The 226,622-nt window shown below is 71.0% G+C and carries 206 protein-coding genes, 3 tRNA genes, 4 pseudogenes and 2 riboswitches (1 of these 215 running past the window's edge); of the genes and pseudogenes, 123 read left to right on the top strand and 90 right to left on the bottom strand.

What is annotated here, in order from left to right:
* Window positions 1-822: the 5' portion of a transglutaminase-like domain-containing protein gene (locus ACIHCM_RS24260; RefSeq protein ID WP_399899354.1), read on the bottom strand. It extends 42 nt beyond the left edge of the window; the window shows 822 of its 864 coding nt (coding positions 1-822); it begins with the start codon at window positions 820-822; its stop codon lies beyond the left edge, outside the window.
* Window positions 823-824: 2 nt separating this feature from the next.
* Window positions 825-1,877, bottom strand: a complete 1,053-nt coding sequence (locus ACIHCM_RS24255; RefSeq protein ID WP_399899351.1) for a GNAT family N-acetyltransferase — start codon at window positions 1,875-1,877, stop codon at window positions 825-827.
* A gap of 140 nt (window positions 1,878-2,017) precedes the next feature.
* Between ACIHCM_RS24255 and fdxA the strand changes: the two genes are divergently transcribed.
* Both fdxA and ACIHCM_RS24245 read left to right on the top strand, forming a co-directional pair.
* Entirely contained in the window at window positions 2,018-2,338 is a 321-nt protein-coding gene (gene fdxA, locus ACIHCM_RS24250) for a ferredoxin (RefSeq protein ID WP_018561461.1), read from the top strand.
* A 110-nt stretch (window positions 2,339-2,448) separates the two neighbouring features.
* Window positions 2,449-3,543 carry a bifunctional succinyldiaminopimelate transaminase/glutamate-prephenate aminotransferase gene (locus ACIHCM_RS24245; protein WP_399899347.1) on the top strand — a complete coding sequence of 365 codons (1,095 nt, stop codon included), beginning with the start codon at window positions 2,449-2,451 and terminating at the stop codon, window positions 3,541-3,543.
* A gap of 56 nt (window positions 3,544-3,599) precedes the next feature.
* On the opposite strand, the gene ACIHCM_RS24240 is transcribed toward ACIHCM_RS24245, so the two are convergent.
* Both ACIHCM_RS24240 and ACIHCM_RS24235 read right to left on the bottom strand, forming a co-directional pair.
* Window positions 3,600-4,046, bottom strand: a complete 447-nt coding sequence (locus ACIHCM_RS24240; RefSeq protein ID WP_399899345.1) for an ATP-binding protein — start codon at window positions 4,044-4,046, stop codon at window positions 3,600-3,602.
* A 343-nt stretch (window positions 4,047-4,389) separates the two neighbouring features.
* The gene (locus ACIHCM_RS24235; RefSeq protein ID WP_399899342.1) at window positions 4,390-5,361 is read right to left on the bottom strand and encodes a heavy metal transporter; all 972 of its coding nucleotides are present in this window, start codon (window positions 5,359-5,361) and stop codon (window positions 4,390-4,392) included.
* Between the two features lie 83 nt (window positions 5,362-5,444).
* On the opposite strand from ACIHCM_RS24235, the gene dapE reads away from it, so the two are divergent.
* Window positions 5,445-6,524, top strand: coding sequence for a succinyl-diaminopimelate desuccinylase (dapE, locus tag ACIHCM_RS24230; RefSeq protein WP_399899339.1), 1,080 nt, complete (start codon window positions 5,445-5,447; stop codon window positions 6,522-6,524).
* 126 nt (window positions 6,525-6,650) lie between these two features.
* Window positions 6,651-7,409 carry a TIGR00730 family Rossman fold protein gene (locus ACIHCM_RS24225; RefSeq protein WP_399899337.1) on the top strand — a complete coding sequence of 253 codons (759 nt, stop codon included), beginning with the start codon at window positions 6,651-6,653 and terminating at the stop codon, window positions 7,407-7,409.
* A 94-nt stretch (window positions 7,410-7,503) separates the two neighbouring features.
* On the opposite strand, the gene folP is transcribed toward ACIHCM_RS24225, so the two are convergent.
* A complete protein-coding gene (folP, locus tag ACIHCM_RS24220) occupies window positions 7,504-8,364 on the bottom strand; it encodes a dihydropteroate synthase (RefSeq protein WP_399899334.1) in 861 nt (286 codons plus the stop codon).
* A 155-nt stretch (window positions 8,365-8,519) separates the two neighbouring features.
* On the opposite strand from folP, the gene ACIHCM_RS24215 reads away from it, so the two are divergent.
* Both ACIHCM_RS24215 and ACIHCM_RS24210 read left to right on the top strand, forming a co-directional pair.
* On the top strand, window positions 8,520-8,873 hold the full coding sequence (locus tag ACIHCM_RS24215) for a DivIVA domain-containing protein (RefSeq protein WP_399899331.1): 354 nt from the start codon (window positions 8,520-8,522) through the stop codon (window positions 8,871-8,873).
* Entirely contained in the window at window positions 8,870-9,457 is a 588-nt protein-coding gene (locus ACIHCM_RS24210) for a DNA-3-methyladenine glycosylase I (protein WP_399899329.1), read from the top strand. The genes ACIHCM_RS24215 and ACIHCM_RS24210 overlap by 4 nt, the downstream gene beginning before the upstream one ends.
* A 15-nt stretch (window positions 9,458-9,472) precedes the next feature.
* On the opposite strand, the gene ACIHCM_RS24205 is transcribed toward ACIHCM_RS24210, so the two are convergent.
* Window positions 9,473-10,276: an enoyl-CoA hydratase/isomerase family protein gene (locus tag ACIHCM_RS24205; protein ID WP_399899326.1), complete on the bottom strand. Its 804-nt coding sequence runs from the start codon at window positions 10,274-10,276 to the stop codon at window positions 9,473-9,475.
* 380 nt (window positions 10,277-10,656) lie between these two features.
* Here ACIHCM_RS24205 and ACIHCM_RS24200 point away from each other — a divergent pair, with 380 nt between their 5' ends.
* The gene (locus ACIHCM_RS24200) at window positions 10,657-10,824 is read left to right on the top strand and encodes a DUF3117 domain-containing protein (protein WP_003966491.1); all 168 of its coding nucleotides are present in this window, start codon (window positions 10,657-10,659) and stop codon (window positions 10,822-10,824) included.
* 84 nt (window positions 10,825-10,908) lie between these two features.
* Here the strand turns inward: ACIHCM_RS24200 and ACIHCM_RS24195 are convergent, their stop codons facing one another.
* A complete protein-coding gene (locus ACIHCM_RS24195) occupies window positions 10,909-11,607 on the bottom strand; it encodes an O-methyltransferase (RefSeq protein ID WP_399899439.1) in 699 nt (232 codons plus the stop codon).
* 235 nt (window positions 11,608-11,842) lie between these two features.
* Here ACIHCM_RS24195 and sigE point away from each other — a divergent pair, with 235 nt between their 5' ends.
* From sigE to ACIHCM_RS24170, 5 genes are all read left to right on the top strand, one after another.
* Window positions 11,843-12,544 (top strand): RNA polymerase sigma factor SigE, encoded by a 702-nt coding sequence (gene sigE, locus ACIHCM_RS24190; protein WP_399899436.1) that lies wholly within the window; start codon window positions 11,843-11,845, stop codon window positions 12,542-12,544.
* The gene (locus tag ACIHCM_RS24185; protein WP_399899323.1) at window positions 12,541-13,476 is read left to right on the top strand and encodes a zf-HC2 domain-containing protein; all 936 of its coding nucleotides are present in this window, start codon (window positions 12,541-12,543) and stop codon (window positions 13,474-13,476) included. Before sigE ends, ACIHCM_RS24185 begins: the two co-directional genes overlap by 4 nt.
* Window positions 13,477-13,612: 136 nt before the next feature.
* On the top strand, window positions 13,613-15,865 hold the full coding sequence (locus tag ACIHCM_RS24180; RefSeq protein WP_399899320.1) for a trypsin-like peptidase domain-containing protein: 2,253 nt from the start codon (window positions 13,613-13,615) through the stop codon (window positions 15,863-15,865).
* 165 nt (window positions 15,866-16,030) lie between these two features.
* Window positions 16,031-16,450, top strand: a complete 420-nt coding sequence (locus tag ACIHCM_RS24175) for a sec-independent translocase (RefSeq protein ID WP_399899317.1) — start codon at window positions 16,031-16,033, stop codon at window positions 16,448-16,450.
* A 259-nt stretch (window positions 16,451-16,709) separates the two neighbouring features.
* A complete protein-coding gene (locus ACIHCM_RS24170; RefSeq protein ID WP_399899314.1) occupies window positions 16,710-17,369 on the top strand; it encodes a hypothetical protein in 660 nt (219 codons plus the stop codon).
* A gap of 194 nt (window positions 17,370-17,563) precedes the next feature.
* Here the strand turns inward: ACIHCM_RS24170 and ACIHCM_RS24165 are convergent, their stop codons facing one another.
* Genes ACIHCM_RS24165 through ACIHCM_RS24155 form a run of 3 tightly spaced genes read right to left on the bottom strand, consistent with a single transcriptional unit; the run spans window position 17,564 to window position 20,634 of the window.
* Window positions 17,564-18,697, bottom strand: coding sequence for an Mrp/NBP35 family ATP-binding protein (locus ACIHCM_RS24165; RefSeq protein WP_399899311.1), 1,134 nt, complete (start codon window positions 18,695-18,697; stop codon window positions 17,564-17,566).
* 43 nt (window positions 18,698-18,740) lie between these two features.
* Entirely contained in the window at window positions 18,741-19,355 is a 615-nt protein-coding gene (locus ACIHCM_RS24160) for a DUF1003 domain-containing protein (protein ID WP_399899308.1), read from the bottom strand.
* Complete coding sequence (locus ACIHCM_RS24155; protein WP_399899305.1) at window positions 19,345-20,634, bottom strand: magnesium transporter MgtE N-terminal domain-containing protein; 1,290 nt, start codon at window positions 20,632-20,634, stop codon at window positions 19,345-19,347. The genes ACIHCM_RS24160 and ACIHCM_RS24155 overlap by 11 nt, the downstream gene beginning before the upstream one ends.
* Window positions 20,635-20,836: 202 nt before the next feature.
* Here ACIHCM_RS24155 and ACIHCM_RS24150 point away from each other — a divergent pair, with 202 nt between their 5' ends.
* A complete protein-coding gene (locus ACIHCM_RS24150; RefSeq protein WP_399899302.1) occupies window positions 20,837-21,601 on the top strand; it encodes a hypothetical protein in 765 nt (254 codons plus the stop codon).
* 46 nt (window positions 21,602-21,647) lie between these two features.
* On the opposite strand, the gene ACIHCM_RS24145 is transcribed toward ACIHCM_RS24150, so the two are convergent.
* Entirely contained in the window at window positions 21,648-22,166 is a 519-nt protein-coding gene (locus tag ACIHCM_RS24145) for a hypothetical protein (RefSeq protein ID WP_399899299.1), read from the bottom strand.
* A 22-nt stretch (window positions 22,167-22,188) separates the two neighbouring features.
* A complete protein-coding gene (locus ACIHCM_RS24140) occupies window positions 22,189-23,304 on the bottom strand; it encodes a magnesium and cobalt transport protein CorA (RefSeq protein WP_399899296.1) in 1,116 nt (371 codons plus the stop codon).
* Between the two features lie 501 nt (window positions 23,305-23,805).
* Here ACIHCM_RS24140 and ACIHCM_RS24135 point away from each other — a divergent pair.
* The gene (locus ACIHCM_RS24135; RefSeq protein ID WP_399899293.1) at window positions 23,806-24,390 is read left to right on the top strand and encodes a suppressor of fused domain protein; all 585 of its coding nucleotides are present in this window, start codon (window positions 23,806-23,808) and stop codon (window positions 24,388-24,390) included.
* 42 nt (window positions 24,391-24,432) lie between these two features.
* Here the strand turns inward: ACIHCM_RS24135 and ACIHCM_RS24130 are convergent, their stop codons facing one another.
* On the bottom strand, window positions 24,433-25,641 hold the full coding sequence (locus tag ACIHCM_RS24130) for an MFS transporter (protein WP_399899291.1): 1,209 nt from the start codon (window positions 25,639-25,641) through the stop codon (window positions 24,433-24,435).
* Between the two features lie 161 nt (window positions 25,642-25,802).
* Between ACIHCM_RS24130 and ACIHCM_RS24125 the strand changes: the two genes are divergently transcribed.
* From ACIHCM_RS24125 to ACIHCM_RS24115, 3 genes are all read left to right on the top strand, one after another.
* Window positions 25,803-26,444: a DUF6758 family protein gene (locus tag ACIHCM_RS24125; RefSeq protein ID WP_399899288.1), complete on the top strand. Its 642-nt coding sequence runs from the start codon at window positions 25,803-25,805 to the stop codon at window positions 26,442-26,444.
* Between the two features lie 131 nt (window positions 26,445-26,575).
* A complete protein-coding gene (locus ACIHCM_RS24120) occupies window positions 26,576-27,433 on the top strand; it encodes a PHP domain-containing protein (protein WP_399899285.1) in 858 nt (285 codons plus the stop codon).
* A gap of 56 nt (window positions 27,434-27,489) precedes the next feature.
* Window positions 27,490-28,095 (top strand): MarC family protein, encoded by a 606-nt coding sequence (locus ACIHCM_RS24115; protein ID WP_393105602.1) that lies wholly within the window; start codon window positions 27,490-27,492, stop codon window positions 28,093-28,095.
* 101 nt (window positions 28,096-28,196) lie between these two features.
* Here ACIHCM_RS24115 and ACIHCM_RS24110 read toward each other — a convergent pair whose 3' ends face one another.
* Window positions 28,197-28,349 carry a hypothetical protein gene (locus tag ACIHCM_RS24110; protein WP_393105601.1) on the bottom strand — a complete coding sequence of 51 codons (153 nt, stop codon included), beginning with the start codon at window positions 28,347-28,349 and terminating at the stop codon, window positions 28,197-28,199.
* A 211-nt stretch (window positions 28,350-28,560) separates the two neighbouring features.
* Between ACIHCM_RS24110 and ACIHCM_RS24105 the strand changes: the two genes are divergently transcribed.
* On the top strand, window positions 28,561-29,466 hold the full coding sequence (locus ACIHCM_RS24105) for an NYN domain-containing protein (RefSeq protein WP_399899433.1): 906 nt from the start codon (window positions 28,561-28,563) through the stop codon (window positions 29,464-29,466).
* A 242-nt stretch (window positions 29,467-29,708) separates the two neighbouring features.
* Here the strand turns inward: ACIHCM_RS24105 and ACIHCM_RS24100 are convergent, their stop codons facing one another.
* Both ACIHCM_RS24100 and ACIHCM_RS24095 read right to left on the bottom strand, forming a co-directional pair.
* The gene (locus tag ACIHCM_RS24100) at window positions 29,709-30,584 is read right to left on the bottom strand and encodes an alpha/beta fold hydrolase (RefSeq protein WP_399899280.1); all 876 of its coding nucleotides are present in this window, start codon (window positions 30,582-30,584) and stop codon (window positions 29,709-29,711) included.
* Between the two features lie 164 nt (window positions 30,585-30,748).
* The gene (locus ACIHCM_RS24095) at window positions 30,749-32,980 is read right to left on the bottom strand and encodes a DEAD/DEAH box helicase (RefSeq protein ID WP_399899277.1); all 2,232 of its coding nucleotides are present in this window, start codon (window positions 32,978-32,980) and stop codon (window positions 30,749-30,751) included.
* Between the two features lie 515 nt (window positions 32,981-33,495).
* On the opposite strand from ACIHCM_RS24095, the gene ACIHCM_RS24090 reads away from it, so the two are divergent.
* A complete protein-coding gene (locus tag ACIHCM_RS24090; RefSeq protein ID WP_399899274.1) occupies window positions 33,496-34,257 on the top strand; it encodes a ferritin-like fold-containing protein in 762 nt (253 codons plus the stop codon).
* 260 nt (window positions 34,258-34,517) lie between these two features.
* Here ACIHCM_RS24090 and ACIHCM_RS24085 read toward each other — a convergent pair whose 3' ends face one another.
* The 4 genes from ACIHCM_RS24085 to ACIHCM_RS24070 form a co-directional block, all read right to left on the bottom strand.
* On the bottom strand, window positions 34,518-34,787 hold the full coding sequence (locus ACIHCM_RS24085; RefSeq protein WP_399899272.1) for a hypothetical protein: 270 nt from the start codon (window positions 34,785-34,787) through the stop codon (window positions 34,518-34,520).
* Between the two features lie 176 nt (window positions 34,788-34,963).
* Window positions 34,964-35,191, bottom strand: coding sequence for a DUF3107 domain-containing protein (locus ACIHCM_RS24080; RefSeq protein ID WP_073940165.1), 228 nt, complete (start codon window positions 35,189-35,191; stop codon window positions 34,964-34,966).
* A gap of 139 nt (window positions 35,192-35,330) precedes the next feature.
* A complete protein-coding gene (locus ACIHCM_RS24075) occupies window positions 35,331-35,978 on the bottom strand; it encodes a TetR/AcrR family transcriptional regulator (RefSeq protein ID WP_393105592.1) in 648 nt (215 codons plus the stop codon).
* Between the two features lie 196 nt (window positions 35,979-36,174).
* Window positions 36,175-36,399 carry a hypothetical protein gene (locus tag ACIHCM_RS24070; RefSeq protein ID WP_399899268.1) on the bottom strand — a complete coding sequence of 75 codons (225 nt, stop codon included), beginning with the start codon at window positions 36,397-36,399 and terminating at the stop codon, window positions 36,175-36,177.
* Window positions 36,400-36,676: 277 nt separating this feature from the next.
* Here ACIHCM_RS24070 and ACIHCM_RS24065 point away from each other — a divergent pair, with 277 nt between their 5' ends.
* The 7 genes from ACIHCM_RS24065 (at window position 36,677) to moeZ (ending at window position 46,280) form a co-directional block, all read left to right on the top strand.
* Window positions 36,677-37,771, top strand: a complete 1,095-nt coding sequence (locus ACIHCM_RS24065; RefSeq protein WP_399899265.1) for an alpha/beta fold hydrolase — start codon at window positions 36,677-36,679, stop codon at window positions 37,769-37,771.
* An 8-nt stretch (window positions 37,772-37,779) separates the two neighbouring features.
* Entirely contained in the window at window positions 37,780-39,270 is a 1,491-nt protein-coding gene (locus tag ACIHCM_RS24060; RefSeq protein ID WP_399899262.1) for a DUF3152 domain-containing protein, read from the top strand.
* 211 nt (window positions 39,271-39,481) lie between these two features.
* A complete protein-coding gene (locus ACIHCM_RS24055; protein ID WP_399899259.1) occupies window positions 39,482-41,206 on the top strand; it encodes a DUF3492 domain-containing protein in 1,725 nt (574 codons plus the stop codon).
* Entirely contained in the window at window positions 41,203-42,441 is a 1,239-nt protein-coding gene (locus ACIHCM_RS24050) for a hypothetical protein (RefSeq protein WP_399899256.1), read from the top strand. Before ACIHCM_RS24055 ends, ACIHCM_RS24050 begins: the two co-directional genes overlap by 4 nt.
* A gap of 768 nt (window positions 42,442-43,209) precedes the next feature.
* On the top strand, window positions 43,210-44,301 hold the full coding sequence (locus ACIHCM_RS24045; protein ID WP_399899253.1) for an NAD-dependent epimerase/dehydratase family protein: 1,092 nt from the start codon (window positions 43,210-43,212) through the stop codon (window positions 44,299-44,301).
* The gene (locus ACIHCM_RS24040; RefSeq protein WP_399899250.1) at window positions 44,289-45,038 is read left to right on the top strand and encodes a spherulation-specific family 4 protein; all 750 of its coding nucleotides are present in this window, start codon (window positions 44,289-44,291) and stop codon (window positions 45,036-45,038) included. Before ACIHCM_RS24045 ends, ACIHCM_RS24040 begins: the two co-directional genes overlap by 13 nt.
* Before the next feature lie 63 nt (window positions 45,039-45,101).
* Window positions 45,102-46,280 (top strand): adenylyltransferase/sulfurtransferase MoeZ, encoded by a 1,179-nt coding sequence (moeZ, locus tag ACIHCM_RS24035; protein WP_393105576.1) that lies wholly within the window; start codon window positions 45,102-45,104, stop codon window positions 46,278-46,280.
* Window positions 46,281-46,345: 65 nt separating this feature from the next.
* Here the strand turns inward: moeZ and ACIHCM_RS24030 are convergent, their stop codons facing one another.
* The 3 genes from ACIHCM_RS24030 to ACIHCM_RS24020 all read right to left on the bottom strand — a co-directional run bounded on the left by ACIHCM_RS24030 (window position 46,346) and on the right by ACIHCM_RS24020 (window position 52,684).
* Window positions 46,346-47,887 carry an alpha/beta hydrolase gene (locus tag ACIHCM_RS24030; RefSeq protein ID WP_399899430.1) on the bottom strand — a complete coding sequence of 514 codons (1,542 nt, stop codon included), beginning with the start codon at window positions 47,885-47,887 and terminating at the stop codon, window positions 46,346-46,348.
* Window positions 47,888-48,044: 157 nt separating this feature from the next.
* Entirely contained in the window at window positions 48,045-49,589 is a 1,545-nt protein-coding gene (locus ACIHCM_RS24025; RefSeq protein WP_399899247.1) for an alpha/beta hydrolase, read from the bottom strand.
* Between the two features lie 296 nt (window positions 49,590-49,885).
* Window positions 49,886-52,684 (bottom strand): lysylphosphatidylglycerol synthase domain-containing protein, encoded by a 2,799-nt coding sequence (locus tag ACIHCM_RS24020; RefSeq protein WP_399899245.1) that lies wholly within the window; start codon window positions 52,682-52,684, stop codon window positions 49,886-49,888.
* 186 nt (window positions 52,685-52,870) lie between these two features.
* Between ACIHCM_RS24020 and ACIHCM_RS24015 the strand changes: the two genes are divergently transcribed.
* The 5 genes from ACIHCM_RS24015 (at window position 52,871) to nudC (ending at window position 63,210) form a co-directional block, all read left to right on the top strand.
* Window positions 52,871-53,278 carry an MGMT family protein gene (locus ACIHCM_RS24015; RefSeq protein ID WP_399899242.1) on the top strand — a complete coding sequence of 136 codons (408 nt, stop codon included), beginning with the start codon at window positions 52,871-52,873 and terminating at the stop codon, window positions 53,276-53,278.
* Between the two features lie 257 nt (window positions 53,279-53,535).
* A complete protein-coding gene (locus ACIHCM_RS24010) occupies window positions 53,536-57,021 on the top strand; it encodes an ATP-dependent helicase (protein WP_399899239.1) in 3,486 nt (1,161 codons plus the stop codon).
* 91 nt (window positions 57,022-57,112) lie between these two features.
* Window positions 57,113-60,703, top strand: a complete 3,591-nt coding sequence (locus ACIHCM_RS24005; protein ID WP_399899236.1) for a UvrD-helicase domain-containing protein — start codon at window positions 57,113-57,115, stop codon at window positions 60,701-60,703.
* 10 nt (window positions 60,704-60,713) lie between these two features.
* Entirely contained in the window at window positions 60,714-62,117 is a 1,404-nt protein-coding gene (locus ACIHCM_RS24000) for a dipeptidase (protein WP_399899233.1), read from the top strand.
* Between the two features lie 148 nt (window positions 62,118-62,265).
* The gene (gene nudC / locus ACIHCM_RS23995; RefSeq protein WP_399899230.1) at window positions 62,266-63,210 is read left to right on the top strand and encodes an NAD(+) diphosphatase; all 945 of its coding nucleotides are present in this window, start codon (window positions 62,266-62,268) and stop codon (window positions 63,208-63,210) included.
* 66 nt (window positions 63,211-63,276) lie between these two features.
* On the opposite strand, the gene ACIHCM_RS23990 is transcribed toward nudC, so the two are convergent.
* A complete protein-coding gene (locus ACIHCM_RS23990; protein WP_399899227.1) occupies window positions 63,277-63,534 on the bottom strand; it encodes a mycoredoxin in 258 nt (85 codons plus the stop codon).
* 297 nt (window positions 63,535-63,831) lie between these two features.
* On the opposite strand from ACIHCM_RS23990, the gene ACIHCM_RS23985 reads away from it, so the two are divergent.
* From ACIHCM_RS23985 to ACIHCM_RS23965, 5 genes are all read left to right on the top strand, one after another.
* Window positions 63,832-66,042: an ATP-dependent DNA helicase UvrD2 gene (locus tag ACIHCM_RS23985; protein WP_399899224.1), complete on the top strand. Its 2,211-nt coding sequence runs from the start codon at window positions 63,832-63,834 to the stop codon at window positions 66,040-66,042.
* A 165-nt stretch (window positions 66,043-66,207) separates the two neighbouring features.
* Complete coding sequence (locus ACIHCM_RS23980) at window positions 66,208-66,531, top strand: hypothetical protein (protein WP_399899221.1); 324 nt, start codon at window positions 66,208-66,210, stop codon at window positions 66,529-66,531.
* Window positions 66,532-66,707: 176 nt separating this feature from the next.
* Window positions 66,708-67,076 (top strand): WhiB family transcriptional regulator, encoded by a 369-nt coding sequence (locus ACIHCM_RS23975; RefSeq protein ID WP_019072119.1) that lies wholly within the window; start codon window positions 66,708-66,710, stop codon window positions 67,074-67,076.
* Window positions 67,073-67,396 carry a hypothetical protein gene (locus ACIHCM_RS23970; RefSeq protein ID WP_399899218.1) on the top strand — a complete coding sequence of 108 codons (324 nt, stop codon included), beginning with the start codon at window positions 67,073-67,075 and terminating at the stop codon, window positions 67,394-67,396. Before ACIHCM_RS23975 ends, ACIHCM_RS23970 begins: the two co-directional genes overlap by 4 nt.
* Window positions 67,397-67,570: 174 nt before the next feature.
* On the top strand, window positions 67,571-67,780 hold the full coding sequence (locus tag ACIHCM_RS23965) for a hypothetical protein (RefSeq protein WP_399899216.1): 210 nt from the start codon (window positions 67,571-67,573) through the stop codon (window positions 67,778-67,780).
* Between the two features lie 101 nt (window positions 67,781-67,881).
* Here the strand turns inward: ACIHCM_RS23965 and ACIHCM_RS23960 are convergent, their stop codons facing one another.
* Window positions 67,882-69,255 carry an ABC1 kinase family protein gene (locus tag ACIHCM_RS23960; protein ID WP_399899213.1) on the bottom strand — a complete coding sequence of 458 codons (1,374 nt, stop codon included), beginning with the start codon at window positions 69,253-69,255 and terminating at the stop codon, window positions 67,882-67,884.
* A complete protein-coding gene (locus ACIHCM_RS23955; RefSeq protein ID WP_399899211.1) occupies window positions 69,248-70,474 on the bottom strand; it encodes a TOMM precursor leader peptide-binding protein in 1,227 nt (408 codons plus the stop codon). The genes ACIHCM_RS23960 and ACIHCM_RS23955 overlap by 8 nt, the downstream gene beginning before the upstream one ends.
* A 244-nt stretch (window positions 70,475-70,718) precedes the next feature.
* Between ACIHCM_RS23955 and ACIHCM_RS23950 the strand changes: the two genes are divergently transcribed.
* The 4 genes from ACIHCM_RS23950 to ACIHCM_RS23935 all read left to right on the top strand — a co-directional run bounded on the left by ACIHCM_RS23950 (window position 70,719) and on the right by ACIHCM_RS23935 (window position 74,653).
* A complete protein-coding gene (locus ACIHCM_RS23950; RefSeq protein WP_399899208.1) occupies window positions 70,719-71,315 on the top strand; it encodes a M48 family metallopeptidase in 597 nt (198 codons plus the stop codon).
* Between the two features lie 159 nt (window positions 71,316-71,474).
* The gene (locus tag ACIHCM_RS23945) at window positions 71,475-73,187 is read left to right on the top strand and encodes a TerD family protein (protein WP_399899205.1); all 1,713 of its coding nucleotides are present in this window, start codon (window positions 71,475-71,477) and stop codon (window positions 73,185-73,187) included.
* Between the two features lie 13 nt (window positions 73,188-73,200).
* On the top strand, window positions 73,201-73,881 hold the full coding sequence (locus ACIHCM_RS23940; protein ID WP_399899201.1) for an AIM24 family protein: 681 nt from the start codon (window positions 73,201-73,203) through the stop codon (window positions 73,879-73,881).
* Between the two features lie 16 nt (window positions 73,882-73,897).
* Entirely contained in the window at window positions 73,898-74,653 is a 756-nt protein-coding gene (locus ACIHCM_RS23935) for an AIM24 family protein (protein ID WP_399899198.1), read from the top strand.
* Window positions 74,654-74,707: 54 nt separating this feature from the next.
* Here ACIHCM_RS23935 and ACIHCM_RS23930 read toward each other — a convergent pair whose 3' ends face one another.
* Window positions 74,708-75,223, bottom strand: coding sequence for an NUDIX hydrolase (locus tag ACIHCM_RS23930; RefSeq protein WP_399899195.1), 516 nt, complete (start codon window positions 75,221-75,223; stop codon window positions 74,708-74,710).
* Complete coding sequence (locus tag ACIHCM_RS23925) at window positions 75,220-76,698, bottom strand: zinc-dependent metalloprotease (RefSeq protein ID WP_399899192.1); 1,479 nt, start codon at window positions 76,696-76,698, stop codon at window positions 75,220-75,222. The genes ACIHCM_RS23930 and ACIHCM_RS23925 overlap by 4 nt, the downstream gene beginning before the upstream one ends.
* Window positions 76,699-76,891: 193 nt before the next feature.
* Here ACIHCM_RS23925 and ACIHCM_RS23920 point away from each other — a divergent pair, with 193 nt between their 5' ends.
* The 4 genes from ACIHCM_RS23920 (at window position 76,892) to ACIHCM_RS23905 (ending at window position 80,129) form a co-directional block, all read left to right on the top strand.
* Window positions 76,892-78,004 (top strand): SDR family oxidoreductase, encoded by a 1,113-nt coding sequence (locus tag ACIHCM_RS23920; RefSeq protein WP_399899190.1) that lies wholly within the window; start codon window positions 76,892-76,894, stop codon window positions 78,002-78,004.
* Between the two features lie 234 nt (window positions 78,005-78,238).
* Window positions 78,239-78,700, top strand: coding sequence for a molybdenum cofactor biosynthesis protein MoaE (locus ACIHCM_RS23915; RefSeq protein WP_399899187.1), 462 nt, complete (start codon window positions 78,239-78,241; stop codon window positions 78,698-78,700).
* A 112-nt stretch (window positions 78,701-78,812) separates the two neighbouring features.
* Window positions 78,813-78,977, top strand: a complete 165-nt coding sequence (locus ACIHCM_RS23910; RefSeq protein ID WP_399899184.1) for a hypothetical protein — start codon at window positions 78,813-78,815, stop codon at window positions 78,975-78,977.
* A gap of 54 nt (window positions 78,978-79,031) precedes the next feature.
* On the top strand, window positions 79,032-80,129 hold the full coding sequence (locus ACIHCM_RS23905; RefSeq protein ID WP_399899181.1) for a PDZ domain-containing protein: 1,098 nt from the start codon (window positions 79,032-79,034) through the stop codon (window positions 80,127-80,129).
* A 110-nt stretch (window positions 80,130-80,239) separates the two neighbouring features.
* Here the strand turns inward: ACIHCM_RS23905 and ACIHCM_RS23900 are convergent, their stop codons facing one another.
* Window positions 80,240-80,782 carry a PPA1309 family protein gene (locus ACIHCM_RS23900; RefSeq protein ID WP_399899178.1) on the bottom strand — a complete coding sequence of 181 codons (543 nt, stop codon included), beginning with the start codon at window positions 80,780-80,782 and terminating at the stop codon, window positions 80,240-80,242.
* A 162-nt stretch (window positions 80,783-80,944) separates the two neighbouring features.
* Between ACIHCM_RS23900 and ACIHCM_RS23895 the strand changes: the two genes are divergently transcribed.
* The 4 genes from ACIHCM_RS23895 (at window position 80,945) to ACIHCM_RS23880 (ending at window position 86,322) form a co-directional block, all read left to right on the top strand.
* Complete coding sequence (locus ACIHCM_RS23895) at window positions 80,945-83,926, top strand: UPF0182 family protein (RefSeq protein ID WP_399899428.1); 2,982 nt, start codon at window positions 80,945-80,947, stop codon at window positions 83,924-83,926.
* 44 nt (window positions 83,927-83,970) lie between these two features.
* Window positions 83,971-84,044: transfer RNA gene (locus ACIHCM_RS23890), tRNA-Met, on the top strand.
* 225 nt (window positions 84,045-84,269) lie between these two features.
* Entirely contained in the window at window positions 84,270-86,120 is a 1,851-nt protein-coding gene (locus tag ACIHCM_RS23885) for a tetratricopeptide repeat protein (RefSeq protein WP_399899175.1), read from the top strand.
* A gap of 128 nt (window positions 86,121-86,248) precedes the next feature.
* Window positions 86,249-86,322, top strand: a tRNA-Met gene (locus tag ACIHCM_RS23880).
* A 202-nt stretch (window positions 86,323-86,524) separates the two neighbouring features.
* On the opposite strand, the gene ACIHCM_RS23875 is transcribed toward ACIHCM_RS23880, so the two are convergent.
* Window positions 86,525-86,941, bottom strand: a complete 417-nt coding sequence (locus ACIHCM_RS23875; RefSeq protein ID WP_399899172.1) for a Fur family transcriptional regulator — start codon at window positions 86,939-86,941, stop codon at window positions 86,525-86,527.
* 162 nt (window positions 86,942-87,103) lie between these two features.
* On the opposite strand from ACIHCM_RS23875, the gene ACIHCM_RS23870 reads away from it, so the two are divergent.
* The gene (locus ACIHCM_RS23870) at window positions 87,104-88,558 is read left to right on the top strand and encodes a catalase (protein ID WP_399899169.1); all 1,455 of its coding nucleotides are present in this window, start codon (window positions 87,104-87,106) and stop codon (window positions 88,556-88,558) included.
* A 92-nt stretch (window positions 88,559-88,650) separates the two neighbouring features.
* Here the strand turns inward: ACIHCM_RS23870 and ACIHCM_RS23865 are convergent, their stop codons facing one another.
* Both ACIHCM_RS23865 and hisN read right to left on the bottom strand, forming a co-directional pair.
* Entirely contained in the window at window positions 88,651-89,043 is a 393-nt protein-coding gene (locus ACIHCM_RS23865) for a cyclic nucleotide-binding/CBS domain-containing protein (protein WP_399899167.1), read from the bottom strand.
* A gap of 110 nt (window positions 89,044-89,153) precedes the next feature.
* On the bottom strand, window positions 89,154-89,954 hold the full coding sequence (gene hisN / locus ACIHCM_RS23860) for a histidinol-phosphatase (RefSeq protein WP_399899164.1): 801 nt from the start codon (window positions 89,952-89,954) through the stop codon (window positions 89,154-89,156).
* Between the two features lie 173 nt (window positions 89,955-90,127).
* Between hisN and ACIHCM_RS23855 the strand changes: the two genes are divergently transcribed.
* Complete coding sequence (locus ACIHCM_RS23855) at window positions 90,128-90,763, top strand: TetR/AcrR family transcriptional regulator (RefSeq protein WP_399899161.1); 636 nt, start codon at window positions 90,128-90,130, stop codon at window positions 90,761-90,763.
* Here ACIHCM_RS23855 and ACIHCM_RS23850 read toward each other — a convergent pair.
* From ACIHCM_RS23850 to ACIHCM_RS23835, 4 genes are all read right to left on the bottom strand, one after another.
* The gene (locus ACIHCM_RS23850; protein ID WP_393105511.1) at window positions 90,729-91,052 is read right to left on the bottom strand and encodes a DMT family transporter; all 324 of its coding nucleotides are present in this window, start codon (window positions 91,050-91,052) and stop codon (window positions 90,729-90,731) included. The genes ACIHCM_RS23855 and ACIHCM_RS23850 overlap by 35 nt on opposite strands.
* A gap of 136 nt (window positions 91,053-91,188) precedes the next feature.
* A complete protein-coding gene (gene rsgA, locus ACIHCM_RS23845; RefSeq protein ID WP_399899156.1) occupies window positions 91,189-92,199 on the bottom strand; it encodes a ribosome small subunit-dependent GTPase A in 1,011 nt (336 codons plus the stop codon).
* A 10-nt stretch (window positions 92,200-92,209) separates the two neighbouring features.
* Window positions 92,210-93,526, bottom strand: a complete 1,317-nt coding sequence (aroA, locus tag ACIHCM_RS23840; RefSeq protein WP_399899153.1) for a 3-phosphoshikimate 1-carboxyvinyltransferase — start codon at window positions 93,524-93,526, stop codon at window positions 92,210-92,212.
* 96 nt (window positions 93,527-93,622) lie between these two features.
* Window positions 93,623-94,336: a M50 family metallopeptidase gene (locus ACIHCM_RS23835; RefSeq protein ID WP_399899150.1), complete on the bottom strand. Its 714-nt coding sequence runs from the start codon at window positions 94,334-94,336 to the stop codon at window positions 93,623-93,625.
* Window positions 94,337-94,386: 50 nt separating this feature from the next.
* On the opposite strand from ACIHCM_RS23835, the gene ACIHCM_RS23830 reads away from it, so the two are divergent.
* The 10 genes from ACIHCM_RS23830 (at window position 94,387) to ACIHCM_RS23785 (ending at window position 104,394) form a co-directional block, all read left to right on the top strand.
* On the top strand, window positions 94,387-95,202 hold the full coding sequence (locus ACIHCM_RS23830) for an SOS response-associated peptidase (RefSeq protein ID WP_399899147.1): 816 nt from the start codon (window positions 94,387-94,389) through the stop codon (window positions 95,200-95,202).
* Between the two features lies 1 nt (window position 95,203).
* Window positions 95,204-95,866, top strand: a complete 663-nt coding sequence (locus ACIHCM_RS23825) for an alpha/beta family hydrolase (protein WP_399899144.1) — start codon at window positions 95,204-95,206, stop codon at window positions 95,864-95,866.
* 256 nt (window positions 95,867-96,122) lie between these two features.
* Window positions 96,123-96,806: an RNA polymerase sigma factor SigR gene (gene sigR / locus ACIHCM_RS23820; RefSeq protein ID WP_399899425.1), complete on the top strand. Its 684-nt coding sequence runs from the start codon at window positions 96,123-96,125 to the stop codon at window positions 96,804-96,806.
* Window positions 96,803-97,105, top strand: a complete 303-nt coding sequence (rsrA, locus tag ACIHCM_RS23815; RefSeq protein ID WP_393105499.1) for a mycothiol system anti-sigma-R factor — start codon at window positions 96,803-96,805, stop codon at window positions 97,103-97,105. Before sigR ends, rsrA begins: the two co-directional genes overlap by 4 nt.
* Before the next feature lie 137 nt (window positions 97,106-97,242).
* The gene (locus ACIHCM_RS23810) at window positions 97,243-98,556 is read left to right on the top strand and encodes an HD-GYP domain-containing protein (RefSeq protein WP_399899141.1); all 1,314 of its coding nucleotides are present in this window, start codon (window positions 97,243-97,245) and stop codon (window positions 98,554-98,556) included.
* Window positions 98,553-99,791, top strand: a complete 1,239-nt coding sequence (locus ACIHCM_RS23805; RefSeq protein WP_399899139.1) for an HD-GYP domain-containing protein — start codon at window positions 98,553-98,555, stop codon at window positions 99,789-99,791. Before ACIHCM_RS23810 ends, ACIHCM_RS23805 begins: the two co-directional genes overlap by 4 nt.
* Before the next feature lie 105 nt (window positions 99,792-99,896).
* Window positions 99,897-100,877, top strand: coding sequence for a tetratricopeptide repeat protein (locus ACIHCM_RS23800; RefSeq protein ID WP_399899136.1), 981 nt, complete (start codon window positions 99,897-99,899; stop codon window positions 100,875-100,877).
* A 124-nt stretch (window positions 100,878-101,001) separates the two neighbouring features.
* Window positions 101,002-101,652 carry a peptide deformylase gene (def, locus tag ACIHCM_RS23795; protein ID WP_399899133.1) on the top strand — a complete coding sequence of 217 codons (651 nt, stop codon included), beginning with the start codon at window positions 101,002-101,004 and terminating at the stop codon, window positions 101,650-101,652.
* Window positions 101,653-101,932: 280 nt separating this feature from the next.
* Window positions 101,933-103,018: an epi-isozizaene synthase gene (gene cyc1 / locus ACIHCM_RS23790; RefSeq protein ID WP_399899130.1), complete on the top strand. Its 1,086-nt coding sequence runs from the start codon at window positions 101,933-101,935 to the stop codon at window positions 103,016-103,018.
* Window positions 103,015-104,394, top strand: coding sequence for a cytochrome P450 (locus ACIHCM_RS23785; protein ID WP_399899127.1), 1,380 nt, complete (start codon window positions 103,015-103,017; stop codon window positions 104,392-104,394). Before cyc1 ends, ACIHCM_RS23785 begins: the two co-directional genes overlap by 4 nt.
* A 15-nt stretch (window positions 104,395-104,409) precedes the next feature.
* Here the strand turns inward: ACIHCM_RS23785 and ACIHCM_RS23780 are convergent, their stop codons facing one another.
* On the bottom strand, window positions 104,410-105,372 hold the full coding sequence (locus ACIHCM_RS23780; protein WP_399899125.1) for a GlxA family transcriptional regulator: 963 nt from the start codon (window positions 105,370-105,372) through the stop codon (window positions 104,410-104,412).
* A 92-nt stretch (window positions 105,373-105,464) separates the two neighbouring features.
* On the opposite strand from ACIHCM_RS23780, the gene ACIHCM_RS23775 reads away from it, so the two are divergent.
* The gene (locus ACIHCM_RS23775) at window positions 105,465-105,707 is read left to right on the top strand and encodes a hypothetical protein (protein WP_399899122.1); all 243 of its coding nucleotides are present in this window, start codon (window positions 105,465-105,467) and stop codon (window positions 105,705-105,707) included.
* Here ACIHCM_RS23775 and ACIHCM_RS23770 read toward each other — a convergent pair.
* The 8 genes and pseudogenes from ACIHCM_RS23770 to ACIHCM_RS23735 all read right to left on the bottom strand — a co-directional run bounded on the left by ACIHCM_RS23770 (window position 105,620) and on the right by ACIHCM_RS23735 (window position 115,078).
* A complete protein-coding gene (locus ACIHCM_RS23770; RefSeq protein ID WP_399899119.1) occupies window positions 105,620-106,633 on the bottom strand; it encodes a ribonucleotide-diphosphate reductase subunit beta in 1,014 nt (337 codons plus the stop codon). The genes ACIHCM_RS23775 and ACIHCM_RS23770 overlap by 88 nt on opposite strands.
* The gene (locus ACIHCM_RS23765) at window positions 106,633-109,002 is read right to left on the bottom strand and encodes a ribonucleoside-diphosphate reductase subunit alpha (protein WP_399899117.1); all 2,370 of its coding nucleotides are present in this window, start codon (window positions 109,000-109,002) and stop codon (window positions 106,633-106,635) included. The genes ACIHCM_RS23770 and ACIHCM_RS23765 overlap by 1 nt, the downstream gene beginning before the upstream one ends.
* Before the next feature lie 123 nt (window positions 109,003-109,125).
* A riboswitch (cobalamin riboswitch) is annotated at window positions 109,126-109,288 on the bottom strand.
* A 16-nt stretch (window positions 109,289-109,304) separates the two neighbouring features.
* On the bottom strand, window positions 109,305-109,811 hold the full coding sequence (locus ACIHCM_RS23760) for a GNAT family N-acetyltransferase (protein ID WP_399899114.1): 507 nt from the start codon (window positions 109,809-109,811) through the stop codon (window positions 109,305-109,307).
* A gap of 143 nt (window positions 109,812-109,954) precedes the next feature.
* Window positions 109,955-111,565 (bottom strand): monocarboxylate uptake permease MctP, encoded by a 1,611-nt coding sequence (gene mctP, locus ACIHCM_RS23755; RefSeq protein ID WP_399899111.1) that lies wholly within the window; start codon window positions 111,563-111,565, stop codon window positions 109,955-109,957.
* On the bottom strand, window positions 111,562-111,825 hold the full coding sequence (locus ACIHCM_RS23750) for a DUF3311 domain-containing protein (protein WP_399899108.1): 264 nt from the start codon (window positions 111,823-111,825) through the stop codon (window positions 111,562-111,564). Before ACIHCM_RS23750 ends, mctP begins: the two co-directional genes overlap by 4 nt.
* Window positions 111,826-111,924: 99 nt before the next feature.
* Complete coding sequence (locus ACIHCM_RS23745; protein WP_399899106.1) at window positions 111,925-112,131, bottom strand: YbdD/YjiX family protein; 207 nt, start codon at window positions 112,129-112,131, stop codon at window positions 111,925-111,927.
* Window positions 112,097-114,120 (bottom strand): annotated as a pseudogene (locus ACIHCM_RS23740) (carbon starvation CstA family protein). Before ACIHCM_RS23740 ends, ACIHCM_RS23745 begins: the two are co-directional and overlap by 35 nt.
* Before the next feature lie 193 nt (window positions 114,121-114,313).
* Complete coding sequence (locus ACIHCM_RS23735) at window positions 114,314-115,078, bottom strand: GntR family transcriptional regulator (RefSeq protein WP_393105471.1); 765 nt, start codon at window positions 115,076-115,078, stop codon at window positions 114,314-114,316.
* Window positions 115,079-115,473: 395 nt separating this feature from the next.
* Here ACIHCM_RS23735 and ACIHCM_RS23730 point away from each other — a divergent pair, with 395 nt between their 5' ends.
* The 5 genes from ACIHCM_RS23730 to ACIHCM_RS23710 all read left to right on the top strand — a co-directional run bounded on the left by ACIHCM_RS23730 (window position 115,474) and on the right by ACIHCM_RS23710 (window position 120,799).
* Window positions 115,474-116,754, top strand: a complete 1,281-nt coding sequence (locus ACIHCM_RS23730) for an extracellular solute-binding protein (RefSeq protein ID WP_399899102.1) — start codon at window positions 115,474-115,476, stop codon at window positions 116,752-116,754.
* 87 nt (window positions 116,755-116,841) lie between these two features.
* A complete protein-coding gene (locus ACIHCM_RS23725) occupies window positions 116,842-117,816 on the top strand; it encodes a carbohydrate ABC transporter permease (protein ID WP_399899099.1) in 975 nt (324 codons plus the stop codon).
* Complete coding sequence (locus tag ACIHCM_RS23720; protein ID WP_393105465.1) at window positions 117,813-118,643, top strand: carbohydrate ABC transporter permease; 831 nt, start codon at window positions 117,813-117,815, stop codon at window positions 118,641-118,643. Before ACIHCM_RS23725 ends, ACIHCM_RS23720 begins: the two co-directional genes overlap by 4 nt.
* An 8-nt stretch (window positions 118,644-118,651) precedes the next feature.
* The gene (locus ACIHCM_RS23715) at window positions 118,652-120,145 is read left to right on the top strand and encodes a glycoside hydrolase family 3 protein (RefSeq protein ID WP_399899096.1); all 1,494 of its coding nucleotides are present in this window, start codon (window positions 118,652-118,654) and stop codon (window positions 120,143-120,145) included.
* A 102-nt stretch (window positions 120,146-120,247) separates the two neighbouring features.
* Complete coding sequence (locus ACIHCM_RS23710) at window positions 120,248-120,799, top strand: DoxX family protein (protein ID WP_399899093.1); 552 nt, start codon at window positions 120,248-120,250, stop codon at window positions 120,797-120,799.
* Between the two features lie 285 nt (window positions 120,800-121,084).
* Here the strand turns inward: ACIHCM_RS23710 and nagB are convergent, their stop codons facing one another.
* Window positions 121,085-121,870 carry a glucosamine-6-phosphate deaminase gene (gene nagB, locus ACIHCM_RS23705; RefSeq protein ID WP_399899090.1) on the bottom strand — a complete coding sequence of 262 codons (786 nt, stop codon included), beginning with the start codon at window positions 121,868-121,870 and terminating at the stop codon, window positions 121,085-121,087.
* A 231-nt stretch (window positions 121,871-122,101) separates the two neighbouring features.
* Between nagB and ACIHCM_RS23700 the strand changes: the two genes are divergently transcribed.
* The gene (locus ACIHCM_RS23700; protein WP_399899087.1) at window positions 122,102-123,190 is read left to right on the top strand and encodes an SIS domain-containing protein; all 1,089 of its coding nucleotides are present in this window, start codon (window positions 122,102-122,104) and stop codon (window positions 123,188-123,190) included.
* A 505-nt stretch (window positions 123,191-123,695) separates the two neighbouring features.
* Complete coding sequence (locus tag ACIHCM_RS23695) at window positions 123,696-125,162, top strand: PAS domain-containing sensor histidine kinase (protein WP_399899423.1); 1,467 nt, start codon at window positions 123,696-123,698, stop codon at window positions 125,160-125,162.
* A gap of 211 nt (window positions 125,163-125,373) precedes the next feature.
* On the opposite strand, the gene ACIHCM_RS23690 is transcribed toward ACIHCM_RS23695, so the two are convergent.
* Both ACIHCM_RS23690 and ACIHCM_RS23685 read right to left on the bottom strand, forming a co-directional pair.
* Window positions 125,374-125,631 (bottom strand): WhiB family transcriptional regulator, encoded by a 258-nt coding sequence (locus ACIHCM_RS23690; RefSeq protein WP_016639615.1) that lies wholly within the window; start codon window positions 125,629-125,631, stop codon window positions 125,374-125,376.
* A 319-nt stretch (window positions 125,632-125,950) separates the two neighbouring features.
* Entirely contained in the window at window positions 125,951-126,919 is a 969-nt protein-coding gene (locus ACIHCM_RS23685) for a diacylglycerol/lipid kinase family protein (protein ID WP_399899084.1), read from the bottom strand.
* Window positions 126,920-127,076: 157 nt separating this feature from the next.
* Here ACIHCM_RS23685 and ACIHCM_RS23680 point away from each other — a divergent pair, with 157 nt between their 5' ends.
* Window positions 127,077-127,529 (top strand): hypothetical protein, encoded by a 453-nt coding sequence (locus tag ACIHCM_RS23680; protein ID WP_399899081.1) that lies wholly within the window; start codon window positions 127,077-127,079, stop codon window positions 127,527-127,529.
* Between the two features lie 51 nt (window positions 127,530-127,580).
* Here the strand turns inward: ACIHCM_RS23680 and ACIHCM_RS23675 are convergent, their stop codons facing one another.
* The 3 genes from ACIHCM_RS23675 to ACIHCM_RS23665 form a co-directional block, all read right to left on the bottom strand.
* On the bottom strand, window positions 127,581-128,804 hold the full coding sequence (locus ACIHCM_RS23675; RefSeq protein WP_399899079.1) for an RNA polymerase sigma factor SigF: 1,224 nt from the start codon (window positions 128,802-128,804) through the stop codon (window positions 127,581-127,583).
* Window positions 128,805-128,821: 17 nt separating this feature from the next.
* Window positions 128,822-129,235, bottom strand: a complete 414-nt coding sequence (locus tag ACIHCM_RS23670) for an anti-sigma regulatory factor (protein WP_004925829.1) — start codon at window positions 129,233-129,235, stop codon at window positions 128,822-128,824.
* Between the two features lie 259 nt (window positions 129,236-129,494).
* Complete coding sequence (locus ACIHCM_RS23665) at window positions 129,495-129,755, bottom strand: UBP-type zinc finger domain-containing protein (RefSeq protein ID WP_393105713.1); 261 nt, start codon at window positions 129,753-129,755, stop codon at window positions 129,495-129,497.
* A gap of 60 nt (window positions 129,756-129,815) precedes the next feature.
* Between ACIHCM_RS23665 and ACIHCM_RS23660 the strand changes: the two genes are divergently transcribed.
* Complete coding sequence (locus ACIHCM_RS23660) at window positions 129,816-131,429, top strand: Na+/H+ antiporter (RefSeq protein ID WP_399899074.1); 1,614 nt, start codon at window positions 129,816-129,818, stop codon at window positions 131,427-131,429.
* A 10-nt stretch (window positions 131,430-131,439) separates the two neighbouring features.
* Here ACIHCM_RS23660 and ACIHCM_RS23655 read toward each other — a convergent pair whose 3' ends face one another.
* Complete coding sequence (locus ACIHCM_RS23655) at window positions 131,440-132,342, bottom strand: 1-aminocyclopropane-1-carboxylate deaminase/D-cysteine desulfhydrase (protein WP_399899071.1); 903 nt, start codon at window positions 132,340-132,342, stop codon at window positions 131,440-131,442.
* A 21-nt stretch (window positions 132,343-132,363) separates the two neighbouring features.
* Window positions 132,364-132,954, bottom strand: coding sequence for an N-acetylmuramoyl-L-alanine amidase (locus ACIHCM_RS23650; protein WP_399899068.1), 591 nt, complete (start codon window positions 132,952-132,954; stop codon window positions 132,364-132,366).
* A 276-nt stretch (window positions 132,955-133,230) separates the two neighbouring features.
* On the opposite strand from ACIHCM_RS23650, the gene ACIHCM_RS23645 reads away from it, so the two are divergent.
* From ACIHCM_RS23645 to ACIHCM_RS23615, 7 genes are all read left to right on the top strand, one after another.
* Window positions 133,231-134,637 (top strand): family 2B encapsulin nanocompartment shell protein, encoded by a 1,407-nt coding sequence (locus ACIHCM_RS23645; RefSeq protein ID WP_399899065.1) that lies wholly within the window; start codon window positions 133,231-133,233, stop codon window positions 134,635-134,637.
* 118 nt (window positions 134,638-134,755) lie between these two features.
* Window positions 134,756-135,901, top strand: coding sequence for a family 2 encapsulin nanocompartment cargo protein polyprenyl transferase (locus tag ACIHCM_RS23640; RefSeq protein WP_399899062.1), 1,146 nt, complete (start codon window positions 134,756-134,758; stop codon window positions 135,899-135,901).
* Between the two features lie 305 nt (window positions 135,902-136,206).
* A complete protein-coding gene (locus ACIHCM_RS23635; RefSeq protein WP_399899059.1) occupies window positions 136,207-136,791 on the top strand; it encodes a dihydrofolate reductase family protein in 585 nt (194 codons plus the stop codon).
* Between the two features lie 27 nt (window positions 136,792-136,818).
* Window positions 136,819-137,061 carry a hypothetical protein gene (locus tag ACIHCM_RS23630; RefSeq protein WP_399899056.1) on the top strand — a complete coding sequence of 81 codons (243 nt, stop codon included), beginning with the start codon at window positions 136,819-136,821 and terminating at the stop codon, window positions 137,059-137,061.
* A gap of 98 nt (window positions 137,062-137,159) precedes the next feature.
* A complete protein-coding gene (locus ACIHCM_RS23625) occupies window positions 137,160-137,576 on the top strand; it encodes a YciI family protein (RefSeq protein ID WP_399899054.1) in 417 nt (138 codons plus the stop codon).
* Window positions 137,577-137,585: 9 nt separating this feature from the next.
* Window positions 137,586-138,854 (top strand): RNA polymerase sigma factor, encoded by a 1,269-nt coding sequence (locus tag ACIHCM_RS23620; RefSeq protein WP_399899051.1) that lies wholly within the window; start codon window positions 137,586-137,588, stop codon window positions 138,852-138,854.
* Entirely contained in the window at window positions 138,851-139,111 is a 261-nt protein-coding gene (locus ACIHCM_RS23615) for a hypothetical protein (protein ID WP_399899049.1), read from the top strand. Before ACIHCM_RS23620 ends, ACIHCM_RS23615 begins: the two co-directional genes overlap by 4 nt.
* Here the strand turns inward: ACIHCM_RS23615 and ACIHCM_RS23610 are convergent.
* Together ACIHCM_RS23610 and sodN are read right to left on the bottom strand one after the other, a co-directional pair.
* A complete protein-coding gene (locus ACIHCM_RS23610; protein WP_399899046.1) occupies window positions 139,098-139,832 on the bottom strand; it encodes a VOC family protein in 735 nt (244 codons plus the stop codon). The genes ACIHCM_RS23615 and ACIHCM_RS23610 overlap by 14 nt on opposite strands.
* Window positions 139,833-140,136: 304 nt before the next feature.
* Window positions 140,137-140,532: a superoxide dismutase, Ni gene (sodN, locus tag ACIHCM_RS23605; RefSeq protein ID WP_399899043.1), complete on the bottom strand. Its 396-nt coding sequence runs from the start codon at window positions 140,530-140,532 to the stop codon at window positions 140,137-140,139.
* A 144-nt stretch (window positions 140,533-140,676) separates the two neighbouring features.
* On the opposite strand from sodN, the gene sodX reads away from it, so the two are divergent.
* On the top strand, window positions 140,677-141,111 hold the full coding sequence (gene sodX / locus ACIHCM_RS23600; protein ID WP_399899040.1) for a nickel-type superoxide dismutase maturation protease: 435 nt from the start codon (window positions 140,677-140,679) through the stop codon (window positions 141,109-141,111).
* On the opposite strand, the gene ACIHCM_RS23595 is transcribed toward sodX, so the two are convergent.
* Window positions 141,015-141,644, bottom strand: a complete 630-nt coding sequence (locus ACIHCM_RS23595; protein WP_399899037.1) for a CGNR zinc finger domain-containing protein — start codon at window positions 141,642-141,644, stop codon at window positions 141,015-141,017. The genes sodX and ACIHCM_RS23595 overlap by 97 nt on opposite strands.
* Window positions 141,645-141,744: 100 nt before the next feature.
* Between ACIHCM_RS23595 and ACIHCM_RS23590 the strand changes: the two genes are divergently transcribed.
* Window positions 141,745-142,503 (top strand): class I SAM-dependent methyltransferase, encoded by a 759-nt coding sequence (locus ACIHCM_RS23590; RefSeq protein ID WP_399899034.1) that lies wholly within the window; start codon window positions 141,745-141,747, stop codon window positions 142,501-142,503.
* 78 nt (window positions 142,504-142,581) lie between these two features.
* Here ACIHCM_RS23590 and ACIHCM_RS23585 read toward each other — a convergent pair whose 3' ends face one another.
* The 3 genes from ACIHCM_RS23585 to ACIHCM_RS23575 form a co-directional block, all read right to left on the bottom strand.
* Window positions 142,582-143,334, bottom strand: a complete 753-nt coding sequence (locus tag ACIHCM_RS23585; protein WP_393105709.1) for an amino acid ABC transporter ATP-binding protein — start codon at window positions 143,332-143,334, stop codon at window positions 142,582-142,584.
* Window positions 143,335-143,429: 95 nt separating this feature from the next.
* The gene (locus ACIHCM_RS23580) at window positions 143,430-144,368 is read right to left on the bottom strand and encodes an amino acid ABC transporter permease (protein WP_399899031.1); all 939 of its coding nucleotides are present in this window, start codon (window positions 144,366-144,368) and stop codon (window positions 143,430-143,432) included.
* A 40-nt stretch (window positions 144,369-144,408) separates the two neighbouring features.
* Window positions 144,409-145,371: an ABC transporter substrate-binding protein gene (locus ACIHCM_RS23575; RefSeq protein ID WP_399899028.1), complete on the bottom strand. Its 963-nt coding sequence runs from the start codon at window positions 145,369-145,371 to the stop codon at window positions 144,409-144,411.
* A gap of 568 nt (window positions 145,372-145,939) precedes the next feature.
* On the opposite strand from ACIHCM_RS23575, the gene ACIHCM_RS23570 reads away from it, so the two are divergent.
* The 5 genes from ACIHCM_RS23570 to ACIHCM_RS23550 all read left to right on the top strand — a co-directional run bounded on the left by ACIHCM_RS23570 (window position 145,940) and on the right by ACIHCM_RS23550 (window position 150,442).
* On the top strand, window positions 145,940-147,166 hold the full coding sequence (locus ACIHCM_RS23570) for an NADP-dependent malic enzyme (protein ID WP_399899025.1): 1,227 nt from the start codon (window positions 145,940-145,942) through the stop codon (window positions 147,164-147,166).
* Between the two features lie 664 nt (window positions 147,167-147,830).
* Window positions 147,831-148,796 (top strand): zinc-binding dehydrogenase, encoded by a 966-nt coding sequence (locus ACIHCM_RS23565; protein ID WP_399899024.1) that lies wholly within the window; start codon window positions 147,831-147,833, stop codon window positions 148,794-148,796.
* A 102-nt stretch (window positions 148,797-148,898) separates the two neighbouring features.
* Entirely contained in the window at window positions 148,899-149,108 is a 210-nt protein-coding gene (locus ACIHCM_RS23560; RefSeq protein WP_399899021.1) for a helix-turn-helix domain-containing protein, read from the top strand.
* Window positions 149,108-149,680 carry a Clp protease N-terminal domain-containing protein gene (locus ACIHCM_RS23555; protein ID WP_399899421.1) on the top strand — a complete coding sequence of 191 codons (573 nt, stop codon included), beginning with the start codon at window positions 149,108-149,110 and terminating at the stop codon, window positions 149,678-149,680. Before ACIHCM_RS23560 ends, ACIHCM_RS23555 begins: the two co-directional genes overlap by 1 nt.
* Before the next feature lie 117 nt (window positions 149,681-149,797).
* Window positions 149,798-150,442 (top strand): hypothetical protein, encoded by a 645-nt coding sequence (locus ACIHCM_RS23550; RefSeq protein WP_399899018.1) that lies wholly within the window; start codon window positions 149,798-149,800, stop codon window positions 150,440-150,442.
* Window positions 150,443-150,517: 75 nt separating this feature from the next.
* On the opposite strand, the gene ACIHCM_RS23545 is transcribed toward ACIHCM_RS23550, so the two are convergent.
* Both ACIHCM_RS23545 and ACIHCM_RS23540 read right to left on the bottom strand, forming a co-directional pair.
* Complete coding sequence (locus ACIHCM_RS23545) at window positions 150,518-151,543, bottom strand: helix-turn-helix transcriptional regulator (RefSeq protein WP_399899015.1); 1,026 nt, start codon at window positions 151,541-151,543, stop codon at window positions 150,518-150,520.
* A gap of 1 nt (window position 151,544) precedes the next feature.
* Entirely contained in the window at window positions 151,545-152,489 is a 945-nt protein-coding gene (locus tag ACIHCM_RS23540) for a DUF4097 family beta strand repeat-containing protein (RefSeq protein ID WP_399899013.1), read from the bottom strand.
* A 194-nt stretch (window positions 152,490-152,683) separates the two neighbouring features.
* Here ACIHCM_RS23540 and ACIHCM_RS23535 point away from each other — a divergent pair, with 194 nt between their 5' ends.
* A complete protein-coding gene (locus tag ACIHCM_RS23535; RefSeq protein WP_399899010.1) occupies window positions 152,684-153,529 on the top strand; it encodes a hypothetical protein in 846 nt (281 codons plus the stop codon).
* Window positions 153,530-154,186: 657 nt separating this feature from the next.
* Here ACIHCM_RS23535 and ACIHCM_RS23530 read toward each other — a convergent pair.
* The gene (locus tag ACIHCM_RS23530; RefSeq protein WP_023586593.1) at window positions 154,187-154,366 is read right to left on the bottom strand and encodes a DUF6104 family protein; all 180 of its coding nucleotides are present in this window, start codon (window positions 154,364-154,366) and stop codon (window positions 154,187-154,189) included.
* 134 nt (window positions 154,367-154,500) lie between these two features.
* On the opposite strand from ACIHCM_RS23530, the gene ACIHCM_RS23525 reads away from it, so the two are divergent.
* The 4 genes from ACIHCM_RS23525 to ACIHCM_RS23510 all read left to right on the top strand — a co-directional run bounded on the left by ACIHCM_RS23525 (window position 154,501) and on the right by ACIHCM_RS23510 (window position 161,283).
* Window positions 154,501-154,851, top strand: a complete 351-nt coding sequence (locus tag ACIHCM_RS23525) for a CU044_2847 family protein (RefSeq protein ID WP_399899007.1) — start codon at window positions 154,501-154,503, stop codon at window positions 154,849-154,851.
* Window positions 154,848-156,812 carry a trypsin-like peptidase domain-containing protein gene (locus ACIHCM_RS23520; RefSeq protein WP_399899004.1) on the top strand — a complete coding sequence of 655 codons (1,965 nt, stop codon included), beginning with the start codon at window positions 154,848-154,850 and terminating at the stop codon, window positions 156,810-156,812. Before ACIHCM_RS23525 ends, ACIHCM_RS23520 begins: the two co-directional genes overlap by 4 nt.
* A 169-nt stretch (window positions 156,813-156,981) precedes the next feature.
* Window positions 156,982-158,022, top strand: coding sequence for an AAA family ATPase (locus tag ACIHCM_RS23515; protein WP_399899003.1), 1,041 nt, complete (start codon window positions 156,982-156,984; stop codon window positions 158,020-158,022).
* A gap of 3 nt (window positions 158,023-158,025) precedes the next feature.
* The gene (locus ACIHCM_RS23510) at window positions 158,026-161,283 is read left to right on the top strand and encodes an SAV_2336 N-terminal domain-related protein (RefSeq protein WP_399899000.1); all 3,258 of its coding nucleotides are present in this window, start codon (window positions 158,026-158,028) and stop codon (window positions 161,281-161,283) included.
* 60 nt (window positions 161,284-161,343) lie between these two features.
* On the opposite strand, the gene ACIHCM_RS23505 is transcribed toward ACIHCM_RS23510, so the two are convergent.
* The 4 genes from ACIHCM_RS23505 to ACIHCM_RS23490 form a co-directional block, all read right to left on the bottom strand.
* Entirely contained in the window at window positions 161,344-165,132 is a 3,789-nt protein-coding gene (locus ACIHCM_RS23505) for a multifunctional oxoglutarate decarboxylase/oxoglutarate dehydrogenase thiamine pyrophosphate-binding subunit/dihydrolipoyllysine-residue succinyltransferase subunit (RefSeq protein ID WP_399898997.1), read from the bottom strand.
* Window positions 165,133-165,413: 281 nt separating this feature from the next.
* A complete protein-coding gene (locus ACIHCM_RS23500) occupies window positions 165,414-166,523 on the bottom strand; it encodes a sensor histidine kinase (RefSeq protein ID WP_399898994.1) in 1,110 nt (369 codons plus the stop codon).
* Window positions 166,520-167,260 carry a response regulator transcription factor gene (locus ACIHCM_RS23495; protein WP_399898991.1) on the bottom strand — a complete coding sequence of 247 codons (741 nt, stop codon included), beginning with the start codon at window positions 167,258-167,260 and terminating at the stop codon, window positions 166,520-166,522. The genes ACIHCM_RS23500 and ACIHCM_RS23495 overlap by 4 nt, the downstream gene beginning before the upstream one ends.
* Window positions 167,261-167,373: 113 nt before the next feature.
* A complete protein-coding gene (locus tag ACIHCM_RS23490; RefSeq protein ID WP_399898988.1) occupies window positions 167,374-168,051 on the bottom strand; it encodes a spermidine synthase in 678 nt (225 codons plus the stop codon).
* A gap of 228 nt (window positions 168,052-168,279) precedes the next feature.
* Between ACIHCM_RS23490 and lon the strand changes: the two genes are divergently transcribed.
* The 5 genes from lon to ACIHCM_RS23465 all read left to right on the top strand — a co-directional run bounded on the left by lon (window position 168,280) and on the right by ACIHCM_RS23465 (window position 173,571).
* The gene (gene lon, locus ACIHCM_RS23485; RefSeq protein ID WP_399898985.1) at window positions 168,280-170,703 is read left to right on the top strand and encodes an endopeptidase La; all 2,424 of its coding nucleotides are present in this window, start codon (window positions 168,280-168,282) and stop codon (window positions 170,701-170,703) included.
* A gap of 197 nt (window positions 170,704-170,900) precedes the next feature.
* On the top strand, window positions 170,901-171,635 hold the full coding sequence (locus ACIHCM_RS23480; RefSeq protein ID WP_399898982.1) for a hypothetical protein: 735 nt from the start codon (window positions 170,901-170,903) through the stop codon (window positions 171,633-171,635).
* Window positions 171,636-171,662: 27 nt separating this feature from the next.
* Window positions 171,663-172,163 (top strand): helix-turn-helix domain-containing protein, encoded by a 501-nt coding sequence (locus ACIHCM_RS23475; protein ID WP_399898979.1) that lies wholly within the window; start codon window positions 171,663-171,665, stop codon window positions 172,161-172,163.
* A gap of 5 nt (window positions 172,164-172,168) precedes the next feature.
* Entirely contained in the window at window positions 172,169-172,870 is a 702-nt protein-coding gene (locus ACIHCM_RS23470) for a hypothetical protein (protein WP_399898976.1), read from the top strand.
* Between the two features lie 209 nt (window positions 172,871-173,079).
* The gene (locus ACIHCM_RS23465; RefSeq protein ID WP_399898974.1) at window positions 173,080-173,571 is read left to right on the top strand and encodes a MarR family winged helix-turn-helix transcriptional regulator; all 492 of its coding nucleotides are present in this window, start codon (window positions 173,080-173,082) and stop codon (window positions 173,569-173,571) included.
* A 9-nt stretch (window positions 173,572-173,580) separates the two neighbouring features.
* On the opposite strand, the gene ACIHCM_RS23460 is transcribed toward ACIHCM_RS23465, so the two are convergent.
* Window positions 173,581-174,369, bottom strand: coding sequence for a protein phosphatase 2C domain-containing protein (locus ACIHCM_RS23460; RefSeq protein WP_399898972.1), 789 nt, complete (start codon window positions 174,367-174,369; stop codon window positions 173,581-173,583).
* A gap of 381 nt (window positions 174,370-174,750) precedes the next feature.
* Between ACIHCM_RS23460 and ACIHCM_RS23455 the strand changes: the two genes are divergently transcribed.
* The 5 genes from ACIHCM_RS23455 to ACIHCM_RS23435 are packed head-to-tail and all read left to right on the top strand — an operon-like array spanning window position 174,751 to window position 180,633.
* Window positions 174,751-177,798 (top strand): nitrate- and nitrite sensing domain-containing protein, encoded by a 3,048-nt coding sequence (locus ACIHCM_RS23455; protein WP_399898970.1) that lies wholly within the window; start codon window positions 174,751-174,753, stop codon window positions 177,796-177,798.
* Window positions 177,795-178,298, top strand: coding sequence for a roadblock/LC7 domain-containing protein (locus tag ACIHCM_RS23450; protein WP_399898967.1), 504 nt, complete (start codon window positions 177,795-177,797; stop codon window positions 178,296-178,298). Before ACIHCM_RS23455 ends, ACIHCM_RS23450 begins: the two co-directional genes overlap by 4 nt.
* Entirely contained in the window at window positions 178,295-178,723 is a 429-nt protein-coding gene (locus tag ACIHCM_RS23445; protein WP_399898964.1) for a DUF742 domain-containing protein, read from the top strand. The genes ACIHCM_RS23450 and ACIHCM_RS23445 overlap by 4 nt, the downstream gene beginning before the upstream one ends.
* The gene (locus tag ACIHCM_RS23440; protein WP_399898961.1) at window positions 178,704-179,342 is read left to right on the top strand and encodes a GTP-binding protein; all 639 of its coding nucleotides are present in this window, start codon (window positions 178,704-178,706) and stop codon (window positions 179,340-179,342) included. Before ACIHCM_RS23445 ends, ACIHCM_RS23440 begins: the two co-directional genes overlap by 20 nt.
* A gap of 25 nt (window positions 179,343-179,367) precedes the next feature.
* Entirely contained in the window at window positions 179,368-180,633 is a 1,266-nt protein-coding gene (locus tag ACIHCM_RS23435; RefSeq protein ID WP_399898959.1) for a styrene monooxygenase/indole monooxygenase family protein, read from the top strand.
* On the opposite strand, the gene ACIHCM_RS23430 is transcribed toward ACIHCM_RS23435, so the two are convergent.
* The 4 genes from ACIHCM_RS23430 to ACIHCM_RS23415 form a co-directional block, all read right to left on the bottom strand.
* Window positions 180,608-181,783, bottom strand: a complete 1,176-nt coding sequence (locus ACIHCM_RS23430) for an NlpC/P60 family protein (RefSeq protein WP_399898956.1) — start codon at window positions 181,781-181,783, stop codon at window positions 180,608-180,610. The two genes, ACIHCM_RS23435 and ACIHCM_RS23430, sit on opposite strands and share 26 nt — an antisense overlap.
* 103 nt (window positions 181,784-181,886) lie before the next feature.
* Window positions 181,887-182,183 carry a hypothetical protein gene (locus ACIHCM_RS23425; protein WP_399898953.1) on the bottom strand — a complete coding sequence of 99 codons (297 nt, stop codon included), beginning with the start codon at window positions 182,181-182,183 and terminating at the stop codon, window positions 181,887-181,889.
* 10 nt (window positions 182,184-182,193) lie between these two features.
* Entirely contained in the window at window positions 182,194-182,850 is a 657-nt protein-coding gene (locus tag ACIHCM_RS23420) for a TetR/AcrR family transcriptional regulator (RefSeq protein ID WP_399898950.1), read from the bottom strand.
* 119 nt (window positions 182,851-182,969) lie between these two features.
* Window positions 182,970-183,908, bottom strand: a complete 939-nt coding sequence (locus ACIHCM_RS23415) for a diiron oxygenase (RefSeq protein WP_399898947.1) — start codon at window positions 183,906-183,908, stop codon at window positions 182,970-182,972.
* Between the two features lie 88 nt (window positions 183,909-183,996).
* Between ACIHCM_RS23415 and ACIHCM_RS23410 the strand changes: the two genes are divergently transcribed.
* Window positions 183,997-185,109 carry a ferritin-like domain-containing protein gene (locus tag ACIHCM_RS23410; RefSeq protein ID WP_399898944.1) on the top strand — a complete coding sequence of 371 codons (1,113 nt, stop codon included), beginning with the start codon at window positions 183,997-183,999 and terminating at the stop codon, window positions 185,107-185,109.
* Window positions 185,110-185,115: 6 nt separating this feature from the next.
* On the opposite strand, the gene ACIHCM_RS23405 is transcribed toward ACIHCM_RS23410, so the two are convergent.
* The 6 genes from ACIHCM_RS23405 to ACIHCM_RS23380 form a co-directional block, all read right to left on the bottom strand.
* Window positions 185,116-186,567: a penicillin-binding transpeptidase domain-containing protein gene (locus ACIHCM_RS23405; protein ID WP_399898941.1), complete on the bottom strand. Its 1,452-nt coding sequence runs from the start codon at window positions 186,565-186,567 to the stop codon at window positions 185,116-185,118.
* Complete coding sequence (locus ACIHCM_RS23400; protein WP_399898938.1) at window positions 186,564-187,928, bottom strand: FtsW/RodA/SpoVE family cell cycle protein; 1,365 nt, start codon at window positions 187,926-187,928, stop codon at window positions 186,564-186,566. The genes ACIHCM_RS23405 and ACIHCM_RS23400 overlap by 4 nt, the downstream gene beginning before the upstream one ends.
* Window positions 187,929-187,971: 43 nt before the next feature.
* Entirely contained in the window at window positions 187,972-189,093 is a 1,122-nt protein-coding gene (locus ACIHCM_RS23395) for an SH3 domain-containing protein (protein ID WP_399898935.1), read from the bottom strand.
* 99 nt (window positions 189,094-189,192) lie between these two features.
* Window positions 189,193-190,464 (bottom strand): ATP-binding protein, encoded by a 1,272-nt coding sequence (locus tag ACIHCM_RS23390; RefSeq protein ID WP_399898932.1) that lies wholly within the window; start codon window positions 190,462-190,464, stop codon window positions 189,193-189,195.
* Window positions 190,461-191,198 (bottom strand): hypothetical protein, encoded by a 738-nt coding sequence (locus tag ACIHCM_RS23385; protein ID WP_399898929.1) that lies wholly within the window; start codon window positions 191,196-191,198, stop codon window positions 190,461-190,463. Before ACIHCM_RS23385 ends, ACIHCM_RS23390 begins: the two co-directional genes overlap by 4 nt.
* Before the next feature lie 145 nt (window positions 191,199-191,343).
* A complete protein-coding gene (locus tag ACIHCM_RS23380; RefSeq protein ID WP_399898926.1) occupies window positions 191,344-191,850 on the bottom strand; it encodes a dual specificity protein phosphatase family protein in 507 nt (168 codons plus the stop codon).
* A 111-nt stretch (window positions 191,851-191,961) separates the two neighbouring features.
* Here ACIHCM_RS23380 and ACIHCM_RS23375 point away from each other — a divergent pair, with 111 nt between their 5' ends.
* Window positions 191,962-192,768 (top strand): nuclease-related domain-containing protein, encoded by an 807-nt coding sequence (locus tag ACIHCM_RS23375; RefSeq protein WP_399898923.1) that lies wholly within the window; start codon window positions 191,962-191,964, stop codon window positions 192,766-192,768.
* Window positions 192,769-192,794: 26 nt separating this feature from the next.
* Here ACIHCM_RS23375 and ACIHCM_RS23370 read toward each other — a convergent pair whose 3' ends face one another.
* Both ACIHCM_RS23370 and ligD read right to left on the bottom strand, forming a co-directional pair.
* Window positions 192,795-194,102, bottom strand: coding sequence for a vanadium-dependent haloperoxidase (locus ACIHCM_RS23370; RefSeq protein ID WP_399898921.1), 1,308 nt, complete (start codon window positions 194,100-194,102; stop codon window positions 192,795-192,797).
* A 45-nt stretch (window positions 194,103-194,147) separates the two neighbouring features.
* Window positions 194,148-195,029: a non-homologous end-joining DNA ligase gene (ligD, locus tag ACIHCM_RS23365; RefSeq protein WP_399898919.1), complete on the bottom strand. Its 882-nt coding sequence runs from the start codon at window positions 195,027-195,029 to the stop codon at window positions 194,148-194,150.
* A 62-nt stretch (window positions 195,030-195,091) separates the two neighbouring features.
* Between ligD and ACIHCM_RS23360 the strand changes: the two genes are divergently transcribed.
* Both ACIHCM_RS23360 and ACIHCM_RS23355 read left to right on the top strand, forming a co-directional pair.
* Window positions 195,092-196,141, top strand: coding sequence for a Ku protein (locus tag ACIHCM_RS23360; protein ID WP_399898917.1), 1,050 nt, complete (start codon window positions 195,092-195,094; stop codon window positions 196,139-196,141).
* 151 nt (window positions 196,142-196,292) lie between these two features.
* Window positions 196,293-196,556 (top strand): hypothetical protein, encoded by a 264-nt coding sequence (locus ACIHCM_RS23355; RefSeq protein WP_399898914.1) that lies wholly within the window; start codon window positions 196,293-196,295, stop codon window positions 196,554-196,556.
* A 22-nt stretch (window positions 196,557-196,578) separates the two neighbouring features.
* Here ACIHCM_RS23355 and ACIHCM_RS23350 read toward each other — a convergent pair whose 3' ends face one another.
* From ACIHCM_RS23350 to ACIHCM_RS23335, 4 genes are read right to left on the bottom strand one after another with little or no spacing between them, the layout of a single operon-like run.
* Window positions 196,579-197,433: an ATP-binding cassette domain-containing protein gene (locus ACIHCM_RS23350; protein WP_399898911.1), complete on the bottom strand. Its 855-nt coding sequence runs from the start codon at window positions 197,431-197,433 to the stop codon at window positions 196,579-196,581.
* On the bottom strand, window positions 197,430-198,179 hold the full coding sequence (gene cbiQ, locus ACIHCM_RS23345; protein ID WP_399898908.1) for a cobalt ECF transporter T component CbiQ: 750 nt from the start codon (window positions 198,177-198,179) through the stop codon (window positions 197,430-197,432). Before cbiQ ends, ACIHCM_RS23350 begins: the two co-directional genes overlap by 4 nt.
* A 5-nt stretch (window positions 198,180-198,184) precedes the next feature.
* The gene (locus tag ACIHCM_RS23340) at window positions 198,185-198,544 is read right to left on the bottom strand and encodes an energy-coupling factor ABC transporter substrate-binding protein (RefSeq protein ID WP_399898905.1); all 360 of its coding nucleotides are present in this window, start codon (window positions 198,542-198,544) and stop codon (window positions 198,185-198,187) included.
* Window positions 198,541-199,248 carry an energy-coupling factor ABC transporter permease gene (locus tag ACIHCM_RS23335; RefSeq protein WP_399898902.1) on the bottom strand — a complete coding sequence of 236 codons (708 nt, stop codon included), beginning with the start codon at window positions 199,246-199,248 and terminating at the stop codon, window positions 198,541-198,543. The genes ACIHCM_RS23340 and ACIHCM_RS23335 overlap by 4 nt, the downstream gene beginning before the upstream one ends.
* Before the next feature lie 33 nt (window positions 199,249-199,281).
* Window positions 199,282-199,467, bottom strand: a riboswitch (cobalamin riboswitch).
* 347 nt (window positions 199,468-199,814) lie between these two features.
* On the opposite strand from ACIHCM_RS23335, the gene ACIHCM_RS23330 reads away from it, so the two are divergent.
* Together ACIHCM_RS23330 and ACIHCM_RS23325 are read left to right on the top strand one after the other, a co-directional pair.
* Entirely contained in the window at window positions 199,815-200,546 is a 732-nt protein-coding gene (locus ACIHCM_RS23330; RefSeq protein ID WP_399898899.1) for a hypothetical protein, read from the top strand.
* Window positions 200,547-201,295: 749 nt separating this feature from the next.
* Window positions 201,296-201,544: a hypothetical protein gene (locus tag ACIHCM_RS23325; RefSeq protein ID WP_399898896.1), complete on the top strand. Its 249-nt coding sequence runs from the start codon at window positions 201,296-201,298 to the stop codon at window positions 201,542-201,544.
* A gap of 500 nt (window positions 201,545-202,044) precedes the next feature.
* Here ACIHCM_RS23325 and ACIHCM_RS23320 read toward each other — a convergent pair whose 3' ends face one another.
* Together ACIHCM_RS23320 and ACIHCM_RS23315 are read right to left on the bottom strand one after the other, a co-directional pair.
* Entirely contained in the window at window positions 202,045-202,467 is a 423-nt protein-coding gene (locus tag ACIHCM_RS23320) for a hypothetical protein (RefSeq protein ID WP_399898894.1), read from the bottom strand.
* Window positions 202,460-207,094: an RICIN domain-containing protein gene (locus ACIHCM_RS23315; protein ID WP_399898891.1), complete on the bottom strand. Its 4,635-nt coding sequence runs from the start codon at window positions 207,092-207,094 to the stop codon at window positions 202,460-202,462. The genes ACIHCM_RS23320 and ACIHCM_RS23315 overlap by 8 nt, the downstream gene beginning before the upstream one ends.
* 1,032 nt (window positions 207,095-208,126) lie before the next feature.
* Here ACIHCM_RS23315 and ACIHCM_RS23310 point away from each other — a divergent pair.
* The 4 genes and pseudogenes from ACIHCM_RS23310 to ACIHCM_RS23295 form a co-directional block, all read left to right on the top strand.
* Entirely contained in the window at window positions 208,127-208,714 is a 588-nt protein-coding gene (locus tag ACIHCM_RS23310) for a hypothetical protein (RefSeq protein WP_399898888.1), read from the top strand.
* Window positions 208,715-209,294: 580 nt separating this feature from the next.
* Window positions 209,295-209,969, top strand: a complete 675-nt coding sequence (locus ACIHCM_RS23305) for a hypothetical protein (RefSeq protein ID WP_399898885.1) — start codon at window positions 209,295-209,297, stop codon at window positions 209,967-209,969.
* A 276-nt stretch (window positions 209,970-210,245) separates the two neighbouring features.
* Window positions 210,246-211,253: a hypothetical protein gene (locus ACIHCM_RS23300; RefSeq protein ID WP_399898882.1), complete on the top strand. Its 1,008-nt coding sequence runs from the start codon at window positions 210,246-210,248 to the stop codon at window positions 211,251-211,253.
* A gap of 213 nt (window positions 211,254-211,466) precedes the next feature.
* Window positions 211,467-211,775, top strand: a pseudogene (locus ACIHCM_RS23295) (transposase family protein); the annotation flags it as partial.
* Here the strand turns inward: ACIHCM_RS23295 and ACIHCM_RS23290 are convergent.
* Window positions 211,770-212,291: pseudogene (locus ACIHCM_RS23290) on the bottom strand (transposase); the annotation flags it as partial. The pseudogenes ACIHCM_RS23295 and ACIHCM_RS23290 overlap by 6 nt on opposite strands.
* Here ACIHCM_RS23290 and ACIHCM_RS23285 point away from each other — a divergent pair.
* Window positions 212,291-212,813 (top strand): annotated as a pseudogene (locus ACIHCM_RS23285) (transposase family protein); the annotation flags it as partial. The pseudogenes ACIHCM_RS23290 and ACIHCM_RS23285 sit on opposite strands and share 1 nt — an antisense overlap.
* A gap of 186 nt (window positions 212,814-212,999) precedes the next feature.
* Here ACIHCM_RS23285 and ACIHCM_RS23280 read toward each other — a convergent pair.
* The 4 genes from ACIHCM_RS23280 to ACIHCM_RS23265 form a co-directional block, all read right to left on the bottom strand.
* Window positions 213,000-213,097 (bottom strand) — tRNA-Arg (locus ACIHCM_RS23280).
* A 112-nt stretch (window positions 213,098-213,209) separates the two neighbouring features.
* Window positions 213,210-215,807: a DEAD/DEAH box helicase gene (locus tag ACIHCM_RS23275; protein WP_399898880.1), complete on the bottom strand. Its 2,598-nt coding sequence runs from the start codon at window positions 215,805-215,807 to the stop codon at window positions 213,210-213,212.
* 3 nt (window positions 215,808-215,810) lie between these two features.
* Entirely contained in the window at window positions 215,811-217,982 is a 2,172-nt protein-coding gene (locus ACIHCM_RS23270; RefSeq protein WP_399898877.1) for a site-specific DNA-methyltransferase, read from the bottom strand.
* Window positions 217,983-218,725: 743 nt separating this feature from the next.
* A complete protein-coding gene (locus tag ACIHCM_RS23265) occupies window positions 218,726-219,193 on the bottom strand; it encodes an NUDIX domain-containing protein (RefSeq protein ID WP_386563285.1) in 468 nt (155 codons plus the stop codon).
* Window positions 219,194-219,211: 18 nt separating this feature from the next.
* On the opposite strand from ACIHCM_RS23265, the gene ACIHCM_RS23260 reads away from it, so the two are divergent.
* The 13 genes from ACIHCM_RS23260 to ACIHCM_RS23200 all read left to right on the top strand — a co-directional run bounded on the left by ACIHCM_RS23260 (window position 219,212) and on the right by ACIHCM_RS23200 (window position 226,561).
* On the top strand, window positions 219,212-219,991 hold the full coding sequence (locus ACIHCM_RS23260) for a GntR family transcriptional regulator (protein WP_399898873.1): 780 nt from the start codon (window positions 219,212-219,214) through the stop codon (window positions 219,989-219,991).
* A 139-nt stretch (window positions 219,992-220,130) separates the two neighbouring features.
* Complete coding sequence (locus ACIHCM_RS23255; RefSeq protein WP_190095226.1) at window positions 220,131-220,487, top strand: hypothetical protein; 357 nt, start codon at window positions 220,131-220,133, stop codon at window positions 220,485-220,487.
* A gap of 3 nt (window positions 220,488-220,490) precedes the next feature.
* Window positions 220,491-221,849, top strand: a complete 1,359-nt coding sequence (locus tag ACIHCM_RS23250; protein WP_399898869.1) for an FtsK/SpoIIIE domain-containing protein — start codon at window positions 220,491-220,493, stop codon at window positions 221,847-221,849.
* 20 nt (window positions 221,850-221,869) lie between these two features.
* Window positions 221,870-222,532 carry a DUF2637 domain-containing protein gene (locus tag ACIHCM_RS23245; protein WP_399898867.1) on the top strand — a complete coding sequence of 221 codons (663 nt, stop codon included), beginning with the start codon at window positions 221,870-221,872 and terminating at the stop codon, window positions 222,530-222,532.
* Window positions 222,533-222,550: 18 nt separating this feature from the next.
* Window positions 222,551-222,745, top strand: a complete 195-nt coding sequence (locus ACIHCM_RS23240) for a hypothetical protein (RefSeq protein ID WP_399898864.1) — start codon at window positions 222,551-222,553, stop codon at window positions 222,743-222,745.
* Window position 222,746: 1 nt separating this feature from the next.
* A complete protein-coding gene (locus ACIHCM_RS23235) occupies window positions 222,747-222,938 on the top strand; it encodes a mobile element transfer protein (protein ID WP_399898861.1) in 192 nt (63 codons plus the stop codon).
* A 12-nt stretch (window positions 222,939-222,950) separates the two neighbouring features.
* Entirely contained in the window at window positions 222,951-223,106 is a 156-nt protein-coding gene (locus tag ACIHCM_RS23230; protein ID WP_108708689.1) for a hypothetical protein, read from the top strand.
* Between the two features lie 12 nt (window positions 223,107-223,118).
* On the top strand, window positions 223,119-223,448 hold the full coding sequence (locus ACIHCM_RS23225; protein WP_399898857.1) for a SpdD-like protein: 330 nt from the start codon (window positions 223,119-223,121) through the stop codon (window positions 223,446-223,448).
* Between the two features lie 84 nt (window positions 223,449-223,532).
* Entirely contained in the window at window positions 223,533-224,084 is a 552-nt protein-coding gene (locus ACIHCM_RS23220) for a GGDEF domain-containing protein (protein ID WP_399898854.1), read from the top strand.
* Between the two features lie 85 nt (window positions 224,085-224,169).
* Window positions 224,170-224,355 (top strand): hypothetical protein, encoded by a 186-nt coding sequence (locus tag ACIHCM_RS23215; protein WP_399898851.1) that lies wholly within the window; start codon window positions 224,170-224,172, stop codon window positions 224,353-224,355.
* Entirely contained in the window at window positions 224,348-225,715 is a 1,368-nt protein-coding gene (gene repSA, locus ACIHCM_RS23210) for a replication initiator protein RepSA (RefSeq protein ID WP_399898848.1), read from the top strand. Before ACIHCM_RS23215 ends, repSA begins: the two co-directional genes overlap by 8 nt.
* A 16-nt stretch (window positions 225,716-225,731) precedes the next feature.
* Window positions 225,732-225,902 (top strand): helix-turn-helix domain-containing protein, encoded by a 171-nt coding sequence (locus tag ACIHCM_RS23205; protein WP_360557010.1) that lies wholly within the window; start codon window positions 225,732-225,734, stop codon window positions 225,900-225,902.
* A gap of 74 nt (window positions 225,903-225,976) precedes the next feature.
* Window positions 225,977-226,561 (top strand): hypothetical protein, encoded by a 585-nt coding sequence (locus ACIHCM_RS23200; protein ID WP_399898845.1) that lies wholly within the window; start codon window positions 225,977-225,979, stop codon window positions 226,559-226,561.
* Window positions 226,562-226,622: the final 61 nt, after the last annotated feature.

The following is a 226,622-nucleotide window of genomic DNA, read 5'->3' as shown; positions in this document are numbered from 1 at the left end:
CTTCTCCGCCGCACCCTCGTCCACGGCCCCCACCACCTCCGCGTACGCGTCCAGCTCCGCGGCCCCGCCCATGAAGTCCCCCCGCCGCACCAGCACCTGCGCCCGCTCGTACCGCAGCCGGGCCGGATGCGAGGGGAGCAGCAGCGAGAGCTCCACCGCCCACAGCGCCACATCCGACCGCTCGGCCCGCGCCGCGGCCCACGCCCGGATGTTGTTCAGGATCCGCAGCACGACCTCCAGCGGATCCGCGGGCACCAGCATCGAGGGATCAAGCGGCGCCCCCGTGGCCCCCACCACCAGCAACTCCGCGTCGTTGCCGCTCAGCAACCGCCCGCCGTCGAACGGGTCGGCGAGCACCTCCCCGGCGCCGGCCTCCGACGTCTCCCCGAACCCGACGACGAAGTGCCCTGGCAGCGCCACGCCGTACACCGGAGCGCCCGCCCGCCGGGCCACCTCCAGCCACACCACCGACAGCAGGATCGGCAACCCGCGCCGCCGGGTCAGCACGCTGTGCAGCAGCGACGACTCCAGCCGCTCGTAGTCCGCGGCGCAGCCGCGGAACCCGCACCGCTCACCCAGCAGCTCCCGCACCGCCCCGGCCCACGCCCGCGCCCCGCCCGGCCGGTAGGGCAACTGCCCGGCGAGCCGGTCCAGCTCGACCTGCGCCGCGTCGATACCGCCCTCGTCCAGGGTGCCGTCGGCCTGCGCCGCCACGAGCAGACACAGCGTCGCCAGATCGGGCCGCTCGGCACGCGCCTCCTCGGCGAACCGCCGGCGCAGCTCGGCGGTCCGCTCCGGCGGTGGTGGGAAGGGTGGACGCATGGCTATCGGCCCTCCGGCTCCCGGAAGTGGTGGTACGTGTGATGCGCGCCGAAGCCCAGTCCGGCATACAGAGCCCGTGCACCGGCATTGTCAGTCTCCACCTGGAGCCATGCCGCCGACGCCCCCTCGTCCAGCGCCCGCCGGGCCAGCGCGGCCATCACCTCGCCCGCCAGCCCCTGCCGCCGCAGCGCCGGATCCACCTCGACGGCGGCGAATCCGGCCCACCTCCCGTCCACGACGCACCGTCCGATCGCGGCGGGCACATCACCCGCACCGGGAATGCTCGCGAACCACACCGACTCCCCGCTCCCCAGCACCCGCAGCGCCACCTCGGTCACGCCCTTGCGCTGGTACCGCGCCAGCCACCCGGCGTCCGCCTCCCGGGAGAGCACGACACCCGCGCCCTCGGCCCGGTCGGCGACCGGCGCGAGCCAGCCGGTCCACAGCTCGGCGGACACCTCCCGCACCCACCCGCGCCGCTCCAGCTCCGCGCACAGCAGCTCCTGCGTGCCCTCGGCGCCGGTGGCGGCCTGGAGGTAGGCGGGCAGGCCCCGGCCGCCGTACCAGCGCCGTACCGTGCTCAGCGCGTCGTCGAGGGACACGCCCGGGTCACCCAGCGGCAGCACGGAGTTGGCGCGCCGCGTGAAGCCCGCCCGTCGCCGTGCGACCGCCCCCGGCTGACGCCCTTCCGACGGCACGTCCTCGGCCGCCGCCCGCAGCTCCCACTCGCCGAGCCGCTCGCTCTCCAGCGGACGCCAGCCCCGCGCGGCGACCCGCGCCAGCTCCTCGTAGGAGGCGGCGGGTCCCCGTCGCCGGGCCGGTGCCGCGGGCACGACCTTTCCCGCGACCAGCGAGGACTCCTCGATCCTGACGCGTTCGCCGTCCCGCTGTGTGATCACGAGCACACCGTCGTCCCAGGATGTGAGAACACCCACCGTGTCGGTGAATTTCTGCTCCGTGACGCCAGGGTCCCCCAACCGCCGTACGGAGACTCGTTTGCCCACGTCAGCAGTGGTGATACGGACTACGAGGCGTCCTGCCGACGATATTTCCACAGGTCTGTCCACCCCTCCTGTTCGGATCGTGCCCAAGAACGGAGATACTAGGGGCGGGCATCGACGACGCCGCGCTCCCGCGCGCCAGGCGGCGGAGCCTGAGGAGGCCCGCCAGCGCCCTATCGAGGAGGAACGACAGCGTGACCTACGTCATCGCGCAGCCTTGTGTCGACGTCAAGGACAAGGCGTGCATCGAGGAGTGCCCGGTCGACTGCATCTACGAGGGCCAGCGGTCCTTGTACATCCACCCGGACGAATGCGTCGACTGCGGCGCCTGTGAGCCGGTCTGCCCGGTCGAGGCGATCTTCTACGAGGACGACACTCCGGAGGAGTGGAAGGACTACTACAAGGCGAACGTCGAGTTCTTCGACGAGCTCGGCTCGCCCGGTGGCGCGAGCAAGCTCGGCCTGATCGAGCGGGATCACCCCTTCATCGCCGCGCTGCCGCCACAGGGCGAGTGACCCCCTAAGCGGCCCGAAGCGCGCCGCCTCGGTCCCGTACGGCCTGATCACCCCGATCGGCGCCGCACGGGACCGAGGCGTTTGCCGTACCAGAAAGTGAGCCACACACCGTGTCCGCAGTCACCGACCGCCTGCCCACGTTTCCCTGGGACAAGCTCGCGCCGTACAAGCAGACGGCCGCCGCGCACCCGGACGGCATCGTGGACCTCTCCGTCGGCACCCCGGTCGACCCGGTCCCCGAGCTGATCCAGGAGGCGCTGGTCGCCGCCGCCGACTCACCGGGCTACCCGACGGTCTGGGGCACCCCCGAACTGCGTGACGCGATCACCGGCTGGGTGCGCCGCCGCCTCGGCGCCCGGGACGTCACCCACCATCACGTCCTGCCGGTCGTCGGCTCCAAGGAACTCGTCGCCTGGCTCCCCACCCAGCTGGGCCTCGGCCCCGGCGACCGGGTCGCCTATCCGCGCCTGGCCTACCCGACGTACGAAGTGGGCGCGCGCCTGGCCCGCGCGCAGTACGAGGTGTACGACGACCCGGCGGACCTCGACCCGGCGGGCCTGAAGCTCCTGTGGCTGAACTCGCCGTCCAACCCGACGGGCAGGGTGCTGTCCCAGCAGGAGCTGACCCGGATCGTCGCCTGGGCCCGCGAGCACGGCGTGCTGGTCTTCTCGGACGAGTGCTACATCGAGCTCGGCTGGGAGGCCGACCCGGTCTCGGTCCTGCACCCCGAGGTCAACGGCGGCTCGTACGAGGGCATCGTCTCGGTGCACTCGCTCTCCAAGCGCTCCAACCTCGCCGGCTACCGGGCCGCCTTCCTCGCCGGTGACCCGGCGGTCCTGGGCCCGCTCCTGGAGATCCGCAAGCACGGCGGCATGATGACGTCCGCGCCGACCCAGGCCGCCGTCGTGGCCGCGCTGGGCGACGACACCCACGTCCGCGAGCAGCGCGAGCGCTACGCGGCCCGCCGCACGGCCCTGCGCGAGGCCCTGCTGGCCCACGGCTTCCGTATCGAGCACAGCGAGGCGAGCCTGTACCTGTGGGCGAGCCGGGACGAGTCCTGCTGGACCACGGTCGCCCACCTCGCCGACCTGGGCATCCTGGTCGCGCCGGGCGATTTCTACGGCCCGGCCGGCGAGAAGTTCGTACGCGTGGCCCTGACGGCGTCGGACGAGCGGGTGGCGGCGGCGGTCAAGCGCCTCGCGTGAACGCGGCGGAGGGGTCCAGGGAACTCCCTGGACCCCTCCGCTCAGGCGCCCGGCGCTCAGCCGATCGGCAGCCCCTTGGTGGGCAGCGACGTCGTCGGCAGCCCGCCCCTGGTCAGTCCGTCCGTGGCGAGTCCGCCCGTGGTCGCGGCTGACGCGGCGTCACCCACGACGGCACCGGCGGCGCCGGCGGTGTCACCCGCGACCTTCTGGACCACCGGCGTCGCCTTCTTCGCGACCTGGCCACCGGTCTTGCCCGCGGCCGGCACCGCCTTCTTGACCGCCTTGCTGCCGGTGTCGCCGGCGGTACCGGTGACGCTCTGCGCCGCGCTGTCGACGGTGTTGCCGACGTTCGCCGTGTCCAGGGCGGTCAGGCCGCCCAGGTTTCCGGTGGCGGGCAGTTCGGGGGCCGCGCTGGCGGAGCCGGCCGCACCGACCCCGGCAGCCGCTCCCGCTGCGACGAGCAGCGCGGCACGGGCGATCCGGCGGGTCAGGGGGAGGGACATGATGCTCCTTCGACGGGAGAGAACGGTGAAGTGTCCAGCCGTGCCTGGAAGCTGACCCCGCGATCTCGGTCGCGTCCTTCGGTCTCGCTCTCCGGGCTCGGACGCAGTGACTACCGCTCGAAGCCCGCGAAGGTTGCGGCACGCCAATGTAAAGAGTTGGCAATGCGTCGCATTATCGGCTGCGGATAAAAACGGGCAAAGAAGACCCGGTCCGAAAGTCTGCCGAATCCTTACGGCCCCGCGCTCGCAAGGGATTTGGCGGCTACGGGAGTGAGTTCGCGAAAACCTGAGCACCCCGTCGCCCCGAGTGGACGCACGTGACCCGTCGGAGTGATCGTTCGTACTACTGCGCAGTGACAATTCGGACGGCGTCCGCGGGGGCGTCCGCCCGGTCCGCATTCTTCGCGTCCCCCGTCGCGGCGTGCCACCGGCTGTCGGTGTGCCCCGCGACCCACTCCCGGCCGCCGTACGAGACGCGTTCGATGTGCAGCTCCGAGGCGTTGGCCACGGCCCAGTGCGCGTACTGCCAGCCGCGCTCCTCGCTGCTGCGTCCGCCCGTGTCCCCGGCGACCGGCACGGTCACCGTCCGCCCGCTGGTCTCGGTGACCAGGGTCGGTGTGGGCGTCGGCGTGGCGGCACCGACCTCGGCGCCGGCCTGCTGCACGGCGTCCCGGCCGAAGTCGCGTACGAGCGCTGAGCGCACCGCGTCCGGACCGGCGGTCGGGGTGGCCCCGGGCCGGCCCTCGCAGGTCAGCGTGGCCGCCGCGCGACCGGTGAGGGCCGCGGCGAGCAGGGTGGCGTCCGGCTCGTGCTTGGCGTACGCCTGCGGGAAGCCGCTGCGCTGCACGCGCTGGGCGGCCACGGTGAGCGGCAGCCGGGTGTAGCCCGGGACCTTGACCAGATGGTCGTAGAACATGCCGGCCGAGTAGATCGGGTCCATGATCTGTTCCTCGGTGCCCCAGCCCATCGAGGGCCGCTGCTGGAACAGGCCCAGCGAGTCGCGGTCGCCGTGGCTGATGTTGCGCAGCGCGGACTCCTGCAGGGCGGTCGCGAGGGCGATGGTGACGGCCCGTTCGGGCAGGCCGCGGGCGGTGCCGACGGCGGTGATGGTCGCGGCGTTGACGGCCTGCTCGGGGCTGAACTCGTAGGTCGCCCCGTCGTCGTCGGCGGAGACGACCTCGCATCCCGGGCCGCCGGTGCCCCCGGTGATGTACTGCACCGCGAGATAGCCCGCGACGGCGAGGAGCACCACGAAGGCCGCCCCGGCACGGAGGAGGCGGCCGCGACGCTTGAGAGAAGGGGACGGCTCTGGCACGCGTAACAAGGTACTGGAGAGTACGGAGTGACTGGTGCCAGGTGCGGAAAGTACTCCCAGGTCGGGAGCGCTAGGGTCGGCTCATGGCCGACTCCCCGCTTGACCTCACCCTGGACGCCGCCCGGCTCACCGCCCAGCTCGTCGACTTCCCGTCGGAGAGCGGCAGCGAGAAGCCCCTCGCGGACGCGATCGAGAACGCCCTGCGCGCCCTGCCGCACCTCACGGTCGCCAGGTACGGCAACAACGTCGTGGCCCGCACGGACCTGGGCCGGCCGCAGCGGGTGATCCTCGCCGGGCACATCGACACGGTGCCGATCGCCGGCAACGTGCCGTCCCGGCTGGACGAGGACGGCGTGCTGTGGGGGTGCGGCACCTGCGACATGAAGGCGGGCGTCGCGGTGCAGCTGCGCATCGCGGCCACGGTCCCGGCCCCCAGCCGCGACCTGACCTTCGTCTTCTACGACAACGAGGAGGTCGCCGCCGACCTCAACGGCCTCAAGCACATCGCCGAGGCGCACCCCGAGTGGCTGGAGGGCGACTTCGCGGTGCTGCTGGAGCCGTCCGACGGCCAGGTCGAGGGCGGCTGCCAGGGCACCCTGCGCGTCCTGCTGAAGACGAAGGGCGAGCGCGCCCACTCGGCGCGCGGCTGGATGGGCGCCAACGCGATCCACGGTGCCGCCCCGATCCTGGCCCGGCTCGCCTCCTACCAGCCCCGCTACCCGGTGATCGACGGGCTGGAGTACCGCGAGGGGCTGAACGCGGTGGGCATCACGGGCGGTGTGGCGGGAAACGTCATCCCCGACGAGTGCGTGGTGACGGTCAACTTCCGCTATGCCCCCGACCGTACGGAGGAGGAGGCGATCGCCCATGTCCGTGAGGTCTTCGCCGACTGCGGTGTGACCGACTTCGTGGTGGACGACCACAGCGGGGCCGCGCTGCCCGGCCTGTCGCACCCGGCCGCCGCGGCCTTCATCGAGGCGGTGGGCGGCACCCCGCAGCCCAAGTACGGCTGGACGGACGTCTCCCGCTTCAGCGCCCTGGGCGTCCCGGCGGTCAACTACGGCCCCGGCAACCCGCACTTGGCCCACAAGCGGGACGAGCGGGTGGAGACGGCGAAGATCCTCGCGGGTGAGGAGCGGCTGCGGGCCTGGCTCACGGCGTGACACGCGCGCGGGGCGCGAGGGGCTCTCCGCGCGGGCGCTTCGTTGCGGACATTCACATGTCCCCCCTCCGTAACCGGCGTGGATCTACGCTGAGGTGGAAACACCCCGCAAGCGGAGGGAGCGCACATGGTCACCGGCAATCCTGAGGGAAAGCGGCAGCCGCCGGAGGAGCAGCGACTCGGCCCGGTCCTCCGGCGGCGGAGCCAGGTGACGGCGAGCACGACGGACCAGCGCCTGCTGGACGCGGGCGGCCCCTCGGACTGGGTCCACACCGACCCTTGGCGCGTCCTTCGCATCCAGTCGGAGTTCATCGAGGGCTTCGGCACCCTCGCCGAACTCCCGCCCGCGATCAGCGTGTTCGGCTCCGCCCGCACTCCGGTGGAGTCCGCCGAGTACGACATCGGCGTGCGTCTCGGCCGCGGTCTCGTGGAGGCGGGCTTCGCGGTCATCACCGGCGGCGGTCCCGGGGCGATGGAGTCGGCCAACAAGGGCGCGGTCGAGGCGGGCGGCATCTCGGTCGGCCTCGGTATCGAGCTGCCGTTCGAACAGGGTCTGAACCCCTATGTCGACATCGGACTGAACTTCCGGTACTTCTTCGTCCGCAAGATGATGTTCGTCAAGTACGCGCAGGGCTTCGTGGTCCTGCCCGGCGGCATGGGCACCCTGGACGAGCTCTTCGAGGCCCTGACGCTGGTCCAGACCCAGAAGGTCACCCGCTTCCCCATCGTCCTGTTCGGCACCGACTACTGGGGCGGCCTGGTCGACTGGCTCCGCCACACCGTGGTGGCCCAGGGCAAGGCGGTGGAGAAGGACCTCCAGCTGTTCCACGTCACGGACGACGTGGACGAGGCGGTGGCACTGGTGTCCAAGGAGGCGGGCCGCTAGACGGGGCCGTTGCCGGCCGACCGGCGTGGGCGGCGCTCCGGGGCAGGCGCCCCCGGACCCCACGCCGGGCCGGCCGTGCCGGCGGGTGAGTGCGTCAGGCCAGCCCGCGCCGTGCCACCGCCGGGTCACTCCACCCCGCGATCGCCGAGACCATCTGCAGCACCTGCCGGGTCTCCGCCACCTCATGCACCCGGTACACCTGCGCCCCCAGCCACGCGGACACCGCCGTCGTGGCCAGCGTCCCGATGACCCGCTCCTTCACCGGCTTGTCCAGGCTCTCCCCGACGAAGTCCTTGTTGGACAGCGACACCAGCACAGGCCAGCCGGTCCCGACCATCTCCCCGAGCCGCCGCGTCGCCTCCAGGCTGTGCCGCGTGTTCTTCCCGAAGTCGTGCCCGGGATCGATCAGCACCGACTCCCGGGGCACCCCCAGGGACACCGCCCGCTCGGCCAGCCCGAGCGTGACGCGCAGGATGTCCGCCATGACGTCGTCGTACGTGACCCGGTGCGGCCGCGTACGTGGCTGCGCCCCACCGGCGTGCGTGCACACGAGCCCCACCCCGTACCGCGCGGCGACCTCCGCGAGTCGCGGATCCACCCCGCCCCACGCGTCGTTCAGCAGGTCGGCCCCGGCCTCGCACACGGCCTCACCGACGTCGTGCCGCCAGGTGTCCACACTGATGATCACGTCCGGGAACCGCCGCCGCACCTCGGCCACGAACCCGACCGTCCGGCGTGCCTCCTCCCGCGCGGTGACCTCCTCGCCGGGCCCCGCCTTGACCCCGCCGATGTCGATGATCGCGGCCCCCTCCGCCACCGCCTGCTCCACCCGGGCGAGCGCCGGCTCGTCGCGGAAGGTGGCCCCCTGGTCGTAGAAGGAGTCCGGGGTCCGGTTCACGATGGCCATGATCACCGGCTCGCGCGGGTCGAACTCCCGCCTGCCCAGCCTGAGCATCCCGTGTGACCTCTCCTCGTTCGTCCTGGTCCTGGCCCTGTGCGACCGCCTGTGACCCTAACTGTCAGACTCGCATGGCACGATCGGACCCTGACACATCCGACGTCGGCGTACGCCTCGGGTACGCCGCCACACTCCGCGTGGGGACCTCAGCGATGGTTATGTTCTTGTTCCTGGTCGTCGCCCTCGCCGTCGTGGTCGCCGCGGTGACCCTCGCGGTGGTCGGCGGCGGTGAGCACGGCCCGCTCCCGGAGGCCGCGCCCGAACGGCTCCAGGACCCGCTGCCCCTGGACCGCCCGCTCGGCCGCACCGACATCGACGCCCTGCGTTTCCCCCTCGCCGTCCGTGGCTACCGCATGGCCGACGTCGACGACGCCCTGAACCGCGTCGCCGCGGAGCTCGCGGAGCGGGACGCCCGGATCGCCGACCTGGAGTCCGCCCTGGCCGGCGCCCGTGCCGCGGCCCATGTCCCCATGGACAAGCCCGGGCGGGAAGAGGGCCCGCGATGAGCGACGGGACCGCCCTGGCCGGCCCGGACGGCGTGCGGCGCTGCCCCTGGGCCCTGTCCACGCCGGACTACGTGACGTACCACGACGAGGAGTGGGGCCGCCCGGTCCACGGTGACGACGCGCTGTTCGAGCGGCTGTCCCTGGAGGCCTTCCAGTCCGGGCTGTCCTGGATCACCATCCTGCGCCGCCGCCCCGGCTTCCGCGCCGCCTTCGCCGACTTCAAGATCGCAGAGGTGGCCACTTTCACGGACGACGACCGCGAACGCCTCCTCGCCGACGTCCGCATCATCCGCAACCGCGCGAAGATCGACGCCACCCTCGGCAACGCCCGCGAGCTGGCGCAGTGGGCGCCGGGCGAGCTGGACGCGCTGATCTGGTCGCACGCCCCCGACCCGGACACCCGCCCGGTCCCCAAGACCCTCGCCGACGTCCCCGCCGTCACGCCGGAGTCGACGGCCCTGTCCAAGGACCTCAAGAAGCGGGGCCTGCGCTTCGTGGGGCCGACGACGGCGTACGCGCTGATGCAGGCGTGTGGCCTGGTCGACGACCACCTGGCGGACTGCGTCGCCCGCCGCGTCGGCTGACCGGGGCGGGCCGGCTCAGCGCCCCAGGTACTTCGGCTTCTCCTTGTTCACGAACGCCTGGACCGCGATCCTGTGGTCCTCCGACGCGCCCGCCCGCGCCTGCAGCTCGTCCTCCTTCTCCAGCGTCTCGGCCAGGGAGTGGGCGAAGCCGTACGCCACGGCCTCCTTGAGCGCCGCGTACGCGACCGTCGGCCCCTCGGCGAGCAGGCGGGCCACCTGCCCGGCCTGCGCGCGCAGCTCAGCCGCCGGAACGACCCGGTTCGCGATGCCCAGCTCGTACGCCTCCTGCGCCTTGACGCTGCGCGGGAAGAGCAGCAGGTCGGTGGCGCGCGCAGGGCCCACCACGCGCGGCAGCGTCCAGGACACACCGGAGTCGGCGGTCAGCGCGACGCCGGCGAACGAGGTGTTGAAGGCCGCCGTGTCCGCCACGACCCGGTAGTCGGCGGCGAGCGCGAAGCCGAAGCCCGCGCCGGCGGCCACCCCGTTCACGCCCGCGACCACGGGCTTGGCCATGTCGGTCAGCGCCCGCACGATCGGGTTGTAATGCTCACGCACGGTGCTCATCGTCCGCCCGTCGCCCTCCTCCCGGTCGGCGGCCAGCAGCCCGATGTGCTCCTTGAGGTCCTGGCCCACGCAGAACGCCCGGTCCCCGGCCGCGGTCAGCAGCACCGCCCGGACGGCGTCGTCGGCCGCCGCGGACTGCACCGCGTCACGGAGGGCGACCTTGGTCTCGATGTTCAGCGCGTTCATCGCCTCGGGGCGGTTCAGCGTGATCGTCGCGAGCCCGTCGTTCACCTCGTAGAGCACGGTGTCGGCCATGGCGTATCCCCTCCGGTTCGGCGGCTCGGGCGTACCGGTCGGTACGTCCCTTCTGAGGACAGCATGGCGGAGATCACGGAGAACGGCCCCCGGCGTCCGTGTGAGCTGCGTCAAAGAATTCGGCCCGGTTTCCGGTCGGCGGATGTCCGTGCGGCTGCGCAGTATCGCAGCCACATCGCCGAATTGAGTGGTTTTGCTCGCGCGCGTTGCCCAAGCGATGCCGGCCGATGTTGGTCATCGGGTCGTGAGATGCGGGATAATGGCTGGGAAGCAATGTGTTCGATGCCGGTGTCGCGTGTCTTGTTTCACGGACCGCGCGTGCCCATCAGCGGGCGCCGTCGGCCTTGACGATGAGCTGGTTTTCAGGAAGGGGAACGAGCATGGCGGCCATGAAGCCGCGGACGGGTGACGGCCCGCTCGAGGTGACCAAGGAGGGGCGGGGCATCGTCATGCGCGTTCCGCTCGAAGGCGGCGGTCGGCTCGTCGTCGAGCTGACCCCGGACGAGGCCGACGCGCTCGGCGACGCCCTCAAGAAGGTTGTGGGCTGACCCGCAGGCGACCATACCCTTTCAGCCGCCCCGGCACCGCATCCGGTGCCGGGGCCGCTGTTTGCGCCGGTGGGAGCACTGTGCTCACCGCTTGACCGCGCACAGCAGCCCGTCGCCCACCGGCAGCAGCGACGGCACCAGTTCCTGGCTCTCACGCACCGCGCGCAGCAGCTCGCGCAGCCGTAGCACCTCCGTCGGCTGCGGGCCCGAGTCCACCGTGCGCCCGTTGGCGAAGACGCCCTCGAAGACCACCAGACCCCCGGGACGCAGCAGGCGCAACGATTCAGCGAGGTAGTCCAGCACCTCCAGCCGGTCACCGTCGCAGAAGACGAGGTCGTAGCCGGCGTCCGCCAGCCGGGGCAGCACCTCCAGGGCGCGGCCGGGGATGAACCGGGCCCGGTTGCTGGCGAACCCGCAGGCACGGAAGGCCTGCCGGGCGAACTGCTGGTGCTCCGGCTCGGGGTCGACGGTGGTCAGCACGCCGTCCGCGCGCATGCCGTGCAGCAGATGGATCCCGGAGACTCCGGTGCCGGTGCCGATCTCGGCGACCGCCTTGGCGTCCACGGAGGCGGCCAGCAACCGCAGCGCGGCGCCCGTGCCGGGCGAGACCGAGCGCAGCCCTGCGTCCCGGGCCCGGTCGCGGGCCCAGTGCAGCGTGTCGTCCTCGGCGACAAAGGCGTCGGCGAACGCCCAGCTCGTCAGCCGGTTGCCGGTAATGACCCTCTCCTGTCCCCGTGGTTGCCTGGGCGTGACTGTATCCGTTGGTGCCGGGAACCCGCAGATGGGACCGGGCGTTTAGAGGGGTGGGAGACGACGGCGGGGGACACGGTTGGATCACGACGACGGGCGGGGCGCCGAGCAAGTGCTGACGCAGCCGCATGAGCCGTATCAGCACAGATCAATTTCTCGTAAAACCGCTTATGGGGAGCTAACGGGCGAGGTGGCTATGGTAGGGGCTCCACTGGACACCACCAGAGCTGACAGGGGAGGTGCGGCTGCGCCTGTGGACCGCACAGGAGTGCTGAGGCGCTTCCTCGGGTCGGCGGGCAGGCCGAAATCCGTGAACGACACCGCTGCTGACCCCAGCCACGCCGCTGACCACGACCGGACCGCGACGTTCTCCACCGACGCGGACGGGCAGGCGTGGACTCCGCCCACCTGGGAGGAGATCGTCAGCACCCACAGCGGTCGTGTCTACCGGCTGGCGTACCGCCTCACCGGTAACCAGCACGACGCCGAGGACCTCACGCAGGAGGTCTTCGTCCGTGTCTTCCGCTCCCTGTCGACGTACTCGCCGGGGACGTTCGAGGGCTGGCTGCACCGCATCACCACGAACCTCTTCCTGGACATGGTCCGCCGCAAGCAGCGCATCCGCTTCGACGCCCTCGGCGAGGACGCGGCCGAGCGGCTGCCCAGCCGCGAGCCGTCCCCGCAGCAGGTCTTCAACGACGCGCACTTCGACGCGGACGTCCAGCAGGCCCTCGACACCCTCGCGCCCGAGTTCCGCGCCGCGGTCGTCCTGTGCGACATCGAAGGACTGTCGTACGAGGAGATCGCCGCGACCCTCGGCGTCAAGCTCGGCACGGTCCGGTCCCGGATCCACCGTGGCCGCTCCCAGCTGCGCAAGGCCCTGGCGCACCGGTCCCCGGAGGCGCGCGCCGAGCGTCGCTCCTTCGTGCCCCGCGTGCCCGCTCTGGGGGGAGGAGGCGCGTCCGCGTGAGTGGCACACGTCCGACGGCTGCCGAGGAGCGCCTCGCGGAGCAGCACCTGGGAGACCGACTCGCCGCCCTGGTGGACGGAGAGCTGGGTCATGACACGCGTGAGCGTGTGCTGGCGCACGTGGCGACCTGCCCGAAGTGCAAGACGGAGGTCGACGCCCAGCGCCGGCTGAAGAACGTCTTCGCGGAGGCCGCGCCGCCGCCGCCCTCGGAGAGCTTCCTGGCCCGTCTCCAGGGGCTGCCCGGCGGAGGCGGTCTCGACGGTGGTCTGCCATCGGCAGGGGAGGGCTTCGGCGCAGGCGTCTTCGGCATGCCGCGCGGGGAGCGCTTCGACTTCGCGTACGTCCCCACGGCCGCGCACGCGTCCGTCCTGCCCGCCTCCGCGCAGCGTGGCTTCCGGATCCACGACGTCGGCCGCAGCGAGGCCGAGCGGGCGGCGGCCTCGCGGGGGCGCCGGTTCGCTTTCGTGGCCGCCGGGGCGGTGTCCCTCGCGGCGATCGCGCTGGGCGGCGTCAACACGGGCACACCGGGCGACACCGAGACCCGGAGCGGCTCGGGAAGCAACGTGACCCCGGCGCGTCCGGGGGCGGGGACGGCGACGACATCCGAGAGCCAGCGGCGCCGCGGGACCGGCCCGATGCTCGCGCAGATCCAGGGTGGACGGACGCTCGGGGAGACGCCTGCGGCCCCGACCGAGGTGTCCGCACCTCTGCTGCCCGGGGTGGCCTCCCAGCCCGCGCACGCCCTCACGGCGCCGATGGTGGCCGGTGCGGCCGCGATGTCGCCGCTGATACGTCCACTGGCGGCGCCCCCGCCGATCATGCTCACCAGCTGGTCGACGGCACCGGAGGTGACGACGCCCGGCCTGCTCACGGCGCCTGTCACCGACGGGATCGCCGGTCCGTCCGCGTCCTCCACCGTCACACCCCGCTGACCGTTCCCTGCGCCGCGACGCGCGAACCTGGTTGAATCCCAGGTGAACCGCGCCCGCGCCCAGGCGCCCGGCGTGGAATTCTCGAACTGCGGCCACACCGACGACGAGCCGGGCCGCGGCCAGCTGTGGGGAGAGCATGAACGAGGGCACCGCGCCGACGCCGGGCAAGGGGGAGGGCGACTTCGAACTGAGGCGCCCCGAGGACGCACCCGAGGAGGCGCCGGGCGCCGGGGCGCCGCGGGACGAGGTGCCGGGGGACGAGGTCCCGCCGGGCGGCATCGCCGCGTCCGACGCGCGGCCGGACGTCCCGGTTGCCCCGCCCGCCGTCGCGGATCTCAAGCCGCTCCACGATCCCGACCCCTACAGCACCCCGCCCTACGGCGAGCCGGGCCCCTGGGCGCCTGCCCCACCCGTACAGCATCCGGCGGCCACGCCCGCGCAGGGTACGGCGATGACGCCGCCGGTTGCGGCACCCGTGGCGCCGCCGCACGGGGTGCCGGGCCCGGCTGCCCCCGCTGCCCCCGCCCCGGCTGCCGCTCCGGTTGTCCCGGGCCTGGCCGATGCGGCTACCGGTCCGGTTGCGCAGGGCCTGGCTGCGCCGGCTTCCGCTGCTCCGGGGTTGACCGCGTCGGCTTCGGGTCCGGCTGTCCCTGCCCCGGCCGGTCCGGCTGCGGCTCCGGGCGTTCCGGGCCTGGCTGCGCCGGCTTCCGCTGCTCCGGGGCTGGCCGGTCCGCCACACACTCCGGCGCCGGCACCTGTCGTTCCGGGGCCTGCCGCCCCGGCCCCCGCTCCCGCAGTCCCGGATCCGGCTGCGTCGGACCACGCCGCCCCGGCCCCTGCTCCCGTGGTCCCGCATCGGGCTCAGGCCGGACCGGAGGCCGCGCTGTCGGCCCCGGCCTTCGCTCCCGCAGTCCCGGATCCCGCTCAGGCCGTACCGGGGACCGCGCAGCCCCCGCCCTGTGAGGGCCCGGCGCCCGCCACCGTAGCTGCGTTCCCGGCACCGGGCCCGGTGCCCGCCCCCCTGCCCGCTCAGGCCGCACCCGCACCGCCCGCTCCCGCTCCCGCACCCGCGCCGCCCCCGCCGCCCGCTCCCGCATCCGCGGCGCCCGCCCTCGCCCCCGCCCATGACGGCACCCCCACCCACAGCCCGGCCTCCGTATCGCCGGACCCCTGGCATCGCTACGACCCCTGGGCGGGCGGGGCCGTCGGCGGTGCGCCCTCGGCCGCCCCGCTCCAGCAGACCGGTGCCGCGGTGCTCACCGAGCAGCAGGGACGCAGGCGAGGGCGCAAGATACTCGTCGTCGGCACCCTGATCGTCGCCCTCGTGTCCGGCGGCGTCGGCGGAGTCGTCGGCGCCTATCTGGAGCGCAACGGTGGGGTCGGGCAGGTCGAGCTGGAGCAGGCCGGGCAGGAGGACGCGGGGCGGGACGCCGACAGTGTGGCCGGGATCGCCGCGCGGGCCCTGCCCAGCGTGGTCACCCTGCATGTGAGCGGCGGCTCCGGTGAGGCAGGCACCGGCACCGGCTTCGTGCTCGACGGCCGGGGCCACATCCTCACCAACAACCACGTAGTGGAGCCCGCCGGCGAGGACGGCGACATAACCGTCACCTTCCACAGCGGAGAGACCGCGAAGGCCGAGGTCGTCGGCCGCGACGGAGGCTACGACCTGGCGGTCGTGCGTGTCCGCGGCGTCAGTGGCCTGGAGCCGCTGCCCCTCGGCAATTCCGACAGCGTCCAGGTCGGCGACCCGGTCGTCGCCATCGGCGCCCCCTTCGACCTGGCGGGGACGGTCACCTCCGGCATCATCAGCGCCAAGGAGCGACCCATCACGGCGGGCGGCGAGGGCGGCGGCGCCAGCGACGTCTCCTACGTCGACGCCCTGCAGACCGACGCCCCCATCAACCCGGGAAACTCCGGTGGCCCCCTCCTCGACGCCCGGGCCCGGGTGATCGGCATCAACTCCGCCATCCGCTCCGCGGACGGCGGCGGCGACCCGGAGGGCGGTCAGTCCGGCTCCATCGGGCTCGGCTTCGCCATACCGATCAACCAGGGCAAACGCGTCGCCGAGGAATTGATCAACACTGGCCGGGCCACCCACCCGGTCATCGGCGTCACCCTCGACATGGACTACACCGGCGACGGCGCACGCGTCGGAACCAACGGCAGCGACGGCGGCGCACCGGTCACTCCGGGCGGCCCCGGCGCCAAGGCCGGGATCAAGCCCGGCGACGTGATCACCGAGGTCGACGGCCAGCGGATCCACTCCGGTGAGGAACTGATCGTCAAGACCCGCGCCCACCGCCCCGGTGACCGGCTGGAGCTGACCCTGCGGCGGGACGGCGCCGAACGGACGATCTCGCTGGTGCTCGGCTCCTCCGCCGGAGACTGAGCGGACGCGAACAAATCTCACAGACCGGACCGCGGCCCACTCCCACAAGGCAAACAACCGGAAAAACGCTCACTTACCCGCACGTGTGGCGCCCGGGACGGTACCGGTCGGACAGGATCGGCGGGTACCGTGGATCCGGCCCGGGACATCGCAAGGAGCTTTCAGGTGTTCAATGACATAGGACCGCTGGAGCTGGTGACGCTCGTCGTCCTCGCCGTGCTCGTGTTCGGTCCGGACAAGCTCCCCAAGGTCATCCAGGACGTGATGCGCACGGTCCGGAAGATCCGTGAGTTCTCGGAGAGCGCCAAGCAGGACATCCGGCAGGAACTCGGCCCGGAATTCAAGGACTTCGAGTTCGAGGATCTCAACCCCAAGACCTTCATCCGCAAGCAGCTGGACAACGAGGACCTGGGGCTGAAGGAGATCCGCAACGGCTTCGACCTGAAGAAGGAGATGGCCGAGGTCACGGACGCCGTGCACAGCCGCGATGCCGAGCCGCCCGCCGCCCCCGGTTCTTCGGGTGCCCGCGTCGACATGACGAAGAAGCCCGACGACCGCCCGCCCTTCGACGCGGACGCCACCTGACAGCTGCGGACCGCCCGCTCGCTTCCGCCTGCCGGCTGCCTTCTTCCGCGCCACCTGGCCGTACGCGGCGCGCCTCGCTCCTTCTCGATCCACCCCCCAAGGGCTCGAACGCGTCGTCCGCGCGACCCACGCGCCGGGCGCATTCCCGGCTGCCCGCAGAGGTGTGGATATGCTGCCGAGTTGTTGTGCGGACCGGACGAGTACGCCCGAAGGGGGGCGGGCCGTTCGATCCGACGAGAGCGAGGAGGCGTCCGGGCACATGGAGACGACGAGTCGGGCAGTCGCGCAGGCGCCGGCCGCGGAGGGCGGACAACAGGTCCCCTCCGCCCGGCGTACGGTCGACGGCTACCTGCGTGCGCCCTTCCCGTGGTACGGCCTTGACGAGGCGTTCACGGGCCCGCGCTGGCTGATGCAGGTGGGCATGACGGCGGACGGTGCCGTGGAGCACGGTTCGATCGGCCACGGCGACGAGCCCTCGGTGCGTGCCGAAGGTGTCGCCGAGGAACGGGAGCGGTTCGCGGTCGTGGTGACCGTCGCCGCGAATCCCGTGCGGCGCAGTGCCGACGGCACGGGGCTGCTGGAGGCCACGTCGGTCTCCTCGGCCGCCTGGCTGGCGGGTGTGGGACTGCTGTCCTTCACCTGGCCCGGGCAGATGGACCACAGCCTGCGTGACCACTGGCTGGAGCAGCAGACCGAGACCGCGTGGGCGCTGGCCGACGACCTCGCCGGGTCGGAGTGGTCGACGCTGTCCCTTCCCGTCGACGGCGTCCCCACCCCGTTCCACTACCGGGAGTCCGAGTTCGGGTGGGTGCTGGCCGGATCGACGCAGGAGGGCCTTCACCTGGGTGCGTACGGCCGGGGCATGAGCGCGTACGGGCTGGGTTTCGCGGTGATCAAGGACATCACCGACTACGCGTAGGACCTCAACGACTACGCGTAGGACCTCACCGACTACGCGTAGGACCCTCACGACTACGCGCAACGCCATCGCCGACTACGCGTGAGAGGGGGCGCCGCCGGTGTGGGGCGCCCCCTCGCCGCGGGGCAGGGCCTGGCGTTGCGGGTGTGGTGGGGGTTCCCCGTGCCACGGAAGGCCCCCACCCGCACGCGTGTCTAGAACTTGTTGCGCGGCGTGATGCCCAGCGACATGCCCGACAGCCCCCGCTGACGGCCGCCGAGCTTGCCCGCGATCGAGCGCAGGGCCGCGCCCGCCGGGGAGTCCGGGTCGGTCAGGACGACGGGCTTGCCCTCGTCGCCGCCCTCGCGGAGGCGGACGTCGATGGGGATGCTGCCGAGCACCGGGACGTTCGTACCCGTGGTGCGGGTCAGGCCGTCGGCGACCACCTGGCCGCCGCCCGTGCCGAAGACGTCGACCATCTCGCCGCAGTGCGGGCAGGGCAGGCCGGACATGTTCTCGACCACACCGACGATCTTCTGGTGGGTCTGGACGGCGATGGAGCCGGCCCGTTCCGCCACCTCGGCCGCCGCCTGCTGCGGGGTCGTCACGACCAGGATCTCGGCGTTCGGGACCAGCTGGGCCACGGAGATCGCGATGTCGCCGGTGCCGGGCGGCAGGTCCAGGAGCAGGACGTCGAGGTCGCCCCAGTACACGTCCGCCAGGAACTGCTGCAGCGCGCGGTGCAGCATCGGGCCGCGCCAGACGACCGGGGCGTTGCCCGGCGTGAACATGCCGATGGAGATGACCTTCACGCCGTTCGCGGACGGCGGCATGATCATGTTCTCGACCTGGGTGGGGCGTCCGTCGGCGCCCAGCATGCGCGGCACGCTGTGGCCGTAGATGTCGGCGTCGACGACACCGACCTTCAGGCCGTCGGCAGCCATCGCCGCCGCCAGGTTGACCGTGACGGACGACTTGCCGACGCCGCCCTTGCCGGAGGCGACCGCGTACACGCGCGTCAGCGAGCCGGGCTTGGCGAAGGGGACCTCGCGCTCGGCCTGGCCGCCGCGCAGGGCGTTCGCCAGCTCCTTGCGCTGCTCGTCGCTCATCACGTCGAGCGTGACGTCGACGCGGGTGACGCCGTCGACCCGGGAGACCGCCTCGGTCACGCGCTGCGTGATCGTGTCGCGCATCGGGCAGCCCGAGACCGTGAGGTACACGGTGACCGCGACCGATCCGTCCGTGCCGATCTCCACCGACTTGACCATCCCGAGCTCGGTGATGGGCCGGTTGATCTCGGGGTCGTTCACCGTCGCCAGTGCCTCGCGCACCGCGTCTTCCGTAGCCATAAGGACGATGGTACGGCGCCGCACAGGCGCCGCGGAAAGCCCGTCAGCGGTCGTCTACGTCACGCGCCCCCGACCGTTCTGCCGGGAATACGCGCTGACCGTCGGGGTGTCCGTCCTGCAGATCCCTGACCATGTCCTGCAACTCGGAGCGGATCCAGTCCCGGGTGGCCACCTCGCCGAGCCCGATCCGCAGGGCCGCGATCTCCCGCGTCAGGTACTCGGTGTCCGCGATCGACCGCTCGTTCTGCTTGCGGTCCTGTTCGAGGTTGACCCGGTCGCGGTCGTCCTGCCGGTTCTGCGCGAGCAGGATCAGCGGGGCGGCGTAGGAGGCCTGGAGGGAGAGCATCAGGGTCAGGAAGATGAACGGGTACTCGTCGAAGCGCAGCGGCGCCGGCGCGGACACGTTCCACAGCAGCCACACCACGATGACGACCGTCATCCAGACCAGGAAACGCCCGGTGCCGATGAAGCGGGCGATCCGCTCCGACAGCTTCCCGAACGCCTCCGGGTCCCACTCGGGCAGGATCCGGGGCCGCCGGGGACGAGGCTGGTCCAGCCGGGCGCGCGGGCGCGTGGTCGCCGTGGCGCCGGCGGGCATCCGGTCCCGGCCGAGGTCGCGCCCCGCCTCGCGCCGCGCCGACTCGCGCTCAGGAGCCATGGGCGCTCACCCCCTCGCCCTCGTCCAGATCGAACTCGGACTCCCGCCAGTCCTCGGGCAGCATGTGGTCCAGCACGTCGTCCACGGTCACCGCGCCGAGCAGCGACCCGGACTCGTCGACGACGGGCGCCGAGACCATGTCGTACGTCGCGAAGAACCCGGCCACCAGGGGCAGCGCCGCGCCCGGGGCCAGGGGTTGCAGGTCGTCGTCGAGGATCGAGCTGACCAGCGTGTAGGGCGGGTCGCGCAGCAGCCGCTGGAAGTGGACGGTGCCGAGGTACTTGCCGGTCGGGGTCTCGTCGGGCGGGCGGCAGACGTAGATCTGGGCGGCGAGGGCGGGGGAGAGGTCGCGGTTGCGGACCCGGGCGAGGGCCTCGGCGACGGTGGCGTCGGGGCGCAGCACGATCGGCTCGGTGGTCATCAGGCCACCCGCGGTGTGCTCCTCGTACGCCATCAGGCGCCGCATGTCGGCCGCGTCGGCGGGCTCCATCAGGCTCAGCAGCCGCTCCTTCTCCTCCTCGGGCAGCTCGGAGAGCAGGTCGGCCGCGTCGTCCGGGTCCATCGCCTCCAGCACGTCCGCGGCGCGCTCCTCCTTCAGCTTGCCGAGGATCTCGATCTGGTCGTCCTCGGGGAGCTGTTCGAGCACGTCGGCCAGGCGGTCGTCGTCGAGGGCGGCGGCGACCTCGGCGCGCCGCTTCGCCGACAGATGGTGCAGGACGTTGGCGAGGTCGGCGGGGCGCAGCTGCTCGAAGGTGGCCAGGAGGCTCTCGGCGCCCTGCCCGTGCTCCTCCAGGGAGAAGCCGGTGACGCCGGACCACTCGACGGTCAGCGTCTCGCCCTTGGCCCGCCGGAAGGCGCTGCCCTTCCTCCCCTTGCGGACGAAGACGCGATCGATCTCCCAGTCCCGGCGGGCCGGCAACTGCTGCACCGCGAGGTCGAGGACGGTGACCTGCTCACCGGTCTCGACGAGGGTGACGCTCTTGTCGAGCAGTTCGCCGAACACCAGCCGCTCGGTGGGGCGCTGCTCGAAGCGGCGGACGTTGAGCACGCCGGTGGTGATGACCTGTCCGGACTCGACGCCGGTGACCCGGGTCATGGGCAGGAAGATCCGCCGCCGGGTGGTGAGTTCGACCACCAGTCCGAGCAGTCGCGGCGGCTTGCTGCCGACCCGCAGCATGACGACCAGATCGCGCACGCGCCCCACCTGGTCGCCGTTCGGGTCGAAGACGGCGGTGCCGGAGAGGTGCGAAACGAAGATCCGGGGGGCGCCCGCGGCCATGGCTGCGCCTCCTTTTCCTGCCGTGCGTTGCGTTTGCTCCGCTTGTGCTGAATTGCTCGCTCGGATGGCCTTCAGGCTAGCCCGTCCCGATCGGATCCGCCCTGGTGAGCGGTCCGGACGGACTGGCTCCGCCGGCCGCCCGGCACCCCGGTACGCTGCGTTACGCCGCTGAAGGACCGACGTCAGAAAGGCAGCACCACCTGTGACTGCGATGCGCCAGGGCCGTACGCGCCGGACCGCACTGGTGAGCGCGATGTGCGCACTGGTCGTGGCGGGGACGGGGCTGACCGGGTGTGGCAGCGAGGACCCGGACGCGGGCACGAACGGTGTGGGCAAGCTGCCCGCCGAGAAGATCCAGGCCGAGACCCGCGCGGCGGCCAAGACCGCGAAGGCCGTGCGGTTGTCGGGCACGGTGGTCGCGGGCGGGAGCACGTACAGGCTGGACATGCGCCTGAAGGCGGACGGTGGCACCGGGTCGGTGAGCGCGGAGGGGGCGACCTTCCAGCTGCTCCGGGTCGGCGAGCAGCTGTTTCTGATGGCGGACGCGGAGTTCTGGAGCAACGGCGAGGGCGAAGGGGACGGCGAGGGCGGCCCGTCCGACGCCGCCGCGGCCGACAAGCTCGACGGCAAGTTCGTGAAGGTGCCGGAGGGCGACCCCTCGTACAAGCGGTTCAGCGGATTCACCGACAAGGATGTCCTGCTCGGCGGCCTGTTGACCCTGCACGGCGCCCTGGCGACGGACGGCCGTCACGAGGAGGCCGGTGTGCGCACCGTCCGCATCACCGGGGACAAGGGCGCCGGCGGCACGCTGGACGTCTCCCTGGAGGGCCGGCCCTACCCGCTGCGCCTGGTCCGCGCGGGCGGCGCGGGCACCCTCACCTTCTCCGACTGGGGCGAGGACTTCGCCCTCGAGCAGCCCGCCAAGGACAAGACGGTGGACTACGGCCAGCAGCTGCCGACGTCGTAGGCACCGGCGGCGTTCGCGCTCGCGCCCGTCGCGGACCGCCAGGGTGTCAGGCGCGCCTGCGCTTCTTCCGGAAGAGCAGGCGCGGCAGCCCGGCGGGGATCGGCTCACGCGTCGTCACCGGCGTCGGCAGCGGCGCCTCGGCCAGCGAGCCGTCCGGCAGTGGGGCGATCGTGCCGGTCGGCTCCAGACGCACCACACGGCACTCCCGGGCCCACCGCTCGGGCATCGCCTCACCGTCGGGCGCGTTCAGGCGCTTGCCCTTGAGCTCGCCGACGGCCGCCTCCCACTGCTCGGAGTCGGACGGCAGTTCGACCACTCGCGCCGTCCAGGAGACCAGCCGACCGCCCTTGTCCTTGCTGCGCACGGTCACCTCGGCCGTGCCACCGTCGGTCAGTCCCGGCAGCGGCTGCTCGCCCGGTCCGTCGCCGACCACGCAGGCGGCACCCTCGTGCCACACATGCCACAGCGCACGCGCGGCCGGCGCCCCGGCACCCCGCACCCAGATGAGGCCGGACTTCTTCGTGGCCTCCTCGACGAGGGCCTGGCCGAGCAGCTCGCTAGTCATGGGAGCAGCGTAGCGAGGCCGCTCACAGCCAGCCGTTGCGCTTCAGCGTGCGGTGGATGCCGAAGCAGATCATCGCCGTGATGCCGAGCACCATCGGGTAGCCGAACTTCCAGCGCAGCTCGGGCATGTGGTCGAAGTTCATCCCGTACACGCCGCACACCATGGTCGGTACGGCGATGATGGCGGCCCAGGACGTGATCTTGCGCATGTCCTCGTTCTGCGCGACGGACGCCTGTGCGAGGTTGGCCTGGAGGATGGAGTTGAGCAGCTCGTCGAAGCCGGTGACCTGCTCCTGCACCCGGGCGAGGTGGTCGGCGACGTCGCGGAAGTACTTCTGGATGTCGGGGTCGATCAGCCGCATCGGCCGCTCGCTCAGCAGCTGCAGCGGGCGCATCAGCGGCTGCACCGCCCGCCGGAACTCCATGACCTCACGCTTGAGCTGGTAGATCCGCCCGGCGTCGGTACCCCGCGGCGTGCCCTTGCGGCCCGGCGAGAACACCTCCGTCTCCACCTCGTCGATGTCGTCCTGCACCGCGTCGGCCACCGCGATGTAGCCGTCGACGACGTGGTCGGCGATGGCGTGCAGCACCGCCGAGGGGCCCCTGGCGAGCAGCTCGGGGTCGTCCTGCAGCCGGTGCCGCAGCGCCCGCAGCGAGCCCTGGCCCCCGTGCCGGACGGTGATGAAGAAGTCCCGCCCGGTGAAGCACATCACCTCGCCGGTCTCGACGACCTGGCTGTTGGCGGTGAGTTCGTCGTGCTCGACGTAGTGGATGGTCTTGAACACGGTGAACAGCGAGTCGTCGTAACGCTCGAGCTTCGGCCGCTGGTGCGCCTGCACGGCGTCCTCGACCGCCAGTGGGTGCAGCCCGAATTCGCCGGCGATACCGGCGAATTCGGATTCCGTGGGCTCGTGCAGCCCGATCCACACGAAGCCTCCGTCGCGCCGCACCCGGCGCATCGCCTCGTGCGGGGTGAGCGGGCCGGGGGTCTCGACGCGGGCGCCGTCGCGATAGACGGCGCAGTCGACGACGGCGGTGGTGGTCTGGGGATCGCGCGTCGTGTCGTACGCGCCGCCGTCCTTGCGCAGCGCGGGACGCGACGGGCGGACCGCGGCACGGAGGTCACGGATCATCGACATGGCAGGCTCCTTCGCAACGAGCAGCGAGAGGCCGTGGGCGCCGGGTGGAACTGCCCGGAATGGGGACGTCCTGCGGGGATCCCCGCCCATCGGGCCGGGAAGGATGTTTGGCACGTCCACAAAGCGGGGAGCACCGCACCGTCGCGGTGGCGAACTTCGCTACTGGTTCAGCTGCTGATGCAGGTCATACAGATCAGGCAGAGGCAAGACGAAACGAAGTGCTCTTCCGCGGACACCGCAGGAGGTGCGCATGCGAGAGGTGGCGGCAGGCTAGAGCCCAGCAACATCAGCGGCCGGAAGAGCGGGTGGTACTGCACGGTCGACTTCGGTCCATTGCAGCCCCACCTCCTCCGGCCGGTCCCTCGTAAGGGAGTGTCGTCGGCGTCGGGACTTGATCGCGACGCTTCTGCGTGCTGCCCCGAACCACCGGGCAAGAGTATCAGCAGACCGAAGTGTCAAGGCGCTGCTTTGCCTGGTACTGACGAGTTCTATGCTCGCCCCATGGCTGATGTTCTCCCACTGGTCGAGGCCAGGTTGCGCTCCGCGCTCGGCGAACCGGACGCGCGCGCCGCGGTCACCTTCCTCGGTACCGACCGCGTGGAGGTGCTGCGTTTCCAGGAGGGTGACATCGTCCGCTACGCCACGCTCGGCATGTCCGCGCAGCCCATGGCGGACCCCACCGCGGTCCTCGCCGACCCGGTCAAGGGCCCGCGCGCCGAGCTGGTCCTCTCCGTACGGTCCGGGCTCGCCGAGACCGACAAGGTGCTCCGCCCGCTCGCCGTCCTCGCGGCGTCCCCGCAGGTCGAGGGCGTGGTCGTGGCGCCCGGCGCCTCCCTGGAGGTCGGCGAACCGCTGTGGCCGGGGGCCCCGTTCACCTCGGTCCTGGTCGCCGAGCCGGGCGGCCTGGTCGAGGACCTGGAACTGGACGAGCCCCTCGACCCGGTCCGTTTCCTGCCGCTGCTCCCCATGACCCCGAACGAGGCCGCCTTCAAGCGGGTCCACGGGGCCCAGGCGCTTCAGGAGCGCTGGCTCACCAGCGGCACCGACCTGCGCGACCCGTCCCGCCGGTCGGTGCCGCTGGACTGAACGAAGGCGTGAGGAAGCTCACCAAAGTCCTTTCGAGAGCCGTCACTTGGCGAAGACGCCCACACTGTCCTCGGTGGCGTGCCGCACCTGGAGTTCCTCCGCCCGCGCGGTCAGCGCCCCGCGCCTTACGGCCACCACGGCCGCGCCCAGCACCGCGGTGACCGCCGCCACCACGAACGGCATGTGCGCATCGCTCCACTCCTCGATCTTCGGCGCGAGGAACGGCGCTGCCGCCGCCGCGAACCACCGCACGAAGCTGTAGCCCGCGCTCGCCACCGGGCGCGGCGCGTCCGACACCCCGAGCGCCAGCTCTGTGCAGACGGTGTTGTTCACGCCGATGAAGGCGCCGGACAGGATCGTGCAGACGACGGCCGTGGTGTGGGCGCCGTAGCCGAGGACGAGTACGTCGGCCGCGAGCAGCACCAGCGAGCCGCCGAGCACCTTCAGCGAGCCGAACCGCGCCTGCATGCGCGGGGCGACGAGGACCGAGAAGACGGCGAGCAGCACACCCCAGGCGAAGAACACCGCGCCCGACCGGTACGGGCTCATGTTCAGCACGAACGGTGTGAAGGCCAGCACGGTGAAGAACGTGTAGTTGTAGAAGAACGCCGATGTCGCCGCCGAGGCGAGACCGTGACCGAGTGCCCTGAGCGGGTCCAGCAGCGAGGTCCGGCGGGCCGGCTTCGGCTGCTCCTTCAGGAACGCCGTGATGCACAGGCAGCCGACCGCCATCAGGAACGCGGTGCCGAAGAACGGGTAGCGCCAGCTGGCGTCGCCGAGCAGCGCGCCCAGCAGCGGACCGCACGCCATGCCGAGGCCGAGCGCGGATTCGTACAGCAGGATCGCCGCCGCGCTGCCGCCCGCCGCCGCGCCGACGATGACGGCCAGGGCGGTCGAGACGAACAGGGCGTTGCCCAGTCCCCAGCCGGCCCGGAACCCGACGAGTTCGCCGACCGAGCCGGAGGTGCCGGACAGGCCGGCGAACACCACGACGAGGGCGAGGCCCAGCAGCAGCGTCTTGCGGCCGCCGACGCGGCTGGAGACGAAGCCGGTGAGCAGCATCGCGATCGCGGTGATCAGGAAGTAGGAGGTGAAGAGCAGCGAGACCTGGCCGGCGTCGGCGTCCAGTCCCTTGGCGATCGACGGCAGGATCGGGTCGACGAGCCCGATGCCCATGAAGGCGACGACGGAGGCGCCGGCGGTGGCCCAGACCGCCTTCGGCTGCCGGAGGACTCCCGTGCTGCTGCGCATGCCTGGGCTCCCTTGGTGTCCGGTGAGTGGATGGCATTTACACGTAATAAATTAGCATAGCTAATTAATGTACACTACATCTAATGGTTTGGAGTGATGCTTCCGCCCGGACGGGTGATCGTCCTTGACGTGGCGGAGAAGGGGTAGGAGCGTGGAGCCCTATGAGGGGCGAACCCAGTTGCCCGAAGTGTGGTGGCCGGGTCAGGGCTCCCGGACTCTTCGCCGATACCTGGCAGTGCGATGTGCACGGCACGGTGCATCCGCTCCAGCCCGTGATCCCGCCCAGCGTCGAGGCCCTCGGGGTCGTGGTGGCTCGGACGCAGGTGCCGGTGTGGATGCCGTGGCCCCTGCCGGTCGGCTGGCTCTTCACGGGCGTGGCCTGCGCCGGTGACGACCGCAGTGGCGGTCGTGCCACCGCCGTGGCCTGCTCGGGCCCGGGGCCGCTGGGCGGCATCGGTGAGCTGATCCTGGTCGCCGAGGAACTCGGTGTCGGTCTCGGGGCGCGCTATGCGGGGATCGACGGACCCGACCCGGGGCCGTACATGAACGTCGAGAAACCGCCCCAGGTCAAGGTGCTGGCGGCCGGGCGGCCGACGCCGCTGTGGCACGTCACCGGGGCGCCGGACGACCGTGCGGTCTTCGCGGGGGAGGCCCGCGGACTGTGGCTGTGGGCCGTGGTGTGGCCCGAGCAGTCCGGGTTGCTGATGTACGACGAGCTGGTGCTGGCGGATGTGCGGGACGCGGGGGCGGAGGTCGAGCTCGTGCCGTGCGGTGCGCTGTCGCCGCGCCTGCTGCAGCCGTAGAGGTGGTCCGCCCTCCCCGCTCGTCCGGCATGTAGGGGTCGCACCCCGGTTGCGGGTGTGACAGGGGCATACAGGATTACCGGCTATCCTTGGGTGTCCCTTCCGTTCAGTGACCGCCTGGAGTCCGCGTCGTGCGAATAGATCTGCACACCCACTCCACCGCGTCCGACGGGACGGACACCCCTGCCGAGCTGGTGCGGAACGCCGCCGCTGCCGGGCTGGACGTCGTCGGGCTCACCGATCACGACACGACCCGGGGCCACGCCGAGGCCATCGAGGCGCTGCCTGAGGGGCTCACGCTGGTCACCGGAGCCGAGCTGTCCTGCCGTATCGACGGTATCGGCATGCACATGCTGGCCTACCTCTTCGACGCCGGGGAACCCGCGCTGCTCGCCGAGCGGGAGCTCGTGCGCGACGACCGGGTGCCGCGGGCCAAGGGCATGATCGCCAAGCTGAACGAGCTGGGCGTGCCGGTCACCTGGGAGCAGGTCGCCCGGATCGCCGGCGCGGGGTCGGTGGGGCGGCCGCATGTGGCGTCCGCGCTGGTCGAGCTGGGCGTCGTGGCGAGCGTGAGCGATGCCTTCACGCAGGACTGGCTGGCCGACGGCGGACGGGCCTACGTCGAGAAGCACGAGACCGATCCGTTCGAGGCGATCCGGCTGATCAAGGGCGCGGGCGGAGTCGCCGTGTTCGCGCATCCGGGTGCCGCCAAGCGCGGGCGTACGGTGCCGGAGCCGGCGATCGCCGAACTGGCCGCCGCCGGGCTCGACGGCATCGAGGTCGACCACATGGACCACGACCCGGACACCCGGGCGCGGCTGCGCGGGCTGGCCAAGGAGCTCGGGCTGCTGGTCACCGGGTCCAGCGACTACCACGGCAGCCGCAAGACGGTCACGCTCGGCGAGTACACGACCGACCCCGAGGTGTACGGGGAGATCACCCGGCGGGCGACGGGCGCGTTCCCGGTGCCGGGCACCGGCGGAGCCTGAGCGCACCACCGCCACGCTTTCCTCCGTCATCTCATCGCAAGGCCTGTAGCTCCGTCATGTTCGACCTCGCTGTCTTCGGTTCCCTCTTCCTCACCCTTTTCGTCATCATGGATCCCCCCGGGATCACCCCGATCTTCCTCGGTCTGACCGCGGGGCGGCCCGCCAAGGTGCAGCGGCGGATGGCCTTCCAGGCCGTCTGCGTCGCCGGTGGCGTGATCACCGTGTTCGGGGTGCTGGGGCATCAGATCCTCGACTACCTGCACGTCTCCGTACCGGCCCTGATGATCGCCGGCGGGTTGCTGCTCCTGCTGATCGCGCTCGACCTGCTCACGGGCAAGACCGACGAGCCGAAGCAGACCAAGGACGTCAACGTCGCCCTCGTGCCCCTCGGCATGCCGCTGCTGGCCGGACCCGGTGCGATCGTGTCGGTCATCCTTGCCGTGCAGAAGGCGGACGGCATCGGCCTCCAGGTGTCGGTGTGGGCCGCGATCCTCGCCATCCATGTCGTGCTGTGGCTGGTCATGCGGTACTCGCTGCTGATCATCCGCGTCATCAAGGACGGCGGTGTGGTGCTGGTGACCCGGCTCGCGGGCATGATGCTGTCCGCGATCGCCGTGCAGCAGATCATCAACGGGGTCACGCAGGTGATCCAGGGGAGCTGAACCCCTGCTGGGGGGGTGGAGCACCGGCGGCGTTCCGGTACAGCAGGGCCCCGTACGGTGTGTCCGTACGGGGCCCTGAAGCTCGGGGATGGGATCCGCTGTTACGAGGCCGTGGTCTCGGCCGGGCGGATCCAGAGTCGCTGCCCTGTGGCGGCGGCCTGCTGAACGATCCGGTTGACGGAGGCGGCGTCCACGACGGTCGTGTCCACGGGCGTGCCGTCCACGTCGTCGAGTCGCATGATCTCGAAGCGCATGGCTTCTCCCTTCGTCTGGTCATCCTCCTGAGGAGAACTACTGGGGCCCTGGAGACGGGGGTGTCTCCGGTTCCATACCTATGCAACGGCCTGTGGGTGACAAACATTCCCTACGCTAAGGAAATTTTTCGAACGGCTAATTACTGAACGGTAAGCAGCTCTCTTGAGACTAACCGGGACCAGTTGTGTTCGCAGCGTGACCGACGGGACAATGGAAGCAATGAACGACGACCTCGCGGCCCTGTCCGCCCGCATCGACCGCACGAACGAGCTGCTCCAGCGCATGCTCGCCGAGGTGGCGAAGACGCCCTCGACCCACGCCATCTTCGTCGACGCGGGATATCTCTACGCGGCCGCGGGCCGGTTGGTCGCCGGGACCGAGGACCGGCGCGCCTTCGACCTCGACGCCGAAGGTCTGATCGAGGCGCTCATCGACAAGGCCCGCCAGATCTTCGCGGACAGCCGGCTGCTGCGGGTCTACTGGTACGACGGCGCCCGGCGCCGTATCCACACCACCGAGCAGCAGTCCATCGCCGAACTGCCCGACGTCAAGGTGCGCCTCGGCAACCTCAACGCCAACAACCAGCAGAAGGGCGTCGACTCACTGATCCGCACCGATCTGGAGTCCCTCGCCCGGCATCGCGCCATCAGCGACGCCGCACTGCTCGGCGGCGACGAGGACCTGGTCTCGGCGGTCGAGGCGGCGCAGGGGTACGGGGCGCGGGTGCACCTGTGGGGTATCGAGGCGCCCGAGGGCCGCAACCAGGCGGAGCCGCTGCTGTGGGAGGTCGACAGCCAGCGCACGCTCGACCTCGACTTCTTCAAGCCGTACGTCTCCCGGCGTACGGCCGCCGCCTACGAGCCGGCCGTCGCCGCCCGGCCCGCCCGCGAGGACGTGCGCTTCGTCGGCGCGCAGATCGCGGCGAAGTGGCTGGCGGCGCGGGGGCGGGAGTCGCTGGTGGAGCTGCTGCCCGGTCATCCGTATCTGCCCGGGTCGGTGGACCAGGATCTGCTGGTGGAGGCCGAGGGACTGCTGCAGTACTCGCTACGGGGCCAGGCGGATCTGCGGCGGGCGCTGCGGGACGGGTTCTGGGAGCACTTGCAGACGCAGTACTGAGGCAGGGCAGCCGGCTCGTGGTGCGGGGCGTGTCCCAGAAGCTGGAGCTAGTGCCGCAACAGGCAACGTTCGCCCCGTCGCGACGCCCGGCACGCTCCCCCAAGCTCTTCGAGCAGGGGGGATCCCCACTCGCCGCACCGGGCACAAGCCCCAGTACATCCAGTACGAGGGCGTGCACCCGGCACGCCGAGAGCACGCACCAGACGCCGCTCCTTGACGGGCAAACGTTGCCTGTCGCGGCACTAGCCCGTGGTGCGGGTCGTGTCCCAGAAGTCGGCGATCGCCTGGGCCGTCGGCAGGGGCTGTTCCGCGTTCGGTGAGTGTTCGGCGTCCTCGACGACGGTGCGGTGCGCGTGCAGTCGTAGGGCCATGTCGTCCAGGAGCGGCAGCGGCCAGGTGTCGTCCCGCACGCCCGAGAGGACATGGAACGGCAGCGGCACGCCGGCGAGTTCGGCGACGCGGTCCGGCTCGGTGGTCAACTGGCGGCCGGTGGCGATGAGTTGTGCGGGCTTGTTGCCCAGCCAGCGGCGGCGCAGGAGTTCGGGTCCGCCGATGCCGCGAGCGGGTCCGCCGACCTCCTCCGGTGCGCCCATCGACTGGATCACCTCCCAGACCTCGGCCATCGACATCACGGCGAGCGCGTCCCGCAACAGCTTCACGCGCTGCTGCTGGGAGACCGAGATCTGCGCCGGGCCCGAGGACATGAGGGTGAGCGAGACGAAGGGAGAGTGGTCCAGGAGCACCGCGGCCCGGGTGATCTGGCCACCCAGAGAGTGCCCGAGGAGATGCAGGGGAGTACCCAGGGCCGCCGCCTGTGCGAGCACGTCGCGCGCCAACTCCGGCTGGGCGTAAGCCGTTTCGTCGTGCTCCGGACCGTCCGACTCGAACTGTCCGCGCCCGTCCACGGCCACCGTCCGGTACCCGCGCGCCGCGAGCGGCCCCTGCATCAGGCGGAAGTCCTCCTTGCTGCCGGTGAAACCGGGGATCAGCAGAGCCGTGCCGCGTGGCCCGGCGCCGGGGGCGACGGGCACGTCCATGACCGCGAAGTCACCGCGTGCCGTGTGCAGGGAGTAGGCGCGGGCCCCGGGGGGCGGGGTGTGGGCGGCGGGGGTGGTCACGGGGTGAGGGTAACGGGTGAGGGAGTGCGGGGAGGAACGGCGCCGGTGTACAACGCAGATGGGGGGCACGGGCACCGGGTGCGGCCCGACCGCCGCGTGCGCCGCCCGACGGAACGCCGACGGCCCGGCCCCGGGAAGGGGGCCGGGCCGTCGGGCTGCCGTGCTCAGCTGTCCGCTGCCTCCGCGGCGACCGTGGCCTTGCGGGTGCGGCGTGCCTTCGGCTTGGCCTCCGGCTCCTGCGTGGCCTGCGCCGGGATCTCGGCGGCCGCCTCCGGAGCGGGGGCGGTCGCCTTGCGCGTGCGGGTGCGCTTGGGCTTGGCCTCGGCGTCCTCGGTGGTGGCGGCCGTTTCGGGTGCGGCGGCCGCCGTCTTGCGGGTTCGGGTGCGCTTGGGCTTGGCTTCCGCGCCTTCGGCGGTGTCCACGGCGGTTTCGGCCGTGGCGGCTGCCGTCTTGCGGGTGCGCTTGGGCTTGGCCTCGGCGTCCTCGACGGCGGCGGCCGTTTCGAGTGCGGCCGTGGCCTTGCGCGTGCGGCGTGCCTTCGGCTTGGTCTCCGCCTCCGGCGTCACGACGGCCTCACCGCCCTGGGCGGGCACGCTGACCTCGGGAACATCGGTGGCTTGGGCCGGCTCCGCGGCCTTGCGGGTGCGGGTGCGCTTGGGCTTGGCCTCCGCGGTGTCCACGGCGGTTTCGGCCGCTGCGGCTGCCGTCCCGCGCGTGCGGGTGCGCTTGGGCTTGGCCTCCGCGCCCTCGGCCGCATCGACGACCGCCACGGCCTGGACGGGCGCCACCGTGTCCACGGCCTCCGCGGCCTCGACGGCCTGAGCGGGCTGTGCCTCCGCCGACTTGCGCGTACGGCGGCGGCGCGGCTTCGCCGGCGTCTCGGGGGCGTCCACGGCCGGGGTGCCCTCGGCCGTCGCCACGGCGGTCTCCGCGGCCTCGGTCACGGGGGACTCGACCGCCGTCTGGACCGCCGTCTGCGGGGCTCCGCCACGGGTGCGGCGCCGACGGCGCAGGGTGCGCGGCGCGCCGTCCTCCTCCGGGGTCGCCTCGGCCGTCGTGGACTGCGGCGTCTCCGTCGCGTCCAGCGGCGTACCACCGCGCGTACGGCGGCGGCGCCTCGGCGTACGGGCGGGATGCTCCCGGTCGGCCGCACGGGACTCGTCCCGGCCGCCACGGCCACCGCGACCGCGCCCGCCGCGACCGCCCGGCTCGCCCAGGTCCTCCAGCTCCTCCGCGTCGAGCCCGGCGCGCGTGCGCTCGGCACGCGGCAGGATGCCCTTGGTGCCCGCGGGGATGTTCAGTTCCTCGAAGAGGTGCGGGGAGGTGGAGTACGTCTCCGGCGGGTCGCTGAAGTTCAGCTCCAGCGCCTTGTTGATCAGCTGCCAGCGCGGGATGTCGTCCCAGTCGACCAGCGTGATCGCCGTACCCGAGGCACCCGCGCGGCCCGTACGGCCGATGCGGTGCAGGTACGTCTTCTCGTCCTCCGGCGACTGGTAGTTGATGACGTGCGTCACGCCCTCGACGTCGATGCCGCGCGCGGCGACGTCGGTGGCGACGAGCACGTCCACCTTGCCGTTGCGGAAGGCGCGCAGCGCCTGCTCACGGGCGCCCTGGCCGAGGTCGCCGTGGACCGCGCCGGAGGCGAACCCGCGCTGCTTGAGCTGGTCGGCGAGGTCGGCCGCGGTGCGCTTGGTGCGGCAGAAGACCATCGCCAGCCCGCGGCCGTCGGCCTGCAGTATGCGGGCGACCAACTCGGGCTTGTCCATGTTGTGCGCGCGGTAGACGTGCTGCGAGATGTTCGCGACCGTCACGCCCTCGTCGTCCGGCGCGGTGGCGCGGATGTGCGTGGGCTGGGACATGTAGCGGCGGGCCAGGCCGATGACCGCGCCCGGCATGGTGGCCGAGAACAGCATGGTCTGGCGGCGTGCCGGAAGCATGTTGATGATCTTCTCGACGTCGGGCAGGAAGCCCAGGTCGAGCATCTCGTCGGCCTCGTCGAGCACCAGGCACTTGACGTGGCTGAGGTTGAGCTTCTTCTGGCCGGCCAGGTCGAGCAGGCGGCCCGGGGTGCCGACGACCACGTCGACGCCCTTCTTCAGCGCCTCGACCTGCGGCTCGTAGGCCCGGCCGCCGTAGATCGCGGTGACGCGCACGTTGCGCACCTTGCCCGCGGTCAGCAGGTCGTTGGTGACCTGCGTGCACAGCTCGCGCGTGGGGACGACGACGAGGGCCTGCGGGGCCTCGGTAAGGGCCTCGGGCTTGGCGCGCCCGGCCTCGACGTCGACGGGGACGGTGACGCGCTCCAGAATCGGAAGACCGAAGCCCAGCGTCTTGCCGGTGCCGGTCTTGGCCTGGCCGATGACATCCGTGCCGGAGAGGGCGACGGGGAGAGTCATCTCCTGGATGGGGAACGGGGTGACGATGCCGACGGCCTCCAGGGCCTCGGCGGTCTCGGGGAGGATCCCGAGCTCTCGGAACGTCGTAGTCAGGGTGCTGCCTCTTCTGTGTGCGCGGTACGAGGCGAGCGCGGGGGTCGTGTCGGACCGTGCCGGTGACGTCGGCCGCCGTAGGGGCGCGCCGTGGCACACGGGACCTCTGCCAACGCTCCAGCGTTCGTACCGCTGAGGGTGTCCCTCCGATCGTCGTACGCACAGTGCCGTACGGTCAGGGAGGGCTGTCGGGTCGGAGCCGATCGGGCCTCCGACCGGGCATCCTCATACGTGCGGCCTGTCGAGATACGGCGAAGACATCGTCGTACCAGCAGGCGCATTACCACCATACCCCGGAATCGCGCACATGCGATGGCCGATTCGGTCACGTAGTCATCGTCACACTCGCGCGCATGGTCATCCGCGTCGTCGTGGTCACACTGATTGACCAGGGACTTCCACCCCCGGGCGAGCGGGCTATTGTGCGCTGCATGACGACCTCTGACAAGCCTGAGCACGCCGCCGAGACCACCGACGCCGCCGCACACACCGGGGTCGCCGCCCAGGACTGGGCGACCGCCTCCGCCGATCCGCAGTACCGGGCCGCGGTCGTGGACCTGCTGGGCGCGCTCGCGTACGGGGAGCTCGCGGCGTTCGAACGGCTCGCGGAGGACGCCAAGCTGGCGCCGACGCTGGAGGACAAGGCGGAGCTGGCGAAGATGGCGTCGGCGGAGTTCCACCACTTCGAGCGGCTGCGCGGCCGGCTCACCGAGATCGGCGAGGAGCCGACCGCGGCGATGGAGCCGTTCGTCGCCGCGCTCGACGGCTTCCACAAGCAGACGGCGCCGTCGGACTGGCTGGAGGGGCTCGTCAAGGCCTACGTCGGGGACTCCATCGCCAGCGACTTCTACCGTGAGGTGGCCGCACGCCTGGATGCCGACACCCGCTCGCTGGTGCTGGCCGTGCTCGACGACACCGGCCACGCCGGCTTCGCCGTCGAGCGGGTGCGCGCCGCGATCGACGCCGACCCGCGCGTGGGCGGGCGGCTCGCGCTGTGGGCGCGACGGCTGATGGGTGAGGCCCTGTCGCAGTCCCAGCGGGTGGTCGCCGAGCGTGACGCCCTGTCCACGATGCTGGTGGGCGGCGTCGCCGACGGCTTCGACCTCGCCGAGGTGGGCAGGATGTTCTCCCGGATCACGGAGGCGCACACCAAGCGGATGGCGGCGCTGGGGCTGGCCGCGTAGGTGCCGGTGGCCGCTGGTGCCGGGGCTTCGCAGGGTCCCGAGGGTCCGTGGCGCGTGGTCTCCCGGCTCCGTAGGTTCTGGTGGCCCTTGGGGGCGGGGTCGGACCAGGGTGGCGGCGGGTTCGGTTGCGTAGGTGCCGGGCGAGTGGCGCCCGGGTCGGCGGCATCGAGTGGCTGACGGCGAGTGCCTGACCTTGACGGCGGCAGGGCCTGCCCGGGTGGACGTAGCCCCCTACGGCCGGGGGCGTCCGCGGCGGCGGCTCAGGCCGTCGCCGATCGCCGGCGCAGTCTTCCCGCCGGGCGCAGCAGCAGGGAGAGGGACGCGACGGAGACGATCGCCGCGCCGAGGAGCACCAGCAGAACGCCGCCTGCCTCCAGCGCGCTGTGCGTGAGGAAGGCGCCGAAGAGAGCACCGGCGACTCCGGTCGACAGGACCAGATGGCGGGCCGGGAGGCGGTGCGGCAGGCGGGCGGCGTAGATCCATGACAGGGCGAGACCAAGGATCGCGGAGCTGAGTGCTTCCAGGAGCATGTCAGGGTCCTCCCACATGGCCGGCCTGCCCGAAACGGTCGTAGCCCGTCTTACCCCTGACCTGCGGAATGCAATCCTCCCCGCAAACGGTCAAAGCCGGAGAAGACGAAACGGGAGGGCTCGGTGGCTTGCCCAAGCCACCGAGCCCTCCCGTCTGCTCCTGTCGCAGCCTCCGGCTACAGCGCGCCGAAGCCCACCTTGCGCGGCGCCGGCTCACCGAGCTCGACGTACGCGAGACGGTCGGCCGGGACCAGGACCTTGCGGCCGTGCTCGTCCACGAGGCTGAGCAGCTGCGACTTGCCGGCCAGCGCCTCGGCCACCACGCGCTCGACCTCCTCGGCACTCTGACCGCTCTCCAGAACGATCTCGCGCGGCGCGTGCTGAACGCCGATCTTGACCTCCACGGCTATGTCCCTCCGAACGGTCAGTGAAGTGCGCGGGCGTCCGCGCCGTACCCAGCACACATTAGCCCGGTGAGGGGACGTGCACGCTCCACGCGAGAACGCCAGGAGCGAACACCCGACGGGAACAAACGCGCAGGCGTCAGTGGTGCGACTGCTCGCTGCCGTGCAGCGGGAAGCCCGCGATGCCCCGCCAGGCCAGCGAGGCCAGCAACTGCACCGCCTGGTCACGCGGCACGCTGCGGTCGCTGTGCAGCCAGGAGCGGGCCACCACCTGGGCGAGGCCGCCGAGCCCGGAGGCCAGCAGCATCGACTCCGCGCGCGAGAGGCCGGTGTCCTCGGCGATCACGTCACAGATCGCCTCGGCGCACTCGTTCGTGACCTTGTCGACGCGCTCGCGCACCGCGGGCTCGTTCGTCAGGTCGGACTCGAAGACCAGCCGGAACGCGCCGCCGTCGTCCTCGACGTACGCGAAGTACGCGTCCATCGTGGCCCGCACGCGCTGCTTGTTGTCGGTGGTCGACGCGAGCGCGTGGCGTACGGACTGGATCAGCGACTCGCAGTGCTGGTCCAGCAGCGCCAGATACAGGTCGAGCTTGCCCGGGAAGTGCTGGTAGAGCACCGGCTTGCTGACGCCGGCCCGCTCGGCGATGTCGTCCATCGCGGCCGCGTGGTAACCCTGCGCCACGAAGACTTCCTGGGCGGCGCCCAGCAGCTGGTTCCGGCGGGCACGGCGCGGCAGGCGCGTACCCCGCGGGCGTGCCGCCTCAGTTTGCTCGATGGCTGTCACGCCGCCTCCCAATGTCGTCCACATGCGGTGTGCGCCGCGCGGCCATCGTACTTTTCGGTAACCGTGCTGTGCGCGGTGCGAGCGCAGAATTTCACGGACCGGACGGCTGCGAAAGTCACACAGAGCGTTTTGAACGAGTGCAGGGCGGGCAAAAAGGGGCCTCTCTCCCGCTCGATCGCACCGATGCCGTCGTGCGTCACCGATAGTCGTCCTCGTCGAGGCTGACCACCCGGGCCTGCTCCGCGAGGTCGCCTTCGCTCGCCCGGTCCGGTTCCACGCCGGTCAGCGGGTCGTCACGGCTCGGTGCGATGTCCGTGCGCTGTTCGGCGGCGTCGACCTCGGGGGCCTCGACATCGAACTCCTGAGCTTCCTCGATCTCCTCGTCCTCGAAGGTCTCGGGATCGGTGGGATCAATGGCCATGGCGGGCTCCCTTCCTACGAACGTCCCTGAGAGAAGCAGGGGCCACACGCGGGTGCCCTCAATACGAGCGTAGGAGACACCCGATCCGGACGCTATGCGATCCGCGTCCGGATCGTCACGCGCTGCGCACCCCGAGGCCGTGCTGAAGCCCGGGATCCGCGCATGTGTGGATCTTCCGTGTGGGGGACCGTCGTATCCCATGGCTGTGACGGTGATCTCCCGTGTCTGTGTCGGCGAACACATGAACCACCGCGTGATCACCTCGTAACATTGCCGCATGTCTTCGACCGAGTCGCCGTTCGTGCCGACCACCAACGTGCTCCCGAAGGTGGCGCCCGTCCGGGTCGCGGAGGGCGAGCGGCTGAAGTCGGTCCGGCTGCCCGGCATCACACTCACGGTGCGTTCGAGGCCCCCCGCGCGCGAGGGGCTGCCGGCCGCCCTCTACGTCCATGGCCTCGGCGGTTCCTCGCAGAACTGGTCGGCGCTGATGGAACTGCTTGATACGGACGCCGACTGCGAGGCGGTCGACCTGCCGGGATTCGGTGACTCGCCACCCCCGGACGACGGCGACTTCTCGGTCACCGGGCATGCCCGCGCGGTCATCCGCTACCTGGACTCCTCCGGACGCGGACCCGTGCACCTGTTCGGCAACTCCCTCGGCGGCGCGGTCACCACCCGCGTCGCCGCCGTCCGTCCCGACCTGGTCCGGACGCTGACGCTCGTGTCTCCGGCGCTGCCGGAGATCCGCATCCAGCGCTCCGCCGTGCCCACGGCACTGCTGGCGCTGCCCGGGGTGGTCCGGCTGTTCACCCGGTTCACCACCGGCTGGACGGCCGAGCAGCGGGTCCGGGGCGTCCTCACGCTCTGCTACGGCGACCCCGAGCGGGTGTCGCCCGACGGTTTCCGCAATGCCGTGGAGGAGATGGAGCGGCGGCTGCAACTGCCATACTTCTGGGACGCGATGGCGCGCTCCGCGCGCGGGATCGTCAACGCCTACACGCTCGGTGGCCAGCACGGACTGTGGCGGCAGGCCGAGCGGGTCCTCGCCCCCACGCTGCTCGTCTACGGTGGACGCGACCAACTCGTAGGCTTCCGCATGGCGCAGAAGGCCGCCCGTAGGTTTCGTGACGCGCGGCTCCTGACCCTCCCGAACGCCGGGCATGTGGCCATGATGGAGTACCCGGAGACCGTGGCGAAGGCGTTTCGTGAACTGATGGCGGAGGCGGAGTCCAAGGTGAGAGCGACTGACGACGTTGCCTCCGGTGTTGCTGGCTCCGGAGGCGCGCCGGCCGGTGGTGCCGCTCCGGCCGGGCGTGGCTCCGGCGGTGGCGGTACCGAGGGCGGGGCCGAGTCCGCGAGCGCGGGGAGCTGAGGGGCGAGGTGGGACGCCATAGTCGCCGTGGCCCGGCACCCAAGGGTGAGGCCACGGACAAGGGGCCACGTCGCCGCGCGGCCGGGTCCGCCGAGGGGCGGCGGGGTGCGGGGGTGCAGGGGGTTGCCGAGGAGACGCCTCCGCGGGGGGTGCCTCGCTTCCCGGACGGCGGTTTCGGGCCGGGGGCGCCTCGTTTCGCCGATGGCACGCCGGCTCATGGCGTGCCGCGGTTGCCGGAGGGCACGCCGGCGCATGGATTTCAGCGGTTCCCTGACGGCACGCCCGCGCAGGGCACTCCCGCGCGTGGGGTGCCGCGTCTTCCCGACGGGACGCCCGCCCACGGGTTTCCGCGGATGCCGGACGGTACCCCCGCGCACGGCATTCCCCAGGTGCGTGGTGGGCATCCCGAGCAGCGCGAAGACGGGGCAGGCTGGGGTGAGTTGAGGGGGCGCACGGTCGCGGGCACCGGCGCTCCGGTCTTCCCCCGCCAGCGGCAGGCGCCCCCCGGACCGCGTCAGGACTACGTGGACGCCTTCGAGGAGCATGACGACGTCTTCGTACGCCGTGCCCCAGCGCCCACCACGACCACCACCGGGCACCTGTCGGCTCCGTACGGCTCCGTCACCGACCGGGACACGGAGCCCGACGCGGACGACGAGGCACCTCCCACCGGCGAACCCGCGCCCGTCAAGGGCGGCAAGGGCCGGGCCTTCGCCGGTATCGCGGCCGCCGCCGTGACCACCGTGCTGGCCGTCGTCGTCGCAGGCCAGGTCACCGGCCAGGACGACGACGGTGCGGTGGAGTCGCAGTCCGCCGCCGACCGGGCCAGGGACCTCCGGGATCCCGCGTCGCGGGGGGACGGGCGACCGACCCCGTCGAGTTCGCCCAGCGTGGCCCCGCTGACGTACGAGCAGAAGATGGGCCGTACGTACCCGCTGAGCGCGAAGCTCGACGGCTCGGGCGAGTTCCAGGCGATCGCGGGCATCGACAAGGCGCCTGGCGCGGGGCAGAAGTACACCTACCGTGTCGACGTGGAGAAGGGCCTCGGCCTCGAGGGCGAGCTCTTCGCGCAGGCCGTGCACAAGACGCTGAACGACGACCGGAGCTGGGCGCACAACGGCGGCCGCACGTTCGAACGGATTCACTCAGGGAAACCCGACTTCGTGATCACACTCGCCAGTCCCGGCACCACCGCGGACTGGTGCGCCAAATCGGGCCTGGACACGACGGTCGACAATGTGTCCTGTGACTCCGCCGCCACCGAGCGCGTGATGATCAACGCCTATCGCTGGGCGCAGGGTTCGGAGACGTACGGCGACAAGATCTACGCCTACCGGCAGATGCTGATCAATCACGAGATCGGCCACCGCCTCGGCTACGACCACGTCACCTGCGACAAGTCCGGCGAACTGGCGCCCGTCATGCAGCAGCAGACGAAGTTCCTGGAGCACGACGGGATCCGATGCAAGGCCAACCCCTGGCCCTACCCGGAGAGTTGATCCCACTTTCTGCGTTATGACGATCCGTACGCACGTGATCTCCTAGCGCGACGAAACGCGATCCGCACGGGAAAGTTACGACCGTTCACCCCTTTTGGTGGCGCGACGGACAACCGTCCGTCGCGCCACCGGCTTGTCCGCATACGTTCTTTCCCGCTGCGAGCCGCCGGTCCAACGGCGGCTTCCCTTAAGGAAGATCGGGGGTGCATCCGTGCGCATAGGAATCCTCACCGAGGGTGGCTATCCGTACGTGAGCGGTGACGCCAGTACCTGGTGCGACCGGCTCGTGCGCGGGCTCGCGCAGCACGAGATCGACGTCTACGCGCTCAGCCGCAGCGAGGACCAGGAGGGCGAGGGCTGGCTCCCGCTGCCGTCCCAGGTCCGTCGCGTCCGCACGGCACCGCTGTGGACAGCGGAGGAGGACGGGGTCGCCTACGGCCGCCGCGCGCGCCGACGGTTCGCCGAGTGCTACGGCGAGCTGGCGGCCGTCCTGTGCGCCGGAGCGGCCACCGAAGCGGACGAGGGCGATTCCGGGCGGTCGGCCAACTTGTCGGCCCCTGTGGCGGACCGTTTCGCCAGCGCCCTCTACGGCCTCGCCGAACTAGCCCGCGAGGAGGGCGGACTGGTGGGCGCGCTGCGCTCCGAGACCGCCGTACGCGCCCTGGAGCGCGCCTGTCGCGCGCCCGGTGCCCTCCGTACGGCGCACGAGGCGCGCGTACCGGATCTGCTCACTGTCGCCGCCCGTCTGGAACACGCCCTGCGCCCCCTGTCCCTGGACTGGTACGAGGACGACGGGCTCGGTTCGGCCGACCTGTGTCACGCGGCGTCGGGCGGCGCGGCGGCCCTGCCCGGCCTGCTGGCCCGGCACTTCACCGGCGTACCCCTCCTGGTCACCGAGTACGGGGTGCGGCTGCGCACGCACTACCTCGCCGGCGGCGACACCTCGCCCGCCGTGCGGTCCCTGCTCGCCGCCTTCCACGGCAGGCTCGCCGCAGAGATCTACCGCCAGGCCGAGTACGTCACGCCCGGCAACGCGCACGCCCGTCGCTGGCAGGAGCGCTGCGGCGCCGACCGTACGAAGCTGCGCACGGTGTACCCCGGCATGGACGCGACCCCCTTCGCCGAGGTGGGGGAGTCCCCGGAGCGTGCGGCGCCCGGCGCGCTGGTCTGGGTCGGCCGGATCGAACCGGCCAAGGATCTCGTCTCCCTCCTGCACGCCTTCGCGGAGATCCGCAAGGCCGAACCGGACACCCGCCTGCGGGTGGTCGGCGCGCCCACCGGCCCTGAGGGCGCCGCCTACCTCACCCACTGCAAGGCACTGGCCGCCCAGCTCTTCCCCGACGAGGCCGACGGCCCGCACGCCGTCGGGGACAACCCGGTCTCCTTCGAGGAGATCGGCGGCCCGGAGACACCGACCCTCGCCGACGCCTACGCGTCCGGTGCCGTGAGTGTCCTGTCCAGCGTCGTCGAGGGCTTCCCGATCAGCCTGGTCGAGGCCATGCTCTGCGGCCGGGCCACGGTGTCGACGGACGTCGGCGCGGTGGTGGAGGTCATCGGCGGAACGGGGCTCGTGGTGCCGCCGCGCAACCCCCGGGCGCTCGCCGAGGCGTGCGTGGCGCTGCTGCGCGACCCGGAGCGCCGTGAACGTCTGGGCGCCGCCGCGCGCGCCCGCGCACTCGAGCTGTTCACCGTCGAGCAGAACGTCGCGGCATTTCACGACATTTACCTGGAGATCGTCTCCCGCTGCCCTGCCCGCCACGCGGCCCTCGACGACGCCGGTGACCCTCTGCCCTTCGCCGTCCCGGCCGAGGCCCACCTCCCCGGCCGCTGGACCTCCGCCGCGAGCCGCATGGTGGCCCGCGGCGGGCCCGGCTGGGCGGCGGGCCCACCCGTACGCGCCACCACCCGCGTGCCCGCGGCGGAGGCGGCCCGATGACCGACGTACACAAATCCGACGTGCACCAATCCGACGTACACAAGAACGACGTGCACACACGCGAGCTGCCCGGCCCGGAGCAGGATCTGACAACGGAGGCGGCGGCCCGGTCCGCCCCTCATGCCCTCCATTCCCCACAGCGCACCCCGCGCCGCGGCCCCGCGGACCCGGTGAAGGCCCTGATGCACCGTCACCGTGACCTGTGCGAGCGCGCCGTGGACCCTTTGGAGATCGCCGCAGGCCTGGAGGCCCACGGCATCACCGACCGCACGGCCGCACGCTTCCGCCACAAAGACGTCTTCTCCCTGGCCGAGGAGATGTACGCCCGGGCCCCCCGCGCCAACGACGACCCGCGCACTGCCACACCTCCTGCCACGGCCCGCCTCCGCGCTGCCTGGATCCTGCGGACCCTCCTCCCCGGCGCCACCTGCATGGCGACGCTGGCCGCCCTCCACGTCACCGACGGCCAGGCACGCCTCGTCGCGGCCGCGGCAGGCGCCCTGGCCGTCGCCCTCTCCCTCCACGCGGCCCTCGCCAAAGGTCCCCTGAGCGCGAGCAGACCCCAACCCGCTGGCACCCACCTGTGGATTTGCTCGCTCCTCGTCTACGCCACCCTGGGCGACGGCCTTCTCGGAGCAGCCGCCTCCGGAGGCCCCGAAGCCCTCCCTGCCGCCACGCCGGACGCCGCCTGGCCGCTCACCGCGGTCCCTGTCCTCACCCTGACCCTCGCCTGCGCCCCTGCCGCATGGCTGGCCCACCACTTCGCGGTGCGAGCCCGCCACAGACTGACGGCCAGCAGAGAGCTCGAAGACTTCGCCACCTCGGTACGGCCTCTGCTCCTGGGCACGTTCGGGCTGTTCCTGGCGGCCACGGCAGCGCTGCTCACCGTCACCGCCTTGGCGCTCGAAGAACCTGTCCGTTACCCGCAGACCCTCACCCTTGCCGCCCTTCTCTTCCTGGCCCGCCTTCTCGGCGCCCACGGCTTCACTTACGCCCCCACCGTGATCCTCACGGCCACGGCCACGGCCCAGACTGCCGCGCTGGCCAGCCTTTTCACGGCCCGGCTCCCGCACTGCGCCTTCCTCGCCGCCCCCGTCGAGACGCTGATCGACCTCTGGGGCCCTGGCACCATCTCCACCCTGACCTGCGGAGCAGCCACCGCCACCCTGCTGATCCACGCCGCTCGCAAACTGACCCGCGCTTCGGCGCACGCCGGATCGGCAACGCAATGGTGAGCCGAGGCGCACAGGCGACCGCCCCCGGCGAAACGTGGAGGTGGCCGGGGGATCCGGCTCTCGGTGAGCTGGGGGAGCGGCGGCGGGGGACTGCCATTGGCATTCATGGGGAGCGGGGGCGGGTGACCGCCTGCGGCATTCATGGGGAGCGGGGGCGGGTGACCGCCTGCGGCATTCATGGGGAGCGGGGGCGGGTGACCGCCTGCGGCATTCATGGGGAGCGTCGGCGGGTGACCGCCTGCGGCATTCATGGGGAGCGGGGGCGGGTGACCGCCCGCACTGGGCAAAGGAAGTGCCGGCGAGTCTCCGCCCCCGGCGCGCACGCACCACTCACCGCCCGCAGGCGCTGCACGCACCCCCACGACCCGCACGGGCCGCCGCGGGCATGACGGCGCCAGCCGGCACCGAGAGCCGAGTGCGGTCGCCGCAGAGCAGGCGCTGCACGCCGGGCCTCGGGCTCAGGCACCGCGGGCTCCAGCACGTGGCTCAGGCCGCCGGCCCGCAGGACGCCCCGCTCACGTGGCTTCCTCCCTTCCGGTGCCGCAGGCCGACCCACCCCGCGTGGCGTCGCCCGAAACCGGGCGTCGCAGTCCGACCCACCCCACGTGGTCAACAGAAGCGGCTGCGCCCACCGGGCGCCGCCAGTCACCCCGTCCGTCAAGACGTGGCCCCACCCGCCCAGGCGCCGCAGGCCACCCAGCCCCCCTCCCCAAGGAGATCCCCGATGACGACCTCCCGACCCGCCAGCCCGGACCCGGGAGCAGCCCGATGAGAGTCCTGCTGATCGGAGCCAACGGCTATCTGGGCCGCTTCGTCGCCGACCGCCTCCTCGCCGACCCGGCGGTCCAGCTCACCGCCCTCGGGCGCGGCGACGACGCCGACGTCCGCTTCGACCTCGCCTCCGGCAGCCCCGGCGCCCTGACCCGTTTCCTCGACGCCGTCCACCCCGGCGTGGTCATCAACTGCGCCGGCACCACAAGAGGCGGAGCCCGCGAACTCACCCGCCACAACACCGTCGCCGTGGCCACCGTCTGCGAGGCCCTGCGCCGCAGCGGCTGCGGCGCCCGCCTCGTCCAGATCGGCTGCGCCGCCGAGTACGGTCCGAGCCAGCCCGGCTCGTCCACGGCCGAGGACGCCGTCCCCCGCCCGGGCGGCCCTTACGGCGTCAGCAAACTCGCCGCCACCGAACTCGTCCTCGGCTCCGGCCTCGACGCGGTCGTACTCCGGGTCTTCTCCCCGGCCGGCCCCGGCACCCCCGCGGGCTCCCCTCTCGGCCGCCTCGCCGAGGCCATGCGCCGCGCCATGCAGACCGGCGACGGCGAACTCAAGCTCGGCGGTCTCGGCGCCCAACGCGACTTCATCGACGTACGCGACGTGGCCCGCGCCGTCCACGCCGCCTCGCTCTCCGCCGCGCAGGGCGTCATCAACATCGGCTCCGGCCGCGCCGTCCGCCTGCGCGACGCCGCCGCGATCCTCGCCCGTGTGGCCGGCTACGGCGGCGCTCTGCACGAACTCGACGGCCCACCTGGCGCCCTGCGCCCCTCGATCGGCCACCCCCGTCCGGAACCCCTGGCCCACCCCCGCAGCACCGACCCTCTGGTCCACCGCTCGGACGCGGATCACGCCGCTCACGGCTCTCACCAGCCGCACAGCTCCCACCCCCCGCACACCCTTCACTCCACGCACGTCTCCACCCACTCGGCGCACACCGGCCCCGCCGCGTACCCCTACCCGGACGGCTGCGGCAGCTGGCAGCAGGCCGACGTCCGCACCGCCCGCGACCGCCTCGGCTGGCGCCCGCGCATCAACCTCGAAGAGTCCCTCGCCGACATCTGGATGGAGGCGGCATGCCGTATCTGACCAGATCGAAGGCGAGAACGGCCGATACCGGCGTCCACACCGGCTTAGGCGTCCCCGGCCCCGCGCACCCACTCCTCGCAGCCACCGAGTGGGGCGAACTCACCCGTCACGGTGCCGCCCTGCACTGGGTCGTCCTGAACGTCTCCGACGGCCCCGGCGTCCTCCCTGACCCGCACTGCCTGGAAGCGGCGGGCAGGCTCCGCAACGCCGGCGTCCGCGTTCTCGGCCATCTCGACGTCCGGTACGGAGCCCGCCCCTTCGGCGAGACGATCGCGGACGCCCGCCGGTATCTCGACTGGTACCAGGTCGACGGCTTCCTCCTGGACCGCTGCCCGGCCGACCGCGCCGGCCTCCTCGAGGTACACCGCACCACCACGACGCTGCGTGGCCTGCATGACGATGCCCACATCGTTCTCGGCCATGGGACACATCCGTATCCCGGCTATGCCGAGTCCGCCGACCAGTTGGTCACCTTCCGGGGCTCCTGGAGCGACTACCGCTGGTCGCAGGCTGCCGAGTGGACGGCCGACCACGGGCCTGAGCGCTTCTGCCACTTCGTGCACGGAGTGCCCCGCCGTCATCTCGAGGAGGCGCTGCGCATCGCCCGCTGGCAGGGAGCCGCGACCCTCTACTTCACCGACCGCACGGATCGCGGCGGGCACACCGACCCCTGGGAGACGATGCCCGGCTACTGGGACGAAATCGTCTCGCGTATCGGAACAGGTGTCTCGGAATGAAAAAGGCCGTGGCAGTGTTACGCGGAGAACATCCGTAGTGATAGACCGACCAACGGAGTCCCCGTGTCGCTGCCACCCCTGGTCGAGCCGGCCCCCGAGCTCACCGTAGACGAGGTCCGCAGGTACTCCCGCCACCTGATCATTCCCGATGTCGGGATGGACGGGCAGAAGCGGCTGAAGAACGCCAAGGTGCTGTGTGTCGGCGCCGGCGGCCTGGGCTCTCCGGCCCTGATGTACCTGGCCGCGGCGGGCGTCGGCACCCTCGGCATCGTGGAGTTCGACGAGGTCGACGAGTCCAACCTGCAGCGCCAGATCATCCACAGCCAGTCGGACATCGGCCGCTCCAAGGCCGAGTCCGCCCGCGACAGCGTGCTCGGCATCAACCCGTACGTGAACGTGGTCCTGCACGAGGAGCGGCTCGAGGCCGACAACGTGATGGACATCTTCAGCCAGTACGACCTGATCGTCGACGGCACGGACAATTTCGCGACCCGCTACCTGGTCAACGACGCCTGTGTCCTGCTGAACAAGCCGTATGTCTGGGGCTCGATCTACCGCTTCGACGGCCAGGCCTCCGTGTTCTGGTCCGAGCACGGCCCCTGCTACCGCTGCCTCTACCCGGAGCCCCCGCCCCCCGGCATGGTCCCCTCCTGCGCCGAGGGCGGCGTGCTGGGCGTGCTGTGCGCGTCCATCGGCTCCATCCAGGTCACCGAGGCCATCAAGGTCCTCACCGGCACCGGCGAGCCGCTCGTCGGCCGTCTGATGATCTACGACGCCCTGGAGATGCAGTACCGCCAGGTCAAGGTCCGCAAGGACCCCGACTGCGCGGTCTGCGGCGAGAACCCCACCGTCACCGAGCTCATTGACTACGAGGCCTTCTGCGGCGTCGTCTCCGAGGAGGCCCAGGCGGCGGCCGCCGACTCGACGATCACTCCCAAGCAGCTCAAGGAGTGGATCGACGACGGCGAGAACATCGAGATCATCGACGTCCGCGAGATCAACGAGTACGAGATCGTCTCGATCCCGGGCGCCAAGCTGATCCCGAAGAACGAGTTCCTCATGGGCACCGCTCTGGAGTCCCTCCCGCAGGACAAGAAGATCGTCTTGCACTGCAAGACGGGCGTCCGCAGTGCGGAAGTCCTCGCGGTCCTGAAGTCGGCGGGCTTCTCCGACGCCGTCCACGTCGGCGGCGGCGTCATCGGCTGGGTCAACCAGATCGAACCGGACAAGCCGGTCTACTGATCCGGACAGACTTCCCGTCCGGCGGGGGCTTCGCGTGCCATGGGTGCGCGGAGCCCCCGCCGGCGTCATGAGCAGACCTTGCCGTCCTTCGGCACCGTCCCGTTCAGCGCGTACGCGTTGATCGTGGAGTCGACGCAGTCGCTCCCGCTTCCGTAGGCACCGTGCCCCTCGCCCTTCCAGGTGAGCATCACCCCGACGTCCTTGCCCAGCTCGTCCGCCATCCTGCGGGCGCCCTCGTACGGGGTCGCCGGGTCGCCGGTGTTGCCCACCACCAGGATCGGCGCCGCGCCCGGAGCGCTCACCTCCGGGGTGTCGTACTGCCCGGCCACCGGCCATTCGTGGCACCAGCCCGCCGTGTCCCATCCGAGGAACTGACCGAACACCGGCGAGATCTTCTCGAACTCCGGCAGCAGCTTCTCCGCCTCCTCGGGCGTGGGCCGCTGCCTGTCGTCCAAGCACGATATGACCCGTTGCGAGTGGGTCGCCGTGGTGTAGCGGCCCGCCTCGTCGCGCTCGTTGTAGCTGTCGGCGAGTGCCAGCAGCGCGGAGCCGTCGCCCTCTTCGGCGGCCTCCAGGGCCATGGTGAGGGTGGGCCAGCTCGACTTGCTGTACAGCGGCAGGACGATGCCGGTGAAGGCGAGCGTCTGCGTCAGTTTCCGGTCGCTGGACGTCGCCAGCGGTTCCGCGTCGATCCGCTTCAGCAGGTCAGCGATCTTCCGGGAGCCCTGAACGGGGTCCTGGCCGGTCGACTTCAGATAGTCGTCGAGGGCGCGCTGGAAGCCGAGTGTCTGATTCTTGGCGTGGCCCACCGCGTCGGCGCTCGGGTCGACGACCGCGTCCAGCACCAGCCGTCCCACGTTCTTCGGGAACAGATGGGCGTAGACGCCGCCGAGTTCGGTGCCGTACGAGATGCCGAAGTAGTGCATCTTCGGGTCGCCGAGGACATGGCGCATCAGATCCATGTCGCGGGCGGTGTCGGCGGTCGAGACGTGCGCCAGCAGCTTTCCACCGGACGCCTCGCAGCCCTTGCCGAAGTCGGCGGCGTCGCGGAAGTACGCCTCCTCCTCGGCCGGTGTGTCCGGGCTGACGTCCACGGCCTCGGCGGCCTGTATCTCCTTGTCACTGCGGCAGCGGATGCCCTCGCTGGCGCCCACCCCGCGCGGATCCCAGCTCACGAGGTCGTACCGCTCATGCAGCGTCGAGGCGGTGGAGGCGTACGCCGGCATGGTCGACAGGCCCGAGCCGCCCGGGCCGCCGAAGTTGAACAGCATCGAGCCGATGCGGTCGTCGCCGCTCGCCTCGGAGCGGATGAGGGCAAGGTCGATCGTCGCGCCCTCCGGTCGCGCCCAGTCCAGTGGCACCTTCAACGTCGCGCACCGCCACTCGTCGCCCGGGGCAGGGGCGCCGTCGGTGGCCCCGCAGTCGCCCCAGTCGAGCTTCTGGTCCGCCAGTGCGGAGGGCAGCCCCGAGGCCGGCCCGCCGGCGGACGGGGGTGGGGCGGACGTCCCCTTGCCGTTGTCCGACGAATCGTCGGACGCGCCTGCGCAACCCGCCGCCAACAGCCCGGCGGCGACGGTCAGCGCCGTCCACCGTACGAAGCGCGCCATGGCCACAATCCCCCCTCTCATGCCGCCCGTGCTCCATCGCGAACGGCTGTCCCGCCATGGTAGGCGGAGCGAGCATCAGCCGTGCGAGCCTGTGGATAACCCTTTGACCTGCGGGTTTAGGGATTTTCTTCGTGTCGTGTGAGCGTCGTCGCGGCGGTCAGGTGCAGACCGTCCCACCCGTCGGCACCTTCCCGTCCAGGAGGTAGCCGTCCACCGCCTGCTTCACACACTTGCTCTCGCTGTCGTACGCGCCATGGCCCTGCCCCTTGTACGTCAGCTCCACGCCGACCCCCTTGCCCAGCGCCTGCACCATCCTGCGCGCACCCTCGTACGGCGTGGCCGGGTCGCCGGTGTTGCCGATGACGAGGATCTTCGCCGAACCGGGCGCACTGACGTCCGGATGGTCGGCGGCGCCGGGCACCGCCCAGTCGGTGCAGCTCATCATGGACCAGGCAAGGTAGTCACCGAACACCGGCGATGCGGCCCGGAACTCGGGCAGCTTCCCCTGCACGTACTCGGTGGTGTAGCGCGGCTTGTCGTCGGCGCAGTTGATGGAGACGTTGGCGGCGGTGAGGTTGCTGTACTCGCCGTTCTGATTGCGGCCGTTCAGCGAGTCCGACAGCATCATCAGGATCTGGCCCTCACCGTCGTACGCCTGCTCGAGGCCCTCGGTGAGGTACTCCCAGAAGTCCTGCGAGTACAGGGCCTGGGCGATGCCGCTGGTCGCGGCCGTCTGGGTCAGCTGGCGGGGGAAGATGCCGGGAATCGGCTTGCTGTCCAGATTCTTGAGCAGTTCGGCGATGCGGTTCTTGACGTCCTGCGCGCTGTCCCCGACCGGGCAGTCCTCCTCCTGCGACACGCAGTGCTGCGCGTAGTTGTCCAGCGCGAGCTGGAAGCCCTTGGCCTGCCCGAGGGAGCCCTGTTCGGAGTCCTGTGTCGGGTCGACCACGGCGTCGAAGACCGCCCGGCCGACGTTCTTCGGGAACAGGTGGGCGTAGACGCCGCCCAGCTCGGTGCCGTAGGAGATGCCGAAGTAGTGGAGCTTGTCGTCGCCGAGCACCTGGCGCATCAGATCCATGTCCCGTGCCGCTTCCGTGGTCTGCACGTGCGGCAGCATCTTGCCGGAGTTCTTGTCGCAGGCGGCGTTGAACGCCTTGACGTTGTCGACGTACTCGGTGCGCTCGGCGGCGTCGTCCGGTGTGGCGTCCTGCTGGTAGTAGACGTCGAGTTGCTGGTCGTTCTCGCACCACACCCCGGCGCTGCGGCCGACCCCACGTGGGTCGAAGCTCACCAGGTCGTAGCGGGTGCGCAGCGTGCCGTAGCCCTCGGCGAACGCGGGCAGCGTCGTGACGCCCGAGCCGCCGGGCCCGCCGAAGTTGAAGATCAGCGAGCCGATGCGCCGGTCCGCCGGACCGCTGGCCTCGGCCCGGATCAGCTCGATGCCGATGGTATCGCCCTCGGGGTCGTCCCAGTCGCGGGGCGCCTTCATGGTCGCGCACTGCCAGTCGTCGCCGCCAGGCAGCGGAGAGGGCGCATCACCGCCGCCCTGTGCCTGGTCGGGCGCCGGGCAGTCCTTCCAGCTCAGCTTCTGGGCCGTCAGATCCTGGTCCTGGGAGTCCTCGCCGCACCCCGCCAGCACGGTGGACAGCAGCACGGCGGAGACGGTCAGGGCAGCGGCGCGCAGCCGGGAAGGATTCGGCATGCATCCATCCTGCGCCCGCAGCCGCCTGGGCGCTCGCGGTGGGCGGGCCGTACGAGGTACGCCACCTGCGGTGGGCTGTGGGTGGGATACGTACGGGGCCGCCTGCGGGGCGCGGTACGCGCGCGTGGGGTGGCCCCGCGCGGGATGTGCGCCGCCGAGGATGCCCGGCGGGCGGCGGGCGGCGGGCGGCGGGCGGTGGGCGGCGGCGGGCACGGGCGCGGAGCGCGTGCAGGCCCCTGGGCCGACCGACGGGCACGCGCGCGTCTGTGCCTCACCCGCCGCCCGGTACCCGCGTCCTACAGCGCGCCCTTGCGCGTCAGATGGTTGAACGCCAGCCAGCCCGGCAGCACCGGCAGCCACAGGGTCAGCAGCCGGAACAGCAGTACGGCCGGGGCCGCGACCTCGCTGGGCAGGCCGACGGCGATCAGGCCGACGGTCAGGGTGGCCTCGACGGCACCCACACCGCCCGGAGTCGGGGCTGCCGAACCGAGCGCGTTGCCCGCGAGGAACACCACGGCCACGCTGGCGATGCTGATCGACGTCGTCTCGTCCCCGAAGGCGCGGATCGAGGCGTCCAGGCACATCACGAAGCAGGCGGTGAGCAGCAGCATGCCGCCGATGCCGGTGACCAGTTTCTGCGGCCGCTGGAGCACGTCCAGCATGCGCGGCACGACACCCGCGAACAGCGACCGCACGCGCGTGGAGACGAACTTCCGCATGAACGGCACGGAGGTCACCACGAGCACCAGCACCGCCACCGTCAGCAGACCGGCGATGACGGTCCGGGACGGCGACAGGGAGGGGGTCTTCTCGGTACCGGTCAGATAGCCGAACGCCAGCAGCATCAGGATGTGACAGCCGAGCCCGAACAACTGCGAGGCGCCGACGCTGGCCACCGCGAGTCCCGGCCGCACCCCCGAGCGCTGCAGGAAGCGCGTGTTCAGCGCCACACCGCCCACCGCGGCCGGCGCCACGATCTTCACGAACGACCCGGCGACCTGCGCCGCCACCGTCCGCGGGAACGGTACCCGCTCGGGCACGAAGCCCAGCAGGGCCATCGCGGCGGCCACGTAGCTGAACGCCGAGAACAGCACCGCCGCGATGACCCAGCCCCACTCGGCGTTGGCGATCAGCGGCCCGAACTCGATGTGCGTGAGCTGGGTGAGCAGGAAGTACGCGCCGATCGCGCCGGCGATGAAACTGATCAGCGTGCGCGGCCGCACCCGCTCCAGGCGTGCCGGTTCGACAGGCGCCTGTGGCCGGATCCGCAGCACCTCGTGCCGGATCTGCGTGAGCAGGTCGTCCTCGCGCGCCTCGTCCAGAGCCTCGTCGATGGCCCGCTTCTCGGCCCTGTTCTGCGCGCGTACGGCCTTCTTGTCGGGCTTTTCGAGTGCGACCGCGGCATCGTCTCCGGCCGCTTCGAGCCGGGCCTGTTTGGCCTGCCGGGACGCGTCCAGCACCGCCTCGCGCTCGCGCTCCGCCCGCTCCCTGGCCAGCCGGCGCAGCGTCGCGCGCGTGGAGCGGGTGAGGGCGATGGGCTGGAGCATCGGCAGACAGTCGGCCACGGCGTCGGGCCCGAGCACCTCGACGGCTGAGGCAACCGCGCGCTCGGCGCCCACCCGCAGGGCGAGCGTCGTCATCAGCTGGGCGACGTCCATGCGCAGCAACAGATCGCCGGCCGCGATCTCACCGCCGCGCAGATCGGTGAGGATCACGGTGCCGGAACGATCCACCAGGATCGCGTCACCCCCCAGCCTGCGGTGCGCGATGCGTCGCGACTGCAGTGCCCGCACCTGGTGCCAGGTGTGGCGCAGCAGTTCGTCGGTGATCTCCTCGTCGGGCAGCGAGTCGAGGGTGCGGCCGCCGGTGTGCTCGTAGACCAGCATCACGGCGTCGGGGCCGAGTTCGGAGGTGGCGATCAGCTTGGGCGCGTTCGCGCCCGCCGCGATCGCCGCGTACGCCAGCAGGGCCTCCTGCTCCAGGGCCTGGCGCAGCGACTGCAGGCTGCGCCGGGTGGCGAAGCCGCGCAGCGTCAGGTTGCGCCACACCCTGTAGAAGAAACCCTGTGCCTGCTGCTCGCGGTCGACGACCGTGACGTCCAGCGGTCGGCCGTCCTCCAGCGTGACGAAGTACCTGCGGCCGCGGTCGCCGGCGTCCGCGGCGTCCAGGGTGTCCTCACGGGACGCGCTCACCGGGTGGAAGCCGACGGTCCGCAGGCCCGCCATCAGCGTCCGGCCGGTCGGGCGGACGTTGGGAGAGCCGACCGCGTACAGCGTGCCGTAGGCCACGGTCCAGCCGATCAGCACCGTCAGGATGATCGAGAACGGCGTCGTGTACCCCGTGACCAGCATCGAGAAGGCGTCGAGGAGCAGCACGATCCACAGCACAGCGCGCCAGCGGGGTCTGCGGGACATGCCGACGGCCGTCATGTACGCGATGACCGGGGCCAGGTAGCCGTGCACCGGGTCGGTCAGGGCGGTGATGTCGCCGGGGGAGGGCTGGGTGAGCGCGTCCTGGATCGAGCCGGGCGCCGCCCGGGCGACCCACAGGTCGGTCGCGAGCGTCACGCCGTGTGCGAGGACCGCCGCGAGCACGCCGTCGGCGATGCGCAGCCCGTCCCGCTTGATCAGCCGCTCGATCGCGAACGCCACCGGCACCAGCAGGATCGCGATGCTGGACGCAAGCCCCGCGATCTTGATGAGAAGGTCGGGCGCCTGTCCGGTGCCCTTGTTGATGTCCTGTTCGAGCCCCGATGTGGTGCCGTGCGCGAACGCCGCGATGGCGAGCAGCACGACGACGGCGAGCACGCCCACCAGGAGCCGCATCAGGTCGGAGGGGCGGTGCACGCGCGCGGGGAGGAGCGGCTCGTCGCCCTCCACCTCGTCGCTGTGGGGGTCGCCGGTGCCTCGCCCGGCCACGCCGTCCGAGCCGGGGCCACCACGTCCGGAGGTGCCCTCGGCGTCTTCGGCGTCACCTCGCCCGGTCGGCTCTCCTGTCCCCTTCACGCGTGCGGCGTCCGCGTCGGCGGTGTGTGGGCGCGACGAGGCATCAGGGGTGCTCTCCGCGTCCTCGGGGTGCACACCCTGCTGCTTCATGGTCTCTTCTTGATCTCGTATCACCAGTCACCGCCCGCACGATGGTGGCATGCTCCACCGACACAGGGGGGCATCAGGGTGCAAACGCGGGGGCGCACAGTCTGCCCGAAGCTCTGCCCCAGGGCGAGGGTCACGCACAGTGGCGAGCGCGTCGCGTTGTCGGAGGTGTGCGGCAGGATGGGGCGAATGAGCGAGGACAGCCTTCCCGAGGACGCCCGCCCGGAGTACGCGCAGGACCTGCCGGAGTACGCGCAGGACCTGCCGGAGTACGCCGAGCGGGTCCTGGAGGTCGCCGAACTGATTCCGGAGGGGAGGGTCATGACGTACGGGGACGTCGCCGAGTGGCTGGAGGAGGGGGGCCCCCGGCAGGTCGGCCGGGTGATGGCGCTCTACGGGGGTGCCGTTCCGTGGTGGCGCGTCGTCCGCGCGGACGGGGTCCTGCTCCCCGGGCACGAACTCGACGCGCTCGGCCACTACCGCGCCGAGGGCACGCCCCTGAAGGAGGCGGCCCGGGCGGCCGAGGGCCACCTGCCGCGCCTCGACATGAGACGCGCGCGGTGGGACGGCGGCGAACGCGCGGAGGCTCACACCTGACAGCTTCCGCCATCGGACGCCTCCGCGGGAGGCCTCTGATCCGTACGGGGGAAACAGGGCACATCCGTGGCATGACGTACGTTCGTGGTGCAAGGGACGCGCGGGTCGCGTGAGCCGTGTGGGAAGAAGCGGAAGCCATCCTTCCGACCGGCCCGTCGGCGTAGCGTCGGCTGCACGTGTCCCCCTCATCCCGCGGCCACCGCCCGCCACGCACGGCGGTCGGCCCACCAGCACAAACACCAGGACTGGCGAACCACGTGAGCTCCTCTTCCTCCACCAGGCGCCTGCCGCACCACCCGGTGCGGCAGGTGGACCGTGGCGCTTACCGGTTGGTACGTACCCCGCCGGCTCGTTCGGGTCCCCCTCGTCTGGACGCGGCACAGCGCGCCGTGGTTGACCACGGGACCGGTCCGCTGCTCGTTCTCGCCGGCCCGGGAACCGGCAAGACCACCACCCTTGTGGAGGCCGTCGCGGCCCGCATCGCGCGCGGCGTCGACCCCGAGCGGATTCTGGTGCTGACGTTCAGCCGCAAGGCGGCCGTCGAGCTGCGCGACCGTATGGCGCTGCGCATAGGTGCGGCGCGCGCACCCCAGGCCACCACCTTCCACTCGTACTGCTACGCCTTGGTCCGCGCCCGCCAGGACAGCGACCTGTTCGCCGAACCGCTGCGGCTGCTGTCCGGCCCCGAGCAGGACGTCGCCGTCCGCGAGCTGCTCGCGGGCCAGCCCGACCTGGAGAGGCTCGGCCTCGCGCACGTGCGCTGGCCGGACGAACTGCGCGCCTGCCTCACCACCCGGGGCTTCGCCGACGAGGTCCGCGCGGTGCTCGCCCGCAGCCGGGAACTCGGCCTCGGCCCGGACGCCCTGGACGCCTTCGCCCGCCGCATCGGCCGCCCGGACTGGGGTGCTGCGGCCGCGTTCCTCGCCGAGTACCTCGATGTCCTCGACCTGCAGGGCGTCCTGGACTACGCCGAACTGGTCCACCGCGCGGTCCTCCTCGCCCGACGTCCCGAGGTCGCGAAGCAGCTCGCCGCGCGCTACGACGCCGTGTTCGTGGACGAGTACCAGGACACCGACCCCGCCCAGGTGCGGCTGCTGCACACCCTGGCCGGCGAGGGCCGCACGCTCTTCGCCTTCGGCGACCCCGATCAGTCGATCTACGCCTTCCGGGGCGCGGACGTGAACGGCATCCTCGACTTCCCAGGCGCCTTCCCGCGCGCGGACGGCCGCCCCGCCCCCGTCGAAGTGCTACGGACCTCCCGCCGCTCCGCCGCCGCCCTGCTGGCCGCGACCCGGCTGCTGACCCAGCGCATGCCGCTCACCCGGCTCCCGGCGGAGAAGGTACGCGCCCATCGCGAGCTGACCCCCGTCAGGGACGGTGGCCGCGTGGAGGTCTACACGTACCCGACGGCCGGCATCGAACTGGACAACATCGCCGACATCCTGCGCCGCGCTCATCTGGAGGACGGTGTCCCGTGGGGCGAGATGGCGGTCCTGGTGCGCGCGGGATCCCGCACGATCCCGACGGTCCGTCGTGCCCTCACGGCCGCCGGTGTCCCGCTCGACATCGACGGCGACGACGTGCCGTTGCGGCACGAGCCGGCGGTGGCACCGCTGCTGACGGCACTGCGGGCGGTGGCCGCGGCTGAGGCGGGCATCACTCTCGGGGCGGGGTCGGCTTCCGAGCCGGAGCCTGTGCTTGATCAGGAGCCTGTGCTCGAGTGGGAGCAGAGTTCCCTGCCGGGGCCGGTACCCGAGTCGGGGCAGAGTTCCGAGCCGGAGCCGGAGCCGGAGCCCGAGCCCGAGCCGGAGCCCGAGCCCGAGTCGGAGCCGGCTGCCGGGCCCGAGCGCGCCCCCGCCCCCGAAGCCTGCTGGCTCGACAACGAGACCGCCCTCACCCTCCTCGCCTCGCCCCTCGCCGCCATGGACGCCGCCGACCTGCGTCGGCTGGGGCGCGCCCTGCGCGACGAGGAGCGTGCCGCGGGCAACCCCGTGCCGCCGCCGTCGGACGACCTGCTCGCGCGGGCGCTTGCCGAACCCGAGCGCCTGGTGGCGCACGATCCGGCGTACGCGCGAGGCGCTCAGCGCCTGGGCGCGTTGTTGCAGAAGGCGCGTGAACGGCTCGCGGGCGGCGGTACGGCGGAGGAGGCGCTGTGGGACCTGTGGGAGGGCACGCCGTGGCCGGCGCGCCTGGAGCGGGCAACGCGCCGCGGCGGCGCGGCCGGACGCAACGCGGACCGTGATTTGGACGCCGTGTGCGCGCTGTTCGCCACCGCGGCCCGCGCGGAGGAGCGCACCGGCGGCCGCGGCGCGCTGAACTTCCTGGAGGAGCTTCAGTCCGAGGACATCGCCGCCGACACCCTCGCGGGACGCGCCGTGCGGCCCGACGCGGTGCGCCTGATGACCGCGCACCGGGCGAAGGGGCTCCAATGGCGCCTCGTCGTGGTGGCGGGCGTCCAGGAAGGGCTGTGGCCGGACCTGCGCCGCCGCGGCTCCCTGCTGGAGGCCGACCGCATCGGCCGGGACGGGCTCGCCGAGCCGCTCACCCCGGGCGCGCTGCTCGCCGAGGAGCGCCGCCTGTTCTACGTCGCCGCCACGCGCGCGCGTGAACGCCTCGTCGTCACCGCGGTGAAGGCTCCCGCGGACGACGGTGACCAGCCTTCCCGTTTCCTGACCGAGCTCGGCGTCGAGCCCAGGGACGTCACCGGCCGCCCGCGCCGCCCGTTGTCCGTCGCCGCGCTCGTCGCCGAGTTGCGTGCCACGACCGTAGACCCGCGCGCGTCCGGGGCCCTCAGGGAGGCGGCTGCCCGTCGGCTGGCCCGCCTAGCCGCCCTGGCCGACGAGGACGGCCGGCCACTGGTCCCCGCCGCGCATCCGTACCGCTGGTGGGGCATGTTCGAGCCGACCGAGTCCAAGGTGCCGCTGCGCGACCGCGACCAGCCCGTCGTGCTGTCGGGCAGCGCCCTGGACCAGCTCGCCAACACCTGTGCCCTGCAATGGTTCCTGGGGCGTGAGGTGAAGGCCGAGGCCCCCGCGACCGCCGCACAGGGCTTCGGCAACGTGGTGCACGTCCTCGCCGACGAGGTCGCCTCCGGCCGTACCCCGGCCGATCTCGACGTCCTCATGGAACGCCTCGACTCCGTGTGGAACGCCCTCGCCTTCGATGCCCCGTGGAAGTCCGTACAGGAGAAGCAGCACGCGCGTGTGGCGCTGGAACGCTTCCTTCAATGGCATGTGATGGACCGCACCGGCCGTACGCCCGTGGCGAGCGAGCACGACTTCGACGTCACTCTCGAAGCGGGCGACTACCAGGTGCGCATCCGCGGCTCCATGGACCGGGTCGAGGCGGACGGCGAAGGACGCGCCTATGTCGTCGACTTCAAGACCGGAAAGCAGGCGCCCACATCCAAGGAGGTGGCGCGTCACCCCCAGCTGGCCGTCTATCAGCTGGCGGTGCGCGAGGGCGCCGTGGACGAGGCGTTCGACGGCGTGCGCCCCGAGCCGGGCGGCGCCGAACTGGTCCAGTTGCGTCAGGGCGCCGCCCGGCGGGACGGCGGTGAGACGCTGCCCAAGGTGCAGGCCCAGGAGCCGCTGAAGGGGGAGTGGGTCGGTGAACTGCTGGCGACGGCGGCCGGCAAGGTGCTTGACGAGCGGTTCCGGCCGACGACCGGTCAGCACTGCGCGCACTGCGCGTTCCGGGCGTCGTGCAGCGCCCGCCCCGAGGGACGCCATGTGATCGAGTGATGTAAGGCACCACATGGGCTGACCTGTGCTTCTCCTGTCCCGGCGATCGATACGGCAAGCGTTGTCAGTGCCCGCCGCTAGCCTCTTTGGGATGTCCGCACCTCTCACCGAACCCGAGCAGCTCAAGGAGCTCCTCGGGATCCCGTTCACCCCGGAGCAGACGGCCTGCATCATCGCGCCGCCCGCCCCGCAGGTGATCGTTGCCGGAGCAGGCTCCGGCAAGACGACGGTGATGGCGGCACGCGTGGTGTGGCTGGTCGGCACCGGACAGGTCGCGCCCGAACAGGTGCTCGGCCTCACCTTCACCAACAAGGCCGCCGGTGAACTCGCCGAACGGGTCCGCAAGGCGCTCGTCAAGGCCGGCGTCACCGACCCCGACGTCATCGACCCGGACAATCCGCCCGGCGAGCCGGTGATCTCCACGTACCACGCCTTCGCCGGACGTCTGCTGACCGACCACGGTCTGCGCATCGGGCTCGAACCGACCTCCCGTCTGCTCGCTGACGCCACCCGCTACCAGCTCGCCGCACGCGTGCTGCGCGAAGCCCCGGGCCCCTACCCGGCGCTGACCCGCTCCTTCCCTGACCTGGTCAGCGACCTGCTCGCCCTCGACTCCGAACTCGCCGAGCACCTCGTACGGCCCGAGAGCCTGCGCGCGTGGGACGCGGAGCTGCTGCGCACGCTGGAGGGCGCCAAGCTCACCAACGCCGATCTGCGCAAGGTTCCCGACACCGCCGCCGCCCGCCGGGAGCTCGCCGAGCTGGTCCTGCGGTACCGGGCCGCCAAGCGCGAGCGGGACCTGCTCGACTTCGGCGACCAGATCGCCCTCGCCGCGCGGCTCGCCCACATCCCGGACGTCGGCCGCGTCCTGCGTGACGAGTTCCGTGTGGTCCTGCTCGACGAGTACCAGGACACGTCCGTCGCCCAACGCGTCCTCCTGGCAGGCCTGTTCGGGGGCGGCACCGGCCACCCGGTGACCGCCGTCGGCGACCCCTGCCAGGCCATCTACGGCTGGCGTGGCGCCTCCGTCGCCAACCTCGACGACTTCCCCGAGCACTTCGCCCACCCCGACGGCACGACGGCCGAGCGCCAGGCGCTGAGCCAGAACCGCCGCAGCGGTGGCCGCCTCCTGGACCTCGCCAACGGCCTGGCCGAACCGCTGCGCGCCATGCACGCGGGCGTGGAGGCCCTCCGCCCGGCTCCCGGCGCCGAACGCGACGGCATCGTCCGCTGCGCCCTGCTGACCACCCACGCCGAGGAGACCGACTGGATCGCCGACTCGATCGCCCACCTCGTGCGCACCGGCAAGGAGCCCGGCGAGATCGCGGTGCTGTGCCGCGCGGCGACCGACTTCGCCGAGATCCAGGGCGCGCTCGTCGCCCGCGACATCCCGGTGGAGGTCGTCGGCCTCTCCGGGCTGCTGCATCTGCCCGAGGTGGCCGACCTGGTCGCCGTCTGCGAGGTCCTCCAGGACCCGGGCGCCAACGCCTCCCTGGTCCGTCTGCTGACCGGCCCGCGCTGGCGTATCGGCCCGCGCGACCTCGCCCTGCTCGGACGTCGCGCCCGGGCGCTGGTGGCGCACGCGCGCGTGGAGGGGGACGACGACCCCGAGCGCAGGCTCGCCGAGGCGGTCGAGGGCGTCGACCCGTCCGAGGTGATCTCGCTCGCCGACGCCTTGGACACCTTCCTGGAATCACCCGTGGAGGGCGGCGGGGACGACGACGGGCTGCCGTTCTCGCCGGACGCGCGCGTGCGGTTCGCCCGCCTCGCCGCCGAACTGCGCGACCTGCGCCGCTCCCTCGCCGACCCGCTCATGGACGTCCTGCACCGTGTCCTCGCCGTCACCGGCCTGGAGGTCGAACTGTCGGCGTCCCCGCACGCCCTCGCCGCCCGCCGCCGCGAGACCCTGTCCAACTTCCTGGACGTCGCCGCCTCCTTCGCGGCCAACGAGTCCGAGGCCAGTCTGCTCGCCTTCCTGGGCTTCCTGCGCACCGCCGCCCAGTACGAGAAGGGCCTCGACAACGCGCTGCCGGGCGGCGAGAACACCGTCAAGGTGCTCACCGCGCACAAGTCCAAGGGCCTGGAGTGGGACGTCGTCGCCGTACCCGGGCTCGTCACCGGGACGTTCCCCAGTGGCCAGGGCCGCGAGAAGTGGACCGCCCAGGCCAAGGTGCTCCCGCACGAACTGCGCGGCGATGCCGACACCCTGCCCGACATCGCGTCGTGGGACGCGCGCGGCATGAAGGCCTTCCATGAAGCCATGAAGGACCACCAGCGCACCGAGGAACTCCGCCTCGGCTACGTCACCTTCACCCGCCCCCGCTCCCTCCTCCTCGGCTCCGGTCACTGGTGGGGCCCCACCCAGAAGAAGCCCCGCGGTCCCTCCGACTTCCTCCTCGCCCTCTACGAGCACTGCGTCGCCGGTCACGGCGAGATCGAGGCCTGGGCGGAAGAACCCGCCGAGGACGCGGAGAACCCGGCCCTCCACCAGGCGACCGCCGGCCAGCTGTGGCCGCTGCCCCTCGACACCGCCGCCCTGGCCCGGCGCCGTACGGCGGCCGAGACGGTGCTGGCCCACCTCGACGCCCTCACCGCCCACGACGACGCCCACCAGGCCGCCGTACACGACCCCGACGCGTACGACGACCCGGACTGGCCCCCACCGCCCGACGACGAGGTCCCCGACGGACTCCCCTACGAGGACGACGCCCAGGAGGCGGGCCCGGCCGACTGGGACTCATGGGACACGGAGCGGCCCGCGGGCACGGACCTCGACGCGTCCGCGGACGTGGCCCGCCCCGCTCAAGGGCCACACCCCGCCCAGGGCCCTCGCACGACCGTTCCGCACCAGGCGGCGCCGCCGGACGCCGATGCGCCCCTCCGGGGCACGCCGGACACCGCCGCGCCCCGGGGCGCCCGCCCGCACCCCTCCCTGCCCGAGCCGGGCACACTGACCCCCGAGGAGGCCCGCGCCGTCGCTTCCTGGGACCGCGACCTCGACGCCCTCACCGGCGAGCTGCTCCGCGCGCGCGAGTCCGTCACGGAGGTCGTGCTGCCGGCCTCGCTGACCGCGTCCCAGCTGCTGAGGCTTGCCGCCGACCCGGACGGCTTCGCGCAGGAGCTGGCCCGGCCCATGCCGCGCCCGCCGCAGCCCGCCGCGCGCCAGGGCACACGCTTCCACGCCTGGGTGGAGGCCCGCTTCGAAGAGCTGACGCTGCCCATGCTGGAGCCCGAGGAGCTGCCGGGCAGCGATGCCGAGATCGCCGACGAACGCGATCTGGAGGCCCTGAAGGAGGCCTTCGAACGCACCGAGTACGCCCACCGCACCCCCCACCGCGTCGAGGCGCCTTTCCAGCTGGCCATCGCCGGCCGCGTCGTACGGGGCCGCATCGACGCCGTGTACCGGCACGGGCAGGGCAAGCGGACGACGTACGAGATCGTCGACTGGAAGACCGGCCGCGGCCGCACGGCCGACGCGCTCCAGCTCGCCCTGTACCGCCTCGCCTGGGCCGAGCAGCAGGGCGTACCCCTGGAGTCGGTCACCGCGGCGTTCGTGTACGTGCGGACGGGCGAGGTCGTGCGGCCGGAAGGCCTCCCCGGCCGCGCAGCGCTGGAGCGGCTGCTGCTGGACGAGCCGTACGGTGACGAACCGCACGAACAGGGTGTCAGCGCGGGCCGATAGGCTCGTGAGCATGAGCCCGACCCCGGACAGCGCCGTCCGTACGTACATCGACCGGCACCGCGCCGCCTTCCTCGACGATCTCGCCGAGTGGCTGCGCATCCCGTCGGTGTCCGCGCAGCCCCAGCACGCCTCCGACGTGCGGCGCAGCGCCGACTGGCTCGCGAGCACGCTCAAGGAGACCGGTTTCCCCACCGCCGAGGTCTGGCAGACACCGGGCGCCCCCGCGGTCTTCGCCGAATGGCCCTCGGACGACCCGCACGCGCCCACGGTCCTCGTCTACGGCCACCACGACGTGCAGCCCGCCGCACGCGAGGACGGCTGGGACAGCGACCCCTTCGAGCCCGTCGTCCGGGAGAACCGCCTCTACGCGCGCGGCGCGGCCGACGACAAGGGGCAGGTGTTCTTCCACACGCTCGGCGTCCGTGCCCACCTCGCCGCCACCGGCCGCACCACGCCGGCAGTCAACCTGAAGCTCCTGATCGAGGGCGAGGAGGAGTCCGGGTCGCCGTACTTCCGGGCTCTCGTCGAGGAGCACGCGGAGCGGCTCTCCGCCGACGCGGTGATCGTCTCCGATACCGGAATGTGGTCCGAGGACACCCCCACCGTGTGCACTGGCATGCGCGGGCTCGCCGAATGCGAGATCCGGCTGTACGGCCCCGACCAGGACATCCACTCCGGCTCCTTCGGCGGCGCCGTACCCAATCCGGCGACCGCCGTGGCCCGCCTGGTCTCCGCCCTGCACGACGACGACGCCCGCGTGGCGATCCCCGGCTTCTACGACGGCGTCGTCGAGCTCACCGACCGCGAGCGCGCGCTCTTCGCCGAGCTCCCCTTCGACGAGGACCAGTGGCTGCGCACGGCCAAGTCGTACGCCACCCAGGGCGAGGCCGGATACACCACGCTGGAGCGCGTCTGGGCCCGCCCCACCGCCGAGGTCAACGGCATCGGCGGCGGCTACCAGGGTCCGGGCAGCAAGACGGTCGTCCCGTCCTCGGCAATGGTGAAGCTGTCCTTCCGCCTGGTCGCGGGCCAGGAACCCGGCCGCATCGAGCAGGTGGTCCGGGCCTGGGCCGCCGACCGGGTACCCGCCGGGATCCGGCACGAGATCGCCTTCTCCGCGGCCACGCGCCCGTGCCTGACCCCGCTGGACCACCCCGCCCTGCAGTCCGTCGTACGCGCCATGAGCCGCGCCTTCGGACAACCCGTCCGCCACACGCGCGAGGGCGGCTCCGGACCCGCTGCCGACCTGCAGGAAGTCCTCGGCGCGCCCGTCCTCTTCCTGGGCATCTCCGTCCCCTCCGACGGCTGGCACGCCCCGAACGAGAAGGTCGAACTGGACCTGCTCCTGAAGGGCGCCGAAACCGCCGCTCACCTCTGGGGCGACCTCGCCGAGCACTGGCGTCATGCGCCCTGACCGCCCCGGCCGAGAGGGCACTGTGCCGGGGGCACACTGGAAGGGCCGCCCGCACCACGGAGCCCCGCCGGACCCGGTCCCCGCCTGCCGTACGTCCCGCTGAACCGCCGCCGAATCGACCGTTCCACCGGGGGAGTTGGAAGCACCCGTGACCACCTGGACCGACCACACCGCCGACCGCCCCATCTCGCTCACCGCCCCGAGCGGCATCGACCGTGCCGCGCATCACCGGCTCGACGAGGCCTGGCTCGCGGCGGCATGGAGCCACCCCAGGACCCGCTGCTTCGTGGTCTCCGGCGGCCAGGTCCTCATCGACGAGACGCCCGACGGACGGACCGAACTCGTCATGGGCCCGTCCTTCGAAGCCCCGCTCACCGAAGCCCACCGCTACTTCCTGGGCATCGACGAGGACGGCGTCAGCTACTTCGCGCTCCAGAAGGACGCGCTGCCCGGCCGTATGGACCAGTCCGCGCGCCCGGCGGGCCTGCGCGAGGCCGGCCTGCTGCTGTCCCCGCGCGACGCGGGCCTGATGGTGCACGCGGTCGGCCTGGAGAACTGGCAGCGCACCCACCGCTTCTGCTCCCGCTGCGGCGAACGCACGGTCATCGCGGCCGCCGGGCACATCCGCCGCTGCCCCGCCTGCGGCGCCGAGCACTACCCGCGCACCGACCCCGCCGTGATCATGGCCGTCACCGACGAGGAGGACCGCATCCTGCTCGGCCGCCAGGTCCACTGGCCCGAGGGCCGCTTCTCCACGCTGGCCGGCTTCGTCGAGCCCGGCGAGTCCATCGAGCAGTCGGTGCGCCGCGAGGTCCACGAGGAGGCCGGCATCACCGTCGGCCAGGTCGAGTACGTGGCCAGTCAGCCCTGGCCCTTCCCGTCCAGCCTCATGCTCGGCTTCATGGCCCGCGCCACCTCCACCGAGATCAACGTCGACGGGGACGAGATCAGCGAGGCCCGCTGGTTCTCCCGCGACGAACTGCGCGCCGCCTTCGAGTCCGGCGAGGTGATGCCGCCGTACGGCATCTCCATCGCCGCCCGGCTGATCGAGCTCTGGTACGGCAAGCCACTTCCGACGCGCAGCGCGTTCTGACACGGCACGGGACGGGGCATGAAGAGGCCCTCGCCGAACACCGTCCGGCGAGGGCCCTGAAGCAGGTCAGGCGCTGAGCGCCTGCTTCACCTGAGCGAGGCTCGGGTTGGTCATGACGACCTCCGAGCCACCCTCGACGGGCACGATCCGCACGGTCGGCACCGTCTGATTCCCGCCGTTCGCCTTCTCCACGAACGCGGCGGACTCCGGGTCCTGCTCGATGTTGATCTCGTCGTACGCGATGCCCTCGCGGTCCAGCTGGCTCTTCAGCCGGCGGCAGTAGCCACACCACGTGGTGCTGTACATCGTCACAGTGCCCGGCATGTCTCTCGCGCTCCTTCGGCGGGTCGGGGAAGTGGTCGCCAGAGAGGGAACGTACGCGACGTCGGCGCCATTCCCGCCGGGGGTATGCGGGGTACAGCCATGCCGGACGGCCCCCTGACGGCGGCGTCGGGCCGGCAAGGCCCTTGCCGTCCTCTTACGACGGGCTGCGTGCCGCGTCGCGTCGACGGGCCGGCCCCACCCCACGACGACGTGATGCCCGCCGCATTAATACGACCGCGAGACCCCGCCTGTGGATAACCGGCTCACCCGTCTCCCACGACCTGGCAGCATGGCCGTGTGACAGCAGCAACGCACTCCACCCTCTTCCCGCAGGCACCGGACTCGGCCGACGCGGTGCTCGAAGGGCTCGACCCCGAGCAGCGCGAGGTCGCCACCGCGCTGCACGGGCCGGTCTGCGTGCTGGCAGGCGCAGGGACCGGGAAGACCCGGGCGATCACCCACCGGATCGCCTACGGTGTGCGAGCCGGCATCCTCCCTCCCTCCAGCGTGCTCGCCGTCACCTTCACCAACCGGGCCGCCGGCGAGATGCGCGGTCGCCTCCGTCAGCTCGGCGCCGCCGGGGTCCAGGCCCGCACGTTCCACTCGGCGGCCCTGCGCCAGCTCCAGTACTTCTGGCCGAAAGCCGTCGGCGGCTCCATGCCCCGGCTGGTCGACCGCAAGGTCCAGCTCGTCGCCGACGCCGCCGCCGCCTGCCGCATCCGCCTCGACCGGGGCGAGCTGCGCGACGTCACCGGTGAGATCGAGTGGTCGAAGGTCACCCAGACCGTCCCGTCCGACTACGCGCTCGCAGCCGCGAAGGCCGGCCGCGAGACACCTCGCGATCCCGCCGAGGTCGCCCAGATCTACACGGCCTACGAGGACCTCAAGCGGGACCGCGTGGTCATCGACTTCGAGGACGTCCTGCTGCTCACCGTCGCCGTTCTCCAGGACCGGCACGACATCGCCGACCAGGTACGTGCCCAGTACCAGCACTTCGTGGTCGACGAGTACCAGGACGTCAGCCCCCTCCAGCAGCGCCTGCTGGAACTCTGGCTCGGCGACCGGGACAACCTGTGCGTCGTCGGCGACGCCAGCCAGACGATCTATTCGTTCACGGGCGCAACCCCCGACTACCTCCTCGACTTCCGCGCCCGCCACCCCGGCGCCACCGTCGTCAAGCTGGTCCGCGACTACCGCTCCACGCCCCAGGTCGTCCACCTCGCCAACGGGCTGCTCGCCCAGGCCAGCGGCCGTGCCGCCGACCACCGGCTGGAACTGGTCTCCCAGCGCCCCGCCGGCCCCGAGCCCGTCTACACCGAGTACACCGACGAGCCGGACGAGGCCGAGGGCGCCGCGCGCCGCATCCGTGAACTCCTCGACTCCGGCGTGGCGGCCGCCGAGATCGCCGTCCTGTTCCGCACGAACGCCCAGTCCGAGACCTACGAGCAGGCACTCGCCGACGCCGGGATCCCCTACCAGCTGCGTGGCGCCGAGCGGTTCTTCGACCGGCCCGAGGTGCGCAAGGCCGGCGTCGCCCTCCGCGGCGCCGCCCGTTTCGGGGGCAACGACTCCCTTCTCGACGAGGCCGTCGACCTGCCCTCCCAGGTGCGAGCCGTGCTCTCCGGAGAAGGCTGGACGACCACGCCCCCGGCCGGCTCCGGCGTGGTCAGGGAGCGCTGGGAGTCGCTGGCCGCGCTGGTCAGCCTCGCCCAGGACTACGCCGCGGCGCGCCCCCGAGCCACCCTCGCCGACCTCGTCGCGGAACTCGACGAGCGCGCGAACGCCCAGCACGCCCCGACCGTGCAGGGCGTCACCCTCGCCTCCCTGCACTCGGCCAAGGGCCTGGAGTGGGACGTCGTCTTCCTGGTCGGTGTAGCCGAGGGCATGATGCCGATCACCTACGCCAAGACCGACGAACAGATCGAGGAGGAACGCCGCCTCCTCTATGTCGGCGTCACCCGCGCACGCTCGCACCTTCATGTCTCCTGGGCGCTCGCCCGCTCACCCGGCGGTCGCCCCAGCCGCCGCCCCAGCCGCTTCCTCGACGGTCTGCGTCCCGGCTCCGCCGCAGCCGGCGGCCGCGCAGCCGCGGGCGGCGCCGGTGGCATCGAGCGCGGCTACCCCGGTGGAGGGAACCGCACCGGTGCGCTTGCCGCGCCCAGACGGACACAGCGCGCCCCCGCCCGCTGCCGTGTCTGCGGACGGACACTCACCGATGCCGGTGAGATGAAACTGATGCGCTGTGAGGACTGCCCTTCCGACATGGACGAGGGGCTGTACGAACGGTTGCGGGACTGGCGTGCGGTCCAGGCCCGGCGCAGCGGTCAGCCCGCCTTCTGCGTCTTCACCGACAAGACCCTCATCGCGATCGCCGAGACCGCCCCGGACGACGAGGGCGAACTGGCACGGATCCCGGGGGTCGGGATGCGCAAGCTCAACCGCTACGGAGCCGACGTTCTGGCCATCTGCGCAGGCCAAGAGCCCGAGGCAGGGAAGGAAGCGGACTGATACGAACTCGTCGAAAAAATAGTTTGCGCATGCCCCAGCAATCCCCATAGGTTCTTAGGCACGGGGACAGCGGCCTTCTCGAAGGCCCTGATTCCGTGTTCTACTTGCATACCCGCCGGACTGGTTGACCCCAGTCCCCCGAGACGCCGAGAGGAGGCGAGTCCAGTGATCAGCATCAAGAAGAGCTCCATCAGCATCGTCAAAACGACCGATCGCTCGGTCGCTTCCCTGTGCATGCTCGGCATCTCCAACCCGGGCACCGGTCTGTCCGGCATTCGTGCCGACCGTCCGGCGTCCTCCCTGTCTCTTGCGGGCCTTCCCGTCCGTGAGCGCGATGAGCGACCGACCAAGGCACTGGAAGCAGCAGTAGTGGCACAGGCCCAGGCCTATGCCTTTACGGCGACCGGTGCCGGATTCCGGAAGCAGACGACGCAGCACCACCAGATGTGGGCCTTCCGTGGGCCAGAACCCTGGAGTGATCCAGCCTGATCGGCAATCAGGCCGGCGCCTTCAGGGCCGCGGAACCCCATCCGGGATCCGCGGCCCTTCTGTTTGTCCCGAACGGGACGACGGAGCGAAGGGGCCTCGGGACAAGAAAAGAACCCGGTACCAGCCGCCACCCGGTCCAACCCGACCGGAACGACCAAGACGAGGAAGTCGACACCGTGCAACTCGAAGCGCACGCCCCGTCCGTACCGCCTTCCGAAACGATCCCCCCGCCCGGCCTCACGGAGGACTCCACCTTGACCCCCCTCACGGCGCTCACCGCGCTCGACGACGCCATCGAGAACCTCGGCGTACCCGTCCCCTGCCGTTCCTACGACCCGGAGGTCTTCTTCGCGGAGTCCCCGGCGGACGTCGAGTACGCCAAGTCCCTCTGCCGCACCTGCCCGCTGATCGAGGCCTGCCTCGCCGGCGCCAAGGAGCGGCGTGAGCCTTGGGGTGTCTGGGGTGGCGAGCTGTTCGTCCAGGGTGTCGTCGTCGCCCGGAAGCGGCCGCGTGGCCGCCCGCGCAAGAACCCGGTCACGGCATGAACACCGCAGGAACGATCGACCGCCCCCTCACGCACGACCCCCAGAAGCAGGCCCCGATGAAGCCGTCCACCAACGAGCCCACCGGCTCAGCGACTCCAGACGTCACCACCACCGGCGCGAACGACTCGCGTCAGAACAGGACCCGAGAGATGCAACTCATCCCAGAAGCCCTGGCTCGTGCGCATATGCACGACCGGCTGCATGAGGCGCGGGAGCAGCGCCGTGCCATGAGCCTGGTGGCCGCCCGCCGGATGCAGCGCCGGGCCGAGCGCGCCTCGCGGCGCGCCCGGAGGGCGCTGGCCATGGCCGTCATGCAGTAACCGACACACCTGAAGCGGTGGCTTCCCGGCCCGAGCGGACACGCGTGAACCGCGTACACCCGAAAGGACCCGAGGGGCAGAGACTTCGCCGCGGGGGCCGGTCCGACCGAACGGACCGGCCCCCGCCGTGCGTTGTGCCCGACGATCCGCCGGTCACGGGGATATTGTCGGCGGGTGACGAGTCTTCCCGGACGCAGCGACAAGGGCGGCTCCGCCCCGGAACCCCGCCCCATCGTCTGCACTCGCTGCGGCACCCAGGCCCGCACCCCCGAGCCGACCTGGACCTGCTCGGTGGAGAACGGAACGCGCCGCTACTTCTGTGAAGCCTGTTCCCGGGAGAACTTGCGGGCCATCGAGGGGCGGCTGGACTCGGCGTGGTGGTGAGAACCGGCCCTCCGCAGGCTCGGTAGGCCTCTCCTGGCACGGGCCACAGCTGAGAGCCGGCCTTGTCGGATCAGTCGTCGCCCGGCGTCACCGCCCCGGCATCACGCCTCGGCCGCCGCCGGGTCCCCCTCGTCCCTCTCGTCCTCCGGCACGAACCCCGGCAGCCACTCCTCCAGTTCCTCGCGGAGGCGGACCGTGGCGTTCAGCTGGCACAGGACGCCGATCGTGCTCAGGGTCACCCGGTGTATCAGGAGGTATGCCGGCGGAAGGTTGAGCTGCTTGCCCAGTTGGTACGCGGGGGAGCGGATGTCGGCCACGCGGGCCGCCTGGCTGCGCATCCAGCCGCGGGTGAAGGTGAACTCGTCGACGCGGGCCGGCTCGATGATCGGCAGAAGGTAGTCGAGGACCGCGTCCGGATCGAGTTCGATGGACTCCTTGATGAAGCCTTCGGCGCAGAGAAGGTCGTGGACCGCCTGAGCTTCCCCGTCCAACGTCATGCGCAGGGAGTCGCCGATGGTGCCCGGGAGGCCGCCCGGGAGGCGGTCCACCGTGCCGAAATCCAGGACGCCGAGGCGCCAGTCGTCGTCGCCGTCCGGGCCGCCGGGCAGGAGGCGGAAGTTGCCGGGGTGCGGGTCGGCGTGCAGCAGACCCGTGCGGGCGGGACCGGAGAAGAGGAAGCGGGCGAGGAGCTGGCCGGCCCGGTCGCGCTGCTCCTCCGTGCCGTCCGAGATGATCGCCGAGAGCGGGATGCCCTCGATCCACTCCGTGATCAGGATCTGGTCGCACTGGTGGACCACGGCGGGCACCGCGAAGTCCGGGTCGTCGGCGAACTCCTCGGCGTGCTCCTGCTGGGCCTGTGCCTCCAGTCCGTAGTCCAGCTCCTCCGAGACACGATCCTTCAGTTCCGCGATCAGCGGCTTGATGTCCATGCCAGGGATAAGGGGGCCCAACAGCCTTGAGAAACGGCTCAGTTGGTTGAGGTCGGACAGCAGGGCCTCGCCGGCTCCCGGGTACTGCACCTTGATCGCGACCTCGCGGCCGTCGTGCCACACGCCGTGGTGCACCTGGCCGATCGAGGCGGCGGCGGACGGCTTGTCCTCGAAGTCGAGGAACAGCTCCCGCCAGTCCTTGCCGAGCCGTTCCGCGAGCACCGTGTGCACGGTGCGCGTCGGCATCGGGGGCGCCGCGTCCTGGAGCTTGGTCAGGGCCGCGCGGTAGGGCCCGGCGATCTCCTCGGGCAGCGCCGACTCGAAGACGGACAGGGCCTGCCCGAACTTCATCGCGCCGCCCTTGAGCTCGCCGAGCACCTTGAAGAGCTGCTCCGCGGTGCGCTGCTGCAGCTCGCGGCCGACGAGATCGGCGGACTCGCCGACGATCCGCTTGCCCAGGCCCCAGGTCGCCCGTCCGGCGAAGCCGAGCGGCAGCGCGGCGAGCTTGGCGGTCCGGGTGACCGCCTTGCGGGGAAGATCAGACATGCGCCCTCCAAGTCCCAGCCGGGCGCGCCGCGCCTGCCCGACGGCGTACCTCCATTGACGACCGTTCCACCGCCATTGTCTCGTGTGCCTCCCCGTCCTCGGCGGCGCGTTCCCCCTCGGCTTTCTCCGTACCCCTCTCCGCGGCCCCGCACGGGCATGCCGGATGCGCCCAGACCGGTCGGGCATGCCATTGGAGGGCGGGGACGGAGATCTCCCAGCGGACTCCGGCGCTGGTGGGAGGGCGGCCGTCGAGGAAGGCGAGGGCGTGCGCGGCCGTGAGGCCGGCGACCGTGGTGGCCAAGGTCACGTCGCACGGGCGGACGTGGCGCTGCCGCCCCGAGCGCCACTGGGCGACCAGGCGGGGCCACGTCGGGTCCCGGTCGGTGCGGTCCTCGTGCAGACAGCGGGCGCAGCCCGTCTCGCCGGGCAGGACGAACGGGCCGACCGTGCCGGTGCCCTCGACGACCCCGGCGTACAGGTGCGGCGTACCGGAGGTGATCAGGGGCTCGGCAGCGTCCGGGGCGGGGGCGTGCACGGCGACGTCGTCGCGTGGGGTGAGGATCACCAGGGAGAAGCCGGCTTCGGCCGGGTCCGCCGGTGCCCGGCTGTCGCGGCGGGGTGGGCCCTCCGGTGCGGCCCGGCGGACGACCCGGCGGGCGGCCTCGTCGCGGCGCTCGCCGATGGACTCGCCGGGCAGACCGCCCGGCGCCACGTCCCAGGGCTCCACGCAGCCGCCGTCGCGCACGTCCACCTCGCCGACACCCGCGCCCGCCAGCAGCGCGGCCACCGTGGCGCCGACGCGGCCGGCGCCCCGTACCTGCACGCGCAGCGAGCGCCGGGCGGCGAGGCGTGCGATCGCCTCGCCCGGCTCCGTGGTGGTCAGGGACAGTGTGGCCAGGTCCGGCCGGAGCCGTTCGAGGACTGCCTGCTTGCCGCGCAGAGTGTCGGCGGCGGGCCCGCCGCCCTTCGCGTCGTCGAGAAGTCCGGACCGGGTCAGTCTGCGGACCAGTTCGTCGACGTGGCCCTCGGGCAGGTCCATCCGCCGGCCCTCCTCGCGCAGGAGCGGCAGGCCGCGGGTGCCGTTGAGCATGTCGAGGAAGGTGCCGGTCGCGATGTCCATCGGGCCCAGCGTCATCGCGTGCGCAGGCGTCATGCCGAACTGCACGGTCTTGAGGTCGCGCCAGCCGCGCCGCAGCGCGGGTTTCACCATCGGATGCATGACAGTCCCCCGTAGCCAGGAAATTACCGGTATGTCACGGTTCGTCGGTAGAGGTGAGCGGGCTGGTCGGGCCCGGTCGGGTTCGTGCCGACGCGAGCAAGCATGCCCGGCTCGGCGGTGCGGCGCCGAAAGTTATCCACAGGCGGGGGATATTCGTCGTACAAATCAAACGCATGGTGGGCGATCGGAATCGAACCGTCCCGGACTCGGGACTTCCCGCATGCGCAGCGGGTAACGTCGGGGCGTGTCCGCCGACCCACTGCACCGCGCCGGAAAGCCGCAGCGCAGCACGACGAGCCCGCCGCCGAGCGGCTCCGGGGCGAGCGTGATCGAGGTGCGCCGGAGTACTCGTCGACGCCGGACGGTCTCCGCGTACCGCGAGGGCGATCGCACCGTCGTGCTCATCCCCGCCCGGATGTCCGAGGCCGAGGAGCAGCGCTGGGTGACCGTCATGCTCGACAAGCTGGCCGCCCAGGAGAGCAAGCGGGTACTGGGTGACGCCGAGCTGACGGAGCGCGCCGAGCGGCTGTCCGCCCAGTACTTCGACGGCCGCGCGCGGCCCACTTCGGTGCGCTGGGTGACCAACCAGAACACGCGCTGGGGCTCGTGCACCCCCGCCGAGGGCAGCATCCGGCTGTCGCACCGGCTGCAGGGCATGCCCGAGTACGTCGTCGACTACGTGCTCCTGCATGAGCTGGCGCATCTGCTGGTGCCCGGGCACGGGCCCCGCTTCTGGCGACTGCTGGAGGCCTATCCGCGCACCGAGCGTGCCCGGGGCTATCTCGAAGGAGTGGTCGCCGCGGACCGGTTGCCGCATCTGCCCGGCGCGCGCGCGGAGTGATCCGCCGACGCGGCGTGCACGGCATGTCCGGCAAGTGCTTCCGGCATGGCCGGGAAAGAGGTTGTGTACCGGCTCTGTACCGACTTCCTCCGGTGTCCGGGTTTGCCGTTAGCCTGGCGCGACGCACTCGCACTTCGGGATGGGGGACGGTCGTTACGCATGGCCAGGGAATTCCAACGCGGCCACAAGGCCAGGATCAGTGACCTGACGGCGGGCACGGATCTGTACGTAGGTGTGCAGATCTCGGGGCCCGGACTGACCTTCGACATCAGCTGCTTCGGTCTGGATGCCGACGAACGGCTGTCGGACGAACGGTACTTCGTCTTCTTCAACCAGCCGAAGTCCCCCGAGGAGGCCATCCAGCTCCTCGGCGCACAGGCGGGTGACACGGAGTCCTTCCGGGTCACGCTCGACAAGATCCCGTCGCAGATCCACAAGCTGTCGTTCACGGCGACCGTCGACGGTGCCGGGCAGATGTCGCAGATCAACCCCGGCTACCTCCGCATCGTCGCGGGCGGTCAGGAGGTGGCCCGGTACGCGTTCGACGGTTCGGAGTTCACCACCGAACGGGCCGTGATGCTGGGCGACTTCTACCTGAAGGACGTGTGGCGGTTCGCGGCCGTCGGACAGGGCTTCGAGGGCGGCCTGGACGCGCTGCTGAAGAACTTCGGCGGCGAGGTGCTCGAAGAGGAGACGCCGGCGGACCCGCAGTCCCAGGCCGGCGCCGCTCCCGCTTTCGCGCCGCCCGCCCAGTCCTCGGCGCCGCCCGCCTTCGGTGTCCCGTCCGGACCGGCCGCGACGCCCCCTGCAGCACCGGCGCCCGCCCCGCAGCCCGCCGCTCAGGGTTTCGCGCCGCCCGCCGGCGCCACCCCGCCCCCGGCTCCCGCCCCGTCACCCCAGGTGCACACCGCGCCCACCGTCGTCGCGCCCATGACCCCGCCCGGCGGAGCCGCCGTACCGCCGCCCGCCCCGGCACCCGCGCCGCCCTACGGCGGCCAGCCGCAGCCCCCGTACGGGCAGCCGCCCCAGCAGCAGCCTCCGTATGGCCAGGCGGCGCCGGGCCAGACGGCTCCGCTGCCCCCGGGATACGGTCAGCCGCCCGCCCAGCAGGGCCCCATGCCGCCCCACGGCCAGCCGGCCCCGCCCCCGGGCTACGGACAGCAGGCCCCCTACGGAGCGCCGCAGGCCGCGCCCCAGGGCACCGCCCAGGCACCCGGTGTCGCCGGCGCGCTCCAGAAGTTCAAGGAGACGCCCACCGGTCAGCGCTGGACGCAGCAGAACAAGAAGCTCGTCCGCGTGGATCTCGGCATCGGCGGCCAGCCCGTGCTGGCCCGGCAGGGCAGCATGGTGCTCTACCAGGGCAAGGTCGACTTCAGCTACAAGGGCGCCGGGTTCAGCGGCCGGATCGTGGGCAACGCCACCGGCCAGGAGATGCAGCTGATGCGCTGCACGGGACAGGGGCAGGTGTTCCTCGCCGAGAACTCCACGATGCTGCACCCCATCGAACTCCAGGGCGACGGCATCTGCGTCTCCGCCGAGAACGTCCTCGCGTTCGACGAGAGCCTCCAGTACGAGGTGCGCCGCATCGAGGGCCACGGCATCCCCGGAGGTGCGCTGTTCACCATGCAGTTCACCGGCACCGGCACCATCGTCGTCAAGACCCACGGCACACCCGTGGTGCTGCCGGTCACGCCGACGACGTTCGCCGACTGCAACGCCGTGGTCGCCTGGTCGTCCGCCGCCCAGGTGGTCGTCTCCAGCCAGGTGCGGATGCGCCGCAACGCCTATCCCGGTGACACCGGAGAGAGCGTGAACCTCCAGTTCCGCGGCGCGCCCGGCAACTTCATCGTCGTCCAGCCGTACGAGATCTGAGGGAGAGCCCGTCATGAACCAGCCGCTCGCGGGCTACGCTCCCGCACCCGTGACCGCCCGCATGGAGAACCACGGCAACCACATGCTGAAGGTCGCCCTGCAGACCGGGAACGACCTCCTCGCGCGCGTGGGCTCGATGGTCGCCTACGAGGGTTTCATCCAGTACGAGCCCAACCCCCCGGCCGTCCGCCAGGTCGCGAAGGACTGGCTCACCGGCGAGGGCGCTCCGCTGATGAAGTGCTCCGGCGACGGACTGCTCTACCTCGCCGACTACGGCGCCAACGTCATCGTGATCAACCTGAACGGCGACGGCATCTCCGTCAACGCCACCAACCTGCTCGCCTTCGACGCGCACCTCACCTGGGGCGTCGAGCGGGTGAAGGGGCTCGCGAAGTTCGCCGGCCAGGGTCTGTGGAACACCAGGATCTCCGGGCAGGGCTGGGTCGCGCTGACCTCCCGGGGCAAGCCGATCGTCGTCGACTGCGGTGGCGGTGAGAACGAGACCTACGTCGACCCGGACGCGCTCGTCGCCTGGTCCCCGAACCTCAAGGTGAAGGGCAAGCGCAGCTTCAAGGCCCAGTCGCTGATCGGCCGGGGCAGCGGCGAGGCCTACCAGATGGCCTTCTCCGGCGAGGGCATCGTCGTCGTCCAGCCCAGTGAGGACAGCACCGACCGACTCCGGGTCCGGGGCTGAGGGGGAGCACCACACCATGCAGAGTCCGATCTTCGCCCACAACGACCAGCCGAGCCAGGAGCGCTGGAGCCTGCAGAACAAGCAGATGCTGCGCGTCGCCCTGGAGGGTCACGACGACGTCCTGGCCCGCAAGGGCACCATGGTCGCCTACCAGGGGCTCGTCGAGTTCGACGCCGAGTTCCAGGGCAACAGCGCCGCACGCGCGCGTGCGCGCACCGGTGAGGGCCTGGACCTGATGCGCTGCCACGGGCAGGGCACGGTCTACCTCGCCAACCTCAAGCAGCACGTCCACCTCATGGACGTGGACCAGGACGGGCTGACCGTCGACAGCAACTACGTCCTGGCGATGGACTCCGGGCTGCACCATGAGGTCATCGCCGTCGACAGCCTCTACGGCATCTCCGGCTCCGGGAAGTACCAGCTCAACATCACCGGTCGCGGCAAGGTCGCCCTGATGACCTCGGGCGCGCCCCTGATGATGCAGGTCACGCCCGACAAGTACGTCAACTGCGACGCGGACGCCATCGTCGCCTGGTCCACCGCTCTGCGCGTGCAGATGCAGGCCCAGACGCACTCCTCCGGAGTGTGGCGGCGCCGGGGCAACACCGGCGAGGGCTGGGAACTCAGCTTCATGGGCACCGGCCATGTGCTGGTCCAGCCCAGCGAGCTGCTGCCTCCGCAGAACGCCGTGATCGGGCAGGGCGCCGCGGCACAGTTCGGCATGGGGCAGCACGGGGCGCGCGGGCAGAACCAGGGGAACGTCTGGAGCTGACCCTCCGAAGCGGAACGTAAGGGGCGGCCGCAAGTGCGGGCGCCCCTTACACGTTCAGAGCCTGTCGCGGGTCGCGGCCACCAGCCGCAGGACCGACTCGTCGGCGACCTCGGCGACCTCGTCGTAACCGAACCAGCGCAGGTCGAGGGACTCGTCGCTGATCGCCGCCACGGCCCCGGCCGGGGCCAGCGCGGCGTACTGGACGTCGAGGTGCCAGGCGCACGGCGTGAGATGGCGGTCCAGCCGCACCGGGCCGCCGGGCAGCAGCGACAGCCCCGGGATCCCGGACTCCTCGGTGCCCTCGCGCAGCGCCGCCGCCGCGAGGGAGGCGTCGCCCGGCTCGCAGTGGCCGCCCATCTGGAGCCACATGCGCAGCTTGCGATGCAGGGTGAGCAGCACCCGCCCCTGCTCCGGGTCGATCACCAGGGCACTCGCCGTGATGTGGCCGTCCGCGCACGACTTCCACATGCCGGTGGGATGGGCCGCCAGGTGGTCCAGATAGGTCTGGCGCAGCTCTTCCTGGTCCTCGTAGCGCTTCAGTACGAGGACCGCGTCGTCGTGCAGGCTCACTCGGCGCCGTCGCCCTTGGCCTCGCCGCCGTCCCTGCCCTCGGCGTCCTTGCCGCCCTCGGGCCCCTCGTCCTGGCTCTTCTTCCTGAGGTCCGGCTTGCCCGCCGCCTCACCGAGCATCTTGTCCAGCTCGGAGAAGTCCATGTGCTCGCGGTGCACGAAGCCGTCCGGGTCGTCCAGGTCGTGCGCGGTCGGCAGCATGTCCGGGTGGGCCCACAGGGCGTCCCGGCCGTCGACACCGCGCGCGTCCGTGAGGGACGCCCACAGGCGGGAGGCGTCCCGCAGCCTGCGCGGGCGCAGCTCCAGGCCGATCAGCGTGGCGAAGGTCTGCTCGGCCGGGCCGCCGGTCGCGCGACGGCGTCGCAGGGTCTCGCGCAGCGCGTCCGCGGACGACAGGCGGGGCTTGGCGGCCGCGTGCACCACGGCGTCGACCCAGCCCTCGACGAGCGCCAGCGCCGTCTCCAGACGGGCCAGGGCAGCCTTCTGCTCGGGCGTGTCCTCGGGCTGGAACATGCCCTGCTGCAAGGCGTCCTGCAACTGCTCGGGGTTCTGCGGGTCGAACTGGCCGACCACGTCCTCCAGCTTGGCCGTGTCGACCTTGATCCCGCGCGCGTACCCGTCGACCGCGCCGAACAGGTGCGAGCGCAGCCAGGGCACGTGCGCGAAGAGGCGCTGGTGGGCGGCCTCGCGCAGGGCGAGATACAGCCGCACCTCCTCCTTGGGCACGCCCAGGTCCTTGCCGAACGCCTCGACGTTCACCGGCAGCAGCGCGGCCTTGCCGGCCGGGGCGAGCGGCAGGCCGATGTCGGTCGAACCGACGACCTCGCCCGCGAGCACGCCGACGGCCTGCCCGATCTGCGTGCCGAACATCGCGCCGCCCATCGAGCGCATCATGCCGATCAGCGGGCCGGCCATGGCCTGCATCTCCTCCGGCAGGACGTCACCCATCGCGGCGCCGACCCGCTCGGCGACCGGGTCGACGAGCTCCTGCCACGCCGGCAGGGTCGCCTCGACCCACTCCGCGCGGCTCCAGGCCACCGCGGAGGCGGCGCCGGACGGCAAGGACGTCGCGTCGTCCAGCCACAGGTCGGCCAGGCGGACGGCCTCCTGGACCGCGGTGCGCTCGGCGGGGCCGACGCTCGCGTCCTTGGTGCCGTCCGACGTGCCCTGGGAGACCGTCTGGCGGGCGATCTGCTTGGCCATGTCCCAGTTCACCGGGCCGCCCTCGTAGGAGAGCATCTGGCCCAGCTGCTGGAACGCGGCGCCCAGGTCGGTGGGGTTCAGCGAACCGAACATGGCAGCGAGCGGATTGTCCGCACCGGGGCCACCAAAGCCTCCGGCACCGGGCAGCCCGCCGAATCCGAACGGGTTGGCCGGTCCCTGACCACCACCGCTCTGCTGGTCCTTCTTCTTGCCCTCGTCGCCGTCTTCCGGCTCCTCCGGCGGAAGGCCGAATCCGAATGGGGTGTCACTCACGGGATTCCTCGGCTGGTAAGGCCGCCGGTCTCCGCCGGCGGCACGACTGCCCGACAACACCACCCAGCCTAGACACCCCGGGCGGATCGGGCCTCGGTGCTTCGCCGACTCACGGGCTGCGGCAGGATGGATGCCACCTGGTACGTACGCGTCACTCGCGCTCGTATGTGAAGACAACCGCTGGAGACACCTGGTGAGTTCCCCAGATCCGCAGGTTCGCGCAGCGCGAAACCACTCAACCCCCTCCGCCCTGCGCGGACCCGTCGTCGCCGTCACCGGCGCCGCGTCCGGCGTGGGCGCGCTGCTCACCGCGCGGCTTGCCGCGTCGGAGGAGATCAAGCAGGTCATCGCCATCGACGAACGGCGTGGCGAGTGCGCGCAGGCCCAGTGGCACATCCTCGACGTGCGGGACCCGGTGATCGCGGAGAAGCTGCGGGGCGCGGACGTCGTGGTGCACCTGGCGCTCGACCTGGATCTGGAGACGGACGCGGCCGCCCGGACGGCGTACAACGTGCGCGGGACGCAGACCGTGCTGACCGCCGCCGCGGCGGCCGGGGTGCACCGGGTGGTGCTGTGCACCTCGGCGATGGTCTACGGGGCGCTGCCCGACAACGAGCTGCCGCTGTCGGAGGACGCGGAGCTGCGGGCGACGGCGGAGGCCACCGGCGTCGGCGACCTGCTCGAGATCGAGCGGCTGGCGCGCCGGGCGCCCCGCGCCCACCCGGGACTGAACGTCACCGTGGTGCGGCCGGGCGTCCTGGTGGGCGGCACGGACACGGCGCTGACCAGGTACTTCGAGTCGCCCCGGCTGCTTGTCGTCGCGGGATCGCGGCCCGCGTGGCAGTTCTGTCACGTCGAAGATCTGTGCAGTGCTCTGGAGTACGCCGTCCTGGAGAAGGTCGACGGGGAACTCGCCGTGGGATGCGACGGGTGGCTGGAGCAGGAGGAGGTCGAGGAGCTGAGCGGGATCCGGCGGATGGAACTGCCGTCGGCGGTGGCGCTCGGCGCGGCGGCCCGGCTGCACCGGATCGGGCTGACGCCGTCCCCGGCGGGGGACCTGGCGTACACGATGTATCCCTGGGTGGTCAGCGGGAGCCGGCTGCACGACGCCGGGTGGCGGGCGCAGTGGACCAACGAGGAGGTCCTCGCCGAGCTGCTGGAGGAGGTCTCCGGGCGGCACACGGTGGCCGGGCGGCGGCTGGGGCGGAAGGACGCCACGGCCGCGGGGGCCGCGGGGGCCACGGTCGCGCTGCTGGGAGCCGCGGCGGTGGTACGCCGGGCCCGGAAGGCACGGCGCCGGATCTGAGGCGTGCGAAGGCCGCGGTGCCGCCGGGTGGGCGCGGGGTGCGACGGCTGCGTGCCTGTGGCCCCGTCCGCCGTGGCGACTGCGATGCCCGTGGCCACACCGCCCTGGGGCCCCCGCCCGTGGCCACACCCGCTCCTGCACACCCGCTCCTGTAGGAGGCTCCAAGGCCGGGCACGCGTGTGCCGGGTGAAAGCGCTATTCCGCGTCCCCGCGCGCGTGGGGCACGATGGACGCATGGCAGCCAGCAACGATCACCCCGGTGAGCAGGGCGCTCAGCAGCCCATCAAGCTGATCGGCATCCGGGAGACGCCGCTCTCCCTCGACGAGGTCTTCCGGGCCGTCGGGGACGACGCCGCCGGGGGGACCGCCCTGTTCGTGGGGACCGTGCGGAACCACGACGGGGGCGCCGACGTGGACGAACTCGGGTACTCCTGTCACCCCAGCGCCGAGGCCGAGATGCGGCGCGTCGCCGAGAAGGTCGTCGCCGAGTTTCCGGTGCGGGCACTGGCGGCCGTCCACCGTGTGGGGGATCTGAGCGTCGGGGATCTCGCCGTCGTGGTCGGCGTCTCCTGTCCGCACCGCGGTGAGGCCTTCGAGGCCTGCCGGAAGCTCATCGACGACCTCAAGCACGAGGTGCCCATCTGGAAGCACCAGAAGTTCTCCGACGGCACCGAGGAGTGGGTCGGCGCCTGCTGAGCCTCCAGGCGAGCGACTCCGGTTGCGTAACCACACCCCTGGCGTGAGCGTTGTCAGTGCGAACGGTTAATCTGCTGATCAGTCAGTTGCGCTCATGGGGTTGGAGGTCGGCATGGCGGCGCTCGCCTGGTTGCTGATTCCGCTTGTGGCTGCTGTCGGCGCGGGCCTGTGGGGCAGTTGGGCCAACAGGACCCGCAGGGCCCGGAGCGACGGCCCCGAGCTCGACGGCTACGCGCGCTTCCGCGCGGCCATGGAGAAATCCCACACCGTTCCGTGACCCGGGAGGCGGCCCTGACGGTGTCCCGACACGCCCGTCCCGTACTGTCGTGACATGCCACGCCGCACCGCGACGATGCTCGCCTCCACCCTGATGCTGATCGCGCTGCTGTGCGCGGGAGTCCTCATCCGCGTGCCGTACGCGGAGATGTCCCCGGGGCCGACGGTGAACACGCTGGGTGACCACGACGGCGAGCCGGTGCTGCAGATCTCCGGGCGCAAGACGTACCCGGCGGACGGGCACCTCAACATGACGACCGTCCGCGTGACCAGCGCCGACTACCGGATGAACCTCGTCGAGGCGGTCTACGGCTGGCTTGCACACGACAACAAGGTCGTCCCGCACGACACCCTCTACCCGGACGGCAAGACCGAGGAGGAGTCCACCCAGGAGAACGCCGAGGAGTTCAGCCAGTCCCAGGAGAGCGCCAAGGTCGCCGCCCTGAAGGAACTCGGCGTCAAGGTGGCTTCCTGGGTGATCGTCTCCACCGTGGTGAAGGACTCCCCGGCCGAGGGCAGGCTGCACGCCGGTGACGTGATCAAGGCAGTCGACGGTACGAAGGTGAAGGCCCCCGGCGACGTGGCGGAACTGGTGACCAGGCACAAGCCCGGCGAGGACGTCGTCTTCACGATCGTGCCCGCGAAGGAGCAGGCCGCCGCCGAGAAGGAGAAGCGGGACCCGGTGCGCACGGAGAAGGTGACGATCACCACCAAGACCTCCGACGACGCGGGGGAGAAGCGCGCGATCGTCGGCATCTCGGCCGGCACCGACCACACCTTCCCGTTCACGATCGACATCAAGCTCGCCGACGTCGGCGGCCCGAGCGCCGGCCTGATGTTCGCGCTCGGCATCTACGACAAGCTCACCCCGGGCTCCCTCACCGGCGGCTCGTTCGTCGCCGGCACCGGCACCATCGACGACGACGGCACGGTCGGCCCGATCGGCGGCATCGAGATGAAGACCGTCGGCGCGCGCAGCAAGGGCGCCCAGTACTTCCTGACGCCCGCCGACAACTGCGCCGCCGCGGCGCAGGACACCCCCAAGGGCCTCACGCTGGTCAAGATCGACACCATCGACGACGCCCTCGGCGCCCTGAAGGACATCCGCGCCGGCGACACCGCCGACCTGCCGAAGTGCACGGCAAAGGGCTGATCGGCCGACCATGCCGCTACGGCGCCCGGGGGCGCCCTCGATCATGAGGGCGCCCCCGGTCCCCTACACCGGGGACGCGGACGCGCACCCGGCGGCGTCCCCGAAATCCCTCAGTCCGCGAAGGTGGCCGCCAACGCCTCCGCGAGGCCGGGTACCAGCTCGGAGCCGGTGAGGACCTCCGTCGGGGAGTCCTTCTCGCGCAGCCGCAGGGCCGCGTCGCGGGCACCGTCGCGCAGGACGGCGACCGTCATGCGGACCTCCTGGCGCTCGGGATGCCGGGCGACCCACTTGGCGAGCGCGGCCTCGTCCAGATCGTCCGGGACCTGGGCCTCGGCGGTCGGCGGCAGCATCAGGCGCTCCACCGTGAGCGCGCAGCCGGCCACCGCCTCGGGCCAGGCGATGGTGCCGAGGAACTCGTCGAGCGGCTTGTCCGTTGGGATTTCGTCCTGCTCGATCGGGGTGAGACCGGCGGCGTCCGGCTCGTCACCCAGGCCGAGCTGCGCCGCCAGCGCGGGTTCCTGGGCCCGCAGCTGCGCGGTGTCTACGAGGGCGAAAAGGCGTGCGGGCTGGTCCCAGCCGAGGCCGGAGGCGTACTCGTCGATCTCGAGTACGGCCCGGGTGAGCGGGTTCGCCGCCATGGGTGTGTTGGACATGGTCACAATCCTGCCTCGTTCGCACCCGGAACCGGGAACCGAGTAAAGCGTGAGTAAGTTGCATAGGTGAGGGCCTACGATCACGGGGCCCAAGGACGGCCCACGAAAACGGGGGCCTGACAGACCAACAGCGATTTTCGAGGTGCCACCTTGGCTTTCCAGATGCCGGACCGCGGCGGAGGCCCGACGGGGCCACGGATCAGAGTGGGCCGCCCGTCCCGGCGTGTCCGGACCCTGCTCATGACACTGGGTGTCCTTGCCGTGCTCGCCATGGCGTTCACCATGTTCGCGGGCTTCTGGACGGACTGGCTCTGGTACCGGTCGGTGAAGTACTCGTCCGTCTTCACCACCACACTGTTGACCAAGATCGGCCTCTTCTTCGTCTTCGGCCTGCTGATGGCCGTCGCCGTCGGGGTCAACATCTGGCTGGCCCACCGGCTGCGCCCGCCGCTGAGCGCGATGTCGATGGAGCAGCAGAGCCTCGACCGCTACCGGATGGGCATCGCGCCGTACAAGAAGTGGCTGCTGTTCGCGATCACAGCCCTGGTGGGCCTGATCGCGGGCGCGTCCGCGTCCGGTCAGTGGCGCACCTGGCTGATGTGGGTCAACGGCGTGCCGTTCGGGCAGAAGGACCCCCAGTTCCAGCTCGACGTCGCGTTCTACGCCTTCGACCTGCCCTGGTACCGGTTCATGCTCGGCTTCGGCTTCGCCGCCGCGATCCTCTCCCTGATCGCCGCCGCGCTCACGCACTACCTGTACGGCGGGCTGCGCGTCACCAGCCCCGGCGCGCGCGCCACGGCCGCCGCGACCGGCCATCTGTCGGTGCTCATCGGGATCTTCGTCGCCCTGAAGGCGGTCGCCTACTGGCTCGACCGCTACGGCCTGGCGGTCAAGTCCAGCGACTTCAAGGCGACGGACAACTGGACGGGCCTGCGGTACGTCGACGCCAACGCCTACCTGCCGGCCAAGACGATCCTGTTCTGCATCGCGGTCATCTGCGCCCTGCTGTTCTTCTCGACGATCTGGCGGCGCACCTGGCAGCTGCCCCTGATCGGCTTCGGCCTGATGGTGCTGTCGGCGATCCTGATCGGCGGGCTGTACCCGGCGATCGTGCAGAAGTTCCAGGTCCAGCCGAACGAGCAGGCCAAGGAAGCCCCGTACGTCGAGAAGAACCTCGCGGCGACGCGTGAGGCGTACGGCATCGGCGGGACCCAGGTCAGTGACTACTCGGGCACGGCCAACACCAAGGACGCCAGCAAGCTGCGGGACGACGTGGACTCCACGGCGAGCATCCGCATCATGGACCCGAACATCATCTCGCCGACCTTCCAGCAGCTCCAGCAGATGCGGAAGTACTACGCGTTCCCGACCAACCTGGACGTCGACCGCTACACCATGGGCGGCACCGAGCAGGACACGGTCATCGGTCTGCGCGAGCTGAACTACGCGGGCATCGACAAGAAGAACTGGATCAACAACCACTTCCGCTACACCCACGGCTACGGCGCGGTCGCCGCGAAGGGCACCGCCGTGGACTCCGAGGGCCGCCCGGTCTTCACCGAGTCCGACCTGCCGTCCAAGGGCCAGCTCGGCCAGTACGAGCAGCGGATCTACTACGGCGAGAAGACCAACACGTACTCGATCGTCGGCGGTCCCCAGAAGGAGATCGACTACTCCGACGACAGCGGTGAGAAGACCTACAGTTACGAGGGCAAGGGGGGCGTCGATCTCGAGAACCCGATAAACCGCGCAGCCTACGCGGTCGCGCTCAACGAGCCGCAGATCCTGTACTCCGGCGCCATCGGCGACGGTTCGCGGATCCTGTACAACCGCACGCCCAAGGAGCGTGTCGAGGCGGTCGCCCCGTGGCTGACCATCGACGGCGACGCCTACCCGGCGGTGGTCAACAACAGGATCCAGTGGATCGTCGACGCGTACACGACGACGAACGGATACCCCTACGCCTCGCGTACGACCCTCGGCGACACCACCGCCGACTCGCTCACCGCGACCAACGACCAGCGTGCCGTCGTGGCCCAGCAGAACCAGGTCAACTACATCCGCAACTCGGTGAAGGCGACCGTCGACGCGTACACCGGCGACGTCAAGCTCTACCAGTGGGACTCCCAGGACCCGGTCCTGAAGACCTGGATGAAGGCGTTCCCCGGCACGGTCGAGCCCAAGAGCGAGATCTCCCGCGACCTGATGGACCATCTCCGGTACCCGCAGGACCTGTTCAAGGTGCAGCGAGAGCTGCTGACCCGCTACCACGTGAAGGACGCCGACACCTTCCTCAGCGGCAGCGAGGTGTGGCAGGTGCCGGACGACCCGACCAACAAGTCGGGCGACGCGGTGCCGCCGTACTACCTGAGCATGAGGATGCCCGACCAGAAGGCCCAGGCGTTCTCGCTGACGACGACCTTCACGCCCAACGGCCGGGACAACCTCAGCGCGTTCATGGCGGTCGACGCCGAGGCGGGCAAGAGTGACTACGGCAAGATCAGGATCCTGAAGCTGCCGACGAGCACGACGGTCAACGGACCCAAGCAGGTGCAGAGCCAGTTCAACTCCGAACAGGACATCGCCGAATCCATCCGGCTGCTGAGAGGCGGCGACTCGGAGGTGGAGTACGGCAACCTGCTGACGGTGCCGCTGGACGGCGGACTGCTGTACGTGGAGCCGGTGTACGTACGCGGTGGCGGACTCCAGTACCCGCTGCTGCGCAAGGTGCTGGTGAGCTACGGCGGCAACACGGCGTTCGAGGACACCCTCGACGAGGCGCTCAACAAGGTGTTCGGGGCACAGGGTTCGACGCCGCCGCCGGACGAGGACACCGGTGAGGGCGACGGCGACACCACGACACCGCCACCGCCGACGAGCGACAACCCGACCGTCCAGGAGGCCCTCAACGACGCCCAGAAGGCCTTCGAGGCGGGCCAGGAGGCCCTGACGAAGGGTGACTGGGAGGCGTACGGCCGGGCCCAGGAGGACCTGGAGGCGGCGCTGCGGCGGGCCGAGGAAGCCCAGTCGAGGGCCGGCGGCACCGGCGGTGGCGGCACCGGCGGTGGCGGTGGCGCCACCAGCAGTCCCAGCCCGAGCAGTCCGGCCAGCCCGAGTCCGAGCGGCAGTCCGCAGAGCAGTTGATCGAAAAGCTCCTCCCGCGTCGTGATACGGTTGCAGAACAACGACGCGGGGTGGAGCAGCTCGGTAGCTCGCTGGGCTCATAACCCAGAGGTCGCAGGTTCAAATCCTGTCCCCGCTACTGAAGTCGACGTGACGTCGGCCATCGCGAAGGCCCGGATCCATTGAGGATCCGGGCCTTCGTGGTGTGCGAACGCATGTGCCGACATGCCATATCGCCGTGCCGCCGTGGGGAGTTGGGGGATCTGTGTTTGACTTATCTCTCTGTGGGCATGTCGACAAAACGCTGAAGTGACCTCACTGGCTGCGGTATACGAGGTGTACCCAGGTTGCAGGTGGTGCGACGATGGACGTTATGGGGGACAAGGCAACTCTGTTCGAGACAGGGCGATTTGTGCAGCCTGCCGGCCAGGAGGAGACCCGGGACGAAACGGGCGAGGCGGTCGAGGAGGCGCGGCAGCGGCTCGCCGCCGAGGCCGGTGACGTCGAGGCGATGAGCGTCCTCGGGGCCATGCTGCTGCGCCGTGGTGATCTCGACGGAGCGGAACCCCATCTGCGCGCCGCGACCGCCGAGGGCGACCGTGCCGCCGCGAACAACCTGGGCGTCCTGCTGCACCAGCGGGGGTACGCCGACGAGGCCGCCGGATGGTGGCGGATCGCCGCCGTCGCCGGCAGCGCCGCCGCCGCGCACGCGCTCGGCCGCCATCACCGGGAGCGCGGTGACGAGCCGGCCGCTGAGTACTGGCTGCTGCAGTCCGCCGAGCAGGGGCACGTCCTCGGGGCGTACGCGCTGGCCGATCTGCTGGAGCACCGGGGGGACGGCGGGGCGGAGCAGTGGATGCGGGCGGCCGCCGAGCGGGGGCACCGGGAGGCGGCGTACCGGCTCGCCCGCACGCTTGATCGCAGAGCGTTGCGCGAAGGCGGGACCGTGGCTGACAACGGTGTCGGTGCCGGTGACGGAGCTGCTCCGGCAGCCTTCGCGAACGCGGCGGAGGAGGAGGCCGAGCAGTGGTACCGGCAGGCCGCCGCACGCGGGCACCGGCGGGCCGCGCTGCATCTGGGGGCGATCCTGGAGAAGCGCGGGGAGCTGAAGGAGGCCGGGCGCTGGTATCTGACCTCCGCCAAGGACGGCGAGCCGCGAGCCGCCTGCGCGCTCGGGTTCCTGCTGCGGGACGCCGGGGACGAGGAGAGTGCCGCCGTGTGGTGGCTGCGGGCCGCGCAGGACGGTGACGGCAACGCGGCGAACGCGCTGGGAGCGCTGCACGCCGAGCGAGGCGAGACGCAGACCGCCGAGCGCTGGTACCGGGCCGCCCTGGACGCCGGCGACGTCAACGGTGCCTACAACCTGGGGCTGCTCTGCGCGGAGCAGGGGCGCACCACGCAGGCCGAGCAGTGGTACCGGCGTGCGGCGTACGCCGGGCATCGGGAGGCGGCGAACGCGCTGGCGATCCTGCTGCTCCAGGGCGGCGACGAGACCGGGGCGGAGCCCTGGTTCTCCAAGGCCGCGGAGGTGGGGAGCGTCGATGCCGCCTTCAACCTCGGGATCCTGCACGCGGGCCGGGGCGAGGACCAGGCCGCGCTGCGCTGGTACGAGCGGGCCGCGGCCGCCGGGCACATCGAGGCGGCGTTGCAGGTCGGGATGGCACGGCTGCGGGACGGGGACGAGCGGGAGGCGGAGCGGCATCTGCGGTGCGCGGCGGGGGGCGGCAGCGCGGAGGCGGCGTACCGGCTCGCGGCCGTGCTCGACGCCCGGCGGCCGCCGGTGTCGCCCCATGAGCTGGGGGAGCCGGCGCACGAGAAGACCGAGTGCGAGGAGTGGTACGAGCGGGCGGCGATGCAGGGGCATCGGCGGGCGCAGGTGCGGGTCGGGATGCTGGCGGCCGCACGGGGGGACGTCGTCGAGGCGGCTCGCTGGTATCGGGAGGCGGCCGAGGCGGGATCGCGGAACGGGGCGTTCAACCTGGGGCTGCTGCTGGCCCGTGAGGGGAGCGAGCCGGAGGCGGCGGTGTGGTGGACGCGGGCGGCCGACGCGGGGCACGGGCGGGCGGCGTTGCGGCTCGCCCTCGTCTACGCGCGTCGGGGCGAGCTGGCCGAAGGGCAGCGCTGGGCCGACCGCGCGGTGTCCTTGGGGCCCCGGGAGGTCGCCGAGCGGGCGGCGCGGCTGCGGGACGCGCTGCGGGAGGAGCTGTCGGCCTGACGCCGGGAAAGGCGTGCGCGGGCGGGGCCGCTCGGCTCCGCCCGCGCACGGACCGGTGCAGGTTTGTCGGTGCACGGTTAAGCGATTTGCTTCCGTCCGCGTCCTTGACGTAACGTTGCATTCACCGACGCGGGGTGGAGCAGCTCGGTAGCTCGCTGGGCTCATAACCCAGAGGTCGCAGGTTCAAATCCTGTCCCCGCTACTGAAGGCCGAGGGCCGGAGTCCAGTCACTGGACTCCGGCCCTCGGTGTTTGCGCCGCAGCACCCGCAGCACCCGCAGCACCCGCAGCACCCGCAGCACCCGCACCCGCACGGCGCGCGCCGTGCGCAGGAGAACGAGAAAGCCCCCGGCGGCCAGAGGCGCCAGGGGCTGTCCGGAAGGCAGAAGCAGGGGGCCCGCGAACCTACGCCGCCGCGCAGTTCGGGCACACGCCGCGGTACGTCACCTCGACGCCTGAGACCGTGAAGCCGAAGCGCTCCGTCTCGGGGAGGTCGGCCAGCGGGTTGCCCGTGGGGTGGACGTCGCGGATCGCGCCGCACTGGGCGCAGACCAGGTGGTGGTGCGGCCGGCGCGCGTTCGGGTCGTACCGCTTGGCGCGCTTGTCCGTGCTGACCTCGAGCACCTCACCGAGGGAGACCAGCTCGCCCAGCGTGTTGTAGACGGTCGCCCGGGAGATCTCGGGCAGCTTGGCGACAGCCCTGGCATGGACCTCGTCGGCCGTCAGATGGACGTGTTCGCCGTCGAGGACCTCGGCCACCACACGCCGCTGCGCGGTCATCCGCCATCCGCGTCCGCGCAGCCGTTCCAGAAGGTCACTCATGAGGACCAGCCTAGCAGCAAGGGAACCAACTTCCGAACAGGTGTGACTTTGGAGCTCTGCTTGACTTAGACAAAGTCCATTGTAGGATCGAATCGGCTCCGGCCGAAGGACAGGAAGCCGGCCTTGAGCAGGAACACGCAAGGAATGACGCAGGAGGCGCACGTGACGCAGGGACCGCTTACGACGGAGGCCGGTGCCCCGGTCGCGGACAACCAGAACAGCGAGACCGCGGGCGTGGGCGGCCCCGTGCTCGTCCAGGACCAGCTCCTGCTGGAGAAGCTTGCCCACTTCAACCGTGAGCGCATCCCGGAGCGCGTCGTGCACGCCCGTGGCGCCGGCGCCTACGGCACCTTCACCGTGACCGCCGACGTCGCCCCGTACACCCGGGCCAAGTTCCTCTCCGAGGCTGGCAAGCAGACCGAGGTCTTCCTGCGCTTCTCCACGGTGGCCGGCAACCTGGGCGCGGCCGACGCCGTCCGTGACCCGCGCGGCTTCTCGGTGAAGTTCTACACCGAGGAGGGCAACTACGACCTCGTCGGCAACAACACCCCGGTGTTCTTCGTCAGGGACGCCATCAAGTTCCCTGACTTCATCCACACCCAGAAGCGCGACCCGTACACCGGCTCCCAGGAGGCGGACAACGTCTGGGACTTCTGGGGCCTGTCTCCCGAGTCCACGCACCAGGTGACCTGGCTGTTCGGCGACCGCGGCATCCCCGCCTCGTACCGCCACATGGACGGCTTCGGTTCGCACACCTTCCAGTGGAACAACGAGGCCGGCGAGGTCTTCTGGGTCAAGTACCACTTCAAGACCGACCAGGGGATCAAGAACCTCACCGCCGAGGAGGCCGAGATCCTCGCGGGCAAGGACCCCGACTCCCACCAGCGCGACCTGCGCGAGTCCATCGAGCGGGGCGACTTCCCGTCCTGGACCGTGGGCGTGCAGATCATGCCGGCGGCCGACGCGGCGACCTACCGCTTCAACCCGTTCGACCTGACCAAGGTGTGGCCGCACGCCGACTACCCGGTCATCGAGATCGGCAAGCTGGAGCTCAACCGCAACCCGCGGAACGTCTTCGCCGAGGTCGAGCAGTCGATCTTCAGCCCCGCCCACTTCGTGCCGGGCATCGGCCCGTCCCCGGACAAGATGCTCCAGGGCCGTCTCTTCGCGTACGGCGACGCCCACCGCTACCGCGTCGGCATCAACGCCGACCACCTGCCGGTGAACCGTCCGCACGCCACCGAGGCGCGCACCCACTCCCGTGACGGCTTCCTGTACGACGGCCGCCACGGCGGCGCGAAGAACTACGAGCCGAACAGCTTCGGGGGCCCGGCGCAGACCGGCCGTGCGCTGTGGCAGCCGTTCGGCGGATTCGCCGGCGGCACGGGCAACCACCCGACCCCGGTGCACGCCGAGGACGACGACTTCGTCCAGGCGGGCAACCTCTACCGGCTGATGTCGGCGGACGAGCAGGAGCGTCTGATCGGCAACCTGGCCGGCGCCATCTCGGGCGTCTCGCGCGACGAGATCGCCGCACGCGCGATCAACAACTTCCGACAGGCGGACCCCGACTTCGGCAAGCGGCTGGAGGCCGCGGTCCAGGCCCTGCGCGGCTGACACAACCAGCACTGGACCGCTTGCCGGAAGGACGGGCCGGCCCCCTGAACGAGGGGGCCGGCCCGTTCGTGTGCACGGGAGCGCCCGTTCGCTCAGGCGGGCACCTGCTGCCGTATCGGTGCCCAGCAGCGGATGATGTCGCGGACCGAGACGATGCCGGTGGGTTCGCCGCCGTCCAGGACGATGAGGTGCCGGAAGCCGCCGTGCGCCATGGCGCTGGCCGCCTCCTCCAGGGTCCAGGTCGGGGCCGCGAACACCACGTCGGTGGTCGTGTGGTCGTGGGCGTGCTCGGTGTCGGGGTTCTGGCCGAGGCCTACGGAGTTCAGGATGTCGCGCTCGGTGAGGATGCCGATGCCGCCGGCGTCGGGGTCGTGGACGACGGCCGCGCCGACCCGGCGGGCGGACATCAGCGCGGCGGCCTGGCGCAGGGTGTGGGTGGGGCCGATGGTGAGGACGACTGTGCTCATGGCGTCACGTACGAGCATGGATGGAGCCACCTCCTGAAGTGTCCCCGCCGCTTGTTCATCTTTTCACAAATTCACAAGTGGGGGGACTCTCAGAGTGGCAGGTAAAGCACGGGTCAACAAGTAGGCGTTCAGTAGCGCTGGTTGAGGTACGACAGCAGCTCGTCGTGGAGCACGCCGTTCGACGCGGCCGCGTTCCCGCTGTGCGGGCCGTGGCGGCCGTCCAGGCCGGTGAAGGTGCCGCCCGCCTCGGTGACGATGATCGCGTTGGCCGCCATGTCCCACAGGGACAGCTCCGGCTCGGCGCACATGTCGACGGAGCCCTCGGCGACCATCATGTACGGCCAGAAGTCGCCGTACGCGCGCGTGCGCCACACCTCGCGGCCGAGGTCCAGGAAGCCGTTGAGGCGGCCCTGCTCCTCCCAGCCGGAGAGGGAGGAGTATGCGAACGAGGCGTCCGAGAGCTTGGAGACGCGCGAGACCTGCAGCCGGCCGGCGGAGGTCAGGCTGCGGCCGCTGAAGGCGCCGTTGCCCTTCGCGGCCCACCAGCGGCGGCCGAGCGCCGGGGCGGAGACGAGACCGACGACAGGCTGGTAGCCGCCCTCCGAGGCCTCCATCAGGGAGATCAGCGTCGCCCAGACGGGGACGCCGCGTACGTAGTTCTTGGTGCCGTCGATGGGGTCGATGACCCAGCGGCGGGGCCCGGTGCCCTCGACGCCGTACTCCTCGCCGAGGATCGCGTCGCGTGGGCGGGCGCGCTGGAGGTGGCCCCGGATGAGCTCCTCGGCGGCCCGGTCGGCCTCGGAGACCGGCGTCATGTCGGGCTTGGTTTCGACCTTGAGGTCGAGGGCCTTGAAGCGATCCGTCGTCGCGGCGTCGGCGGCGTCCGCGAGGACGTGGGCCAGACGCAGGTCGTCGAGATAGTCGGGCATGTGAGGAACGGTATCTGCCGTGGTCCTTACGGGGCTACAGGGGGCCGTGGCGGCGCGTTGCGCGGCGCCGGACGGGGCGTCGCGCGGGGCGCCGGCGACCTGCGCGAACCCTTGACAGTGCTCCGGTACGCGTCAAATCTGGGCGCAGAGTCCGTCCCCCCAGGGAGGCGACGATGCCTGCTGCCCGGGAATCTCTGCTGGACGCCGCCTGCACGGCGCTCGCACGGCGGCCCTGGGCCGCGGTGCGGATGGTGGACGTGGCCGCGGCGGCCGGGGTGTCCCGGCAGACGCTGTACAACGAGTTCGGCAGCAAGGAGGGGCTCGCCAGAGCCCTGGTGCGCAGGGAGGCCGACGCCTATCTCGCCGGCGTCGAACGGGCACTGGTCACCCAGGGCGACCCCCGCGACCGGCTGACGGCGGCCGCCGAGTGGACCACCTCGGCCGCCCGCGGCAACGCCCTCGTGCGCGCCCTGCTCACCGGCTGCTGGGGCGAGTGGCTGCCCTCACCCGCGCTGTCGGCGGTGCCGTCCTCCTCCGCGGTCCCGGCGCAACGGCGGGCTGACGGGCCCCTGCCCTCGCCCGGCGACTTCGTGGCGCTGGTCCGCGACCGGGCCGTGGCGGTGCTGGCCGGACCGGGCGTGCCCCAGGCGGACGCCGCCGAACTGGCCCGCTCCTGCGAGCTGGTCGTCCGGCTCGCGCTGTCCTGCGTGGCCGCGCCTCCCGGTGAGGGCGGCGTCGTGGACCTGGTGGGCGCTCAGTGCGCCTCGCTGCACCTCAGTGCGCCGAGCCGGACAGCTGCAGGCCGATGACGCCGATGATGACCAGGCTGATCGAGACGATCTTCAGCGTGGAGACGAGGTCGCCCAGGAAGACCATGCCGTAGATGGCCGTCCCGGCCGCGCCGATGCCGGTCCACACCGCGTAGGCGGGACCCACGTCGAGCCTGCGCAACGCGAGCGTCAGCAGACCGAAGCTGCCGAGCGCGAAGACGGCGAACGCGATCGTCGGCCAGAGTCTGGTGAAGCCGTGCGACAGCTTCAGGCAGACCGCGAAGCCGGTTTCGAGCAACCCGGCCACGATGACCAGCAGCCACGCCATGTGCTGTCCTCCCCGTTTCTTCACGAACTGTGACCGCTTGCAGGCGTCTGTCAGGGTTGGCATCCGGCTTTTGCGATTATGCCCTTACCGAAGCCGACGGTGGACAAACCCCGTATGAAGAGAAACAGCGGGGCGGTCAGTCTCCTTCCGTCTGCTCCCGCGTCGCCAGCAGCCGCCGCAGCGAGTACAGCCGGGCGGGGTCGGCGTGTCCCTCGGTGACCCACTGGTCCAGCGCGCAGTCCGGCTCGTCGTGACTGCACGCGCGCGGGCAGCCCTCCGTGCCGGGCTCCAGGTCGGGGAAGGCGTGGATGACCCGGGACGGGTCGATGTGCGCGAGCCCGAACGACCGTACGCCCGGCGTGTCGATCACCCAGCCGTCCGTGCCCTTCAGCGGCAGGGCGAGCGCCGACGTGGTGGTGTGCCGGCCACGCCCGGTCACCGCGTTCACATGCCCCGTCAGCCGTCGCCGCTCCTGGGGCACCAGCGCGTTCACCAGGGTCGTCTTGCCGACGCCGGAGTGCCCGACGAAGGCCGTGACCCTGCCCTCCAGCTGCTCGAAGACTCGCTCCGCGGCGTCGCCGTTCTCCAGTTCCTCGCGGCTGGTGACGACGTACGGGATGTCGAGGTCGCCGTACAGCTCCAGGAGTTTGCCGGGCGGCGCCAGGTCCGACTTGGTCAGCACCAGGAGTGGTTCCAGGCCGCCGTCGTACGCCGCCACCAGGCAGCGGTCGATCAGGCGCGGGCGTGGCTCGGGGTCGGCGAGGGCGGTGACGATGGCGAGCTGGTCGGCGTTGGCCACGACCACGCGCTCGTAGGGGTCGTCGTCGTCCGCGGTGCGGCGCAGCACCGAGGTGCGCTCGGCGATCCGCACGATCCGCGCGAGCGTGTCCTTATTGCCGGACAGATCGCCGACGAGGGCCACCCGGTCGCCGACCACCGCCGCCTTGCGGCCCAGCTCACGGGCCTTCATGGCCATGACCACGGTGTCCTCGACGAGGCAGGTCAGGCGCCCCCGGTCGACGGTGAGGACCATGCCCTCGGCCGCGTCCTCGTGCTTGGGGCGGATGTGCGTACGCGGCCGGTTGCCCTTGCGGTTGGGGCGGGAGCGGATGTCGTCCTCGTCGGTGTGCTTGCCGTAGCGGCGCATGGCGTGACCCCTACGCCCCGAGCATCCCGGTCCACAGCTCGGGGAAGTCCGGCAGGGTCTTCGCCGTCGTCGCCACGTTCTCGATCTGCACACCCTCCACCGCGAGGCCGATGATCGCGCCGGCGGTCGCCATGCGATGGTCCTCGTAGGTGTGGAAGATCCCGCCGTGCAGGCGGCGGGGGCGGATGTGCAGGCCGTCGGCGGTCTCGGTGACGTCGCCGCCGAGGGCGTTGATCTCCTTGGTGAGCGCGGCCAGGCGGTCCGTCTCGTGCAGCCGCAGATGCGCGACGCCGCGCAGCGTCGAGGGGGAGTCGGCGAGGGCGGCGACCGCCGCCACGCCGGGGGTGAGTTCGCCGACGTCGCCGAGGTCCACGTCGATGCCGTGGATCCCACCCGATCCGGTGAACACCAGGCCGTAGTCGGTCAGTTCGCAGGAACCGCCCATCTCGGTGAAGATCTCCCGCAGCCGGTCGCCGGGCTGGGTGGTACGGGACGGCCAGTCCGGGATCAGCACCTTGCCGCCGGTGACCAGGGCCGCCGCCAGGAAGGGCTGGGCGTTGGACAGGTCCGGCTCGATCGTCAGGTCCCGGCCGAGCAGGGCACCCGGCGTGACCCGCCAGACGTCGGGTTCGCCGCCCGACTCCGGAGTGTCGACCTGGGCACCGACGGCGCGCAGCATGTCGACGGTCATCCGGATGTGCGGCACGGACGGCAGCGTGGAGCCGATGTGGCGGACCTCCACGCCCTGGTTGTAGCGCGGGCCGGAGAGCAGCAGGGCGCTGACGAACTGGGAGGAGGACGAGGCGTCGATCTCGACCGGGCCGCCGTCCAGCGCGCCCCCGCCGTGCACGGTCAGCGGCAGCGCGCCGCGCCCGTCGTCGTCGATCCGGGCACCGAGCACGCGCAGCGCGTCGATGACGCCGTTCAGGGGGCGCTCGTACGACCTCGGGTCGCCGTCGAAGCGGATCGGGCCGTCGGCGAGGGCGGCGACCGGCGGCAGGAAGCGCATCACCGTGCCGGCGTTGCCGACATCGACGGTGGCCGGGCCGCGCAGGCCCGCGGGGAGCACCCGCCATGCCTCGCCCGTGCCGTCGGGCCCCACGCCCTCCTCGATGCCGACGCCCATCGCCCGCAGGGCACCGGCCATCAGCAGCGTGTCGCGGGAGCGCAGCGGGCGGCGCAGCCAGCCCGGCTCGGAGGCGAGGGCGGCGAGCACCAGGGCACGGTTGGTGACCGACTTGGATCCGGGCACATGGACCGTCGCGTCGACGGCTCCGCTCGCGTGCGGGGCGGGCCAGAGGGAGGTGTCTGCGGGGTTCTGCGCCATGGGCCCCACTCTAGTGGGCGGCGGTGGTTCGGGTGCGGGTGCGTTGTGGCTGGTCGGGCTCTTCCGGCGGCCGGATGAGCGCGCACACCTCAGCGCTCACACCTCCAGGAGCCAGCGCCCGCCGCCGATCAGCGAGCTCAGCGACACCGCGTGGAAGAAGAACAGCCACAGCCACGCCGGCACGTGCGTCAGCCGCGACAGCTGGTCCGCGTCCGAGTCGCCCGCGCCGCCCCGGCGCCGCTTCGCCTGGAGCTCGAACGCCGGACGCACCCCGCCGAGCAGCAGGAACCACACGACGACGTAGGCGAACGCCGCCTGCACCTGGGGCCCGGCAAGCCAGGAGACCAGGAGGAACGCGCCGCCGGCGAGGACGACGGTGAGCACGCCGTAGGCGTTGCGGATCATCACCAGCATCGCCAGCAGCAGGGCCGTCGCCACCCACAGCAGCAGCGTGATGTGCCCGGAGGCGAGCAGAGCCGCGCCGCCGAGGCCGAGCAGCGGGGGAGCGGTGTACCCGGCGGCGGCGGTGAGGATCATGCCGATGCCGTACGGCTTGCCCCGGCTGACGGTGAGGCCGCTGGTGTCGGAGTGCAGGCGTATGCCGGTCAGTGTGCGGCCGGTGCACAGCGCGATCAGGCCGTGGCCGCCCTCGTGGGCGATGGTGATGGCGTTGCGGGCGACGCGCCACAGCCCGTGCGGGGCGACGACGGCGACCGCGGCGGCCAGCGTGGCCAGGACGACCCACAGGTCGGGGTCGGGCTGGCTGCCGATGAGTTCGTCCCAGAGTGAGGTGGCTGTCGTGCTGTCCATGTTTCCGGGGCGCTCCCTGTCATCGGCGGCGGTCTGGCAGTGTGGCACGTATGTGCGGACGGTATGCAGCGAGTCGTAGGCCCGAGGATCTCGCGGGGATCTTCGAGGTCGAGAAGTGGGAGCCGGAGGAGACTCTGGAGCCCGATTTCAACGTGGCGCCGACCAAGGAGGTCTACGCCGTCCTCGACCGCCCCCTGAAAGACGTGGCCGACCCGCGACCGGTTCGGCAGCTGCGCAAGCTGAAGTGGGGGCTTGTCCCGTCCTGGGCCAAGACCCCCGAGGGGGCCGCCCGGATGATCAACGCGCGGGCCGAGACCGTGCACGAGAAGCCGGCGTACCGCCGCGCCTTCGCCGCCCGGCGCTGCATCCTGCCCGCCGACGGCTACTACGAGTGGGTCACCGGAACGCAGGAGCGGGACCTGGAGGTCGAGGGCAGGAAGAAGCGGCCGCGCAAGCAGCCGTACTTCGTGCTGCCCGCCGACGGCTCCGTCTTCGCCATGGCGGGGCTGTACGAGTTCTGGCGGGACCGGACGCTGCCCGACGACCATCCGCAGGCCTGGTGGGTCACCTGCTCGGTGATCACCACCGAGGCCGAGAGCAGCGAGCTGGCGGTGGCCCCCGCCGAGGGCCCCTACGCGCTGGCCGACATCCATCCCCGGATGCCGCTGATGCTCACCCCCGACCGCTGGGACGCCTGGCTCGACCCGTCCCGCACCGACCCCGACGACCTGCGCGCGCTGCTCTCGCCGCCCCCGCCCGGCCTGATGCGCGCCTACCCGGTGACCACGGCCGTGTCCAACGTCCGCAACAACGGCCCGGAGCTGCTGAAGGAGCTGGAGGGACCGGTGGAGGGCACACTCTTCTGATGTGAGTGCTGCAGATGTGACCGACGTGACCCCTGACGCCGTCGAGACGGTCGAGACCGAGGCGGGCACCGCCCGCGTCACCTGGCACCGGGCGAAGAAGGCCCGGCTCGTTCTGGCCGTCAGCCACGGCGCGGGCGGCGGCATCGAGGCCCGCGACCTGTCGGCACTGGCGGGGACCCTGCCCCGGCACGGCGTGAGCGTCGCACGGGTGGAGCAGCCCTGGCGGGTCGCCGGGAAGAAGCTGGCGCCGGCGCCGAAGACGCTGGACTCCGGCTGGCGCGGCCTCTGGCCCGCGCTCGCGGCGCCGGGGCTGCCGGTCGTGTCGGGCGGGCGCAGTGCCGGTGCCCGGGTCGCCTGCCGCACGGCGACCGAGCTGGGCGCGGCGGCGGTCCTCGCCCTCAGCTTCCCGCTGCACCCGCCGGGCAGGCCGGAGAAGTCCCGCGCCGCGGAACTGCTCGGCGCGGGGGTGCCCACCCTCGTCGTACAGGGCGGGAACGACCCGTTCGGCAGGCCGGCGGAATTCCCCGAAGGGGACTACGAGCTGGTCGAGGTGCCATACGGCGATCATGGCTTCGCCGTGCCGAAACGGGCGGAGATCGGCCAGGACGAGGCTGTCGCGATCATCACGGACGCGGTGGTGAAGTGGACCGGGTCTCTGGGGTGAGGCGCCGGGAATGCCGGGGCACGGGCCACTGTTGAGGCGGACAGAAGTGCTGATGACCAGCGCCGACGTCGTAGGAGAGGAAGTCCGCCGCATGGGTTCGACCTTCTGCCCGAGCCGCAGCAGCCGCACTGACCTGGACTGGACGGTGCTGCACGCGGCCAAGACCGCCCCTGTTCGAGCGGCGGCGGGTGCGGATCGTCGTCTATCCTCCGATTCTGGTGGGACCGGGTTCGGCCCTGCCCAGATCGCTGAGGAGGTGGGTCCGGTCACCGGTAACGACGCAGGGACCGACAACGGCCAGGCGGAGCTGCCCGAGGGCCGGGGCAACAGCGCGGAAACGGACTCGCAGCGCAGTGCGCGCTTCGAGCGGGACGCGCTCGAATTCCTCGACCAGATGTACTCGGCGGCGCTGCGCATGACGCGCAATCCCGCCGATGCCGAGGACCTGGTGCAGGAGACGTACGCCAAGGCGTACGCGTCCTTCCACCAGTTCCGTGAGGGCACCAACCTCAAGGCCTGGCTGTATCGGATCCTCACGAACACGTTCATCAACTCGTACCGCAAGAAGCAGCGCGAACCTCAGCGCAGCGCGGCCGAGGAGATCGAGGACTGGCAGCTCGCCCGCGCCGAGTCGCACATGTCGACGGGTCTGCGCTCCGCCGAGTCGCAGGCGCTCGACCACCTGCCCGACTCGGACGTGAAGGAGGCGCTGCAGGCCATCCCCGAGGAATTCCGCATCGCCGTGTATCTCGCGGACGTCGAGGGCTTTGCGTACAAGGAGATCGCGGACATCATGGGGACACCCATCGGAACGGTGATGTCCCGGCTGCACCGGGGCCGCCGTCAGCTGCGCGGCATGCTCGAGGACTACGCCCGTGAGCGTGGGCTGGTCCCGGCCGGTGCCGGAGAGTCGAACGAAGCGAAAGGCTCGGGCTCATGAGCTGCGGAGAGCCGCACGAGACGGACTGCAGTGAGGTACTCGACCACCTGTACGAGTTCCTCGACAGCGAGATGCCGGACCTCGATCGCGAGAAGTTCCAGCAGCACTTCGAGGAGTGCTCGCCGTGCCTGGAGAAGTACGGCCTGGAGCAGGCCGTGAAGAAGCTGGTCAAGCGGTGCTGCGGCCATGACGACGTGCCCACCGACCTGCGCGCCAAGGTGATGGGGCGGATCGACCTGATCCGCTCCGGGCAGGCCGTGCCCGAGCACGACGTGACGGCCGCTCCGCAGGAGTCCTGAACCCCGCGGCCGCGCGGCGGGTACGAGCTCCTCGTCACCCGAATGCGTTAATCCGCCGGACGTCGGCCCCCGCCCCCTCCCCGCCGCCCTAGGCTCCGGTCCCTGGGACAGGCACGGGACTGGGGAGGGCGTCGTTCATGGAGGCGGTTCCGGCACGGGCACGCGGATACGTGGCCTGCGCCGTCCTGGGCGCGCTGCTGTGCCTGCTGCCGCTGCCCTCGCTCCGTACGCCCTGGTGGGTGCTGACACTGCTCGCCGTCCTCTACGCCGGCGGGGAGTGGCTCGCCCGCAGGCGCTTTCCCGGCACGTTCTACCCGGTCCTGCTCACCGCGGTCTTCCTGCTGCCTCCGCCCGCTGCCGCGCTGGTCGCGCTGCCGGGCGCGCTGATGGCGCCCGTCGAGCGGCGGCCGGTACGGCTGAGGCGGATCTGGCGGGCGGCCGAGCTGGCGCTGACCGTGTGGGCGGCCGGGCGGGTGTTCTCGACGCTGGGCGGGCGGGACGCCGTGGTGACGCCCGACGTTCCCTCCGCGCTCGGGCCCGCCGCGGCCGCGGTGGTGACCTTATGCGCGGTGCAGACCCTGCTCGACGGCGGGATCCTCGTCGTCGCCGAACGGGTGCCGCCACGGCGGGCCTGGCGCGGCCTGTTCCTGCGGTCGCTGGCGCCGGTCGGCGTGCACGGCCTCGCCGGGCTGATGATGGCCGTGCTGTGGCGCAGCCCGTACGGGCCGGTGGCCGCGCTGCTCGTGTTGCTGCCGATGGGCGTCTCCTGGTGGGCCTTCACCCAGTACCACCGGGAGCGGGGAGCCCACCAGGCGACCATCCGGGCGCTGGTGCAGGCCGTCGACATCAAGGACGAGTACACGCGCGGGCACAGTGAGCGGGTAGGCCAGGCCTCCATGCTGATCGCGCGCGAGCTGGGCATGGACGACGAGCGGGTCGAGGTGCTGCGGTTCGCCGGGATCCTGCACGACGTGGGCAAGCTCGGGGTGCCCACCCGGCTGCTACGCAAGGACGGGCCCCTGACGCCCGAGGAGCGGCGGGTGATCGAGCTCCACCCGGAGTACGGGCACGAGATGGTGCGGGGGATCTCCTTCCTCGGCGAGGCACGGGCCGCCGTACTGCATCATCACGAGCGGCTGGACGGCAGCGGCTACCCCTACGGGCTCGTGGGGACGCAGATCCCCGAGTCCGCGCGGGTGGTCGCGGTGGCCGACGCGTTCGACGCGATGACATCCACCCGGTCCTACAGCAGGGCCCGGCCCGTCGCCGTGGCCCTGGAGGAGCTCGAGCGGTGCGCGGGGCGGCAGTTCGACCCGGTGATGGTCGACGCGCTGGTCCGGGTCGTACGGCGGTCCGGGTGGGACCCCGTGGTCACCGCCGACGGCGTGCCGTCCCGCCGGGTTCCCCCGCCGCCCCCGCCCGTCTCCAGCGGGGCGGGAGCACACCGTTGACCCGCGACCGAACCCTTCCCCTGATCCGCTGCTCGGCCGCGCTCCTCGCCTCCGCCTCCCTCGGCGTCACCCTCTGGACCGGCCTCGAACAGCGCGGCATCGCCCTGGCCTTCGGCGCGCTCGTCGCCCTCGGCGAGCTGACCCGCTGGACCGGCCCGCGGGTCAGGGAGGCCGCGCCGCTCGGCGCCGCCGGGGCACTGTCGTACGCGCTGCTAGGGGAGGTCGCCGGGCGCGCCAGCGCCCACGGGGCCGCTCAGGTGGTGAGCGTCGTGCTCGCCGCCTCGCTGGCCGGGTGCGTGCCGCACATCGCGCGCGGCTGCGAGCCCGTGATCGACCATCTCGCCCGGCGGGTGCTCACCGTCGGCTTCGCCGCCGTGTGCTTCCAGCCGCTCTACAACCGCGGCACGTTCACGGACTGGAGCGGGCCCGCGTACGCACTGCTGCTCGTGGCGCTGCTCGCCCTCACCGCGCTCTGCGACGCCCTGCTCGCCGCCGCCCTCGCGTACTCCCGCACCGGGTGGCCGTTCGGGCCGCTGCTGCGGGACGAACTGCACCGCATGCTCGGCATCGGGTCTGCCGTGTGTGCCACGGGAGCCGTGATGGCGCTCGCGGTCGCCGTCGTCGGACTGTGGGCACTGCCCGTGTTCTGTCTGCCGCTGCTGCTGACGCAGGTGTCCCTGCGCCGGTACGCCGCCGTCCGCACGACGTACCGGCAGACCATCGCCTCCCTCGCCCGGGCCACCGAGATAGCGGGGTACACCCCCGTGGGTCACGCCCGCCGGGTCGCCGCGCTGAGCCGGGCCGTCGGGCGGGATCTCGGACTGACCGGGCCGGAGCTCACCGTGCTGGAGTACGCGGCGCTGATGCACGACATCGGGCAGCTGAGCCTGGTCGACCCGGTGCCCGCCGGCGCCACGGCCGGACTGCCCGGCGCCGAGCAGCGGCGGATCGCGCTCCTGGGCGGCGCGGTCGTACGGCAGACCGGCGTGGACGCCGAGGTCGCCGTGATCGTCGAGCGGCAGGCGGATCCCTACCCCGAGCAACCGCCGGCCGCCCGGATCGTGCGGGCCGTGAACGCCTACGAGGAGAAGGTGCGGGACGCGGGTCCCGGCGGGCCGCTGACCGCGCTCGAGGAGCTGCGCCTGGGGACCGCGGGGGACTACGCTCCCGAGGTCGTCGAGGCGCTGGCCCGGGTGCTGTCGAGGGAGGGTCTGACCCTGCCCTCGGCTGGGTAACCCATGGGTAATGAGCGCCCCTCAAGCCGCACGTGGTTGGATGCGAAGGAGAGGGTGTCCGGGGGCACAGGCCAGCCCACTCCACGGAACTGGCAGGCGGGAATCGTGAGGATCTTCGGCAAGGGACGGCACCGGCCCTCCGCTTCTTGGCGGCAGGCCACCGATAGGGCGTTCACGCTCATCGGGGACGGTCGTTACGAGGACGCGGGCGCGTTGCTGACGCGGGCCGCCGATCTGGAGCCCTGGCTGTCGGAGTCGTGGTTCAACCTGGCCCTGCTGCACAAGTTCCGGCACGACTGGGAACAGGCCCGGGCCGCCGGTCTGCGGGCCGTCGCCCTGCTCGACCGGGAGACCGGCGCACCTGACTGGTGGAACGTCGGCATCGCCGCGACCGCCCTGCAGGACTGGCCGCTGGCCCGGCGTGCCTGGCAGGCCTACGGGCTGCACGTGCCCGGTGGTGCCACGGACTCCGGCGAGCCGGCCGGCATGGACCTGGGCAGCGCGGCCGTACGGCTGTCGCCCGAGGGCGAGGCCGAGGTCGTGTGGGGGCGGCGGCTGGATCCGGCGCGGATCGAGGTGCTGTCCATCCCGCTGCCGTCGTCGGGGCGGCGCTGGGGCGAGGTCGTCCTGCACGACGGGGTGCCGCACGGGGAGCGGACCACCGTCGCCGGGCACTCCTATCCCGTGTTCGACGAGATCGAGCTGTGGGCGCCGTCACCCGTGCCGACCTGGGTGGTCCTGCTGGAGGCGGCGACCGAGGCCGACCGGGACGCCCTGGAGCAGCTTGCCGCCGACGCCGGGTTCGCCGCGGAGGACTGGTCGTCCTCCGTGCGGCTGCTGTGCCGGCTGTGCTCCGAGTCACGGATGCCGGCGGACGAGGGCGACGGGGAACACCTGGATCCGCACGACCACAGCGAGCCGGGGCATCCGGGGCCGCTCGGTCATCGCACGGACGGGCAGCTGTGGGTTCCGGAGCGGGAGTGTGGCGTTGCCGCCCCGGCCTCGTTGGTGCGGGGGTTGCTGGACGGGTGGGTTGCCGACAGCCCGGATTCGCGGGATTGGCGGGACCTGGAGGAGGTCTGCTGAAGCCCGTTGCCGGCCGCGGGTTCGTCGTGGTTGATCGCGCAGTTCCCCGCCCCCCTCAGGGGGGCGCTGCCCTTTACCCTGTATCAGCATCACCCAGATTTTCCGAGGAAGGCGTACGTCGGTCATGGCGCAGCAGGACACCGATCAGCAGCACGCGGGCGTGCTCCCCGTGGATGACGAGGGCTTCGTCGTCGACAGCGAGGAGTGCGAGGAGCGGGAGGCGGCCTGGCGCGAGCGGGGCACCTCGCGGCCGATCACCGTGGTCGGCAACCCGGTGCTGCACAAGGAGTGCAAGGACGTCACCGACTTCGGCGAGGAGCTCCAGCAGCTGGTCGCCGACATGTTCGCCAGCCAGCGCACCGCCGAGGGCGTGGGCCTGGCCGCCAACCAGATCGGCGTCGATCTGAAGGTGTTCGTCTACGACTGCCCGGATGACGAGGGCGTCCGGCACGTCGGCGTGGTGTGCAACCCCGAGGTCGTCGAACTGCCCGCCGAGAAGCGCCGGCTCGACGACAGCAACGAGGGCTGCCTGTCGGTGCCCACGGCTTACATGCCGCTGGCCCGACCGGACTACGCCGAGGTGACCGGGCAGGACGAGCGGGGCAACCCGATCAAGGTCCGCGGTACCGGATACTTCGCTCGGTGTTTGCAGCACGAGACCGACCACCTCTACGGCTACCTCTACATCGACCGGCTCTCCAAGCGCGAACGCAAGGACGCGCTGCGGCAGATGGCCGAGAACGAGCCCCGCTACCCCGTGGTCGCGAACGACTGACACCTCACCTTTCTCCCGCGCACGGCGCCTGATCAGGTTTCCCGGCCTGACCAGGCGCCGTTCGTCTGTCCGTCGCACGTTCGATCGCGTGCGCGTCCCGAGTGATCCAGAACCAGTCAGGCGCCAGGAGAATCTCGGCACTGTGGGGTAGTGAATGAAGCAAATCCGTTCCCAGAACGGTCAGTTGTGGTGCTGAATGGGAAGTGCGGGGTTACGCAACGGCGCACGCCCGGCACAGCGGGAGGGGCGTGCCCGACTGGCGGCTGAGAGGGGTTTGTTCGTGACTGCTTTCCCACACAGCACCACAGCGAGCGCGACCGCGATCGCGGTTCCACCGTCGCTGTCTCTTCCGGTGATCGAGGCGGCGTTTCCCAGGCAATTGCACCCGTATTGGCCCAGGCTTCAGGAGAAGACCCGTACCTGGCTCCTGGAAAAACGGCTCATGCCGGCGGACAAGATTGAGGAATATGCCGACGGCCTGTGCTACACCGATCTCATGGCGGGGTACTACACAGCTGCCCCCGACGACGTCCTGCAGGCGATAGCGGACTACAGCGCGTGGTTCTTCGTCTGGGACGACCGGCACGACCGTGACATCGTCCACCACCGCCCCGTGGCCTGGCGCCGGCTCCGGGCCTGGCTGCACGAGGCGCTCGACTCCCCCGAGAAGCATCTGCACCACCAGGACGCGCTGGTGGCGGGGTTCGCGGACAGTGTGCTGCGTTTGTTCTCGTTCCTGCCCCGCACCTGGAACGAGCGCTTCGCCCGGCACTTCCACAGGGTGATCGAGGCGTACGACAGGGAATTCGGCAACCGCACCGAAGGGATCGTCCCGACCGTCGAGGAATACCTGGCGCTGCGCCGGCTCACCTTCGCCCACTGGATATGGACCGATCTGCTGGAGCCGAGCGCCGGACTGGAACTCCCGGACGCCGTGCGGAAGAACCCGGCCTATCGGCGGGCGGCGCTGCTGAGTCAGGAATTCGCCGCCTGGTACAACGACCTCTGTTCACTGCCCAAAGAACTCGCGGGCGACGAGGTGCACAATCTCGGAATCAGTCTCATCACCCATGAGGGGCTGAATCTGGAAGAGGCGGTCGCCGAAATGCGGCGGCGCATCGAGGAATGCATCGCTGAATTTCTGGACGTCGAGCGGGAAGCCTTGGGCTTTGCGGACGCTCTCGCCGACGGCACGGTACGCGGAAAGGAACTGAGTGCTGCCGTGCGCGCCTGCCTCGGGTACATGCGGAACTGGTTCAGTTCCGTCTACTGGTTCCACCACGAGTCCGGCCGCTACAGGGTCGACAGCTGGGACGACCGGTCCACGCCCCCGTACGTCAACAACGAAACGGCAGGTGAGAAATGACCGTCGAGTCCGTGCAGCCCGCTGCCCCGAACCGGGGGCAGGCTTCGGAACTGCGTGAACCGCCCTTCGCGGGCGGCGGTGTCCCGCTTCTCGGTCACGGCTGGAAGCTGGCGCGCGACCCCTTGGCCTTCATGTCCCAGCTGCGCGATCACGGCGACGTGGTCCGCCTGCGGCTCGGCCCCAAGACGGTGTACGCCGTCACCACGCCGGAGCTCACCGGCGCCCTGGCGCTGAGCCCCGACTACAAGATCGACGGCCCGCTGTGGGAGTCCCTGGAGGGCCTGCTCGGCAAGGAGGGCGTGGCCACCGCCAACGGGCCCCGTCACCGGCGGCAACGCCGCACCATCCAGCCCGCGTTCCGGCTCGGCGCGATCCCCGCCTACGGGGCGGTGATGGAGGAGGAGGCGCACGGGCTCACCACCCGCTGGCGGCCCGGCGAGACCATCGACTGCACCTCCGAGTCCTTCCGGGTCGCCGTGCGCATCGCGGCCCGCTGCCTGTTGCGCGGCGAGTACATGGACGAGCGGGCGGAGCGGCTGTGCGCCGCCCTCGCCACCGTGTTCCGCGGTATGTACCAGCGGATGGTGATCCCGCTGGGACCGCTGTACCGGCTGCCGCTGCCCGCCAACCGTGAATTCAACCGGGCCCTGGCCGATTTGCATCTCCTGGTCGACGAGATCGTGGCCGAACGCCGGGCAAGCGGTCAAAAGCCGGACGATTTGCTGACGGCATTGCTGGAGGCGAAGGACGGGAATGGCGAGCCCATCGGGGAACAGGAGATCCACGACCAGGTGGTCGCGATACTCACCCCGGGAAGCGAAACCGTGGCTTCCACGATCATGTGGCTGCTCCAGGTGCTCGCCGAGCACCCGGAACACGCGGACCGGATCCGGGACGAAGCCGAATCCGTCACCGGCGGCCGGCCCGTCGCATTCGAGGACGTCCGGAAGCTCACGCACACGAACAATGTCGTCGTGGAGGCGATGCGTTTGCGCCCCGCCGTGTGGATACTGACCCGGCGGGCGGTCACCGACACGGAACTCGGCGGCTATCGCATTCCGGCCGGGGCGGACATCATCTACAGTCCGTACGCGATCCAGCGCGATGCGCGATCGTATCCGGACAATCTGGAGTTCGACCCGGACCGGTGGCTTCCCGAACGCGTCAAGGACGTGCCGAAATATGCCATGAGTCCGTTCAGCGTGGGTAATCGCAAGTGCCCGAGCGACCACTTCTCGATGGCCCAGCTGACGCTGATCACGGCGGCGGTGGCGACGAAGTACCGCTTGGAGCAGGTGCCGGGGTCGAACGACGCCACCCGGGTGGGCATCACGCTCCGTCCGCACAAGCTGCTGCTCACACCGGTGCCGAGGTGAGCGTCGCGCGTGCGCTCAGGCGGCCTCCGGGCCCCTGAAGGTGCGCCGGTAGGCGTGGGGGGTGGTCCCCAGCGCCCGGACGAACTGGTGACGCAGCGCCGCCGCGTTGCCGAACCCCGTCCGGCCGGCGATCGCGTCCACCGTCTCGTCCGTCGCTTCCAGCAACCGCTGGGCCAGCAGCACCCGTTGGCGCAGGATCCAGCGGTACGGGGTGGTCCCCGTCTCCTGCTGGAAGCGGCGGGCGAAGGTGCGCGGCGACATCAGGGCGCGGGCGGCGAGCTGCTCGACGGTGACCTCCTGGTCGAGGTTGCGCTCCATCCACACCAGTACCTCGGCGACCGCGTCGCCCTCGGAGCGGGGCAGCGGGCGCTCGATGTACTGGGCCTGGCCGCCGTCCCGGTGCGGCGGCACCACCATCCGCCGGGCGATCTTGTTGGCCACCTCCGGCCCCTGCTCCTTGCGCACGATGTGCAGACAGGCGTCGATGCCCGCGGCCGTGCCGGCGGAGGTGATCACCGGGTCCTCGTCGACGTACAGCACGTCGGGCTCGACGACCGCCCGGGGATACTGCCGCTCCAGCTCGTCGGCGTGCCGCCAGTGCACGGCGCACCGCCGACCGTCCAGCAGCCCGGCGGCGCCCAGCACGAAGACCCCGGAGCACACGCTGAGCACTCGTGCGCCCCGGTCGACTCCCCGGCGCAGGGCGTCGAGCAACTCGGGCGGGAAGGTCCGCGTCTCGTAGCAGGAGCCGGCCGGCACGGCGATCAGGTCGGCTGTCTCCAGGCGGTCCAGCCCGTGCTCGACCTGCATGGAGAAGCCGGCGTTCGACCGCAGTTGGGGCCCCTCGGCGGAGGTGACCGCGAAGTCGTACACCGGCAGTCCGTCGTCGCTCCGGTCGATGCCGAAGACCTCGCAGACGACGCCGAGCTCGAAGGGGTTCACACCGTCGACGAGGACGGCTGCCACGTTCTGGAGCATGTGCCCAGTGTGCCTCAGCGGTGGCAGTAAATCGAGGGTCTACGGCAGTCCTGCCACTGTCGGTAAGGAGTATCCGGCGCGAGAGTGGTGTCATGAACGCGAACCACATCGAAGCCCTCATCGGAATGCTGGCCGTGGCCGGACTCTTCGCGGTCATGGTCCTCCCCGCCCTCATCGGCATCGCGCACGAGCGACGCGTCGACCGGGAGATCAGGGAGGCCCAGGACCGCTTCAGGGAGAAGGAGGATCAGAAGTCCTCGTCCAGGTCGACCGTGCCCTCCACGGCGACCTGGTACGCGGAGGGACGCCGCTCGAAGAAGTTGGTCAGCTCCTGAACCCCCTGAAGCTCCATGAAGGAGAAGGGGTTCTCGGAGCCGTAGACCGGGGCGAAGCCGAGGCGCGTCAGGCGCTGGTCGGCGACGCACTCCAGGTACTGCCGCATCGAGTCGGTGTTCATGCCCGGGAGGCCGTCACCACAGAGGTCGCGCGCGAACTGCAGCTCGGCCTCGACGGCCTCCCGCAGCATGCCGGTGACCTGCTGCTGGAGCTCGTCGTCGAAGAGGTCCGGCTCCTCCTTGCGGACGGTGTCGACCACGTCGAACGCGAAGCTCATGTGCATGGTCTCGTCGCGGAACACCCAGTTGGTGCCGGTCGCCAGGCCGTGCAGCAGACCCCGGCTGCGGAACCAGTAGACGTACGCGAAGGCGCCGTAGAAGAACAGGCCCTCGATGCACGCGGCGAAGCAGATGAGGTTGAGCAGGAAGCGGCGGCGGTCGGCCTTGGACTCCAGGCGGTCCAGCTTCTCGACCTCATTGATCCACTTGAAGCAGAACCCGGCCTTCTCGCGGATGGACGGGATGTTCTCGACGGCGTCGAAGGCCGCCGCCCGGTCCTGCGGGTCGGGGAGGTAGGTGTCCAGCAGGGTCAGGTAGAACTGGACGTGCACCGCCTCCTCGAACAGCTGGCGGCTCAGGTAGAGCCGTGCCTCGGGGGAGTTGATGTGCTTGTACAGCGTCAGCACCAGGTTGTTCGCCACGATCGAGTCGCCCGTCGCGAAGAACGCCACGAGGCGGCCGATCAGGTGCTGCTCCTCCGGGGAGAGCTTCGCGAGGTCGGCGACGTCCGAGTGGAGGTCGACCTCCTCCACGGTCCAGGTGTTCTTGATGGCGTCCCGGTAGCGCTCGTAGAAGTCCGGGTAGCGCATCGGACGCAGAGTCAGCTCGAAGCCGGGGTCGAGAAGGTTCTGGGAACGGCTGGACATTACTGGCAGGCCTCGCAGGACTCGGGGTTTTCCAGGGAGCAGGCGACCGCTTCGGGCTCGGGCGTCGCCTGTACGGGGATGGTGGCTCGGTCTTGTGCCTGGGCCGCGCGGGCGATCCGGGTCGCCGGGCGTGAGCGCAGGTAGTACGTCGTCTTCAGGCCCGACTTCCAGGCGTAGGCGTACATCGAGGAGAGCTTGCCGATGGTCGGCGTCTCCAGGAAGAGGTTCAGCGACTGGGCCTGGTCGAGGTACGGGGTCCGCGCGGCCGCCATGTCGATGAGCCCGCGCTGCGGGATCTCCCACGCCGTGCGGTAGAGCCGCCGTACGTCCTCGGGGATCCAGGCGAACTCCTGCACCGAGCCGTTCGCCTCGCGCAGCGCCTCACGGGTGCGGGCGTCCCAGACGCCGAGCGCCTTCAGCTCCTGCACCAGGTAGGAGTTGACCTGGAGGAACTCGCCGGACAGCGTCTCACGCTTGAAGAGGTTCGAGACCTGCGGCTCGATGCACTCGTAGACACCGGCGATCGAGGCGATCGTCGCGGTGGGGGCGATGGCCAGCAGCAGGGAGTTGCGCATGCCGACCGCGGCGATCCGCTCGCGCAGGGCGGCCCAGCGCTCCGGCCAGGCCGGCTCGACGCCGTAGTGGTCGGGGTGGAGCACCCCACGGGCGGCGCGGGTCTTGTCCCACGCCGGCAGCGGCCCGTTGCGCTCGGCGAGGTCGGCGGACGCCTCGTACGCGGCGAGCATGACGCGCTCGGCGATGCGGGTGGAGAGGGCCTTGGCCTCGGGCGAGTCGAACGGCAGCCGCAGCTTGAAGAAGACGTCCTGCAGGCCCATCGCGCCGAGGCCGACCGGCCGCCACCGGGAGTTGGAGCGGCCCGCCTCCTCGGTCGGGTAGAAGTTGATGTCGACGACGCGGTCGAGGAACGTGACGGCGGTGCGGACGGTCGCGTCGAGCCGCTCCCAGTCGATGTCGTCGTCCACGACGAACGCGCCCAGGTTGACCGAGCCCAGGTTGCAGACGGCCGTCTCCCCGTCGCTCGTGACCTCCAGGATCTCCGTGCAGAGGTTCGAGGAGTGGATGACGTGGCCGGGCTCGGCGGTCTGGTTGGCGGTGCGGTTGGCGGCGTCCTTGAAGGTCATCCAGCCGTTGCCGGTCTGCGCGAGGGTGCGCATCATCCGGCCGTACAGCTCGCGGGCGGGCAGCGTCTTCTTCGCCAGGCCCTTCTCCTCGGCCGCGCGGTACGCGGCGTCGAACTCCTCGCCCCACAGGTCGACCAGCTCGGGAACGTCCGACGGCGAGAACAGCGACCACGGCGCGTCCGCGTTCACCCGGCGCATGAACTCGTCCGGGATCCAGTGCGCGAGGTTGAGGTTGTGCGTACGGCGGGCGTCCTCACCGGTGTTGTCCCGCAGCTCCAGGAACTCCTCGATGTCGGAGTGCCACGTCTCCAGGTAGACGGCGGCCGCGCCCTTGCGCCGGCCGCCCTGGTTCACGGCGGCGACCGAGGCGTCCAGCGTCTTCAGGAACGGGACGATGCCGTTGGAGTGGCCGTTGGTGCCGCGGATCAGCGAGCCACGGGAACGGATCCGGGAGTACGACAGCCCGATGCCCCCGGCGTGCTTGGAGAGCCGGGCGACCTGGTGGTAGCGGTCGTAGATGGAGTCCAGCTCGTCCAGGGGGGAGTCCAGGAGGTAGCAGGACGACATCTGGGGGTGGCGGGTGCCGGAGTTGAAGAGGGTCGGGGAGGAGGGGAGGTAGTCCAGGCGGCTCATGAGCCTGTAGAGCGCGGCGACTTCGTCCACCGACCGGGGGGTGTCGTCCTCGGCGAGACCGGCGGCGACGCGCAGCATGAAGTGCTGGGGCGTCTCGACGACCTTGCGGGTGATCGGGTGCCGGAGCAGATAGCGGCTGTGCAGCGTGCGCAGGCCGAAATAGCCGAAGCGGTCGTCGCCGGCCGGGTCGATCAGGGCGTCGAGGCGGTCGGCGTGCAGGCGCACGAAGCCGGCCGTGCGGTCGGCGATGAGGCCTTCCCGGTGCCCCACGGCGACGGACTCCGTGAAGGTCGTGACGCCCTGGGAGGCGGCTTCGGCGGCGATGGAGACGGTCAGCAGCCGGGCGGCGAGCCGGGAGTAGGCGGGGTCCTCGGAGATGAGGCCGGCGGCGGCCTCCGTCGCCAGCTCCCGCAGCTCGGTCTCGTCGGCCCGCGCGGAGCGGCCGCGCAGCGAAGCGGCGGCGACCCGGCCGGGGTCGGCGTCAGGGAGGTCGGCGGTCAGCTCGGTCAGGGTCCGCAGCAGCGCGGTTCCGGGACCGTCGGATTCCACTTCCACCGTTGTCGCTTCGGCCGGTGCGGCTGGCGCGATGGTCACGTGGGGCTCTCCCTCGCTCGGCACGGGGGCCTCGCCGAGGGCAGGGGGCAGCACACGAGCGCACGGGGCGTCGCGTCCACCGGCCCATTCCACGAGACCCGGACGTCAGGACACCCGGACCGGTTGGCCGGGCGCACTGTCGGCAGGTCCTCGGACTGACTCCTGTGCACAGACATGCACAAGTACACCGTTGCGGGACAGTTCCGGATTCGCACCGGATTCCCCTGCGGCGACAGCGAGCATGAGCATACATCTAGTGCCGGGTGCCGATGGCGCCCCCATATGTTGTGTCGCCGATGACTTCAGAGCGTCAACTCGTAGGTGAGGAGCGTGATGTCGTCCAGCTCGGGGAGGGGGTTCCAGTCGCGGTCGGGTGTGCGGGTGAAGCCGAGGCGTTCGTAGATGCGGTGGGCCGTGTGCATGGTGCGCTGGGTGGAGAGGACGATGCCGGTGCAGCCGTCCGTGGTGCGTGCGCGGTCGATGCAGGCGCGTACGAGTGCCTCGCCCACGCCTCGGCCGCGGGCCTCCCGGGCGACGGCCAGCATGCGGATCTCGGCCTCCGCGGGGCGGGCTATGTCGGCCATGGGGCCGCCGGACGGGACGAAGGTCACGCCGCCGAGGACACGGCCGTTCTGTGCGGCCACCAGGACTTCGGCTGCGGCGGCCCGTTTGGCGACGTCCCTGAGTTCACCGAGGTATTCGTCGCTCTCGCCGAAGTCGAGCAGGCCGTCCTGGAGGTAGGCCTGGGCTGTGATGTCGCCGAGGGTGGCGTAGTCGGTGGGCAGTGCGGGGCGGATGACGAAGTCCATGGGGGGAGTGTGCACGACAGCGGGCCGCCGTTGTGCTTGATGCCGGCGGCCCGCTGCGGGTCGTGGGGGGTGTCGCGCCCGGGCGGCGGAGCCGCATATCGCTACAGTCCCCGGCCCCTTGAGGGGCGTTGTGCTCGCGTTCCCTAGTGACTCGCTCCCGCGGTCGCCGGCGGCAGTTCCACCTGGACGCCGGGGTCGCCCGCGTCCGCCGTGTAGTCCTCGGGCCTGGTCTCGTCGACGCCCTCAGGGGCCTTCACGGCCTTCAGGACGAAGGTGAGGACCACCGTGACCACCAGGTTCAGGACGAACGCCGTGAGGCCGATGTAGCCGATCTCACCGATGCCGGGGATCTCCGCCGACGAGCCGCCGAAGTGCTTCTGCGTCGGGGAGGCGACGCCGTACGCGGCGACCGTGCCGTAGATCATGCCGACCGCCCAGCCGGCCAGCAGGGCCCAGCGGTGGAACCAGCGCGTGAACAGGCCGCCGACCAGGGCGGGCATGGTCTGGAGGATCCAGATGCCGCCCAGCAGCTGGAAGTTGATGGCGACCGTCTTGTCCATGCCCAGGACGAAGACGAGCGCGCCGACCTTCACCAGCAGCGACACCAGCTTGGAGACCTTGGTCTCCTGCGCGGGTGTGGCGTCCGGCTTGAGGAAGTCCTTGTAGATGTTGCGGGTGAAGAGGTTGGCCGCCGCGATCGACATGATGGCCGCCGGGACCAGCGCGCCGATGCCGATCGCCGCGAACGCGACGCCGGTGAACCAGTCCGGGAACATGTTCTCGAAGAGCTGGGGGATCGCCAGCTGGCCGTTCTCCACCTTGACGCCGGCCGCGATCGCCATGAAGCCGAGCAGGCCCAGCAGGCCCAGCATCAGCGAGTACAGCGGCAGGATCGTGGAGTTGCGGCGGATCACGTCCCTGCTGCGGCTGGAGAGCACCGCCGTGACGCTGTGCGGGTACATGAACAGCGCGAGCGCCGAGCCCAGCGCCAGCGTGGCGTACGTCCACTGCGAGGCCGCGTTCGGCACGAGCCCGCCCGCACCGGCCGCCTCGTACTTGTCGCTCGCCGCGCTGAAGATGTCGTCGAAGCCGCCCAGCTTGATGGGGATGTAGATGATGGCGACGGCGATGACGATGTAGATCAGCGCGTCCTTGACGAACGCGATCAGGGCCGGCGCCCGCAGACCCGACGAGTACGTGTACGCCGCCAGCACGCCGAAGGCGATCAGCAGCGGCAGGTCCTTGATGAACCAGTTGGTGTCCTCGCCGCCGCCGATGCCCATCACGTCCAGCACGGCCTGGATGCCGACGAGCTGGAGCGCGATGTACGGCATGGTCGCGAGGATGCCGGTGACCGCCACCGCCAGGGACAGGCCCTTGGAACCGAAGCGGCCGCGGACGAAGTCCGAGGTGGTGACGTAACCGTGCTTGTGCGAGACCGACCACAGGCGCGGCAGGAAGACGAACATCATCGGGTAGATGAGGATCGTGTACGGGACGGCGAAGAATCCGGCCGCGCCCGCCGCGTAGATCGCCGCCGGCACGGCGACGAAGGTGTACGCCGTGTAGAGGTCGCCGCCGAGCAGGAACCAGGTGATCCAGGTGCCGAACGACCGGCCGCCCAGGCCCCATTCGTCGAGGCTGTGCTCGTTCTCGGCCTTGCGCCAGCGCGCGGCCAGGAAGCCCATCACCGTGACGGCGAGGAAGAAGAGGATGAAGACGGCGAGTGCGACGCCGTTCACGCCGTCCTTCATGCTCCGGCACCCCCCTGAGCCTTGCGGGCGCGCTGGTCACGCTGCCACAGCCAGTACGCGATCATGGTGAGGCCGGTGGAGATCACGACCCAGGCCATCTGGTACCAGTAGAAGAACGGGATGCCGATGAACGTCGGGTCCGTCTTCGCGTACGAGCTCACCCAGAGCATGGACGCGAACGGTGCTATCAGGCAGAGGGCGACGACGACGCGCACAGGCGTCACCACCGGCCCTCTGTTCACATCTGGGGCTTCTGACATCGGACGACTCCGTCCCCTCGCTGATCACCTGGTGTAACGCGCAGGCAATCTAGGTCACGGTGTCCCGCTACCGGAAGCCCTTGTTCAGATACCGGTACCTCAGCAGCAGCGGAAGCCCTGCCGCGGGTCCTTTTCCTGCCGGTCCGTCCGCATTCGCTCGAACTCCCGCCGGGTGGGTACCCCGACGTCGGGATGATCCTTTCGGACATGCGTGACATAGCGGTCGTAGGCCGACTCGTCGGTCAGCTCACGGACGTACCAGCGCACCCCGCTAGTCACCCGGCGCAGCAGTGCCGACGGTCGCACGGCGGACCTCCTCCTTCTCCTCCCGCGTGGCGATCAGGCCGGCCGGTGCCACGAGCTTCGACTCGACGTACGGCGCCTCGCTGAGCGTGGTGAGCGCGGGCCGCCGGATGTGCCGTACGCAGATCCGCGTGGCGTCCGCGAGCACGACGACGATCAGCAGGGCCAGCACGGCGGTCAGGACGCCGTCCACGGTGGAGTTGGTGACGACGGTGTGCATGTCGTCCATCGACTTGGCCGGCGGCAGGATCTCGCCCCGGTCGATGGCGTCCTGGAAGACCTGCCGCTGCTTGAAGAAGCCGACCTTGGGGTCGCTGGAGAAGACCTTCTGCCAGCTGGCGGTCAGGGTGACGACGGCGTCCCGGGCGAGCGGGACGCCCGTGATCCAGGCCCACTTGAGGCGGCCGGACTTGATCAGCAGCGTCGTGCAGACGGCCAGCGCCACGGCGGCCAGCAGCTGGTTGGAGATACCGAAGACCGGGAACAGCTGGTTGATGCCGCCGAGGGGCTCGTGGACGCCCACCCAGAGGAAGTAGCCCCACATCCCGCAGACGATCGCGCTGGTGATGATCAGGCCCGGCTTCCAGCTGACGTTGCGGAAGGGCTTGTAGACGTTGCCCAGGGTGTCCTGGAGCATGAACCGGCCCACGCGTGTGCCGGCGTCCAGCGCGGTCAGGAGGAACAGCGCCTCGAACATGATCGCGAAGTGGTACCAGAACGCCTTGAGTCCGCCGCCGGTCACCTCCGAGAAGATCTGCGAGACACCGACGGCGAGGGTGGGCGCCCCGCCGGTGCGGGACAGCAGCGTGGACTCCTCGACGCTCTTCGCCGCGGCGGCGAGTTGCTCGGGGGAGATCTGGTAGCCCCAGCCGCTCACCACCTGCGAGGCCTGCTCCACACTCGTGCCGATGACGCCGGCGGGCGCGTTCGTCGCGAAGTACAGACCGGGGTCGATGATGCTCGCCGCGATCAGCGCCATCACGGCGACGGACGACTCCATCAGCATGGAGCCGTAGCCGATCATCCGGACCTGCGTCTCCTTCTGGATCATCTTCGGTGTGGTGCCGGACGAGATCAGCGCGTGGAAGCCCGACAGCGCTCCGCAGGCGATCGTGATGAAGACGAACGGGAAGAGGGAGCCCGCGAACACCGGGCCGTCGCCGCGGGAGGCGAAGTCGGTGACCGGGTCCATCTTCAGCGTCGGGAGCGCGATGACGACACCGAGGGCGAGCAGCAGGATCGTGCCGATCTTCATGAAGGTGGAGAGGTGGTCGCGAGGCGCGAGCAGCATCCACACCGGCAGGATCGACGCGATGAGCCGTACGCCACCAGCCAGATGACCAGCGTCGACGGGGCGAGGGTGAAGGCCTCGGCCCAGACTCGGCGACCCAGCGGCCCGCGATCAGCGCGAGCAGCAGCAGGCTGACCCCGAGAGGCGCACCTCGGCGACCCGGCCGGGCCGCAGGACGCGCAGGTAGAAGCCCATCACCAGGGCGATCGGCACGGTCATCGCGATGGAGAAGGTGCCCCAGGGGGACTCGGCGAGGGCGTCGACGATGACCAGGGCCAGCACGCCGAGCAGGATGATCATGATCGCGAACGCGGCGAGCAGCGCCGCCGCGCCGCCGAACGGGCCGATCTCCTCCCGCGCCATCTGGCCGAGCGAGCGGCCGTTCCGGCGGGTCGAGAAGAACAGCACCACCATGTCCTGCACCGCGCCCGCGAAGATGACGCCGGCGATGATCCAGATCGTGCCGGGCAGATAGCCCATCTGGGCCGCGAGCACGGGGCCGACCAGGGGTCCGGCGCCGGCGATCGCGGCGAAGTGGTGGCCGAGCAGGACGCGGCGGTCGGTGGGGTGGTAGTCATGCCGTTGTCGAGGCGCTCCGCCGGGGTGGCGCGGGTCCTGTCGACCTTGAGGACCCTGTACGCGATGAACTTCGCGTAGAAGCGGTAGGCGATCGCGTAGGAGCCGAGGGCCGCCGCGACCATCCAGGCGGCGGAGACGTCCTCCCCCCCCGCGACAGCGCGAGCACGGTCCAGCCGGCGGCGCCGACGAGGGCGACGAGACTCCAGAGGACGATGGTTCGGGCGTTCGCTGTGCGCACGGGTCGTCCTCCCGTCGTATGCGTTACGGAAGGACCGCAGGACAGGGGGTGTGACCTGGGCTACACCGCGGACAGGATCATGCCTCGGGCCGCCTGAGCCGGGCCACGAACTTGTAGCGGTCGCCGCGGTACACCGAGCGCACCCACTCCACCGGCTTGCCCTCCCGGTCCAGCGAGTGCCGGGACAGCATCAGCATCGGCAGGCCGACGTCGGTGCCGAGCAGGCCGGCCTCCCTGGGGGTGGCCAGCGAGGTCTCGATGGTCTCCTCGGCCTCCGCGAGGTGGACGTCGTACACCTCGGCGAGGGCGGTGTAGAGGGACGTGTACTTGACGAGGCTGCGGCGCAGCGCCGGGAAGCGCTTGGCGCTCAGGTGCGTGGTCTCGATGGCCATCGGCTCCCCGTTGGCCATGCGCAGCCGCTCGATGCGCAGGACCCGGCCGCCGGGGGTGATGTCGAGCAGTTCGGCGAGCCGGTCGTCCGCGGTGATGTAGCCGATGTCCAGCAGCTGTGAGGTGGGTTCGAGGCCCTGGGCGCGCATGTCCTCGGTGTACGAGGTGAGTTGCAGGGCCTGCGAGACCTTCGGCTTGGCGACGAACGTGCCCTTGCCCTGGATCCGCTCCAGCCGGCCCTCGACCACCAGCTCCTGAAGGGCCTGGCGCACGGTCGTGCGGGAGGTGTCGAACTCCGCGGCCAGCGTGCGCTCGGGCGGGACCGGCGTGCCGGGCGGCAGGGTCTCCGTCATGTCGAGCAGATGCTTTTTCAGGCGGTAGTACTTGGGCACGCGTGCGGTGCGGACGGGCGTCCCGTTCTCGTTCTCCGCACTGCTGACCTCAGTGCTCATGCTCCGCCTTCCCGGCTCACGTACCGACCCGACCGACGTCCGCCGGTCGCGGCTCACATCGTGGCACGACCACGCGCGAGAGGTTCCCCGCACGCTCCGTGATCCCCCCTGTATACCGTCGGCGCCCTCGATGGTCTAGTCCACGAAGGTCATGTGGTCTACCCCGCGTTGGGTGGAGGACCCGTGGTTTTCGAGGGGTTCTTACTTAAAGGTTCCTGCATATGTAGGTCCCATAACGGCTGGTCGGGCCGTACGCGAGACCCTTGACACGTCCTATGGTCTGGGCCAAGCTCCCCGGTACTGGTCTACACCATTGGTCCAGGTCCCGGCCCCAGGGCGGTACGTCAGTCACCGCGGGGACGAGGGGGGTTTGTGGCATCCCTGAGGAGGGTGGCGTGAAGCGCAAGCTGATATCCGCGATCGGTGTCGCGGCGATGATGGTCTCCATTGCGGCGTGCGGGGGCGACAAGGGCGACGAGGGCGAGGGCAAGGCCGGGGCGGACGGCTACGCGGGCCAGACGCTCACGGTGTGGGTGATGGACGGTTCCTCGCCGGACCAGTGGCAGAAGGACGTCGCCGCCGCCTTCGAGGCGAAGACCAAGGCCAAGGTCAAGTTCGAGATCCAGCAGTGGAACGGCATCCAGCAGAAGCTGACCACCGCCCTGTCCGAGGAGAACCCGCCGGACGTCTTCGAGATCGGCAACACCCAGACGCCGGCCTACGCCAAGACCGGCGGACTCGCCGACCTGGCCGACCTGAAGTCCGAGATCGGCGGCGAGTGGACCGAGTCGCTCAACAACTCCTCGGTGTTCGAGGGCAAGCAGTACGCGGCGCCCTGGTACTTCGCCAACCGCGTCGTCCTCTACAACAAGAAGATCTGGGCCGACGCCGGCATCAAGGACACGCCCAAGACCCGCGACGAGTTCTACGACGCGCTGAAGACGATCGGCGACAAGACCGACGCCGAGCCGATCTACCTGCCCGGCCAGAACTGGTACCACTTCGTCGGCCTGGTGGTCGGCGAGGGCGGCGAGCTGGTCAAGAAGGACGGCGACAAGTACGTCTCCAACCTCGACGACCCGAAGGTCGCCGCCGCCGCGGAGACCTACAAGAAGTTCCAGGCCCTCTCCAAGGCGCCCAAGGACAAGGACGAGGCCACCCCGCAGCAGGGTGAGGTCTTCGGCAAGGGCAACGTGGGCGCGTTCATCGGCATGGGCTGGGAAGCCGGCATCGCGATCGAGGCCAACCCGAAGATCGAGAAGGAGATCGGCTACTTCACGATCCCGGGTGCCACGGCCGACAAGCCCGAGGGCGTCTTCCTCGGCGGTTCCAACCTGGCGGTCGCCGCGGGCAGCAAGAAGCAGGAGCTGGCCAAGGAGTTCCTGAAGATCGCCCTGAGCGACAAGCACGAGGGCCAGCTGGCCAAGCTCAACGGCGTCATCCCCAACAAGGAGTCGCTGCAGACCAACCTCAAGGGCAACGCCGCCGCGGAGGCCGCCGCGCCCGCCGCCGCGGGCGGTGGCACCACGCCGCTGATCCCGGAGTGGGCCGCGGTCGAGAACGCGCCCAACCCGATCAAGACCTACCTGACCGCCGTGCTGAACGGCAAGACGCCGGCCGAGGCCGCCAAGCAGGTCGAGGACGAGTTCAACAAGCGCCTGGCGCAGCAGCAGTAACGAGTGCTCCAGCCGGGGCGGAGGCAGGCCGAAGCGGCAGGCCCCGCCCCGGCGATCGTACGCAGGTCGAGAAGAGAGATCGCGAGCATGACCGTGCAGACCGAACGGCCGCCCTCCGGTCCGGTGCAGATCCGCAAGCCGGACGGCGGGTCACCTCCCGGGCCCACGCGGCGTGGCGGCGCCCTCGCCCCGTATCTGCTGCTGCTGCCGGCCTGCGCGGCCACCGTGCTGCTGCTCGGCTGGCCGCTGCTGAAGGACGTCCTGCTGTCCTTCCAGAACCTCAACATGGCGCAGCTGATCCAGCACGTCACCGAGTGGAACGGCATCGACAACTACAAGGAGACCCTCACCGGAGGGGACTTCTGGCGGGTCACCCTGCGATCGATCCTGTTCACGGCGGTGAACGTCGCCCTGATCATGCTCTTCGGCGCCCTGGTCGGACTGCTGCTCGCCCGCCTCGGCAAGCGGATGCGCGTCACGCTGATGATCGGGCTGGTGCTGGCCTGGGCGATGCCGGTGGTCGCCGCGACCACCGTCTACCAGTGGCTGTTCGCCCAGCGCTTCGGCGTCGTCAACTGGGTGCTCGACAAGCTGGGCTGGCACTCCATGGCCGACTACAGCTGGACCAGCAGCCAGATGTCGACGTTCTTCGTCGTCACCGTGCTGATCGTCTGGATGTCGATCCCCTTCGTCGCGCTCAACCTCTACGCGGCGACCACCACCATCCCGGACGAGCTGTACGAGGCCGCGGCCCTCGACGGGGCCGGCGGCTGGCGGATCTTCACCACCGTCACGTTCCCGTTCCTGCGCCCGTTCCTGTACGCGACCACGTTCCTGGAGATCATCTGGGTCTTCAAGGCGTTCGTGCAGGTCTACGCCTTCAACGGCGGCGGTCCCGACCGGATGACGGAGATCCTGCCCGTCTACGCCTACATCGAGGGCGTGGGCAACCAGCACTACGGAATGGGTGCGGCGATCGCCGTCCTGACCATCCTGATCCTGCTCGCCCTGACCGCGTACTACCTGCGGATCGTGCTCAAGCAAGAGGAGGACGAGCTGTGAAGCGCTCGCTCTTCGGCCGCCTGTGGCCCAACGTCACGGCCGTCGTCCTGTTCGTCGGCTTCGTCTTCCCCGTGTACTGGATGTTCGCCACGGCGTTCAAGCCGACCGGCGACATCATCTCGGAGAGCCCGGTGTGGTTCCCGACCGACATCACCTTCGAGCACTTCAAGACCGCGACCGACGCCGACAACTTCTGGACGTTCGTCACCAACTCGCTGGTCGTCACCGTGCTCGCGGTCGTCTTCTCGCTGCTCATCGCGCTCGCCGGGGCCTTCGCCCTGGCCCGGATGCGGTTCAAGGGCCGGCGCGGCTTCATCGTCGGCTTCATGATGGCGCAGATGGCGCCGTGGGAAGTCATGGTCATCGCGATCTACATGATCGTGCGTGACGCGTCGATGCTGAACAGCCTGGTTCCGCTGACGCTCTTCTACACGATGATGATCCTGCCCTTCACCATCCTGACGCTGCGCGGCTTCGTCGCCGCGGTGCCGCGGGAGCTGGAGGAGTCGGCGATGGTCGACGGCTGCACGCGCGGCCAGGCCTTCCGCAAGGTCATCTTCCCGCTGCTCGCGCCCGGCCTGATGGCCACCTCGATGTTCGGCTTCATCACCGCGTGGAACGAGCTCCCCCTCGTGCTGGTCGTCAACAAGGAGGCCGGGGCGCAGACACTGCCGCTGTGGCTCACCAGCTTCCAGACCGTCTTCGGCAACGACTGGGGCGCGACGATGGCGGCCTCCTCGCTGTTCGCGATCCCGATTCTGATCCTCTTCGTCTTCCTGCAGCGCAAGGCGGTCAGTGGTCTGACCGCAGGCGCCGTGAAGGGATAACGTCCTCGATGACCACCTTCGCCAGCGACACCGACACACTGACGCGTGACGCGCTGACGGTCCTCCAGCCCGGTTTCACCGGCACGGCCGCCCCCGACTGGCTGCTGCGCCGGCTCGGCGAGGGCCTCGCCTCCGTCGGCCTGTTCGGCCGCAACATCGCCACCCCCGAGCAACTGACCGCCCTGACCGCCCAGTTGCGCGCGGAACGGGACGACGTCCTGGTCGCCATCGACGAGGAGGGCGGTGACGTCACGCGCCTGGAGGTGCGGACCGGATCCTCTTTCCCCGGCAACCACGCGCTCGGCGCGGTCGACGACGTGGAGCTCACCAGGGAGGTGGCCGCCGAACTGGGCCGCCGCCTCGCCGCCTGCGGGGTCAACTTCAACTGGGCCCCGTCGGCGGACGTGAACTCCAACCCCGGCAACCCCGTCATCGGCGTCCGGTCCTTCGGCGCGGACCCGGCGCTGGTCGCCCGGCACACCGCGGCGTACGTCACCGGACTCCAGTCGGCGGGCGTGGCGGCCTGCACCAAGCACTTCCCCGGCCACGGTGACACCAACGTCGACTCCCACCACGCCGTCCCCCGCATCGACGCGGACCCGGCCGTGCTCGGCGACCGCGAACTGGCCCCGTTCCGCGCCGCGATCGCCGCGGGCTCGCGGGCGGTGATGAGCGCCCACATCCTCGTCCCCGCACTGGACCCGGACCGTCCGGCGACACTGTCGGGCAAGGTGCTCACGGACCTGCTGCGCGGCGACCTCGGCTACGACGGCCTGATCGTCACCGACGGCATGGAGATGCAGGCCATCTCCGCCACCTACGGCATCGAACGCGGCAGCGTCCTGGCCGTGGCGGCGGGCGCCGACGCCATCTGTGTGGGCGGCGGCCTGGCCGACGACGAGACGGTACGGCGTCTGCGGGACGCCCTGGTGGCGGCGGTGCGCGCCGGGGAACTCGCCGAGGAGCGGCTGGCGGACGCGGCGGAACGGGTGCGCAGGCTGGCGGCCTGGTCGGCGTCTGCGTCGGGTACGCGGTCCGCGGGGTGGGCCGGGGCGGACGGCGAGGTGGGCCTGCATGCGGCCCGGCGCGCGCTGAGGGTCACCGCCACGGAGGCCTTCACGCCGCTCACCGCGCCTCCCTACGTAGCCGCCCTCACCCCCGTCGCCAACATCGCCGTGGGCGACGAGACCCCGTGGGGCGTCACGGCCGAGCTGGCCGCCCTGCTGCCGGGCACGGAAGCGGGCACGTTCGCGGGACGGGTCGCGGGCGGCGCCGCCCTCGCGGCGGCGGGGGAGCGCCGCATCGTGGCGGTGGTCCGCGACGAGCACCGGCACCCGTGGATGGCCGCGGCCCTCGACACGCTCCTGCGTGCCCGCCCGGACACGATCGTGGTCGAGATGGGCGTTCCCCAGGCGGCCCCCCGGGGTGCCCTGCACATCGCGACCCACGGCGCGGCCCGGGTGTGCGGGCAGGCGGCCGCGGAGGTCATCGCCGGGGTGTGACCGAGGCGAGCGGCGCTCCTCCTTTGGACGTCACCTTCCCGGCAGGGGAGGATCGGAAAGGGGGAGATTCGCACCAGGGCCGTGCCCGGAGGTGACGCCGCGATGACACACACCACACAACCCCCACGCCACTCGGCCGGCGCCTTCGGCACCAGACCGGCACCGTGGGCGCTGAGCGCCTCCGACGTGGCGATCCTTCTGCTGCGGCTGGCGGTGGGCCTGATCCTGGCGGGGCACGGTGCGCAGAAGCTGTTCGGCTGGTTCGGCGGGTCGGGGCTCGACGCCACGGCGAAGGGCTTCGCCCAGCAGGGGTACGAGCCGGGCACCTTCTTCGCCGCCCTCACGGGTGTCTCCGAACTCCTCGGCGGTCTGGGGCTGGCGGTCGGGCTGCTCACCCCGCTGGCCGCCGCGGCCGCGGTCGGAGTGATGTTCAACGCCATGACCGTGGCGCCCCAGTTCAGCCTGTGGCCCGCCGGGCCGCCGGCGTTCGCCTACCCCATGCTCATCGCTGTCGCCGCGCTCACCATCGCCGCCGTGGGCCCCGGCCGCCTCGCCCTCGACGTCCTCTTCCCCTGGCGGGACGGCGGCTGGGTCCCGTTCGGCATCGCGCTGGGCCTGGGTGTGCTGGCGGGAGCGCTGGTCCTCGCGCTGTGAGCCGGCCGGACCGGCCCGGGCAGGCCAGGGCCGGCCCGGCAACTCCCGTCCGCCGCCCCTCCGGGCGACGAGGCGAATTCCCGGACAGGCCCTGGAACGACATGGGCCACCGGACGGCCGGCGCGGACACGCTCGACGAGCAGCCGCCTGCCGTGAACGGTCAGCCGGGCATCACGGTGGGACACGAAGACCTCCGTGCGGTGAAGACTCGACACCTCCACCACACCGGAGGTCTTCGCCATGATCAAGCCCCGCCGGCATTGACAACGCTCGTGATCAATACACCTAGATCCCCTGCCACTGCGGCTTGTTGGCGTACGTGTGCCGGAAGTAGTCCGCCAGCTTCAGCTTGGACGCGGCGGCCTCGTCGACCACCACCGTGGCATGCGGATGCAACTGCAACGCCGACGCCGGGCACACGGCCGCGACCGGTCCCTCCACCGTCGCCGCGACCGCGTCCGCCTTGCCCTCACCCGTCGCCAGCAGCACCAGGTGCCGCGCCTCCAGGATCGTCCCGATGCCCTGCGTGATGACGTGGTGCGGCACCTGCTCGATGTCACCGTCGAAGAACCGCGCGTTGTCGACACGCGTCTGCTCGGTCAGCGTCTTGATCCGGGTCCGCGAGGCGAGCGAGGAGCAGGGCTCGTTGAAGCCGATGTGCCCGTCGGTCCCGATCCCCAGCAACTGCAGATCCACGCCACCGGCCCCGGTCAGCGCCGCGTCGTACGCCGCGCACGCGCCGGTGATGTCGTCGGCCGTGCCGTCCGGGCCCATGAACGCGTCCATCCCGATCCCGAGCGGCTCCAGCACTTCGCGCCGCAGCACCGACCGGTACGACTCCGGATGGTCGGCCGGCAGTCCGACGTACTCGTCGAGCTGCGCTATCCGGGCCCGTGAGGTGTCCACCGCGCCGGACCGCACCCTGGCCGCCAGCGCCTGGTAGACGGGCAGCGGCGTCGAGCCGGTGGCCACGCCGAGCAGGGCGCCGGGCTTACGCCTGAGCAGCTGTGCCATGGCCTCGGCGATCAGCTCGCCGCCCGCCTCGGCGTCGGGAACGATGACAACTTCCACGCTGGGCCTGCCGATCTGGAGAGGGGACTCGAGGGGCACCCGGAAGGGGCCATGTGGTTTAGACCAATCTAACAGAGAGGGCAGGCCCTTCCCAGGTGAAGACAGGCCCCCGGAAGCGCCCTTCGGGGAGGCGCGCGCCGCTGTGGAGGAGTGCAATGGTGCCGAGCGACACGCACGCCAGCGTTCAGCACCGCAGCCGACGCAGCCGACGCCGACGCAGAGGAACCCCACATGCCCGCCACGCCTCCCTACCCTCACGACCCCCACGCCCCCCACAGCGAGGTCCCCGGCCGGATCATGGCGCGTGAGATGCGGGAGCAGCCCGCGGTGCTGCGCCGGATCCTGGACAAGGGCGCCCCCGCCATCCGCCGGGTGGCCGAGGACATCGCCGCCCGCGCCCCCCGCTTCGTCCTGCTGGCCGCCCGCGGCACCTCCGACAACGCCGCCCTCTACGCCAAGTACCTCCTGGAAGTCCGCCTCGGCCTTCCCTGCGGCCTCACCTCCATGTCCACCGTCACGGCCTACGGCGCCCGTCCCGACCTCACCGACGTCCTCGTCGTCACCGTCAGCCAGTCCGGCGGCTCCCCGGACCTGGTCGCCTCCACGCGGGCCGCCCGCGAGGCCGGCGCGATCACCCTCGCCGTGACCAACAACCCGGACTCCGCGCTGGCCGGCGTGGCCGAGTACCACATCGACATCCTGGCGGGACCGGAGAAGGCGCTCCCCGCGACCAAGACCTACACGGCCTCTCTCCTCGCTCTCTATCTGTTCGTCGAGGGCCTGCGCGGCGGCGACGGCGCCCCGGCCCAGGTGCTGCCCGGCCTCGCCGGGGACCTGCTCGCCCGGCACGACGAGGTCCGCGCCCTGGCGGCCCGCTACCGCTTCGCCGAGCGCATGGTGATCACCTCCCGCGGCTTCGGCTACCCCACGGCCAAGGAAGCCGCCCTGAAGCTGATGGAGACCAGCTACATCCCGGCCCTGTCCTACTCAGGCGCCGACCTGCTGCACGGCCCGCTCGCCATGGTCGACAACGTCTCGCCGGTCATCGCGGTCGTCACCGACGGCAAGGGCGGGGAGGCGCTGCGGCCCGTCCTCGACCGGCTGCGCGGGCGGGGCGCCGACCTGGTCGTCATCGGGCCCGCGAGCGAGGTCGGGCGGGCCAGTGCCGGCTTCGTGCTGCCCACGGAGAACGTCGCCGAGGAGGTCCAGCCCGTCCTGGAGATCATCCCCCTCCAGATCCTGGCGTACGAGGTCACGATCGCCCGCGGCCAGGACCCGGACGCTCCCAGGGCGCTGGCCAAGGTGACGGAGACGCGCTGAGTGCACGCCACCGCCCTCGCCCGCCACACCGGCGCACCGGTCGAGGGCGGGTCCCCGCGGGCGCGCGACGGCGCGAGACGTGCGCAACCGGAGGCTGCCGGGGAAATTGCCATGGCCATCCGGCCCCGTAGGTGAGCCGGGCGGGTTAGGCTGCGAAGCGCCAACAACACACAGCCTCCAACAACAAACCGCCTTCGATACATGGACACACGTAGTGGTCTAGTCCAGAATGCGGAGAGGCGACGTAGAAACGAATAAAGAGCCTCCGTCTTCCCCGCACAGGAAGGCGGACCGAGGAACCGGTGCTCTCTGCCCTGACTGCCCCGGCTCCTCATCCTTCGGCCGTCCGGGACCGCACACCCCGTGGCCGATGCTGCTCCGGGCTGCGGTGCCGGGAGGGTTGAGGGTCCCTCCCAGGCGCCGCGGCCCGCGGGTGTTCTCAGCCCCGCACAGGCACTTTTAGGACCTGGACAAACCGCCGGGTACGCTCGCAGACGTGCCCTCCATGAACGAACTGGTCCGCCAGCACACCGCCCTCGACGACTCCGACCTCGAGTGGCTCCATCTGCTGGTCTCGGAGTGGCAGCTGCTGTCCGACCTCTCCTTCGCCGACCTGGTCCTGTGGGTACCCACGCGCGACGGCACGCGCTATGTCTCCGTGGCCCAGATGCGGCCCAACACCGGCCCCACCTCCTACCAGGACGACATGGTCGGGCACCTCGTCCCGCGCGGCCGCCGCCCCCTGCTGGACGCGGCGCTCGACGAGGGCCGGATCGTGCGTGAGGGCGACCCGGAGTGGCGCGAGGAGGTCCCGGTCCGCGTCGAGTCCATTCCGGTACGGCGGGACGGCCGCGTCCTCGGTGTCATCGCCCGCAACACCAACCTCCTGACCGTGCGCACCCCGAGCCGTCTGGAGCTGACGTACCTCCAGAGCGCCTCGGACCTGGCGCAGATGATCGCGGCCGGCGCCTTCCCGTTCGCGAACCAGCAAGTGGACATGGACGCCTCGCCCCGCGTCGGCGACGGCCTGATCCGGCTCGACGCGGACGGCATCGTCCAGTACGCCTCCCCGAACGCGCTCTCCGCCTACCACCGCATGGGCCTCGCCGCCGACCTCCTCGGCCACCACCTCGGCCGTACGACCGCCGAACTCGCCCCCAGCCGGGGTCCGGTGGACGAGGCGCTGGCCAAGGTGGCCAGCGGCTGGGCGCCCCGCGAGTTCGAGATCGAGGCCCATGACGGGGTCATCCAGTTCCGGGCCATCCCGCTCAAGCCCAAGGGCACCCGCATCGGTTCCCTCGTCCTGCTCCGGGACGTCACCGAACTGCGCCGCCGTGAGCGGGAGTTGATCACCAAGGACGCCACCATCCGGGAGATCCACCACCGGGTGAAGAACAACCTCCAGACGGTGGCCGCCCTGCTGCGCCTGCAGGCCCGGCGCATCGAGTCCGAGCGCGGTCGCGCGGCCCTGGAGGAGGCGGTCCGCCGGGTCGGCTCGATCGCGATCGTGCACGAGACGCTGTCCCAGAACCTGGACGAGCGTGTGGAGTTCGACGAGATCGCCGACCGGGTGCTGGCGATGGTCGCCGAGATCTCACCCGGCAAGGTCACCGGCCGGCGCACCGGCCGCTTCGGCATCCTGGACGCCGAGGTCGCCACCCCGCTGTCGATGGTGCTCACCGAGGTGTTGCAGAACGCGCTGGAGCACGGCTTCCGCGAGGGCGACACCGGCACGGTGGAGGTGTCGGCGGTGCGCGGCGGTACGACGAAGGAGACCCGTCTGCTGGTCACCGTGCAGGACGACGGAGTCGGTCTGCCCGAGGGCTTCGACCCGCACACCTCGGGCAACCTCGGCCTGCAGATCGTACGGACGCTGGTGGAAGGCGAGTTGGGCGGCGCGTTCGACATGGTCCCGGGGCCGGAGCGGGGCACCCAGGTCATCCTGGACATCCCGGTACGCGCGCAGAAGTGACCGGCCGCCGCGGGTGAACCGGCGGGACGGCCGGGCCGGTTCACCCGGTGCCGGTCCACCCGGCACAGCAAAAAGCCCCGGACCTGAAGGTCCGGGGCCAGTCGCTCGCTGCGTAAGCGCATCGGGGGTACTGCGCGCTGCGGCTCGGGAGCGGGAGATGCGTACTCGCTGTACGCGCCGCCAAGCTCAGGCTGTCAGCGGGGTGGGTATGTCAGGCGGAGGCCTGACGAGCCCGGTTGCGGGCGGCGCGGCGCTTCATCGCGCGGCGCTCGTCCTCGCTGAGACCACCCCAGACGCCGGAGTCCTGGCCGGACTCGAGCGCCCACTGCAGACACTGCTCCATCACAGGGCAGCGACGGCAGACGGCCTTGGCTTCCTCGATCTGCAGCAGCGCAGGACCGGTGTTGCCGATGGGGAAGAAGAGCTCGGGGTCTTCCTCGCGGCAAACGGCGTTGTGACGCCAGTCCATGGCTGCTACCTCTCCTTGGTATTACGTGAAGATTGCTTGTGAATGTGAACGCTTTCACGAATCCCTCAACAAGTGAAGGGCCGACCACCGAGTCTTCCTCGGCGTGGTCCTTGGTTGGAGAGGGGTTCCGGTGATCTGTGGAGGCCGGTGTTGCGGGCCGTCCCGATCGCCACGTAGAGACTCGCAAACCTCGGCGGCGGATACAACCCCTTCCGGAAAGTTTTTTTTGATTCCTCGGTGTCGACTAGGTCACAGCCGTACTTCCATGGGGTGGATCCTGGCCTAAACGTTCGAGTGAAAGGACTTTAGCCCCTTCTGCTCACACAATCACACGCAGTGCACGGCGTACGCCTGTGAACGTCACGCTGGTACGCAGCCCCAGGTGGTCACCGTCCATCTGAAGGGGGAGCGGCGCCTTCGAATGCAAGGTGAACTCACTCAGATCGTGCAGGGACAGGGCGTGCTTGCCATGGGGTCCGCGCTCGGGGGACGAAGTGAGCAACTGGGTGCCATACCGGGCAACCGAGGCCGTGGACATCCGGCTGAGGCCGAACACATCCAGCCCGGTGTCGAACGAGGCTTTGGGTGAGGCGTACATCGGGCGGTTCCCGAGGAACGTCCAGGGGGCCGTGTTCGACGCTATGCACAGGAGCAGCTCCGTCACCGCGTCCTCGCCCGGCCGCTCCATCGTGATCGTGCCCTGCCGGCGGCTCGGCTCGCCCAGCAACTGGCGCAGCACCTGGCGGACGTAGAGCGCGTGCGTCGACTTCCTGCCACGCTCGCGCTGCTGCTCGACCCGGCCGACCACGCCGGCGTCGAAGCCGAGTCCGGCGTTGAAGGTGAACCAGCGGGACGGCACCGCCTCGTCCTCGGTACCCGGCGTGCCCGAGGTCAGTCCGAGTCCGACGGTGCGCTCGCTGCCCTCGCGCAGCGCGTCCAGCAGGGCGCCGGTCGCCTCGACTGCGTCGTTGGGCAGACCCAGGGCGCGCGCGAAGACGTTGGTGGAACCGCCGGGCACCACGGCGAGGCCGGGGACATGGCCCGGGGCGGGGCCGTTGTGCAGCAGGCCGTTGACGACCTCGTTGACCGTGCCGTCACCGCCGAGCGCGACCACGAGGTCGATGTCGTCGCTCTCCGCCGCCTGCCGGCCCAGGTCGCGCGCGTGCCCGCGGTACTCGGTGGTGACCGCCTCCAGCTTCATCTCGCTCGCCAGCGCATGAATGAGGACATCGCGCGTACGTGCGCTTGTGGTGGTTGCCGCCGGATTGACCACGAGAAGTGCACGCATGCCTCGCAGGGTACCTACTGGGTGGTACCGGGCACAGGCCGGGCCGGGGATCCGGCGGAGATCACGGCGTGAGCCCCGACACGGCTGACCGGACCCGTGCCCGGGGCGTGCCCCGGGGCCCTCCGGGTGCCGCAGGGGCGGGGGCTACGCTTCAGGGGTGAGCGCTGACCAGAACCCCACCCCCGCTTCCGAGGCCGCAGCAGAGGCCGGCCGCCGTCCCGTCCGGCTGACCGTCACGGCGGCGCTGGTCGCGCTGGAGGGGCTCGCGCTGGTGGTCGGCGGCGTGTGGATCTCCGTCCTCGGACTGACCGGGCACCCCGACGACCGGCAGCAGGCCGTGACCGGGGGCGTCACGCTGATCGTGCTCGCCCTGCTGCCGTTGCTCGCCGCGCGCGGACTGCTCGGACAGCGCGGCTGGAGCCGTGGCCCGGCGGTCATCACGCAGATCATCTCGCTGCCGGTGGCCTACAGCCTGCTCCAGGCCGACAGCATGGCCATCCCTGGCGGTATCGCGCTGGCGGCGGTCGCCGTGGCGTCCCTGGTCCTGCTCCTCAACCCGGAGACGACCCAGGCCCTCGGGATCCGGGGCCCCGGCAACGCCGGGAAGTGACCGGGGCGGGCAGGCCCCGCGGCACCGCGCAGGCGAGGGGCCGCGCCGCGCCTACTCCTCCACCAGCAGCTTCTCCCGCAGCTGGGCCAGGGTGCGGGCCAGCAGACGGGAGACGTGCATCTGGGAGATGCCGACCTCCTGCGCGATCTGCGACTGGGTCATGTTGCCGAAGAAGCGCAGCAGCAGGATCCGCTTCTCGCGGGGCGGGAGATCCTCCAGGAGCGGCTTGAGCGACTCGCGGTACTCCACGCCCTCCAGCGCCTCGTCCTCCGCGCCGAGGGTGTCGGCGACGGCCGGGGACTCGTCGTCGGTGTCGGGGACGTCCAGCGACAGCGTGGAGTACGCGTTGGCGGACTCCAGGCCCTCCAGGACCTCCTCCTCCGAGATCGCCAGCTTCTCGGCGAGCTCGTGGACCGTGGGGGAGCGGCCGTGCAGCTGCGAGAGCTCCGCGGTCGCCGTCGTGAGCGACAGACGCAGCTCCTGGAGCCGGCGCGGCACGCGCACCGCCCACCCCTTGTCGCGGAAATGCCGCTTGATCTCCCCGACGACCGTGGGGGTCGCGTAGGTCGAGAACTCGACGCCGCGGTCCGGGTCGAAACGGTCGACCGACTTGATCAGGCCGATGGTGGCGACCTGAGTGAGGTCGTCCAGCGGCTCACCGCGGTTGCGGAAGCGGCGCGCGAGGTGCTCGACGAGCGGCAGGTGCATCCGGACCAGCTGGTTGCGCAACTCCGCGTACTCGGGGCTGCCCTCCTTCAGTCCGCGCAGCTCCACGAACAGGGCGCGCGCACCGCTGCGATCCTGCGGGTCGTGGTGCGTGGGCTGTGCGTTGCGCGTGGCCGCCGGCTCGGGCGTGGCATGCGCGTCGTGCTGCACGTCGGGCACGTTGTGCACGTCCTGCTCCGCGTATCGCTCGTGCTCGCTCATCGTCCCGCCCGTCGCCCTTCCCCGAGCCCTCGTCTCCGCCCCCACTCGCGACTTCGCCCGAGCGGGAGGACCCCCATGGGCAGGGGACACTCCGATCCGCGGTCCCGCCGGAGCGCTCCGCGCGGTGTCCTCCTGGTCCCGCTGCCCGTCGTCCAGCAGGCCGGTCTCCGTGGTGTCGGAGTCGTCCTGCGGATGCGGCCGGGCCTGCTCGGGGATGCCGTCGATGCCGTCGGACATGCGACGGGCACCGACCGGACCGTCCCCCGCGCTCTCGGCTCCGCTCGAGCCGGGGACACCTCCGGGCACCCCCGTCGGCAGCTCCCGTGTGCCGCGCTCTTCGTCCCGCACCGGCCCGTCCCCGTTCCTCACGCCGGCCCGGGTCCCGCGCCGCGCTGTTTGTAGAGGCTGATCGAAACGGTTTTGTCCTCGTCCACGGCGGAGGAGACCTTGCCTGCCAGGGCGGACAGCACGGTCCAGGCGAAGGTGTCCCGCGAAGGGGCATGACCGTCGGTCGTGGGCGCCGAGACGGTCACCTCCAGCGAGTCGTCGACGAGCCGGAAGACACAGCTCAGCACCGAGCCGGGCACGGCCTGCTGGAGCAGGATCGCGCAGGCCTCGTCCACCGCGATGCGCAGGTCCTCGATCTCGTCGAGGGTGAAGTCCAAACGGGCTGCGAGGCCGGCCGTGGCCGTCCGCAGCACCGACAGGTAGGCACCCGCGGCCGGCAGCCGGACTTCCACGAAGTCCTGGGTCGCGGGCTCGCCTGCGATCTGGGACACCCTCACCTCCAAGGTGGTACAAGCTCTACGGGGCCGAGGGTCGCCCCTCGGGGTAACGCGAAGTGTGTTCAGCGGTGACGCTACCGCGCTCGGAACCTACCTGTCCCAGGGACCCCAACCCCTTGCTGTCACTCATAGTAAACACATGAATACGCACAGTGGCTAGAGGGTGGGCGCCCCCAATTGGGAAGAGCGCGCGCCGGGTTGACGTACCCAGACGTCGGACGCCCGAACCGTCGCGTTCGAGGTCACGAACAGGTCACGCCAGGACGTGGTCCACGAAGCACCATCGCCAATTCTCCCCCGGTTCGAACGTCCGCATCACCGGATGACCGGACTCCTTGAAATGCTCTGTCGCGTGCCGGCCCTCGGAGGAGTCGCAGCAGCCGACGTGGCCGCAGGTCAGGCACAGCCGCAGTTGCACCGGATGAGAGCCGTCCGCCAGGCACTCGGGGCAGGTGTCGGTCAGGGCCTCGGGTTCCGGGTGCGGCAGCTCGTCGGCGTGCGTGCACTGTTTCATGATTGCCAGGTTACGACGGGCGCGCGGAAGGCCGCGCGGAAGCAAGGGTGGGCGAGAACCATGGACGTGATGCCACTGCTGTTGCTGGTGGCGGGCAGCGCCGCGATCGCCGCGGCCGGCCGGCGCACCCCGGTGCCGGCGCCGCTGCTGCTGGTCGCGGCCGGACTCGTGCTGTCGTACGTCCCCGGAGTCCCGGACTACCACCTCGACCCGCATGTCGTGCTGCCGCTGATCCTGCCGCCGCTGCTGCACACCGCGGCCACCGACAGTTCCTACCTCGACCTGCGCGCGCAACTGCGGCCGGTCGCGCTGCTGTCGGTCGGCTACGTGCTCTTCGCGACCTTCGTCGTGGGCTGGGCCGCCTATGTGATCGTCCCGGGTCTGCCGCTGACCGCCGCGCTGGTGCTGGGCGCGGTGGTGGCGCCGCCGGACGCGGTCGCGGCCACGGCGATCGCCCGCCGGGTCGGGCTGCCGTCCCGGATCACCACGATCCTGCAGGGCGAGTCCCTGGTGAACGACGCCACCGCGATCACCGCCTACCGCGTGGCCCTCGCGGCCGCCGTCGGCGAAGGCGCGACCTGGGCCGGCGGCATCGGGGAGTTCCTGATCGCGGCGATCGGCGGCATCGTGGTCGGCCTCGTCCTCATGGTGCCGATCCACTGGCTGCGCACCCACCTCAAGGAGCCCCTCCTCCAGAACACCCTCTCCCTGCTGATCCCGTTCGTCGCGTACGCCGCCGCCGAGGCGGTGCACGCCTCCGGCGTCCTCGCGGTCGTGGTGGTCGCCCTCTATCTCGGCCATCGCGCGTGGGAGGTCGATTTCGCCACCCGCCTCCAGGAGACCGCGGTCTGGAAAATGGTCGCCTTCGTCCTGGAGTCGGTGGTGTTCGCGCTCATCGGACTCCAGTTGCCGGTGGTGCTCGAGGGGCTGGACGAGTACGAGGGGCTGGAGGCCGCCTGGTACGCGGTCGCGGTCTTCCTGGTCGTCGTCGTGACCCGGTTCGTGTGGGTGTACCCGTCGGTCTGCCTGCCCCGCATGCTGTCGGTGCGGATCCGGGAGCGGGAGATGAGCGCCCCGGGGGGCACGGGCTCCGTCTGGAAGGGTGCCTTCATCATCTCCTGGGCCGGGATGCGGGGCGTGGTCTCGCTGGCCATCGCCTTCTCGATCCCGCAGGTCGTGGAGGGTGGCGAGCCCTTCCCGGGCCGCAACCTGATCCTCTTTCTGACCTTCACGACGGTCATCGGCACCCTCGTCGTCCAGGGCCTCAGCCTGCCGCCGCTGATCCGGCTGCTCAAACTGCCCGGCCGGGACGTCCAGGCCGAGACGCTCGCCGAGGCCAATGCCCAGGCGCAGGCCTCCCGGGCCGCCGAGCGGCGTCTGGAGGAGCTCCTGGCGGACGAGCGCAACGCCCTGCCCGAACCGCTCGCCGCCCGGCTTCGGGCGGTCCTGGAGCGTCGCCGCAACGCCGTCTGGGAGCGCCTCGGCCAGTCCAACCCCATCACCGGTGAGACCGCCGACGACACCTATCGGCGTCTGGCCAGGGAGATGATCAGCGCCGAGCGAGAGGTGTTCGTCAGGCTGCGCGACGGTCGCTTCATCGACGACGAGATGCTGCGGACGCTGCTGCGCCGGCTGGACCTGGAGGAGGCCGCGGCGTACCGGGAGACGGAGTAGCGGCGCCTGGTCAGGGAAAGGGGCGGCCGGTGATCACGGCCGCCACCGTGCTCCCGCGCGGGAAGGCGCCCTCCTCGGTGAGGGCGACAAGTCCGTACAGCATTTTGGCGACATACAGACGCTCGACGGGCAGTCCGTGCCGCTCCTCGAAGTCCGCGGCGAAGGCGTCCAGTTCCGGGCCGGTACGCGCGTAGCCGCCGAAGTGGAAGCGGTCGTCGAGGTGCCAGTCGCCGCGCGGCCCGCCGAAGGCCGCCTCCTGCAAGGAACGTATGCCGGTGCCCAGGAAGCCGCCCTTGAGCACCGGTATGCCGATCGCCCGGCCGCCAGGGCCCAGTCCCGCGGCCAGTCCCGCCAGGGTGCCGCCCGTGCCGCAGGCGATCGCCACGACGTCCGCCTGCCCGCGCAGTTCCTCGCCGAGCGCCACGCAGCCCCGTACGGCCGTCGCGTTGCTGCCGCCTTCGGGGACCACCCAGGCGTCCTCGGCGCCCACCGCGCGCAACAGGGCGGCGAGAGTGCCGGGGTCGGTCTTGCGGCGATATGTCGATCTGTCGATGAAGTGCAGCCGCATGCCGTCGGCCGCGCACCGGGCCAGCGAAGGGTTGAGGGGCCGGTCGGCGAGTTCCTGACCGCGGACCACGCCGACGGTGGCAAGACCGAGGAGGCGGCCCGCGGCGGCGGTGGCGCGCAGATGGTTGGAGTACGCGCCGCCGAAGGTGAGGACCGGGCGGCCGTGCGCCGCGGTCAGGTTGGGGGCGAGCTTGCGCCATTTGTTGCCGACGAGGTCGGGGTGGATCAGGTCGTCACGCTTCAGCAGCAGCCGTACGCCGTGCCGCGCGAAGCGGTCGTCGTGCACCTCCCGCGCCGGGGAGGGGAGCCGCGGCTGCAAGGTGGCGAGGGCGTCGGGGCTGGTCACCCGGCCATTGTCGCCCGTGGCCTACTTCAGCCTCTCCGCGATGCGCGCCCGCATCGCGGACATCGTGAACCCGCGCGGGTCCACCTTTCCCGGCTGCCACTCCAGGTGGCCGATGACCGACCGGTGCGTCCAGCCGTGCGCGCGGCAGACCGCGGCCGCGGCCCGCTCGATGGCCTCCAGCTGCACCTCGGGCCAGGGGTCCTTGCCGTCGCCGAGGTTCTCGCACTCGAAGCCGTAGAAGTGACGGTTGCCGTCGGTGTTCGCCTCGTTGTCCGGCGGCAGCGCCTTCTCCGCGATCACCGCGCGCAGCACGTCGTCGTCGCCGAGGCCCGCGTGGTTGGCGCGGCCGTAGCCGACGAGGTGGACCCTGCCGTCCTTCGTGATCACGCCGTGGCACAGCGGGCCGGGCAGGCCCTCGTATCCCTTGCGGCAGAGTTCGACGGTCGCGGCGCTGCCCCGGGTCACGGTGTGGTGGATCATCACGCCGTGCACGGGGGCCCACGGGCCCTTGTGGTTGCGGTTGTGCTCTCTCCAGTTGCCCACCTCGACGACGGTGAGCCCCTCGTCCCGCAGGCAGTCGAGGAATCGGTTCGCGGACAGCGGTGAGGCCATGAGCGCCTCCTTCATGGCGCGACGGCCGCCCGGCGCGGCCGCCTCGTACATGCTGCTTGTACCGAACCGGGAAGAAACGGAACCTCTCGTTCGTACAGCGAGCGAGCGGTTTCGGCCAGTGGGGCGGTGATGAAACCCCGTGTTCCCACGGGGAGTTGATCCATTCCCGCTCTTTCGGGTAATAGCACGATCACGGTCCGTGCTGGAAGGCTTCTCCGCGGAGATCGGTGCCCGGAGCAACGCGTTGCCAGGGCAGGACCGGGAGGGCAATTCCTTATGTCGGTAGGCGAAGAGGTCCGCACGGAGCAGACCAGGCCGCAGCAGAGCCTCGGCACGGCGGCCGCGCGGAACCTGGCCACCACGACCAAGTCCGTACCCCAGATGCAGGAGATCAGCTCGCGCTGGCTGCTGCGCATGCTGCCGTGGGTGGATGTACAGGGCGGCACGTACCGCGTGAACCGGCGGCTCAGTTACGCCGTGGGAGACGGACGCATCACCTTCGTGAAGACCGGCGACCGTGTCGAGGTGATCCCCGCGGAGCTGGGCGAACTCCCGGCGCTGCGGTCCTACGAGGACGAGGAGGTACTGACCGAGCTCGCCCGGCGCTGCGAGCAGCGCGAGATCGCCGCGGGCGAGGTGATCGCCGACTTCGGCAACCAGACCGACGAGGTGTACCTGCTGGCGCACGGCCGCGTGGAGAAGATCGGCACCGGCCCGTACGGCGACGACGAGAGCCTCGGCGTCCTCGCCGACGGGGCCTACCTGGGCGAGCAGGCGCTGCTCGACCCGGACGCCATCTGGGAGTTCACGGCCCGCGCCATCACCCCCTGCACGGTCCTCGTGCTCTCCCGGCAGGACGTCGAGCAGCTCGCCGAGCGGTCGGACTCGCTGCGTGAGCACCTGGAGGAGCAGCGCGCGATTCCGGAGCAGCGCACCAACAAGTACGGCGAGAAGGAGATCGACCTCGCGGCCGGTCACGAGGGCGAGCCGGACATCCCGCACACCTTCGTGGACTACGAGTCGCGGCCCCGCGAGTACGAACTGAGCATCGCCCAGACCGTGCTGCGCATCCACTCGCGCGTGGCCGACCTGTACAACCAGCCGATGAACCAGACCGAGCAGCAACTCCGGCTCACTGTGGAGGCGCTGAAGGAGCGCCAGGAACACGAGCTGGTCAACAACCGTGAGTTCGGGCTGCTCACCAACTGCGAGTACGACCAGCGGATCCAGCCGCACGACGGTGTGCCGGGTCCGGACGACATGGACGAGCTGCTCAGCCGCCGGCGCGGGACCAAGATGTTCCTCGCCCACCCGCGCGCGATCGCCGCGTTCGGCCGTGAGCTCAACAAGCGGGGCCTGGTGCCGGAGACGATCGATGTCGGCGGCAACCGCATCCCGACCTGGCGCGGTGTCCCGATCTACCCGTGCAACAAGATCCCGGTCACCGAGGCCCGGACCACCTCGATCATCGCGATGCGTCTCGGCGAGGCGGACCAGGGTGTGATCGGTCTGCGGCAGTCCGGCATCCCGGACGAGCTGGAGCCCAGTCTGTCGGTGCGGTTCATGGGCATCAACGAACAGGCCATCATCAAGTACCTCGTGACGGCCTACTACTCGGCGGCGGTCCTGGTGCCGGACGCGCTCGGCGTGCTGGAGAACGTCGAGATCGGCCGCTGGCGGTGACCTGCCCGGTCCGTGTGGGGTGTCCCCGCCCGGCAGGGCGGGGGCACCGCGGGGTATGCGCCGGGCCGGAGTGTGGGCGCCGCGGTCCGCGGACTGCCGGAGAGGAGACCGCGATCTCATGACCGAGTCCGTGACCGAGCCGGCGGCCCAGCCTCAGGCCCCGGCCGTGCGGCGCCCGGCCGGGGTGCCCGAAAGGGGGAGTCCCGTCACGAACCGTACGGACAGCGGGCCGGGGCCGCTCGACGGCCCCGAGGCGGCAGTGATCCTGGAGCGTGCGCGGGCGTCGGTGGACCCCGAGCTGCGCTCGGCGATCGACGCGCTGCCCAGGGGCATGCGCCGGGTCGCGCGTTACCACTTCGGGTGGGAGCACGCCGACGGCACACCGGCGGCCGGCAACGCGGGCAAGGCGATCCGGCCGGCGCTCGTCCTCGTGGCGGCAGCCGCACTCGGCGGTCCCCGGGCGCAGGCGAGCGCCGTGCGGGCGGCCGCGGCGGTGGAGCTGGTGCACAACTTCACGCTGCTGCACGACGATGTGATGGACCGGGACACCACGCGCCGGCACCGGCCCACCGCCTGGACGGTGTTCGGCGACAACGACGCGATCCTCGCCGGGGACGCTCTCCAGGCGCTCGCTCTGCGGCTGCTCGCCGAGGACCCGCACCCGTCGTCCGCGGCGGCCGCGTCCCGGCTCGCGTCCTGTGTCATCGAGCTGTGCGAGGGCCAGCAGGTCGACACGGCCATGGAGCGGCGCGGCCCTTCGGACGTCACCCTCGACGAGGTGCTCGCCATGGCCGAGGCCAAGACCGGGGCGCTGCTGGGGTGCGCGTGCGCCATCGGCGGGCTGTACGCCGGGGCGGACGCGGCCGATGTCGAGGCGCTGGACGCGTTCGGCCGGGAGGCCGGGCTCGCCTTCCAGCTCATCGACGACGTCATCGGCATATGGGGCGACCCGAGCCACACCGGCAAGCCTGCCGGGGCGGATCTGGCGGCGCGCAAGAAGTCCCTGCCCGTGGTCGCCGCGCTGTCCTCCGGGACACCGGCCGCGGTGGAACTCGCCGCGTTGTACGAAGCGCCGTACGCGGGCGGTGACCTGGAGCCCACGGTGCTGGCGGTGGAGCGGGCGGGTGGACGGGACTGGGCGCAGGTCGAGGCGTCCGAGCGGATGGCGCGCGCGATGCAGGAGCTGTCCCGGGCGATTCCCGACCCGGAGTCGGCGGGCGGGCTGCTGGCCCTCGCCGAGTTCGTCACCCGGCGCAGTGTCTGAGCGCCGGAGCCGGGCGAGGAAACCCGGGCCGGGGGCCTGTGGTTCCTGAGCCGCGTGTCCCCGGCCGGTTCCGGCCCGGACGGGCCCCGCACATCCCCACGGTGTGCGGGGCCCGTCCGCGTTCCGCCGTACTGCCGTCCGCTGCCCGGGGCCTTCAGCGATGTGGAATCTCCTCTCCCAGTTCTGCCTCGCCCGCAATCTCCCTTGCAGCCACTACAGTCGAAGTACTAGAACTGGAGTGGTTACACGAACGGCCGGCAGCGACAGCTACGAGCCGGCAGCGACAGCGACGAAAAGAGACCGGCTTGCGAAAGCTCACCTACTTCATCGCCTGCTCCATCGACGGCTTCATAGGGGACCCGGACGGCGACGCGGCGGCGATGTACCCCTTCGTGGACGAGGAGTTCCTCGAGTTCCTCGCGGCGGAGTACCCCGAGACCCTGCCCACCCAGGGCCGCCGCCCGCTCGGTCTCGACGACCTGCCGAACAAGCGGTTCGACACCGTCATCCAGGGCCGCGCCAGCTACGAGCTGGCGCTGAAGGAGGGCGTCACCAGCCCGTACGCCCATATGCGCCAGTACGTGGCCTCGCGCACCCTCGAGAAGTCGCCCGACCCCGCGGTCGAGATCATCGCCGACGACCTGACCGGCAAGGTCCGCGAGCTGAAGGCCGAGGACGGCGAGTTCGGGATCTACCTCTGCGGCGGGTCCCAGGTCGCTGGGGAGCTGATCGACGAGATGGACGAGCTCGTCGTCAAGACGTACCCGGTCGTGCTGGGCAGCGGCATGCCGATGTTCGGCGCCGGCCACGCGGTCGGCGAGTTCACGCTGGAGTCGGTGCGCGCCTTCGGCAACGGCGCCGTGGTGCGGACGTACAGCAGGAAGCGCTGAGCCGCCGTCCGCCCTACGCTTGGGGGCATGGACAGCGCACAGCATGTCTGTCCCGACTGCGGACAGTCCGTCGATACGGTCGTCCGGCGCCACAAGACGCTGGGCGCGTGGGTCCCGGTGTGGGTGGCCGGGCCTTGCCACAACCCCAAGTGCGGGGCGAGTGCCGCGGAAGGCGCCGCTTCCGGGCAGGAGCGGCCGGAGGCCCCCGCGGCCACGACGCCCGCCCCCACGGAACACAGCGAAACCGAGACCGTGCCGAAGAAGTCCTGAGAAAATTTCTCCGACCGCATGTCGAGAAACCCCGGCCGGCTCCGACGTCCCCTGCGAGAGCCGCCCACGCCGGGCGGCCCGTGGCGAAGGAGACGACGATGAAGTACCTGGTCATGGTGCTCGGCACGCAGGCGGACTACGAGGCGATGCAGGGCAGCCCGTCCGAGGGCTCCCCGGCCTGGAACGAGCAGGACCTGCAGGCCATGTACGCCTACATGAGCGCGCTCAACGACGATCTGGCCGAGAGCGGCGAACTCGTGGACGGGCAGGGCCTTGCCGAGCCCGCCCGGACCCGGCAGGTGGGCCTGGACGCGGACGGCAAGACCGTGATCACCGACGGCCCGTACGGCGAGACCAAGGAGCTGATGGCCGGCTACTGGGTGCTGGACTGCGCCGGCCTGGAGCGGGTCACGGAGATCGCCGAGCGCGTGGCCCGCTGCCCGCAGCCCGCGGGCGCCCCGGAGTACCCGGTGGTCATCCGGCCGATCATGGACGGCGCCGGCGACCTCGGCTGAGCGGCACCGATGCACCGCACCGACGAGGTGGAGGACCTGTTGCGCCGCAACGCGCCGCAGGTCCTCGGCGCGCTCGTGCGCCGGTACGGGCATTTCGACGCCGCCGAGGACGCCGTACAGGAGGCGCTGCTGGCGGCGGCCGGGCAGTGGCCCTCGGCCGGGGTTCCGGACAATCCGCGCGGCTGGCTGATCAAGGTCGCCGCGCGGCGGCTGACCGACGCGCTGCGCAGCGAGGCGGCGCGGCGGCAGCGGGAGGAACGGGCGGCGGCGCTCACCCCGCGCGACGCCTTCACCGCTCCGCCACCCGGCGCCGACCGGCTGCCGCGCGAGGACGACACCCTGACGCTGCTCTTCCTGTGCTGCCACCCCGACCTCACCCCGCCCGCGCAGATCGCCCTCACCCTGCGCGCGGTGGGCGGCCTGACGACGGCGGAGATCGCCCGCGCCCACCTGGTACCCGAGCCGACCATGGCCCAGCGGATCAGCCGGGCCAAACAGAAGGTGCGCGGCATGCGCTTCGGCCGCCCGGACAACTGGGCGGACCGGCTGCCCGCCGTCCTGCAGACCCTCTACCTGATCTTCAACGAGGGCTACACGGCCACTTCCGGGGCCGCCCTGCAGCGGCGCGAACTGGCCGGCGAGGCGATCCGGCTCACCCGTACGGTCCACCGGCTGCTCCCCGGCGACGGCGAGGTGGCCGGCCTGCTGGCCCTGATGCTGCTCACCGACGCGCGCCGCGAGGCACGCACCGGACCGCACGGGGAGCTGATCCCGCTCGACGAACAGGACCGGTCCCGCTGGGACAAGGCGGCGATCGAGGAAGGTGTCGCCCTGGTCACGCGGGCGCTGTCCGGCGGCCGCCCGGGCCCGTACCAGCTGCGCGCCGCCGTCGCCGCCGTGCACGACGAGGCCCCGTCGGCGCAGGCGACCGACTGGCGGGAGATCCTCGGCCTCTACGACGTGCTCGTACGCCTCGTCCCCGGCCCCGTCGAACGGCTCAACCGCGCGGTCGCCGTCGCCATGGTGCGCGGGCCGCGCGCCGGTCTGAGCGAACTGGACGCGCTGACCGGCGAGCTGGGCGGTGGCCACCGTCTCGACGCGGTGCGGGGGCATCTGCTGGAGCGGACGGGGGAGCACGAGGCCGCCCGCGCCGCCTACGAGTCCGCGGCCGGAAAGACACTGAGCCTGCCGGAGCAGCGATACCTTCGGGTCCGGGCGGCGCGGCTGAGGGACCAGCGCGCCACCCAAGTGCGCCGGACACGGGGAGGATTGGCGTGACGACTGGGGCAGGGGACGGGCGCCGCCGGGTGTGGCGGTGGGCGGTGCTCGTGTGGGCGGTGGCCGTGGCGGCCGGGGGCGCGCTGACGGTGTGGTTGCAGGAGTCGGCCGAGCCGCCGGGGCCGTACCGCTGGGAGGAGGCGACTCCGACGCCGCTGTCGCGTCAGGACGGGGAGACCCACTGCCCCGAGGCGTCGGCGCCGCCGCGCACCGGCGACGGCTCGTACGGCCTGTTCTGCGTCGTCAGGGCAGGCTAGGCAGAGCGCCCGTCTCCGGGTCCCGGCCGGTCAGGCAGTAGGTGCCGCCCGCCGGATCGCGCAGCACCGTCCAGTGGGCACCGGCGGCGACGAACGTGGCCCCGAGCCGCTCGTGCCCGGCGCGGGTCGCGGCGACGTCCGCGCAGGCCAGGTCGTGGTGGGCGGAAAGTGGCCGCTCCGTGCCGAGGCGCTGGAGCAGCACCCGTACCGGCAGCCCGGCCGGGGGCCGGAACACGTGGAACTCCGGGCGGGTGCCCGGCTCGGACTCCCACCCGTCCAGCAGCGTGCTCCAGAACGTGACCTCGGCGTCGTACGACGAAGGCGGCACATCGACACACACCTGATCGAGCCGGGTGCCCCGCACGACGGGCGGCCGCACCGACTCCCCGTGCCACGGCACGGCACAGAACAGCTGACCCGCCGGCGACCGCAGTACGGCCCACCCCTCGTGCCCCGCGGCCACCTCGGCCCCCGCGCGCACCGCCGACGCGGTGAACTCACCGACGTCGCCGACGGCGAAGTCGAGATGCGCGCCGCCGGGTCCCTCGTCGACGCCCTGGACCTTCACACAGGCGTCCGTTCCGTCGGCCGGCAGCAGGGTGACGAACTCGCCCCGGCGGGCGGAGAGCCCGGTGCCGGTGACGGCGGTCCAGAACTTCCCGGCCACCGGGAGGACTCCGGCCGGGCGGTCGATGAAGGCGTACGTCCAGCGGATCGTCATGGCGACGATCGTAGGGCGCGGATCCGGGCTCGCGGGGGCCCGCGGGCCGGGACGGGGACGGGGACGGCGGAGTCCAGACGGAGCCTTTGCCTCTCGTTCAGCGGCAGTCGGGGCGATGCGGAATGCATGGGTCATGGACCACATCACGCTTCTCGTGGCGGTCGTCCACGGAGGACGGAGGCACGGAGCAATGAGGCACGCCCGGAGGAGAACGCGGACGGGGCCCGGCCCGCAGTCGCGGCCGGGCCCCGTCGCTCGCCCCAGACAGGCGGTGGCGCACCGACCGCCCGTCATGCGTGAGGCGTCAGGCCTTCTTGGTCTCCCAGAAGATCTTGTCGATCTGGGCGATGTAGTCCAGGGCCTTCTGGCCGCTGGCGGGGTCGGTGGACGCCTTGGCGGCCGAGAGGGCCTTCAGGGTGTCGTTGACCAGCTGGTGCAGCTCCGGGTACTTCTCGAAGTGCGGGGGCTTGAAGTAGTCGCTCCAGAGCACCGAGACGTGGTGCTTGGCCAGCTCGGCGCGCTGTTCCTTGATCGTGGTGGCACGAGCCTGGAAGTGCGGGTCGTCGTTACCGGCCATCTTTTCCTGGACGGCCTTCACCGACTCCGCCTCGATGCGGGCCTGGGCAGGGTCGTACACACCGCAGGGCAGGTCGCAGTGCGCGCTGACCTTGACCTTGGGGGCAAACAGGCGGGAAAGCATGGAGCATTCCTTCCTCGTGATCGTCTTCTCAGGGGGGACATTACTCCCTGAGCGACGTGATTTCGCGAGTGCCCCCATGGGCTTAGGACAAAAGTCCGGGGTGAGACTGAGACTGGTGGAGGATCGAACCGGGGAGGTGCCGGGATGCCGGAGCTGTCGCAGGAGACCGAGCGCGAAAGGGGTGTCCCGCCCTTCGGACTGGCCGAGGTGACCGGGCCGTCGATGGTGCCGACGCTGTACCACGGGGACCGGCTCCTGTTGCGTCACGGCGTCCGGGCCAGGCCGGGCGACGTCCTCGTCCTGCGGCACCCCTTCCAGCAGGACCTGCTCGTCGTCAAGCGGGCGGCGGAGCGCCGCGAGGGCGGCTGGTGGGTGCTCGGCGACAACGCGTACGCGGGCGGGGACAGCACCGACTACGGTGTCGTGCCCGACGAGCTGGTCCTGGGCCGGGTCGTGTTCCGCTACCGGCCGCGCAAGCCGGATCAGCGTTCGCCGCTGGCCGTGCTGCGCTGGGCGCTCTCGGCGGCCAGGCCCGTCCTCTCCGGCCGGTCGGCCTCCAGGCGTTTGCGCGCCCGGTAGGCGGCCACGTTGGCGCGGGTGGCGCAGCGGTCGGAGCAGTAGCGGCGGGAGCGGTTGGTGGACGTGTCGAGGTAGGCGTTGCGGCACGGGGCCGCCTCGCACAGGCCCAGGCGGTCCACGCCGTACTCGGTGAGGTGGAAGGCCAGACCCATCGCCGCGATCGCCGCGTAGCCCGAGGTGGCGTTCGACGGGTGGTCCGCGAGATGCATGTGCCACAGGGGGCGGCCGTCGTCGTCGCGGTGGTCGTGGCCGGAGATCTGCGGGCTCACCGGGAACTCCAGCAGCAGGGAGTTCAGCAGGTCCACTGCGAGCGTCTCGTCGCCGCCGTCGGCAGCCTCGAAGACCGAGCGCAGCCGGCCCCGGACCGAGCGGAACCTGGTCACGTCCGCGTCGGTGGCGCGGCGGGCGGCCGACTGGTTGCCGCCGAAGAGCTCCCGAACAGCCTCGACCGAGGTCAGCGAGTCCTTGCCCCGGGCCGGCTCCTCGCTGTTGACGAGGCGTACGGCATAGTCCGAGTAATAGGCCAGTTCCACTTGTAGTCCTTACAAAGGGGCTCTATGGTCATGTCTGCGGTCGCGTAACAGCTGATCGTGCTTCCAGGGTATTACGCGGGTGAGTGGAGAAGGGGTTCCCATGACGACGAGCATCGGCACCGACTGGAACGCCTGGCAGGAGAGCTGGGACCGGCAGCAGGAGTGGTACATGCCGGACCGCGAGGAGCGCTTCCGGGTGATGCTCGACATGGTCGAGGCGTTCGCCGGCACGGCCCCGCGAGTACTGGACCTGGCCTGCGGCACCGGCACCATCACCGCCCGCCTGCTCGACCGCTTCCCCGACGCCACCAGCACCGGCATCGACCTCGACCCGGCGCTGCTCACCATCGCGCGCGGCACCTTCGACGGCGACGACCGCGTCACCCTCGTCGAGGCCGACCTGAAGGACCCCGACTGGACCGCCCGGCTGCCCCACGAGACGTACGACGCGGTCCTCACCGCCACCGCCCTGCACTGGTTCCACGCCGAACCGCTCCAGGCGCTGTACGGCCGGATCGCCGGGCTCGTCCGGCACGGGGGCGTCTTCATGAACGCCGACCGCATGATCGACGACAGCACCCCCCGTATCAACGCCGCCGAGCGCACCCTGCGGCACGCGCGCATGGGCCGGGCACAGCAGGAGGGTGCCCTCGACTGGGCCGAGTGGTGGCAGCTCGCCGCCAAGGACCCCGCCCTCGCCGGACCCACCGCCCGCCGCTTCGAGATCTACGGCGACCACGCGGACGGCGACATGCCGTCGGCCCAGTGGCACGCGCGCGTACTGCGCGAGCAGGGGTTCGGGGAGGCACGTCCGGTGTGGTGCTCGCCGTCGGACACGCTGCTGCTCGGGCTGAAGTAGCCCCGCGGACACGGAAAGCGGACACGGAAAGGGGCGGTACGGAGACTCCGTACCGCCCCTTCTGCCGGGCCCGTGCGCTTACAGCACCTTCGACAGGAACGCCTGCGTCCGCTCGTGCTGCGGGTTGGTCAGGACGTCCCTCGGGTTGCCGGACTCCACGACCACGCCGCCGTCCATGAAGACCAGGCTGTCGCCCACCTCGCGGGCGAAGCCCATCTCGTGGGTGACGACGATCATCGTCATGCCGGACTCGGCGAGGTCGCGCATGACGTCGAGGACGTCACCGACGAGTTCGGGGTCGAGCGCCGAGGTCGGCTCGTCGAACAGCATCAGCTTCGGGTCCATGGCGAGGGCCCGGGCGATCGCGACGCGCTGCTGCTGGCCGCCGGAGAGCTGCGAGGGGTAGTTCCCGGCCTTGTCGGCCAGGCCGACCCGGTCCAGGAGCTCCATCGCCCGCACCCTGGCCTGGGCCCGGTTGGTGCCCTTGACCTGGATCGGCGCCTCGATGATGTTCTCCACCGCCGTCATGTGCGGGAAGAGGTTGAAGCGCTGGAAGACCATGCCGATGTCGCGCCGCTTCAGCGCGACCTCGCTGTCCTTCAGCTCGTACAGCTTGTCGCCCTTCTGGCGGTAGCCGACCAGCTCGCCGTCGACGTACAGCCGTCCGGCGTTGATCTTCTCCAGGTGGTTGATGCACCGCAGGAAGGTCGACTTGCCGGAGCCGGAGGGGCCGATCAGGCAGAAGACCTCGCCGGTCTTCACCTCCAGGTCGATGCCCTTGAGGACCTCGACGTGACCGAAGGACTTGTGGACGCCCTCCGCCTTGACCATGGGGACGGCGCTGCCCTTCACCGGGGTGGCCGTCTCCTTGACCTCATCGGTCGTCGCGGTCGTGTCGGTCGTCTCGTTCTTCTCGATCTTCTCGGTCATGCCGTGCCTCCCTTCGGGCGGCCGAGGGACAACATGTTGGCCTTGATCTTCTGCAGTGGCGTCGGCGGCAGCGAGCGGCTGGAACCGCGGGCGTAGTACCTCTCGAGGTAGTACTGGCCGACGCTGAAGATCGAGGTCAGCAGCAGGTACCAGGCGGCCGCGAGGAACAGCATCTCGGCCGGGGCGCCCGAGGTCTGGCCGATGTCCTGGGCGACGCGGAGCAGGTCGGAGTACTGGACGACCGACACCAGCGAGGTCGTCTTCAGCATGTTGATGACCTCGTTGCCCGTCGGCGGCACGATCACGCGCATCGCCTGCGGGATGACGATCCGGCGCAGCGTCTTGGCGTGGCTCATGCCCAGCGCGTGCGACGCCTCGGTCTGGCCCTCGTCGACCGCGAGCAGACCGGCGCGGCAGATCTCGGCCATGTAGGCGGCCTCGTTCAGGCCGAGGCCGAGCAGCGCGGTCAGGAACGGGGTCATGAAGTCCGACCACTCGTCCCGGTAGACCGGGCCGAGGTTGATGTACTCGAAGACCAGGCCCAGGTTGAACCAGACGATGAGCTGGACCAGGACCGGGGTGCCGCGGAAGAACCAGATGTAGAACCAGGCGATCGAGGAGGTCACCGGGTTGTGCGACAGGCGCATCACCGCCAGCACGATGCCGCCGACGATGCCGATCAGCATGCACAGCACGGTCAGCAGGAGCGTGTTGCCCACACCGCCGAGGATGCGGTCGTTGAAGAAGTAGTCCGGAATCGCTCCCCAGTTGATCCTGCCCTGGGAGAACGCGTAGATGACGCCGCCCAGCAGGGCGAGCGTGACGACGGCGGTGACGTACCGCCCGTAGTGCCGGACCGGGATGGCCTTGATGGCCTCCGGTCCGGCCGGGGGCGTGCCGGCCGGACCCGTCGTCTTGTCGATGTCAACAGTCACGGGTGTTGCCTTTCAGTGCCGCTGGTCGATGACCGCGCGGTCACTTGCCGCCGTTGATGGTGGCCTTGTCGACGGCGCCGTCCTCGACGCCCCACTTCTCTATGATCTTGTCGTACTCGCCGTTGGCGATGATCGCATCCAGAGCGGCCTGCAGGGCGTCCCGGAGCTGGGTGTTGTTCTTGGCCACGGCGATGCCGTACGGAGCGGCCTCGACCTGCTCGCCGACCAGCTCGAAGTCGTTGCCGCCACCGGAGGTCTTCACCGCGTACGCGGCGACCGGGAAGTCGGAGGAGCCGGCGTCGGCGCCGCCCGCGCGCAGGCGGGTCTGGGCCTGCTGGTCGTTGTCGAAGGCCTCGATGGAGAGCTTCTTGTTCTTCGGGCACTTCGCGGCCTCGGCCTTGGCGAGGTCCTCGGAGACCGTGCCGCGCTGCAGCACGATCTTCTTGCCGCACAGGTCGGACCAGGTCTTGATGCCCTGGTCGTCGCCCTTCTTGGTGTAGATCGAGACGCCGGCGGTGAAGTAGTCCACGAAGTCGACGCCCTCACCGACCTTCTTGCCGGTGTCGGAGTCGATGCCCTCCTGGCGGTCCTTGGTGTCGGTCATCGCGGACATGGCGATGTCGTAACGCTTGGAGCGCAGACCGGTGAGGAGGGTGTCGAAGGTGCCGTTCTCGAACTCGAAGGTCACACCGAGCTGCTTGCCCATGGCGGCGGCGACGTCCGGGTCGATGCCGACCGTCTTGCCGGAGCTGTCCTTGAACTCGACCGGCGCGTAGGCGATGTCCGAGCCGACCTTGATGACGCCCTTGTCGCGGATCTGCTGGGGCAGCTTGTCTGCCAGCGGGGCCGCGCTCTTGGACGCGGTGTCCGTGCTGTCCGAGCCACCGCTTTCCGTCTGGTCACCGCAACCGGTGAGAAGCAGGGCGCCTGCGACCGCGATCGAGCCGACCGCTGCCAGCCTGCTGCGTGCGGCGGTCGTACGACGGGTGGAGCTTGCGGTCATGGTGGGTTCCTCCGGCGGATGGGTGAAGTGCCGATGGGCGGCAGTTGCCGATGGGTCGACGAGAACACACAGCTTCGGGTGTCGCGACCTCGTGTGATTACGGCATCTTGCCATTCGGACTGGCCCATTCAGGCGACCCGTCATGTCAAAATCGGATAACGGGTGACCCCCGAACCAGACCACTCCGGTACATCACGACCGGACCTTCTACGGGAATATGCGCTTCCGGCCGCAAGTCCTTCGGTGTGTCTCAGGATGTGGATGTACGGAAGCCGGTGTTTGGCGGCCATTGCGGCTTTGTCAAGGGTTTAACGGGCGCTTGTCCCCATATTCGGCCATGAGTCATGTCACTGGCATGTGATCTTCCCGTGATGGACTCGTCGGCGATGCCCTCCGTCCGGTAAGAAGGTTCTTTAACCCCTCATCCGGGGCTCAGGGCGCGTGTGCGGCGCGCCCGTCGCGTAGCTGCCCGAACGCATCACCTCCTGGCTCTGCGCGGTGCCCGCCCGCTCCTCACCAGGAGCGGAACCCACCCTCAAAACCATGAACACTTAAGGGGTCAGACAAAGTGGCAGCGGAGATCGTCAATCCTCGCAGCGACAGCGGCACGGAGCAGGAAGGAGGGGCCGCGGAGCCCCTCGATTCCTTCGATCCGGCGTTCGCGCTGCACCGCGGCGGCAAGATGGCCGTGCAGGCCACCGTGCCGGTCCGCGACAAGGACGACCTGTCCCTGGCGTATACGCCCGGCGTCGCGAAGGTGTGCACCGCGATCGCCGAGCAGCCGGAACTCGTCCACGACTACACGTGGAAGTCGTCCGTCGTCGCCGTCGTGACCGACGGTACGGCGGTGCTCGGACTCGGGGACATCGGACCCGAGGCCTCCCTTCCGGTGATGGAGGGCAAGGCGATCCTGTTCAAGCAGTTCGGCGGCGTGGACGCGGTGCCGATCGCGCTCGCCTGCACGGACGTCGACGAGATCGTCGAGACCGTGGTCCGCCTCGCTCCCTCCTTCGGCGGCGTGAACCTGGAGGACATCTCGGCGCCGCGCTGCTTCGAGATCGAGCGCAGGCTCCAGGAACGGCTGGACATCCCGATCTTCCATGACGACCAGCACGGCACGGCGGTCGTGACGCTGGCGGCCCTGCGCAACGCCGCGCGGCTGACCGGGAAGACGCTCGCCGAACTCCGGGCGGTCATCTCGGGCGCCGGCGCGGCCGGTGTCGCGATCGCGAAGATGCTGGTCGAGGCCGGCATCGGGGACGTCGCGGTCGCGGACCGCAAGGGTGTCGTCTCCGTCGACCGGGAGGATCTCACGCCGGTCAAGCGCGAGGTCGCGGGCTTCACCAACAAGGCCGGGATCTCCGGTTCGCTGGAGGTGGCGCTGGAAGGCGCGGACGTCTTCATCGGCGTCTCCGGCGGTACGGTGCCGGAGGAGGCGGTCGCCTCCATGGCCGAGGGCGCGTTCGTGTTCGCCATGGCGAACCCGAATCCCGAGGTGCACCCCGATGTGGCGCACAAGTACGCGGCGGTCGTCGCGACGGGCCGGTCGGACTTCCCGAACCAGATCAACAACGTGCTGGCGTTCCCGGGGATCTTCGCGGGCGCGCTCCAGGTGCGGGCGTCCCGGATCACCGAGGGCATGAAGATCGCGGCGGCCGAGGCGCTCGCGGGCGTTGTCGGGGACGACCTCGCCGCGGACTACGTCATTCCGTCGCCGTTCGACGAGCGGGTGGCGCCCGCGGTGACGGCCGCTGTCGCGGCCGCGGCGCGGGCGGAGGGCGTGGCTCGCCGCTGAGGCTCCCTTGTGCTGGCCCCGCCCTGTTCGGGCGGGGCCATCTTTCTTTCCGCCCGCCCGCCCGTTCGGGTGTGCAGGGGGGCGCCGCCGGTAGGGGTGGGCCGACGGTGGGGGCGGGCTGCCGGCGGGGGCGGTTGCCGTTGGCGGGTGCGGGCTCGGCTGCTGGGCGGAGTCGCGGGCGTACGTGCGGATCGTCGCTGTGGCGTGTGGCGTGTGGCGTGTGGCGTGTGGCGTGTGGCGTGCGGCCTGTGGCGTGCGCCGTGTGACGTGTGGCGTGCCGTCTGCGGTTGTCACGGGTTTCGCGGGGGCCTGGGTGCCGAGGACGCCGGCGAGAGGGCTGGGTGGCGTCATGGTGGGGCTCGTGGCGCGGGTGTGCGCGGGTGTGCGCGGGGCTGCGGAGGCGGGGAGAGCGAGCCGAGCAGCATCGTGGGTGTGGGCTTGCAGGCCGGGTGCTGCGGGGGTCGGTTCGCCGGCCGGGCGGTGTCGTGGGCGTGGCCCGGTGCGGTGTCCGGTGTGGTGAAACGTGGTGGGCCCGCGGCCGGGACGCGCCCGGGTGGGCCCGGAGGTCTCCGGGTCGGCCGTAAGGGGTGGTCCTGGCAAGTGGGCATGTGTCACAGGGGTGTGCGGTTCCGTCCGGGCGGGGGCGCAGCCTATCGTCGGGCGCATGTTCGCTGTCTACGCCGCCCGAATCGACCGTGACCAGCCGCTCAGCGGCCTGGAGTTGGGGGAGCGCCCCGCCCCCGAGGCCAGGCCCGGCTGGAGTGTCGTCGACGTCAAGGCCGCCTCCCTCAACCACCACGACCTGTGGTCCCTGCGCGGCGTGGGCCTCGCGGAGGACAAGCTGCCGATGATCCTCGGCTGTGACGCCGCCGGCGTCGACGAGGACGGCAACGAGGTCGTCCTGCACTCCGTCATCGGTCAGACAGGGCACGGGGTCGGCCCGCAGGAACCCCGTTCCATCCTCACCGAGCGCTACCAGGGCACGTTCGCCGACCAGGTCGCCGTACCGACCTGGAACATCCTGCCCAAGCCCAAGGAACTGTCCTTCGAGGAGGCCGCCTGTCTGCCGACGGCCTGGCTCACCGCGTACCGCATGCTGTTCACCAACGCCGGCGTGCGCCCCGGTGACTCGGTGCTCGTGCAGGGCGCCGGTGGCGGCGTGGCCACGGCCGCGATCGTGCTCGGAAAGGCCGCCGGGCTGCGCGTCTTCGCCACCAGCCGGGACGAGGCGAAGCGCAAGCGTGCCCTGGAGCTCGGTGCCGTGGAGGCGCTGGAGTCGGGTGCCCGGCTGCCGCAGCGCGTGGACGCCGTGATCGAGACGGTCGGCGCCGCCACCTGGTCCCACTCGGTGAAGTCGCTGCGCCCCGGCGGCACGCTCGTCATCACCGGTGCCACGAGCGGTGACCGCCCCGCCCACGCCGAGCTGACCCGCATCTTCTTCCTGGAGCTGAAGGTCGTCGGTTCCACGATGGGCACCAAGGACGAGCTGGAGGACCTGCTGTCCTTCTGTGCCGCGACCGGCGTCCGCCCGGTCATCGACGAGGTGCTGCCGATGGACCGGGCCCGCGAGGGCTTCGAGCGGCTGGAGTCGGGCGGGCAGTTCGGCAAGATCGTGCTCACCAACGGCTGAGACTCTCCGCTCGTCCGTACGGCGGCCGGTCCGGATGCGGGCCGGCCGCTGTGTTGTCAACCCTGGTTGACAGGAGCGTTCCTGTCAACCTAAGTTGACATCATGAGCGATGCCACGGAACTCGCCGAGCGAGCCGGTGACCGCGATCCGCGGGTGGGGCTGCGCGCCGTCGCCGCGCTGCGGAGGCTGCTGGAGCAGTTGGAGGCCGTGCAGGTGCGGAGTGCGCGCCATCAGGGCTGGTCGTGGCAGGAGATCGCCGCGGAACTCGGTGTGAGCAGGCAGGCCGTGCACAAGAAGTACGGGAGGCGATGATGTTCGAGCGGTTCACGAAGGATGCGCGTGCCGTGGTGAAGGGCGCCGTCGAGCACTGCGAGGGGGCGGGGGCACAGACCGTCGAAGCGGAGCACCTGCTCCTCGCCCTCCTCGCCCTGCTCGACCGCGGGACCGGCCGGGGCTCGTTCGCGCTGGCCGCGCTCGGGCTGGACCGGAGCCGGGAGTCGGTCGTGCGGGCACTGGAAGAGGCTCGGCGGCGTGCTGGTCTGTCGCAGGCCGATGCCGACGCGCTGGCCGGGCTCGGGATCGACGTCTCGCAGATCGTCTCGCGGGTGGAGGAGACGCACGGCGTGGGAGCGATGGCCGGGGACCGGGGGGACCGGGGGTGGTGGAGCGGGCGGCGCACCTTCAGCCGCGGTGCCAAGGACGTGCTGGAGAAGTCCCTGCGCATCGCCGTCGCCCGCCGTGAACGGACCATCGGCGACGAACACATCCTCCTCGCCCTGACCGCCCGCCCGGGCGTCCCCGCCGAGGTGCTCGCCGACCATGGCGTCACGTACGAGTCGGTGACCCGCGTGCTCGGCGACGGGGAAGAGGCCAAGGCGGGCTGAACCGGCGCCGCCGCCGCGCGCGGCCGGAGCGCTCGCCCGGGGTGCGGTGTCAGTGGCGGGTCCTACGGTGGGCGGCGTCGACGTCGTTTCCGGACGTCCTGCTGCCGAGGAGCTGCCGTGACCGTGTCCGAGCCGGTGCCGCTCGCCTTCGTGCCGACGGAGGGTGCCGTACGAGAGGCGGTGACGAAGGCCGGGGGCCAGCCGGTGTGGCTGGCGGAGCCGCAGTGGCCGTTGTCGGGCACGACCGGTGAACCCATGGAGTTCCTCGCGCAGTTCGCCCTGGGGGACGGACGTCTGGCCTATCTGTTCATGACGGGCGACGAGGACGACTTCGTCGACGGCACCTATGAGCCGGAGGCCGGGGAGAACGCGCTCGTGATCCAGCCCGGCGGCCGGATACCCGACTTCGTGACGGTGGCCGGCCGGGCCGAGGGGCCGAGCGCGGGCGCCGACCACCTGCCGTGCGCGCCCCAGGACGACGCCGGGGCAGGTGACGAGGGTGGCGAGGGCAAAGTGGCTGAAGGTGAACAGGCTGAGGGTGAAGAGGGGGACGGCGGGCGGCCGTTGCAGTTCCTCGGCGGACCCGGCATCGAGCCGAACTGGCTCCAGGGCGAGGAGCCGCCCGGTGACGGCTGGTGGCTCGTCGCCCAGCTGGACTCCTGCGACCTCCCCTTCGACGTCGACTTCGGCGACGCGGGCATCGGGTACGCCTTTGTCTCGCCGGACGGCAAGGAGGGCCGCTTCCTCTGGCAGTGCTGCTGACCTTCGGCAGTACGGCGGACGGTTCTCCTGGTCATCGGCGCCGCTCGGCACGCACCTCGCGGCGCCGGTCGGCCTCTACCCCTTCGGTACCCGCAGCAGCGCCCCGATCTGCGCCGCCGCCGTCGACAAATGACGCCGCGCGTCCCGGAGCTGGTCCGGCGTCACGCCATGGTCGCGGGCCGCGTCACGGATGTCGTCGCGAAAGCGGTCGAGGAGCCGGTCCAGGTCGCGGGCCGGGTCGCCGCCGGCGGAGTCCTCGTGGGCCCAGGCCGGCTCGTGTTCGGCCGGGAAGTCCTCCGGAGTCGTCGAGTACTCCGGGGCCGGCCTCGCCGCTCCACCGCGCCCGAATCCGAGGTCCTTGCCGAAGTCCTTCCCGAACTCGCCGAACCCCTTCGCGAGTTCCGTCAGTCCCTCGCGCAGCCCTGTCGGCCAGTCACCCCGCGCGAAGTGGTCCTGCACCTGCTCCTGCACCTTCCGGGCGATGCGCTGCATCTCCTCCTGGGCCTGCTCCCGGGCCCGCTCCTGCGCCTCGTCGGCCTGGCGCCGCGCCCGCTGGGCCTCCTCGCGGGCCCGGCGGCTCTCGTCCTTGGCGCGCCGGGCCTGCTCCTTCCATTCCTGCTTGACCCGCCGCATCTCCTCCTTCGCGGCGCGCCAGGACTCCTTGTCGGTGTACTCCGTGGACTCCCCGGCGTCACCGCCCGACGTGCCGTTCCGGCGGGCCGCGGTCGCCGCTGCCCGCATCTCGCGCCGCAGATCGCCCGCCGCGCCCCGCACATCGGCACGGATCTCGGCGGCCAGCTCCGCCACCGACTCGCGGATCTCCAGCTCCAGGTCGGCCAGTTCACCACTGCGGTCGGCCAGCTCTGCGCGTCCGGCGTCCGTGATGGCGTACACCTTGCGGCCGCCCTCGGTGGTGTGGGTGACCAGGCCCTCGGCCTCCAGCTTCGCCAGGCGCGGATAGACGGTGCCCGCCGACGGGGCGTACAGCCCCTGGAAGCGTTCCTCGAGGAGGCGGATCACCTCGTAGCCGTGTCGCGGGGCCTCGTCGAGCAGCTTCAGCAGGTAGAGGCGGAGACGGCCGTGAGCGAAGACGGGGGGCATGTCAGAGCACCTTCTTGTCGGTCGTGCCATCGGCCGGGGCGCTGGTCGGTTGCACAGCCTCGCCCGGGCCGGAATCCGGATTCTCCCTCGTTGCGTCGTGCCGCTCGTCCGCCGGGGCGGGCCATGCTCCGTCGTCCTCCACGGGCGGGCGGCGCAGCAGGGCGATCGAGCCCGAGACTGTCGTGGCCTTCAGGCGGCCGTTGCCCGCGCCGAGGCGGCCGGTGATGCGCTTGGCGCCCCACTGGCCGGTGACGCGGAGGTCCTCGAAGGCGTTGGAGACGGCCCCACTCGCGGTGTTGGCCTCCACCTCCGCGTCCGCGGGATGCGGGAGCCGGATCGCGATCTCGCCGGAGACGCTGGTCAGGCTGATGTCGCTCGGGCCGCCGGTCGGATCTATGTCGACGATCATCGAGCCGCTGACCGAGTCGGCCTTGACGGAGGAGCCGGCGCCCTCGACCACGGTCAGATCGCCGGAGACGGAGTTGAACCGAAGGTCGCCGCCGAGCGCCTGGGCCTCCAGGCTCCCGGAGACGGTGTCCGCGCGGACCGGTCCCGTGAGCCCGACGAGCGTGGTGTCCCCGGAGACGCCCTTGACCTCGGTGTGCCCCTCGATCCCGGAGATCACGGCGGCGGCGCTGACGGCGCCGACCTCCACGCGGGTGCCCGTGGGGACCGCCAGCGAGACCTCCGCGCTGCGGCGCCAGCCCTTGCGGTCGAGCCACTTGAGGAAGCCTTTCCAGGGCAGGTCCTCGTACGCCACCGTCAGCGTGCCGCCCTGCTGGGTGACGATCAGGGGCGGCCCCTCGATCCCGCCGATCTCCAGACGGGCGGAACCTTCGTCGGTGCCCACCACGTTCACCGTTCCGTTGACGATGCGGACGTGGAGCTTCCTCACGGGCTCGTCGAAGGTGAGCTTCCTCGGCTCGGCGACGGACCACTCGGGCATGGTGCTGACCTCCTCGAACCTGCCTGACCGCACACGGGAGAGGGCGGACAGACCTCGACACGCCATATCGCGTCTTCCGTGATTCACGATATATCGTGGCCGTGGGAAGTCAAGGCACTCTTTTCGGTGACCCGGTGCCGCTATGCGTCCCGCGAAGCGGGGCAAATATGGATACATGCCCCTACCGTGTGGGCATGCCGACGGAAGACCCCCAGGCCGGACCACGCGCGGCAGGCACGCCGTCCACCGGCGCCCTGCTCCTCTGCCGGGCGGCCCCCGACGCCGTCGCCCCCGTCGCCCAGCTGCTCCGCGAGCGCATGGCCCTCGCCGGTGCCGGTCACGACTGGAGCGTCCTCGTTCCCGAGGGCGGCCCCTGGCTGCGGGGTGCCGAACCCGTCGACCGCGTTCTCACCGGCTGGGCCACCGCCCTCGCCGTCGGCGCGCCCTGGCCCGCGCTCGCCCTGTGGTGGGACCCGGACGGCGCGGGCCTCGCCCTGGCCTGCGGCTTCCGTCGCCCCGTCGGCTACGACTGGCTGGCCGACGGCACCCCCGCGGGCGGGGACGAGGCGATGCGCACCTTCGCGGCCCGCCTGGACCTGGACACGCTTACCGACGCGCAGGCCCTGGGCCGCCTCACGCGACCGGACGCCGAGGCCGACGCTCCCGGCCGCCTGCGCGCCCTCCTCGCACTCCTCACGCGCGCGGGCGTCGTACTGCCGCCGGGCCTCACCCCGGGTGCCCCGACGGGCCACCTCCTCGGCGCTGCCCAGGCCTCGCCGGGTGCCCGCACGATCGAGGTGCCGGGGCGAGGCGGCACGGCCGCCGAGGCTGTCGCCGACGGTGGCCGCCTGATCGCCTGCCTGCCGTGGTCGGGTGACCCCAGGGCCAGCGCCCTCGCTCTCGCCCAGGTGGCCGCCGGTGTCCCGCTCGCCGCCTGGGGCGTACGCCGCCACAGCCCCGGCTGGACCGCCGCGGGCCTGTTGCTCCTCGCCCACGGCGGGCTGAGCCTGACGTACAACTTGGCCCACCCGCGCGACTGACGACACCTCCCGGTCCAGGGAACGGGCGGCGCCCGCAGGCTACGCAGGCCTCGGCCCCGCATCGGTTGCGGGCCTCAGGTGGGCCGCCACACAGACAGGGGGCGTCGGGTGTCCGCCCCGTAACGGCTGCGGGCTTGAGATCGGCACCCCGTACCGGCCGCGTGTCTCCGGTGTCCGCCCGCTTCGGCCGCGGGGCTCAGGCCGTCACCCGATGAAGACCATGGGCCGCAGGTCGCCACCCCGCACCGCCACGAGGGCTCCGCCGCCCGTCCTGTACCGGCTGCCGCAGGTCGGCACCCCGCACCGGCCACGAGGGCCCCGGGCGCCCGTCCCGTACCGGCCGCGTGTCTCCGGTGTTCGCCCGCTTCGGCCGCCTCAGGTCGGCCCTGTACCGGCCACGAGCCCCCGGTGTCCGCCCCCACCGGTCGCGGGCCTCGCGTCGGCACCCAGCCCGGCCACGGGCCGTCGGCACCCCGCATCGGCCACGAGGGCCTCAGGTCGGCACCCCGCCCCGGCCACGTGCCTTCGCAATCCGCCCCGCCCAGCCCCGGCCGCAGACCCCAGCCGCAGCCCCCAGGCCCCCGCCAAGCTCCTGGCGCAGAGCCGTTCCGCCGGGCCCGTGCTCACATCACGAGCGCGCCAGGTGCGACCCCGCCCCTACTCCTCGTCCTCGTCGTCCAGTCGCGCCAGCCATGTCGCCAGGCGTTCCACGGGCACCTCGAAGTCCGGGTTCAGGTCGACGAACGTGCGCAGTTGCTCGGCGAGCCACTCGAAGGTGACCTCCTCCTCGCCGCGCCGCTTCTCCAGCTCTTCGATGCCTCGGTCGGTGAAGTACATGCCTTCAGAATATGCGCCACTTGGCGAGTTAACGGCCTCCCCCGGGAGCGGTGCGGAAGGCTAGCCTCATCGCACTCCAAGGGTGCGCCGGCTGTGGCCGGTTGGACGGAACGCAAGCTCGACGGGGGAACGCCGTGAGTCACATCCAGGACATCGAACTGCCCAACGGCATGGTGGTCACCGCCCGGGTCGGGAGCGCCGACGCCTACGGCGACCAGGAGGACGTCGGCTTCACGGACACCGCGCGGGCCAAGGTCGAACAACTGCACGAATTGATCACCGGCGTAGGCGCCACGGTGCTCGACGCCGCCCGCGCCGCCAGGCCCACCGAGGCCGCCATCACCTTCGGAGTGGAGCTGACCGCCAAGGAGGGCCTGGCCGTCGCCGTCCTCGCCCGTGGAGAGGCCAAGGCCTCACTCCAGGTCACCCTCACCTGGCAGCTCGACCGCCCGGCCGACCCCCGTCAGGGACCCACCGGCGCATGACCGGGCCCAACGAACGCCTGCACGCCCTGGCCACGGCCGCCACCGTGCACCTGCTCCCGGCTGGGGGAGAGGACAAGCCTCTGTGGGGCAGCGGCTTCTTCGTGGCCCCGGGCTGGGTGCTGACGGCCGCCCATGTGCTGCGCCAGCACCTGAGGACGGACCGGGAGCTGACCTTCCGGGTCCGGGGCGAGGGGGTCGACGCCGAGGCGCGGCTGGCGCAGTGGCTGCTCACCGACCCCGACCGGCCCGTCGTACCGCTCGACGAGGACCTCGCGCTGGTGCGCCTGCGGGGCGACGCGGAGGAGCAGCCCCACGAGTGTGTGTGGCTCGCCGACAGGGCCGTACGGCACTCCGGTCCGGTCAGGGTGTACGGCTACTACCCCGAACCTCCGCACACCCACGCCCGCGCCGTGGACGCCGAGATCAACGGCCACGAGGACGAATACGGGCTGATCATCAGGCCCGACGTCGACTTCCCGGCCGGGGTCTCCGGCGGCCCGCTGCTCGACCCGGCCACCGGGGCCGTGGTGGGTCTGGTCAAGTCGCGGCGCAAGCAGCAGGACGGCGGCAAGGCGGTCGCGATCGCGGCGCTGCGCCGGTTCGGCGAGACCTACCGCGCCGTCATCGCCGCCCACGACCGGTGGCACGGCATGGAGCCGGTCTCCGAGAGCGGGGACAACTGGGTCGACCAGCAGTGCGGACCGGTGGCCGACGCAGGGGCGGGGTGGACGCCGACGGATCGCCGGGAGGCGCTGAATCTGCTGGCCACGCTGCCCGCGCCACCGGACGCGCCCACCGTGGAGGCGCTCGCGACCCGGGCCCGCAGCGGCACGAGACTGCCCGGCCCGCCGCCCGACCTGCGGACCTGGCGCGACGGCTACGGGCTGCTCTACGAGGGCGCGCACCCGCTCGACCCGCTCGCGTTCCTGCGTTACCTGCGGTTCGTCGACGCCTACGTGCGGGCCCGGGGTGAACCGTGCGCCCCGCTCGGCGCCTGGATCGAGCGGCGGCTGCGCCGCGATCCGCGCCGCGAGATGCACGCCTTCGTCCGTGACGTACGGCTGCCGGACGAGCTGTGCGCCGCCCCGGCGGAGCGGGCCGGGCGCGTCGTGATCCCGTATCCCGGCCCCGGCGAGGGCCCCACGGTCGCCGTCCTGCTCGACCCCGTGATCGGCTCGGAACCCACCCGCTTCTTCTGGCAGATCTGGCTCGACGACGGCGACGGCACGGGTGATCCCGAGCTGCACGAGACCGACGACTCCGTGCACGGCCGGCTGCCCGGCGAACTCGTCCAGGCGCTGCGCAGGCCGCTCGGCGACCTGTTGCGCGCCAAGGACCGCAGGGACCGTCCGGTGCCGCTCGAAGTCGCCCTGCCCGCCGAGCACTTCGACATCGCGGTGCACCGCTGGCGGTTCGACGACATCGCCCAGCTCGACGACGCCGGGCACCTCGGGGCGCGCCGCCGGGTGGTACTGCGCTCGCTCGCACGCCGGGGAGATCCGGACAAACTGTGGACCGACCGCTGGCAGGCCATGACCGCCCGGCAGCGCTTCGTCTCCTGGCGCACTCCGCAGCGCGGCGTCGTGACCACCGGCCTCGGCTACCGGGAGGCGGCCGTCGACCGCATCCCCGTGATGTGCCGCCCGGCGGGCCGCGGTCCGGGGCGGGCCGCGCTGAAGCTCGCCCTGGAGAACGGGCACGGCGTCGCCCTGTGGCACATCGACGGCCATGCCACCCGCACCTGCGCCGAGGACTGCGACACCCTCCACGCCAAGGCGCAGGAACTGCTCGGCACCCTCGGCTCGCTGGCCGAACTCCCCGACCGGCTACGGCATCTGAGGCAGGACATCAGCGAGCGGCGCGCCGGCCACACCTGGGCCGAACCGCTCGCGCTGCTCTACGACGACCCGCGCAGGCCGCTCCCGGCCGAGGAGACCGAAACCCTGGACGCGCCGCTGTGAGCACCCCGCCCGCCCGCACCACCGGCCGAAGGGCCCACCGCGACGGGCGGCCGAAAAGATCGGTGCCGCGGGCCGGGCGTGGGTACATTTCCAGGGGCCCGTTGTGGGTGCGCGACGCCCCCGTCAGCCAGGACGTGGACCACCACCGACCGTCGACGAGGAGCGCAGCATGAGCGAGTGGTTCGTCTACCAGGGCGACGGGCGCCCGGATCCGGACAGGATCGACCGGCTGCCCGGCCCGCCGCCGTGGCGGGCGTTCGACGCCACGGTCGTGCCGTACGACGTCCCGGCCCTCGACTCCGCCACGCACCGCAGGCTGGGCGGCGACGCCGCACCGCTGCCGATCCAGGACTCCGGCACCCTCGAACTCGTCAACGCCGCCCTGTACCTGAGGCGCCCCCTGCTGGTCACCGGCGAGCCGGGAGTCGGCAAGTCGACGCTCGCGCACTCCGTCGCCCACGAACTCGGCCTGGGCCGGGTCCTGGAGTGGCCCATCGTGAGCCGCAGCGAGCTGCGGGACGGCCTCTACACGTACGACGCCATCGGGCGGCTTCAGGACGCCCAGCTCAGGCGTGCCGCGGAGGATCCCGCGCCGCGCCTGCGCCGCCGCCGTGCCCAGGCACCGGAGTCCGAGGACATCGGCCGGTACATCAAGCTCGGCCCGCTCGGCACCGCGCTGCTCGCCGCCGACCGACCCCGGGTGCTCCTCATCGACGAGCTGGACAAGAGCGACATCGACCTGCCGAACGACCTGCTCAACGTGCTGGAGGAGGGCAGGTTCGCGATCCCCGAGCTGGAGCGGATCGCCGACCGGACGCCGGTGGTGCGGGTGCTCACCGACGACGGACGCAAGGTCGAGGTGACGGAGGGGCAGGTGCGCTGCCGCGCGTTCCCGTTCGTCGTCATGACCAGCAACCGCGAGCGCGAGTTCCCCGCCCCGCTGCTGCGCCGCTGCATCCCGCTGGATCTCAAGGCGCCCCGCGACGAGCGCCTCGCCGCGCTGGTCCAGGCACACTTCGGCCAGGACGCCCACGAGGCTCACCACGACATCGTCGACCACTTCACGGAGGCCGAGGCGGACGGTGCGCTGCGCCCCACCGACCAGCTGCTCAACGCCATCTTCCTGGCCCAGCACGCCGCCCGGGACGCGGCGCGGCGCGAGGAGATCGCGGAGCTGCTGATGCAGCCCCTGGACCGCGGGCCCAGGTAGCCGATGTCCACGCGGGTCCCCGGCGTCCCGGCCGGCGCCATGAGCGACGCGCTCGCGGCGCTGGTCGCACGCCTGCGCGACGCGGGCGTCGTCCCCGACGTCGAGGAGCTCGCGGACGCCCTGTGGCTGGCCCGTCACCTGCCCGGCGCCGACCGGCCGCGGGACCCCGCGTCCGCCGCGCCGCCGTACGCCGCACCCGCACCCGCGGCCGACGCCCACCGGATGTCCGCGTCGGCGGGGGCGTACGGAACTGTCACCGCCGGCAGCCCCGAACGGCAGCCCGACGGCGCCCGGCTGTTCGCCCCCGTCCCCGCGGGCGACTCCGCCGGTGTCCGGGCGGCGCCGGTGAGCGCGCCCGCGGCACCGGTCCTGCCCGAACCCCTCGCCCTGCAACGCGGATTACGCCCCCTCCAGCGCTACCGCGCACCCGTACGCCCCGTGCCGCGCACCCTCGACGAACGCGCCACCGCCGAACAGGCAGCCGAGTCCGGGATCGTGCTGCCCGTGCTGCGCACCGAGCGCCGCCGCGAGGCACGGCTGCTGCTCCTGATGGACGTCTCCACCTCCACCGTGGTGTGGCAGCAGGTGCTCGACGAACTGCGCCAGGTCTGCGAACGGGCCGGAGCCTTCCGCGAGGTCCAGGTGCAGTACCTCCACGAGGCGCCCGGCGGGCTCCCCGGCTACGCCGCCGCCCCCGAGCGGGCCGGCCCGCTGCACGCCCCCGAGCAGCTCAGCGACCCGACCGGTCGGCGTCTGACCCTCGTCCTGAGCGACTGCGCCGGCCCCATGTGGCGCAGCGGCCGGATGCAGCGGCTGCTGCACCGCTGGGCGTCGACCGCGCCCGTCGCCGTGATCCAGCCGCTGCCGCAGCGGATGTGGATGCGCACCCATCTGCCGGCCAGGCGCGGCATGCTGCGCAGGCGCGAAGGGCCCGCGGGAACGCTGGAGTTCCGGCCGGACAGGGGGCGCGTCGAGCGGGGCGCCCTGCCCGTCCCCGTGCTGGCGCTGCGCCGGGGCTCGGTGGAGGGCTGGGCCCGGCTGGTGTCGGGAACCACGGGGCAGTCGCTGGCCGCGGCGGCCGGCTGGGTGCACGCCGACCACCCCGAGTCCCGGGCGCCGGTGCGGGCCACGGAGGACGTCAGCGGCACCGACCGCGTCCGGGCCTTCTGGCGGGCCGCCTCCCCGGAGGCCCGCCGGCTCGCCGTGTATCTGTCGGCGGTGCCGCTGTACCTGCCGGTCATGCAGCTCGTCCAGCACGCCATGCTCGCCGGCAGCGGCCCCGAGGCGCTGTCCGAGGTGCTGCTCGGCGGGCTGCTCAGGCGCCGCGAGGACGCGAACGACCCGCGGGCCGTGCGCTACGACTTCCTGCCGGGGGTGGCGGTCGAGCTGCGGTCGCGGCTCACCCTGGACGAGGCCCAGCTCCTGTTCAAACACTGCTCCGAGTACGTGGACCGGAAGTTCGGGCGCAGCGCGCGCAACTTCCCGGCCCTGGCGGGGGCGTTCCTGCGCGGTGCGGTGGACCCGGACGCGCAGGGGCCGCCCGTCGGGCCGGTCGAGGACGAACCGTCCGCACTACGGGCGTTCGCCGAGGTGTCGGCCGCGGTGCTGCGGGACCTCGGGGCGCGGATCCCGGCGGCCCCCAAGCGCCCGGAGCTCACGGCCGCGGAGCTCCTCGGCAGGGGCAGGAAGGCCATAGGCCGGTTCGAGGGCGAGGGCCTCACCCGCGAACTCGACGCCGCCATCCGGTATCTGCACCAGGCGGTGGAGGCGTCGGCACAGGCCCCGGAGCGGCTGTCCGCCGCCGAGGAGCTGGCCAACGCCCTGCTGGTGCGCTGGCGGGTGCGGCGGGTGGGGGACGATCTGCGCGACGCCTGGGAGGCGATCAGGGCCCCGGACCGCCTCGGTGCCCCAGGAAGCCTCACCCGGGGGCTGGTCTGCTGGGCGCTCGCCGGTGAGCTGGGCGGCCGCGGCCTCGACTTCGAGGGCGTCCCGCCCGGGCTGCGGGAGTGGGCGCGCGGCGCGGCGGACGGCCGATACCGGGCCGAGGAGTTCGCGCGTGCGGTGCTGCTGTACGTGGCCGACCGGGACCTGTCCCTGGCGATGGACGGGGCGGGCTCCTGCCCCGAGGGCCTGAACGGCCCGCGGACCGCCGCGGCGGCCCTGCCGTACGTGCGCCGGGCCGTCGCGGAGGCGGGCGCGGACCACCCCGGGGCGGACGGGCCGTACCGGGCGCCCGACGCCGAGCAGTGGTACCTCGCACACCTGCACCGGGCCGTCGACGCGGCCGACGTACGGCTGGCGTTCCCCAGCCGGGAGCGCGCGCAGGTCGTCCGGGGGCAGCTGCTGCTGGACCTGGCGCGGCAGTACGCCGGCGACGGGCGGGTGCGCACGGCCCGGCCGCTGCCCGAGCGGGCCGCCGAGCTGGCGGTGCGCGCCATGGACGACTTCCGGGTCGCGGCCCGCGGCAGACGCGACCTGTCGGACGAGGAGCGCTGCAGGGCCTGGCTGGCGGTGGCGTCCGCCCGCGAGTTCGTCCGGCCGCCGGACGACGAGGAACGGGAGCGGCAGACGCTGTACGCCGTGGACCAGGCGCTCCGGGCCGCCGGCGAGGACCTGGCACTGCGGCGCGAGTGCTATGCGCGGGCGGCGCGCATCTACCGGGGGGTCTACGACCGGACCCGTGACGGCGAGCAGCTGGACCGGGCGGTGGAGGCCTGGGCGCAGGCCGAACGGCTGCTGGACGACGACGATCTAGACCGGGCCGGGCTGCTGTACGACTACGGCACGGCCCTGATGGACAGGAGCACGGCGCGCGGGTCGGCCGACGACGCCGTGCGGGCCGTCACCCTGCTGCGCACCGCCCTTCAGGAGACCCCGCCGGGCCATCCCGCCGTCCCGTTCCGGTGGGCCGGCCTCGCGCAGGCCCACCTCAGGCGCTACACGATCCAGCACGTGCCGTCCGACCTCCACGAGGCGGAGTGGACGATGGGCGAGGCCATCCGCAGCTCCGAGGACCCCGGGTTCCTCGCGCGCTGCTGGATGACGAGGGCCTCGATGCTCGCCCTCCTGCACGTCGAGGTGGAGGGCCCCAGCTATCTGGACCGGGCGATCGAGGCCTACGGACACACCGCCGGGCACGCGAGGAGGGCGGGCCTGCACGAGGAGCTGGCCGAGGCGCTCGAGGAACGTGCCCGCCTCACCGGGCGCGCCGACGACACCACGCCCCGGGTACGGCGAAGGGCCCGGACCCCGGGGTCGTGAACCCTGGGGGCCGGGCCCTGCTACGCGCTCGTGGAGCGCGGTGAGCCGGAGCTCACCGCCTCACGCCTCGAACACCTCACGCACCAGCTGCTCCTGCTCCGCCTGGTGCCGCTTCGCGGAGCCCACGGCGGGGGACGAGCCGTGCGGACGTGAGATACGGCGCAGGCGCTCGCCGTGCGGGACGTCCGCGCCGACCGCCAGGTCCAGGTGGTCGATCAGGTTGAGCGCGATGAACGGCCAGGCACCCTGGTTCGCCGGCTCCTCCTGGGCCCACAGGTACTTCTCGGCGTTCGGGTACTTCTTGATCTCCGCCTGGAGCTCGGTGCCGGGCAGCGGGTACAGCCGCTCGATGCGGATGATCGCCGTGTCCGTGACGCCGCGCTTGACCCGCTCGGCCTCCAGGTCGTAGTAGACCTTGCCCGCGCAGAAGACGACCTTCTTCACGGCGGCCGGGTCCACCGACTCGTCGCCGATGACCGGGCGGAAGCCGCCCGTGGTGAACTCCTCCGCCTTCGACGCGGCGGCCTTCAGGCGCAGCATCGACTTCGGGGTGAAGACGACCAGCGGCTTGTGGTGCGGGTTGTGCACCTGCCACCGCAGGAGGTGGAAGTAGTTCGACGGCGACGTGGGCATCGCGACCGTCATGTTGTTCTGGGCGCAGAGCTGGAGGAAGCGCTCGGGACGGGCGGACGAGTGGTCCGGGCCCTGGCCCTCGTAGCCGTGGGGGAGGAGCAGCGTCACGCCGCTCGTCTGGCCCCACTTCTGCTCCGCCGACGAGATGAACTCGTCCACGACGGTCTGCGCACCGTTGACGAAGTCACCGAACTGAGCCTCCCACAGCACGAGTGCGTCGGGGCGGGCCAGCGAGTAGCCGTACTCGAAGCCCATCGCGGCGTACTCGGACAGCAGCGAGTTGTAGACGTTCAGGCGTGCCTGGTCCTCCGACAGGTACTGCAGCGGCGTGTACTCCTCGCCGGTGCTGCGGTCGATGATGACCGCGTGCCGCTGGCCGAAGGTGCCGCGCTGGGAGTCCTGGCCGGCGAGCCGGACCGGGACGCCCTCCAGCAGCAGCGAGCCGAAGGCGAGGGTCTCGCCCATGCCCCAGTCGATCGTGCCGTCCTCGACCATCGACGCCCGGCGCTGCAGCTGCGGCAGCAGTCGCGGGTGGACGGTGATGTGGTCGGGGATGTTGACCTGGGACTCGGCGATCCGCTTGACGATCTCCGAGGAGACGGCGGTGTTCACGGCGACCGGGAACTCGGCCTGCGCGTCCGGGGTCTGGACCGTCGCCGGCTGCGAGGTGGCCTCGCGGACCTCGGTGAAGACCTTCTCCAGCTGGCCCTGGTAGTCCTGCAGGGCCTGCTCGGCCTCTTCCAGGGTGATGTCGCCGCGACCGATCAGGGACTCGGTGTAGAGCTTGCGCACCGAGCGCTTCTTGTCGATCAGGTCGTACATCAGCGGCTGCGTGAACGCCGGGTTGTCCGACTCGTTGTGACCGCGGCGCCGGTAGCAGATGAGGTCGATCACCACGTCCTTGTTGAACGCCTGGCGGAACTCGAAGGCCAGACGCGCGACACGCACGACGGCCTCGGGGTCGTCGCCGTTCACGTGGAAGATCGGCGCCTCGATCATGCGCGCCACGTCCGTCGCGTACATGGAGGAACGCGAGGACTCGGGCGCGGCGGTGAAGCCGACCTGGTTGTTGATGACCACGTGGACCGTGCCGCCGGTGCGGTAGCCCCGCAGCTGGGACATGTTCAGCGTCTCGGCCACCACGCCCTGGCCCGCGAAGGCCGCGTCGCCGTGGATCGCCACCGGCAGGACCGTGAAGTCCGTGCCGCCCTTGTTGATGATGTCCTGCTTGGCGCGGGCGATGCCCTCCAGGACCGGGTCGACCGCCTCCAGGTGCGAGGGGTTCGCGGCCAGCGAGACCGTGATCTGCTCGCCGTCCAGGCCGGTGAAGGTGCCCTGGGCGCCCAGGTGGTACTTCACGTCGCCGGAGCCGTGCATCGACTTCGGGTCGAGGTTGCCCTCGAACTCGCGGAAGATCTGGGCGTACGACTTGCCGACGATGTTGGCCAGCACGTTCAGCCGGCCGCGGTGGGCCATGCCGATGACGACCTCGTCCAGGCGGGACTCCGCCGCGCTGTCGATGACCGCGTCCAGCAGCGGGATGACGGACTCGCCGCCCTCCAGGGAGAAGCGCTTCTGGCCGACGTACTTCGTCTGCAGGAAGGTCTCGAAGGCCTCCGCGGCGTTCAGCCGGCGCAGGATGCGCAGCTGCTCCTCGCGCTCCGGCTTGGAGTGCGGGCGCTCGATGCGGTCCTGGATCCACTTGCGCTGCTTGGGGTCCTGGATGTGCATGAACTCGATGCCGGTGGTGCGGCAGTACGAGTCGCGCAGCACGCCGAGGATGTCGCGCAGCTTCATCAGGGACTTGCCGGAGAAGCCGCCGACCGCGAACTCGCGCTCCAGGTCCCACAGGGTGAGGCCGTGCTCGGTGATGTCCAGGTCGGGGTGCTTGCGCTGGCGGTACTCCAGCGGGTCGGTGTCGGCCATGACGTGGCCGCGGACCCGGTAGGAGTGGATCAGCTCGAAGACCCGGGCGGCCTTGGTGACGTCGTCGTCGTGCGAGGCGTCGATGTCCTTGAGCCAGCGGACCGGCTCGTAGGGGATGCGCAGCGCCTCGAAGATCTCGTCGTAGAAGTTGTTCTCGCCGAGCAGCAGGTTGGCGACCTGGCGCAGGAACTCGCCGGAGGCGGCGCCCTGGATCACCCGGTGGTCGTAGGTCGACGTGAGCGTCATGACCTTCGAGATGCCGAGCTTGTTCAGGGTGTCCTGGGAGGTGCCCTGGAACTCCGCCGGGTAGTCCATGGAGCCGACGCCCATGATCACCGACTGGCCGGGCATCAGGCGCGGTACCGAGTGCACGGTGCCGAGGCCGCCCGGGTTGGTCAGGGAGACCGTCACGCCGGTGAAGTCGTCCATCGTCAGCTTGCCGTCACGGGCGCGGCGGACGATGTCCTCGTAGGCCTGCCAGAACTCGAAGAAGTTCAGCGTCTCGGCCTTCTTGATCGCCGCGACGACGAGCTGGCGGTCGCCGTTGGGCTTGACCAGGTCGATGGCGAGGCCGAGGTTGACGTGCGGCGGCTTGACCAGGGTCGGCTTGCCGTCCTTCTCGCCGAACGAGTGGTTCATCGCCGGCATGGCCTTGATGGCCTGCACCATCGCGTAGCCGATCAGGTGCGTGAAGGAGATCTTCCCGCCCCGGGCGCGCTTGAGGTGGTTGTTGATGACGATGCGGTTGTCGAACAGCAGCTTCACCGGGACCGCGCGGACCGAGGTGGCGGTCGGCAGCTCCAGCGAGGCGTTCATGTTCTTCGCGACGGCGGCGGCCGGGCCGCGCAGCGTGACCAGCTCCGGGCCGTCGGCAGGCTCGGCGGCCTTGGCCTTCGGCTGCTGCGGCTTGGCGGCGGCCGGCGCGGGAGCCGGGGCCTTGGGCTGCGCGGGGGCCTGGGCCGGGGCAGGAGCGGCCGCGGCGGGCTTCGGGGCCGCGGGCGCGGCCGGGGCCGCCGGAGCGGCCGGGGCGGGCGCCTGAGCGGCGCCGGTGGTCTCCGCGGCCCCCGCGGCCGCGGGAGCCGCCGGCGCCGGGGTGGCAGCCGCCCCCGGCTTGTAGTCGGCGAAGAAGTCCCACCAGGCGCGGTCTACCGAATTCGGGTCCTGGAGGTACTGCTGATAGATCTCGTCGACGAGCCACTCGTTCGGACCGAACGCGGCCGCGGGATTCTTGCCCGCTTGGTCTGCGTCGGTCGAGACACTCGATGCGTTACTGGGGGACTGTGGCGACACGGCGGCAACCGCCCTCTTCCGCTTCACAAGGTGATGGACAGCGGGAATTAAGGCTACGCCTCCATGACCGGGAAGGTGAGGCCGGGCCCGTTCAACGTCGTGCAAGTCACATCGAAGGGCGTGTTTCGGGGGTTGAAATGGCGGGAAACAAGCGAGGTTCCGCTGTGAAAGGGGTGCGGCGACCCGGGCCCGGCGCGTCCGCGGCACGGGCCTCTGCCTGATCACACGTGTCCTGCTGCGCGGACACCCGTGGATCTTGTGGCTCCGCTTCGAACTTTACGTCAACTTGGCACAGAAGGCAGACCTGGAAGGGTGATGAGAATCCGGCAACCCCGCTCGGATTCGGCCACCCCGATCCGGCCGCCGTGCAGATCCACCGCCCAGCGGGCGATCGCCAGGCCCAAGCCGGTGCCGCCGTCGCTGCCGGGGCCGTGCGGCCGGCTGACCGCACCCCGGTTGAACCGCTCGAAGACGCGATGCCACTCGGAGCGGGGGATTCCCGGGCCCTCGTCGAGGACCTCCAGCTCCAGCGACTCCGGCAGCGAGCCGCGCCGGGCCTTCACCGTCACACGGCCGTGGGGCGGGCTGTGCTTGACCGCGTTGTCGATGAGGTTGGCGACGACCTGGTGGATCCGTTCCGGGTCGGCGTGAGCGGTCAGCTCCGGCGGGGAGACGTCGAGGTGCAGATGGACGTCCGTACGCGTGTGGCTGCCGGAGCCGGAGGCGATGCCCGCCCGGGCGGAGGCGACCATGTTGGCCTCCTTCAGCACCCCGGAGAGGTACGGCCACACCTCGAACCGCCGCTGCTTCAGTGGTACGACGCCGTTGTCCAGGCGGGACAGGTCCAGCAGCGTCTCGACCAGCCGCCCCAGCCGCTCGGTCTGCTTCAGGGCCGTGCGCATGGTCTCGGGGTCGGCCCGGGTGACGCCGTCCACGATGTTCTCCAGCACGGCGCGCAGACCCGCGATCGGGGTCCGCAGCTCGTGCGAGACGTTGGCCACCAGCTCCTTGCGCTGGCGGTCCTCGGCCTCGAGGTCGTCGGCCATGCGGTTGATCGTGACGGCCAGGTCGCCCAGCTCGTCCCAGCGGTTCTCCCGCACCCGGCGCGTGTAGTCGCCGTGCGAGATCGAGCGGGCCACCGCGTTCATCTCGTCCAGCGGCGAGGTGAGCGAGTGCGCCACGAACTGCGTTATCAGCAGTGTGGCGATCATCGAGAAGACCGTGATGAAGCGAAGCTCCGTCTCGGTGCGCAGGGCGATCATCATGAGACCGGTGGTGATCAGCACCGAGATGACGACCAGCGCACCCAGCTTGGTCTTGATCGAGAACGGGCGTACGCCGCCCCAGGGCTCCCCGGGGCTCCTCCGTGCGGCCGGCCGCCCTTCGCTCATGGCGTCGGTGTCTCCAGCGCGTAGCCCACCCCGTGCACCGTCCGGATCCGCTCGGCACCGATCTTCCGGCGCAGCGCCTTGATGTGGCTGTCGACGGTCCGGGTGCCGGAGGCGTCCGCCCAGTCCCACACCTCGGCCAGCAGCTGCTCGCGGGAGAGCACCGCGCGCGGGGTGTTCGCCAGGCATACGAGCAGGTCGAACTCGGTGGGCGTGAGGTGTACGTCCTCGCTGCGCACCCGCACCCGGCGCTGCGCGTGGTCGATCTCCAGCTCGCCGAGGCGCAGGATGCCGCTGCGCGGTGTGGTGGCCGCGACCGCGGCCCGCTCCACGCGGCGCAGCAGCACGTGCACGCGTGCGGCCAGCTCACGCATGGAGAAGGGCTTCGTCATGTAGTCGTCGGCGCCGACGCCGAGGCCCACCAGCATGTCGGTCTCGTCGTCACGCGCGGTGAGCATCAGCACCGGCACCGGCCGCTGGGCCTGCACACGCCGGCAGACCTCCAGGCCGTCGAAGCCCGGCAGCATGATGTCGAGGATCAGCAGATCGGGCTGCCATGCCTCGGCGGTGTCGACGGCGGCCGGACCGTCACCGGCGGTTTGCACGAGGAATCCCTCGGCGCGCAGGCGGGCCGCGATGGCGTCGACGATCGTCGGGTCGTCCTCGACCACCAGAACCCGGCGCTGAGCGCCCGGGGTGGCCGCCGCCGTGCCGTTGTGGGAGGTGTGTGTCTGCTCCATCGCCCGCCCCTGAAGTGTGCTTTCCGGAATCCGTGGGGTGATCCCATGACTGCGATTGACGCTTGAATGATCGGCGTCAGGCAAGCAGGGTACGGGGAGTCACCGCAGCTCGGCTATTCAGGTCGTACGCCGAGGTGCACGACGTCGGGAACGCCCCGGGCAACCGGGATCTCTTCGGTACGCACATGCCGGAAACCGGCATTCCGCAAGGTTCCTTCAAATTCCGGGGAAGGTTTCGCCGACCATACGGCGAGCACCCCGCCGGGCCTCAACACCCTTGCGCAGCCTGCGAGTCCGGCCTTCGAGTACAGCCCTGAGTTGGCCTCCGTGACGGTCCAGTCGGGCCCGTTGTCGATGTCCAGGCACAGCGCGTCGAACGTGTCGCACGTCTCATTGACGTAATCGATCAGATCCGCTTCGACGATCCGGGTACGCGGGTCGGCCAGGGCTTTGCCAGAGATGGTGGAAAAGGGCCCCTCGTGGTGCCAGTCGATGACCGCGCGCTCCCGCTCGACCACCGTGATCCGGCCCCAGTGCGGGTTGCCCGCGGCATGTGCGAGCGAGAATCCGACGCCGAGGCCGCCGATCAGCACGTGCGGGCCGGGGCGGTCGCCGAGTGCGTCGCGCGCGGCGTCGACCAGCAGGCGTTCCGAACGTCCGTCGGAGGTGTCCATCAGGAAGCAGCCATTGGCGATGATCTGGAGCAGCGCACCGTGCCGCCGCAGTACGACCTCGCCGTAGGGGCCGTCGCGACGGTCCAGGACTTCGGGGGTGTCGTGGAGGGTGGGCATCAGCCCATCCTGGCACTTCTCTGACGGAACGTTGACGGAATCACGGAGACCCGGTGGACGTGGGGTTACGGACGGCACGCCGGATGCCGTCCCTTCCCGCGTCGTTCCTGACCGGCCTCTCACCAGCCCCTGCCCTTGATCGCTCACAGCGAACGCGGTCGGGGGAACAATGCGTCACGCCCGAGCATTGAGTCGGCATAGCTCAACTTGACTGCCGAAGGGAAGATCATGGCTGCTGAGTCCACGGCGTTCACCCCGCTCGTCCTGCCCGTGCTGCCGCTCGACGGCGAAGTCGTCCTGCCCGGCATGGTGGTTCCGCTGGACCTGAGCGACCCGGATGTCCGGGCCGCGGTGGAGGCCGCGCAGGCTGCCGCCCGGGCCACGCCCGGAAAGCCCAGGGTGCTGCTGGTGCCGCGCAACGACGGCAGCTACACGGCCACCGGGGTGCTCGGCACGGTCGAGCAGGTCGGACGGCTCGCCGACGGCGACCCGGGCGCCCTGATCCGGGGCCGGAGCCGGGTGCGGATCGGCGCCGGGACGACCGGGCCGGGTGCGGCGCTGTGGGTCGAGGGGACCGGCGTCGACGAGACCGTTCCCGACCCGTTGCCCGGGCACGTGACCGAACTGGTCAAGGAATACAAGGCGCTGGCGTCCGCCTGGCTGAAGAAGCGCGGTGCCTGGCAGGTCGTCGACCGGGTCCAGGCCATCGACGACGTCTCCGCGCTCGCCGACAACTCGGGGTACTCGCCCTTCCTGACCCTCGACCAGAAGATCGAGCTGCTGGAGACCGCCGATCCGGTGGCCCGGCTGAAGCTCGCCACCCAGCAGCTGCGCGACCACATCGCCGAGCAGGACGTCGCCGAGACCATCGCCAAGGACGTCCAGGAAGGCGTCGACAAGCAGCAGCGGGAGTTCCTGCTGCGGCGTCAGCTGGAGGCCGTCCGCAAGGAGCTGCGCGAGCTGAACGGCGAGCAGGAGGGCGAGGAGCCGGACGACTACCGGGCCCGCGTCGAGGCCGCCGACCTGCCCGGGAAGGTCCGTGAGGCCGCGCTCAAAGAGGTCGACAAGCTGGAGCGGTCCTCGGACCAGTCGCCCGAGGGCTCCTGGATCCGCACCTGGCTCGACACCGTGCTCGAACTGCCGTGGAACGAGCGGACCGAGGACGCCTACGACATCCAGGGCGCGAAGGCCGTGCTGGACGCCGAGCACGCCGGCCTCGAGGACGTGAAGGAGCGGATCACCGAGTACCTGGCGGTGCGCAAGCGGCGTGCGGAGCGCGGGCTGGGTGTCGTCGGCGGGCGGCGTGGCGGTGCCGTGCTGGCGCTGGTCGGCCCGCCCGGCGTCGGCAAGACGAGCCTCGGCGAGTCCGTGGCGCACGCCATGGGACGCAAGTTCGTCCGGGTCGCCCTCGGCGGCGTGCGCGACGAGGCCGAGATCCGCGGACACCGGCGTACCTACGTCGGCGCGCTGCCGGGCCGGGTCGTCCGCGCCATCAAGGAGGCCGGGTCGATGAATCCGGTCGTACTGCTCGACGAGATCGACAAGGTGGGCTCCGACTTCCGGGGCGACCCGGCCGCCGCGCTGCTGGAGGTCCTGGACCCCGCGCAGAACCACACGTTCCGCGACCACTACCTCGAAGTCGAGCTGGACCTGTCCGACGTGGTCTTCCTGGCCACCGCCAACGTGCTGGAGGCCATCCCGGAAGCGCTGCTGGACCGTATGGAGCTGGTCCGCCTCGACGGATACACGGAGGACGAGAAGGTCGTCATCGCCCGCGACCACCTGGTGCCGCGTCAGCTGGAGCGCGCCGGGCTGGAGAAGGACGAGGTGACCCTCGGCGAGAGCGCGCTGCGCAAGCTGGCCGGCGAGTACACACGCGAGGCCGGCGTGCGCAACCTGGAGCGGACCGTCGCCCGGCTGCTGCGCAAGGTCGCCGCCCAGCACGAGCTGGGGGAGCGGAAGCTGCCCTTCACCGTCACCGACGAGCATCTGCGGGACCTGATCGGCCGGCCGCACCACGTTCCCGAGTCCGCCCAGGACCCGGCGGAGCGGCGCACGGCGGTGCCGGGTGTCGCGACCGGGCTCGCGGTCACCGGCGCCGGTGGTGACGTGCTGTACGTCGAGGCGTCGCTGGCCGACCCGGAGACGGGCGCGGCGGGCCTGACCCTGACGGGTCAGCTGGGCGACGTCATGAAGGAGAGCGCCCAGATCGCGCTGTCCTTCCTGCGCAGCCACGGCGCCGAGCTGGAGCTGCCGGTCGCCGACCTCAAGGACCGGGGTGTGCACATCCACTTCCCGGCGGGCGCGGTGCCGAAGGACGGCCCGAGCGCGGGCATCACCATGACGACCGCGCTGGCCTCGCTGCTCTCCGGGCGCCTGGTCCGCACGGACGTGGCGATGACCGGTGAGGTCTCGCTGACCGGCCGGGTGCTGCCGATCGGCGGGGTGAAGCAGAAGCTGCTCGCCGCGCACCGGGCGGGCGTCACCACCGTGATCATCCCCAAGCGCAACGAGCCCGATCTGGACGACGTCCCGGCGGAGGTGCTGGACAAGCTCGACGTCCACGCCGTCACCGATGTCCGCCAGGTCCTGGAGCTGGCGCTGTCGCCGGCCACCAACGGCGCGGCGCCGGAGGTTCCGGTCGCGGCGTGACGGACGCGATCGGAAGGGCAAGGCCCGGGTCCCGTGAGGGAGGCCCGGGCCTTTGCCGTATCCGGGATTCATCGAGGCGTCAAGTCCCGAGTCGTCGGAACGTGACCGCGTTCCGTCGTTCCTGCCTACTTGAAGTGCGGGCCGCACCGGAAACACCGGATAAGGCAAGGGCCCCTCGGAAAGGCAGGAGAAAAACCGTGACTCGTACGAACGAAAACAAGCAGGAATCCCGGCAGAAGCGCGGAATCCGTATCGCGACAATAGTGGCATCGACCGTGGTGGCCGTCGGAGGTGTAATCCTGCCGGCGAGTGCGGCCTCCGCGTCCTCGACGCCCACTTCGTCGGTGACCGCGATTTCCCAGCATGACAAGCACGAGCACAAGAACAAGCACGACGACCACAAGAAGGGCGACCACAAGAAGGGCGACCACAAGAAGGGCGACCACAAGAAGGGCGACCACAAGAAGGGCGACCACAAGAAGGGCGACCACAAGAAGGGCGACCACAACAAGGGCGACCACAACAAGGGCGGGACCGGCGGGACCGGCGGGAACGGCGGTAACGGCGGTGCCGGCGGGACGACCGGAGGTAACGGCGGTAACGGCGGTGCCGGTGGGACGACCGGTGGTGCCGGTGGTAACGGCGGTACTGGTGGCGTTCTGGGCGGTGACGGCGGTAACGGCGGTGCCGGTGGGACGACCGGTGGTGCCGGTGGCAACGGCGGTACTGGTGGCGTTCTGGGCGGTGACGGCGGTAACGGCGGTACCGGTGGGACGACCGGTGGTGCCGGTGGTAACGGCGGTACTGGTGGCGTTCTGGGCGGTGACGGCGGTAACGGCGGTACCGGTGGGACGACCGGCGGTGACGGCGGTGACGGCGGTGCCGGTGGCGTCGTAGGCGGCGACGGCGGCGACGGCGGCAACGCCGAGTGACCCCCAGCGGCGGGGGTGAGGGCCGCCATGACCCTCACCCCGCCGCCCCGTCTCGCCTACCTGGAGAACCTCATGTCATTTCAGCTCCGGCGACGTTCGATCGCCCTCGCGCTGGCCGCCCTCGCCTTCGCGGCAGGCGCCGCCTGTGCCCCTCGCGCGGGCTCGGACCCCGCACCGGACCACCGGCCCACGACCACGGAGGACGCGTCCGTCTCCACCGATTCCGCGGGCTGCGGCGCGGGCGGAGACGGCGGCAGGGGAGGGGACGGCGGCGAGAGCGGCCGACCCGGTGAGCCCGGTGAGCCCGGTGAACCCGGCACCGACGAATGCACCGAGTACAGCGACCTGCCGGACAAGGCGAAAGCGGACCTCTCCGTGGCGGACAAGGTTCGGGTCGTCCTCGTCCTGCTCAACGACGGCGCCACCGAGGCCCAGATCGCCGAGAAGTACCACATGCCGAAGAGCGAGGTCGAGGCCTGGCGAAAGGCGTATCTCGAACGCGACTGGTCCGTATTGATAGGGAAGTAGCTCTCATGGAACACAAGGCTTGCGCATACACAATGACCACCGTCGCCTCCATTCTCCTCGCGGCAGCCGGCGTACTCGTACCGGCCGGCACGGTGTCCGCCGCACCCGCGGCCACCCAGCAGGTTCAGTCGATCGAATTCGGCGACCAGAAGAAGCACGGCGACCAGAAGAAGCACGGCGACGAGAAGAAGCACGGCGGCGAGAAGAAGTACAACGATCACAAGAAGCATGACGATCACAGGGAGAAAAAGCACAAGAAGAAGCACAAGAAGAAGGACCGTCACGACCGCCACGACGACTACTGCCGCCCCGGCGACGGAGGCAACGGAGGCAACGGCGGCAACGGCACGGGCACCGTCCCGCCCGTCTGCACCGCGCCGGGCCAGAGCGGGACAGGTGGCAACGGCGGTCGCGGCGGCCGGGGCAACTGCGGCGGCCGGGACGGCCAGGACGGTCGCGGGGGCAGCGGCAGCGGTGGCGGCAACGGCCGGCCGTGCCCCGACGGTCACCCCGACGGGTCCGCGCCCGGCAATCCGGGAGACACCGGCAACGGCTCCACCGACACGCAGCCGGCTCCGGCCCCGCAGCCGGTCCCCGCTCCGGCTCCGGCCCCTGCCCCCGCTCCCCAGCCGGCCCCGGCTCCGCAGCCGGCCCCGGTGCCTCCGCCGCCTGCCCCTGACGGCTCCGGCGGTGTGGTCGTCAAGTGATCACACCCGACCGGGCTCACCACCCAGCCCCGCCGCCCCGCCGTCCCTTCCCGGCGGGGCGGCGCGGCGCTCGCGCCGATGCCCGTCCACGGCGGTACGGGGGTCCGGGGGCTGCCGTTGGTCCATGCCTGCGAAATACTGACAGAGCTGCGGTGATGACCGCCGTCGGCGGCAACTTTCACGACCAGGAAAACGGATCAGGTGCTGACGTGCACGAGGGTGGAAACGACGGCAGGCAGCACGGCGAGGCGGACGCGTCGCGAAGTGGTGTGGACCGCGAGTTCCTGGAGCTGGAACGCGAACTGACGGTGTTCCTGCGGCGGGCCCGCGCCAACCAGGGCGAGATGGCCCGAGAGGTCCACCCCGACCTGGAGTCCGCGGCGTACGGACTGCTCGTACGCCTCGACGAGTGCGGCCGGCAGCGGGCCACGGACCTCGCCGCCTACATCGGGATCGGCAAGGCCACCATGTCCCGTCAGCTGCGCGCCCTGGAGGAGCTGGGCCTGGTGGCCCGGGAACCCGATCCGGCGGACGGCCGCGCCTGGCTGGTGCACCTCACCGAGGAAGGGCGCACCCGGGTGCAGCGGGTCCGGGAGGCCCGCCGTGCCCGTTACGTCAGCAAGCTGGACCACTGGGACCGCCGTGAGGTGGCCGAACTCGCCAGGCTGCTGCACCAGATGAACTCCGGGATGGAGAGGTAGCGCCCGCGCTCACAGCTCCGCGTACACGACCGTCGCGTCGTCGTGGGTCTTGCTGCGGCCCAGATGCGTGCGTTCCTCGCGGTCGGCGGTCTCCAGCGCCCGTACCCGGTCGATCAGGGCCTCGGCGCCCTGCTTGCGGACGAAGGTGAACAGGTCCGTCCAGTCGCCCTCGCGGAACGTCTCCGTCCATCGGCTCGCGCCGTCCGTCAGGGCGGCCAGCGCCCGCACCCGCTCGCGCGGCAGCACCCCGGTCACGGCTCGCGCGGCCACCGAGGGATCCGCGGCGGCCGTGAAGAACCCGCCCTCCTTGTTACGGACCGTGGCGTCGATCAGCGCGTCGGTGGCCAGGGTCGCCCGGGGGAGCCGGGCCAGGCGGTCGTCGAGGCAGGGCGTGACCAGGCCGTCGGGGGACTCCACCAGGAGGGCCGAGTCGGACAGGACCAGGTACTCGACGGTCTCCTGCGACCAGCGGGCGAGGACCACCGTTGCCTGGGGGGTTCGTGGGTGAGAAAGGTCACAGGTCGCCCGGTGCGCGTCAGCGGTACGCGCGATGGCACGGGCCAGGGCGTCGTGCAGGGGGACATCCGGCAGTGAAACGGTCAGTTCGGTCAGGGCGCCGCCCAGGCGCGCGGTGTACCAGTGAACGGAATGCAGACAGCCGGTGCCGTCCCTCGGCGGCGTCACCCCGTCCAGCACCACGAGGGAACCGCCCTGTCCGCAGGCGGGCAGTCCGACACCGGCGAAGTCCTCGTTGGGGTGAGCCGGGTCACCGGGCCGGGAGAGTAGTTCCGTGCGCATCAGCCCAGTCTGCACGAGCCCTTCACAGCGTTCGCAGAAGGGTGGCAAGGGTCGTCGAATCGCCGTACCGCCGCAGGTCAGGCGCCGGATTTGGGTTGGAATGGCGGACTCCGGGAAGGCGTGGCGGCGAATACTGCCAAAGCCCGCCGCAGACGTCCAACCGGCCCGCTGTCGCGGGCCGTCGCAAGCGCCGGAGGAACTTGCCCGCCAACTCCCCTCCGATGTTCACTCCTTCGGGTGGCCGGTCGGGTGATGTGCGATGACTGACCACCGGCACTGGGAGGGTCGGGGACCGTACGTACCGGGTGGTGTGCACACCAGTTGACGGGACGTCACCCGGGCCCATGGGTACACGAGTCAGGAATGTGAGCACCGGTGCAGATGACGCGGCCTCGGCGCACAGGCAAGCAGGCGGCCTCCGAGGGGGGCGCGGAGCGCACCTCTGTCGGCAGGGGCCGTCCCACCCACGTACGCAACCGGCTCATCGTGGCCGTGGCGGTCGTGGCCGCCGCCATCGCCGGTGCGGGCACACCCTCCGTGATAGCCGCCTCCGGGCAGCTGAGCGACAGCCAGGACCTGGTGACCCTGAGCGGGCAGACGCAGGACGCGCTCACGCTCGCCCACTCCCTCGCGGACGAGCGCGACGAGGTCACCTCCTACATCGCGGCGGGCCGGCCCAAGTCCAAGGCGCCCTCGGAACAGCGCAGCGCGCGGGTCGACCGGCAGGTCGAGGAGATGCGTGCCAACACCGACACCCCGGCCCAGCTGCGTGCGGACCTGGACGCCATCGCGAGCGTGCGGCGAGCGGCGCTCACCGGACAGAGCGGCGCTCTCGAAGCGCACGAGGCCTACTCCGGCGCCATCACCGAACTCCACCGGCTCGCCGAGGACCTGGCCGAACAGCTCCCGCCCCGCGCGGGCTCCGGCGCGTACGCCCTCGCCGAACTCGACACCGCCGTCCAGCAGGCCGCCGCCACCCGGGGCCTGCTCCTCGCCGCCCTCAGCGTGCCGAGCAGCACCGAGTCGGTCTACGACCCCGCCACCGGCCTGACCACCGAGACCCGCGTCTCCTCCGAGGCCGACGGCAAGCAGCGCGGCGCCCTCACCGCCGCCGCCCAGCAGGCCCGGCTGCGCTCCGAGTCCGCGCTCGCCGACTTCCACGACACCGCCACCAAGGCGGCCCGCGGCACCTACGACTCCACGGTCACCGGCCCCGAGGTCAACAACGCCGACAAGTACCTGGCCGCCCTCACCGACCAGCCCACCCTGTCCGACCAGGACCTGGGCACCAGCGCCGAGAAGCTGAACGCGGCCCTGACCGCCCGTGTCGAGCTGATGCGCGGCGTCGAGTCCTCCCTCTACGAGCGCCGCACCACCGCCCTGGAGCAGTTGCGCGACGACGACGTCACCGCCCTGGAGATCCGTATCGCGATCCTCGGCGCCCTGATGCTGCTCGCCGTCGGCGTCGCCACCGGCATGGCCCGCAGCCTCACCCGCCCGCTCGCCGTGCTGCGCCTCGGCTCCGCCCGGCTGGCCGCCGCCGAGGACCCGGCCGCCGCGGAACCGGTCAAGTTCACCGGCCGCAACGACGAGTTCGCCCAGGTCGTCCGGTCCGTCAACGCCCTGCACGCGCACGCCGCCGCGCTGCACGGGCGGATCGCCACCCTGGAGTCCGACCGCAAGCACCTGGTCGGGCAGCGGCAGAAGATGGCCGACGCCCGTGAGGGGCTGCGCGCCGAACTCGCCGACTCGGCCGCCCAGCTGGAGCGCCTGCGCGACAGCATCGGCGGCACCTTCGTCAACCTCGCGCTGCGCACCCTCGGCCTGGTGGAGCGGCAGCTCGGTGTCATCGAGGGCCTGGAGGAGCGCGAGCAGGACCCCGAGCGGCTCGCCACCCTCTTCAAGCTCGACCACTTCGCCACCGTCATGCGCCGGCACAGCGAGAACCTCCTCGTGCTGGCCGGTACCGAGCACGTCCAGCAGCATGCGAACCCGGTCCCGATGGTCGACGTCGTACGGGCCGCGGTCAGCGAGATCGAGCGGTACGAGCGGGTGCGGATCACCGCCCTGCCGCCGCACGCGCACATCGCCGGGTTCGCCGCCGACGACCTGTCCCACCTGCTGGCCGAACTCATGGAGAACGCCACCTCGTTCTCCCCGCCCGACCTGCCCGTCGAGGTCTCCGGCTGGCTCCTGGAGAACGGCGAGGTGATGCTCTCCGTCCAGGACGAGGGCATCGGCATGACCGACGAGCGGATGACCCGGCTCAACGCCCGGCTGTCCGACTTCGACCCCGGGTCGCCGTACGACCAGGAGGGCGAGGACGGTCTGGGGCTCGGCCTGTATGTCGTCGCCAGGCTCGCCCACCGGCACGGGGTGCGCGTGCAGCTGCGCGAGCAGAAGCAGGGTGGCATCGCCGCCGTCGTGGTGCTGCCGCAGTCGCTGCTCGCCGAGGCCTCGGCCGCCGCCGTGCCGGCCCCCACGCCCGCCTCCCTCTCCGAGGGTGCGCAGGGCTTCTCCCTGCCGGGTGCCGACGCGGAGGCCAACTCCAACGTCCTGCACGGCCGCTCGGAGAGCGGCGACCCGCTGGTGGCGCTGGCGGAGCGCACGGTACGGGCGCAGGAGCCGGCGGCCGAGCGGGAGCTTCCCGAGTCGCCGGCCGAGACCACGATGGAACTCCTGGTGCCGGAACAGCCTGGCGAGCCCGGCAAGGGCCAGGACCTGGACCGGGGCGCCGGCCGGCGCCGTGCGGCACAGGACCGCCAGGAGACGGAGCCGCGCCGCGGGAGCGGGCAGGACCGGGAGTCCGCCGCCGGGCCGGGTGGCCAGGCGGACCAGGGCCGGGAGGTGCCCGGGGAGCCGGGCACGCAGACCCACCCGGGTACGGAGACCGACCGGCCCGCCGAGCAGGACCGGGACGCGGACCGGCGTCCGGCGTGGCCGACCGTCCAGGATCCGGCCGCCGGGCCCGCCCCGCAGGACGAGCGGCCCCAGGACCCGGCGACCGAGCCGGCCCCGGCCCCCGTCCAGCCCCCGGCGCCCACCGCCTTCGACCCTTATGCCATCGGCCCCGACACGCACGAGCGCACCCCCGACGAGGGGGACGAGCCCGAGCTCGTCACCGACAAGGGGCTGCCGAAGCGCACGCCGAAGATCAACACGCCCGCGTCGGCGCCCCGGCCCCGCAGCGGCTCCGTCGACGCCGACGCCCTGCGCCGTCGCCTGGGCGGCTTCCGCCAGGGCGCCGAGGCCGGCCGGCGCGACGTCGAGGCCGAGATGACCGAGCGGACGGGCCGCACGGCGACCCTGTCCGGCGGGGCACCGGAGCGGGCGCACGAGACCACGAACCGCGACGCCGCGGAGACCGACCAAGCACATGTACATGCCGAAGAATCCACGGGGGGCACCGTCGAGGAGGCAAGCAGTTGACCGCGCCCAGCACGTTCGGACTGAGCAGTGAGGCCCGCAATCTGCACTGGCTGCTGACGAACCTGGTCGAGGAGGTGCCCGGCATCCAGTCCGTCGCCGTCGTCTCCTCGGACGGGCTGCTGCTGCTCTCCTCCGACCCCGGAAGGAACGCGGCCGCGCGTGGGGCGCGCGAGACGCGGCCCACCGGCCCGCGCGGCTCCTCCGCCGACCTGGCCACCATCGTCTCCGGCATCGGCAGCCTCACCATCGGTGCGGCCAAGGTGCTGGAGTTCGGCCCGGTGAAACACACCATGGTCGCGATGGACGAGGGCAGCCTGTTCGTGATGTCGATCAGCGACGGCTCGCTGCTCGGCGTGCACGGCTCCGCGGACTGCGACATGAGCGTGGTGGCGTACCACATGGCACTCTTCGTGGGCCGCGCCGGCCATGTCCTGACCCCCGAACTCCGCAGCGAGCTGCGCAAATCCCTGGAGACCGAACCGACGGGGAGTACCCGATGAGCAGTACGCCCGGTACGCCGAAGAAGCTCCCGGTGCGCGGCGGCGACCGCAAGCCCGCCCGCGTCCGTCCCTACTCGCTCACCGGCGGCCGTACCCGCTTCGGGCACGTGCTGCTGGTGGAGACCTTCGTCACGAGCACAGCCGCGCTGGAGGCGCCCGAGGAGCGCAAGGAACTGACGAACGGTTCCCTGCGGTCCACGGTCATGCCGGAGCTGCGGGCCATCGTCGAACTCTGCCGCCGGATGCGGACGGTGGCAGAGATCGCCGCGCTGCTGAAGATGCCGCTCGGCGTGGTCCGAGTGCTCCTGAGCGATCTCGCGGACCAGGGAAAGATCCGTGTGTACGGAACGGGAACCGGTCACGGCACGGGCCGGCCGGACCGCGCACTGCTGGAAAGGGTGCTGAGTGGACTCCGTCGTCTCTGACGCCGCTCGTGGCGTCTCCCCGCTCGTCGATCCCGACGAGAACCTGAAGTCCTGGCAGACGGACCGCACCCGTGCCCCCATCGCCACCAAGATCGTGGTGGCGGGCGGCTTCGGCGTCGGCAAGACCACACTGGTCACGTCCGTCTCGGAGATCACGCCGCTGCAGACCGAGGCGCTGATGACCGAGGCGAGTGAGGAGACCGACGACCTCACCGCCACGCCGGGCAAGCTGACCACCACGGTGGCCATGGACTTCGGCCGCATCACGCTCGACGACGACCTGGTGCTCTACCTGTTCGGCACCCCGGGCCAGCAGCGGTTCTGGTTCATGTGGGACGACCTGGTGCGTGGCGCGATCGGTGCGGTCGTGCTGGCCGACACGCGCCGGCTGAAGGACTGCTTCCCGGCGCTCGACTACTTCGAGAGCTGCGGGCTGCCGTACGTCGTGGCGGTCAACCACTTCGAGGGCAGCGAGCGCTTCGAGGTCGAGGACGTGCGGGAGGCGTTGACGATCCCGCGGCACATACCTGTCATGATCATGGATGCGCGGCGCCGGATATCCGCGATCGAGACCCTCCTGGCTCTCGTCGGCCACGCGCTCGACGAAACACCTGAGTAGACCCGACCTAGGAGTCACCACCCGCATGCGGAAGATACTCGTCGTCGGAGCCGGCCAGTCCGGACTCCAGCTCGCCCTCGGACTCCAGTCGCACGGGTACGAGGTCACCCTGATGTCGAACCGGACGGCGGACGAGATCCGCTCCGGCCGGGTCATGTCGACGCAGTGCATGTTCCACACTGCCCTGCAGCACGAGCGCGACCTGAAGCTGAACTTCTGGGAGTCCCAGGCCCCGAAGATCGAAGGGCTCGGCGTCTCGGTCGCGGCCCCCGGCTCGTTCGACCCGGGCCCCTCGCAGCGGGCGATCGACTGGGTGGGCAAGCTGGACGGCTTTGCCCAGTCGGTGGACCAGCGGGTCAAGATGGCCGGCTGGATGGAGACGTTCGCGCAGCGCGGCGGCCAGCTGGTCATCCACGGCGCGGCGGTCGGCGACCTCGACTACTTCTCCCGTACCTACGACCTCGTGCTGGTCTCGGCGGGCAAGGGCGAGCTCGTGCAGATGTTCGCCCGCGACCCGGAGCGCTCCCCGTACGCCGAGCCGCAGCGGGCCCTCGCCGTCGCGTACGTGCACGGCCTCGGCCCGCGCCCGGAGCACCCGGAGTTCGACGCGGTCCGCTGCAACCTGGTGCCCGGCGTCGGCGAGCTGTTCGTGATGCCGACCTTCACGATCTCCGGCCGCGCCGACATCCTGTTCTGGGAGGGCATACCCGGCGGCCCGCTGGACGCCTTCCACGGCGTCAAGGACCCCGCGGAGCACCTCTCCCTGACCCTGGAACTCATGGAGAAGTTCCTTCCGTGGGAGTACGCGCGGGCCACCAAGGTCGAACTGACCGACGCGAACGGCACACTCGCCGGCCGGTACGCCCCGACCGTGCGCAACCCCGTCGGCCGGCTGCCCGGCGGCGGTCTGGTGCTGGGGGTCGCCGACGTCGTCGTCGCCAACGACCCGATCACCGGCCAGGGCTCCAACTCGGCGTCCAAGTGCGCCGCCGCCTACCTCGACGCGATCCTGGAGCACGGCGACAAGCCGTTCGACGAGGCCTGGATGCAGCAGACGTTCGACCGCTACTGGGCCACCGCCCGGCACGTCACCAAGTGGACCAACGCCATGCTGGCCCCGCCGCCCGAGCACATCCTCAACCTGCTCGGCGCCGCCGGCCAGCTCCAGCCGGTGGCCGACCGCTTCGCCAACGGCTTCAACGACCCCGCCGACTTCGAGAACTTCTTCTACGAGCCGGAGCGGACGGCGGCCTACCTGGCCGAGGTCACCGGCTCCGGCGCGGGGGCGTAGCCCGCGGCAGCGGTCGCTCGGGAGCCGTCGCCGAGGCGTACCCGTCGTCCTTGCCGTCCAGCGCCCCCTCGGGAAGCCTCGGCGGTGTGTAACGCCGCAGGGGCTTTCCCCGGGGGTCGGGGCGTACGGCGCCGAGGACGGGGTTGGCCGCGATCGGGGAGACCTTGACCTTGGCGCCGGGGCGCGGAGCCTGGACGACCATGCCGTCGCCCAGGTACATCGCCACGTGCGTGGCCTCGGGGAAGTACACGACCAGGTCGCCGGGGCGCAGCTCCTTGAGGGGGACGCGGTTCAGCCGCGCCCACTGCTCCTGGCTGGTGCGCGGGATCGGTGTCCCGGCGTCCGCCCAGGCCTGTGAGGTCAGACCCGAGCAGTCGTAGGACCGGGGGCCCTCGGCACCCCACTCGTACGGCTTCCCCAGCTGCCGTACCGCGTAGCGCACCGCACGGTCGCCCTCCTGGGTCGGCAGACGCCTGCTGCTCGGGGCGCCGGCGGCCATGAACTTCTTCTGTGCCTCGGCGATCCCGTCGTTCTCCAGTTTCGCGACCGCGGTCAGCTGCTCGGCGGTGAGCGAGGCGAGCAGCGCCTCCACCTCGCCGAGCCGCTCGCGCACCTCGTCGCGTTCCTTCTTCCGCCGCTCGGTGAGGGCGAGTTGCCGGTCCAGCGCGGCCCGCGCCTTGCGGGCGAGTTCGCCGGCCTTCTTCTCGCTGCCGGCCAGCTCCGCCACCGTCCTGGCCCGCTCCAGCGCCAGCTGCCCGATCACATGGCCCTGTTCGAGCGCGTGCTGCGGGTCACGGGCGAGCAGCAGGCGGACGTACGGCGAGATGTCGCTGCGGCCCTGGTACTGCTGCCGGGCCAGCCGGCCGGCGGCGCCCCGGCTGTCGTGCAGGGCGAGCCGGGCGCGGGCCAGCTCGGTGTCCAGCCGCCGTGCCACGGCGCGCTGCTTCTTCAGCCGCTCCTCGGTGGCGTTGTAGGCCTCGGTGGCCTTCTCCGCCTCGCGGTACAGCCGCTGAAGATCCGTCAGCAGGGCGGCAACCCCCCGCCCTTCGGGCGCGGCCGGTTCCGGTGCGGCCGCCGCCGGTACGGCTGCGAGAACGGCGTGGGCCGCCACGGTCGCCGTACACACCAGGCGCAGTAGCCTTCCTGACACGTCATCACCTCCGGTGCGGGGCGGCGGGTCCGCTCCGCACCGTGAGCATGTGACGTGCTCGCGCGGCCCGCGCGCCGACCGTGCGCGGGATGGCGTAAGGAGGTCACCCGTTCGCGTCGTCCGGCTTGCCTTCCGGCGTGGCGTGTGGCTTCCGCCACGGCCACCTGGGCCGGCCGCCGCCCTGGACGCCGGCGGGATCGTGGACGTACTTCCAGCGCCGGGTGAGGCGGCCCTGCCCGCGGGGCTCGCGCCGGTAGACGACAACGGTGGGCGGCCCGCCGTGCGGGTCGGGGACCGGGATGCGGTACGTCTTCGGCGGGTGCCCGGTGATCCCGAGGAGCACGGGCAGGACCCGCCCGTCCATGGGCCCGCCCTCGAAGGGGGTCTCTTCGCTCTTCACGGCACCAGTCTCAGCCATCCGCCGAGGCCAGCGCGGCCACGACCGACGCGGTCTGCGGGTCGCGGGCGGCTGTGACGGAGAGGACGGCGACGAACTGGTCCACCAGCCAGTCGCGCAGTTCGCCGAGGGGTGGCTGCTTGTCCTCGTCGAGCCAGATCAGGGAGGCCGCCTCGACCGCGGTGATCCACATCCGGACGGTCATCCGCAGCCTGGGGCCCGGGTCCGTGACGCCGAGATGGCGCAGGATGTGCACGGCCGCGGCCCGGCGCACGCCGTCCACGATGGCGGTCGTACGGGAGGTCTCGACCACGCTGCCGCCCTGGAGCAGGGCCTGGAAGCCCGCGTCGTGCTGGTCGACGAAGGCGAGATAGCGGTCCAGGGCGCGGGACAGCCGGGGCAGGAGGGGGCCTTCGCGCGGCTCGTCGAAGCAGAGCCGCAGCTCCTCGGCGGCGGAACGCAGGGCGGCCTCGTACAGCTGCTGTTTGCCGCCCGGGAAGTACCGGTACACCAGGGGGCGGGAGACCCCGGCCGCCTCCGCCACGTCGTCGAGGGAGACGTCCTCCGGGGCCCGGTGGGCGAAGAGGCCGAGTGCGGCGTCCAGCAGCTGGCTGCGGCGTTCCTCGACGCTGAGACGGCGATAGGCGGGGGAGGGCGCGGCGGGGGTCATATGGGGCAGGGTAGCCGGGCGGGTGCGGGCGCACCGCCGTGCGGGCACGCCGATGTGAAGGGGTGCGGGGAACCGCGCGGCCGGCCCCGTACCACCCGCACCCGTACGACGAGCGGCCCCTACGCCAGCAGGCCCGACGACTTCCACAGCCGCCGCCCCACCCCCCGCAGCACCCCGATGTCGTCCAGGAAGTCCGTCAGCCGCTTCGCGCCGGTCTGCATGATCTCCCGCCGGTGACCGCTCGCCTTCACCTGGGCCAGCGCCTCCCGCTTGTCCAGGCCGACGTTGGCGTAGACCTCGGGGTTGACGAAGGCGACCGAGAAGACCCGGGCGAACTCGCCGGAGGTGATCCGCGTGAACTCCTGGGACCACTTCGGAGCCGTGACCATCTGGCGCCGCAGCTCCTCACGGGCGTACCGGACGTGCCTCGCCTCCTCCACGACGTGGATGCGGGTGACCCCGCGGACCAGCGGCTGCACCCGCTCGTCGGGGAAGGTCAGCCGCTGCATCCAGTCGAGGACCTCCTCGCCGAGCAGGGTCGCGGTGAACGAGCCGGGTGTGGTGGAGATCGTCTTGAACAGGCGCCCGAGGTGCTGGTGGGTGCGGCTGACGGGGTACCAGGGCGTCTCGCCGCGCTCGATCAGCCGGGCGAACATCTTCGAGTGCCGGCACTCGTCCTCGATCTCGGTCAGCGCGTAGCGCACGTGCGCGCTCGTCGCCGCCTTGTCGTAGATGTGCCGTACCAGCAGCTGCATCAGGATGATCTCGAACCAGATGCCCAGCGAGGCCAGCGCCGCCGCCTCGTGCTGGGAGAGCAGGATCCGCTGCTCCTCGCCCATCCGTTTCCATATCGGTGTGCCGTACAGCGACACCAGCTCCGGCGGCCAGAACCACTTGCCCTCCTCGAAGGGCGCGTCCCAGTCCAGTTCCTTGTCCGGGTCGAAGGAGTGCTTGGCGGACGAGTCGAGCAGCCGCTCGGCGACCTGCTCGCGATCCTTGAGCAGTCCGAGGGCGTCGCGCAGCCCTTCCAGGGCTTCGGCATCGGTGAGGGTCGTCATGCCCTTATGAGACTGCCTGTCAGCAAGCCCGTCAATCCCTTGCGCGCCACTTGTTGACCGCGCGTCTACTACGTGTGAGCCTGCGAGCATGTCGACCTTCGACCTGTACGCCATGGACCCCGGCGAGCCCCTCTGGCCGGTCCCAGCGACCGGGGCGGCCCGGTTCAACTGGGAGTACGACGACGGACGCGACCGTCTGCTGGCCCTGTACCAGAAGGGCAAGGACAAGCAGTGGGACGGGCAGAAACGGATCGACTGGGACCTCGAGGTCGATCCGTACGACCCCCTCGGCACCCCCGACGAGACGCTCTCCCTGTACGGCACCAAACACTGGGCGAAGCTCTCCGAACGCGACAAGGGTGAGCTGCGCCGGCACTACACCTCCTGGCAGTTCAGCCAGTTCCTGCACGGCGAGCAGGGCGCGATGATCTGCGCGGCCCGCATCGTCGAGTCGGTCCCCGACCTGGACGCCAAGTTCTACTCGGCCACCCAGACCATGGACGAGGCCCGGCACGCGGAGATCTACGCCCGCTTCCTCCAGGAGAAGATCGGGATGCTCTACCCGATCAACGACAACCTCCAGGCCCTGCTCGGCGACACCCTGCGCGACAGCCGCTGGGACATGCCCTACCTCGGGATGCAGGTGCTCATCGAGGGCCTCGCGCTCGCCGCCTTCGGCATGATCCGGGACACCACCGACAAGCCGCTGCCCAAGCAGATCCTCGCCTACGTCATGCAGGACGAGGCCCGGCACGTGGCGTTCGGGCGGATGGCCTTACGGGACTACTACCAGCAGCTCACCGACGCCGAACTACGCGAACGCGAGGAGTTCGTGATCGAGGGCTGCTATCTGATGCGGGACCGGCTGCGCGGGGTGGAGGTGCTGGAGAACTTCGGCATCCCGCGGGCCGAGGCGGAGGAGTACAGCGAACGCTCCGAGTTCCTCGCCCTGTTCCGCAAGCTGCTGTTCAGCCGGATCGTGCCGTGCGTCAAGGACATCGGCCTGTGGGGCAAACGCCTCCAGCAGGCCTATGTCGACATGGGCGTCCTCGAGCTGGGTGACTCCAGCCTCGACCTGCTGATGGCCCAGGACGAGGAGATCGCCGAGAAGCTCGACGCCGAGCGGTTCGCGGCCGAGGAGCGCGAGCGGGTCGCGGAGGTGACGCAGGCCATCGAGTCGGGCGCCGGGCAGGACTCCTAGGGACCGTCACGAGGTGAGCACCGCCCGCATCACCGCCCGGGCGATCGGTGCCGCCATGCCACCGCCGGTGAGGTCGCGGCGGTCGGCCGCCGCGTCCTCCACCACCACCGCGACCGCGACCTTCGGCAGCATGTCCTGATCGTCCTGTGCCCAGGAGACGAACCAGGCGTACGGCCTGCCGGAGTTGTCGACGCCGTGCTGGGCGGTGCCGGTCTTGCCCCCGACGGTCGCGCCGCGGATCGCGGCGTTCCTGCCCGTGCCGTGCTCCACCACGTTCCGCATCAGCTCCCGCATCCGCGCCGCGGTCGAGGGGGACATGGCCTGGCGCAGCGGAGGGGCACCGGCCGTGGAGAGCGTGGCGCCGCGGCGGGTGGTGGTCCGCTCGACCAGGTACGGCTGGCGCAGCTGGCCCCCGTTGGCGACGGCCGCCGCGACCATCGCCATCTGCAACGGCGTGGCCCGCGTGTTGTACTGACCGATCGAGGACAGCGCCAGCTGCGCCCTGTCGACCGTGGTGTCGAAGGTGCTCGGCACCACCGAGTAGGGGATGCGCAGGCCGGTGTTGTTGAAGCCGAACGCACGGGCCGTCCTGGCCATGTCCGTCACGCCCACGTCCACCCCCAGCTTGGCGAACACCGTGTTGCAGGACCACTCGAAGGCCTTGCGCAGGGAGGCGTTCGCGCAGCGGCCGCCCTCGTTGCGCAGCCTCGTCGTGGTGCCGGGCAGGGTGTACGGGTCGGGCGAGTCGGTCCGCTTGTCGAGATCTTTGATCACCCCGGCGTCCAGCGCCGCCGCAGCGGTGACCACCTTGAACGTCGAACCCGGCGGATACGTCTGCCGTACCGCCCGGTTCAGCATCGGCTTGTCCGGGTCCTCGTTCAGCCCGCGCCAGGACCGGGCGACCGCCGGACCGTTCCCCGACAGTGTCGCCGGGTCGTACGACGGGGTGGAGACCAGCGCCAGGATCCGGCCCGTCGCCGGTTCGATCGCCGCGACCGCGCCCTTGCGGTCACCCAGCCCCTGGAACGCCGCCCGCTGCGCCGCGGCGTCGAGGGTGGTGACGACGTCGCCGCCGGCGTTCTGCGCGCGGGTGAAGTCCTTCCACAGGGGGAAGAGCGCCGGGTCCGCTCCGGAGAGGGTGCCGTCCTCCGCGTGCTCCAGGAACGTCGTGCCGTACACCTGCGAGGCGAAGCCGGTGACCGGGGCGTACAACGGGCCCTGCTCGTAGGTGCGTTCGTAGCGGAGGGGTTCGCCGGTGTCCTTGGAGCCGGTCACCGGGCTGCCGCCGACCAGGATGTCGCCGCGCGGTTGCCCGTAACGGGCGATCTCGTGGCGGCGGTTGGCCGGGTTGGCGTCGTACTGGCCGGCCTGGAAGACCTGGATGCGGGCCGCGTTGACCAGGAGCGCGACCAGCAGCAGGGCGCAGAAGGCGGTGGCGCGGCGGATGTGCGGGGTCATGGGGCGACCTGCCCGTCGTACTGCTTGCGGGCCGAGTGGCTCACCCGGATCAGCAGGGCCACGATCGCCCAGTTGGTGACGACCGAGGAGCCACCCTGCGCGAGGAAGGGCATCGCCATGCCGGTGAGGGGGATCAGGCCGGTCACCCCGCCCGCGATCACGAACACCTGGAGCGCCACGATCGAGGCGAGGCCCACCGCGAGCAGCCGGCCGAACGGGTCGCGCTGGGCCAGGCCCGCCCGGAAGCCGCGCTCGACCAGCAGGCCGTACAGCAGGAAGATCGCGGAGAGCCCGGCCAGGCCCAGCTCCTCGCCCGCGGTCGCCAGGATGAAGTCCGACTTGGTGGCGAAGCCGATCAGGACGGAGTGGCCGAGTCCGAGGCCGGTGCCGAGGACGCCGCCCGCCGCGAACGCGAACAGTGACTGGGCGAGCTGGTTGGGGCCCTGGCCCGCCTCGATGGACGCGAACGGGTGCAGCCAGTCGTGGATCCGGGCGGCCACGTGCGGCTCCGTGCGGCCGACGGCGACCGCGCCCAGCGTCGCCAGTACCAGGCCGACGGCGATCCAGCCGGTGCGGCCGGTGGCGACGTACAGCATGACGACGAACAGGCCGAAGAACAGCAGCGAGGTGCCGAGGTCGCGTTCCAGGACCAGGACGCCGACGCTGACCAGCCAGATGGCGACGATCGGGCCGAGGACGCGGCCGGTGGGGATCTGGAGCCGCCACACGCGCCGGCCGGCGTAGGCCAGCGCGTTGCGGTTCGCGGCCAGGTACGCGGCGAAGAACACCGCCAGCAGCACCTTCGCGAACTCGCCGGGCTGGATGGAGAACCCGGCGACCCGGATCCAGATCCGGGCGCCGTTCACCGCCGGGAAGAAGATCGGCAGGGTGAGCAGGACCAGCGCGGCGGCGACGCACACGTAGGCGTAACGCTGGAGCACGCGGTGGTCGCGCAGGGCGGCGACGACGTAGGCGAACAGGGTGACGCCCAGCGCCGACCAGACCAGCTGGGCGGGTGCCGCGCGGTCGCCCGGAGTCTCCAGGTCCAGCCGGTAGATCAGCACCAGGCCCAGCCCGTTCAGCAGGACGCCGATGGGCAGCAGCAGCGGATCGGCGTACGGGGCACGCAGGCGGACGGCGAGATGCGCGAGCAGCGCGAGCACACCGAGCCCCGCGCCGTACCCCGCCGCGCCGGGCGGGACGGTGCCGGTCCTGGCGAGACCGGCGACACAGTAGCCGTACACGGAGAGCAGCACGGCCACGACGATGAGGGCGAGTTCGACGCCGCGGCGCCGGGGGGGACGGGCCGCGGGGGCGGGCGCGTCCGCCGCCACGGCGGTTCCGGTTGCGGCCTTCGTCATGTCCGGAACCTACCCAAATGGTGTGGCTCGTGCGCCGTCGGCGTCAGCACCAGCGTGGCGCGGGCCCCTCGTTGTTGATGTAACGGGCCGGGCCCCAGGCCCAGGTGCGGCCCTTGAGGAGGTACCACAGGGGGTTGCTCCGCACCCGGTCGCCCGCCGCCTTGCAGTAGATGCGCACCACGTCGCCGCGGTCGACCCGGCCGATGACCCGGCTGCGCAGGGTGGGGCGGGAGCGCACCGCGAGGTTGTCGGTGGTGACGACACCTCGATAGGCGGCCTGGTTGGGGCCGTCGTCGCCCCCGATGCCGTCGTCGCCGATGCCGTCGTCGCCGCCGATCCCGTCGTCGAAGTCGCCGTCCTCGCCGTCGTCCCAGTCGTCCTCGTCGTCGAAGTCGTCGTCGAAGTCGTCGTCGAAGTCGTCGTCGAAGTCGTTGTCGAAGTCGCCGTTATGGTTGCCGTTGCCGTTGCCGTTGCCGTTGCCGTTCCCGCCGAAGCCGTCCCGGCCGTTGTTGCCCCGGTTGCCACCGGCGAACACGTCGACGGTGCCGTTGCCGGCGTAGACGTCGACGTTGCCGTTGCCGCCGTTACGGAACCAGTCGTTGCCGTTGAATCCGCCGACCCCGTTGCCGTTGCCGTTGCCGTTGCCGTTGAATCCGCCGTTGCCGTTGCCGTTGCCGTTGCCGTTGCCGTTGCCGTTGCCGTTGAATCCGCCGTTGCCGTTGAACCCGCCGCGATTGCCGGCGAACACGTCGACGCCGCCGTTTCCGGTGAAGACGTTGACCCGGCCGTGGCCGCCGAAGTCGTGATAGCCGAAGCCCGGCCCGAAGCCCGGCCCGAAGCCCGGCCCGAAACCACCGACACCGAAGCCGGGGGCGGGCACGGGGACCGGCACCGGGGCGGGGACGGGGGCGGGGACGGCGGCGCCGGTGCCCGCCTCACCACCCGGGGCGGGGGCGGGGACGTTGCCGACGCCGCCGCCGGGCACGGGGGCCGGGACGTTGCCGGTGCCCCCGCCACCGGGGGCGGGGACGGGGGCGGAGCCTTTGCCGGAGTCGTCGCCCCAGATGCCACCGGCGAACGCCGGCGAGACCGCCAGCGCGGTGGCCAGGGCGCCTCCGGCCGCCGTCATGACGAGACGGCGGGTGCGGGAAGAGCGCAGGGACATGGGAGAACCTCCCGTGAGAGGGTGGGGCGAAGCTGACTAATCGCCACATTAGGAGCGTGCTTCCCGGGGCGCCCGTCACAGTGCGCCATCGGGGAGGGGTCAGTCCTCGTCAGCCGTACGCTCGTTCGGCCCAGTGTGAGGCAGCGTCAGCCGTGCGACCGCCCCTCCGCCTGGTGCGTTGCGGAACTCCAAGTGCGCGCCCAGGACCTCCGCCTGGCCCAGCGCGATGGTCAGGCCGAGGCCGTGCCCCTTCGCCCCGCCCTCGGTACGGAACCGCTGCGGCCCGTGCGCCACCAGGTACGCCGGATAACCCGCCCCGTGGTCCCGCACGGTCACCACCGGCCCGTCCACCGTCACCACGACGGGCGGCCGCCCGTGCTTGTGAGCGTTGGCCACGAGATTGCCGAGCACCCGCTCCAGCCGCCGCCGGTCGCTCTCCACCCGCGCGTCCCGCACGATCCGTACCGCCGTGTCCGTCCCGGACGCCCGGACGACCCGCTCCGCCAGTGCGCCCAGTTCCTCGGTGTCCAGGTCCAGCCGCTCGCGCCCGGTGTCCAGCCGGGAGATCTCCAGCAGGTCCTCGGTGAGCGTGCGCAGCGCGGCCACCCGGTCCCGGACCAGCTCCGTGGGGCGCCCGGGCGGCAGCAGCTCGGCCGCCGCGTGCAGGCCGGTCAGCGGGGTGCGCAGCTCGTGGGCCACGTCCGCGGTGAACCGCTGCTCGGCGAGCAGCTTGCCCTGCAGCGACGCGGCCATGGAGTCCAGCGCGGCGGCGACCGAGGCCACCTCGTCCTGCGGTCGCGTCCGGTCCCGGGTGCGCGGGTCGTTCACCCGCTCGTCCAGGTCGCCCGCGCTGATCCGCCGGGCCACCCGCGCCGTGGCGTGCAGCCGCCGGGTCACCCGGGTCACCGCGAACGCGCCCACCAGCACCGTCGCCCCGATCGCCAGCGCCGACGACCAGCCGATCGCCCGGTCCAGGCCCTCGATGGTGCGGGCCTGCTGGGAGTAGTCGACGGCCACCGCGAGGGCCCGGCCGCCGTCGACCGGGCCCGCCGCCCACATCGTCGGCCGGCCGTCGTTGCCGGCGACCATCGTGCCGCGCTGCCCGGCCGCCGCGAGCGAGCGCAGTGACGCGGGCAGGCCTCCCGGGTCGACGGCCGCGCCCGGCGTCAGCGGGTCTCCGGCCTCGTAGGCCTCGGTCGCGTCCGCCAGCCGGGTCAGGGCGAGGGCGCGGGCCTGGCCGACGGTCTGGTTGGTCACCGAGACGTGGACCAGGACGCCGAGCAGCGCGGCCAGGGCGCAGCACATCACCGTGATGAAGACGGCGGCCTTCACCGCGAGGGTGCCGGCCCACTGCGGCAGGGCGAGCCTCACCGGTGGCTCGCGGAGGGCGTGCCCGAGGGGCGGTGCGGTTCCGGCCGCCTGCCGGTGCGCAGCATCTCGTCGTGGGTGAGCAGCATGGCGCGCTGGTCGGTGTCCCAGCTCCACTGCAGGCGGTACTCGTACCCCGGGACCTCGGACGGTGCCCGCAGGATCACCGACTGCCCGGCGATCTCGATCCCGGTCAGGGCGTCGTCGTAGGCCATGACCTGCACCAGGCGGTGCTTGTCGACGGTGTAGACGCGGACGGCGGTGATCTCGCCGGGCAGCAACCGGAAGCCCAGCGTCATCTCGGGCCGTCCGTCGCCGGTCAGATCGCGGTAGTACGGCTTCAGCACCGGGCAGCCGGTACCGGCCCCGTCCCTGGGCGCACCGCACTGCGCCATCCGGCTCTCCGTCCCGCGGTACGGCGCCTTGGCGCCCTCGTAGTCGGCGGGGTTGCGGGTGATCTCCGCCCGCACCACCGCCACCGGGTCCACCTCGCGGATGTCGTCGCCGGGCACCTCGACGCCCTTGACGACCTGGATGTCCACCTCGCCGATGTCGAAGGCCGGGCTGGAGGCGGGCGGCAGTCCGGGCCACAGCCGGGCCGGGCCGTCCGCGGTCGCGGTCGGCCCCGCGCCGCGCAGCTCGCCCGCGTCGCCGCAGGCCGTCGCGGTCACCGCGAGCAGCGCGAGGGCCGTGACGACGCGGGCGCGGGGCGCGGGCGGGGTGGGGCGGCGGGGCACGGGGCTCCTGTGGTTCGGGGCGGTCGGCCCGTACACCTTATGCGTGCGCGCACATTATTCGTGCGTACGCCTTATTCCTGGTGAAGTCCTTTTTGCGTATCACGTACTTTTTGTGCGTCACGACCGGAGGGCCTGAGGCGGCGGGCTACTCGGCGAGCTCCTCCAGGATCCGCACCGTCGGCAGCCCCGTGCGCAGGTACTCCACGAACAGCTGGTTGTGCAGCGCCCACGGGGAGCGGCGGGCGCGGATCAGCCGGATCGCCGACTCGGCGGAGCGGCCCCCGCGCATCAGGGCGTGCGCGATCACCAGGCCGGAGCGGTTGTAGCCGTGGTAGCAGCGCACCAGTACCCGGCGGCCCCGGTCCAGCGCCTCGCAGGCCGCCTCGGCCAGCCGGATCACCCCGGCCAGCTGGGTGCCGTCGAGCGGGCCGTCCGGGATCGGCCAGACCTGGTGGTCGACGTCCGGGTCCGGACCGTGGCCGGGCAGCCGCAGGAGGGTCTGGACGAGATCGAACTCGTCCCGCACGACGGCGAACTCCAGCTGCCCCGAACGGCCCGCGAACTCGTGCCCGCCCATCCACAGACCAGGCACGATCTCGCTCCACGGCATGTCCGGAGCCGGTACGTCGGGTTGCTTCCTGCGGGTACGCAAAGCGCCTCCCCAACCGCCACTCGGGCGGGCCTGTCCCAACTCCTGTCAAAGGTAGCCGGGTTCTTGCCCCTGGAGCACCCCGCCTGTTCCCATGGTCGTGGGGTGATGTGCATGAGCGGACTGCGCGTCGTACCGACCTGGCGGCACGGTCGGGAACGGCTGTACGTCTGCCTCACGGACGGCAGGAACATCGCCTGGTACGACCGTGAGGCGGCCCGGATCAACCTGCTGAGCGAGGGCCGCAGGGACGACGTCCTTCAGGCCCTGCGCCCCTTCCTCACCGGCCCCGTCACGGTCGGCCCGCCCCCGGTCCCGACCCCCGCGGAACTGGCCCGGCTGAGCCTGCACCCCGACGACGACCTGGCACCCAATCGGCCCGGTGAGGCCCTCCTGGTCGCCCTGGACCGGGACCCCGGCGGGCCCGGACCCCGGCTGCGCGCCGACCCCCGGCGCCGGGCGCTGGAGGCCGAGCAGACCGTGGGGGAGGCGCTGGACCGGATGGACGGCGCGGGCTGGCACGCCCTGCACTCCGTGCCGCTGCCCGGCGGCGACCGCCTGCACCACCTGGTGATCGGCCCCGGCGGCCTCTTCGCCGTGCACGCCCTGTACGCCCGCAGGCAACGCGTCGTGATAGCCGACCCCATGGTCACGCTGGGACGGCGGGACGGGCGTCCGCTGCTGCGCCGGATCCGCGCGGACGCCGGCCGCGCCTCGTACGCCCTGACCGCCGAGGTCCACCCCGTCCTCGCCCTGGTCGGCCCGTCCCGTGTCTCGGTGCCCGGCCCGGTCCGCGAGGTCCGCGTCCTTCAGGACACGGACCTCGACGGCCTCACCCGGCTGGGCGGCGTGCTCAAACCGGCCGATGTGGAGGCCCTGCACGCAATGGCCCGGGACCGGAACACCTGGACGAGGGTCTGACCCCCGCCCGATCCAAACGACAGGCCCTAGCGCACCGGGCGGAAGTGGTGGTCCAGCGCGTAGTTCCCGACCGCGTGCCCCAGCCGGCTGCCCGCCTCTCCGCTGGTCCGGTACTGGATGCCGCCCCACATGCCCGCGCCCACCACGTCACGGTCGAAGTCGGCCGCCTTCGGGTACGTCCGGGTCGTGCCGGTCACCGCGGAGGAGATGCGCAAGTCGATGTTCCCGCCGGTCAGCCGGTGCAGCACGGCCATCGCGGCGCCGTCGGCCGCGGTGTGGCCGCTGACGTGGTCCGGGTGTGCGGGCGTGCGCAGCAGCGGCTCCCAGGCGGGCTCGCCCGCGGTGGCCGGGTTGCCGTCCGTACCGGCCTGCCGGATCGCCGTGACCGGCCGCCACTGGGCGTGCGTGTACTTGGCGTTCCACGCGGTGATCGTCGCGTCGGCGGCCGCGGTGTTGGCCGCCGCGAAGAGCCGGGCCGCGTCCACCAGGTCCAGCCCGCGCCGCTGGACCTGGTCGCGGTAGGCGGCCTGGAGCTGCACCGGCAGCACGTCGGTGAAGAACCTCGCGGTCTCCGTCTGGCGCGCCGTGCGTACCTTGCTGTTCTTCGCCCCCAGCACCCGCACCTCGGCCAGTTCACGGGCGTAGCGCCGGGTGTCCGTGGCGGGCGGCGCGCCCGGCAGGAACCGCTCCGCGGAGTCCAGCACCATCGGCTTCACCTTGGCCAGCCACGGCACGCGGAAGGGCGTGTTGTCCGGCGGGGTGGGGCGCCACACGCCGGGCGCGGGCGACTTGGTGAAGGCCACCGCCGCGCCGCGTCCGTCCCCCACGCGCAGCTGGATCACACGATCGGCGGCCCGCCTGCCGAAGGCGGCGCCCTGGTCCTCGGCCTTCCCGTCGGGGACGTTCTTCAGCGACTTGGCGTAGGCGGCGTCCAGCCGGGCCTTCGACTTCGGGAAGTACGTCAGCAGCACCCGGTGCGCGGCGGCAGCGGCGGCCGCCTCGGCGGAGGCGCCGCCGGGGCCGCGTACGTCCCACCGGTACGGCGCGTAGCGGCCCTCGATGCCGACGACGGCGTTGTACACGGCGGCCGAGACGAAACCGTGCCAGACGTTCTGCTCGGGCGCGTACCGCTTGGCGTCGGCGTTGATCGTGGCGACGGCGACCGCGTTCCAGTCGAGGAGCACCTGGGCCTTGGGGGCGGCGGCCGGGGCGCGGTCGGCGGCGGTGACGGCAGTGACCGACGTGGCGCCCAAGGCCAGCGCGGTCAAGGCGACGACGAGGGTGCGGCGGCGGAAGGTGCCGGGGCGGAGGGTACGGGGGCGGGTCGTTTCCATGCTGGTCCCTTGCTCTGAGGTGCCCGCGGTGCGGGGCGCTGTGGCTCACGGCAGTGGACTGGCCCGCTCCTCGTCGAGCAGCGGGGCCAGCACATCGCCGTAGTCCTGCACCCGCGGGGCGATGTCGGTCGCCAGGAAGGTGAGTTGGCCGACGTCTCGGCACGCCTCGACTTCCTCCCAGGTCACCGGTGCCGAAACGGTCGGCGTCGCCCGCGCGCGCAGGGTGTACGGAGTCGCCGTCGTCTTGCGGGCGGCGTTCTGACTCCAGTCGACGAAAACCTTTCCGGGCCGCAGGCTCCGCGTCATCCGGTGTACGACCAGTCGGGGCATCACCCGTTCCGCCTCCACCGCGAGCTCTTTGGCGTACTCCGTCACCTGGTCGGAGGGCGTCGGCCGGACCGCCGCCAGCAGATGCAGCCCCTTCGAACCGGACGTCTTCGGATACGCCTCGATCCCGTCCGCCGCCAGCCGTTTTCGCAGCCACAGCGCGACCTCGCAGCAGTGCACGACGGTCGCCGGCGGACCCGGGTCCAGGTCGAAGACGATCCGGTCGGCCACCGCCGGCGCGGAGATCACCCATTGGTGGGTGTGGAACTCGGCCACCAGGTTGGCCGCCCACATCAGGCTCGCGAGGTCCTGCACCAGCACCATCCGGGCCGGGCCCTCTGTCCGCGGCACCTCGGCGGTGGTGACCCACTCGGGGGTACCCGGGGGCACGTTCTTGGTGAAGAACACCTGCCCGCCGGGGCCGTCCGGGTAGCGCAGGAAGGACACCGGCCGATCCCGCAGATGAGGCAGGAGCACGCCGGCGGTCGTCGCGTAGTAGTGCAGCAACTCGCCCTTGGTGAAGCCGGTGGCCGGGTGCAGCACCTTCTCCAGATTGCTGAGCGCGACCCGTCGCCCCTCCACCTCTGTGATCGGCGTCATACGATGAGAATCACACGAAAACCATGAGAACCGTATGAACGCTGCTGATACCGCCTCGAAAGGTGCTGAATGTGCGATCCATATGGAACGGCGCCATCTCGTTCGGCCTGGTCAGCATCCCGATCAAGCTGGTGAACGCCACCGAGAGCCACACGATCTCGTTCCGCCAGATCCACACCGAGGACGGCGGCAGGATCCGCTACCGCAAGTTCTGCGAGCTGGAGGACCGCGAGGTCAGCGGGGCCGAGATCGGCAAGGGGTACGAGGACGCGGACGGCTCGATCATCCCGATCACCGACGAGGACCTGGCCCATCTGCCCCTCCCGACCGCCAAGACGATCGAGATCGTGGCCTTCGTGCCCGGCGACCGGATCGACCCGCTCCAGATGGACGCGGCCTACTACCTCGCCGCCAGCGGCGCCCCCGCCGCCAAGCCGTACACGCTGCTGCGCGAGGCGCTCAAGCGGAGCAACAAGGTCGCCATCGCCAAGTTCGCGCTGCGCGGCCGGGAGCGGCTGGGCATGCTGCGGGTGGTCGGCGACGCCATCGCCATGCACGGGCTGCTGTGGCCGGACGAGGTCCGCGCGCCCGAGGGCGTCGCCCCCGACACCGGCGTCACCGTCCGCGACAAGGAACTCGACCTCGCGGACGCCCTGATGGACACCCTCGGCGAGGTCGACCTGGAGGATCTGCACGACGAGTACCGCGAGGCCGTCGAGGAGGTCATCGCCGCGAAGGCGGCCGGCGAGGCGCCCCCCGAGGCGCCCGAACCCGCGGCGGGCGGCAAGGTGCTCGACCTGATGGCGGCCCTGGAGAGCAGCGTCCGCGCGGCGCGGGAGTCGCGCGGCGAGGCACCGGCCGAGCAGGCCGACGTCCACGCCCTCCCGCAGCGCAGGACCAGCCGCGCCGCACCCAAGGAACCGGCCGGCAAGAAGTCCACGGCGAAGAAGACGGCCGCCAAGAAGACCACCGCGTCCGCGAAGAAGACCGCGGGCAAGTCGGCGCAGGGGACGAAGAAGACGGCGGCCTCGAAGAGTACGGCGAGCACGGCGAAGAGCACCGCGAAGAAGACGACGGCGAAGAAGACGGCGTCCCGCAAGCGTTCGGCCTGACCCCGCGACCCGGCGACCGGGCACTCGACCTCGACCCCCGTGCCGAACTCGACACTTGTGTCACAGACTCCAGGACGCGGTCGATCATCCACCGGTCGGTCGGGTAAACAGGTGAGGGGGGACAGGACCGGCGAAACGGGGGCACGGCGCGATGCGATCCGAGCAGCAGCAGAACGGGACGCGGGACCAGGAGGTTCCCGGCGAGGCGTGGTGGGCGGGCCTCGGCCCGGTCGGGGGCGTCATCCTGCTCCTGGCCGGCCTCGGCGTGCTCGTCTGGATCTTCCTGGACCTGCCCGGTGCCCGTGGCCCGCACCTGTCCTACGAGGCGGCCAAGATCGTGGCGATCGGCGCGGTGGTCGCGGGTACGACGCTGCTCGCACGGCGCAAGAAGGGCGGGGACGCGGCGGAGGACTGACGGCGCCGGCGCCCGGCGGCTCTCAGCCGCGCGGCCCGGCCCGCTCCGCCGCCAGCGCCGCCAGCTCCTCCGCCGTCCGCGGACCGGCCGCCGTACCGTCCAGCAGTCCCTGGCCACGCAGCAGTTCCGCCGCGGCGACCCCCCACGGCAGGCGCAGGCCCGCCTCCCTCAGAAGCTCCGCGCGGGCCAGGTTCTCGGACGCCGGGCCGGTGCGCACGCCGGACGGGGTGAGCAGGGCCGCGTCGTCGGCCCAGCGCAGGGCGAGGTCGACGTCGTGGGTGGCCATCACGACCGTCGTGCCGCCCGCCCGCAGCCCGTCGAGGGTGGCCAGCAGCCGTTCCTGACCGTCGGGATCGAGTCCGGCCGTCGGCTCGTCGAGGATCAGCACCCGCGGCCGCATGGCGACCGCACCGGCGATCGCGGTCCGCTTGCGCTGCCCGTAGGACAGCAGATGCGTGGGCCGGTCGGCCAGTGCGGCGATGTCCAGCGCGGCCAGCGCCTGGGCCACCCGCGCCCGCACCTCGGCGTCCGGCAGCCCCAGGTTGAGCGGCCCGAACGAGACGTCCTGCGCCACCGAGGCGGCGAACAACTGGTCGTCCGGATCCTGCACCACCAGCTGGACGGTGGTCCGCAACCGGGTCAGCCCCTTCCGGTCGTACGACACCGCGGTCCCGTCCACCGTCAACTCCCCGTCCCGCGGCCTCAGTCCGCCGCTGAGCAGCCGCATCAGCGTGGTCTTGCCGCTGCCGTTGCGGCCGAGCAGCGCCAGCGCCCGCCCCTCGCGCACCTCGAAGTCGAGCCCGCTGAGCACGGCAGGGCCGTCCTCGTAGGCGAACGACGCGCCCCGCAGGGCGACCAGGGGGGCGGCCTCGCTCATGACAGCGGCCTTTCGAGTACGAAGGTGAGGGCGGCCAGCGCGGCGAGCAGCGCGACGCTCACGGCCGTGAACGGCACGGAGACGCGGGCCTCGGGCACCAGCACCCGCAGCGTGCCGTCGTAGCCGCGCCCGGCGAGCCCGGCCTGCAGGCGCGTGGCCCGGTCGAAGGCGCGCACGAAGGCGGTGGCGCCGAGCCCGGCCAGCGACCGCCACCGGGCGGCGCGCGTGGTGTGCCCGAGACGGGCCGCCTGCGCGTCACGGATCCGGCGCACGGAGTCCAGGAGCAGAAAGCTCATGCGGTACGTCACCAGCGCCACGTCGACGACGGGCGCCGGGACGCCGGCCCGGACCAGGCGGGGCAGCAGATCGGACATCGGGGTGGTGAACGCGAACAGCAGCACACCGAGGGAGGCGGCCGAGGTCCGCAGCAGCAGTTCCCCGGCGCGCACCGCGCCGCCGCCGGCGAGAGCGGCGAACCCGTCCGGGCCGCCGACCCGCACCAGCAGCGGCAGCGCGCCGGTGACGCAGAACCCCAGCGGCACCCGGTAGGCCCGCCACAGCCTCCGCCCGGGCACGCCCGCCGGTCCCAGCAGCACGGCCAGCGCCGTCACCAGCACCAGCGCCGCCCCCGGCCAGGGCGGCAACGAGATCGCCAGCACCGTGAGCCCCAGCCCGAGCACGGCCTTGTCCACGGGATGACGGCGGCGCCAGCGGCTGCTGTGCGCCGCCGCGTCGATCGGCAGCACGAGGCTCAGGCCCCTTCGGCTCCGTCGTGCCCGGGAACCCGCACCGCGCCCTGCTGTTCCCCGGCGCGGGCCTCGCCCTGGCGGCGGCCCCGCCGGACGCCGAAGTAGTAGGCGAGCGCGCCCGCGCCGACGGCCGCCTGGAGGGCGAACAGACCTGACTCGATCTCACCGGACGGAGGCTCGTACAGCGGCGAGAACCAGGGCTCGTAGTCCGGGTCCAGCTCGGTGATCGCCGTCTCCGCCTCGGCGTCGGCGCCGGCGAACGGTTCCTCCTTGTGGTCACCGAGCCCGAACACCAGCGGCAGCACCGCGAGGGCCGCGACGGCGATCAGCAGCAGGAGGTTGATCCTCGTGTTGCGCTTCATCGGGCCACCGCCTCGGTGCCGTTGTTCCGGGTGCCGGTCTTCTGGGTGAGCAGCACGCCCAGCCTGGTCAGTTCGCCCTTGCTGGACTGCACGAGCAGCCGCATCACCAGGACCGTCAGCAGCCCCTCGCTGACCGCGAGCGGGATCTGCGTGACCGCGAAGATGGAGCCGAACTTGCCGAGTGCGCCGAGGAATCCGCTGCTCGGGTCGGGAAAGGCGAGCGCCAGCTGGACGCTGGTGACGCAGTAGGTGGACAGGTCGGCCACGAACGCGCCGAAGAACACGGCCACCATCAGCGGCACGTCGAACCGCCGCAGCAGCCGGTAGATTCCGTAGCCGGCCCACGGCCCGATGATCGCCATCGAGAAGACGTTGGCGCCGAGCGTGGTCAGCCCGCCGTGCGCGAGCAGCAGCGCCTGGAACAACAGGGTGATGGTGCCCAGCACCGCCATCACCGGCGGCCGGAACAGGATGGCGCCCAGTCCCGTGCCGGTGGGATGCGAGCAACTCCCGGTCACGGACGGCAGCTTCAGCGCCGACAGGACGAAGGTGAAGGCGCCCGAGGCGCCGAGGAGCAGGGTGCTCTCGGGATGTTCCCGCACCTCTCGGGTGAGGGAGCGGACTCCGTGGACGACGAACGGCGCGGACGCGACGCCCCAGGCGATCGCGTGCGCCGGAGGCAGAAAACCCTCGGCTATGTGCATGGCTTCAGCAGACCCTCTCCAGCACCTCGTGGATGGTGTACAACGCGCCTCGGCCGGTCTCCTGGCTGACGGGTGACACCGCCCGTGCTCCGCCTTCCCGGGTCACAAGGACCCAGTGGCCGCCCCTTGAGGGCCGGAGCCGGACTTCCCGATCACAGTGGCGAGGGCCGCACCGGCATCACACCGGATTTCCCGTTCACCAAGGCGTGGTGACAGTAGTGCGCCCCCGGGGGTGGTGACAAGCGGTGCACCGGGGGCGCGAAGGCGCTGGTCACGCGGCGCTCCACGGCGGCGGGGTGACCTGCCCGGCCGCGGTGACCCACGGTGGCCGGTGCGTTCGCGACCCGCGCCCGGGCGTGTCCCGTACAACGGACGTGTCCGAAGTGCTGGGCATCAACGGTCATAGCCCGTACGTGAATTGAGGGCGGTTGAACGATCGGGGACGTACGCCGAACCGGGGTCCGGGTGACGAGGGCGCTGGGAACGCCGGGGCGCGACGGACGGAAAAGAGCATGCGAGCACGCGTCACGGCGAGGTAGGTTCCTGCTGTTCGCAAGGGGGATCAAGTGGCGAAGCTGAACCAGATCATCGCTGTCGAAAAGGGCGTCAAGAGCAAGTCGCTCCAGGACATCACCGCGGCGCACCAGAAGGTGCAGAAGCCGGCACTGCTGGCCGGTATCTCACGCACGTACCAGCCGAAGGACGAGGAGGGCGAGCAACTGCCGCCCGAGTCCACGCGGGTCCAGGTGCAGGCCGAGGACGTGCTGCGCGAGATGTCGGCGTCGCTCACCAGGCTGTTCGACGTGACCGCCACCAAGGACTGGGCGAACTGCACGGCCCGCGCGGACGTCACGGTCGACGGCCGGACGATCGTCGCGGACGTCCCGGTCAGCTATCTCCTCTTCCTGGAGAAGCAACTCACCGACCTGCACACGTTCGTCAAGAAGCTCCCGACCCTCGACGCCGCCGAGTCCTGGTCCCACGACCCGTCGACGGACTGGTGGAAGACGGACCCGGTCCGCACGATCCGCACCAAGAAGGTCCCCCGCAACCACGTCAAGGCGGAGGCGACCGAGAAGCACCCGGCGCAGGTCGAGGTGTACTACGAGGACGTGCCGATCGGGTACTGGACGACGGTCAAGTTCTCGGGTGCCCTCCCGGCGCGACGGGTCAACGAACTGGTGGAGCGGGTCGAGAAGCTCCAGCAGGCCGTCAAGTTCGCCCGCGAGGAGGCCAACGGCGCCGAGGTCACCGACCAGCGCGTCGGCGACGTGGTGTTCGGCTACCTGTTCGGCTGACCTGGCCGCGGGTAGCATCCATGATCGCCCCCGCGTGCGAGCGCGGGGGTGCGCACCAGGCGCGGGCCGGATTGAGGACCGGTTCGCGTGATGAGCGCAAGCTGACACTGAAGTTCAGCCTGAAGAAGCGGTGACAGTGAAGGTTCGAGTCCTTCCCCCGGCACAGCGTGACCAACGGGCCGGGGTAGCCCAACATGGCAGAGGCAGCCGCGGTCAATCTCAGACTCTCGCTCCAGTCTCAGCATCGCCGCCGATCGCCGGATCGACCGAGGCCGGACGGACGCCGTCGGATGCGAGTTCGACTCTCGCCTGCACCTCTCGCACGGTGCGGTAGTTCAAAGGAAGAACACGACGGCATGATGACTGATCCGTCCTCTTAAACGCCGCCGGCGTGCGCAATTGGGTGGCACCCCAGGGGCCCGGGAGCTGGATACGACTCCCGGGCTCCGCCACGCCCGCCCGTACCGGCCCTCCGTAGCAGGCCGACGTGCTGCGGGCACCGATCACCCGGGCGGATGCCATGACGGGCAGTCCGTTCCTGGTGGTGGCCCAGAACATGGCCGCCTGACCCGCAGCCTCCCGCTGTCAGCCCGGAGGAGGCCGATGTGACCCGTTTGATCCTCGATCAGAGCACTGGAACCTCCGGATGGCTTCCCCGATGAGCGCTCCGCGCGATGTCGCTCTAGCCTCCGAAATGAGCGCTGAATGGATCTTCTGATGGCGCGCTCCATTCGGTTCAAGGAGGAGATATGCGCAGGATTCGTACGGTCGCTGTCGCGACCGCCGTCATAGCTGGCGTCGGGTTCATGGGTATTCCGGCCACCGCCCAAGCGTCCGAAGGCGGCCATGGCGGCGGGTGCAGATCCCATGACATGAACATCGACATCCTCGGCCAGGTGGGCATCCTGAACGGTCTGGGTGCGAACCTGGTGAACGGCGAGGGTAGTCCTGGTGCGCAGTTCACTGACATCGGTTCAGAATGCGGTTTCGGCCGATAGCCGTCTCGCATATCTCACCGAATGGGGCAGGGGCGCAGGGCCGGTAAGCCCTGTGCCCGCCCATCAGTTGGCTGCTTGTGCTCATCTCAAGGGTGGATGCCGAAGGCCCCGGACCGTGACAGGTCCGGGGCCTTCGCGCGGGCTGGCTCCCCACGCACGACGGGATCCGGCCCACCTGCCGCTCACCCCACCACGCCCGGCGCTCACCAGGTCCGGTCACACTCCGCCCACGGCTCACGGGGCCTGACGAGGCGTACCGCACCGAACGCGAACGCCTGAGCCGCGACGAGCGCGGCGAGCATGCCGAACGCCGCGTTCATCTGGAGCTCGTCGCGTGGCGCCTGGGAACTGCTCTGCCGGACCCCACCCTGCTGAGCGCGACGATCTCGCGCCGCCACACGGTGGCCGTGACCCGGTCGCCCGGCTCCAGTTGCTCGAGGAGCGGACCCGGATCGCCGAAGGCCACGACGCCCTGCCAGGAGTCCTCGTCCTTGCGGGTGTCAGCCCCGGTGTCCCATGACCTGGATCATGCTGCCGTGCCCGTGCGGGTCCGGCTGCGCGATCTCGAACCCTGCTGAGGCGAGGATCCCCTGAAGAGCGGCCTCCATGTGCTGGAGCACATTGCGATGGTGGCGGAAGAGCCGAGGTGGGTCCGAGAGATCCATCCCCTTCTCGAGGAGCGCCAGTGCGGCACTCCTCAGGTCCTCGCCGGCCTCCCAGTCCACATAGACCCCGCCGTCGATGAAGGGCGTCACGTGCACGTCCGCGCCGGGCTGCGTGTAGGGACCTCCGGTGAGATCACCCCGGTACACGGGAAGCCCGGCACGTTCCAGTTCCGTGCACACCTTCCCGGCCAGTGCCTCACGCTCGGCGATGACCTCCGGCGCGGCTCTGGGGTGTGGCTCGAATTCGTGTTCAGTCATGGGTCCCTTGTTCCTGAGCCTGCTGCTCGCTCGTCGCGGAGCGCGCCGTACGGCCACCGCCGGCACGCTTCACGTATTCGGCCAGCAGTGCCTTCGCTTCCTTCCAGATTTCCAGGTTGTAGGGAACCGAATAGGTGACCGGCGTGCCCGGCTTCAGCGCTGAGGCCAACTCGGAGGCACAGTTGGAGCAAGGCTGCCGTTCAGTGTAAAGGGCGGTGATCTGCTTGGCGTCGAATCCCTTCGCCTTCAGCTTCTGAAGGATCGCTGTCTCGGAGTGCCCCTGGAAGCCGCTGTTGGCGACCACGAAGTCACCGGTCTTCGGGTCGTTCCACCCCGGCACCTTCGCCACGGCCACATTGTGGTCTGCTCCGTAGTAGCCGTTCTCCGTCCGGTACCTGAATGCCAGGTGGCTCATCTCGTCGCTGTTGTAGGGAATGAGCCCTGTGGGGCATTCGGCAGCGTTCCTGGCCGATGTGGGGGCGAGAGCCGTTCGGGCGGTCCTGGTGCAGGTCTTGACGATTCCGTCGAGGCCCCTGACGCCGATACGGAAGGCGGCCGCCTCGCTGACACCGAGGGAACGCAGCGCCCGGTAGGCGTCGGCGAAGCCGATGCCGGTCCTGGCTGCGGCATCAACCGCGAGGACAGCGTCGGCGACAGGCCGGAGGATCTTGCCTGCGAACAGGGTCGCCACGTCCACGATCGCCCAGCCGCAGCCACCCCAGCTTCCGCTCGCCCCGCCGGGAGTGAGCTTCTGGACGCACCTGATCCAGTGTCCGACGAGGATGTCCACCGGATCGATGTCCTTGTTGAACTCCTCGATCGTGATGTTCTTGGTGGTCTCCTGGGTGAGTTCCTTGGAGGTGAACTCGTCGATGTACGTCGTGGCGCTGCTCGGGCACTGGAACCTCTCCAGGTCCAGGTCGTCGGCGCTGCACATGTACACGCTGATGTCCGCCTTGAAACGGATCTCCGCGGTCACCGTGCAGTCGCCGTCGTAGAAGAGCTGGTCGAACCAGCCGTCACAGCCCTCGGTCTTCTTCAGCGTCTTCGTCTCGATCGGCTTCGCGCTGTCGACGACGAAGAACATGTTGCCGATGGAGACGCCCGCCTCGTCCACGACGGTGCCCGTGGTGATCTGCTCGGCGTTCTCCGCCTGCTCGGCCCGTTCGGCTGCCTCCTGGGCTTCCTTGGCGTACTTCTCGGCGTCCTTGGCGTACTGCTCGGCCTCGTCCGCCAACGCCTCGGCCCGGTCTGCCGCGGAGCGGGCGTCCTTCGCCGACTGCTCGGCCTCCGCGGCGGCCTTGTGCGCGGCGTCCGCGTCCAATGCCGCCTGGTCGGCGGAGGCACGGGCATCCTGCGCGTACCCCTCGGCGCGTCCGGCGGCCCGGTCGGCTGCCGCAGCGTCCTCGGTGGCCTGCCGGTCGTACTCGATCGTCCGCGCGAGCGACTTCGCCGCCTGCGCCGCGTACCCCGCCGCCTCGGCTGCGTAACCGAGGGCTTCCTTCGCGTACTGGCGGGCGTTCGCCGCGTGAGCGGCGGCGTTGGCCGCGTGCACGAACGCCTGCTTCGCGTCTCCGGACGCCTGGTCGGCGATGTTCTTCGCCGCGTCGGCTTCGGCCTTGGCGTTCTTGGCGTGCGCGTCGGCGACCGCCTGCTGCTGTTCGGCGATCGTCTTCGACGCCTGCCCGGTCAGCACCACCAGACCGGCCGCGGAGTCGGTGGTGACGTAGGGGGATCCCAGCTGGATCGCGTCGTTGGCCGGCTGGGCGACCTGCTGGGCGGCGTTCGACGCGTCGACGGCGGCCTGGGCGGTGACGTGCGCGTAGCCGGCGGCCTTGGCTGACGCCGCGAGTGCCACGGCGGCTTCCTTCTTGGCCGCCTCCGCGTTCGTCTTGGCGGACTTGGCGTGGTGCGCTGCCTCGCCGGCGAGCTTCACCGCCGTCCGTGCCTCGCCCGCGGCATGGTCCGACGCCTTGATGGCGTCGGCCACCGCGGCGGTCGCCGTACGCACCGCTGCATCGGCCTTCAGCTTCGCCGCCTGCGCCGCGTCAGCGTGCGCCCGTGCCCGCTTCGCGGCGGCCTCGGCACGCGTCGCGGCCGCATCCGCTTCCTCGGCAGCCTTGGTGGCGGCGTTGGCCTCGGACCGTGCCCGGCCGGCCGCGGCCTCCGCCTCGTCGGCTGCCTTGTCGGCCTTGTCCGCCTCGGCACGCGCCGCGTCCGCGGCCTCACCCGCGTCCAGCGAGTCCGCGTAGGCCTCCTTGGCGGCGGCCTTGGCGCGGGTGGCGTCGGCCTTCTGCTCCGCGTCCCAGGCGTCGTCGCGCATGGCCTTGGCGTGGTCGGCGGCCTTCTTCGCCTCGTCCCGCTTGTCGCCGGCGTTCTTCTCGGCGGTTTCGGCCGTCTCCTTGGCCTCCCGCGCCGTCTCCGCCTCCGCCTGGGCGTTCTGCTTGTGCTGGTCGGCTTCGGCCTGCTTGGCGGCGGCGGTCTCCTTCTCCGCCTTCGCGGTCTTCTCCTCCGCCTCCGCGGCCAGCCGCTTCGCCCGCGCGTCCGCGGCAGCTGCCTTGGCGTCGGCCTCGGCCTTCAGCGCGTCGTCGAGCTTGGCCTTCGCCGTCGCGGCGTCCTGCTTGGCGTTGTCGCGGGCCAGCTTCGCACCGTCCGCGGCGGCCTTCGCCTGCAACTCGGCGTAGTAGGCGGCCTGCTTGCGGAAGTCCGCCTTCACCTGAGCGGCCTGCGCCACCGCACGCTGCGCGATGGTCTCGCTGTCCGCGGCCGAAGCGCGGGTGGCGGCCTCGGCCGTCTCACCGGCCTTCACCATCGCCGACACCGCTGCCACGGCCCCCTGGGTGACCTGGTTCTTCTGCTGACCCACCAGCAGACCCCGGCCCCTGGGAGCACCCTGCGAGTCGGCGACGGTGTACGAGGCCTTCTCGGCAGCGTCCGAAGCAGCGGCGGACTTCTGCGCGGCGGCGAGCTGGGCTTTCAGATCCGCGACGAGGGACTTGGCCTTGGTCTGCGCGCTCGTGACACCGGCCTTGGCCTTGTCGAACTGGGCCTTGTCCGGATAGTCCAGGTTGTCGGTGCCGTTGTGGCCCTGAGGCACGATCCGGAACTGCTGCGGACCGGTGCCGTTGCAGCCCCACAGCCACGAGTCGTAGCCCTTGTCGAACTTGTGCAGGTCCAGGCACTTACCGGTACCGACGTGCTTCAGCGCGGTGACGCCGCGCAGATTCGCCTGCCAGGTCTGCGCGGAACTCTGGTTGCACGTCCACACCTGGATCTTCGTGCCGTTCGCCGAGCTGTTGTTGTTGACGTCGAGACACTTGTTGGAGCCGGGGTTGCGCAGATGCCAGCCGGAAGACCCGTTCTCCTCGATCTTCCATTTCTGCGCGCCGCCGCCGTTGCACGTGTAGATCTGCACCGGCGTGCCGGCGGGCGCGTTACCGCCCCCCTGGACGTCCAGGCACATGCCCTTCGCCGCGACGACTTCGACGACCGTGTCGACGTCACCGACCCAGCCCAGTCCGCCCGCGGCCCAGTAGTCCTGCCAGCGCGTCAGCCGGTCCGCGACCCACGACTGGCCCAGCAGCTCACCGAGGGACTTGGCGCCCTTGGTGAGGGCGGTGGTGGCGGTCTCGTTCGCGTCGAGGATCTGGTTGCGCTGGGTGGCCTGCGAGGAGACCTCTCGCTGCCACTCCTCCGCGGCGGCTCGGGAGATGCCGCCGTAGACCGTGTTCGGGTCGATCGGGTCACGCCACGCGCACGCCGCGAACCGGGTCTTGAGGTCCTCGACGGCGATCCGGTACTCCGCCGTACCCGGCTCAGGGGCGGTACGGGCGAAACCACCGGAGGCGAGGAAGATACGGGCGTCGTCGGCGCCCGTCGGGTGCAGGGAGTCGTCCGCCAGGTACCGGAAGGCGGCACGCTCCTCGAGTGCGCGGTTCCACTCGTCGGACGGCAGACCCGGGTCGGGGTCCCTGCCGTACAGCGGTGTGCCGACCTCCTTGACCTTGCCGACCGTGGCGCCGTCGGCCCTCGGCGAGGGATCCTCGTAGAAGTCGCCGTCGTCCTTCCAGAACCGCTCGGCGATCCACGTCGTCAGACCCGTCTGCGTATAGAAGTCGTCCTGCTCACTGCCGATCGAGCCGGGCGGGTCCTGCCAGTCGGCCAGCGAGTCGAAGCCACCCGGCTGCGACAGCCCGTCGAGCGGCTTGCCCCAGTCCCGGAGCCGGTTGTGGAGGGCGTCGAGCTCCTTCTTGTACGCCTCCCGGTCCTTGCCGTACGCGGCGGCGAGCGGGGTTTCCTCCCAGTACTGCCGGTCGGCCAGCTCGTGCAGCTTCTCCGGCGTCTGGTTCAGGCCGTCCTGCGCCGTCGCGAACATGGCCGGCCCGCCGAGACGCAGCACGTCGGTCATGAGGCACTGGTCCTGCCGCAACTGTTCGGCGGCCGTGTCGTCGTACCAGTCGTGGGAGGCAGCCGCAGGCTCGGATGCCGGACCGGGGAGCCGGTTGACCAACTCCGCTTGTACGCCCGCGGTGGCGAGCAGGCCGAAGGACCCAAGGGCGATGATCGGTGTCGCCCATCTCCTCGACCATCTGGGCCGCTTGCCCTGCTTCCGGGGTTTGCGTGACATCACGCGTCTCCCTCCCTGTAGGGGTGGCTACTTGAGGCACGCCCCTGGGAGGGAGACATGGTGTATCGCATGGCGCTTCCCCCAAGAGCCAGCCGGTCACTCCCGGGCAATCGGACCGGCCAGTCCGCCCAGGAGTGATCGGCACCATAGGCACACGCATGATCGAGACGGCAAGAGCGGGCGTCCGAGGGCCAGTTACCGTCAGTTACGGCCAGCGGGCGTGAGGGCGTCCCGTTGAGACTGTGGACATCCTGTGAGGGTGCAGTTGCACCAGCCGTGAACCGGGATCCCCCACCGGACACGCATCGTCACCATGAGACCAAGGTCACACGAGGTGGGGGGTGGGGGGATCAGACGTGGATGACTTCGGGTACGCGCGGTCGGGGTGTCGGGGTGTCGGGGTGTCGGGGTGTCGGGGTCTCGGTGAGCCGGTGAGCCGATGCCCCGGTGCCCCGGTGTGTCGGAGTGACGGAGCGTCGGAACTGGAAGCCGCGGCCTGACGCCGGAACAGCGTCCGCCTCGGTCCGCCTGGGCGGCTGAAGCAACCCGCTTCACCTGGTAGGCGCGGCAACTGTCTACGACACGACCACCGGTGACTCCTGCCAGAGTCCGTTGCCGCGTGCGGTGAGCAGGCGACCGCCGTAGGCACCCGATCCGTAGGAGAGGAGGGCACTTAGTGGGAGGGGCGGGAGGTCGAAATCGTCCTCCTGGTACGGCCACGAGGTGGAAACCAACTGGTGCCAGATGGAGATCGCCCCCGCCGAGGGCTCGGACCCTCCTGCTGAACGGGGTCGTCGATCCGCAGCGTTTCCAAGGACTCGCCGGCTTGCTGGACCGTATCGGGCTGAGGTACTCACTGGAGCTGTACGGCGGAGACGGCGGCCTGGTCCGCGAGATCCATGCGTGATCCGTCGTCTCGTCGTCTCTTGTGGAGTGTGGCCAACGTCCACGGCGTGGTACGCGAGGATTGGTTCATCCCTCTCGGAGGACCTCTACCTCGTGGCGAGCATGTGAGCAGATGAGGAGCTGGACGTGGTGGAGGTGACGGTCCGACGGCGGGTGCTGCGGCTTGTGATGGCCGCTGGCATTCTCATGGTCGCCGGATTGGTCGGCTGGCGGTCCAGCCGATCAGGCGGATTGCTCGTGGTGGCACAGGTGCTCCATCACCCGGTGCTGTTCGGCTTGTTGGTCCTGGCTGTTCTGACAGCTGCTGTGATCGTCGGCGTACGAAACCTCCTCTTCCGGAGCCTGGTTCTGGTGGCGGCGATCCTCATCGGGCTCCTCGCGATACCGATGCTGCTCTTCGCCGGCGCGGGGCGCGAGGTGACGACGAACGAAGCGGCGCCCAGTCGCTCCGACCGGCATCTTGTGGTGGTGGAAGGGGCGGCGATGATCGACCCGCTGTGGTGGGTCTACGTCGACGAAGGATCCGGACTGACCAAGCGCCGCTGGCATGTCGGCTACTTCAACGGGGGTGTCTCCGACGCGCTGGTCGAGGCTTCGTGGGTGGGGCCGGATCGGGTGCGCCTGGTGACCGCGGGCGGAGAGGACACGCAGGTCCACCTTGTCGATCTCAGCCCCGAGAGCGGTCAGCCTTTGCGCACGCTGTCGAGGGGGTAGGAGTCGCTTCGTCCTGGTAGCGGCGGTGCAGGGTTGGCAGCCGTCCGACCAGGCCACGGTGCTCTCCGCGCTCCAGCGAGGCCCCCGGACGAATCCAGGGCCTCGCCCTCACCGTGAATGACCTGCGCCGATGCACCAAGATCCCGTCCACAGCCCCTGCGACGACCCGCGTGAACCGCACGGGATCACCAAGGTCCTCACCGAGATCGTGACCCGCGAGTCTGCGAGTCCGTCACGGAAGCCGTACCACCTCCGTGCCACGTGCATCACGAGCTGGCTTCGCGCAGGCCTCCCGGTAGCTGAGGTGGCCCGGCGGGCCAGCAATTCGCAGAGGTGATCCACCGACGCTACGCAGGTTTTCTCGACGACAGTGAGGCTGAGAACAACAGGAGGATCGAGATGGCCATGGGATGGGTGACCTGACCTTCTCCTCCCCCGCCCGTCGTGGACGGGCGGGGCCTTTTGTTTGAGTGCTCGATGCGGCGCGCCGACGTCGCTGCGCTGGCAAGATGTTCGCTCCGTTGGCCGTATGGAGCAACACTGCGTGCTGAGAACTGCGGTTCAGGGCCAAGGTAGGAATATGGCAAATGGTGGCGAGGGGGCAACGACGCGCCCAAGAGGCGGGTTCGACGCTATCCACAAGTGGGCAGCTACAGCCGCCGCTGTCGTCGCCCTAGCTATCTCGCTCTATAACTTGGCCGAGCTCCAACGGGAGCCAAAACTTGATGTCACACTTCCGCATCTCATGCGAATCGGACCAGCAGGCAAGGGAACCCTGATCTACTTTCAGCCGACGGTATCCACCAGGTTTAAGTCGCAAGATGTCGAGGTAATCAGTGACGCGCGTTTGCGGCTTAACCCTACCGGTTCAATCTCTTCGTCGGAGAGTTCAAATTTCTACTGGCAGAGTAATGGTGTGCCGAAGTTTGATTTCGAGTCCGACGAGATCAGGATTGAATGGTCTGGCGACCCCGCTCCCTTCCTCGTCAGCCAGGAGAACCCTCAGCAGCCAATGTTCCAGTTCCAGGACGGCAGTTGGGTGCTCCAGCCCGGCAGATATGAGGGGTTCATTCAGTTGAGTCGGTCCGGGAACCGTAAGCCGTTGACCCAGGATTTCTGCCTGATTGTTTCAAAGAAGGCGGTCGATGAAATGCGTGGGGGAGATGAGCGGGGAATCTATTTCTTCCGCAATGACCTGCCCAAGTTCACCTCCTCCAGTAAGTACTCGCACTGCTACGTCAGGGAAACAGACTGAAGGTCCTGGCGGGCGGCAGTGAACCTCTTCCAACCTGACGGGTGGTTGGGCCGGTGGGACTGAGCGCGTCAGTTAGCCAGTCAGCGCGTGAGCCGGCCGCTTGAGTGTTCCGTGTCGAGGTCGCGGCCGAGCTGCTCGGCATATGCGTCGAGCAGCGGCTTGATCTACTGGTAGAAGGGCACATTGTTCTGCTGGCGAAGCTGCGGGCTCCGAGCGGGCCGTCCCGGTAGTGTGAACTGCCGCTGACCAGGCTCGAGTTCAGAACAAGGGGGAGTGTTGGCGTTCTTGTTGTACTACCCGTTGGTGAAGCCTCCGACGGAGGTTCTCCATCAGGCGTTGCTCTACTGGGACGGCATCGCGACCGTGGTGCCTCGGGCCCCATCGGAATACGAAGTCGCCGTGCCCGAGGAACTGAAGGAGCTGCGGCAGCGGCAACTGTACGTCCCTCTGACATTCGACGAAGGCTCCATGGATCGCCTGGAGGAGCCCCGCCGGCCAGCAGGCCCCTATAGCAGTCCAGCTTCGCGAGCACTGCGGAACGAGTTGCGGAGGATGGCTGCGAGACCCGACCGTCCCCGGCTTCCGTCCCCACCGGAAGCCTTTCTCTACCACAGCAAGATCAGCTACTGGCTCAAGAACGAACTCCTCTCCCTGGGCCTGGCCGAGCCCCAGCGACACCCTTTCGTCCTCGCCGTTCCGGAGGAGGTACAGCGGCTGGTCATCGGCACCCTGGCCCGAGAGCTTGCTGCCAGCAGCCGGGACCCGTACATCCCGTACACCGATCGGCCACAGGCACACACCTACGCCCTCGAAGGCCCCGCCGAGAACCGTCGGCCTGCCTGGGAGCTGGAGTTCAGCAGACTGCTCCCCGTCCCCGCTCCCAGCACTCCAACCGCTGACGTCCTTGCCTTCCGGGACCGTCACGCCGATGAGCGCCAGCGTCTGATGAGGGCACTCCACCGCCTGCTTGGTGAGCTGCGCCGGGACTACGAACACCCTGCCGATGTCCTGTCCCAGCTGCGCCGCGAGATCGACCAGTCTGTGGAGGACTACCATGCCGCTGCGAGGAGCACCCGGATGGCGTGGGTGACTCGGTCTGTGACGGTGACCATAGCCTTGGCGGCCGCCGCGGGAACCGTCGTGCAGCCAGGTCTGACCTGGGTCTTGGGGGCAGTTGGGGGCTACGCCCTGAACGTATGCACTCGTGAGGTGCGCCCCCTGGCCCGTGCCCGTGATGAACACGACTTCAGCTACTTGCACAGGGTCGTGAGCACGTTGACCTGATGCCTCAGCGACGGGGCGGAGGTGCCTGCCAGAATGGAAGGGCGCACAGCCCCGAACATGGCCCCCTCGCGGGTCCGCTTTGTAGCCAACTGCATCGCTGAAGCGGCCACCTGAAGCGCTGAGTCACAGCCGACAGCCCCGGCGGCGGGCATGAAGAAAGCTCCTGGTAGACGGGTTCACGACCAAGATCACCAGTACGCCAGGAGCTTTCGCGTGCTTGTCTACCCGTCCGGCATCGATCTGTCCAGCCGCACTCTGCGGCATCTCTCCGGTCTTCTCGCAGGTCACCGTCGTCGGATCGGTTCACGCTGGCGGCGCCTGACCTGCGGCCGACAGGCCATGCTCGTCCTGGCCCACCTGCGCTGCGGCGACACCTACGCCCGTCTTGCCGCAGGTTTCCACATCGGGATCGCCACGGCCTACCGCTACATACGCGAGGCCGTCGACCTGCTGGCCGCCCTCGCGCCCACGCCGGAACAGGCTATGACGACTGTTGGCAAGAAGGCGTACGTGATCATTGATCGAGGTTCCCGACGACTTCGTGGTCGGGGCGAGGCCGGCGTAGGAGACCAGGTGAGCGGCGGTGGGGAAGCTGGTGCCGTCGCCGACGGTGACCAGCAAGGTGGCGGCGGTCCTGACCGCGACCCCCGGAATCGAGGTCAGGACCGCGGAAAGAGGGTGAGCCTCCAGCAGCTGTCCGATCTGCGCTTCCAGGGCCCGGCGCTGTTCGTGGACGGCCGCGAGCGAGCGGGCCAGGTACGGGATCACGACGTCGAGGGTGCCGGTGCCCGGGACCACGACGGTCTGCTCGTCGAGCGCGTCGAAGACTTCGTCGATCAACCGCTGGGCCATGCGCGGAGCTCTGGGCCGGATCACCTCAACGAGTCTGCGGCGACCGGCCTTTCGCAGGGCGGCCGGGGATCCGTAGCGTTCCAGCAGCCAGGTCACCGCGGGGTGGTCCAGGCGCGGCCCGAGGACGTGTTCCAGGCTGGGGTGGAACTGGGTGAGCAGGCCGCGTATCCGGTTGGAGGTGCGGGTCCGTCTACCGGTACATCAGCGAGCCCGTCGAGCTCCTGGCCGCCCTCGCCCCCCACGCTCGCCGCAGCGGTACGGGCCGCGTCGAGGAAGGCGTATCTGATCCTGGACGGGAAGCACGGCATGAATGTGCAGGTCATCGCCGACCCGAAAAGTCGTCTCCTCTGGGCCTCACCAGCCCTGGCCGGTGCAGTCCATGATGTCTGGGCCGCGCGCGAACACGGCATCATCGACGCTCTCGCCAAGGCCGGCATCACCTGCCGTGCGGACAAGCGCTACCAGGGCGCAGGCGGCACAGTCCATCTTCCGTACCGCGGCCGACGGGATCGGCTCTCCGCCGGTCAGCAAGCCGTCAACCGGTCACACGCGAAGGTCCGGGCGCTGGTCGAGCAAGCCATCGCCACCCTGAACTCCTGGCGGCTCCTCCGCAAGCTCCCCTGCTCGACGACCCGGATCACGAACCTCGTCCCGGCCGTCCTCACTCTTCATCTGGCCAGCTCAGCCTGTGGATGGAAAGGCTATTGAGACGGGGCGCGGGCATGTGGTCTGGCACGCAAGCAGCGGGCAGGCGTCGGCTGCTTGCCCACACACTCCTCACACGCGAACCGTGAGCGATAGCGAGAAAGGGCGGGAGTCAGTGAGACTGACTCCCGCCCTCTTCTCTCGGCATCCGCCCTGGTCAGCACTTGATCTCTGCTGTTCCTTGGCGAGTGCCCCCGGCAGGATTCGAACCTGCGCACACGGCTCCGGAGGCCGCTTGCGTCTCTTGCATCGCAGCAGGTCACAGACTTGTGATGGATCCGCCAGGCATTACTCGTCCACGGATAGTCCACGCCGAAGCTGAAGTGAGCGAGGCAGGGCACGGGTGCTTTGCCCTGTCATTAGCTCAATGACTCCCCAAGCACAGCCGCCACCTGCGTGTCAGTAGTAGTCCGTTGCAGCGCTGCTGAGGTACAGACTTTCGGCGTCATGCGCCTGCTCGATGGCCTGACGGACATCTTCGCTCTTTAGATCAAGCACGCGGAGAGACTTTTCGTTCATCTGCGCAACGGCTTCAACCCGATGGAACTCCTCGCCATATTCTGCGGTGAAATTCGCGAGTCCGCGCAATTTAGGAAGTGCGTCGCTGAGGTGGAAACCGTGCGGGTCGACAATGGAGACCTTAACGTTGTCCTCGCTGCCATGGAAGAACACGAAATCCGGGCACATTCGGCGCCAGTTTCCTTTGCCGTCCTTGTAGGCGATCGCTAGCGAATCGTCCGAGGCCCGTCCGGGGTTGCGGTACCAAGCGAGGAAATCGGTGCGGGAGCACTCGGTGTCGAGTACATTCGTTTCCCATTTGTTAAGAGAGCCGATGGGGAACTGGCCGCTCTCATCTGACATGAGGTGCTGCGGCCGGGTCTCGACCTTGGTGCCTTTCTCGTCGGCTGCGGTTTCTTCAGTGCGGACCTTGGGGCGACGGATGTCGATACGCTGAGGCTCCGCCGACATTCCTCGAATGTCGTCGTACACCGCCCGGCGTTCGTCAGTCAGACCTTTGATGTCAACCCGATACCGTGCCAGCCACTTGTTGGTGAGCGCGGTAGCTTCGCGGTTGAGGTCGGCTTGGACGCCGTCGATCTCGGCCAGTGCTACCACTGCAAGGTGAGCATCGAATAGGCCGTCGTCGTCTTCGTCCGTTACAGCAATGTGGTCTGCGTACTTACGGGCGAGGTCAGCGGAGAGGATACGCTGGGCGTTCTTGAAGTCAGCCTCAATTGACCGTTCGTCCGCGATCTCGTGGAACTTCTCGGGATCCGCGACCTTTTTGCCCGCAACTGTGGCAACTATGGTCTCACCCTCAACATTAAGAATTCCGCGCGTAGCGTTCTCGATTGCGTCCCTATGACGGGACATTAGTCCGTCTAGAACGGCGAACATCTCGGTGTAAGCGGCCTTCCGGGCGTCGCGGAGGAAGCCGTCGTGGGAGAGAGCCTGAGCTAGTGTTGAGAGTCGCTTGGTGGGCTTTGCGGCCTTTTTCGGCAGAGATTGTGAGGGGAGGGCGTCGAATGCTTCCCAAACGCAGGTCGGGATTGCTTCGTTGGCGTGCATGTCCACTGGATGGATGAGTACCCTCCGGCCGGCGCCGCCGCCGGTGTCGCCCTTACCGTCATCACCCTGCGGCTTTTTCCCAAGTAGAATCTCGGCAACCTCCATAGCTGTTGCTCGGTTGAAGTACGGAAGCACGCAGTCGACGGAGTTGAGCACGTCGTCCCCAGCGATACGGCGAGCAAGAGGCGTGCGGACCATGCGGCCGAGCAACTGGGTGATATGCGTCTTGTCGGTCGCGGGCCGGTACGACACTAGAACCTCGGCGCGGGGGCAGTCCCAACCCGTGGAGACCGCATCCTTCGCAAACAGGACGCGGATATGGCTGGCTTCTTGCACCTTCTGAGGTGAGATGTATGGGATCTCGTAATCCCCAATATGGATTGACACATGATCGCCAAACACGTGCGCGATGCCGTCGCCCCGAAGTTCAGGCCACTCCTCACGGACTGCGTCCACGGCATCCTGGAGCAATTCCTTCGACGGAGTGTTGGGCACCTGCACTACGAGCAGAGGGTTGACCGTGTCTCCGGAGGAGTCTTGAGCCTCGGCGTATCGCTCCCACAGACGGCCGGCTGCCTTGACCTTGCGGACACCGCGCCTCAGGAGCACCGTGTCGAAGGTGCCCTTCTCAGCTGGGAAGTCGAGCCGGATGTCGTCCTTGAGTAGGCCGGACTCCTGGATTAGCGCTGGGTCGATCTCATAGTGAGGATACGGGTACCGGCCCTCGACGTCTTTCATAGCGGCGGTGAACCGTTCGATCGTCGCGGAGATACCCCACACCACCGGGATCGGGGGGACTCCATTGGCGCCGTTGATGAGCCGCTTCACGAGGGTTTGCTGCTCGGCCCTGTCGGCAGCGGTACGACGCCTCATACCCTTATGTGCCTCGTCGAGGATCAGGTAGAGGGTTAGTCGGTCATCCTCGATGGTGTTGCGGATAGTGTCCCAGATGGTGTGCTGTCGAAGGTCAGGCGTTACGTTCCGTTCAAAAAGTGCATTACCATCCTCTACGGCGCCGCGAACCAAAAGCGTATTCTTTGACAACTTCTGCGAGTTCAGGAAGTATACGTTCCCGGGCTCAAACTTTTCCCGGTTGAAAGTGTTCTCAATAACCTGGAGGCGAGAGTAGGTGATCCTATCTCCAGACGCATCGAGAATTCGCGCTTTCGTCTGCTCGTTCAGGGACGGGTCGTCCGTGAACCATAGGACCACCGCGCCCGGATCAGCCTCGAAGTCCCAGTCCGGATCACCGAAGAACAGCCCTTCGATAACAGCCGAGGCCATGACGGTTTTCCCCGCGCCCGTGGTAGCGGCAAGCGAGAACGAGACATTCCTGCCCTTGCCATGGTAATCGTCGCGTGCATCGGCAAAGTAGGTGAGCATCTGACCGACCGCATCGGCCTGGTACTCTTTAAGCGTGTACTTCATCGGTCACTCTCTGCCCGTATTGATCTTGAAGTTGGTCAGGTAGGACTCATAGAGCCTAACCGGCTCGACGTGAGGCGGCAGTTCAGAACAGACCATTTGAAATGCCCGGTCATCGTCAGTCACGATGAAAGCCACCCGCACCTGATCAGAGGCGCTGAGCGCGTTGAGGAACGCGTGTGAGGCATCCAGGTCGAATAGCACTCCGTAGGTTTCGGCAACCGCAAAATCTTCGAGTGCCTTGTCGATTCGTTTGCCCTTAGCGCCAGCTTTCAGCCACAAGATTGGCGCGACCGCCTCGAATGAGCGATGGTGAGCGACGGACCGCGGGGCCTCGTAAGTCAGGGTAAAAAACTCGACGTTTTCCTCGAACCCGTCTTCCATCGGAAACTCATCAGTGAATTTGTAATCAGTCTTGACCGCTTCTCCGCTCGGAGTCAGCCCCGTGACGGCAGCCTTAATTCGGGGCTTCGTGACGTAGTCGCAGATACCGAGTGCCTCCCACTCTGGGTCTCCCGGCCGTAGACCCCGCGAGCGCAGACGAGTCTGCTCCTCCGCGCTAACTTCGTTGTTCGTGACGCTAATAGACTGTCGGCGGCCGCCATCCTGCTTATTCAGTCGCATCACCGCGTGGGCAGTTGTGCCGGAACCAGCGAAAAAGTCAACGATGACTGCGTCCGGCTTGTCTGCTACGACGAAGCGCAGTGAATCTTCGACGGCATACAGAGATTTGGGGAATTCAAATCGCTTCTCGCCCAACAGTGACTTGACTAGGTTCGTGCCGTGGTCGCGAGCGAAATGGCTCGTCTGGTTCCACACGCTGCGCGGGGTGACATCCTTCATGGCCCCCTCGGTGAGGGCGAGTTCCAGGGCGCCTTCCGGGCTCTTGCCTGTGACCTTGAAGGTTCCATTGGCAATGTTTTTGATAGTGCCAGGCTGGAGATAGGTGATGGGGCGCAGTCCCGTTTCGGGGTCGCGCCTCCCGAGTCGGGCCGTACCTGCCGCGAAATACTCGCGCATTTTCGTGGCGGAGAATCGCCACCTCTGCTCACGTCCGTCTTTTGCGAGTGGCCACACTGCCACCGTCCCGGGTTCCAAAACGTACTGGGACCTTGGCGCGTCCTTTGGAAGCGGGTCCCCTACCTTGATAAGTGCACCAGATTCAGCGTCGAGAATAACCGGATAGAAGAGTGCCGGCCGGCCGTTCCGTTCTGCAGAACCGGTCCCCCGCCTCACCGCGGTGAACCAGACGGTGGGCATCGCCTTTGTCTTCGGCACGCCCTCTTCCTCGCTTCGGACCGAGTCCTCGTCGGCGTTCTGCTCCGTGGCGTCATCCGCGCCCTGAAGCGCGGACTCGTCCAGCATGGTTGAGACCCATGGGTGGATGTGCCCTTCCCCAAGAAATACGTAAAAGATGTACTCGTCAACACGGGCAAATCGACCTTTTCGGAACGAGGCGGCCCGGTTGATGACAGATGAAACCATCTGGATGTCGGCTTCGGGGAAAGTCTGTTCCAAAAGGAGGCCTAGGCGCAGGTATTCCTTTTCATCGATTGTGACAATAAGGACAGAGCTATCGGGCCTGAGGAGACGCTTCGCCATCTTAAGGCGGCGTTCCATAAATGCTAGCCATTTGGAGTGTCGATAAATATCGTCGCTATCGACGTAATCATTGTTGTACTTCCAGTCGCTATCTCCGGTATTGTATGGCGGGTCAATGTAGATAGCGTCGACCTTGGCTTCGTGTGTATAGAGAAGTGTCTGCAGTGCGTGGAAGTTCTCCGCGTTGATCACCGTGTGGAACGGCTTGTCCCCGCCACGCCCGACTTTGCCGGTAGACACCAGGCCCGGATAGATCGGGTCACGGAACTCGGCGACCACTATCAAGTCGTCGCAAGCACGGCTCGCTGTCTCGAAATCGTTTGAGTCTGGGCTCACCTGTCGCGCCAAAGACGCCACGCGGCCGTCGTCGGTTCGAGTGGTGCTCATGACCCGCCATAGGCGCTGGTCGACGCTCTTGGGGTCGGCTCCTCGGGGGGCCAGGAAGCGGACTTTGTCGCCCTTCCGGACGGGCCTGCCGGGCAGTTCGACCGTCTCGGGGGTGTGACGCTCGAAGTTGAGTCCGAACGCACGCCGTTCGGTGAGCGCTTTGATGTGGTCACGGATGTCTTCGGCCAACGCCCGATCCTTCTGCTCCACCTGGCGAAGGAGGTTGCTCAGTGACGACAAAGCTGCCCTCTCTAGATGTACTAGCTTGCTCGATCTTTTGTAGACTGCCGGTCGCGCAACGTGCTTTGGGGTGACTGGAGGCCATCGTCCGGTGGGCGCGGCCTAACCCGATAGGTTACGCGTCTTCACGTCCGGGACGAAGATAACCTCTCTTGTTCACGCAGCACGCCTGCTTGGTGCTGCCCCGGCTGTCGGCCGACAATCGGGGCGCCGTCCCTCGCGGCTAGCCCGTCACCGTCGCCTCACATGTTGAGGCATAACGAGGCTGGGTCGGCATGTGGCCAGACTCCTTCCCGCCACTCACACCAGCGCTCATCCCGTCCGCCGTCGACCCACACACCGTGGAGCGGGCGTGGTCCATGGCGTCCAGGTGGAGCGCGCTACTGTACGAACGACCTGGACGCCATGGGCCGCGTCTGCTCGGCTCGACCTGGGTCGACGGCAGACGGGATGGGAGCCACCGCGCACGCCACCTTCGGCCGGCACCCGCGAACGGCGCCCCCTCCATCTCGGAGCCTGAGCGCCCCCGCCGGAGGCATGTCTTTGGCCCGCGGCTGACTCCCTCACTTCTGCCCGCAGCACGTAGCGCGCCGCCGGGCGCGGCCAGCCGGGGCGCAGACAGGAGGCAGGCCGCGCCGCAGAGGCGGCGCGCGCCCGCGCCGTGCGCGGGCCTTGATGAAGTAGGGAAACTCTTACCGCGCTTGGATCAGGTGCTTGCCGTCATGGCTCCGGACGTGGGGCCCGTTGCCGTCCAGTGCGTCGAGCAGCCGCACCGCGAAGACCTCGGTCATGCGCTCGGCTACCTCTTCGGGCGTGAGCCAGTCGACCGCTGTTGACTCCGCGGATGTCTGCTCAACGCCTCCTGACGGCTTGCACCGGAACACCAGGGCGACGATGCCGCGCGTCGTGTTCTTGTAGACCCCTGTGAGCTCGTCGACTTCGACCCGGATGCCGGTCTCTTCCCAGACTTCGCGGGCTACGCCGTCTTCTGGCTGCTCGGAGAGTTCGAGCACTCCGCCCGGGAGCTCCCACGTTCCGTTGTCCGCTCGGCGGATCGCCAAGAGTCGTCCGTCCTCGCGCACCACGGCACCGGCCACGGACACGGAGTGCAGTGGCGTTGACTGGGCCTCTCGGACGCTGTTACTCATGCACAGGAGCATAGGAGAGTGAGAAGGACTATGGGAACAGCGGTAGGAGGTGGCAGGGCCGTACCTCGGTACGTTCAGATCGCCGACGAGATCATTCAGCAGATCCGGGCTGGTGTCCTCAAGCCTGGCGACATGGTGCCCAGCGAATCGGAGTTGGTCGAACGCTACGGGGTCTCCGGCGGCACGATCCGCAAGGCCATGGTGGAGGTCCGCGCCAGTGGCCTGGTGGACACCCGCCACGGCAAGGGATCGATGGTCAAGGATCGTCCGCCTGTGCGGCTGCGGTCCTCCGACCGTTTCCGGGCCTCGCACCGTCGTGCCGGTAAAGCCGCGTACCTCGCGGAGTCGGCCCAGTCGGGTGCCACGGCGAAGGTCAGCGTTCTGTACATCGGTCCGATGGAGGCCCCGGAGGAGATCGCCGACCGGCTCGGCGTTCCGGCCGGCACTCAGGTCCTCGCCCGGCGTCGGCTCTACTTCCGCAACGGAGTTCCGGTCGAGACAGCCAGCTCGTATCTGCCGTGGGACGTGGTCAAGGACATCCCCGAGCTGTTCGCCGAGAACCCCGGACCCGGTGGCATCTATGCCCGCCTGGAGGACGACGGCCACACCTTCGCCGAGTTCATCGAAACCCTGCAAGCGCGGCCGGCCTCCAAAGCTGAGGCTTCCGAACTGGCGTTGAGCCCCGGCGCTCCTGTGGTCCACCTCGTCCGCGACGCCCTCACGGAAGCGGGGCGCGTCGTGGAGGTCTGCGACACGCTCATGGCTGCTGACCAGTTCGTTTTCGAGTACCACATCCCCGCAGCCGACTGACGCTCGCTCACATTCCGTCAACCCGCCCGGACTTCTTCGTCCCGGCGGGTTGACTCATGTATAGGAGTCATGCACTCTTCTCCATATCACTCATGTACATGAGTGACGGAGTCCAGCACTTCTAGAGGAGTGATCCCCTGTGCGTCAGATCCCCGTCGACACCCTCAACGCGACCGTGATGGTGGCTCAGCCCCCGCAGCCGAAGGTCAAGGATCGCCGTACGGGCGAGCGCGCGATGGACGCCGAGACCGGCGCCGCGCTGTCGACCGTGGACGTGATGTTCGCGGCCAACGGTGAGGTGGAGATCCTGTCGGTCACCGTGCCGGAGTCCGGCATCTCCGGTGAGCTGGTGATGGGCACGCCGGTCGCGCTGACCGGCCTGATCGCCCGTCCCTGGGAGAACGAGTTCAACGGCCAGAAGCGGCACGGGATCGCCTTCCGCGCGGTCGCGGTGACCTCGCTCGCCAACGGCGCGTCGAAGCCGAAGGCGGCCTGAGTCATGAGGTGGCTGTTAGTCGCCCTGGTGCTGGTCGTCGCTGCTGCGGGTCTCCTGCGGTGGCGGCGCCCCGCCTGGTACTGGCTGACCTTCGGCGTCGCCCTCGCCGGGCTGCGGGTCCTGGTCCGGTACGGCTCGGTCATGGACGCCTGCGGCCTGACGGTCCCGGCTCCCCGCTGGCGACTGGCCCTGGCGCGGATGGCCAACCGGCCCGTTCCGAGCCCGCAGGCCCCGCGCATCCTGCGGGTGCGGCCGACCCGGACCGGCCTGGTGCTCCGGCTCAAGCTCCGGCCCGGTCAGGACGCCTTCGACGTGGCTGCCTCCGCCGACCGGCTGCGGCATTCCTTCGGCATGTACGGCGTGACTTCGCGAGAGCTGCGCTCGGGCGTCGTCGAGGTGCGGATGACCGGCTATGACGTGCTCCGCCGGGTGCAGATGCCGCCCCTGGCCGCCGACACGCGGCCGATGCGCGTCCCGGTCGCCCTGCGGGAGGACGGCTCGGTCCACTTCCGCGACTACCGGGCCGTGCCGCACGCGCTCACCCTCGGGGCGACGGAGTCGGGGAAGTCGGTCTATCAGCGCAACCTCGTGGCCGGGCTCGCGCCGCTGGATGTCGCGCTGGTCGGCATCGACTGCAAACAGGGCGTGGAGCTGTTCCCGCTGGCGCGCCGGTTCTCCGCGCTGGCCGACAACCCGGACACCGCCGCCGAGATCCTCGATGCCCTCGTGGCGCACATGGAGGACGTCTACCGGCTCATCCGCTCCCACCAAGCGATCAGCGTGAGCGTCCCGGATGCGGAGATCGCCGCCGACATCTGGGACCTGCCCGAAGACCTGCGGCCGGTGCCGGTCGTGGTCCTGGTCGACGAGGTCGCCGAACTCGCCCTGTTCGCCAACAAGGAGCAGGAGAAGCGACGCGACCGGATCATCACCGCCCTGGTCCGCCTGGCCCAGCTCGGCCGTGCCGCCGGCATCTACCTGGAGATCTGCGGGCAGCGCTTCGGCTCCGAACTCGGCAAGGGCATCACCATGCTCCGCGCCCAGCTCACCGGCCGCACCGCCCACCGTGTCAACGACGAAACCTCGGCGAACATGGCCTTCGGCGACATCTCCCCGGACGCCGTGCTGGCCGCGATCACGATCCCTGCGGAAGCACGCGGGGTCGCCATCGCCGGTGACTCCACGGGCGGTTGGCACCGCATCCGCGCCCCGCACACCTCGCTGCGGCAGGCCGTGAATCTCTGCAACAAGCACGCCGACCGCACCCCGCACCTGCCCGGCCTGGACGCCTTCCGCCCCGCACCGGGCCACGTGCAGCCGGTCGCCGCCCCCGCCGTCGAGTCCGCTCCGGCCGCTGCCTGACCCGGAAGGGAGAAGCCTTCATGCCTCGTCCGCGTGTGGACGCCGTCCTGGTGCAAGCCGTCATCGCCGGTGCCCTGTCCTTCGCCCACCTGCACGACCTGGCCGCCGCTGCCGGACAGGACGGCTGGAAGGCCTGGGCGTATCCGGTCTCGGTGGACCTGCTGCTGGTCGCGGCCTGGCGACGGCTGCGCACCGATGGGCCGTCCCGGCTGGCCTGGTGCTGGTTCCTCATCGCCCTGGTCGCCTCGCTCGGCGCGAACGTCGCCACCGCCGGACTCCTCGACCTCAATCACGTCCCGGCCTGGCTGCGCATCCTCGTCGCCGCCTGGCCCGCCCTGGCCTTCATGGGCGGCACCCTCCTCGCCCACTCGGCCGCGGACCGCTCCGACCCTGTGCCGGTACCCGCCGACCCGGCCCCTGAGCCCGTGACCGAGGTGGAGCGCGAACCGGTCACCGTCCCCGAACCGGCCCCGATGTCCGAGGAGCCTCCCGCCCTGCCCACCGCCGACCCGGACCCGGCACCGCCGGCCGTGGTGGTCCCGGCCGCGCTGGTCGACCACGCCCGCAAGGTCGCCGCCGACCACGAGCACCGGACCGGCGTCCGGATCGACACCGACACCCTGCGCGCCCGCCTCGGCGTCCCGCCGCACCTGGCCGACGCCATCGCCGCCCAGCTCACCTGACCCGAACGGAGACATGCCGTGCTCGTCGACCCGGCCGACCTGACCGCCGCCGACCACCTCGACGCCGCCCGCGAGATGGCCGCCACCAACCGCCCCTTCCTCGCCCACCTGCTCGCCGAGGAGGCCGCCCGCCTCACCGCCGACCCGGCCACCGCCGCCGCGATCCGCGCCGCCTTCCCCGACCCCAACCTGACCCGCAAGGAGACCGACTGATATGCCCGCCCGCGACTTCTTCCACTCCGTGATGCGGATCGGCCCGGTGCAGATCGGCACCCACCGCGACCGCCACGGCACCACCAAGCACGCCGCCGTGTGCAGCGCCGACGGCTGCGGCTGGTCCGCCGACTACACCAGCCAGTCCGCCGCCCAGCTCGCCGCCCGCACCCACCGCTGCCGCGTCCGCTAGGAGACCACCGCCATGGATGTCCCGCTCTGGTTCGCCCTGCTGGTCGTCGGAGTCCTCGGCGTCAAGCTCATCCGCCCGCCTCTCTGGCTGGTCGCCGTGCTGCTGCTGGGCGGCTACCTCCTCGCCGACAGCCTCCTCGCCCCGGTCATCGACACCGCCGTCAAGTAAGGAGATCCACCCATGTTCCGGCCCAAGCTCCCGACCATGCCCCAGCCCACCGGCCTGGTCACCCCGCCCGCGGTCGTCATCGAGCCGACCACCATCACCCCCGGCACCCCGCCCCCGCCGTCGGCCCCCGTCGCCCCGGCCCCGGTCCCGGCCGCGTCCCGGCCCACCGTGCAGCTCACCCCCGGCACCGCGCTCGCCCTGGTCGGCGGCGGCACCGCCGTGGTCCTGGTCGTCGGCGCCGTCCTGGTCTCCATGCTCCTCGCGGTCGCCGTCACCGCCGCCTCGGTCGCCGTCTGCGCCGTCGTCCTGCGCTCGCTCCTCGCCTCCCAGCACCGCCGCTGACCGGTCCCGGGTGGCGCACAAGCCGCCAGCACGCCGCCGCCTCCGGGACCCGTACTCCGCCAACCGCCACCGAAGGGGAACGTCATGGATCTGCAGATAGCCGCCGTCCTGCTGCCGTTACTGGGCTGGGCCGTGCACGGGAGCGTCCTCGCCCACCGGCTCGCCTCCGCCCGCCGGGACCCGCTGACCGGTCTGCACACCCGCGCCGGATGGACCGCCCGCGCCGAACACTGCATCCGCCGGCACCCGTCCGCCGTAGTGCTCCTGGTCGACCTCGACCACTTCAAGACGCTCAACGACACCCACGGCCACGCCGCCGGGGACGCCGCCCTCGTCGCCACCGCCGACCGGCTCCGGGCCTGGTGCGGCCGTTCCGGCACCGCCGGACGCCTGGGCGGGGACGAGTTCGTCGCCGTCGTCCGGGACCTGGCCGCGGTCGACCTGGACGCGCTGATCGCCGCGCTGCACCGGCCGCTGCCCCATAACGGCGTATCGCTGCCGTTGGCCGCGTCGGTCGGCGTCTGTCGCGTCACCGAGCTGCCGGTACCGCTGCTCACCGATGCGCTCGCCGCCGCCGATGCGGCCATGTACGCGACCAAGGGCCGTGGCCGCCGGGGCTTCCGCGCCTCTCGCTGACCGGCCACCGGGTGGCGCACAAGCCGCCAAGCACGCCGCCACCCGGGGCCGTCCCTTCCAACCGCAATCGAAAGGAACCACCATCATGGCCCAGCCCACCCCGCCCGCACGACGTATCTGCCCGGCCTGCGACGGCTTCGCCACCGTCGCCGTCACCCTCGGCGGCCGCAACCCCCGCGGCCACCTGCGCACCATCACCGCGCACTGCCCCACCTGCCACGGCACCGGCACCGTTCCCGCCCGCCCCGTCCGGGAGGGCGCTGGTGCCTGAGACGCTGCTCGACCCGACCACCCTCGGCGACCTGCTGAGGGTGGCCTCGGCCGTCGACTACCACCGCTGGGAAGAACAGATCCGCCGCACCGGCGGCTGCGCCGACCCCATCCACCTCACCGGCTGGACGATCCACAAGGACAAGACCACCGGCGCCACCCTGCACCACTACTCCACCGAGCACGAGCCGGGCGGACGACTCCGCCTCGCCTGCGGCAACCGCCGCGCCTCCCGCTGCCCCTCCTGCGCCTGGACCTACGCCGGCGACACCTACCACCTCATCCGCGCCGGCCTCGCCGGGGACGACCGCCGCGACATCCCCGCCACCGTCCGCGACCACCCGCGCGTCTTCGCCACCCTCACCGCCCCCTCGTTCGGCCGCGTGCACAACCGGCCCGACCATGGCACCTGCCGCTGCGGCACCCACCACACCCCGGACGCTCCGGAGCTGGGCACCGCCCTCGACCCGAAGTCGTACGACTACGCGGGCGCGGTGCTGTTCAACAACCACGCCGGGCAGCTCTGGCAGCGCTTCACCAACCGGCTCCGCCGAGAGATCGCCGCCCGCGCCGGCCTCACCCAACGGGAGCTGAAAGAGCGGGCCCGGCTGTCGTACGGCAAGGTCGCCGAGTTCCAGAAACGCGGCGCCCTGCACTTCCATGCCGTGATCCGCCTCGACGGACCCGACGGCCCGAACACCCCGCCGCCGTCCTGGGCCACCGTGCAGCTGCTCGCCGACGCGATCCGTGCCGCAGCCGCGCACTCCTACACCTCGGTCTCCGTCCCGGCCGCCGAGGGTCAACCGGCCCGGACCTTCCGCTGGGGCACCCAGCTCGACGTCCGCCCGGTGAAGGCGTTCGGGAACGGCTCCGAGATCACCGAACAGGCCGTCGCCTCCTACGTCGCCAAGTACGCCACCAAAGCCGCCGAGAACACCGGCACCCTGGACCGCCGCATCGGCGAACTCTCCGAACTCGACCGACACCAAATCCCCGACCACACCCGCCGCCTCATCGCGGCCTGCAAACTGCTCGATCCGCTCTACCCCGATCGGCGCCTGTGGGCCTGGGCGCACATGCTCGGCTTCCGCGGCCACTTCTCCTCCAAGTCCCGCCGCTACTCCACCACCCTCGGCGCCCTCCGCCAGGCCCGCGCCGACTACCGCGCCGCCCAGGAACACGCCGCCCTCGGCCTCGACGACGACCGCGAGCCGGACACCGTCCTCGTCCTCGCCGACTGGCAGTACGCCGGACACGGCCACACCCCCGGCGAATCCGTCCTCGCCGCCACCATCGCCCGCGGCCTCCAGCTCAACCGCGAAACCGCCCGCGAAGAGCTCGCAGCCCTGGAAGGAGCCTGACGTGAAAGACGAGCTGATGACCGTCCCGCAGATCCTTGATGAGCTCGGGGGAGTCTCCCGGCGGACGTTCTACCGGTGGCGCGAACTCGGGCAGGGGCCGGCTGCTTTCAAGCTCCCCAATGGTGAGTTGCGAGTGTGGCGGAGCGACTTCCGGACCTGGCTGCGGCAGATGGAGACCGCCGCGTGAAATCTCTTGACGTGAAGGTCTGGAGCGTCCGTAAGCGGGACACAAAGACGCCGTCTTACGGAGTGCGTTGGTCAGTGGCCGGCAACGTCTTCTCCGAGTCTTTCCGAACCAAGGCACTCGCTGACCACTACCGCACCAAGCTCATGCGTGCGATGCACGATGGCGAGGAGTTCGACACGGGGACCGGTCTTCCGGCATCGATGGAGGAGACGAAGTCGGCCGTGTCTTGGTACGCCTTCGCGCTGCGGTACCTCGCCATGAAGTGGCCGCATGCCGCCCCCAACACGCGCGACGGCATCAACGAATCGCTCACCAGCGTGACCATGCAGCTTCTCGGCGAGCGCTCCGGCCGGCCGTCTGACGAGACGATCCGCAAAGCACTCCGCAACTGGGCTTTCGTACTGCCGGCGCCGAACGACCGCGAAGTTCCGGACGATGTGCGGAACGTTCTTCATTGGGTGTCCAAGGCGTCTCGGCCGCTCGCTGATCTCGCCGAACCTGCCACCGCTCGCGCAGTGCTCGACTCCCTGAAACTCAAGCTTGACGGAACAGCCGCAGCAGCGGAAACCGTGCGGCGTAAGCGCCGGACCCTCGTCAACGCTGCGAACTACGCAGTCGACCTGGGTGAGGGGCCTCGTGTTCTTCGGACAGGGATCTGACTGTCTATTTCACGCGACGGCTCGCAACTTCACATGTTCGGCGTGGACTTCTCGGGGAGGG

This window comes from Streptomyces sp. NPDC052023 (genome assembly GCF_044548465.1).
Lineage (GTDB): Bacteria > Actinomycetota > Actinomycetes > Streptomycetales > Streptomycetaceae > Streptomyces.
This window is presented reverse-complemented; position numbering and strand designations above follow the sequence as displayed.

Bases quoted from the DNA above. Each gene is read 5' to 3' on its own strand.
- folP (WP_399899334.1), bottom strand. From the start codon at position 8,364: ATGCTCAGGCTGGGCAGGCGGGAGTTCGACCCGCGCGAGCCGGTGATC.
- ACIHCM_RS23545 (WP_399899015.1), bottom strand. From the start codon at position 151,543: ATGCCCCCCGTCTTCGCTCACGGCCGTCTCCGCCTCTACCTGCTGAAG.
- ACIHCM_RS24155 (WP_399899305.1), bottom strand. From the start codon at position 20,634: ATGGCCGCGGGCGCCCCCCGGATCTTCGTTTCGCACCTCTCCGGCACC.
- ACIHCM_RS23335 (WP_399898902.1), bottom strand. From the start codon at position 199,248: ATGCACATAGCCGAGGGTTTTCTGCCTCCGGCGCACGCGATCGCCTGG.
- ACIHCM_RS24125 (WP_399899288.1), top strand. From the start codon at position 25,803: ATGAGGGGCGAACCCAGTTGCCCGAAGTGTGGTGGCCGGGTCAGGGCT.
- ACIHCM_RS24135 (WP_399899293.1), top strand. From the start codon at position 23,806: ATGGCTGATGTTCTCCCACTGGTCGAGGCCAGGTTGCGCTCCGCGCTC.
- ACIHCM_RS23520 (WP_399899004.1), top strand. From the start codon at position 154,848: ATGACCGGGCCCAACGAACGCCTGCACGCCCTGGCCACGGCCGCCACC.
- ACIHCM_RS23650 (WP_399899068.1), bottom strand. From the start codon at position 132,954: ATGGCCTCACCGCTGTCCGCGAACCGATTCCTCGACTGCCTGCGGGAC.
- ACIHCM_RS23695 (WP_399899423.1), top strand. From the start codon at position 123,696: ATGAACGAACTGGTCCGCCAGCACACCGCCCTCGACGACTCCGACCTC.
- ACIHCM_RS23235 (WP_399898861.1), top strand. From the start codon at position 222,747: ATGCCCGCCCGCGACTTCTTCCACTCCGTGATGCGGATCGGCCCGGTG.
- ACIHCM_RS23205 (WP_360557010.1), top strand. From the start codon at position 225,732: ATGACCGTCCCGCAGATCCTTGATGAGCTCGGGGGAGTCTCCCGGCGG.
- ACIHCM_RS23215 (WP_399898851.1), top strand. From the start codon at position 224,170: ATGGCCCAGCCCACCCCGCCCGCACGACGTATCTGCCCGGCCTGCGAC.
- ACIHCM_RS23435 (WP_399898959.1), top strand. From the start codon at position 179,368: ATGCGGAAGATACTCGTCGTCGGAGCCGGCCAGTCCGGACTCCAGCTC.
- ACIHCM_RS24240 (WP_399899345.1), bottom strand. From the start codon at position 4,046: ATGTCCCTCCCCCTGACCCGCCGGATCGCCCGTGCCGCGCTGCTCGTC.
- ACIHCM_RS23230 (WP_108708689.1), top strand. From the start codon at position 222,951: ATGGATGTCCCGCTCTGGTTCGCCCTGCTGGTCGTCGGAGTCCTCGGC.
- ACIHCM_RS23760 (WP_399899114.1), bottom strand. From the start codon at position 109,811: ATGGACTTCGTCATCCGCCCCGCACTGCCCACCGACTACGCCACCCTC.
- ACIHCM_RS23585 (WP_393105709.1), bottom strand. From the start codon at position 143,334: ATGGTCAAGGCGGAGGGCGTCCACAAGTCCTTCGGTCACGTCGAGGTC.
- ACIHCM_RS24115 (WP_393105602.1), top strand. From the start codon at position 27,490: ATGTTCGACCTCGCTGTCTTCGGTTCCCTCTTCCTCACCCTTTTCGTC.
- ACIHCM_RS23910 (WP_399899184.1), top strand. From the start codon at position 78,813: ATGGCGGCGCTCGCCTGGTTGCTGATTCCGCTTGTGGCTGCTGTCGGC.
- ACIHCM_RS23610 (WP_399899046.1), bottom strand. From the start codon at position 139,832: ATGACGATCCGCTGGACGTACGCCTTCATCGACCGCCCGGCCGGAGTC.
- ACIHCM_RS23830 (WP_399899147.1), top strand. From the start codon at position 94,387: ATGTGCGGACGGTATGCAGCGAGTCGTAGGCCCGAGGATCTCGCGGGG.
- ACIHCM_RS24225 (WP_399899337.1), top strand. From the start codon at position 6,651: ATGGTCACCGGCAATCCTGAGGGAAAGCGGCAGCCGCCGGAGGAGCAG.
- ACIHCM_RS23530 (WP_023586593.1), bottom strand. From the start codon at position 154,366: ATGTACTTCACCGACCGAGGCATCGAAGAGCTGGAGAAGCGGCGCGGC.
- ACIHCM_RS23855 (WP_399899161.1), top strand. From the start codon at position 90,128: ATGCCTGCTGCCCGGGAATCTCTGCTGGACGCCGCCTGCACGGCGCTC.
- ACIHCM_RS23750 (WP_399899108.1), bottom strand. From the start codon at position 111,825: ATGTCAGAAGCCCCAGATGTGAACAGAGGGCCGGTGGTGACGCCTGTG.
- ACIHCM_RS24030 (WP_399899430.1), bottom strand. From the start codon at position 47,887: ATGGCGCGCTTCGTACGGTGGACGGCGCTGACCGTCGCCGCCGGGCTG.
- ACIHCM_RS24000 (WP_399899233.1), top strand. From the start codon at position 60,714: ATGAGCCCGACCCCGGACAGCGCCGTCCGTACGTACATCGACCGGCAC.
- sodX (WP_399899040.1), top strand. From the start codon at position 140,677: ATGCCGGAGCTGTCGCAGGAGACCGAGCGCGAAAGGGGTGTCCCGCCC.
- ACIHCM_RS23490 (WP_399898988.1), bottom strand. From the start codon at position 168,051: ATGCCCACCCTCCACGACACCCCCGAAGTCCTGGACCGTCGCGACGGC.
- ACIHCM_RS24110 (WP_393105601.1), bottom strand. From the start codon at position 28,349: ATGCGCTTCGAGATCATGCGACTCGACGACGTGGACGGCACGCCCGTG.
- ACIHCM_RS24130 (WP_399899291.1), bottom strand. From the start codon at position 25,641: ATGCGCAGCAGCACGGGAGTCCTCCGGCAGCCGAAGGCGGTCTGGGCC.
- ACIHCM_RS23510 (WP_399899000.1), top strand. From the start codon at position 158,026: ATGTCCACGCGGGTCCCCGGCGTCCCGGCCGGCGCCATGAGCGACGCG.
- ACIHCM_RS24085 (WP_399899272.1), bottom strand. From the start codon at position 34,787: ATGCTCCTGGAAGCACTCAGCTCCGCGATCCTTGGTCTCGCCCTGTCA.
- ACIHCM_RS23665 (WP_393105713.1), bottom strand. From the start codon at position 129,755: ATGAAACAGTGCACGCACGCCGACGAGCTGCCGCACCCGGAACCCGAG.
- ACIHCM_RS23735 (WP_393105471.1), bottom strand. From the start codon at position 115,078: ATGAGCACTGAGGTCAGCAGTGCGGAGAACGAGAACGGGACGCCCGTC.
- ACIHCM_RS23350 (WP_399898911.1), bottom strand. From the start codon at position 197,433: ATGAGCGAGGCCGCCCCCCTGGTCGCCCTGCGGGGCGCGTCGTTCGCC.
- ACIHCM_RS23455 (WP_399898970.1), top strand. From the start codon at position 174,751: ATGACGCGGCCTCGGCGCACAGGCAAGCAGGCGGCCTCCGAGGGGGGC.
- ACIHCM_RS23715 (WP_399899096.1), top strand. From the start codon at position 118,652: ATGACCACCTTCGCCAGCGACACCGACACACTGACGCGTGACGCGCTG.
- ACIHCM_RS24025 (WP_399899247.1), bottom strand. From the start codon at position 49,589: ATGCCGAATCCTTCCCGGCTGCGCGCCGCTGCCCTGACCGTCTCCGCC.
- ACIHCM_RS24140 (WP_399899296.1), bottom strand. From the start codon at position 23,304: ATGTCGATGATCCGTGACCTCCGTGCCGCGGTCCGCCCGTCGCGTCCC.
- ACIHCM_RS23785 (WP_399899127.1), top strand. From the start codon at position 103,015: ATGACCGTCGAGTCCGTGCAGCCCGCTGCCCCGAACCGGGGGCAGGCT.
- ACIHCM_RS23415 (WP_399898947.1), bottom strand. From the start codon at position 183,908: ATGACGACCCTCACCGATGCCGAAGCCCTGGAAGGGCTGCGCGACGCC.
- ACIHCM_RS24045 (WP_399899253.1), top strand. From the start codon at position 43,210: ATGAGAGTCCTGCTGATCGGAGCCAACGGCTATCTGGGCCGCTTCGTC.
- ACIHCM_RS23700 (WP_399899087.1), top strand. From the start codon at position 122,102: ATGCCCGCCACGCCTCCCTACCCTCACGACCCCCACGCCCCCCACAGC.
- ACIHCM_RS23560 (WP_399899021.1), top strand. From the start codon at position 148,899: ATGAGCGATGCCACGGAACTCGCCGAGCGAGCCGGTGACCGCGATCCG.
- ACIHCM_RS23320 (WP_399898894.1), bottom strand. From the start codon at position 202,467: ATGACTGAACACGAATTCGAGCCACACCCCAGAGCCGCGCCGGAGGTC.
- ACIHCM_RS23475 (WP_399898979.1), top strand. From the start codon at position 171,663: ATGACCCTCACCCCGCCGCCCCGTCTCGCCTACCTGGAGAACCTCATG.
- ACIHCM_RS23420 (WP_399898950.1), bottom strand. From the start codon at position 182,850: ATGACCCCCGCCGCGCCCTCCCCCGCCTATCGCCGTCTCAGCGTCGAG.
- ACIHCM_RS24070 (WP_399899268.1), bottom strand. From the start codon at position 36,399: ATGGCCATTGATCCCACCGATCCCGAGACCTTCGAGGACGAGGAGATC.
- ACIHCM_RS23900 (WP_399899178.1), bottom strand. From the start codon at position 80,782: ATGTCCAACACACCCATGGCGGCGAACCCGCTCACCCGGGCCGTACTC.
- ACIHCM_RS23535 (WP_399899010.1), top strand. From the start codon at position 152,684: ATGCCGACGGAAGACCCCCAGGCCGGACCACGCGCGGCAGGCACGCCG.
- ACIHCM_RS23690 (WP_016639615.1), bottom strand. From the start codon at position 125,631: ATGGACTGGCGTCACAACGCCGTTTGCCGCGAGGAAGACCCCGAGCTC.
- ACIHCM_RS23355 (WP_399898914.1), top strand. From the start codon at position 196,293: ATGCGATCCGAGCAGCAGCAGAACGGGACGCGGGACCAGGAGGTTCCC.
- ACIHCM_RS23340 (WP_399898905.1), bottom strand. From the start codon at position 198,544: ATGAAGCGCAACACGAGGATCAACCTCCTGCTGCTGATCGCCGTCGCG.
- rsrA (WP_393105499.1), top strand. From the start codon at position 96,803: ATGAGCTGCGGAGAGCCGCACGAGACGGACTGCAGTGAGGTACTCGAC.
- ACIHCM_RS23500 (WP_399898994.1), bottom strand. From the start codon at position 166,523: ATGAGCGAAGGGCGGCCGGCCGCACGGAGGAGCCCCGGGGAGCCCTGG.
- sodN (WP_399899043.1), bottom strand. From the start codon at position 140,532: ATGCTTTCCCGCCTGTTTGCCCCCAAGGTCAAGGTCAGCGCGCACTGC.
- ACIHCM_RS24105 (WP_399899433.1), top strand. From the start codon at position 28,561: ATGGAAGCAATGAACGACGACCTCGCGGCCCTGTCCGCCCGCATCGAC.
- ACIHCM_RS23405 (WP_399898941.1), bottom strand. From the start codon at position 186,567: ATGACCCCGCACATCCGCCGCGCCACCGCCTTCTGCGCCCTGCTGCTG.
- ACIHCM_RS23685 (WP_399899084.1), bottom strand. From the start codon at position 126,919: ATGCGTGCACTTCTCGTGGTCAATCCGGCGGCAACCACCACAAGCGCA.
- ACIHCM_RS24005 (WP_399899236.1), top strand. From the start codon at position 57,113: ATGTCCGCACCTCTCACCGAACCCGAGCAGCTCAAGGAGCTCCTCGGG.
- ACIHCM_RS23410 (WP_399898944.1), top strand. From the start codon at position 183,997: ATGTCGACCTTCGACCTGTACGCCATGGACCCCGGCGAGCCCCTCTGG.
- ACIHCM_RS24180 (WP_399899320.1), top strand. From the start codon at position 13,613: ATGAACGAGGGCACCGCGCCGACGCCGGGCAAGGGGGAGGGCGACTTC.
- ACIHCM_RS23515 (WP_399899003.1), top strand. From the start codon at position 156,982: ATGAGCGAGTGGTTCGTCTACCAGGGCGACGGGCGCCCGGATCCGGAC.
- ACIHCM_RS23835 (WP_399899150.1), bottom strand. From the start codon at position 94,336: ATGGACAGCACGACAGCCACCTCACTCTGGGACGAACTCATCGGCAGC.
- ACIHCM_RS24160 (WP_399899308.1), bottom strand. From the start codon at position 19,355: ATGGCTCCTGAGCGCGAGTCGGCGCGGCGCGAGGCGGGGCGCGACCTC.
- ACIHCM_RS23575 (WP_399899028.1), bottom strand. From the start codon at position 145,371: ATGACCGCAAGCTCCACCCGTCGTACGACCGCCGCACGCAGCAGGCTG.
- ACIHCM_RS23565 (WP_399899024.1), top strand. From the start codon at position 147,831: ATGTTCGCTGTCTACGCCGCCCGAATCGACCGTGACCAGCCGCTCAGC.
- ACIHCM_RS23875 (WP_399899172.1), bottom strand. From the start codon at position 86,941: ATGAGTGACCTTCTGGAACGGCTGCGCGGACGCGGATGGCGGATGACC.
- aroA (WP_399899153.1), bottom strand. From the start codon at position 93,526: ATGGCGCAGAACCCCGCAGACACCTCCCTCTGGCCCGCCCCGCACGCG.
- hisN (WP_399899164.1), bottom strand. From the start codon at position 89,954: ATGCCCGACTATCTCGACGACCTGCGTCTGGCCCACGTCCTCGCGGAC.
- ACIHCM_RS23260 (WP_399898873.1), top strand. From the start codon at position 219,212: ATGGGAACAGCGGTAGGAGGTGGCAGGGCCGTACCTCGGTACGTTCAG.
- ACIHCM_RS23915 (WP_399899187.1), top strand. From the start codon at position 78,239: ATGGCAGCCAGCAACGATCACCCCGGTGAGCAGGGCGCTCAGCAGCCC.
- ACIHCM_RS23620 (WP_399899051.1), top strand. From the start codon at position 137,586: ATGCACCGCACCGACGAGGTGGAGGACCTGTTGCGCCGCAACGCGCCG.
- ACIHCM_RS23245 (WP_399898867.1), top strand. From the start codon at position 221,870: ATGCCTCGTCCGCGTGTGGACGCCGTCCTGGTGCAAGCCGTCATCGCC.
- ACIHCM_RS23885 (WP_399899175.1), top strand. From the start codon at position 84,270: ATGGACGTTATGGGGGACAAGGCAACTCTGTTCGAGACAGGGCGATTT.
- ACIHCM_RS23775 (WP_399899122.1), top strand. From the start codon at position 105,465: ATGAACGCGAACCACATCGAAGCCCTCATCGGAATGCTGGCCGTGGCC.
- ACIHCM_RS23865 (WP_399899167.1), bottom strand. From the start codon at position 89,043: ATGCTCGTACGTGACGCCATGAGCACAGTCGTCCTCACCATCGGCCCC.
- ACIHCM_RS24065 (WP_399899265.1), top strand. From the start codon at position 36,677: ATGTCTTCGACCGAGTCGCCGTTCGTGCCGACCACCAACGTGCTCCCG.
- ACIHCM_RS24215 (WP_399899331.1), top strand. From the start codon at position 8,520: ATGGTTATGTTCTTGTTCCTGGTCGTCGCCCTCGCCGTCGTGGTCGCC.
- ACIHCM_RS24170 (WP_399899314.1), top strand. From the start codon at position 16,710: ATGGAGACGACGAGTCGGGCAGTCGCGCAGGCGCCGGCCGCGGAGGGC.
- ACIHCM_RS23935 (WP_399899198.1), top strand. From the start codon at position 73,898: ATGCAGAGTCCGATCTTCGCCCACAACGACCAGCCGAGCCAGGAGCGC.
- ACIHCM_RS23660 (WP_399899074.1), top strand. From the start codon at position 129,816: ATGGACGTGATGCCACTGCTGTTGCTGGTGGCGGGCAGCGCCGCGATC.
- ACIHCM_RS23945 (WP_399899205.1), top strand. From the start codon at position 71,475: ATGGCCAGGGAATTCCAACGCGGCCACAAGGCCAGGATCAGTGACCTG.
- ACIHCM_RS24050 (WP_399899256.1), top strand. From the start codon at position 41,203: ATGACCGACGTACACAAATCCGACGTGCACCAATCCGACGTACACAAG.
- ACIHCM_RS23325 (WP_399898896.1), top strand. From the start codon at position 201,296: ATGCGCAGGATTCGTACGGTCGCTGTCGCGACCGCCGTCATAGCTGGC.
- ACIHCM_RS23275 (WP_399898880.1), bottom strand. From the start codon at position 215,807: ATGAAGTACACGCTTAAAGAGTACCAGGCCGATGCGGTCGGTCAGATG.
- ACIHCM_RS23220 (WP_399898854.1), top strand. From the start codon at position 223,533: ATGGATCTGCAGATAGCCGCCGTCCTGCTGCCGTTACTGGGCTGGGCC.
- ACIHCM_RS23370 (WP_399898921.1), bottom strand. From the start codon at position 194,102: ATGGAAACGACCCGCCCCCGTACCCTCCGCCCCGGCACCTTCCGCCGC.
- ACIHCM_RS23265 (WP_386563285.1), bottom strand. From the start codon at position 219,193: ATGCTCCTGTGCATGAGTAACAGCGTCCGAGAGGCCCAGTCAACGCCA.
- lon (WP_399898985.1), top strand. From the start codon at position 168,280: ATGGCTGCTGAGTCCACGGCGTTCACCCCGCTCGTCCTGCCCGTGCTG.
- ACIHCM_RS23315 (WP_399898891.1), bottom strand. From the start codon at position 207,094: ATGTCACGCAAACCCCGGAAGCAGGGCAAGCGGCCCAGATGGTCGAGG.
- ACIHCM_RS23970 (WP_399899218.1), top strand. From the start codon at position 67,073: ATGAACACCGCAGGAACGATCGACCGCCCCCTCACGCACGACCCCCAG.
- ACIHCM_RS23990 (WP_399899227.1), bottom strand. From the start codon at position 63,534: ATGCCGGGCACTGTGACGATGTACAGCACCACGTGGTGTGGCTACTGC.
- ACIHCM_RS23780 (WP_399899125.1), bottom strand. From the start codon at position 105,372: ATGCTCCAGAACGTGGCAGCCGTCCTCGTCGACGGTGTGAACCCCTTC.
- ACIHCM_RS24200 (WP_003966491.1), top strand. From the start codon at position 10,657: ATGGCGGCCATGAAGCCGCGGACGGGTGACGGCCCGCTCGAGGTGACC.
- rsgA (WP_399899156.1), bottom strand. From the start codon at position 92,199: ATGCGCCGCTACGGCAAGCACACCGACGAGGACGACATCCGCTCCCGC.
- ACIHCM_RS23960 (WP_399899213.1), bottom strand. From the start codon at position 69,255: ATGTCTGATCTTCCCCGCAAGGCGGTCACCCGGACCGCCAAGCTCGCC.
- ACIHCM_RS23810 (WP_399899141.1), top strand. From the start codon at position 97,243: ATGGAGGCGGTTCCGGCACGGGCACGCGGATACGTGGCCTGCGCCGTC.
- ACIHCM_RS23375 (WP_399898923.1), top strand. From the start codon at position 191,962: ATGAGCGGACTGCGCGTCGTACCGACCTGGCGGCACGGTCGGGAACGG.
- ACIHCM_RS23940 (WP_399899201.1), top strand. From the start codon at position 73,201: ATGAACCAGCCGCTCGCGGGCTACGCTCCCGCACCCGTGACCGCCCGC.
- ACIHCM_RS23305 (WP_399898885.1), top strand. From the start codon at position 209,295: ATGGCAAATGGTGGCGAGGGGGCAACGACGCGCCCAAGAGGCGGGTTC.
- ligD (WP_399898919.1), bottom strand. From the start codon at position 195,029: ATGACGCCGATCACAGAGGTGGAGGGGCGACGGGTCGCGCTCAGCAAT.
- ACIHCM_RS23905 (WP_399899181.1), top strand. From the start codon at position 79,032: ATGCCACGCCGCACCGCGACGATGCTCGCCTCCACCCTGATGCTGATC.
- ACIHCM_RS23590 (WP_399899034.1), top strand. From the start codon at position 141,745: ATGACGACGAGCATCGGCACCGACTGGAACGCCTGGCAGGAGAGCTGG.
- dapE (WP_399899339.1), top strand. From the start codon at position 5,445: ATGGCCGACTCCCCGCTTGACCTCACCCTGGACGCCGCCCGGCTCACC.
- ACIHCM_RS23725 (WP_399899099.1), top strand. From the start codon at position 116,842: ATGACCGTGCAGACCGAACGGCCGCCCTCCGGTCCGGTGCAGATCCGC.
- mctP (WP_399899111.1), bottom strand. From the start codon at position 111,565: ATGAAGGACGGCGTGAACGGCGTCGCACTCGCCGTCTTCATCCTCTTC.
- ACIHCM_RS23400 (WP_399898938.1), bottom strand. From the start codon at position 187,928: ATGACGAAGGCCGCAACCGGAACCGCCGTGGCGGCGGACGCGCCCGCC.
- ACIHCM_RS24015 (WP_399899242.1), top strand. From the start codon at position 52,871: ATGAGCGAGGACAGCCTTCCCGAGGACGCCCGCCCGGAGTACGCGCAG.
- ACIHCM_RS24165 (WP_399899311.1), bottom strand. From the start codon at position 18,697: ATGGCTACGGAAGACGCGGTGCGCGAGGCACTGGCGACGGTGAACGAC.
- ACIHCM_RS24020 (WP_399899245.1), bottom strand. From the start codon at position 52,684: ATGAAGCAGCAGGGTGTGCACCCCGAGGACGCGGAGAGCACCCCTGAT.
- ACIHCM_RS24205 (WP_399899326.1), bottom strand. From the start codon at position 10,276: ATGGCCGACACCGTGCTCTACGAGGTGAACGACGGGCTCGCGACGATC.
- ACIHCM_RS23395 (WP_399898935.1), bottom strand. From the start codon at position 189,093: ATGTCCCTGCGCTCTTCCCGCACCCGCCGTCTCGTCATGACGGCGGCC.
- ACIHCM_RS23770 (WP_399899119.1), bottom strand. From the start codon at position 106,633: ATGTCCAGCCGTTCCCAGAACCTTCTCGACCCCGGCTTCGAGCTGACT.
- ACIHCM_RS24210 (WP_399899329.1), top strand. From the start codon at position 8,870: ATGAGCGACGGGACCGCCCTGGCCGGCCCGGACGGCGTGCGGCGCTGC.
- ACIHCM_RS24040 (WP_399899250.1), top strand. From the start codon at position 44,289: ATGCCGTATCTGACCAGATCGAAGGCGAGAACGGCCGATACCGGCGTC.
- ACIHCM_RS23850 (WP_393105511.1), bottom strand. From the start codon at position 91,052: ATGGCGTGGCTGCTGGTCATCGTGGCCGGGTTGCTCGAAACCGGCTTC.
- ACIHCM_RS23460 (WP_399898972.1), bottom strand. From the start codon at position 174,369: ATGCGCACGGAACTACTCTCCCGGCCCGGTGACCCGGCTCACCCCAAC.
- ACIHCM_RS23445 (WP_399898964.1), top strand. From the start codon at position 178,295: ATGAGCAGTACGCCCGGTACGCCGAAGAAGCTCCCGGTGCGCGGCGGC.
- ACIHCM_RS24145 (WP_399899299.1), bottom strand. From the start codon at position 22,166: ATGACTAGCGAGCTGCTCGGCCAGGCCCTCGTCGAGGAGGCCACGAAG.
- ACIHCM_RS24095 (WP_399899277.1), bottom strand. From the start codon at position 32,980: ATGACTCTCCCCGTCGCCCTCTCCGGCACGGATGTCATCGGCCAGGCC.
- ACIHCM_RS23955 (WP_399899211.1), bottom strand. From the start codon at position 70,474: ATGCATCCGATGGTGAAACCCGCGCTGCGGCGCGGCTGGCGCGACCTC.
- def (WP_399899133.1), top strand. From the start codon at position 101,002: ATGGCGCAGCAGGACACCGATCAGCAGCACGCGGGCGTGCTCCCCGTG.
- ACIHCM_RS23555 (WP_399899421.1), top strand. From the start codon at position 149,108: ATGTTCGAGCGGTTCACGAAGGATGCGCGTGCCGTGGTGAAGGGCGCC.
- ACIHCM_RS23895 (WP_399899428.1), top strand. From the start codon at position 80,945: ATGCCGGACCGCGGCGGAGGCCCGACGGGGCCACGGATCAGAGTGGGC.
- ACIHCM_RS23640 (WP_399899062.1), top strand. From the start codon at position 134,756: ATGACCGAGTCCGTGACCGAGCCGGCGGCCCAGCCTCAGGCCCCGGCC.
- ACIHCM_RS23495 (WP_399898991.1), bottom strand. From the start codon at position 167,260: ATGGAGCAGACACACACCTCCCACAACGGCACGGCGGCGGCCACCCCG.
- ACIHCM_RS23540 (WP_399899013.1), bottom strand. From the start codon at position 152,489: ATGCCCGAGTGGTCCGTCGCCGAGCCGAGGAAGCTCACCTTCGACGAG.
- ACIHCM_RS23630 (WP_399899056.1), top strand. From the start codon at position 136,819: ATGGACAGCGCACAGCATGTCTGTCCCGACTGCGGACAGTCCGTCGAT.
- ACIHCM_RS23710 (WP_399899093.1), top strand. From the start codon at position 120,248: ATGACACACACCACACAACCCCCACGCCACTCGGCCGGCGCCTTCGGC.
- ACIHCM_RS23470 (WP_399898976.1), top strand. From the start codon at position 172,169: ATGGAACACAAGGCTTGCGCATACACAATGACCACCGTCGCCTCCATT.
- ACIHCM_RS23250 (WP_399898869.1), top strand. From the start codon at position 220,491: ATGAGGTGGCTGTTAGTCGCCCTGGTGCTGGTCGTCGCTGCTGCGGGT.
- ACIHCM_RS23225 (WP_399898857.1), top strand. From the start codon at position 223,119: ATGTTCCGGCCCAAGCTCCCGACCATGCCCCAGCCCACCGGCCTGGTC.
- ACIHCM_RS23625 (WP_399899054.1), top strand. From the start codon at position 137,160: ATGAAGTACCTGGTCATGGTGCTCGGCACGCAGGCGGACTACGAGGCG.
- ACIHCM_RS23645 (WP_399899065.1), top strand. From the start codon at position 133,231: ATGTCGGTAGGCGAAGAGGTCCGCACGGAGCAGACCAGGCCGCAGCAG.